General features: G+C 64.1%; 172 protein-coding genes, 3 tRNA genes, 3 pseudogenes and 1 riboswitch. Of the genes and pseudogenes, 119 read left to right on the forward strand and 59 right to left on the reverse strand.

From position 1 onward, the window contains the following. On the forward strand, positions 1-1092 hold a 1092-nt coding region (locus tag AC6CHY_RS11445), incomplete at its 5' end, for an SH3 domain-containing protein (protein WP_498226756.1). Between the two features lie 42 nt (positions 1093-1134). Here AC6CHY_RS11445 and AC6CHY_RS11450 read toward each other — a convergent pair. Further along, positions 1135-1371, reverse strand: coding sequence for a hypothetical protein (locus AC6CHY_RS11450; protein ID WP_498226757.1), 237 nt, complete (start codon positions 1369-1371; stop codon positions 1135-1137). Between the two features lie 213 nt (positions 1372-1584). On the opposite strand from AC6CHY_RS11450, the gene AC6CHY_RS11455 reads away from it, so the two are divergent. From AC6CHY_RS11455 to metG, 4 genes are all read left to right on the forward strand, one after another. Next, positions 1585-3177, forward strand: coding sequence for an ABC-F family ATP-binding cassette domain-containing protein (locus tag AC6CHY_RS11455; RefSeq protein ID WP_498226758.1), 1593 nt, complete (start codon positions 1585-1587; stop codon positions 3175-3177). Between the two features lie 376 nt (positions 3178-3553). Further along, the gene (gene serA, locus AC6CHY_RS11460; protein ID WP_498226759.1) at positions 3554-5149 is read left to right on the forward strand and encodes a phosphoglycerate dehydrogenase; all 1596 of its coding nucleotides are present in this window, start codon (positions 3554-3556) and stop codon (positions 5147-5149) included. A 312-nt stretch (positions 5150-5461) separates the two neighbouring features. Beyond that, the gene (locus AC6CHY_RS11465) at positions 5462-6511 is read left to right on the forward strand and encodes an NYN domain-containing protein (protein WP_498226760.1); all 1050 of its coding nucleotides are present in this window, start codon (positions 5462-5464) and stop codon (positions 6509-6511) included. Between the two features lie 44 nt (positions 6512-6555). Continuing rightward, positions 6556-8112 carry a methionine--tRNA ligase gene (gene metG / locus AC6CHY_RS11470; RefSeq protein WP_498226761.1) on the forward strand — a complete coding sequence of 519 codons (1557 nt, stop codon included), beginning with the start codon at positions 6556-6558 and terminating at the stop codon, positions 8110-8112. Between the two features lie 357 nt (positions 8113-8469). Here the strand turns inward: metG and AC6CHY_RS11475 are convergent. From AC6CHY_RS11475 to AC6CHY_RS11485, 3 genes and pseudogenes are all read right to left on the reverse strand, one after another. Continuing rightward, positions 8470-9096, reverse strand: a pseudogene (locus AC6CHY_RS11475) (transposase); the annotation flags it as partial. After that, positions 9071-9301 carry a transposase gene (locus AC6CHY_RS11480; RefSeq protein WP_498226886.1) on the reverse strand — a complete coding sequence of 77 codons (231 nt, stop codon included), beginning with the start codon at positions 9299-9301 and terminating at the stop codon, positions 9071-9073. The gene AC6CHY_RS11480 and the pseudogene AC6CHY_RS11475, both read right to left, overlap by 26 nt. Positions 9302-9551: 250 nt before the next feature. Then, positions 9552-10840, reverse strand: a pseudogene (locus AC6CHY_RS11485) (integrase core domain-containing protein). 701 nt (positions 10841-11541) lie between these two features. On the opposite strand from AC6CHY_RS11485, the gene AC6CHY_RS11490 reads away from it, so the two are divergent. From AC6CHY_RS11490 to AC6CHY_RS11510, 5 genes are all read left to right on the forward strand, one after another. Continuing rightward, complete coding sequence (locus AC6CHY_RS11490; protein WP_498226762.1) at positions 11542-11916, forward strand: hypothetical protein; 375 nt, start codon at positions 11542-11544, stop codon at positions 11914-11916. Positions 11917-12056: 140 nt separating this feature from the next. Next, entirely contained in the window at positions 12057-15041 is a 2985-nt protein-coding gene (locus tag AC6CHY_RS11495) for a glycosyltransferase (RefSeq protein ID WP_498226763.1), read from the forward strand. 1 nt (position 15042) lies between these two features. Beyond that, positions 15043-16029 (forward strand): polysaccharide pyruvyl transferase family protein, encoded by a 987-nt coding sequence (locus AC6CHY_RS11500; RefSeq protein ID WP_498226764.1) that lies wholly within the window; start codon positions 15043-15045, stop codon positions 16027-16029. 109 nt (positions 16030-16138) lie between these two features. Beyond that, positions 16139-16987 (forward strand): hypothetical protein, encoded by an 849-nt coding sequence (locus tag AC6CHY_RS11505; RefSeq protein WP_498226765.1) that lies wholly within the window; start codon positions 16139-16141, stop codon positions 16985-16987. Positions 16988-17329: 342 nt separating this feature from the next. Next, the gene (locus tag AC6CHY_RS11510) at positions 17330-18781 is read left to right on the forward strand and encodes a hypothetical protein (protein WP_498226766.1); all 1452 of its coding nucleotides are present in this window, start codon (positions 17330-17332) and stop codon (positions 18779-18781) included. Positions 18782-20061: 1280 nt separating this feature from the next. On the opposite strand, the pseudogene AC6CHY_RS11515 reads toward AC6CHY_RS11510, so the two are convergent. Next, positions 20062-20325: pseudogene (locus AC6CHY_RS11515) on the reverse strand (IS3-like element ISAar46 family transposase); the annotation flags it as partial. 334 nt (positions 20326-20659) lie between these two features. Here AC6CHY_RS11515 and AC6CHY_RS11520 point away from each other — a divergent pair. From AC6CHY_RS11520 to wecB, 5 genes are all read left to right on the forward strand, one after another. Continuing rightward, positions 20660-22363: a glycosyltransferase family protein gene (locus tag AC6CHY_RS11520; RefSeq protein WP_498226767.1), complete on the forward strand. Its 1704-nt coding sequence runs from the start codon at positions 20660-20662 to the stop codon at positions 22361-22363. Between the two features lie 232 nt (positions 22364-22595). After that, positions 22596-23708, forward strand: coding sequence for a glycosyltransferase (locus AC6CHY_RS11525; RefSeq protein WP_498226887.1), 1113 nt, complete (start codon positions 22596-22598; stop codon positions 23706-23708). Next, on the forward strand, positions 23701-25491 hold the full coding sequence (locus AC6CHY_RS11530) for a glycosyltransferase family 4 protein (RefSeq protein ID WP_498226768.1): 1791 nt from the start codon (positions 23701-23703) through the stop codon (positions 25489-25491). The genes AC6CHY_RS11525 and AC6CHY_RS11530 overlap by 8 nt, the downstream gene beginning before the upstream one ends. A gap of 113 nt (positions 25492-25604) precedes the next feature. Then, entirely contained in the window at positions 25605-26837 is a 1233-nt protein-coding gene (gene wecC / locus AC6CHY_RS11535) for a UDP-N-acetyl-D-mannosamine dehydrogenase (RefSeq protein ID WP_498226769.1), read from the forward strand. Positions 26838-26891: 54 nt separating this feature from the next. Beyond that, positions 26892-28076, forward strand: a complete 1185-nt coding sequence (gene wecB, locus AC6CHY_RS11540) for a non-hydrolyzing UDP-N-acetylglucosamine 2-epimerase (RefSeq protein ID WP_498226770.1) — start codon at positions 26892-26894, stop codon at positions 28074-28076. Between the two features lie 133 nt (positions 28077-28209). Here wecB and AC6CHY_RS11545 read toward each other — a convergent pair whose 3' ends face one another. Beyond that, positions 28210-28899 (reverse strand): response regulator, encoded by a 690-nt coding sequence (locus AC6CHY_RS11545; protein ID WP_498226771.1) that lies wholly within the window; start codon positions 28897-28899, stop codon positions 28210-28212. 6 nt (positions 28900-28905) lie between these two features. Then, positions 28906-30093: a sensor histidine kinase gene (locus tag AC6CHY_RS11550; protein WP_498226888.1), complete on the reverse strand. Its 1188-nt coding sequence runs from the start codon at positions 30091-30093 to the stop codon at positions 28906-28908. Between the two features lie 168 nt (positions 30094-30261). Between AC6CHY_RS11550 and AC6CHY_RS11555 the strand changes: the two genes are divergently transcribed. Together AC6CHY_RS11555 and AC6CHY_RS11560 are read left to right on the forward strand one after the other, a co-directional pair. Further along, entirely contained in the window at positions 30262-31320 is a 1059-nt protein-coding gene (locus AC6CHY_RS11555) for a 3-isopropylmalate dehydrogenase (RefSeq protein WP_498226772.1), read from the forward strand. A 99-nt stretch (positions 31321-31419) separates the two neighbouring features. Then, on the forward strand, positions 31420-32514 hold the full coding sequence (locus AC6CHY_RS11560; RefSeq protein ID WP_498226773.1) for a branched-chain amino acid aminotransferase: 1095 nt from the start codon (positions 31420-31422) through the stop codon (positions 32512-32514). Between the two features lie 67 nt (positions 32515-32581). Here AC6CHY_RS11560 and AC6CHY_RS11565 read toward each other — a convergent pair whose 3' ends face one another. Continuing rightward, a complete protein-coding gene (locus AC6CHY_RS11565; RefSeq protein WP_498226774.1) occupies positions 32582-34762 on the reverse strand; it encodes an NHL repeat-containing protein in 2181 nt (726 codons plus the stop codon). A gap of 1000 nt (positions 34763-35762) precedes the next feature. Continuing rightward, positions 35763-35960 carry a hypothetical protein gene (locus AC6CHY_RS11570; RefSeq protein ID WP_498226775.1) on the reverse strand — a complete coding sequence of 66 codons (198 nt, stop codon included), beginning with the start codon at positions 35958-35960 and terminating at the stop codon, positions 35763-35765. A 595-nt stretch (positions 35961-36555) separates the two neighbouring features. On the opposite strand from AC6CHY_RS11570, the gene galE reads away from it, so the two are divergent. From galE to thiL, 10 genes are all read left to right on the forward strand, one after another. Beyond that, positions 36556-37671 carry a UDP-glucose 4-epimerase GalE gene (gene galE / locus AC6CHY_RS11575; protein ID WP_498226776.1) on the forward strand — a complete coding sequence of 372 codons (1116 nt, stop codon included), beginning with the start codon at positions 36556-36558 and terminating at the stop codon, positions 37669-37671. A 3-nt stretch (positions 37672-37674) separates the two neighbouring features. Next, positions 37675-38436, forward strand: a complete 762-nt coding sequence (locus tag AC6CHY_RS11580) for a fumarylacetoacetate hydrolase family protein (RefSeq protein WP_498226777.1) — start codon at positions 37675-37677, stop codon at positions 38434-38436. Between the two features lie 132 nt (positions 38437-38568). Next, entirely contained in the window at positions 38569-40074 is a 1506-nt protein-coding gene (gene gltX, locus AC6CHY_RS11585; RefSeq protein WP_498226778.1) for a glutamate--tRNA ligase, read from the forward strand. A 67-nt stretch (positions 40075-40141) separates the two neighbouring features. Continuing rightward, positions 40142-40864, forward strand: a complete 723-nt coding sequence (locus tag AC6CHY_RS11590) for an HAD family hydrolase (RefSeq protein ID WP_498226779.1) — start codon at positions 40142-40144, stop codon at positions 40862-40864. Between the two features lie 113 nt (positions 40865-40977). Continuing rightward, a tRNA-Gln gene (locus AC6CHY_RS11595) sits at positions 40978-41049 on the forward strand. Between the two features lie 68 nt (positions 41050-41117). Continuing rightward, positions 41118-41190 (forward strand) — tRNA-Glu (locus AC6CHY_RS11600). A 49-nt stretch (positions 41191-41239) separates the two neighbouring features. Continuing rightward, positions 41240-41315 (forward strand) — tRNA-Glu (locus tag AC6CHY_RS11605). Between the two features lie 184 nt (positions 41316-41499). Next, entirely contained in the window at positions 41500-43239 is a 1740-nt protein-coding gene (locus AC6CHY_RS11610; RefSeq protein ID WP_498226889.1) for a dynamin family protein, read from the forward strand. Between the two features lie 23 nt (positions 43240-43262). Beyond that, positions 43263-44876 (forward strand): GTPase, encoded by a 1614-nt coding sequence (locus AC6CHY_RS11615; RefSeq protein WP_498226780.1) that lies wholly within the window; start codon positions 43263-43265, stop codon positions 44874-44876. Next, a complete protein-coding gene (gene thiL / locus AC6CHY_RS11620) occupies positions 44863-45900 on the forward strand; it encodes a thiamine-phosphate kinase (RefSeq protein WP_498226781.1) in 1038 nt (345 codons plus the stop codon). The genes AC6CHY_RS11615 and thiL overlap by 14 nt, the downstream gene beginning before the upstream one ends. On the opposite strand, the gene AC6CHY_RS11625 is transcribed toward thiL, so the two are convergent. Beyond that, positions 45897-46616, reverse strand: a complete 720-nt coding sequence (locus tag AC6CHY_RS11625) for an IclR family transcriptional regulator (protein WP_217390441.1) — start codon at positions 46614-46616, stop codon at positions 45897-45899. The two genes, thiL and AC6CHY_RS11625, sit on opposite strands and share 4 nt — an antisense overlap. A 112-nt stretch (positions 46617-46728) precedes the next feature. Between AC6CHY_RS11625 and leuC the strand changes: the two genes are divergently transcribed. The 6 genes from leuC (at position 46729) to AC6CHY_RS11655 (ending at position 53277) form a co-directional block, all read left to right on the forward strand. Then, complete coding sequence (gene leuC / locus AC6CHY_RS11630; protein WP_498226782.1) at positions 46729-48186, forward strand: 3-isopropylmalate dehydratase large subunit; 1458 nt, start codon at positions 46729-46731, stop codon at positions 48184-48186. Between the two features lie 9 nt (positions 48187-48195). After that, positions 48196-48804: a 3-isopropylmalate dehydratase small subunit gene (gene leuD / locus AC6CHY_RS11635; RefSeq protein ID WP_498226783.1), complete on the forward strand. Its 609-nt coding sequence runs from the start codon at positions 48196-48198 to the stop codon at positions 48802-48804. 202 nt (positions 48805-49006) lie between these two features. Next, on the forward strand, positions 49007-50335 hold the full coding sequence (gene murA / locus AC6CHY_RS11640; RefSeq protein WP_498226784.1) for a UDP-N-acetylglucosamine 1-carboxyvinyltransferase: 1329 nt from the start codon (positions 49007-49009) through the stop codon (positions 50333-50335). Between the two features lie 19 nt (positions 50336-50354). After that, on the forward strand, positions 50355-51128 hold the full coding sequence (locus tag AC6CHY_RS11645) for a lysophospholipid acyltransferase family protein (protein ID WP_498226785.1): 774 nt from the start codon (positions 50355-50357) through the stop codon (positions 51126-51128). After that, entirely contained in the window at positions 51125-52156 is a 1032-nt protein-coding gene (locus AC6CHY_RS11650; RefSeq protein WP_498226786.1) for an NAD(P)H-dependent glycerol-3-phosphate dehydrogenase, read from the forward strand. Before AC6CHY_RS11645 ends, AC6CHY_RS11650 begins: the two co-directional genes overlap by 4 nt. After that, positions 52153-53277, forward strand: coding sequence for a D-alanine--D-alanine ligase family protein (locus tag AC6CHY_RS11655; RefSeq protein WP_498226787.1), 1125 nt, complete (start codon positions 52153-52155; stop codon positions 53275-53277). The genes AC6CHY_RS11650 and AC6CHY_RS11655 overlap by 4 nt, the downstream gene beginning before the upstream one ends. 85 nt (positions 53278-53362) lie before the next feature. On the opposite strand, the gene AC6CHY_RS11660 is transcribed toward AC6CHY_RS11655, so the two are convergent. Then, on the reverse strand, positions 53363-53830 hold the full coding sequence (locus AC6CHY_RS11660) for a DUF3515 family protein (protein WP_498226890.1): 468 nt from the start codon (positions 53828-53830) through the stop codon (positions 53363-53365). A gap of 149 nt (positions 53831-53979) precedes the next feature. Between AC6CHY_RS11660 and AC6CHY_RS11665 the strand changes: the two genes are divergently transcribed. The 4 genes from AC6CHY_RS11665 to rsmD are packed head-to-tail and all read left to right on the forward strand — an operon-like array spanning position 53980 to position 58821. Beyond that, positions 53980-55026, forward strand: coding sequence for an LCP family protein (locus AC6CHY_RS11665; RefSeq protein ID WP_498226788.1), 1047 nt, complete (start codon positions 53980-53982; stop codon positions 55024-55026). A gap of 22 nt (positions 55027-55048) precedes the next feature. Continuing rightward, positions 55049-56011 (forward strand): DAK2 domain-containing protein, encoded by a 963-nt coding sequence (locus tag AC6CHY_RS11670; protein ID WP_498226789.1) that lies wholly within the window; start codon positions 55049-55051, stop codon positions 56009-56011. Beyond that, positions 56001-58214: an ATP-dependent DNA helicase RecG gene (locus AC6CHY_RS11675; RefSeq protein WP_498226790.1), complete on the forward strand. Its 2214-nt coding sequence runs from the start codon at positions 56001-56003 to the stop codon at positions 58212-58214. Before AC6CHY_RS11670 ends, AC6CHY_RS11675 begins: the two co-directional genes overlap by 11 nt. Positions 58215-58221: 7 nt before the next feature. Beyond that, positions 58222-58821: a 16S rRNA (guanine(966)-N(2))-methyltransferase RsmD gene (gene rsmD, locus AC6CHY_RS11680; RefSeq protein WP_498226791.1), complete on the forward strand. Its 600-nt coding sequence runs from the start codon at positions 58222-58224 to the stop codon at positions 58819-58821. On the opposite strand, the gene AC6CHY_RS11685 is transcribed toward rsmD, so the two are convergent. Together AC6CHY_RS11685 and AC6CHY_RS11690 are read right to left on the reverse strand one after the other, a co-directional pair. Then, on the reverse strand, positions 58783-59562 hold the full coding sequence (locus AC6CHY_RS11685) for a spermidine synthase (protein WP_498226792.1): 780 nt from the start codon (positions 59560-59562) through the stop codon (positions 58783-58785). The genes rsmD and AC6CHY_RS11685 overlap by 39 nt on opposite strands. A 2-nt stretch (positions 59563-59564) precedes the next feature. Beyond that, positions 59565-60776: an aminotransferase class I/II-fold pyridoxal phosphate-dependent enzyme gene (locus tag AC6CHY_RS11690; protein ID WP_498226793.1), complete on the reverse strand. Its 1212-nt coding sequence runs from the start codon at positions 60774-60776 to the stop codon at positions 59565-59567. Between the two features lie 114 nt (positions 60777-60890). On the opposite strand from AC6CHY_RS11690, the gene coaD reads away from it, so the two are divergent. The 11 genes from coaD (at position 60891) to AC6CHY_RS11745 (ending at position 70932) form a co-directional block, all read left to right on the forward strand. Next, positions 60891-61367 carry a pantetheine-phosphate adenylyltransferase gene (gene coaD / locus AC6CHY_RS11695; RefSeq protein ID WP_498226794.1) on the forward strand — a complete coding sequence of 159 codons (477 nt, stop codon included), beginning with the start codon at positions 60891-60893 and terminating at the stop codon, positions 61365-61367. Between the two features lie 49 nt (positions 61368-61416). Further along, positions 61417-62313 (forward strand): UTP--glucose-1-phosphate uridylyltransferase GalU, encoded by an 897-nt coding sequence (galU, locus tag AC6CHY_RS11700; RefSeq protein WP_498226795.1) that lies wholly within the window; start codon positions 61417-61419, stop codon positions 62311-62313. A 141-nt stretch (positions 62314-62454) separates the two neighbouring features. Beyond that, positions 62455-63510, forward strand: a complete 1056-nt coding sequence (locus AC6CHY_RS11705) for an LCP family protein (RefSeq protein ID WP_498226796.1) — start codon at positions 62455-62457, stop codon at positions 63508-63510. Positions 63511-63620: 110 nt separating this feature from the next. Next, positions 63621-64493, forward strand: a complete 873-nt coding sequence (locus AC6CHY_RS11710) for an ABC transporter permease (RefSeq protein WP_498226797.1) — start codon at positions 63621-63623, stop codon at positions 64491-64493. After that, positions 64477-65340, forward strand: a complete 864-nt coding sequence (locus tag AC6CHY_RS11715) for an ABC transporter ATP-binding protein (protein WP_498226798.1) — start codon at positions 64477-64479, stop codon at positions 65338-65340. The genes AC6CHY_RS11710 and AC6CHY_RS11715 overlap by 17 nt, the downstream gene beginning before the upstream one ends. Beyond that, a complete protein-coding gene (locus AC6CHY_RS11720; protein ID WP_498226799.1) occupies positions 65337-66383 on the forward strand; it encodes a glycosyltransferase family 2 protein in 1047 nt (348 codons plus the stop codon). The genes AC6CHY_RS11715 and AC6CHY_RS11720 overlap by 4 nt, the downstream gene beginning before the upstream one ends. Beyond that, positions 66380-67204, forward strand: a complete 825-nt coding sequence (locus AC6CHY_RS11725) for a CDP-alcohol phosphatidyltransferase family protein (RefSeq protein ID WP_498226800.1) — start codon at positions 66380-66382, stop codon at positions 67202-67204. Before AC6CHY_RS11720 ends, AC6CHY_RS11725 begins: the two co-directional genes overlap by 4 nt. A 55-nt stretch (positions 67205-67259) precedes the next feature. Beyond that, positions 67260-68102, forward strand: a complete 843-nt coding sequence (locus tag AC6CHY_RS11730; protein ID WP_498226891.1) for a glycosyltransferase family 2 protein — start codon at positions 67260-67262, stop codon at positions 68100-68102. Positions 68103-68153: 51 nt separating this feature from the next. Then, entirely contained in the window at positions 68154-68615 is a 462-nt protein-coding gene (locus AC6CHY_RS11735; protein ID WP_498226801.1) for an FAD synthase family protein, read from the forward strand. A 64-nt stretch (positions 68616-68679) separates the two neighbouring features. Continuing rightward, on the forward strand, positions 68680-68829 hold the full coding sequence (locus tag AC6CHY_RS11740; RefSeq protein ID WP_498226802.1) for a hypothetical protein: 150 nt from the start codon (positions 68680-68682) through the stop codon (positions 68827-68829). Positions 68830-68871: 42 nt separating this feature from the next. Continuing rightward, on the forward strand, positions 68872-70932 hold the full coding sequence (locus AC6CHY_RS11745) for an acyltransferase family protein (RefSeq protein ID WP_498226803.1): 2061 nt from the start codon (positions 68872-68874) through the stop codon (positions 70930-70932). Between the two features lie 85 nt (positions 70933-71017). Here the strand turns inward: AC6CHY_RS11745 and AC6CHY_RS11750 are convergent, their stop codons facing one another. Then, on the reverse strand, positions 71018-72244 hold the full coding sequence (locus AC6CHY_RS11750; RefSeq protein WP_498226804.1) for a CDP-glycerol glycerophosphotransferase family protein: 1227 nt from the start codon (positions 72242-72244) through the stop codon (positions 71018-71020). A 131-nt stretch (positions 72245-72375) separates the two neighbouring features. On the opposite strand from AC6CHY_RS11750, the gene AC6CHY_RS11755 reads away from it, so the two are divergent. From AC6CHY_RS11755 to AC6CHY_RS11790, 8 genes are all read left to right on the forward strand, one after another. Continuing rightward, positions 72376-73764, forward strand: coding sequence for a stealth family protein (locus tag AC6CHY_RS11755; RefSeq protein WP_498226805.1), 1389 nt, complete (start codon positions 72376-72378; stop codon positions 73762-73764). Positions 73765-73887: 123 nt separating this feature from the next. Then, on the forward strand, positions 73888-77403 hold the full coding sequence (locus AC6CHY_RS11760; protein WP_498226806.1) for a CDP-glycerol glycerophosphotransferase family protein: 3516 nt from the start codon (positions 73888-73890) through the stop codon (positions 77401-77403). Between the two features lie 92 nt (positions 77404-77495). Beyond that, entirely contained in the window at positions 77496-78059 is a 564-nt protein-coding gene (locus AC6CHY_RS11765) for a YceD family protein (protein WP_217390510.1), read from the forward strand. A 2-nt stretch (positions 78060-78061) separates the two neighbouring features. Further along, positions 78062-78265, forward strand: coding sequence for a 50S ribosomal protein L32 (gene rpmF / locus AC6CHY_RS11770; protein WP_007273166.1), 204 nt, complete (start codon positions 78062-78064; stop codon positions 78263-78265). Between the two features lie 9 nt (positions 78266-78274). Then, positions 78275-78976 carry a ribonuclease III gene (gene rnc, locus AC6CHY_RS11775; protein ID WP_217390465.1) on the forward strand — a complete coding sequence of 234 codons (702 nt, stop codon included), beginning with the start codon at positions 78275-78277 and terminating at the stop codon, positions 78974-78976. A 3-nt stretch (positions 78977-78979) separates the two neighbouring features. Continuing rightward, entirely contained in the window at positions 78980-79897 is a 918-nt protein-coding gene (gene mutM, locus AC6CHY_RS11780; RefSeq protein WP_498226807.1) for a bifunctional DNA-formamidopyrimidine glycosylase/DNA-(apurinic or apyrimidinic site) lyase, read from the forward strand. A gap of 161 nt (positions 79898-80058) precedes the next feature. Then, a complete protein-coding gene (locus tag AC6CHY_RS11785) occupies positions 80059-81939 on the forward strand; it encodes a glycosyltransferase (RefSeq protein WP_498226808.1) in 1881 nt (626 codons plus the stop codon). A 270-nt stretch (positions 81940-82209) separates the two neighbouring features. Beyond that, positions 82210-83673, forward strand: coding sequence for a glycosyltransferase family 2 protein (locus tag AC6CHY_RS11790; protein ID WP_498226809.1), 1464 nt, complete (start codon positions 82210-82212; stop codon positions 83671-83673). A gap of 71 nt (positions 83674-83744) precedes the next feature. Here the strand turns inward: AC6CHY_RS11790 and AC6CHY_RS11795 are convergent, their stop codons facing one another. Then, positions 83745-84563 (reverse strand): serine hydrolase domain-containing protein, encoded by an 819-nt coding sequence (locus AC6CHY_RS11795; RefSeq protein WP_498226810.1) that lies wholly within the window; start codon positions 84561-84563, stop codon positions 83745-83747. Between the two features lie 136 nt (positions 84564-84699). On the opposite strand from AC6CHY_RS11795, the gene smc reads away from it, so the two are divergent. After that, complete coding sequence (gene smc / locus AC6CHY_RS11800) at positions 84700-88284, forward strand: chromosome segregation protein SMC (protein WP_498226811.1); 3585 nt, start codon at positions 84700-84702, stop codon at positions 88282-88284. A 68-nt stretch (positions 88285-88352) separates the two neighbouring features. Here the strand turns inward: smc and AC6CHY_RS11805 are convergent, their stop codons facing one another. After that, positions 88353-89672, reverse strand: coding sequence for an MFS transporter (locus AC6CHY_RS11805; RefSeq protein WP_498226812.1), 1320 nt, complete (start codon positions 89670-89672; stop codon positions 88353-88355). A gap of 36 nt (positions 89673-89708) precedes the next feature. On the opposite strand from AC6CHY_RS11805, the gene ftsY reads away from it, so the two are divergent. The 5 genes from ftsY to AC6CHY_RS11830 all read left to right on the forward strand — a co-directional run bounded on the left by ftsY (position 89709) and on the right by AC6CHY_RS11830 (position 98025). Next, positions 89709-90905 carry a signal recognition particle-docking protein FtsY gene (ftsY, locus tag AC6CHY_RS11810; RefSeq protein WP_498226813.1) on the forward strand — a complete coding sequence of 399 codons (1197 nt, stop codon included), beginning with the start codon at positions 89709-89711 and terminating at the stop codon, positions 90903-90905. A 6-nt stretch (positions 90906-90911) separates the two neighbouring features. After that, on the forward strand, positions 90912-93074 hold the full coding sequence (locus AC6CHY_RS11815; protein ID WP_498226814.1) for an acyltransferase family protein: 2163 nt from the start codon (positions 90912-90914) through the stop codon (positions 93072-93074). 365 nt (positions 93075-93439) lie between these two features. Beyond that, a complete protein-coding gene (locus AC6CHY_RS11820) occupies positions 93440-96124 on the forward strand; it encodes a glycosyltransferase family protein (protein WP_498226815.1) in 2685 nt (894 codons plus the stop codon). Positions 96125-96376: 252 nt separating this feature from the next. Then, positions 96377-97690 carry an ammonium transporter gene (locus AC6CHY_RS11825; protein ID WP_498226816.1) on the forward strand — a complete coding sequence of 438 codons (1314 nt, stop codon included), beginning with the start codon at positions 96377-96379 and terminating at the stop codon, positions 97688-97690. After that, positions 97687-98025, forward strand: coding sequence for a P-II family nitrogen regulator (locus tag AC6CHY_RS11830; protein ID WP_498226817.1), 339 nt, complete (start codon positions 97687-97689; stop codon positions 98023-98025). Before AC6CHY_RS11825 ends, AC6CHY_RS11830 begins: the two co-directional genes overlap by 4 nt. A 147-nt stretch (positions 98026-98172) precedes the next feature. Here the strand turns inward: AC6CHY_RS11830 and AC6CHY_RS11835 are convergent, their stop codons facing one another. The 4 genes from AC6CHY_RS11835 to AC6CHY_RS11850 form a co-directional block, all read right to left on the reverse strand. Next, positions 98173-100605, reverse strand: coding sequence for a cell wall-binding repeat-containing protein (locus AC6CHY_RS11835; RefSeq protein WP_498226818.1), 2433 nt, complete (start codon positions 100603-100605; stop codon positions 98173-98175). Positions 100606-100725: 120 nt separating this feature from the next. Further along, positions 100726-102177 carry a glycosyltransferase family 2 protein gene (locus tag AC6CHY_RS11840; RefSeq protein ID WP_498226819.1) on the reverse strand — a complete coding sequence of 484 codons (1452 nt, stop codon included), beginning with the start codon at positions 102175-102177 and terminating at the stop codon, positions 100726-100728. 68 nt (positions 102178-102245) lie between these two features. Further along, positions 102246-103517 (reverse strand): CDP-glycerol glycerophosphotransferase family protein, encoded by a 1272-nt coding sequence (locus AC6CHY_RS11845; RefSeq protein WP_498226820.1) that lies wholly within the window; start codon positions 103515-103517, stop codon positions 102246-102248. Positions 103518-103769: 252 nt separating this feature from the next. Then, on the reverse strand, positions 103770-105527 hold the full coding sequence (locus tag AC6CHY_RS11850; RefSeq protein ID WP_498226821.1) for a glycosyltransferase: 1758 nt from the start codon (positions 105525-105527) through the stop codon (positions 103770-103772). 510 nt (positions 105528-106037) lie between these two features. Here AC6CHY_RS11850 and AC6CHY_RS11855 point away from each other — a divergent pair. After that, the gene (locus tag AC6CHY_RS11855; protein ID WP_498226822.1) at positions 106038-107495 is read left to right on the forward strand and encodes a putative glycosyltransferase family protein; all 1458 of its coding nucleotides are present in this window, start codon (positions 106038-106040) and stop codon (positions 107493-107495) included. Between the two features lie 97 nt (positions 107496-107592). Here AC6CHY_RS11855 and AC6CHY_RS11860 read toward each other — a convergent pair whose 3' ends face one another. From AC6CHY_RS11860 to AC6CHY_RS11880, 5 genes are all read right to left on the reverse strand, one after another. Further along, the gene (locus AC6CHY_RS11860) at positions 107593-108663 is read right to left on the reverse strand and encodes an NAD-dependent epimerase/dehydratase family protein (protein ID WP_498226823.1); all 1071 of its coding nucleotides are present in this window, start codon (positions 108661-108663) and stop codon (positions 107593-107595) included. Beyond that, entirely contained in the window at positions 108618-111206 is a 2589-nt protein-coding gene (locus AC6CHY_RS11865; protein ID WP_498226824.1) for an alpha/beta fold hydrolase, read from the reverse strand. The genes AC6CHY_RS11860 and AC6CHY_RS11865 overlap by 46 nt, the downstream gene beginning before the upstream one ends. Further along, on the reverse strand, positions 111203-112228 hold the full coding sequence (locus AC6CHY_RS11870; protein WP_217390482.1) for a 3-oxoacyl-ACP synthase III: 1026 nt from the start codon (positions 112226-112228) through the stop codon (positions 111203-111205). The genes AC6CHY_RS11865 and AC6CHY_RS11870 overlap by 4 nt, the downstream gene beginning before the upstream one ends. A 382-nt stretch (positions 112229-112610) precedes the next feature. After that, positions 112611-113369 (reverse strand): hypothetical protein, encoded by a 759-nt coding sequence (locus AC6CHY_RS11875; protein WP_498226825.1) that lies wholly within the window; start codon positions 113367-113369, stop codon positions 112611-112613. Between the two features lie 137 nt (positions 113370-113506). Then, positions 113507-114238 carry a hypothetical protein gene (locus tag AC6CHY_RS11880; protein ID WP_498226826.1) on the reverse strand — a complete coding sequence of 244 codons (732 nt, stop codon included), beginning with the start codon at positions 114236-114238 and terminating at the stop codon, positions 113507-113509. A 454-nt stretch (positions 114239-114692) separates the two neighbouring features. On the opposite strand from AC6CHY_RS11880, the gene AC6CHY_RS11885 reads away from it, so the two are divergent. After that, complete coding sequence (locus AC6CHY_RS11885; RefSeq protein WP_498226827.1) at positions 114693-116021, forward strand: amidohydrolase family protein; 1329 nt, start codon at positions 114693-114695, stop codon at positions 116019-116021. A gap of 73 nt (positions 116022-116094) precedes the next feature. Here AC6CHY_RS11885 and AC6CHY_RS11890 read toward each other — a convergent pair whose 3' ends face one another. Beyond that, complete coding sequence (locus AC6CHY_RS11890; protein WP_498226828.1) at positions 116095-117534, reverse strand: glucose-6-phosphate dehydrogenase; 1440 nt, start codon at positions 117532-117534, stop codon at positions 116095-116097. Positions 117535-117649: 115 nt separating this feature from the next. Here AC6CHY_RS11890 and ffh point away from each other — a divergent pair, with 115 nt between their 5' ends. From ffh to AC6CHY_RS11920, 6 genes are all read left to right on the forward strand, one after another. Next, positions 117650-119200, forward strand: coding sequence for a signal recognition particle protein (gene ffh / locus AC6CHY_RS11895; RefSeq protein WP_498226829.1), 1551 nt, complete (start codon positions 117650-117652; stop codon positions 119198-119200). Next, positions 119190-120407, forward strand: coding sequence for a hypothetical protein (locus tag AC6CHY_RS11900; RefSeq protein ID WP_498226830.1), 1218 nt, complete (start codon positions 119190-119192; stop codon positions 120405-120407). The genes ffh and AC6CHY_RS11900 overlap by 11 nt, the downstream gene beginning before the upstream one ends. 456 nt (positions 120408-120863) lie before the next feature. Then, positions 120864-121679, forward strand: coding sequence for a hypothetical protein (locus AC6CHY_RS11905; protein WP_217390490.1), 816 nt, complete (start codon positions 120864-120866; stop codon positions 121677-121679). Next, positions 121676-122131, forward strand: coding sequence for a phage holin family protein (locus tag AC6CHY_RS11910; protein WP_217390491.1), 456 nt, complete (start codon positions 121676-121678; stop codon positions 122129-122131). The genes AC6CHY_RS11905 and AC6CHY_RS11910 overlap by 4 nt, the downstream gene beginning before the upstream one ends. Continuing rightward, the gene (locus AC6CHY_RS11915) at positions 122128-122778 is read left to right on the forward strand and encodes a DUF3618 domain-containing protein (protein WP_498226831.1); all 651 of its coding nucleotides are present in this window, start codon (positions 122128-122130) and stop codon (positions 122776-122778) included. The genes AC6CHY_RS11910 and AC6CHY_RS11915 overlap by 4 nt, the downstream gene beginning before the upstream one ends. Before the next feature lie 83 nt (positions 122779-122861). Continuing rightward, on the forward strand, positions 122862-123095 hold the full coding sequence (locus tag AC6CHY_RS11920; protein WP_217390493.1) for a metallothionein: 234 nt from the start codon (positions 122862-122864) through the stop codon (positions 123093-123095). A 24-nt stretch (positions 123096-123119) separates the two neighbouring features. Here AC6CHY_RS11920 and AC6CHY_RS11925 read toward each other — a convergent pair whose 3' ends face one another. The 5 genes from AC6CHY_RS11925 to AC6CHY_RS11945 form a co-directional block, all read right to left on the reverse strand. Next, positions 123120-123317 (reverse strand): hypothetical protein, encoded by a 198-nt coding sequence (locus tag AC6CHY_RS11925; RefSeq protein WP_217390494.1) that lies wholly within the window; start codon positions 123315-123317, stop codon positions 123120-123122. Positions 123318-123484: 167 nt separating this feature from the next. Continuing rightward, positions 123485-123793 (reverse strand): hypothetical protein, encoded by a 309-nt coding sequence (locus tag AC6CHY_RS11930; protein ID WP_498226832.1) that lies wholly within the window; start codon positions 123791-123793, stop codon positions 123485-123487. 283 nt (positions 123794-124076) lie between these two features. Next, positions 124077-125069, reverse strand: a complete 993-nt coding sequence (locus AC6CHY_RS11935) for a DNA topoisomerase IB (protein ID WP_498226833.1) — start codon at positions 125067-125069, stop codon at positions 124077-124079. Further along, entirely contained in the window at positions 125070-126050 is a 981-nt protein-coding gene (gene ku / locus AC6CHY_RS11940; protein WP_217390498.1) for a non-homologous end joining protein Ku, read from the reverse strand. A gap of 56 nt (positions 126051-126106) precedes the next feature. Beyond that, on the reverse strand, positions 126107-127654 hold the full coding sequence (locus AC6CHY_RS11945) for an FAD-dependent oxidoreductase (RefSeq protein WP_498226834.1): 1548 nt from the start codon (positions 127652-127654) through the stop codon (positions 126107-126109). Positions 127655-128416: 762 nt separating this feature from the next. Between AC6CHY_RS11945 and AC6CHY_RS11950 the strand changes: the two genes are divergently transcribed. Continuing rightward, complete coding sequence (locus AC6CHY_RS11950) at positions 128417-128794, forward strand: hypothetical protein (protein WP_498226835.1); 378 nt, start codon at positions 128417-128419, stop codon at positions 128792-128794. Positions 128795-129347: 553 nt separating this feature from the next. Here AC6CHY_RS11950 and speB read toward each other — a convergent pair. Both speB and AC6CHY_RS11960 read right to left on the reverse strand, forming a co-directional pair. Further along, positions 129348-130346 carry an agmatinase gene (gene speB, locus AC6CHY_RS11955; RefSeq protein ID WP_217388255.1) on the reverse strand — a complete coding sequence of 333 codons (999 nt, stop codon included), beginning with the start codon at positions 130344-130346 and terminating at the stop codon, positions 129348-129350. Then, positions 130343-131740 (reverse strand): MFS transporter, encoded by a 1398-nt coding sequence (locus AC6CHY_RS11960; protein WP_498226836.1) that lies wholly within the window; start codon positions 131738-131740, stop codon positions 130343-130345. Before AC6CHY_RS11960 ends, speB begins: the two co-directional genes overlap by 4 nt. A gap of 66 nt (positions 131741-131806) precedes the next feature. Between AC6CHY_RS11960 and AC6CHY_RS11965 the strand changes: the two genes are divergently transcribed. From AC6CHY_RS11965 to AC6CHY_RS11975, 3 genes are all read left to right on the forward strand, one after another. Next, positions 131807-133441: a PucR family transcriptional regulator gene (locus AC6CHY_RS11965; protein ID WP_498226892.1), complete on the forward strand. Its 1635-nt coding sequence runs from the start codon at positions 131807-131809 to the stop codon at positions 133439-133441. A gap of 224 nt (positions 133442-133665) precedes the next feature. After that, on the forward strand, positions 133666-134535 hold the full coding sequence (locus tag AC6CHY_RS11970; RefSeq protein ID WP_498226837.1) for a VOC family protein: 870 nt from the start codon (positions 133666-133668) through the stop codon (positions 134533-134535). Between the two features lie 86 nt (positions 134536-134621). Then, positions 134622-135533, forward strand: coding sequence for a helix-turn-helix domain-containing protein (locus tag AC6CHY_RS11975; protein WP_498226838.1), 912 nt, complete (start codon positions 134622-134624; stop codon positions 135531-135533). On the opposite strand, the gene AC6CHY_RS11980 is transcribed toward AC6CHY_RS11975, so the two are convergent. Further along, a complete protein-coding gene (locus tag AC6CHY_RS11980; protein ID WP_498226839.1) occupies positions 135504-136697 on the reverse strand; it encodes an MFS transporter in 1194 nt (397 codons plus the stop codon). The genes AC6CHY_RS11975 and AC6CHY_RS11980 overlap by 30 nt on opposite strands. Positions 136698-136812: 115 nt before the next feature. Here AC6CHY_RS11980 and AC6CHY_RS11985 point away from each other — a divergent pair, with 115 nt between their 5' ends. Further along, positions 136813-137664 (forward strand): CatB-related O-acetyltransferase, encoded by an 852-nt coding sequence (locus AC6CHY_RS11985; RefSeq protein ID WP_498226840.1) that lies wholly within the window; start codon positions 136813-136815, stop codon positions 137662-137664. Positions 137665-138204: 540 nt separating this feature from the next. Here AC6CHY_RS11985 and AC6CHY_RS11990 read toward each other — a convergent pair. The 3 genes from AC6CHY_RS11990 to AC6CHY_RS12000 are packed head-to-tail and all read right to left on the reverse strand — an operon-like array spanning position 138205 to position 141277. Then, positions 138205-139107, reverse strand: coding sequence for a diacylglycerol/lipid kinase family protein (locus AC6CHY_RS11990; protein WP_498226841.1), 903 nt, complete (start codon positions 139105-139107; stop codon positions 138205-138207). Continuing rightward, on the reverse strand, positions 139104-140678 hold the full coding sequence (locus tag AC6CHY_RS11995; protein ID WP_498226842.1) for a glycerol-3-phosphate dehydrogenase/oxidase: 1575 nt from the start codon (positions 140676-140678) through the stop codon (positions 139104-139106). The genes AC6CHY_RS11990 and AC6CHY_RS11995 overlap by 4 nt, the downstream gene beginning before the upstream one ends. Next, positions 140675-141277, reverse strand: a complete 603-nt coding sequence (locus tag AC6CHY_RS12000) for a TetR/AcrR family transcriptional regulator (protein ID WP_498226843.1) — start codon at positions 141275-141277, stop codon at positions 140675-140677. The genes AC6CHY_RS11995 and AC6CHY_RS12000 overlap by 4 nt, the downstream gene beginning before the upstream one ends. Before the next feature lie 17 nt (positions 141278-141294). Here AC6CHY_RS12000 and AC6CHY_RS12005 point away from each other — a divergent pair, with 17 nt between their 5' ends. From AC6CHY_RS12005 to AC6CHY_RS12020, 4 genes are all read left to right on the forward strand, one after another. Then, on the forward strand, positions 141295-143001 hold the full coding sequence (locus tag AC6CHY_RS12005; RefSeq protein ID WP_498226844.1) for an FAD-binding oxidoreductase: 1707 nt from the start codon (positions 141295-141297) through the stop codon (positions 142999-143001). Further along, positions 142998-143831 carry an SDR family oxidoreductase gene (locus AC6CHY_RS12010; RefSeq protein WP_498226845.1) on the forward strand — a complete coding sequence of 278 codons (834 nt, stop codon included), beginning with the start codon at positions 142998-143000 and terminating at the stop codon, positions 143829-143831. The genes AC6CHY_RS12005 and AC6CHY_RS12010 overlap by 4 nt, the downstream gene beginning before the upstream one ends. A gap of 196 nt (positions 143832-144027) precedes the next feature. After that, positions 144028-145098: a 2,3-butanediol dehydrogenase gene (locus AC6CHY_RS12015; protein ID WP_217388243.1), complete on the forward strand. Its 1071-nt coding sequence runs from the start codon at positions 144028-144030 to the stop codon at positions 145096-145098. Between the two features lie 55 nt (positions 145099-145153). Beyond that, the gene (locus AC6CHY_RS12020) at positions 145154-145495 is read left to right on the forward strand and encodes a DUF5655 domain-containing protein (RefSeq protein WP_498226846.1); all 342 of its coding nucleotides are present in this window, start codon (positions 145154-145156) and stop codon (positions 145493-145495) included. A 17-nt stretch (positions 145496-145512) separates the two neighbouring features. On the opposite strand, the gene AC6CHY_RS12025 is transcribed toward AC6CHY_RS12020, so the two are convergent. Continuing rightward, positions 145513-145914 (reverse strand): hypothetical protein, encoded by a 402-nt coding sequence (locus AC6CHY_RS12025; protein WP_217388241.1) that lies wholly within the window; start codon positions 145912-145914, stop codon positions 145513-145515. Between the two features lie 66 nt (positions 145915-145980). Continuing rightward, entirely contained in the window at positions 145981-146448 is a 468-nt protein-coding gene (locus AC6CHY_RS12030; RefSeq protein WP_498226847.1) for a hypothetical protein, read from the reverse strand. A gap of 344 nt (positions 146449-146792) precedes the next feature. Between AC6CHY_RS12030 and AC6CHY_RS12035 the strand changes: the two genes are divergently transcribed. Beyond that, positions 146793-147773, forward strand: coding sequence for a thermonuclease family protein (locus AC6CHY_RS12035; RefSeq protein WP_498226848.1), 981 nt, complete (start codon positions 146793-146795; stop codon positions 147771-147773). Positions 147774-148014: 241 nt separating this feature from the next. Further along, on the forward strand, positions 148015-148569 hold the full coding sequence (locus tag AC6CHY_RS12040; protein ID WP_498226849.1) for a cysteine hydrolase family protein: 555 nt from the start codon (positions 148015-148017) through the stop codon (positions 148567-148569). Between the two features lie 16 nt (positions 148570-148585). Here AC6CHY_RS12040 and AC6CHY_RS12045 read toward each other — a convergent pair whose 3' ends face one another. Then, a complete protein-coding gene (locus AC6CHY_RS12045) occupies positions 148586-149461 on the reverse strand; it encodes a class I SAM-dependent methyltransferase (protein ID WP_498226850.1) in 876 nt (291 codons plus the stop codon). A 47-nt stretch (positions 149462-149508) separates the two neighbouring features. Between AC6CHY_RS12045 and AC6CHY_RS12050 the strand changes: the two genes are divergently transcribed. Next, a complete protein-coding gene (locus AC6CHY_RS12050) occupies positions 149509-150093 on the forward strand; it encodes a helix-turn-helix domain-containing protein (protein ID WP_498226851.1) in 585 nt (194 codons plus the stop codon). Here AC6CHY_RS12050 and AC6CHY_RS12055 read toward each other — a convergent pair. Then, a complete protein-coding gene (locus AC6CHY_RS12055; protein ID WP_498226852.1) occupies positions 150090-151901 on the reverse strand; it encodes a prolyl oligopeptidase family serine peptidase in 1812 nt (603 codons plus the stop codon). The two genes, AC6CHY_RS12050 and AC6CHY_RS12055, sit on opposite strands and share 4 nt — an antisense overlap. Beyond that, entirely contained in the window at positions 151898-153130 is a 1233-nt protein-coding gene (locus AC6CHY_RS12060) for a hypothetical protein (RefSeq protein WP_498226854.1), read from the reverse strand. Before AC6CHY_RS12060 ends, AC6CHY_RS12055 begins: the two co-directional genes overlap by 4 nt. 98 nt (positions 153131-153228) lie before the next feature. Here AC6CHY_RS12060 and amiA point away from each other — a divergent pair, with 98 nt between their 5' ends. From amiA to AC6CHY_RS12100, 8 genes are all read left to right on the forward strand, one after another. After that, positions 153229-153330: a streptamidine family RiPP gene (gene amiA, locus AC6CHY_RS12065; protein ID WP_243400284.1), complete on the forward strand. Its 102-nt coding sequence runs from the start codon at positions 153229-153231 to the stop codon at positions 153328-153330. Positions 153331-153413: 83 nt separating this feature from the next. Next, on the forward strand, positions 153414-154154 hold the full coding sequence (locus AC6CHY_RS12070) for a hypothetical protein (RefSeq protein WP_498226855.1): 741 nt from the start codon (positions 153414-153416) through the stop codon (positions 154152-154154). Beyond that, on the forward strand, positions 154151-155182 hold the full coding sequence (locus AC6CHY_RS12075) for a CocE/NonD family hydrolase (protein WP_498226856.1): 1032 nt from the start codon (positions 154151-154153) through the stop codon (positions 155180-155182). The genes AC6CHY_RS12070 and AC6CHY_RS12075 overlap by 4 nt, the downstream gene beginning before the upstream one ends. Next, on the forward strand, positions 155179-156567 hold the full coding sequence (locus tag AC6CHY_RS12080; protein WP_498226857.1) for a YcaO-like family protein: 1389 nt from the start codon (positions 155179-155181) through the stop codon (positions 156565-156567). Before AC6CHY_RS12075 ends, AC6CHY_RS12080 begins: the two co-directional genes overlap by 4 nt. Positions 156568-156572: 5 nt before the next feature. After that, positions 156573-157847 carry a nitroreductase family protein gene (locus tag AC6CHY_RS12085; protein ID WP_498226858.1) on the forward strand — a complete coding sequence of 425 codons (1275 nt, stop codon included), beginning with the start codon at positions 156573-156575 and terminating at the stop codon, positions 157845-157847. Beyond that, entirely contained in the window at positions 157834-159531 is a 1698-nt protein-coding gene (locus AC6CHY_RS12090; RefSeq protein WP_498226859.1) for an ABC transporter ATP-binding protein/permease, read from the forward strand. The genes AC6CHY_RS12085 and AC6CHY_RS12090 overlap by 14 nt, the downstream gene beginning before the upstream one ends. After that, positions 159528-161234 (forward strand): ATP-binding cassette domain-containing protein, encoded by a 1707-nt coding sequence (locus AC6CHY_RS12095; RefSeq protein WP_498226860.1) that lies wholly within the window; start codon positions 159528-159530, stop codon positions 161232-161234. The genes AC6CHY_RS12090 and AC6CHY_RS12095 overlap by 4 nt, the downstream gene beginning before the upstream one ends. Before the next feature lie 229 nt (positions 161235-161463). Next, positions 161464-161964: a hypothetical protein gene (locus tag AC6CHY_RS12100; RefSeq protein WP_498226893.1), complete on the forward strand. Its 501-nt coding sequence runs from the start codon at positions 161464-161466 to the stop codon at positions 161962-161964. A gap of 146 nt (positions 161965-162110) precedes the next feature. Here AC6CHY_RS12100 and AC6CHY_RS12105 read toward each other — a convergent pair whose 3' ends face one another. The 3 genes from AC6CHY_RS12105 to AC6CHY_RS12115 are packed head-to-tail and all read right to left on the reverse strand — an operon-like array spanning position 162111 to position 165054. Next, positions 162111-163106: an ABC transporter substrate-binding protein gene (locus tag AC6CHY_RS12105; RefSeq protein ID WP_498226861.1), complete on the reverse strand. Its 996-nt coding sequence runs from the start codon at positions 163104-163106 to the stop codon at positions 162111-162113. Next, positions 163103-163933, reverse strand: coding sequence for an ABC transporter ATP-binding protein (locus tag AC6CHY_RS12110; protein ID WP_498226862.1), 831 nt, complete (start codon positions 163931-163933; stop codon positions 163103-163105). The genes AC6CHY_RS12105 and AC6CHY_RS12110 overlap by 4 nt, the downstream gene beginning before the upstream one ends. Then, positions 163930-165054, reverse strand: a complete 1125-nt coding sequence (locus AC6CHY_RS12115; RefSeq protein ID WP_336245048.1) for a FecCD family ABC transporter permease — start codon at positions 165052-165054, stop codon at positions 163930-163932. Before AC6CHY_RS12115 ends, AC6CHY_RS12110 begins: the two co-directional genes overlap by 4 nt. Positions 165055-165426: 372 nt before the next feature. Here AC6CHY_RS12115 and AC6CHY_RS12120 point away from each other — a divergent pair, with 372 nt between their 5' ends. Beyond that, positions 165427-166008, forward strand: coding sequence for a dihydrofolate reductase family protein (locus AC6CHY_RS12120; protein ID WP_217388227.1), 582 nt, complete (start codon positions 165427-165429; stop codon positions 166006-166008). Between the two features lie 112 nt (positions 166009-166120). Here the strand turns inward: AC6CHY_RS12120 and AC6CHY_RS12125 are convergent, their stop codons facing one another. From AC6CHY_RS12125 to AC6CHY_RS12135, 3 genes are all read right to left on the reverse strand, one after another. Further along, complete coding sequence (locus tag AC6CHY_RS12125; protein ID WP_217388226.1) at positions 166121-166741, reverse strand: hypothetical protein; 621 nt, start codon at positions 166739-166741, stop codon at positions 166121-166123. Positions 166742-167022: 281 nt separating this feature from the next. Beyond that, complete coding sequence (locus tag AC6CHY_RS12130; protein WP_254455861.1) at positions 167023-168387, reverse strand: MFS transporter; 1365 nt, start codon at positions 168385-168387, stop codon at positions 167023-167025. A 171-nt stretch (positions 168388-168558) separates the two neighbouring features. Further along, on the reverse strand, positions 168559-169788 hold the full coding sequence (locus AC6CHY_RS12135) for an MFS transporter (protein WP_498226863.1): 1230 nt from the start codon (positions 169786-169788) through the stop codon (positions 168559-168561). A 212-nt stretch (positions 169789-170000) separates the two neighbouring features. Here AC6CHY_RS12135 and AC6CHY_RS12140 point away from each other — a divergent pair, with 212 nt between their 5' ends. Further along, the gene (locus AC6CHY_RS12140; protein ID WP_498226894.1) at positions 170001-172307 is read left to right on the forward strand and encodes an FdhF/YdeP family oxidoreductase; all 2307 of its coding nucleotides are present in this window, start codon (positions 170001-170003) and stop codon (positions 172305-172307) included. Between the two features lie 15 nt (positions 172308-172322). Here the strand turns inward: AC6CHY_RS12140 and AC6CHY_RS12145 are convergent, their stop codons facing one another. Further along, on the reverse strand, positions 172323-173237 hold the full coding sequence (locus AC6CHY_RS12145) for a DUF4389 domain-containing protein (protein WP_498226864.1): 915 nt from the start codon (positions 173235-173237) through the stop codon (positions 172323-172325). 71 nt (positions 173238-173308) lie between these two features. Next, complete coding sequence (locus AC6CHY_RS12150) at positions 173309-174340, reverse strand: NAD(P)-dependent alcohol dehydrogenase (protein WP_498226865.1); 1032 nt, start codon at positions 174338-174340, stop codon at positions 173309-173311. 96 nt (positions 174341-174436) lie between these two features. Between AC6CHY_RS12150 and AC6CHY_RS12155 the strand changes: the two genes are divergently transcribed. Further along, positions 174437-175114 carry a TetR/AcrR family transcriptional regulator gene (locus AC6CHY_RS12155; protein ID WP_217388222.1) on the forward strand — a complete coding sequence of 226 codons (678 nt, stop codon included), beginning with the start codon at positions 174437-174439 and terminating at the stop codon, positions 175112-175114. Here AC6CHY_RS12155 and AC6CHY_RS12160 read toward each other — a convergent pair. Then, on the reverse strand, positions 175111-175569 hold the full coding sequence (locus AC6CHY_RS12160) for an arsenate-mycothiol transferase ArsC (protein ID WP_498226866.1): 459 nt from the start codon (positions 175567-175569) through the stop codon (positions 175111-175113). The genes AC6CHY_RS12155 and AC6CHY_RS12160 overlap by 4 nt on opposite strands. Before the next feature lie 2 nt (positions 175570-175571). Then, positions 175572-175958 carry an ArsR/SmtB family transcription factor gene (locus tag AC6CHY_RS12165; RefSeq protein WP_217388220.1) on the reverse strand — a complete coding sequence of 129 codons (387 nt, stop codon included), beginning with the start codon at positions 175956-175958 and terminating at the stop codon, positions 175572-175574. Positions 175959-176151: 193 nt separating this feature from the next. Here AC6CHY_RS12165 and AC6CHY_RS12170 point away from each other — a divergent pair, with 193 nt between their 5' ends. From AC6CHY_RS12170 to pstS, 5 genes are all read left to right on the forward strand, one after another. Continuing rightward, entirely contained in the window at positions 176152-177597 is a 1446-nt protein-coding gene (locus AC6CHY_RS12170) for an FAD-dependent oxidoreductase (RefSeq protein WP_498226867.1), read from the forward strand. A 128-nt stretch (positions 177598-177725) separates the two neighbouring features. Beyond that, a complete protein-coding gene (locus AC6CHY_RS12175) occupies positions 177726-178370 on the forward strand; it encodes a hypothetical protein (RefSeq protein WP_498226868.1) in 645 nt (214 codons plus the stop codon). After that, positions 178367-178843, forward strand: coding sequence for a hypothetical protein (locus AC6CHY_RS12180; RefSeq protein ID WP_217388217.1), 477 nt, complete (start codon positions 178367-178369; stop codon positions 178841-178843). The genes AC6CHY_RS12175 and AC6CHY_RS12180 overlap by 4 nt, the downstream gene beginning before the upstream one ends. Beyond that, the gene (locus AC6CHY_RS12185) at positions 178807-179160 is read left to right on the forward strand and encodes a hypothetical protein (protein ID WP_498226869.1); all 354 of its coding nucleotides are present in this window, start codon (positions 178807-178809) and stop codon (positions 179158-179160) included. The genes AC6CHY_RS12180 and AC6CHY_RS12185 overlap by 37 nt, the downstream gene beginning before the upstream one ends. A 252-nt stretch (positions 179161-179412) precedes the next feature. Next, positions 179413-180543, forward strand: coding sequence for a phosphate ABC transporter substrate-binding protein PstS (gene pstS, locus AC6CHY_RS12190; protein WP_498226896.1), 1131 nt, complete (start codon positions 179413-179415; stop codon positions 180541-180543). 88 nt (positions 180544-180631) lie between these two features. Here the strand turns inward: pstS and AC6CHY_RS12195 are convergent, their stop codons facing one another. From AC6CHY_RS12195 to AC6CHY_RS12210, 4 genes are all read right to left on the reverse strand, one after another. Then, entirely contained in the window at positions 180632-181672 is a 1041-nt protein-coding gene (locus AC6CHY_RS12195; RefSeq protein ID WP_217388215.1) for a hemolysin family protein, read from the reverse strand. Further along, on the reverse strand, positions 181669-183009 hold the full coding sequence (locus tag AC6CHY_RS12200; RefSeq protein ID WP_217388214.1) for a hemolysin family protein: 1341 nt from the start codon (positions 183007-183009) through the stop codon (positions 181669-181671). Before AC6CHY_RS12200 ends, AC6CHY_RS12195 begins: the two co-directional genes overlap by 4 nt. 249 nt (positions 183010-183258) lie before the next feature. Then, complete coding sequence (locus tag AC6CHY_RS12205; RefSeq protein ID WP_217388304.1) at positions 183259-183924, reverse strand: potassium channel family protein; 666 nt, start codon at positions 183922-183924, stop codon at positions 183259-183261. Between the two features lie 25 nt (positions 183925-183949). After that, entirely contained in the window at positions 183950-185317 is a 1368-nt protein-coding gene (locus AC6CHY_RS12210; protein WP_498226870.1) for a TrkH family potassium uptake protein, read from the reverse strand. Positions 185318-185488: 171 nt separating this feature from the next. Here AC6CHY_RS12210 and AC6CHY_RS12215 point away from each other — a divergent pair, with 171 nt between their 5' ends. After that, the gene (locus AC6CHY_RS12215) at positions 185489-186706 is read left to right on the forward strand and encodes an amidohydrolase (protein WP_217388213.1); all 1218 of its coding nucleotides are present in this window, start codon (positions 185489-185491) and stop codon (positions 186704-186706) included. Positions 186707-186858: 152 nt separating this feature from the next. Continuing rightward, positions 186859-186987 carry a hypothetical protein gene (locus tag AC6CHY_RS12220; RefSeq protein ID WP_256449130.1) on the forward strand — a complete coding sequence of 43 codons (129 nt, stop codon included), beginning with the start codon at positions 186859-186861 and terminating at the stop codon, positions 186985-186987. 120 nt (positions 186988-187107) lie between these two features. On the opposite strand, the gene AC6CHY_RS12225 is transcribed toward AC6CHY_RS12220, so the two are convergent. Beyond that, positions 187108-187992, reverse strand: a complete 885-nt coding sequence (locus AC6CHY_RS12225; protein ID WP_217388212.1) for a uracil-DNA glycosylase family protein — start codon at positions 187990-187992, stop codon at positions 187108-187110. 171 nt (positions 187993-188163) lie between these two features. Then, complete coding sequence (locus AC6CHY_RS12230; RefSeq protein WP_498226872.1) at positions 188164-188793, reverse strand: uracil-DNA glycosylase family protein; 630 nt, start codon at positions 188791-188793, stop codon at positions 188164-188166. Between the two features lie 367 nt (positions 188794-189160). Between AC6CHY_RS12230 and rpsP the strand changes: the two genes are divergently transcribed. From rpsP to trmD, 4 genes are all read left to right on the forward strand, one after another. Then, positions 189161-189574 (forward strand): 30S ribosomal protein S16, encoded by a 414-nt coding sequence (rpsP, locus tag AC6CHY_RS12235; protein WP_217388303.1) that lies wholly within the window; start codon positions 189161-189163, stop codon positions 189572-189574. A 3-nt stretch (positions 189575-189577) separates the two neighbouring features. Further along, positions 189578-189817 carry an RNA-binding protein gene (locus AC6CHY_RS12240; RefSeq protein WP_407610025.1) on the forward strand — a complete coding sequence of 80 codons (240 nt, stop codon included), beginning with the start codon at positions 189578-189580 and terminating at the stop codon, positions 189815-189817. Positions 189818-190054: 237 nt separating this feature from the next. Further along, entirely contained in the window at positions 190055-190600 is a 546-nt protein-coding gene (rimM, locus tag AC6CHY_RS12245) for a ribosome maturation factor RimM (protein WP_217388209.1), read from the forward strand. 5 nt (positions 190601-190605) lie between these two features. Next, positions 190606-191418 carry a tRNA (guanosine(37)-N1)-methyltransferase TrmD gene (trmD, locus tag AC6CHY_RS12250; protein ID WP_217388208.1) on the forward strand — a complete coding sequence of 271 codons (813 nt, stop codon included), beginning with the start codon at positions 190606-190608 and terminating at the stop codon, positions 191416-191418. A 106-nt stretch (positions 191419-191524) separates the two neighbouring features. Here the strand turns inward: trmD and thiC are convergent, their stop codons facing one another. Then, positions 191525-193309 carry a phosphomethylpyrimidine synthase ThiC gene (gene thiC, locus AC6CHY_RS12255; protein WP_498226897.1) on the reverse strand — a complete coding sequence of 595 codons (1785 nt, stop codon included), beginning with the start codon at positions 193307-193309 and terminating at the stop codon, positions 191525-191527. Between the two features lie 12 nt (positions 193310-193321). Continuing rightward, a riboswitch (TPP riboswitch) is annotated at positions 193322-193429 on the reverse strand. A gap of 527 nt (positions 193430-193956) precedes the next feature. On the opposite strand from thiC, the gene rplS reads away from it, so the two are divergent. The 15 genes from rplS (at position 193957) to AC6CHY_RS12330 (ending at position 208994) form a co-directional block, all read left to right on the forward strand. Then, the gene (gene rplS / locus AC6CHY_RS12260) at positions 193957-194316 is read left to right on the forward strand and encodes a 50S ribosomal protein L19 (RefSeq protein WP_217388206.1); all 360 of its coding nucleotides are present in this window, start codon (positions 193957-193959) and stop codon (positions 194314-194316) included. 60 nt (positions 194317-194376) lie between these two features. Beyond that, entirely contained in the window at positions 194377-195066 is a 690-nt protein-coding gene (lepB, locus tag AC6CHY_RS12265; RefSeq protein ID WP_217388205.1) for a signal peptidase I, read from the forward strand. A 1097-nt stretch (positions 195067-196163) separates the two neighbouring features. Next, positions 196164-198929 (forward strand): hypothetical protein, encoded by a 2766-nt coding sequence (locus tag AC6CHY_RS12270; protein ID WP_498226873.1) that lies wholly within the window; start codon positions 196164-196166, stop codon positions 198927-198929. Between the two features lie 159 nt (positions 198930-199088). Then, positions 199089-199646 carry a hypothetical protein gene (locus AC6CHY_RS12275; protein WP_498226874.1) on the forward strand — a complete coding sequence of 186 codons (558 nt, stop codon included), beginning with the start codon at positions 199089-199091 and terminating at the stop codon, positions 199644-199646. 193 nt (positions 199647-199839) lie between these two features. Continuing rightward, positions 199840-200553 (forward strand): signal peptidase I, encoded by a 714-nt coding sequence (gene lepB / locus AC6CHY_RS12280; protein WP_498226875.1) that lies wholly within the window; start codon positions 199840-199842, stop codon positions 200551-200553. Continuing rightward, positions 200553-201293, forward strand: coding sequence for a ribonuclease HII (gene rnhB, locus AC6CHY_RS12285; RefSeq protein ID WP_217388200.1), 741 nt, complete (start codon positions 200553-200555; stop codon positions 201291-201293). Before lepB (AC6CHY_RS12280) ends, rnhB begins: the two co-directional genes overlap by 1 nt. Then, positions 201290-201610 carry a DUF2469 domain-containing protein gene (locus AC6CHY_RS12290; RefSeq protein WP_217388199.1) on the forward strand — a complete coding sequence of 107 codons (321 nt, stop codon included), beginning with the start codon at positions 201290-201292 and terminating at the stop codon, positions 201608-201610. The genes rnhB and AC6CHY_RS12290 overlap by 4 nt, the downstream gene beginning before the upstream one ends. A 182-nt stretch (positions 201611-201792) precedes the next feature. Beyond that, a complete protein-coding gene (locus AC6CHY_RS12295; protein ID WP_498226877.1) occupies positions 201793-202746 on the forward strand; it encodes a hypothetical protein in 954 nt (317 codons plus the stop codon). 339 nt (positions 202747-203085) lie between these two features. Then, on the forward strand, positions 203086-203763 hold the full coding sequence (locus AC6CHY_RS12300) for an SH3 domain-containing protein (protein WP_498226878.1): 678 nt from the start codon (positions 203086-203088) through the stop codon (positions 203761-203763). Next, a complete protein-coding gene (locus AC6CHY_RS12305) occupies positions 203747-204052 on the forward strand; it encodes a hypothetical protein (RefSeq protein WP_498226879.1) in 306 nt (101 codons plus the stop codon). Before AC6CHY_RS12300 ends, AC6CHY_RS12305 begins: the two co-directional genes overlap by 17 nt. Positions 204053-204054: 2 nt before the next feature. Then, a complete protein-coding gene (locus AC6CHY_RS12310) occupies positions 204055-204711 on the forward strand; it encodes a hypothetical protein (RefSeq protein WP_498226880.1) in 657 nt (218 codons plus the stop codon). Between the two features lie 172 nt (positions 204712-204883). Beyond that, positions 204884-206107, forward strand: coding sequence for an SH3 domain-containing protein (locus tag AC6CHY_RS12315; protein WP_498226882.1), 1224 nt, complete (start codon positions 204884-204886; stop codon positions 206105-206107). Positions 206108-206109: 2 nt separating this feature from the next. Beyond that, positions 206110-206766 carry a hypothetical protein gene (locus AC6CHY_RS12320; protein ID WP_498226883.1) on the forward strand — a complete coding sequence of 219 codons (657 nt, stop codon included), beginning with the start codon at positions 206110-206112 and terminating at the stop codon, positions 206764-206766. 321 nt (positions 206767-207087) lie between these two features. Then, on the forward strand, positions 207088-207447 hold the full coding sequence (locus AC6CHY_RS12325) for a YraN family protein (RefSeq protein ID WP_498226884.1): 360 nt from the start codon (positions 207088-207090) through the stop codon (positions 207445-207447). Then, positions 207444-208994 carry a YifB family Mg chelatase-like AAA ATPase gene (locus AC6CHY_RS12330; RefSeq protein WP_498226885.1) on the forward strand — a complete coding sequence of 517 codons (1551 nt, stop codon included), beginning with the start codon at positions 207444-207446 and terminating at the stop codon, positions 208992-208994. Before AC6CHY_RS12325 ends, AC6CHY_RS12330 begins: the two co-directional genes overlap by 4 nt. Positions 208995-209208: the final 214 nt, after the last annotated feature.

Here is a 209208-nt window from a genome sequence, read left to right on the forward strand (position 1 = left end):
AGCAAGCTTTCCACCAAGATGGTGCAGTCTTTACCGCCTAAGCCCACTGTGACATTCAGTGCCCCGCGCTGGACCACGGCGAATCTGAATCTTCGCTCGGGTCCCGGTACCAGCAACGGCTCCATTGGTGTCGTTCCGAAGGGCGAGCGGGTGCTGCTCGGACGTTCCTCCGGTGGCTGGGCCAATGTCAAGACCAGCAAGGGCACGGGCTGGGTGAGCGACGACTATCTTTCGACCGTGGCTCCAAAGCCGCCGGTTGTGAAGCCGACCCCATCGAAGCCCAACGAAATCGTATTCAGTGCCCCGCGCTGGACGACGGCGCATCTAAACCTCCGCTCGGGTCCCGGAACCAGCCATGGCTCAATTGGCGTTGTTCCGCAGGGCGAGCGAATCCTGCTCGGGCGTACCTCGGGTGGCTGGGCCAACGTCAAGACCAGCAAGGGGACCGGCTGGGTGAGCGTTGTTTACCTCTCCACCGTGGCGCCACCGCCGCCGGTAACCACCCAGTACCGTTGGGCAAAGGGCAACGTAAACCTCCGCACGGGAAATTCGATTGTGCACCCGATCTTGGGCGTGGTCCAGGCCGGCGACCGAGTCACTTACCTGCAATCCAGCAACGGATGGGCCCGCGTGGTCACCAGCCTTGGCACCGGATGGATGAGCGAGGACTACCTCGCCAAGGAGGTCGTTGCCACGCTCCAACCCGACACCGTGGCAGTCAATAATGCAGTGAGAGCAAGGTATGCGGGCTACGTTTCAGCCTATGGCGGCGTTCGGCCGGGCTCGGTGGGACACAGTAGCGGCCGGGCGACGGACCTCATGATCAAGAACTACAAGAGCGCCCAGGGAATCAGCAATGGCAACGAAATTGCACGGTTCTTGATTGCCAACCGCAAGTCGCTGGGGGTCAACTACTTGATTTGGGATGACAAAATCTGGTTGGGACCTACAAAGGGATGGGAAGAGTATTCGAAATCCGGCAAATATGGCCAACAGTTCGTCAACATGTGGAACGATACGACGCTGCACCTGGACCATATCCATGTGGAGACGTACGGAGATTCAGGGACCGGCGCGCCGCTGGTCGAGTAGGCCCCACGTTTCGTTTCCCGAAGCAGGGGAACTCACTGGGTGTCATCCTGCGCGGATGTTCAGTTCACGCTGGATCGCCGATTGGATTAGCCGTTTACGGATTTTGAGGTTGATGGGCCGTCCGGCCATCAGCATGCCGTAGGCGATTTTCTCGACCTTGCGCTCGGCGCGACCGATGATGTTGTCGATCTCACTCGTTGGCAGTGATTCGATGTAGTCCCAGACAAGTTGTTCGTGGGCAGAACTGTCGCGTGAACCGGTGAATTCATTTGCAGACACGGCACGCCTCCTCCAACCAGTCTGGCATTCGAACAGGAATCGCGCCACCATGCTCGGCCGTGCTGGCCGATCCGACGGGGGGGTGTACCCGGCCTTGTAGAATCAGTGATGGTGCTTCGCGGTATTGGCTCGTGTCCATTTCACCGAGCGGACCCCCTAGGGGGAACGTGCCCGACTTTCCACCACCAACACTCTTGATAGGACCACACCACCATGAGCTTGATCCGGCTAAACGACGTCAGCGTGCGATTCGAAAACAACCAGATCCTGCGCGAGGCATTCTTCAAGCTTGAAGCGGGGGACCGGGTCGGTCTTATTGGCAGGAACGGATCGGGCAAGTCAACCTTGCTGAAACTGATCCTCGACCAAGTTGAACCGGACGCCGGCACGGTCGCGGTTGAGCTGGGAACCAAGATTGGCTACTTCTCCCAGTTCTCAGAACTCAATGGGGCCTCCACCATCACCGAGGTGCTTGATGAACTTTTTGTGGAGGTCAAGAGCATCGAAGTGGAACTAGCCGAGATTGATACGGCTATTGCCGCCGATCCCCAGGCCGATGAAATGGATCGGTTGATTCACCGCCAGTCCGAGCTCTTTGAATCCATGGATCGGCTGGATGGCTGGGATTACCCCCGTTCCATTGACACTGTTCTCACTAAATTGGGCTTTGACGAAGCCCATAGGATTTGCCCCATTGATTCTCTCTCCGGTGGCTGGCGCAACCGTGCAGCGCTGGCGAAGATCCTGCTCGAGGACCCGGATGTGCTCTTGCTGGATGAGCCGACCAACTTCCTTGATATTGCAGGTGTTGAATGGCTGGAAAACTGGTTCAAGTCATTCAAGGGTGCGGCGATCATTGTTTCGCACGACCGCAAGTTCCTGGACTCGGTGGTTACACGAATCATCGAGGTGGAGAATTTCCACCTTCACGAATACCCGGGAAACTTCGCCGAGTACGTGGTGGCGAAGCAGTTCAAGCTCAAGTCCCTCGAATCGCAGTTCCTCCACGAGTCCGAACTCCTGGCCTTTGAAGCCGAAGGAATCTCTGACCGCCGAGAAGCAGCCAAGGCCGCTAGCAAGGGCCTGGATAACAAGCTTTCCAAGATCAAGAAGTCGCGTTCCCCGCGCCCCGTGGACAAGATCATCACGGAAATCTACGGCGGCCTGCACATCAAGGACACCCTCTGCCGGGTCGAGGGCCTGTCGAAGGCCTATGGCGAGAAAACACTCTTCACCGAGCTCAGCTTCGAGGTGCGCCGCGGAAACCGCATGGTGATCCTCGGTGCGAACGGCAGCGGCAAGTCCACACTGCTTCGTGTTCTGACCGAACATGAAAAGCAGGATTCAGGATACGTGACCTGGACCAAGGGCGCGGCGGTGGTTTCCTACAACGAGATTCTTGACGAGCTAGATCCGGACGACACCGTGACCCACGCGGTCAATGCCATGCCGAATTCATTGGCCTTTAGCGCGACGAAGAAGTCAGTAAACCGGTTCCTGGCCATGTTCCAGTTCTCCGAGGCCGACTTGAAGAACCGAATTGGAAACCTGTCCGGCGGCCAGCGTGCCAGGGTGGCAATGGCCATGTGTCTTCTCTCGGGTGCCTCGGTTCTGATCCTTGATGAGCCCACGAACCACTTGGACATGTCCAGCACGCAGGTGATGGAGCGCGCGCTTCTTCACTTCCCCGGCGCCGTGGTGGTGGTCAGCCACGACCGGTTCTTCACCGAGAAGATTGCCAATCGCTACCTGGTGTTCGGGACGGAACACGCCAAAGCGGGAGAGGTCGTTGTCCGCGGGGCCTGAATACAATCCGTGAGTCCTGGGGACCAACACAGGTGGGCGGTTTTCTGGCGGCAGCTGAAAAATACGTTCCACCCTTTCACCCCGTATTCCGGTTATGGATCTTGCCGCTCATGGACGAAGCCTCCGGTTGGTCTGCCACCTGCGATTCCACAATCGGCAGCTAAGTGGGCGGCCCAACACCCACACTCGGCGATGCGTCATACTTTTTTGGCGAATCCAACCTCATGTGAAGATGCTCACAATATGGCGGCGTGATCCCGTAACATCCCGCCGTGGAACCGGGCATATGACGGGGCGGGCGATATTCTGGCCTTTCTGGTCCGGACGATCCCGGACCATGCATCCAGCCCACTGAAATAGCAAAGGTGCCACCCCCGTGTCTGTAAATAAGCCAGTCGTCCTATTGGCCGAAGAACTCTCGCCCGCAACCATTGCGGCCTTGGGTCCCGATTTCGAGATTCGCCAGACCGACGGTGCGGACCGCTCCCAGTTGCTGGCTGCCATTGCCGACGTTGATGCCATCCTCGTGCGTTCCGCCACCCAGGTCGATGCCGAAGCCATCGCCGCAGCCAAGAACCTGAAGGTCATTGCCCGTGCCGGTGTTGGCCTGGACAACGTGGATATCAAGGCCGCCACCCAGGCCGGCGTCATGGTCGTGAACGCCCCGACCTCCAACATCATTTCGGCCGCCGAACTGACCGTGGGCCACATTGTCTCCCTGGCCCGCCGTATCCCGGCCGCCAACGCCTCGCTCAAGGGCGGCGCCTGGAAGCGCAGCTCCTACACCGGAGTCGAGCTGTTCGAAAAGAAGGCCGGCATCATCGGTCTGGGACGTATCGGTGCGCTCGTGGCCGCGCGCCTGCAGGGCTTCGGCATGGAAATCCTTGCCTACGACCCGTACATCACCCCGGCCCGCGCCCAGCAGCTCGGCGTCACCCTCGTGGACCTGGAGGAATTGTTGGCACAGTCCGACTTCGTCACCATCCACATGCCCAAGACCCCGGAGACCGTGGGCATGCTTGGCAAGGACGCCTTTGCCAAGATGAAAGACTCCGCATACGTCATCAACGTGGCCCGCGGCGGTCTGGTTGACCAGGACGCTCTCTACACGGCGCTGAAGAACGAGGAAATCGCCGGGGCCGGCATCGACGTCTTCGTCCAGGAACCGAGCACGGACCTGCCGTTCTTTGAATTCGAAAACGTTACCGTCACCCCGCACCTGGGTGCCTCAACCGACGAAGCCCAGGAAAAGGCCGGCGTCTCCGTGGCAAAATCCGTTCGCCTGGCACTGGCCGGGGAACTTGTCCCGGACGCGGTCAATGTTGCCGGCGGTGTCATCGATGAAAACGTTCGCCCCGGTATCCCGCTGATCGAGAAGCTGGGGCGCATCTTCAACGCCTTGACCGTTGGTTCCTTGACCAGCATCGACGTGGTGGTTGCCGGCGAAATCGCCTCCCTGGATGTCAAGGCCCTGGAGCTTTCCGCCCTCAAGGGTGTCTTCATGGACGTTGTCTCCGACCAGGTTTCCTACGTCAACGCCCCGGTGCTCGCCGAACAGCGTGGCGTGGCCACTCGTCTGGTCACCACCCCGGATTCTCCGGAATACCGCAACCTGCTCACCGTCAAGGGCGCATCCACCGAAGGCACCCAGCTCGCGGTTGCCGGCACACTGACCGGTCCAAAGCAGATCGAAAAGCTCGTCGGCATCAACGGCTACGAAATCGAAATCCCGGTCACCGATCACATGATCGTTCTTCGCTATGCCGACCGCCCGGGCGTCATCGGAACCCTGGGCAACGTCCTCGGCGAGCAGGGCGTGAACATCGCGGGCATGCAGGTCGCACGCAAGGAGGAACGAGGCGAGGCGGTTGCAGTGCTCGCCATTGACTCGGCGCTGCCGGCCGGCGTGCTGGACATCGTTCGTGCCGCCATTGGTGCCACCGTGGCCCGCGAGATCAACCTCGAGGACTAGCACTCCCGGTATGCACTACGAGCGTGCCTCGCGTGCCGCTGGCGGTTTTCCTGACGATGAATCAGGGGGATTGCCAGGCTGGCATCGGGGCACGTTTTTGTTTGACCTTGAGCGACCAGCCTGGCGTCCGCGTCGGACAGCGGCCGAGTGAAGCACTGAAATGCGATGAAATCCAGTGGTCACGAATCACGTGGTTGTGAGGTCTATGTGCAGTGCCGACCGGTTGGCTATTTTGTGATATCGAAAGAAATCACCGAGGTGATCCGCGCGCTTTTCAGGGGGAACTTTTCCGCGGCATAGGATTGAGTGATGATGTCTCAGAGCGCAATTTTCGTGGATGCTAGTTTCCTGTTGGCCATCGGGGGACACCGTGCCTCCGGAACAACGCTACGTGCCGCATTTACGGTCAACTATGAGGCACTGATAGACGGGATCCTCAAGACGGCCAAGGAATTCAGCGGCCTAGAAAACCTGAGAATCTATTGGTACGACGCGTCCAAGGACGCAATCTTTACGGATCAGCACAAGCGGATCGGGCTGATACCCGGAGTAAAGGTTCGATTGGGCCGAATTTCCTTTAATGGAGAACAGAAGGGCGTTGACCTCAAACTTGGTTTGGATCTGGTTGGCATTGCCCGAAACCGTGCAGCTTCGGTTGCCTTTCTTGTTTCTGGCGATGACGATCTAGCTGAGGCCGTGGAAGAGGCCCAGGACCTAGGCATGAAGGTCGTCTTGATCGGCGTCGAGAAGGCTGATCACCGTCTGGGCGTGGCCTCGGTTGCCGAGCACCTCGCCCTGCGCGTTGACAGCATCATTACCTTGCCCGAGGAACTGATCAAGAGTTCGTTCGTGAAGGCCGTGGCGTGGGACCCCGGACACGCCGCCCAAACGGCGTCTATCGCCAGTGCAGGCACGGCGGCGAAGGACGCTGAAGTCGAGGCTGTTCTACAGCCGGTTGCTCCGAAGCCGGCCGGACCCAAGCCCCCCACGCCCGCACTGCTGAACCAGCGTCCCAAGTTGCAGGCTCCGGTGCAACCTCATGCCCCGGTGCAGCCGGACTACCAGCTAGTCTATAGCTCGACGCAACAAACTTCGGGGTTTGCCGGCGTCGCGGGCACTGACGCAAGCGCCTTGGATGTAGCTTCGGAAGTGGGGAGTAGCGTGGCCAAGAATTGGTACGCCAGCACCACCTCGGCCGAGTTGAAAGACCTGATGTCCGATCGGCCGCTCCTGCCCCCGGAAATCGACAGGGTGTTGCTCAAGGATTGCGCGCAACGTCTCGGCGAATGGAAGACGGATCTGCAGGATGTTCGCCGTGCCCTGCGTGTTGCCTTCTGGGACCAGCTCGACCAACTCACATAGGAGTCCCCGATGGGCGTATTGGGGACAAACTAAGATAGATTTCTATGGTGACTTCTGAGCAGACTCCGTTTTTCATCACCACCGCCATTTCTTACCCAAACGGTGTGCCACACATTGGGCATGCCTACGAGGTGATCGCCACCGATGCCATGGCTCGGTTCAAGCGCCTTGACGGTTATGACGTGTTTTTCATGACCGGTACTGACGAGCATGGCCAAAAGATGCTACAGACAGCCGAACGCGAGGGAATCACGCCGCGAGAGCTCGCACAGCGCAACTCGGATGCCTTCCAAGCCATGAACGACGAGCTGGGCATCAGTTACGACAGGTTCATTCGCACCACGGATTCGGACCATTACGCTGCCGCGCAGGCCATTTGGAAGCGTATGGAAGCCAACGGGGATATCTACCTGGACAAGTACGCCGGGTGGTATTCCGTGCGTGACGAGGCGTTCCACGCCGAGGACGATACTGAGGTACGCGAAGACGGCCTTCGATACTCCAACGAAACCGACACCGAGGTCGTGTGGACCGAGGAAGAATCGTACTTCTTCCGCCTCTCGGCTTACCAGGACAAACTTCTCGAGCTGTACAAATCTCAGCCCGAGTTCGGAGCACCCCACACCCGTTTCAATGAAGTCATCCGCTTTGTCGAACGGGGACTGGAAGACCTATCTATTTCGCGGACTACCTTTGACTGGGGCGTTCCGGTTCCCGGGAACAAGGACCACGTCATGTACGTGTGGGTCGATGCGTTGACCAACTACTTGACCGGTACGGGGTTCCCCGACATCGAATCGGAGTCGTTCAAGAAGTATTGGCCGGCAGACGTCCACGTCATTGGTAAAGACATTTCGCGTTTCCACGCGATCTATTGGCCAGCATTTTTGATGTCTGCAAAGCTTCCGCTGCCGAAGCGCGTGATGATTCATGGTTTCCTTCACAACAACGGCGTGAAGATGTCCAAGTCCCTGGGCAACGTAGTTGCCCCAGCAGATTTCATCTCCCAGTATGGTTTGGACCAAGTCCGGTATTTCTTCCTTCGGGAAGTTCCTTTTGGCGCGGATGGAAGCTACAGCCACGAATCCATTGTGGGACGAATGAATTCTGATCTTGCCAACAACTTGGGGAACTTGGCACAGCGGTCATTGTCAATGGTCGCCAAGAACTGTGGGGGAGCTGTACCAACCCCGGGAGAGCTTACGGACGCGGATCAGAAGATTTTGGCAGAGGCAGGCAAACTGCTTGAAATCTGCCGAGACTCATTTGCTCGCCAGGAATTCAGCAAGGCATTGGAAGCCATCTGGGCCGTTCTGGGCGATACGAATGCCTACTTTGCTGACCAAGCGCCGTGGGTACTCCGCAAGACGGATGTGGCGCGCATGGAAACGGTTCTTTTCGTGACCCTGGAGGTGGTTCGCCGCGTTGCGTTGCTCGTCCAGCCCGTGATGCCAGCAGCTGCAGCATCGTTGCTGGAGGTTCTCGGCCAGTCGGCAGGGTCAGCGCGGGAATTCGGTTCCTTCGACACAGCGCTCGTAGCAGGCACGGAGTTGCCGCCTCCGGCGCCGATCTTCCCTAAATACGATGATAGCCGGGCTTAGGACTGGTCGGCACGTTTCGATCGCTTCTCCAAAGTCGAACTGCGCGGATCGCTGCATGCGTACTGCGGGGGCCGAGGCGCTTTCTCTTTGGCTGAAGCACTACAAAAAGCGCACAGCGACGCCGAGCCGGAGCTGAATGTCTCCGAACCGGCCCGCCTAGTGGAACTGGAAAGCGAGAACTAGCCTCGATTTTTCGCCGGGTGCAGGCCGGCCGCCTATTCCATGGTTTTGCCGGGCTCGGCGGCCGGACGTGTTTCGAGCATGCTGGGATGGCCACGTAGTGGGCTGAGACACAGGGATCCATCTCTCGGGGAGCGGTGTTCTTTCGACTCGAATGGCTTCTTGCCGTGTGGATTCCTATGCCGCAAGGAGCCCGCTGCCCCAACCTTGGCGCAATTGTGAAGCTCCCTCGATCAGCGTGGCGAACGGGAGTAAATCGGGTGCGGAATCCGGGATCAGCAGCATAGTTCGGCGGGCGCTGCTGATGAGTTTCCCGGCAATCGAATACAGGCGATAGCGCCACCGCTTCATGTCCCAGATCCCGGCAACATGACCTCCAGGCAGGATCGCCAACGGCATCCAGGACACCAGGTTCACCGCGAGCATGGCCAGGTCCGCCCAGAGTTAGTTGGCGGCAAAGGCATGAAGAGGAAATTCGCCCAGTCGGGTGTTCTTAGGCGTCTTGATATGGTTTTCGCACCCCGACCGGGCTCGGTGGCGGGCGTCTAGGAACGCGACGTTGTATCGCTCTGAGTTGGTCAGGAGTTCCGTCACCCGGTGCCCGTCCACGTCGAAAAGTGAGGCCATGGCCCCGGGATGCAATGGTTCGGCCCGGAAGTAAAGCCAGGTGCCTTCGAGGTTGTCTTTCAACTCGATCACCTTCGTGGCGCCGATGACCCAGGCGTCATGCCGTTGGTTTCCGTGCTAGTCCAGCGCTTGGTCCCATTGCTGTTTGTCGTTAATCGAATGGATGAAGAGCTCGCGGGACGCCCCAGTAGTGTCGGCGCACTCTCCGCTGCCGTGTGGTCTCTTTCGGGACCTGGCACCGGATGTCATTCACCATGGAACTACAGAGCTTGACGACGTGGAAGGCGTCCAGGTCCACGATGGCTTTGGGGAGTTGCTTGTCGATGGCGTTGGGTAGCCGCGGATCGGATACAGCGTCGCGATCTGGATCCCGGCCACGGATCCCTCGGGTTGGGTCTTGAGCCGGTCGGCGTAGGCCTTGTCACTGCGTCCGGGCAGCAGATCCAGGAGCCAGGCGCTAAATAGCGTCTCTTGGTAGTGCTGTTCCGGCGACAGTGTATAAGACCATCACTTCGTGGACATGGAATCTCACCACATCGTGGGCACAAGGTCTCTTGGCTTCGTACACAAATACCTCTCGATATCTGTCACCTAGGAAGTGAACTCCTGGGTTTCAAATACGGCGGCAGTGCTTAGGTTTGCATCGAGAATTCTTCGTGGAAACGGGCATCTAATCGTTCCCACTGTTTGGTCGGGATTTGCATCTGGACCCCCTGGATGGAATAGGAGTCCACGTACTTTTCCGCGCCCGTCCAGGTCCATCATGGGCAGCGGAAACGAGAACACGACCTCGAGCGTGTCGGGGTCGGCGAGAAGAAATTCCTCCGTTGAGATGCTCCAGTAGTACCGGCGCCCGGCGAAAATGGTGGGCAGGGAGACGTGGTGGCACTGGTAATAGACCTGCCGGTTCGCCAGCGTCACCTCAACGACCAGCTGGTAGATCGCCGGAGGCGTTGCCTACCCGCCAGCCTCCTCGACGGCGTCGTACTCGTAGTCGAGGACCTGCCCGTTCTTGGAGATTGTCAGGTTGGATCGTCCCAGCTCGTACTTTCGCAGCTTGCAGGCCTGCCGGTAACGGGATCCCTTCACCTGGAGATCCACCAGCGGGATCGGCTGGGTCGCCGGGACGTGCTGTTTTATGTTTTCCCACGTGGTGGGGGGTGGCCTGCTCGAGGGCCTGATGCGACCGGTGGTCATTGCAGTGTTCCCGGTACCGGGAAATTCGCTCCCGCAGCCGCTCCAGGGTCTCCGGCCGGTTCGAATTGAGGAACCTGGTCAGCGTCTGGTGGAGTGTTCGTTCTGGCCCTGGGTGGCCGGTTTCCCCTGCAGCCTGGTGATTGGCATGGAGCCGCAGGAGGCAAGTAGGACTTCGACGGACAGGATCGCGCCCATGCGCAGCTGGTTGAATGCCCTCGAATTATCCGAGCAGCTCTCTGGACGTCCCATGGCTCCTGCTTGTCTGGTATGCGAAGGCATCCAAATGGCGAAAGGCCATGGCCGTTGATCTTGCAAGGGGCAGATCCGAGGATTGTGGTGGCTTGCGCGGTACGGCCAACATGGCCAACCCCGGCCAGGAGCCGGGCCATGGTCACGATCGATGGGGAACGTCCGCCGGGGAAAGAATCTTGGATGGTCGCTTCGTAGCTGATGGTTTCGGACCGCGGTCAATTCCGTCCTTCTCTAGCTGTTTGCGGATGCGGACCCGCTCGTTGATGACCTCGAGTCCGCAGCGTCGTGCAGGACGGACGTGGAGGCCTGCTGCGGATTCGGCGGTGGCGTGGGCACGGATCAGGTAGAAGATACTGCGGGAAGTTTTCTGGGATTTGCAGAATTTGCTGATCGTCAGTGCGGGCAGGATGGGCTCGTAGTTGATGATCGTGGCGCGTACGCGCGGTGGCAACGGGGTGTTCGCGCATTGAATCTGCCAGAAAAACGAAGCGTGAATTGTCTATGAATTTTGAGACAGGACGTCCACAAAGTGCTTAGGCAGGACACACCAAGTCGCGAGATCAGTTGTGTACGAAGAGATGAGACTTAGTGACTGCGAAGTTGCGAGATTACACACAGGGTGCGCGGACGCGTGTTCCCATCTAGCCAAATCTGACTGGTGGTGTACGCGGCGCTGGCGATTGGCCTGCAACTTCAACAATTGGCCGGATTACCGTCGAGGCGGCTGGTCATGGATTTGAAGGCCATCCATTCAGCGAAAATACAGAACAACGGACCGATCGCGACGTAGTCGGTGCAAATTCTGGGGCAGCTTGAACCTGTGCTGGCGAAGCCTCGTGGTCGTTTCACAGCAATTTGGCGCTCTACAGGTCGGTCGCCGCGAGCATGTCGAGGATCGGTGGTGGGGTGAAGACGTCGCGGAGGGTGCGGCGTGCAGTGGCTATATGCGGGTGCTGGGATGATGCTATAGGAAGCGGGACGCTAGCTGGGTGCTGTTTGGCGTGAATAACCTCCTTTGCCTAAAGTCGGAACCTCGAATTAGTTTTTATTTTGTGGGTTACAGTGAAGCCAATGCCGATTTTGACGCCCTCTTGGCAGCGTATAAAGTTGCTGTGAAACGGCGTGCATCGATCGCCGGACCTACCGAAACCGTGTGATTGGACAGCTGAAGAAATGCGAAAAATTCGATTCGGTTCGAGACGAACTAAGCAAGTCGCTCTTCTAGCCGGTGTTGCTACACTTTTCTTCATCGCCGGGATCGTAATCCTTCTGGTCAGCAACACGCCGGTCTACGTCATACTCTCAACCCTCGCGTTCCTCGGTGGTTTGGTATTTATCCTGACCGCGGTTCTCGGAATTCTGTTCAAGCAGAGGTCGGCTGCCGATCGCATGAGAACAGAGATGAACAAACTTTCCAAGAGGCTGGCAGAATCCCAAGCCGCACAGCGGGAAATGACGGAGAACCTGAATGTGTTGACCGCCAGTCAAACGCGGCTTTGGGACGATTTCGAACGCAGTAACAATCCTCAGCTCATGCTGAAGAAATGAAGGAAATGTCTTTCTCAATTATTGGCGCTAACGGTGACATCCTTGCGCTGAATCGATGGACTGCATCGAACGCAGCAGCTGTATGCATGCGTATTTCTGAGAGCAATCGGACAAAGGTAATCACGTCTCAGGAGAGTACCGTGTACCTGGTCGCCAACGGCGACGACAAGGACTTCAAGCGGCTCCGCACTCCACACGCCTTCACAGTCGGAATGCACCGGACCTTGCACATCTCCTCGCAGATCAAGCGGACAGGCGAGGTTCGTCCCAGTCTCTTGGTTCTCGAATACGATCGCGAAGGCAATCGACTGGGTGAGATCACAGTCAAGATCAATTCCACTGCCCGGGTGACGCTACGGCGGGGGACTGGGTGCATTCTCATAGCTATGCGACTCGTGGGCCGCGGCGCGGTGGAGTTCAGCTCTTTCAGCGCGGCGACGACTGCAGAGATTTCGAAGAAGCAGGGGCCGCTCGTCGAATACGTCGAAACAAGCTCCGCCATCGTCGAAGAAACTGCTGGGACCATCCTTGGTGCCCAGGAACGTGCCGCCGAGATTTCTCACTCCGTCAAGGCACTGTCCCGGGAGCTATTTAATCTGGCGGCCTCGCCCGAGCAGACTGGTGCCGCCGAGGTTACCGGTTCGGCTCGGACGAGTGAACCCATCTCCTCCAATCGGGAGAGAATGGTTCGGGAACTACTGACCTCCATGGCCCGCTCGCTCCCGGAAACTAACGGATCGCACCACTACGGGAAGATCCCTGCATCCGTCGGGCTCATCACCGATGAATACATGTTCAACTTCTACCGAGATGTTTTCGACGAGGCCATTTATCTATCGCCTGATAACCATGCGCAGATCCTAGCGGAGAAGGACCTTGACGCGATCTTCTACGTGACGTGCTGGAAAGGCATGAACGACGAGGAATGGAAGGGAGTCAAGTTCAGGGAGAAGCCGAAGTTGGCGCTCGAGAACATTCTGGAATACGCAAAGTCCCGAGACATTCCTACCGTTTTCCAGTCTATCGAGGACCCGCCGAACCTCGATTACTTCCTTCCCGTGGCTGAGAAGTTCGATTTCATCTTCACCTCGGATGCTGAATCAATCGATTCTTATCGGGTGCACTTGGGACACGACCGTGTCTACTACGGGGAGTACGGCGTTAACCCCATCGTGAATAACCCCGTCGGGTCCTTCCGATTCGACATCCCGAAGTCGTTTTTCGCCGGATCTTATCCGGAACGCTACCCGGAACGCTGCCTCGATATGCAGACTGTTTTCAACTCGATTCCCGAGTCGAGGGAAAACCTGCTCGTAGTTGACCGGAACTTTGAACTGGAGGGCTATGACTTCCCCGAGATGTACCAGGACTCGATTATCGGTCCGTTCCCCCACGATTTGCTTCAGAAGATCCACAAACTCTTCCGCCACAGCCTGAACTTCAACTCGGTCAAGAGCAGCTCGACGATGTGCGCCATGCGTGTTTACGAGCTCCAGGCCCAAGGTAAATCCCTCGTCTCGAATTACGCACGTTCGGTTTTCAACAAGTTCCCTGAGGTTCGGATTGTGGCAGAGCAGAATCCGCTGCCGAGCCTTGTGGATACCAAGCTAATCCACTTCGAACGGCAGCTGGCGCAACGAGCCATGCATTACGTCATGCATGACAAGACCAGCTACGCGGTGGTCTCGAGCATGGCGGAAACAGTTGGATTGCCGACTTCTGTGGGCCGGTCGAACACCGTACTAGTTATTGCCGACGGAAACGTGGCCGATATCGAAGGGATTGTCGGCAAACAGCTCCTTGTGGAAGCTACGGTCGTGTCGCAAGAAGCTGCTGCAGACGCTCTGTTTTCCGGTACTTATGGCTACGTGACCCGTATGGGTGACGCCCACGAATACGGTCCGTTCTACCTGACCTCGCGGGTGAACGCGTTTAAGTACGCCGACATCGACTTCGTCGGCCAAGCTGCCCGCTTCATCGACGGTGTCTACCAGGAGGCGGAGATCCACGAGTTCGTAGGTGAAGCCACCGACCTTGCCACAGTCATGTTGAGCACGGACCATGCGGATGTGGAGTTGTTCGTCTCGGGGGACCTCGAACGTCTGAACGGACGAGGATACGTGGTGGATCCGTACGAGCTGGATTTCGGAGCGTACATTGATCGTGAATTCGCGGATTCGGTATCCGAACATCCAGAGCTTTCCGTCATCGTCCCTGTTTATAACAACGGTCGGTACTTGGAAACCAAGTGCATTCCGAGCCTTATGCGGAACCAATCATGGTCAAGGATGGAGATCCTGCTCGTTGACGACGGTTCCACGGATGATCTGACCATAGCCGCACTCGCCCGTTTAGAGCGGATGCCCAACGTCCGGGTGGAGAGGTTCGGCGACGGTGGTAGTGGCAGCGCCTCACGTCCGCGTAACCGCGGCATCGACCTCGCACGAGGTGATCTGGTCACCTTCCTGGATCCCGACAACGAGATTTCGGAGGCGGGCTACGATGTCCTCCTCGATCTGTACCGGAAGTGTGCAGAGAGTGAGGAAGCCGTCGATTTCGTCAGTGGGTACCAGATCAAAGTGGCCCACCAAAATACCACCACAGGACGTCACGCACGAGGCAGTGACAACTTCGTGAAGAATCCGAAAGAGGTCTTCTTCGAAGCGGGTAAGTTCCCCGTTGTGTCCACTCAGGCCGCAATAATCAATCGCACCTTCCTTCGCAACAACAACCTGCGCTTCGTTGAGCGTGCCGCAGGGCAAGACACATTGTTCGGGTGGGAGGTCTTGGCGCAGGCCAAATCGGTTGTCTTCACGGACCGAGCGCACTTGATCTATTACGCCGAACGCGATGGATCCGTCACGAATTCGGTCGACGTCCGGTACTTCGATAAGTGCATGATCATGGAAACAGCGCAGGTCGATACTCTACGCAGGCTGGACCTGCTGGACCTGTACCGGCAGCACCACCTCGATAATTTTATTTCGAACTGGTATCTCAAGCGTCTCGAATTGGTCACCGATAGTGATCAGCCGCGTGCACGTAACATTCTGACCAAGATCGTCGACCTCTACGAGCGGCGACTTGAGGATTATGAACTCCAGAATTCTGGAAAGGAACAATAACATGAAACGTATTGCTATGGTCGGTTACTTCGGCTGGGGTAACTTCGGTGACGAACTCTTCCTCGAAGCACACAAACAACACCTGGGTAAAGAATATGAACTGGTGGTTGCCAATGACTTACTGGCTACACCGTACTTCTCGAAGCCCGTTGCCGAACTGGTGGAGGGCTTTGACGGTGTCCTCATTGGCGGTGGTGATCTGCTGAATCCACTGCGAGTCTCCGACTTGTACTGGGACATGGCGTGGCTTAACAAGCCAACCTTCATCTTCGGCCTCGGTGTGCCGCGTGCATCTTTCCGACGTGAGAACGTGATCGCGCAGTACAAGAAGTTCGTACAGCATGAGAACTGCAAACTCATTGTCGCTCGTGATGTCGAGAGCTACGAGTGGATCAAGGAGAACCTCGAACCCGGCGACAAGCTGAAGTGGTACCCGGACCCCGTGTGTGCACTCGATAGGCCAGCGGCGACCCCGCCAAAGGAGAAAACCCTCGGTGTGGTAATGCGCGAACATCGCTCACTGGACCAGGACATGTCGCACGTGCGGAAGCTCATCGACGAGGCCAAAGCCATGGACTACAAGATCAAACACCTTGTGCTGGCGACTAAGTCCCTCGGTGAAGACGATCTCAAGCGAGCTCAGCTCATCGCCGAGGAAGGCGAGGAGATCATCCACAGCGAGTCCCTGGACGAGCTCTGCGCGGCGATCTCCTCGGTCTCGGCCCTCGCCACGATTAAGTTCCACGGTCTGGTTGTAGCGACCATGTATGGCGTGCCGGCTGTGGCAATGTCCGTCACGCCGAAGAATAAGAATTTCCTCCGCATGCTAGAGCGTCCCGAGATGCTCGTTAGCTACACCGATCCAAACCTCCACAAGCACCTGTCGCAGTATCCAGCGCGTATCCATCAGCGTGTGCGTGGTGGCCTCTATCGAGAGGCTCGAGAGGGTTACCGTGTGCTAAAGGAAAGCATCGCTCAGAACATTTGATTTCGTTGCGAGGCCACGGTCATGTCCCCACATGACCGTGGCTTTTTTCCAGTGCATTCGATACGACATAACAACGCTGACATCACAGCGAAGATAAGGGACACGAAACATGCGTGAGATTCGCACGGCAAAGCCTCCGGCACGGTTCGAGAGTGTTGCTGATTTCCTCCAGAAGCGAGATGGTGTCCGTGGAACGGTCGAGATTCAGGTTGGCGATCTGCCGCTACATTTTTTCTACGACTGGCGAGGAACTGACACGACGTTCGTCACCTTCAGCGGGTCCTCGTCACCCAAGGTCAAACACGTTCCGGCATGGGCTGCTAAATCTACGACCGATGGTTTGGGTGTGAACAGGGTTCTAATCTCGGACCCGTCGATCATCCTTCACGAGGAACTCCGTCTGGGATGGTATGCGGGGAATCGGTTGCAGACGGATCTCCAGGACCAGCTCACCACCTTGGTTGCAGGGATCTCTGAAGGTACGCGCCTGATCATGTTCGGTCCCTCCGGTGGTGGCTTTACCTCGCTTTTCCATGCCTGCCGGATCCCAGGGGCAACCGCCATCGTTTCCAATCCCCAGACGAATTTCCCCCTGTTCACGGAGTCCGCTGTGCGGTGGTATCTCGAAGCTGCTTGGAATGTGCCACTTGAAGATTTGCCTCGGTTGCCCCTGATCTCTTCGGTGCTTGACATGTATGACCGGGACGGGGTGGATGCGAAGATCATTTACCTTCAGAACGAAGGCGATCACGATCACGTGCAGAAACATCTACAGCCCTTTCTTGACGTTGTGCACGACGACTTGCCTCTTGTAGTGTTGCGACCCTATTTGGGTGAGGGGCATCTCGGCCCGGACAAGGAATCTTTCGTTCGACTTTTCGACGCGGTTGTTGCCAATCCGGACTGGGATGTCCTGACCGACAAGCTCAATGCGCTTCCTTTCACGCGTAACGTTTGATTAACAGATCCCAAGGGGCCCAAATTGACGAATTTCCTCGCAGTTGTCTATCATGAGTCAGCCACGGAGCGTCTCGAGGCACTTAAGTCGTCTCTGAGGTGGATCGAGCACTTCGAGGCCGAGCACATTGATGTCTCGATTGCGTCTCAGTGGCGTCTTATGTGGGTCTCGACGTCGCCACGGAATGATGTGGATCCGGAGAATGGGCGCATTTTTTCCGGATTCGCCCTGGACACAGAGCGCCATCGGATCTCTGTGTCCGCACATTCTGTACAACCGAATTCGATCCGTCGCTCCAGTGGGTGCTTCATTACTTCGAACTGGTTAGGGGACGAGTTCGAAATGCACAACGACATTATGGGGTCGTTGCCGCTCTACGTCTCGCGTGAGGCCGGTCTGCTGATCGCGTCAGACTCTAGCTTCGTCATCCAGCAGGCCAGGCGCAGGATGGGGCTGCCAGTGACGGTGAATGAGGATTTTGCCCAGGCGATGCTGTTCCGTCACTCAATCACCGCAGAGACGTTTTCGATCCAGACGCTGTGCGAAGAGATCACCTACCTGACGCCCGGATCGCGGATTGTGCTGCAATTGGACGTTCCCGCTTCGACGGCGGTTATCCATTTCGGAAACCTGCCGGAGATCTTTTCTTTCGACCCGGATTCGTACGTGGATGTCATGCGCACGATGACCCTTGACATCGCCGGGGTTGCCCGTGCCATCGCAGCGAAGACGCTATATGGGTATCGCCTCGGGCTGACCGGTGGCGGTGACTCGCGTGCCATCCTGGGCGCTGCACTGCTCACTGAAGAAGGTGCGAGCCGCAGTGTTTTCAGTACGGCTAGGGTGGGCTCATGGAACGACCGTGATTTCGAAGTGAGCTCCAAGCTTGCTGAAGAGATCGGATTCCATCTCGGCGTGGAAGTGGGGCATCGCCCCCCGACCAAACGGATGGCCAATGCCCTGCGGATATGGTACGCCAACAATATCGCGAGTTATCATCCGATCGCACAGTCGAATCTGGTAATTGACAAGCCGGGATACTTCTCGACTTCCGGCCACGGTGGAGAGCTGTTCACAAAATTCTTCGGTCCCCGAAGCTTGGAGAGCATCGAGGAATCTGTCCTTAATGCGAACCCGCGTTGGGGCGAGGGATTTGGCCGTCTAACCCGAGATTTCTGCGAGGCTACCGGCCTCGACTTCGCGGCACCGGCCACTGCTGAATGGCACTACCTCGCCTTCCGCAGCCCCATCCACGGTTCACGGGGGACGTCGCTCACGAAATTCAGCCTGCATCCTCTAATGGATCCGCGTATTGCCGGGTTCAACAAGATGCCCGGAGTCACCCCTGCCACCGTACTTGACCGCCCGGTCAACCCCGTGGCCGACATGACGATCATCACAGATGTTCGGCTGGCATCGTTCGAGTATGACAAGCTCGAGAAGAACATGCCCCGCGAGTACGTTCATGATCGTCTTCGCGAGCTCGGTGGTCCGCTCTCGGGCGAGGACGTACCTCATTACGTCTTCGACGGCGATCTTGACAAGGTGTCCATCGGTCCCAGCAAGACCTTGCTGGAATTGGTGCCCAGTTTCGTTCCCGCAGGTTCGATCACCCGTGATTCAGTGTCCGCGATGGTCGAATCGGCGCTTCAACAGACCAGCCTGTCGGGCGATATGGTCGAACATCTGGCTGACGCGGCCCGGAGACAGCTCGACATACAGGACAAACCCGTCAACCATACATGGGGAGCCATGGGCAAATTGCTTGCCTATTTGGAGATCGCCGCCGTGTAATGGTATGTTCCGAGACGTGCCGGATGCGTGAAAAGGGCTTGCTCGTAATGGCAGGGGTCGGTAAATTCATGCCCCAATGCCCATGACCAGGCCAAACACCTAACTATGACGTTCGCTTCACTATGGATGTGCTAAGCACTGGATTTGCTAGGGGGTTCTTAGTTAGATTTTCTAAGCGTCTGCAGCCTCCGTGTTCGAGAGTTTGGACCACTGTTCATGAAGCTCATCCAGCGGCCTGTATCCAAGGGTTGAATGCCGCAGCCTGAAGTTGTGCTGGCCAATCTAACGCGAAGTCTCAGCCATGACCTCAACCTGTCCGGACCATTCACGTCGGTCGATCAACCCAGCCTTGTACACCGAGTTCAGTGCCTCAGCCATGGCGTTGTCGTACGATCGCCAGGGATCCAACTGATGCGACGGCTTTCGACTCGGCCGGCGTCTGCCCGTATTCAGGGCTTCCGCAAAGTCGTGGCAAGCCCCTAAAAACATATCTGAGCAGGCGAAGTCATTCATCGTTACTAAAAGCTCCGGGTGTTAGAGCGGAGCAGTCCGTAGCGGTTGTGTAATGAAGCGGTAGCGCTAGAGTGGGCATTGGATGGCACCTTCGCGCTGGTGGCATCGATGCCTCGGGGGTGGCTCCCAGTCGACGTCACCTGGCCAACGACCACGAACCGCCGTCACAAGGCTGGTTGATTCTGCTGCGATCCTCGAACAGCGACCGGGGAAGACGCCATACGGCCGCCGGCGACCGTCGGCAGTCCTGGCCCGCCTGGCCAACGGTCCGGGTGGGTCGGGGTGACGCACGTCGAGCACCGGCGGTATAAGCATGGGTGTCCAGCACGCGCCAGCACACTGCTGGGTCCAGCCAGGCAGTCCGCAGTGGTTGTATCGTGCCTTCGCCGGTGCCGTGAGCTGACGCTGGGCCGATCTAGGTGCTTTCCGAATCCCGTTCAGGTGCTACCGCTTGTTTACACAACTTCGACGATACCCGTGTCCTATGTAGCGCCAGCACCTGCACGGCAACGCCTCGTTCAGCCATCCACCGCGATGAGTGGACGAGAAACTGCAGCTGGTGCGAAACGGCGCCGGGCGAGTAACCCAACCCAGCTAGAAAACACATGAAAATCGGGCCCCACGACAACCACCTTAAACGGATGGCCCATGGCTGGCGTCTTTCCGGAGAAAATCGGAAGAACAAGTATCCATCCGGCTTCGGATTATGTCGAACTATTCCTGGCCAGCCAGCTCCTGACCTAAACCATCAGGCAAACATCGGCGTAACCCATCACACCAAGCGCTGCCTCGGATCGTTTCAACAGGCCCTTGCTAACCTCCAGCTGGCGGCGCAGACGCGCAATCTCGGCCTACTCCGGGGACAACTTTCCGATTTTCTCCCAGGCCTTCTTGCCCTTTAGGACACCGGGATCGCGCAGCTTGCGCCACTCGGTGACCTGCGAGGAATATAAGCTTTGCTCCCGCAGGTACGCACCGCCTTCCTTCGGGAGCAGGCGTCTTCGTGCTGGACCAGCGTATTGACTTGACATGTCCTTCCCCGAAGGGATGGCCCTGCGAACCCCGGTGATAAATGTATCTATTACACTTAGTTGGTCTGTCATAGTCGGCAAGGCACATTAAAGTCGTCAGCATACAAGGCATTAGGAAACTATCATCAAGAATCTGCGGGTAGCTCTTTGGCACTTTCGACAAGGCGGGCTGAAACAGCTGCACCGCTGGAATCGTCGGCAATCCGTTCTGGCGCACAACGGCGCAAACAACATTGAGGGTCGCAAGATCCGTACCTCATTGGATGGGCGAATGCTGTTGGACTTTCCAGCCCTTCAACCAAACCGGAAACCGGCACTTGGGGCCAGGCCTCGCGTGGCAGCTATTTTGGACGATTTTTCGGCGCAGGCTTGGGGCTACGAATGGGACTGCGTCTTTGTCAAACCTGATACATGGCTTCAGAATCTGACGGCCGAACCTGTGGATCTTCTTTTCGTCGAGTCGGCGTGGGCAGGAAACGACAAGGCCTGGTCCTATCATTTAACAGGATCTTCAGCCCCTCGCCCTGCCATCGTGGAACTGGTTTCCTGGTGCAAGTCCCAAAATATTCCCACAGTCTTCTGGAACAAGGAAGACCCGCCACACTACGAGGATTTTTTGGCCACCGCCAGGCTCTTTGACACGGTGTTTACATCAGACTCAACCCAAATTGACCGGTACAAGTTGGACCTCGGTCATGAACGTATTCACGCGTTGAGCTTTGCCGCCCAGCCCGCGATTCACAATCCCATCCGTCCGCAACGAGGCTTTCAGGCCAGGGACGTAGCATTTGCGGGAATGTATTTTGCCCACAAATTTCCGGAACGCCGAGAACAAATGGAAATGCTTCTCACCGGCGCTTTAGACGTATCAGGAAACATGGACCACGGGCTTGAAATCTTCTCTAGGCAACTGGGTGGGGAAGCAAACTATCAATTCCCTGCGCCATTCAACGACAGTGTCGTGGGGAGCCTCCCTTATGAAAAAATGCTCACCGCGTACAAGGCTTACAAGGTATTCCTGAATGTGAACTCCGTGGTTGATTCACCAAGCATGTGTGCGAGAAGAATTTTTGAAATCACTGCATCCGGCACGCCCGTTGTAACCGCACCCAGTCGCGCGATTACCGAGTTCTTTGACAAATCGGAAGTGTTGGACGTCGGTAGTCGCGCGGAATCTGCGAGCATGATCCGTTCCTTGGTACGCAGTAAAGAACTGCGAGATCGAACTGTTCACTTGGGCCAACGCAAGATCTGGCAGCAACATACGTATGCGCACCGCGCTGAGCAAGTGCTTCAGGTTGCAGGAATCCCGGTCGATTCCTCCCTGCCGTTCTCAATGACGCGGACACCGAGTATTTCTGCCCTAGTCTCTACGATCAGGCCGCAGCAAATCAGCCATATCCTTGCCACTGTCGGCAAACAGGTTAACGTCGATACCGAGCTGGTGCTTCTTACCCATGGATTTGAACTCGACGAGCGAGCGGTGCGCGCGGAGGCCCGGGAATTCGGAATAGACAACTTTGTCCTGCTGCATCAGCCGCGAACTACGCCGCTCGGTGCCTGCCTCAACCTTGCCGTTTCCGCAGCTTCGGGGGACTACGCCACTAAGATGGACGACGACGACCTTTACGGTGCCAATTACTTACAGGATCAGGCCGCAGCACACCGCTACAGCGGGGCGAATGTTGTGGGTAAGCAGGCGCATTACATGTATCTGGCTGATCGAAACGCCACATTGCTGCGCTTCGAGGAGCGAGAGCATCGGTTCACGGACATGGTCATGGGGCCCACAATTTTCACGACTCGTGAAATGCTGCAACATGTACCGTTCCTAGAATTGGGCAGGGGAGAGGACACCAACTTCCTTAGAGGTGTAGTTGATGGCGGAGGCACGATATATTCAGCCGACCGTTTCAACTTTGTGCAGATGCGTTCCGTACAGGCAGAAAATCATACTTGGTCGATAGAAGAGACTGAATTGCTCGCGACTGGCGTGGTGTCGTCTTTCGGACTTAATGAACAGCACATCATGTTCTAACTTGGTCTCTTTCTTTCAAAGGTTAGGTTGCCGCACGGAGTCGGCCTTGGCTACGGAACGACATTGAATGAATTTGTCGTAGAATCGAGGAATAAAAAGTGGGGCAAGCGCTCCTCGAGATAGGTGGAAGATGTCAGTGGGGGCCGTGCGCGTTCTATTGCTGACGCATTCCTATTCTCCGGAGGTATCGCCACCACAGCGGCGTTGGGATTCGTTCGTCTACGTCATGCGTATGGCTGGCTGGAGAGTGAACGTCGTAACCCCGAGAACAGTTGCGCCATTAGACTCCACTTCGTCCGGTCGACGTTCACGCTCAATTGAGGTTGGAGCACACGGAGAGCAGATCCGTAGTTATCCATCCATGAAGAAGCCGAGCCACATCGCCGGCAAGATCGCCAAAAACATCGTCGATGGCGCCTTGATGCTTCCAAGGGCTTTGCTCCAGGCGCGGCCGAGCATAGTGATAGCAACCGTTCCTGCCTTGCCGACAATGTTTATCGGATTCATCGTGGCGACCATGTTTAGGCGACCGCTTCTTTTGGAAATGCGGGATGCCTGGCCGGACTTGATCTCGGATTCACGAATCCTTCGGTGGAAATGGTTGACTCGGCTGGCGCACTGGGCGGTCCGTGCCGTTCAACGTCGCGCGACAGTCGTCGTAACGGTGACGGACGGTTTCGCTGACATATTGACTCGTGACGGCGTACGCGCCGTGCAAACGATTCACAACGGGATCAGTACCAGAAACTTTGAACCGCTCCACGATCGTCCAAAACGCACAGATTCAAGACTCCATGTGCTCTATCTTGGGAATCTGGGGGAGAGCCAAGGACTGGAATCAGTGATTCTGGCATCCACTATGGTGCCTGACCACGTACAACTACGGATCGTTGGCGGTGGAACCGCTAGTGATCGCCTACGCCGTTACGCAGAAGAAATCGACGCAAGAATCGATTTCCACGTACCGGCTCGAGGCGATGCACTTCGATCTCACTATGAATGGGCGGATACCTGCGTGGTGAGCTTGCGTGACGATTGGCCCAGCTTCAATCACACGGTGCCTTCAAAGATTTATGAGCTGCTTTCACTGGGCCGCCACATCACCGGAATAGTCAAAGGCGAAGCAGCGCAAATCATCTCCGACGCAGCTGCAGGCGACATCGTAGACCACGATCCAAAAAACATAGTGGACCTGTGGCGGCAACTGTACGCAGACAAGCAGAAACTTGATGTCGGAAGTACAGGTCGGAATTGGGTGTTTGAGAAAGCATCATTGGAAAAATTGGGCGAAAAGTACATGGATTTGATCGACGCAATCATCACGCGAGAGAATAGGCATGGCTGAAACGGGCTCGATGAATAGTGGACAAAACTTCAGTTGTGCGGTGAGGAACCTTCGAACCACCACCAAAATCGTCGGCGACAACGTGCTTGATGATCCCATCTACTTTTTTCTACAGGTAGCACGACGTTTTGACTCGGGACTTCTGGCCGAGATTGCCGGTAAATCTATTCGCTTAATCCCCAAACGCGCCGTCGGACTCAGGGGCGCCGCACTATTACTGTCAGGCAACACGTCGGGGCTTGGCCAGTACCTTGGGCGGCTGGATACATCGGTTCTTCCTGATCGAATCCTGGCCCGGTTGGGTGACATGGCCATTGCGATTCAAGATCCGGTGAGCGCCGAACACCTGTTGAAGAACCGAGTCTCGTCGCACGTTGCATTGTGCAGAACACTCGCACGGCACGCTTGGTATTTGGGTGACATGCAAGAAGCGATCAATATCCTGGCTTTGGTCGTGCCACCATCCAATAAACAGCTTCGTCATTACCAAAGTGAAATGAAGGTTTTTCAGGGCGATTTGCCGACAATCCATATCCGTGAAGCCGGACAATTTACTTCATCTGGCCAGGATACTGCCCTCCACTTCCTCACGAATTCCCTCCCCCACACGGGAAGTGGATATGCCCAGCGCTCGCATTCGATCATGACCTCCCTAAAAGGCGCGGGTTGGAAAGTCGAAGTACTCACGAGGGCCGGCTACCCCCTTTCAGTCGGGAAATTTCGGTCGAAAGCCATAGACATCGTTGACGGCATCCCCTATCGACGGATTCTCCCGACTGAGTACCGGTCGGATCTGCGAGCAAAGATCCAGCAGCAAGCTGACGCCCTGGCAAATGCCGTGGAGCGATTGCGACCCAGCCTTCTGCACACCACAACTGATTTCTCCAATGCACTTGCAGTCATGAGCGTGGCAGAAGCATATGGCTTGCCGTGGGTATACGAAGTCCGCGGGCAGTTGGCGGATACTTGGGCCTCAACACGGCCCGAGGGCGCGAAATCATCCCAACGATATAAGTTGTTCAAGGAGCGGGAAGCATTCGTTGCATCACGAGCGACCCACGTCGTGACGTTGGGTGAGGCCATGAAAGCTGAATTAGTTGATCAAGGAGTTTCAAGCTCCAAGATTTCAATTGCGCCCAATGCCATTGGGGACGCGTTTCTTGAAGTGCCGATCAAGCGCACGCAGGCACGTCAGATGTTGGGGCTCTCCACGGAGCACCAGTATGTGGGCACCGTCAGTAGCCTGGTTGCCTATGAAGGATTGGATCTGTTGATCCGAGCTGCTGCAGAACTTATCCCCGACAATCCCAAGCTACGCGTCTTAATAGTTGGAAGTGGTGTCGAATCTAACAATCTCAAGGAACTGAGTAAATCGCTGGGTGTTTTCGAGTATTGTATTTTCCCCGGTCGGGTCCCGCGGGCCGAAGCCCGCACCTACCACTGCGCGCTAGATATTTTCGTGGTTCCGCGCAGGGACCTCTCGGTAACCCGAGCAGTGACGCCGTTGAAACCCGTCGAAGCCTTGGCCTGCGAAGTCCCCGTCATCACCGCGGATTTGCCCGCATTGCGAGAGCTCGTTGTTCATGGGGAAACTGGGCTGCTGGTGGCGGCGGATGACGCCCACAGACTGGCCCGAGCAATTAGCATATTGCTAAACGACCCATCGAAGAGGGCTTCGATGGGTGCTGCCGGGAGGAAGCAGATGCTTGCGCAGCGCACCTGGTCGGCGAACGCCCGAAAACTGTCTGAGACCTACAAAATGATCACCGACAAACTGCAATGAATGGACGAATGCAGTATTCTGTTCGAGGTTACGAATCGTAGCCTTCTGAACTTCAGTGCCTAGGTTGTCTTCATGCCTTGGTACGCCCACTATCACCAAGGGGAAACGTCATAGTGACGAGTATCAAAGAAGTTGCCGTAGTCGGACTTGGCTACATCGGACTGCCGACGGCGGCAATCCTCGCCTCGAAGGGAATCATCGTCAAGGGTGTGGATGTCACGCCACGTACCGTCGATGCAGTGAACCGCGGCGAGGTACCGTTCGTTGAGCCAGCCCTCGGTGACTTCGTTGCCGCCGCCGTGGCCAACGGAACCCTGAGCGCCAGCTTTGACACCCCGGCAGCAGATGCCTACATCGTCGCAGTGCCGACTCCGTTCAATGCAGACCACAGCGCCGACCTGTCCTACATCGAGGCCGCTGCTGACAAGATCGCCCCGCAGCTTCGCGGCAACGAGCTGGTCATCCTTGAATCCACGTCCCCTCCGGGGGCCACCCAGCATATGGCGGACCGGCTGTTCGCCGCACGTCCCGATCTGGACTCTGCGAGCCTCCATATTGCTCACTGCCCGGAGCGTGTATTGCCCGGCCGCGTTATGGAAGAACTGGTCACCAATGACCGCATCGTCGGCGGCATTACGCCCGAGGCCGCGCAGATGGCCAAGGAACTGTACAGCATCTTCTGCGAAGCCGAAATCCTAGTCACAGACGCAACCACCGCCGAAATGGCCAAGCTGGTTGAAAACTCCTTCCGAGATGTCAACATCGCCTTCGCCAACGAGCTGTCGGTCATTTCCGACAAGGTCGGCATCAACGTGTGGGAGCTCATCGAGCTGGCAAACCACCACCCGCGCGTAAACATCCTGCAGCCGGGCCCCGGTGTTGGCGGACACTGCATTGCAGTAGACCCCTGGTTCATCGTCGCTGCCGCGCCCGAGGAGTCCAAGTTAATTCGCCAGGCACGCGAAACCAACGACGCAAAGCCTTCATGGGTCGTGGACAAGGTCATCAAGTCTACTGAAACGCCTGGTTTTAACGGCAAGGTTGCCGTTTTGGGTCTGGCGTTCAAGGCCAACATCGATGATCTGCGCGAATCACCATCCATCGCGATCGCGAAGTCTCTGTCCGAAAAGGCTCCTGGCGTTGAATTCCTCTTGGTTGAGCCACACATTGAGGCACTGCCCAAGGGCCTGACCGGGATCCGCAACGTATCCTTGTGCAGCACCGAGGCGGCCCTTGAGGAGGCTTCCACCGTCGTGGTCCTTGTTGACCATGATCAGTTCAAAACCGTCCCTGCTACCGCATTGGCTGGCAAGGACGTCATCGATACTCGTGGTCTGTGGCGCTAGGCTGTTGACAGCACGTCGATCCATCTCATTATTCGCCCCAACGGATAGGTTATCGTGAAGAAAATCATGCCGATTTACGGCACCAGGCCGGAAGCCATCAAGGTGGCACCGATTGTGAAGGCCCTGCAGGAATCCGAGCTCTTTGACTGTGTGGTGACCGTTACCGGCCAGCACCGTGAGATGCTCGACCAAGTCAACGAACTTTTCGATATCACCCCTGAATACGACCTGGACGTCATTCAGCCGCGTCAGACCCTCAACTCGTTGCTCACCAAGACCATCAATGGTCTCGATGCAATCTTTGAGAAGGAAAAGCCGGACGCCGTGGTGGTCCAGGGGGACACCACCACGTCCACTGCAGGAGCCATTGCCGCGTTCTACCGGGGTATCCCGGTTGTCCATGCTGAGGCGGGACTTCGCAGCTACGACATCTTCTCTCCGTTCCCGGAGGAAGCGAACCGTAAGATGACGTCCCAGATCGCAAGCTTGCACCTTGCACCTACCACGCTGAGCCAGCTGAATCTGATCAACGAGACCATTGATCCGAAGACCATTACGGTCACGGGCAACACCGTCATCGATGCCCTGTTCACCGTCGTTGAAAAGAACATTCCGTTTGGCGACCCCAAGCTTGAAGAGCTGGTGTCGTCCGGTCGCAAGATTGTCCTGGTCACGACACACCGTCGCGAGAACCAGGGTGAGCCTATGCGCGGCATCGGCCGCGCCTTGGCACGCCTCTCGGCCGCGGAGCCGGAAGTCGAGTTCATTCTTCCCCTGCACCGCAACCCCGCCGTGCGTGAAGCCCTGCTGCCCGAGATCGAGGGGCTCCAGAACATCACCCTGACCGAGCCACTGGCCTACGGCGAATTCACCAGGCTCATCGCCGCGGCCAACATTGTGCTGACCGACTCCGGCGGCGTGCAGGAAGAAGCTCCGAGCCTTGCCAAGCCGGTACTCGTCATGCGCGAGAACACCGAGCGCCCGGAAGCCGTTGTCGCCGGCACCGTGAGGCTCATCGGCACCGACGAAGAGAAAATCTTTGAATCCGTCGAACTCTTGCTCAATGATGCTGCTGCCTATGAGCAGATGGCCATGGCGACCAACCCCTACGGTGACGGCAAGGCGGCAATCCGCACGGTTGCAGCGATTGCCGAGCTGCTTGGTGTTGGTACGCGACTGGAGGACTTTGACTCGAACTTGCCCTCCGAGGACAGCCTGGTGAAAGCTGCGAGCATGTAATGCGAAGCTCTTGAGTTGCTCCGGTTCCCACCGCCTCCGCGCAGGGAACCGGAGCTTTCTCGTTTCACCAGCAATTGCTCCTGCAACCGCGGTCAGCCACTCCTACAATCTAGCGGTAGACCGTGCGGCTGAATCAAGGGGAAACTATTCCAGTCTCGTAAGCGATGACGACAGCTTGCACTCGATCCCGTGCGTTGAGCTTGGCCAGGATGTGCCCAACATGCGTCTTGACCGTCGCTTCGGAAAGAAAAAGTCCGGCGGCAATTTCCGGATTGGACCGGCCCTGGGCAATCAATTCAAAGACTTCGCGCTCTCTTCTCGTTAGGGACTGCACCGACACGACATGGGCGCTGTCCGGAAGGGTCGAGCGTCTCAGCATCGGCGCCACATGGTCAAGAAGGCGCCGGGTCGTGGACGGTGCTATGACTGCATCCCCGCGGTGGACGGTACGGATAGATTCAAGCAGCTCCTCCGGGGGAGCGTCCTTGAGCAAGAAGCCGCTGGCACCGGCCTGGATGGCGGACAGCGCGTACTCGTCGAGGTCAAAGGTCGTGAGGACAATGACCTTGGGCCCGGGTGCAGCCTTGGATTGTCCTGAAAGTAACAGCTCTGTTGTCTCTATCCCATTCATTTCCGGCATGCGCACGTCCATAAGAATGACATCCGACGCGGCAAGTGCAGGGGAGGCGATGGCCTCGCGGCCGTTCGATGCCTCGGCAACAACCTCAAGATCAGCTTGGGAATTGATGAGCATCCTAAAGCCGCTGCGGACCAGGAGCTGGTCATCGACCAGCGCGACGCGGATGGGGTTTTCTTTTGGCAAAGCTTTTTAGTCCTCGGTGTAGGGGATGAATACGGAAACGCGGAAGCCTCCGCCGGGTGTGGGTCCTGCTTCGACGTGACCCTCGTAGAGGGCAACTCGCTCGGCCATTCCCCGAAGGCCCTGTCCGGATGCGGAGCTTCCCAGGGCACCGGCCCCGCGCCCGTTGTCAGATACCAGCAACTGGAGTCCCCGATTGTCCCAGCGCAGACTCACGCCGGCCGCGGCTTCGGGGCCGGCGTGCTTCAGGACGTTGGTCAGGGCCTCCTGCATGGCCCGGTATACGGTGAGCTCGGCACCTGCCGGAAGCTCGCGCCGGGCGGTGCCTTCCTGCGCGAAGTTGATGGCCAAGCCACTCATGCGCGTGGCATCAAGCAATTCGGGAACGTCGACGAGGGCGGGGAGGGGACGGGTTGAAGCCTCCTCATCGCTGCGCAGAACACCCAGCAGCCGGCGCATCTCGCGCAACGAGCTGCGCCCCGTCTGCGAAATGGTGGCGAGGGTTTCCCGGGCGATCTCCGGATCGTGTTCACTTGCGTAGCGCGCACCATCGGACTGCGTGATGATCACCGAAAGTGAATGGGCAACGATATCGTGCATTTCTCGCGCAATGTGGCTGCGTTCATCGGCAGCGGCCAAGGCGCGTTCCTGCTCCCGCTCAATTTCGAGCCTTCTGGCGCGGTCCTCGAGCGTCTGCAGGGTCAACCGTCGGGTCCGGGCCAAATCCCCAAACGTCCAGGCCACCAAGACCAGGAGGCCGAGCGCGATGAAATTGCGCACCGCACCTTCCGGTGAGCTGCCTGCGGACCAGGCCCCCACTCGAATACTGGCAAGAAGGGCGCCCACGAATCCCGCGGCGAGACCAGCGAATGACTGCCAGCGTCGTCCATAGGCGGCCAACGAATACACCGTAATCGGCACGGCAATTTGGGAAGGCAATAACTCGTCGGTGACGGCAACTTGGATGAGGTGGGCGAGGACAATTATTCCGGCAGCCAGCCCAGGGTGCCGGCGGCGCCAAATCAATGGGAGCGTTTGGACGGTACCCAGGATGGCCAATTGCCAGCCGTTTCCCGAAACACCAAGCATGATTCCGGCAAGAAGTCCGAAGACGAGCCATATGCCGAGGCCAAGGATGAGGTCGACCTTGTGTGGATTCTCGCGAATCCATCTATCTAGGCTGCGGTGTGGCGTCATCGATTCCTGCGTGGGCAATGGGGCTGCTTCTTCTTCCTTGATTAGCCTACGGTGTTGAAGCAAGGCATTCGTCATGCCATGGCATGAGAATTGAGGCGGAATTGCTGCCGCCGTTCACAATATGAGATGGGTTGCTCACATAGTGATACGAGTCGATAAACTCGTAGCATGAGCGAATCCTTGAATATTGCCGTCATTCCAGGTGATGGCATTGGTCCTGAAGTAATTGCCGAGGCCGTAAAGGTCCTGAAGAAGGCAACCGAAGCCTCTGGCGTGCAGTTGGCACTGACCGACTACAAGCTCGGTGCCGAGCATTGGCTGGAGACGGGGGAGACCCTTCCGGAGGAGACGCTCACTGCGCTCCGCGGCCATGACGCCATCCTCTTCGGTGCTGTAGGCGCAGCGCCGGGGGATACCCGCATTCCGTCGGGATTGATCGAGCGCGAAATGCTCCTCAAGCTGCGCTTCAGCCTGGATCACTTCGTGAACCTGCGCCCCTCCAAGCTCTACCCGGGGGTCCCGAGCCCGTTGTCAAATCCCGGCGAAATCGACTTCATCGTCGTCCGCGAAGGCACCGAGGGACCCTACGTCGGTAACGGCGGCGCCCTGCGCGTGGGTACACCGCACGAAATCGCCACCGAAGTGTCAATCAACACTGCCCACGGCGTCGAGCGAGTCGTGCGCGACGCCTTCCGCCGTGCCAATGAGCGTACCCGCAAGCATGTGACGCTGGTCCACAAGCACAACGTGCTGGTCTTTGCCGGCCACCTGTGGCGCCGGACCGTTGAGGCAGTCGCTGCCGAATTCCCCGATGTCACCCACGACTACCTGCACGTCGATGCCGCAACGATCTTCATGACGACCAACCCGTCGCGCTTTGACGTCATCGTCACCGACAACCTCTTTGGCGACATCCTCACCGACCAGGCCGGCGCCATCACCGGTGGCATTGGCTTGGCCGCATCCGGAAACATCAACATGGACCGCACCGCGCCTTCAATGTTTGAACCGGTCCACGGATCGGCCCCTGACATCGCCGGCCAGCAAAAGGCGGATCCGACTGCGGCAATCCTTTCGGCAGCCCTCCTGCTTGACCACGTGGGTCTTCCGGAGGCGGCCCGCCGGGTCGAGGAAGCAGTGGAAAGCGACATTGCTTCACGCGATGAAATGACCGATCCGCGCACCACGGCGGAGATCGGCGATGCAATCGTTGCCGCACTGGCTTAAGCTGGTGACTAGGTTCATTTAGGAACCAATTCTTAGGGTGGCAAGCCCCTGCTGGCTTGCCACCGCAACACCCTGTCGAAGAGGAAGCCTGACGGCATCATGGAATTCATTGAAGATCTCTCAACTCACCGTAAAAGCGATCAGGAACGCGCCGACATTCTGGCGAACCCAGGTTTTGGGGATTTCTTCACTGACCACACCGCGGTCATCGACTGGTCGGCCGATGGTGAAGGACCGCAGGGCACCTGGAGCAACGCGCGCATCGAGCCCTACGGCCCCATTGCCATGGATCCAGCGGCCTCGGTGCTGCACTATGGCCAGGAAATCTTCGAAGGCCTAAAGGCCTACCGCCATGCCGACGGCAGCGTCTGGACGTTCCGTCCGCACGCGAACGCAGCCCGCCTGAATCGATCCGCCGAGCGCCTGGCGCTTCCGCAGCTGGACGAGGAAGCTTTTGTCGAGTCACTGCGACGCTTGGTCAAGGCCGACGTCCAGTGGGTTCCCAGCGGCGACGGGGAGGCGCTCTACCTCCGCCCCTTCATGATTGCCACCGAAGCTTTCTTGGGCGTTCGGGCGGCTCGCAAGGTTTCCTACCGCGTCATTGCGTCCCCGGCCGGCAACTACTTCGGCGGGGAGCTGAAGCCGGTGGGCATTTGGGTGTCGCACAACTACGCCCGCGCCGGACGCGGCGGCACCGGGGCTGCCAAGTGCGGCGGCAACTACGCCGCTTCCCTTGTTGCGCAACTGGAGGCCGAACAAAACGGCTGCAAGCAGGTCCTCTTCCTCGACCCGTTCAACAACGAGGCGGTGGAAGAGCTCGGTGGCATGAATGTCTTCTTCGTGATGAAGGGCGGCAAGCTCGTCACCCCGCGTTTGACCGGCACCATCCTTGAAGGCATCACACGTTCCTCGATCATCCAGCTGGCCACTGACCGCGGCCTTGAAGTCGAGGAGCGCACCATCACCTTAGGTGAATGGCGTGAGGGCATTGCCAGCGGGGACATCCAGGAGGTCTTTGCCTGCGGCACCGCCGCCGTCATCACCCCGATTGGCGTGCTGAAGAACGGTGACGAGCACATCGGCGATCCGGAAGCACCCGCAGGTGAAGTGACCATGGCGCTGCGCGAAGAATTGCTGGGCATCCAGACCGGTGCCGTTGAAGACCGTCACGGTTGGCTCGAACGACTCGCATAGTCATTCGTTGGCAAGTGCGGGCAGGAATCCACGTGTGGATTCCTGCCCGCGTCGCATTCAGCTAGGATCAATCGACCCGAACCTTAGCAGAGTCTCTCGCGTCCGTTGATACTTCCGCGATTCCAACGACGTCATGACTGACAAATACACGACCATCCTCGGTCACCGCTAGCGCGGTTCCGACCTCGCCATCGACACTGATCTTTTGTACGGTCCCATCCAAGAAGTCCACCACATGGATTGAGTCAGCTCCTCTATGGACGAATCTGTAGCTGTCGCCGATTCGTTTCAGATTGGCTGTGAACCACCCAGGGCTTTGGTCCTTGTCAAATTTGTTCGTGAACGCGTGGTTCCGGAGCAGCACGCCGTCGGATGCCCGCAACACAACGATTCCTTCAAGTGTTCCCGCAAGGATCCTGTCATCGACCAGTATTGGGGCCATTGCGCCCTTGTGCCCTGGAATTCGTCGCCTCCACGCGATCTTCCTTTTTTCTAAATCGAAGGCGAACACCTTGGCATCACCCGGGGTGTCGGGGATACCCATTCCATTGCGGGTGGATGTTGTCCCGTAGACGTAATTCTCGTCGGCCGTCAAACCAACGATAGAGTGTTTCGGCATGAGCTTGTTGTAGACCTGTTCGACGGTTTCCGTCCCGGGGTCGATGATTCCCATCGCGCCGCCGGAAAGTCCGTAATCCGGAACGGTTCCGAAGAAAACCCGTTTCGAGTTTTTGGCCCACCCGATTGGACGTGACTGCGCATACTTGTGGCTGAGCCTTTCCAATAGCTCGAAGGCGATCGGACCTTCGGCGGCGCGGTCGGTATCCAATCGAATGATATCGGCCGCGCCGTAAGAGCCAATGTATGTTCTTGTTGCGTCCCATTCGATCATTCCTGATATCTGGTTGGGTGCAACGTTGTCCGGAGATTGCCAGCGTTCTCCCGTGTCGGGGGCCAACGTGGATATTCCTTCCCCGAGGAACCCGCCGATATAGATATTGCCGTTTGAATGTGCAAGAAGACTGTGCACCTCGACTCCGGCGGGCATCAGTGATGCAGCGGACTGGACCGTTGATGTCTTGGTTTCCAAGTTAAAGCGGTGCGTGATTGCGCTTGCCCCATTGCGGCTCAGGACGTAAACGATATCGTTTTCGGCCCATATATGTTCCGGAGTCTGGACTCCTAGAATGCCAATTCGCGAGTCATCACCAGTCGTTGAGTTGGTGGAGTGGAGTACCCCTTCGTTCAGCCAGTAGTTAGATGCTGACTTTGCCGTGCTGGCACTTTGGCCCTGGGCCATGCGCAGCGCAGCCGTCGTGGCAGTCTGTGTTCTGTGATTCCAGATCAGATGGGTCTTTACGGTACTTGCAGTGATGAGGACGTGGTCGCCGGCGACCGTGATGTTGTTGACGAAACCTGTGTCGGGAAGGGCTGGAAGCTTTAGCACTGTTCGTTTTGTTGGAGATGCTGCAGGAAAGCAGACCACTTTCGGTGAATTGGTTCCGGTGCCCACATACACCGTGTCGTCCGCCGTGATAGCGAGGGAATAAATGTATTCCGTTCCTTTATCGATGCGGGGAAGCGTGGCGAACTTTTTGGTTTTTGGGGTGTAGTTCCAGATGATCCCCAGGGGGTAACTTCCGCCCCACAAACGACCGGTTGAATCGACGGTGAGTCCATACAAACTGCTCGCCTTCGGCGCGGCGCGGCCGATATCGGCAATTTTCGAAGTGTCGTAGGCGTAGGCGTAGATATGCCCGTCAGTCGTACCGATGTAGAGGGTCCGTCCAATCGGGTCCCAGGCCATACCCCTGGCTATCAAATGACCGGGAAGAGTGATGACTTTCTCACGAACTCCGGCTATCGGATCCATCAGCTGGACTTGGTTGCTGTTTCCCCGCATGCAGATCGCCAGTCGCGTGGATCCGGTTTTAGTAGTCATAGTGGCGACCTGGGAAATGGACGTCATCACAAACACGTCCTTGAATGTTTTGATGACTCCGTCAGCCGGTTTCAGGCTTTTTAATTGGGTCGGCCAGGAAATCGACGGGATGGAGTTAATAGTCGAGGATGGAGGAACCGGCAACTTACGTTTCTCTGGATATGTATGTTGCGAACAGCCGGTCGCGAGGCCGGCCGCTGCTAATAACCCAAAACTGAGCGCGGCACGTCGGGTGGTTTGCTTCTGATATTGACCGGCGGGGAAGGCGCCGCCTGGGTGCGGGTATGCAGTTTCATGGTCGTTCATGGAAGTCCTTCCGAACGGTATCGATTGCCGCTCGGGTTCCTCATGTATCCGACGGCAGTGGGTTCTTTGCACAGAACCGGACAAAGCGAGCAGCAGTTAAGCCCGAAATCCGTGCTGGCAGCCATGTGCATTTCTCGCCATTTCGAATGGATGGGGTCCCGTACTCGGACTCAGAGCGGGATACGTGGTTCCGAGTCGGCGATAGGCGTCGTCGTATCCGATAGGCTTGCGGGCAAATAACCGCGGGCCCGCAATACACCTTCACGAATCTAACATCCTGAGGCGCATTGCTCTGGGAGGTAGAATCTCGTTGTGTCGCTCGAACCGTGCTAATCCCGGGTGCGTTGTGATTGACCAGAATAACTGTGTTCTGAATCGGTTGCGCGTGGGATCTGGTTCGTCAGAATTGTCGTCATGACCGACGAACCAACTGTTGTGCTTTTTCATGTTCGGCCGGTCTTCAATTTATTGTGTTGGTCCGCCAACTATGATCATTTGAGAGGGTCTCTTCCTCGCCGCCGGTCCAGAATCATTGCGCGGTATTTCTGCTGGGGCGTTAGGAGGCTATCGCGATAGCGTCTCGATAACTGAGTTCATGTTGATAAAAAGACTAGTGCGTACCGGCTGGCTCAGGTTCGCTTTGCGGTATTGGGCCCTTCGTTTGTGATCTGTCGCAGGGTCGTCGGTTCATGGTGCGATTCCAGGCCAAGAAGCCGCTGGAACGAAACTATTTGTGTCGCTCGGCGGTTGTAGCTGAAGATGGATTCTTCCATATGGAGCTGCAGATGCGGTGCTGACGGATCTGTGCGTGCCGCCCAGCCAGGACTTGAAGTTGCTTACCCCCCCCGATGGGCCCGTGGCATGATCGGGGCCGGGTTTTCCTCGCACTTGGCAGCCCTTTTTTGGGGCCTCGGCCGATGTTCGTAGCCTTCCGTGGGAAGATGCGCGTTACCCATCCAGCCATCGGTGTGGATAACGGCGCGCGGAGCGGCATTGACCGTCACGATTGCTTCCAACGTTCGGCCGAAGCACCGTGGGTGACCTGCGTGGGGTCCCTGCAGGATCCCTTGTCCCTGACTTCTACGGCCACCGCCACTTTTGCGGCAGCGGCAACGTTGCTTCGTCCTCCCCGGCGGCCGACCTCGCGCTCATCGATTTCGACTTCCCCGGTGAGCAGGAGTAGTTCGGGCGCGACCATGGCCCTGCGCCGTTTGTGGAGCATTGTCCACGCGATCTCAAAAAGACCCAGGCCAGACTGACGTTGTAGTTGACAGGCAGAGATTCTTGGGATTGCTGTGGACATCAGATACGCAGCCTAGAACCACTGCAGAAGCGGAATGCGGGTCTTTTGCAGAACGGTGCCGCCGTCAACGAGATCTGGTGGTGGCAGTTGGTGCATTCCTAGGTTCCGCGTGACGCCATGGGCTAAGCCGCGGAGCCATGACAGCGGGGACACAAGAAGACATCTGGCCAGCGGCAGGCGAAGCGGTAGTCGAGGCAGGCCTGCTCATAGACAAAGAGCGCCTGGAACTCCAGAGTCCAATTCGGGAAGTCCGTCGTTCCCAAGGGGACTGGATTTACCTGAGCCCGATCTGCGCTAAGCGACCTGAGCCCAGGTGCTGCATCAACTACAGCGCGCTCGGGTGCGGCGCGACACACGATCGACCCCGTTGGATCACTGATTTGACGCAATTCCAATGACTTTAGGTGACCAGCCACTATTGCATCCGGGAATAAAAGGATGAAGCCGGTTCGAGAGTATTGATCGATCCAACTAATCTAGAATGGATTCCATGCGCATTCTGGTCACCGGCGGTGCCGGCTACATTGGATCCCATACGGTCCTTCTTCTCTTGGAAGAGGGGCACGAGGTCCACGTTTTTGACAACTTGAGCAACTCCTCGCCCGAGGCCCTGCGGCGGGTAGCCGAACTTACGGGCCGCCACGCCCAACTGCATGTCGGCGACTTGTTGGATGAGAGCCGGCTCGGGGACGTGTTCGATGCGTCCAGGCCCGAGGCTGTGATCCACTTTGCCGGGCTCAAGGCCGTGGGGGAGTCCGTTTCGAAGCCGCTGATGTACTACCGCAACAACATCACGGGCACGCTGAACCTGTTGGAGGCCATGGATGCCCACGGTGTTCGCACCTTGGTCTTCAGCTCGTCGGCGACGGTGTACGGCGAGACCCTCGAACTCCCGATCACCGAAGCAACGGCATTGTCCGCCACCAACCCCTACGGCCGGACCAAGCTCCACATCGAGGGCATGCTTGACGACGTTGCCGCCTCGGACCCGCGGTGGTCCATTGCGAAGCTACGCTATTTCAATCCGGTGGGCTCCCATGAATCCGGCCGAATCGGGGAGGACCCGCAAGGGATCCCCAATAACTTGATGCCCTACATCGCGCAGGTGGCGGTGGGCGTTCGGGACCGAGTCAGTGTCTTTGGCGGAGATTATCCGACGCCCGACGGGACAGGCGTGCGCGACTACATCCACGTGGTGGATCTCGGTGCCGGACACCTGGCCGCACTTGACTACCTGCAGGACCATGGTGGATTGCACGCCTGGAACCTGGGCACGGGGCACGGTTCCTCGGTGCTCGAGGTGATCCAGGCCTTCGCCCGCGCCTCCGAACGCGAGATACCCTATGACGTCGTGGACCGCCGCCCGGGCGACGTGGCAGCGAGCTACGCGGATCCAACGCTGGCCCGTGAGGAAATCGGGTGGAAGGCCGAACGCGGACTTGAGCAGATGGTCGGGGACATGTGGCGCTGGCAGTCATCCAACCCCACCGGATACCCGGACACGGAACCAGTCGACCCGCAGGACGAAGACCAAGTCGAGGCAGACGGCGCCAAGGCCCGGAAGCCGAAACGCGCAACCGGTTCCAACGAACCCACTAAGCTATAAACCATGCGTATTGCTCGTTTTGTCGTTGACAGTGACCCCATGTACGGCGTCGTGGAAGATGACGAGGTCATCGTTATTTCCGGTGACCCCTTCTTCCAAGGAATCAAGCCAACCGGAGCCAAGCACAAGCTTGAGGATGTCCGGCTGCTGGCCCCGATCATCCCACGCTCCAAGGTGGTGTGCTTCGGACGTACCTACGCCGACCACGCCGCCGAGCTTGGCAATGAGGTGCCGGCCGAACCCTTGATGTTCCTGAAGCCCAATACTGCCGTCGTCGGGTCGGGTGACCCGATCACCTTGCCAAGCTTCTCAGAGGAGATTTCCTACGAAGGAGAGCTTGCGGTTGTCATTGGCAGGATCTGCAAGGACGTCCCCGCCGAAAAGGCCCAGGACGTGATCTTCGGCTACACCATCGCCAATGACCTCACCGCGCGCGATGCACAACGCACCGACGGACAATGGGCACGCGCCAAGGGCTGGGATGGATCCTGCCCGCTGGGACCCTGGATCCAGACCGAGTTGGACCACGAAGACACCCAACTGACCACCCGCCTCGATGGAACGGTCGTCCAGGACGGCAACACTTCCCAGATGGTTTGGGGGATCAACGACCTGGTTGCCTATGCATCGGCGGCATTCACCTTGCTTCCGGGTGACGTGATCCTCACCGGCACCCCCGCGGGCGTCGGCTTGGTGACCGAGGGACAGCGCGTGGATGTTGAGATCGAGGGAATCGGTACCTTGAGCAACCCGTTCCGCCGCTAGCCCACCCGTTTCTTCCTCGTCCTCACGTTGGCCCCGGTATCCGGGGCCAACGGCGCTTAACCGCCTGGGACCGCGCGCGACAGCAGCCTGCTTGCCGGTTGAACAGGTGCGGGGACATAGAATGGTCACATCATGACTGATGTATCCCTCATTCCCACCGTGACCGATGAAACCCCCGTCCGCGTACGCTTCTGCCCGTCTCCGACCGGCACACCGCACGTAGGCCTGATTCGCACCGCCCTGTTCAACTGGGCCTATGCGCGCCACACCGGCGGAAAGATGATCTTCCGCATCGAAGACACCGACGCCAAGCGCGACTCCGAGGAAAGCTACCACCAATTGCTTGACGCCTTGGATTGGCTCGGGATCACCTGGGATGAGGGTGTCAACGTCGGCGGTCCGCACGAACCGTACCGCCAGTCCCAGCGCGGGGACATCTACCAGGACGTCATCGCCAAGCTTCGTGCCGGCGGACACGTCTACGAATCCTTCTCCACTCCCGAAGAAGTTGAAGAACGCCACAAGGCTGCCGGCCGGGACCCGAAACTGGGCTACGACGGCTTTGACCGCAACCTCAGCGAAGAGCAGATCGCCGCCTACCGTGCCGAGGGCCGCGAGCCGGTGCTCCGCGTGCGCATGCCGGACGAGGACCTCACCTTCACCGACCTGGTTCGCGGGGAAATCACCTTCAAGGCCGGATCCGTTCCTGACTTCGTGGTCGTGCGCGCCAACGGACAACCGCTTTACACGCTGGTCAACCCCGTGGATGACGCGCTCATGGGCATCACCCACGTGCTGCGCGGCGAGGACCTTCTCTCCTCGACCCCCCGCCAGATTGCCTTGTACCGCGCCTTGATCGATATCAAGGTCGCGCAGTACATGCCCCTCTTTGGGCACCTGCCATATGTGATGGGCCAGGGGAACAAGAAGCTTTCGAAGCGCGACCCGGAGTCGAGCCTCTTCCTGCACCGTGACCGCGGATTCATTCCCGAGGGCCTGCTGAACTACCTGTCGCTGCTTGGCTGGTCCTTGAGCGCAGATGAAGACATCTTCACCCGAGACCAGCTCATCGAGGCGTTTGACGTCCACGACGTGCTCTCCAACCCGGCACGCTTTGACATCAAGAAGGCCGAGGCCATCAACGGCACCCACGTGCGCATGCTTGAGGCCGCCGACTTCCGTGACCGGCTGATCCCGTACCTCCGCGCCCACGGCCTGGTGGGGGAGCAGCTAACCGAGCGCCAGAACGAGATCCTGACCGAGGCCGCACCGCTCGTCCAGGAACGCATCACGCTGCTGGGCGAGGCCCCGGACATGCTGGAGTTCCTTTTCACCGAGGATTCGGCCATCGAGCCGGCCGCGGATGCCTTGAAGGGCCTGCCGGAAAACACCGCCGAGGTCCTGGACGCCGGTCTGGCCGCGCTCGAGGCCGCGAACCAGTGGGACGCCGAGACAATCCAAGATGTCTTGAAGACTTCCTTGGTTGAGGGGCTCGGCATCAAGCCGCGGCATGCCTTTGGTCCGATCCGCACCGCCGTGTCCGGCAAGCGGATCTCCCCGCCGCTGTTTGAGTCCATGGTGATCCTGGGCAAGGAATCCTCGCTGAACCGCGTGCGCGCGTTCCGGGCAGCCCGGTAACCTGGAACTCGCGAGAATCGTGGATAACGCGAACGACGCCCTCAACCCATCTCCCGGAGGAGCTTCCGTGGCCCGGGTTGAGGGCGTTCTTTTTGATATTGACGACACACTCGTTGACCTGAACTCCGCTGCGGTCAAGGGCTTTAAGCAGCTCACGGCCGAGGACTTCAACGACGTTCCGGCGGCACTGCGGGAATATGTGGCCCGCGACTACGCGGACGACGGTGCCGGCGCTTACGAGCGCTATATGGCGGGGGAGCTGACGTTCCTTGGCCAACGTGCCGAGCGGATCCGGCGCGCCTACGACCTCGTGGGATTGGAAGCCCCGCCGGCCGAGGCGCTTGGGGCATGGAGCGCACGTTACGAGGAAGTGGTGCAGGGCATGTGGGCGCCGTTCCCCGACGTGCACGCCTGCCTAGACGCACTGGATGCCTTGTCCATTCCCTACGGGGCGGTCAGCAACAACGTGGAGAGCTACCAGCGCAACAAGTTGCAGCTTTCAGGGCTTGGGCGGATCGGGTTGCTCGTTGGCTCGGATACGGCTGGTGCGCCGAAGCCGGATCCACGCCCATTCCATGCCGGCTGCCGGCTGCTGGGAACCGCCCCTGGTGCCACGCTCTACGTGGGGGACAACCCGGTCAACGATGTCCAAGGCGCAAAGGATGCGGGACTGCAGGGGATCCTGCTGGATCGTGCGCCAGATCACAAAACCGAGTCGGTCGAAATCCTGCAAAATTTGGGGTCCCTGGCCGCAATAATCAGCGGAAACTCGGGGTTTTTGGCCCACTAGGATCCTAGTGAGCCCCCGATTTGTACTTTATGCAGATCCGCCGGTATAGTTATTTCTCGTGCTGAGGCGCACGAAAGCTTTCGAAAAGAAAGCCGGAGAGCAAATCAACGCTGTGGGGTATGGTGTAATTGGCAACACACTGGTTTCTGGTACCAACATTCTAGGTTCGAGTCCTGGTACCCCAGCGTCACGGTCTTCGCGAAAGCGAGGACCGGTTTGCGTGGGGGACGAAAGTCCTCCACGCAAAGCATACGGCCCCATCGTATAGCGGCCTAGTACGCTGCCCTCTCACGGCGGTAACGCGGGTTCGAATCCCGCTGGGGTCACGATTCAATTGAATCGGACGGTAACAGTCCTAAAACGTTGCAGCTATGCGGCCCCATCGTATAGCGGCCTAGTACGCTGCCCTCTCACGGCGGTAACGCGGGTTCGAATCCCGCTGGGGTCACCAGCACAAATGGTTCCAAACCTAGTTTGGAGCCATTTGTCTTTAACGCATGTTTTCCATTTCGTCCTTGATAACTAGGGCCAGCTTGCCAATAAAAAGCCAGAGTGTTTGGCATGATGTAGTGGTGACTACTAGCAATGGCTCTGAACCCCAAGGTTCGCCACCACTCTCGGCCGTGCCGGCCGACATGGAAGCCATCAATCTGCTCACCGACGTCCGGACGGATCTTTCGGGCAGCATCCTGCCGTTGGATATTGCCGGCGTCACCCAGGCACGTGAAAATGCCCGTACAGCGGTGGAACAACTCGACGACTACATCCTGCCTCGATACCGCAGCCTGGACGCGCCGTTGCTTGCCGTCGTGGGCGGCTCCACCGGAGCCGGGAAATCCACGCTGGTCAATGCAATCGTTGGCCACCCGGTTACTCGGGCCGGAGCCATCCGACCCACCACACGCCAACCCATCCTCCTGCACCACGAGCTGGATCGGGCATGGCTGGAGAACGACAGGATCCTCCCCGGGCTCCGGCGCATCACCGGTACGGCCGTCAGCCGGAACCAAGCGATTCCCGCGGCACAGGTCGGTGCCACACCGGATGCCGCCGTGACCGACTCGATCATATTGGTGCAAGATGACGCGGTTCCCCGAGGCCTGGCAATCCTGGATGCTCCGGATGTGGATTCCATCTCGGATGAAAACCGCCGCCTGGCCGGGCAGCTGCTGGCTGCGGCCGACCTCTGGATATTTGTCACCACTGCCAATCGGTATGCCGACGCCGTACCCTGGAAGCTTCTCTCGGAGGCCGCGGGACGCAACATCACCGTGGCAGTGGTCCTGGACCGGGTGCCCGCGGGTGTCGAGGACGAGATAGCCACCGACCTGCGCGGCATGCTCCAACGCGAAGGCCTGGGCAGCGCCGAGCTCTTCGTGGTCCCCGAAGTCGAGCTCGACGAGCTGGACATGCTGCCGGCAATCGCCGCCGCACCGCTCAAGGTCTGGCTGGGCGAGCTGGCTGCCAATGCCGAATCGCGTGCTGCGATCGCCCGCCAAACCTTGGCAGGGGTGCTTGCGCAGCTTGCGGATCGCAGCGACGTCATTGCCACGGCCATGGTGGAACAAGGTGCCAGCAGCGCCCGGCTCGCACAATACGCCGATGAGGCATTCGAGCAGGCGCACGCGGGCATCCTCGCCAGCGTGCAGGACGGGACCCTGCTGCGCGGCGAGGTCCTGGCGCGTTGGCAAGACTTTGTCGGTACCGGTGAATTCTTCCGTTCCTTGGAGTCCGGCATTGGCAGGCTGCGGGACAGGATCGGAGCCTTCTTTACGGGAAAGCCCAAACCCGTTGACCATGTGGAAGAGGCCATCGAATCCGGCCTGCATGCAGTGGTGGTTGACCAGGCCGCAAAGGCCAGCGAAACCACGGAGGAGCGCTGGCGGTCCGACCCGGCAGGCAAGGCACTGGTGGGCACGTCCAACCTTGGTTCACTGTCTCCCGGATTCTCCGACCGGGTCGCGGAGCAGGTTCGTGCATGGCAGGGTGACCTCATGGAAATTATCCGTACCGAAGGTGCGAACAAGCGCATGACCGCACGCATGGTGTCCTTCGGCGTCAATGGCGTCGCAGTGGCCCTGATGGTGGTTGTCTTCGCCTCCACGGCGGGCTTGACCGGGCTCGAGGTCGGAATCGCCGGCGGGTCCGCCGTGGTCGGGCAAAAGCTGCTCGAGGCGATCTTTGGCGAGGACGCGGTGCGCAGACTCACCAAGCAGGCGAAGGATTCACTGGCTGCCCGGTGCACTGATCTCTTGGAGACGGAAAAGCAGCGATTCGCGTCTCGACTCGAAAACATTCCCAGCGCGCAGGACGCAGACCGCATGAAACAGAATTCGGCGGCCATACGCCGACTGGCCCGGGAGCAAGGTGCATGAGCCGTCGTCGTCAAACCACAACAGTGAGCCCGCTCGAACTGCGGCTCGAAGCACTCAAGGAAGCCACCGAACTGGGGGCCGACCGCATTGATCCGGCGGTAAGTGAAGCGTCGTGGCAGGTCCTTGAACGTTCCTCGACCCGCAGGACCCTGTCGGCGGAGCACACCGTGGTCGGCTTTTTCGGTGCCACGGGCAGCGGAAAGTCGTCCCTGTTCAACGCCGTGGTCGGACAGGACCTCGCCCGGACCGCGGCAACCCGGCCGACGACCAGCCAACCCCTGGCCGGTATCTGGGGACGGGCCGGCTCCGATCCGTTGCTCGATTGGTTGGGAGTGCAGGAGCGCCACGTTCTCGACTCGCCCTTGCGCCTGGAAAAAAAGGGATTCTTTGGATCGGAAAAGGAAGCCAGCGGGCTGATCCTTTTGGACCTTCCTGACTTCGATTCCACGGTCGCGGCAAACCGTGAGATCGCCACCAAGCTGGCCGGGCAGGTGGACGTCCTGATTTGGGTCCTGGATCCCCAGAAGTATGCAGATGCCGCCGTCCACCATGATTTCATCAGGCCGCTGGCGACCCACGGCTCGGTTACCTTGGTGGTCCTCAACCAGATCGACAAGCTCAGGGAAAGTCAGCGCGGTCCCGTCATGGATTCGTTGCGTTCCATCCTGCTGGCGGACGGCTTGGCCAGCCCCAGGATTCTTGGCGTCTCGGCTCTGACCGGAGAGGGCCTGGACCCATTGCGCCAGGAGATTGCCCGGGTCGTCACCCAACGCGGTGCCGCAACCAACCGACTCACGGCCGATGTGGCAACCATCGCCAGACGGATGGCGGAGGGATCTCCCCAAGAAGAACTCAAGCTGCCCGGTGACCCTGCGAAGAAAGCCCTGACCGGGGAGCTGGCCACGGCCGCGGGCGTGGATACCGTGGTGAATGCCGTGCGCACTTCCTACCGGATGGACGCGCACAAGAAGACTGGTTGGCCGCTCACGCGTTGGTTGGCCAAGGTTCGCCCGGACCCGTTGCGCCGGCTCAATCTCAAGAGCACGGATGTCAATCCGAAGCTGAACCGCACCTCTCTGCCGGCCCCCGGTGCCGCGCAAAAGGCCCAAGCCGATTCCGCCGTCCGGCGCTTCGCCGATGAAGCAAGCGCCGGCGCCCCGGACACCTGGCAGGGATCGATTCGCCGTGCGGCGCGAGCCGGCGGGACGACGCTGCCCGATGAATTGGACCAAGCCATTGCCAACACCAATATCGGTGCCACCACCGGGGCCTGGTGGTGGCCGGTGGTCTCCGTCATCCAGTGGATATCGCTGGCCACCGCCCTGGCCGGGGCACTATGGCTGGGTGCCCTCTTCGGTGCGCAGTACCTCCAATTCACCCTGCCGGAGGTTCCCAAGGTCGAAGGCTTCCCGGTTCCCACGCTGATGCTCGTTATTGGCATATTATTGGGAATCGTCCTGGGGCTTGCCACAGGGCTGATCGCCCGCTTTGGGGCCGCTGGACGCGCCCGCAAGGCCCGACGTGCACTGCACGCCTCGATCGGTGCGGTGGCGAAGCGTTCGGTCATTGACCCGGTGGGTGCGGAAATCACCAGACACAACCTTTTCATTGGAGCCTTGCAACGTGCCCGCAGCTGATCCCCAGACCGTAGGAAACCTAGGCGAAAGCGGGCTGCTGGCCAGAATATTGCCGCGACTCCAGGGTGCATCGGCCTTGCTCGGCCCCGGGGACGACGCCGCCTTGATTGCCGCACCAGGCGGCAAATTCGTGATCACGGTCGATACCCTCGTGGAAAACCAGGACTTCAGGCTGGACTGGCCCAGCGGATTCCGAAGCAGCGGCTTCGACGTCGGCTGGAAGTCCGCCGCCCAAAACCTTTCGGACGTCAATGCCATGGGTGCCATTGCGACGTCCGCGGTGATTTCTCTTACGCTGCCACACTCCACGCCCATTGCCTGGGTCGAAGACCTGGCCGATGGCTTCAGTGCCGCCGTCCGTGAACTGGGTGCCACCTCATGTGCCGTTGCCGGGGGAGACCTGGGGCGGGGGAGCGAGGTGTCCGTCACCGCGGCCGTTACCGGATCACTTGCCGCGGACCATCCGGTACTGCGCAGCGGGGCGAGGCCGGGGGACGTGGTGGCGGTGTGCGGGCCCCTGGGGGTTGCGGCCGCGGGACTGGCACTTTTGGATGCACCGATTTCGCATCTGGAATGGTCCGCCGACGAGCAACTCCTGGTCCACGGCCAGCGGCGTCCACAGCCCCCCTTGGAGGCCGGACCCCTGGCTGCACGCGCCGGGGCCACGGCCATGATGGACCTCTCGGACGGACTGCTCAAGGACGGGCGCCGCATGGCGACCGCCAGCGGAGTGGTCATTGATTTTGACGCCCGGGCCCTCTTAGCCGATGCGCAACGACTGTCGTCGGCTGCTGCACGGCTGCGGACAGTACCCATGGAATGGGTACTCGGAGGCGGGGAAGACCACGGGCTGTTAACCACGTTCCCGAACGCGGTGGAACTGCCGGAAGGTTTCCGGGCCGTGGGTGTGGTCAAGGAACCGGGTGGCGGGAAGACGGGTTCGGGAGTTCTCCTGGATGGCCGGATTCCGGGGACGGCCCAGGGGTTTGACCACTTCGAAGGTTGGGACGGGACTGCCGATTAGTCGCCGGTTTTTCTCAAGGCCTCGCTCAAGGCGTTGGCGGTCTGGACGACGACTTCCTGGTGGGCCTTGCCAGGCTGGCGAGAGAGCCGTTCAATGGGCCCTGACATCGACACTGCGGCAATCACCCGTCCGGAGGGTCCGCGCACGGGAGCCGAGACCGAGGCAACCCCGGGTTCACGTTCGCCCAGGCTTTGTGCCCAGCCGCGTCGCCTGACCCCTGCCAAGATGGTCGGAGTGAAGCGGGCGCCATGCAGGCCATCCAGCAGCCGTTCGTGGTCCTCCCAGGCCAACAGGACCTGGGCGGCCGAGCCTGCCTTCATCGAAAGTTGCGTTCCCACCGGGATGGTGTCGCGCAGGCCCACCGGCCGTTCGGCGGAGGCAACACACACCCGGTAGTCGCCCTGGCGGCGGAACACCTGGGTGCTCTCGCCCGTGGAATCACGCAATTGGATCAGCAGCGGGCCGGCCGCCGCAATCAGCCGGTCTTCGCCGGCCGCCGAAGCCAATTCCACCAGGCGGCCACCCAGGACGAAGCGCCCATGGATGTCCTTGCCCACCAGCCGGTGGTGAACGAGCGCCTGGGCGAGGCGGTGCACGGTGGGCCGGGAGATCTTGGTCAGTGAGACAAGCTGGGCCAGGGAAGTGGGCCCGGCCTCAAGGGCATTGAGGATGAGGGCCGCTTTGTCGATGACGCCAACGCCACTTGATGTGTCCATAGTTTGATATTGCTATCTCACTATTTGAGATGCAAATCCGCTTACTGGATATTACGTGCGCACGGGTGGAAGAGTTGTCACATAGGATTTTTATCAAGTGAGGGAGTCGGTCATGGCCGCACACCAGGCAGCACAGACGCTGGCCGAAAAAGTATGGAACGCGCACGTGGTGCGCAAGGGCGAGGGAACGGGCGGATCTCGCCAGCCCGACTTGATCTATATTGACCTGCACCTGGTTCACGAGGTGACGTCCCCGCAGGCATTCGAGGGACTCCGCCTCACCGGGCGCCAGTTGCGCCGTCCGGATCTGACGATTGCCACCGAGGACCACAACACCCCGACTCTGGAAATCGACAAGCCGATTGCTGATTTGACCAGCCGCACGCAGATCGAAACCCTGCGCAAGAACTGCGCCGAGTTCGGTGTTCGCCTGCACTCCCTCGGCGACAAGGAACAGGGTATTGTCCATGTGGTGGGCCCCCAGCTGGGCCTGACCCAGCCGGGCATGACCGTTGTCTGTGGCGATTCCCACACTTCGACCCACGGTGCATTCGGCGCCCTGGCGTTCGGCATCGGCACCTCCGAGGTCGAACACGTCATGGCGACCCAGTCGCTTTCCCTGAAGCCGTTCAAGACCATGGCCATCAATGTTGAGGGAACACTGAAGCCGGGCGTGACCGCAAAGGACATCATCTTGGCCGTCATTGCCAAGATCGGAACCGGCGGGGGACAAGGCTACGTCCTGGAGTACCGCGGCTCGGCCATCCGCGCACTGTCCATGGATGCCCGCATGACGATCTGCAACATGTCGATCGAGGCCGGCGCCCGCGCAGGCATGATTGCCCCGGATGCAATCACCTACGAATACATCAACGGCCGCCCGCATGCACCCCAGGGCGCAGCCTGGGATGCAGCCGTCGCCGAATGGGACACGCTGGCCACCGACCAGGGCGCAGCCTTTGACGCGGAGGTGTTCCTCGACGCCAACGAATTGGAGCCTTTCGTCACCTGGGGCACCAACCCCGGCCAAGGTGTCTCGCTTTCCGACAAGGTTCCGGCACCCGAAGACTTCGAGGACGAAAATGCCCGTGCCGCGTGCGAGCGGGCTCTTGACTACATGGGTCTGGAAGCTGGTACCCCCATGAAGGAAATCCGCGTTGACACGGTCTTCCTGGGTTCCTGCACCAATAGCCGCATGGAAGACCTGCGTGCCGCCGCCAGCATCATCCAGGGGCAGGAAAAGGATCCCGACATCCGCATGATCGTGGTTCCGGGATCGGCACGCGTCCGCCTCGAGGCCGAGGCCGAGGGCCTGGACAAGATCTTCAAGGAATTCGGTGCGGAATGGCGGTTTGCCGGCTGCTCCATGTGCCTGGGTATGAACCCTGACCAGCTCGCCGAAGGCGAACGCTGCGCCTCAACCTCAAACCGCAACTTCGAAGGTCGACAGGGCAAGGGTGGGCGCACCCACCTGGTATCGCCGATTGTCGCCGCCGCGACGGCGATCCGCGGGACCCTGTCCTCGCCGTCCGACCTGGGCGCCCCTTCCTCTGCCGCAAAAGTAGCCTAAGGATTCATCATGGAGAAAATCACCACCCATACCGGAATCGGCGTCCCGCTGCGCCAAAGCAACGTCGACACGGACCAGATCATTCCGGCCGTCTACCTCAAGCGCATCACCCGGACCGGATTCGAAGACGCGCTCTTCGCCGGATGGCGCAAGGACGGGAACTTCATCCTGAACCAGGAACCCTTCACCAAGGGCTCGGTCCTGGTGGCGGGACCCGACTTCGGCACCGGTTCCTCCCGCGAACACGCCGTCTGGGCCCTGAAGGACTATGGCTTCAAGGCCGTCCTTTCCTCGCGCTTTGCCGATATCTTCCGCGGCAACTCGGGGAAGCAGGGACTGGTCGCCGCCGAGGTGGCACAAAGCGATATCGAGTTGATTTGGAAGGAAATCGAGAACCACCCGGGAACTGAAGTCACCGTGGACCTCGAAGCCCGCACCGTCACCTGCGGATCCATCATTGCCCCTTTCGAGATTGACGACTACACCCGTTGGCGGCTCATGGAGGGCCTGGATGACATCGGCCTGACACTCCAGCATGAGGACGAGATCACGGCCTTTGAAGCCCAGCGTCCGGCGTTCAAGCCGACCACGCTTCCGGCCCGCTATTCCCAGCCTTAGCTGTCCGCTTAACGCCGCCCCGAGGGGCGGTAGTTGCCGCTGATCATCCCCGGATTCCCGGGGAAAAGGCGGGCAAGGTCCGCCGCGGCGCGACCAGCGTTACATGAGCCATGCGGCCCCCGGCAATGCCGGGGGCTGTATGCTTGCTAAGTCTTTCCTTCGTTTTCGAAGGCCTAACAATTTTGGTGAGGTACTCAAGTTCATGGCGAAAGTCCTAACGATTCATGGTGGCGTGCCACTCAAGGGAAAAGTGACCGTCAGGGGTGCCAAGAACCTGGTTCCCAAGGCCATGGTTGCTGCTCTCTTGGGGGATTCGCCCTCTGTCTTGCGCAATGTCCCTGAGATCAAGGACGTGGCCGTTGTCACGAGTCTGCTCAAGATCCACGGCGTCACCGTCACCAAGGACGAAGCCACTGGCGACCTGACCATGGACCCCAGCGGCACCAAGACGGCCACTAGCAACGAGATCGACACGCACGCCGGCGACTCGCGCATCCCCATCCTCTTTTGCGGCCCGCTGCTCCACAGCCTGGGCGAGGCCCTGATTCCGAACCTCGGCGGCTGCAAGATCGGTGACCGCCCGATTGACTTCCACCTGGACGTGTTGCGGCATTTCGGGGCCGAGATTGACAAGGCAGGTCCACTGGGTACCAGCATCCGGGCCCCTCACGGCCTGACCGGTGCCAAGATCTCCCTGCCGTACCCGAGCGTTGGCGCCACCGAACAGGTGTTGCTGACCGCCGTGCGCGCCAAGGGAACCACGGAAGTTGAAAACGCGGCCATTGAGCCCGAAATCCTTGACCTTATTTCCCTCCTCCAAAAAATGGGTGCCATCATCACGGTCGGTCGCGACCGGGTCATTCGCATCATCGGCGTCGAACGCCTCAACGGCTACAACCACAAGGCACTGCCGGATCGCAATGAATCCGCATCCTGGGCCTCGGCCGCCTTGGTCACCAACGGCGACATCTACGTCGAGGGCGCGGCGCAGCGCGACCTGACGGCGTTCCTGCACACCTACCGCCAGATTGGCGGGGAGTTCGAGGTCACGGATGGTGGAATTCGGTTCTTCCATCCGGGCGGAGAGCTCAAGCCCCTGATCCTTGAAACGGACGTCCACCCCGGATTCATGACGGACTGGCAGCAGCCCCTGGTCGTTGCACTGACCCAGGCCACCGGCGTTTCCATCATTCACGAGACCGTGTATGAGAACCGATTCGGCTTCACCAACGCCCTGGTGGAAATGGGAGCCAAGGTCCAGCTGCACAGCGAATGCCTCGGCGCCATCCCCTGCCGCTTTGGCCAGCGCAACTTCCAGCACTCCGCCGTCATCACCGGGCCGACCCCGTTGACCGGGGCTGACATCGACATCCCCGACCTGCGCGGCGGGTTCTCCCACCTGATTGCCGCACTTGCCGCCGAAGGCACCAGCCATGTCACCGGAATCGAACTGATCAACCGCGGCTACGAAAAGTTCATGGACAAGCTCACTGACTTGGGTGCGCGCGTCGAGATGAACGAAATCGCCTGATCCGCATAGGCTGACCTGCATGAAAGAATCTCGCGGGACAAAAACCGCGTTTGCAATAGCGGCCGGAATCGTTCGTCCGGTCATGAATCTCATGATCGGCCGAAGATGGCGGGACTTCGACAAGCTGCCCGACGGCGGATTTATCCTCTGCCCCAACCACGTTTCGGAAATCGATCCCCTGGTTGTCGGCCACGCGATCTACAGCAGCAAGCGCTACCCGCGCTACCTGGCCAAGGAATCCTTGTTCAAGGTCCCGGTGCTCGGCACGCTGCTGCGGCGAACCGGACAGATTCCGGTGGCCCGGACCTCCGCCGGCGCGTCCCAGTCGCTCAAGACGGCTCGGGAGGTCCTTGACGCCAACGGGGTCATCATCATCTACCCCGAGGGCACCCTCACCAGGGACCCGGACCTGTGGCCCATGCGTGGGCGAACCGGTGCCGCCCGGTTGGCCCTGCAGACCGGGGCACCGGTCATTCCCATGGCACACTGGGGAGCGCAGGAGCTGTTTCCCCGTTACGCCAAGGGGATCAGGCTATTCCCGCGCCGCCATGTGACGGTCACTGCAGGGGACCCGGTGGACCTCGACGACCTGCGGGACAAGCCGCTGACGCGGACCGTGCTCACCGAGGCCACCGAACGCATCATGCGTGCCATCGCCACCGACGTTGCCGTCCTGCGCGGCGAGACGGCTCCGCAGGTCTTGTGGGATCCGGCCGACCACGGCCAGGCTGCCCAGGGACGCAATTTCGAAAACGGTTCGCCATCGAAGCAAACGAAGGAAAACGATTCATGAGGCCCGCTCCAAGGAAAATCGCGGTGATGGGCGCCGGAAGCTGGGGCACCACCTTTGCCAAGGTGCTGGCCGACTCCGGTGCCGATGCAGGGACCGGAATAATGATCTGGGCACGCCGCGACGAGGTGGCGGTGGAAATCAACACCCGCCACACCAACTCCCGCTACCTGCGCGAAACCGTGCTGCCCTCCAACATCACCTCGTCCTCGAACACGGCCGAGGTCCTAGCGGGAGCCGAACTGGTGGTCCTGGCCGTGCCGGCCCAGAGCCTGCGCGAACAACTGCATGCCTTCAAGGAATTCCTGGAACCCGACGCCGTGCTCATGTCCCTGATGAAGGGTCTTGAACGGGACACCGACGCCCGCATGAGCGAAGTGATTGCGGCCGAGGTCGAAATTTCCCCGGAACGCATAGCGGTGCTCTCCGGACCCAACCTGGCCATGGAAATTGCCCGCAAGCAGCCCACCGCCTCCGTGGTCGCCTGTTCGGACATCGACACCGCAACCTGGATCGCTTCCCTGTGTTCAAACGACTACTTCCGTCCTTATACCAATACGGACGTCATCGGCGTTGAAATCGGCGGGATTGCCAAAAACGTCATCGCCCTGGCAGTGGGGATTTGCGACGGCCTGGGCATGGGAGACAACACTAAGTCCTCGATCATCACCCGGGGACTTGCCGAGACCACGCGCCTTGCCCTGGCCTTGGGCGGAAGCTATGAAACCCTCTCCGGCCTCGCCGGCCTGGGCGACCTCGTGGCCACCTGTTCCTCGTCGCTCTCGCGCAACAACACCGCAGGTCGCCTGCTGGGCCAGGGCCTGTACCTTGACGAGGTCAACGACCGCATGTCACAGACCGCCGAGGGCATCAAATCCGGCCGGGCAGTGCTGGATCTGGCCACTCGCCACAATGTAGAAGTACCCATCACCGAGGCAGTCGTCATGGTTTTGGAAGGCACGCTGAGCGTGGAGAACATGGGAGCACGCCTGTTGGGGCGTCAACTAAAGTCTGAAGGTGAGCTCAAATGAGTCAAGTGAACGCGCACAAGCCCCGGGTCATGCTGCTCTTTGGAGGACGTTCCTCCGAGCACCCCGTCAGCTGCGTCACCGCTGCCGGGGTCCTCGAGGCCATCGACCGTGACAAGTACGAGGTCGTCCCCGTGGGCATTACCCGCGACGGCGCCTGGACCCTGGTGGACCAGGACGTCACCACCTGGTCGCTGGCCAACAGCCAGAAGCCGGAAGTCACGGCCGGTTCCGAGGTCTTGCGCCTGACCGGAGAACCCGGAAGCCACGAACTGCTTGCCTCGAACGACAACCACGCCGTGCGCAGCCTGGGCGACATCGACCTGGTGTTCCCGCTGCTGCACGGTCCCTTCGGCGAGGACGGCTCGCTGCAGGGGATGCTGGAAATGGTGGATGTCCCCTACGTGGGGTCCGGCATTGCCGCCAGCGCCATCGGCATGGACAAGCACTTCATGAAGGTGGTCTTCGAGGCCGCCGGATTCGAGGTCGGACCCTACGTGGTCATCCCGGACAAGAACTGGGAACGCGACCAGGCCGCATGCCTGAAGTCGGTCGAGGGGCTTCAGTACCCGCTATTCGTCAAGCCCGCACGGGCCGGATCGTCCGTGGGCATCTCACGGGTGGACACCCCCGACGCGCTGCCTGCGGCCATCGAGGCCGCCCGCATCCACGATCCCAAGGTGATCGTGGAACAGGGCATCATTGGCCGTGAAATCGAATGCGGTGTCCTTGAAGGCCGGGGCTCGCTGCCTCCACGGGCTTCCATGCCCGGGGAAATCATTGTTGATGATGCCGGCCACACGTTCTACGACTTTGACGCCAAGTACGTGGACGGCGCAGCGGCACAGCTCAGCTGCCCGGCCGCACTGGACGCCGGGGCCACCGATGAAGTGCGCCGACTGGCGGCCGAGGCCTTCGACGCGGTCAACGCCGAAGGGCTCTCGCGCGTTGACTTCTTCTACACGCCCGAAGGCAAGTGGATCATCAACGAGATCAACACCATGCCCGGGTTCACGCCGTCCAGTATGTACCCTCACATGTGGTCCAAGACCGGCCTTGACTACGCGGACCTCATTGACGAATTGATCCTCCTGGGACTGGGCCGGAAGACCGGTCTGCGCTAAGCCCGCCGCGGGCAGCAATGAGGGGTCGTTCAGCAAGCTTTTTGGCTTGCCGAACGACCCCTCATTGGTGTTCCCGCAACCGTGTCTAGGGCACGTCCACTGTCTTGCTTACCGACGTGCAGGTCCGCTGCGCCGGGATCTTGGACGCCGCGGACGAGAGTGTGGCCAGGACGGTGCTCGAGGGAATCACATTCGGATCAAAGACCAGTTCCGTGGCCGGCGTCCGGCCGTAGGTGGTCAGCGTCCAGGATTCCTCCCCCTCCTTGGCCAACCAGTCAACGCCATTGACGCTGACGCACGGGTCGGTTGACGGAGGCGGGGGAGTGACCCCGCAGCGAAGCACCAATTGCGCAGGGTCTCCCCAGACGGCGGTCGCCTGGCTGTTGGTCTGGCGCTTCTGCTGCTCCGAGATTTCCGGGGGAAGCACCACCATCATTTCGGCGCACAACGGATTGCCCGCGTCATCCGCCGGCTGGACATTGGCGATCGGGGAGCAGCCCGTGAGGACGATGGCGCCGGCGAGCGATGCAGCGATGGCCGTGGCCAGTTTCACGCGACCCGCCTTGCGCGGAGCCTCGTCGCTGGGAAAGAGCTGTGAGTTCAAGGAATCTGGGCTGGTAAAAATCAATCTGGGCACTTAAACAGCCTACCTGTCCCGCGACATGACTAGGATGTAAAGGAGTATTTGCTTGAGAGGCATAAATGACACACTTGAACGGGTCCTTTGAGGACACCGGCTACAAACAGCCGAAAAAGAAAAAGCGCACCGGCCTGATGATTTTGCTGGGTGCCGTGGCGCTGGTCCTGATTGCGTTGCTGGTGGCCGGTGGGTACCTGTTCTCGCTTGCGCGCAGCTTCGACAACGGCACCACCAAGTTGCCGGACGCATTTCCCGAGGAGACGTTGCGGCCGCCGAAGGCCGATACGGCCAAGGACGCGGTGAACATCCTGCTTTTGGGCAGCGACACCCGGGCCACGAACCAAGGCGATGACGAGTTTGCCAAGCTGCCCAACGGCGGCCGCTCGGACACGATGATGCTGGTGCACATTCCCGCGAATCGAGAAGGCGTATACGTCACCTCGATCATGCGTGACACCTGGCTGGATATCCCCGGGCACGGCAAGGCCAAGATCAATGCCGCATTCGCCTACGGGGGAGTCGCGCTGACCGTCCAAACCCTCGAGGGACTGCTTGACACGCGCATCGACCACGTTGCCTCCATCGACTTTGAGGGCTTCAAGGGCCTGACGGACGCGCTTGGCGGGGTGGAAATCAACAATCCCATCGCCTTCAAGCAGAATCTCGCGAACGGTTTCTTCTTCCCCAAGGGCGTCCAGACCCTGAACGGCGAGGAGGCACTGGCGTTCGTGCGCGAACGCTACGCCTTCAAGGACGGCGACTACCAGCGAGTCCGCAACCAGCAGCTTTTCGTCAAGGCCATCATGAGCACCCTGCTGTCGAAGGAAACCTTGACCGACCCCGGAAAGATTTCCGCGACCGTCGAGGAATTCGCCCCCTACGTCGCCGTCGACGAAACACTGGACGCGGTCAAGGTGGCGACCCTGGGCGGTTCGATGTCCAAGGTCCGCTCCGGCGACATGACCTTCTTCACGCTTCCCAACAGCGGAACCGGACGCTCCGCGGACGGCCAGTCCATCGTCGTTCCCGACATGGACGTGATTGGCGAATATGCGGAAGCCTTGAAGCAGGACAAGGTGGGACAATTTGTAGAGGATAACGGTCTCTAAGGATCAAGTGATCACTCACACCATGAACCAAAAAATCCACGCCAATGCCAATGCCATGTCAACGTGGCTCGAGCGGATGGTCAAGAGCCTGGGAAACCATAGCGACCGCCTCAACGCGATCAATATCTTTCCGGTTGCAGACGGGGACACCGGCAGCAACCTCTACCTCACGGCCCGCAGCGCCCACGATGCGATTTCCAAGCTGGAAACCGAGAACATCGGTGAGCTTCTCACCATGGCTTCGCGCGCCGCGATGGAATCGGCACGTGGAAACTCCGGGACGTTGCTCGCGGTGTTCATGGCAGGTCTGGCGGAACCCCTGTGCGGCGTGGAGCGGATCACCGCCCCGGTGCTGGCCACAGCCATGGAACGCGGCAAGGTCAGGGCATGGTCCGCCCTCAGCGACCCGGTGTCAGGGACCATGCTCTCGGTCATGCAGGTCGTTGCCGACACGGCCAGGGCAACGCACCGGACGAGTGAATTCGAGCCGGAGAGCAAGGCCGCGCTTGTTGAGATGCTGGGTGCCATGTGCGTCGCAGCGGAAAAAGCAGTGGTGGCAACGGAAAACGAACTCGGGCAACTGCACGACGCCCAGATCGTTGACGCCGGTGCGGTGGGGATGCTGATCATCCTGGATGAGCTTCGTGGTGCCCTGCTGGGCCAGGTCATTGACCCCGACGAATATTCCAAACTGCACGGGTACGGCATCCAAGACCCGCATATTCACCAAAACGTTTCCCACGACACCGGTGTCGAGGTCATGTGCACCATTAGCCTCGACGCCTTGGGCGCAGCCACCTTGCGGGGACAACTGGACACCATTGGCGACTCCGTCATCATGAGCCCGGTCAACCCCACCGAGGACGGATACCGCTGGCGCGTGCACGTGCATGTGCCCGAGGCCGAGAGCGCCTTGAGCGTCATTCGAGGTATCGGTTCCCCGGTCAACATTTCGGTGACCGATCTCTGCACCCATGACGGCTAGCCCGGAATTCACCAGCGATACGCCACTGAACACCGTCCTTGGCGCAGCTTCGGCGCGCAAGGTGGAAACGGCGTTTGGATATGCCACGGTGGGGCAGATGCTCTCACACTTCCCCCGCCGCTACATGGAAATCGGCGAGCTCTCGAAAATTTCGGAGCTTCCCGTCGGGGAGGACGTCACGATCGTCGCCGAAGTGAAGACGGTCAACCAGCGGCGCATGCATTCACGCTCGGGGTTCCTGCTGGAGGTTGTTGTCAGCGACGCACTCGGTCCCGAGCAGTCGACGCTTCGGATGACCTTCTTCAATGGCTATGAAGCGAAGAAGGAGCTGCAGGTCGGGTCCACCGCCATGTTCAGCGGCAAGGTCACCACCTACCGCAACCACATGGAACTGACCCACCCGGAGTATTCCCTGCTCGACACCGCGGAGGAAGCCGACCCGCGTCCCATTCCCATCTATCCGGCCACCGCAAAGTTTCCCAACAAGAAGATCCGGGAAATCATGGAATTGGTCTTGGCCGGGGTCGGCCCCTTGGGGTTCCCGGAGTTCATTCCGGAATCGGTCTTGGAAAAGCAGCGTATTCCGGGCCGCCTCGTGGCCTACGAAAATATCCATAGGCCGCAAACCGTCGCCCAAGGGTATGCGGCAAGAAAGCGTTTTGCCTTCGAAGAGGCATTCCTGCTCCAGTTGGCCCTTGCCCAGCGCAGGGTCCACCGCCTGCAGCAACCAGCAATTGCCCGCCGGGGCACCGGCGACGGGCTCTTGGCCGCATTCGACAAGACACTTCCGTTCACCCTCACCGACGGCCAGGTGTTGGCCGGCATGGAAATCTCCGAGGATCTGGTGCGTGGCCATCCGATGAACCGCCTGCTCCAAGGCGAGGTTGGCTCGGGCAAGACCCTGGTGGCATTGCGGGCCATGCTGCAGGTTATCGACTCGGGAGGGCAAACCGCCCTGCTGGCACCCACCGAGGTGCTTGCCCAACAGCACCACCAATCCATCAAGAAGCTCCTTGGCTCCCTGGGAACCGGTGGCGAGCTGGGCTCCGACCCCCGGGCCACGCGCGTTGACCTCTTGACGGGTTCGGCAGGGGCCAAGGAACGCAAACGCGTACTCCTCGGTGCAGCTTCCGGTGAGACCGGCATCCTGGTCGGAACGCACTCCCTGCTTTCGGACATGGTCAGCTTCGTGGACCTCGGACTTGTCGTGGTGGACGAACAGCATCGCTTCGGGGTGGAGCAACGCGATGCCCTGCGGTCCAAGGCCGACACACCGCCGCACATGCTCGTCATGACCGCCACCCCGATTCCACGCACCGTGGCGATGACAGTCTTTGGAGATCTTGAGGTGAGCCTCATGCGGACACTCCCTCCCGGGCGGGCACCGATTGCCACGCACCTGGTGCCGCTGCAAATCCCCGCCATGCAGCAGCGGCTCTTCGCCCGGATGGCCGAGGAAACCGCAAAGGGTCACCAGGTTTACGTGGTCTGCTCGCGCATCAGCGAGAAGGTCCTCGAAGACGACTACCTGCCCATGTCCGTAGAACCCATGCCCAACGCGGCGGGGGACGACGGCCCGGCCAGGCCCGCCACCATGACCGTGGAAAAAATGATGGAATTGCTTCGGTCCATGGACATCTTCGCCAACACGGAGATCCGGGCCTTGCACGGTCGCATGCCCAGCGAGGAAAAAGCCGAGGCGATGCAGGCGTTTGACAGCGGGCGGGCCTCCATCCTGGTTTCAACGACGGTGATCGAGGTTGGCGTGGACGTACACAACGCCACGCTCATGGTGATCATTGATGCCGAAAACTTTGGGATATCCCAGCTACACCAACTGCGCGGCCGTATTGGCCGTGGCGGGCTGCCGGGCACCTGCCTGATGGCCACCTGGTTGGACGCCGAGCACCCTTCGGTGGCCCGGCTGCGGGCCGTGGAATCCACCACCGATGGATTCCTGCTCGCGGAATCGGATCTCAATGAACGCCGCGAAGGCGACATCCTGGGGGCGAGCCAGTCCGGTTCCCGCTCCACGCTCAAGGTCCTGCGCGTGATGAAGGACGCGAAACTTATTGCCCGCGCCAGGGAAGCGGCCGAGTCCGTGGTGGATGGCGAGGCCGGGCTGGGGTCCTATCCCGGGCTGCAGGCGGCCGTTGAGGAATGGGTAGACGAAGACATGCAAGCATTCCTGGAAAGGGGATAGATCCACAATGAGTCGCATCGTTGCCGGCGCCGCCGGAGGCATTCCACTCAAAAGCGTTCCGGGGGACTCCACCCGGCCCACCACCGACCGGGTCAAGGAAGCCTTGTTTTCGAGGCTGGAAAGCTACGATGTGCTTGCCAACGCCCGGGTCCTTGACCTCTATGCCGGAGCCGGTTCCCTGGGCCTCGAAGCTGCCAGCCGCGGAGCCCGCTCCGTCCTGTTGGTGGAGCTTGCCCCCAAGGCCGTCGCGGTCTGCCAGGCCAACGCCGGAATCGTCAACAAGGCGCTGCGCAACGACTTGGTCAGCGTTCGCCGCGGGTCGGTGGACTCCGTCCTGGATTCCTTCGCCCCGGTCCACGGGGCAAGCGCCGGAAGGACCTGGGACGTCGTTTTCATGGATCCGCCGTACCCGCTGACCGAAGACGAGCTGGCCAAAACCCTGGAAAAGGTTTCGCTCGTCCTCGAAGTGGGGGCCACGGTTGTGGTGGAAAGATCCTCGCGATCCGCCGAGCCCACGTGGCCTGCCGGGCTGGAGAGGTTTGCCGAGAAGAAATACGGCGAAACCCGACTATGGTTTGCCGAACCCGTCGAGCTCGGCGCCGAATAGGACCGTCCCCGGGTGCGGGCCGGCAGCCCTCAAGCGGTCCACCACGGTAAGGTCGAGCCGCGACTGGGTGCCCGCCAGAATCATGTTTCCCGGGTACTTCCGGGAGAAGATCTCCGTGGGAGCGCTCGCAACAACGGTGGCGAAGACTTGCGACATCGCCTTGATCTGGCTGTCGGCGAAGGCAAAGGGTGGATCATCGCCGACATTGACCAACACGAGTCCGCCGGGACGCAACAGGTCGTTCATTTCCGCATAAAATTCGGGGACGGTCAAATGCCGGGGTGCGCCGAAGCCACTGAAGATATCCAGCACGATGACGTCGAATGCCTCGGTGGCCAATTCATGGGTCAACACGCTACGGGCGTCCCCAATAATGGTCCTGAGGTTTCCTTTATTCGCCATGGGCAGTGCATCAAGGACAAAATCGAGCAGCTCCCTCTCCAGATCCACGGCGACTTGAACACTGCCCGGCCTCGTATCTTCGATATAGCGGGCCAAGGTCAATGCCCCGGCGCCTAAATGAAGGACCCGCAGGGGCCGTCCGGGCTCCGAATGCTCGTCGACGTGGTTGGCGAGTCGCCGAAGATATTCGTAGAAGATCTCCTCCGGGTGGTCGACATTCACATGTGATTGCTCGGCGCCGCCCAGTGCCAATACCCAGGCGCCTGCAACGAAGGCGTCTTCCTCCAAGGTGGCGTGCGCCCCGAGGTTGCTTAGCCAACGGCTTGCACGCTTTACCACGATCAGCCACCCACCTTGGCTGAGAGCCGGGAGAGGCGGATTGCAGCTTCGGTGAGCAGTTCCGGCTTCTTGCAAAACGCAAAGCGCATGAGGCTTCGCGTGCGTTCGGCACCTTCTGCGTGGCAAAAGACGGACAAGGGAATTCCTGCCACGCCAATTGATTCAGGCATCTGGCGGGCCAGATCCAAGGCATTGTCAAAGCCAAGGGGTGCAACGTCGGCGACGATGAAGTAGGTGCCCTGCGGCCGGTAGACCGTCATGCCGGCTGCCTCGAGCCCCTTGGCAAGCACCTCGCTACGTTTGCCGAGGTCCTCGGCAAAGTTGGTAAAGAATGCCGTCTCGGAATCCAGGGCTTCCGCGACCGCGGGCTGGAATGCAGTACCGGAGGAGTATGTCAGAAACTGCTTGACCGTGCGAACGGCCGCGACCAGCTGGGCCGGCCCGGTGGCCCAGCCGACCTTCCATCCGGTAAACGAGAACGTCTTGCCGACCGAGGATATCGTCAGGGTGCGATCCCATGCGCCAGGCAGCGTGGCCACGGGTATGTGGGCAACGCCAAAGGTGAGGTGCTCATAGACTTCGTCGGAGACGATGAGGCAATCATGTTCGGTTGCCAAGGCAACGATTTCAGCGAGCAGCTCCTTGCCGAAGATGGTGCCCGTGGGATTGTGGGGATTGTTCAGCACAATCATGCGCGTCCGCCCGGTGAAGGCAGCGCGTAGCTCCGTGATGTCCGGCTGGAAATCCGGTGCGTTCAGGGGCACAGTTTTGTGGATGCCTCCTGCCAATCCAATCGTCGCTCCATAGGAGTCATAGAACGGTTCAAAGGTAATGACCTCGTCTCCGGGCTCAATGAATGCGAGCACGGCCGCTGCAATGGCTTCGGTTGCACCCGTGGTGACAACGATTTCGCTCCCCGGATCCACATCCAGCCCGTAAAAGCGTTTTTGGTGATTGGCGATGGCCTTGCGCAGGGGAAGGATTCCCGAGCCCGGTGCGTATTGGTTGAGATCTCCGGATACTCCCTTGGCGGCCATGTCCTTGAAGATCCGTGGACCATCTGCATCAGGGAATCCCTGCCCCAGGTTTATGGCTTCGTGCTTCACGGCGAGGGTGGTGATTTCCTCAAAGATGGTGATCCCGAGTTCGCCATCGGGGGAAAGCAAATTGGCTCCGGCAGCCATCCGCTGCCATGGGAAATCAAATGTGGACATGGTTCATTATCCCGTGCCTTGGTGGTCCACATGCAAGCAGGTCGAAAACGACACGTTGAGTCATCCAGCCGAACGAGGCAGCCCTGCCGAAATCTGCTTGGTAGATTTCAGGGTATGCGTCGAGCCGTCTGCCCCGGGTCCTTTGACCCCATCCATAATGGTCATGTTGAGATCATTGCCCGTGCCAGTAACCTCTTTGATGAAGTCATCGTGGCGGTGTCAACGAATTACGCCAAGAAGTACCGCTTCGAACCGGATGAACGCCTGGAAATGGTTCGGGAAACCATCGGGGGACTGCGCGGTGTCAGCGTCGAACCCATGGGGGATGGCCTGCTTGCAGACTTCTGCAAGCTCCATGGTGCCGATGCCATTGTCAAGGGCCTTCGTTCCACCGTCGACTACCAATATGAGACTCCGATGGCAGTGATGAACCGCCACCTGACAGGGGTGGAGACCGTGTTCCTGGCTGCCGACAACCGCTACACGCACTTGTCCTCCTCGCTGCTCAAGGAAGTACAGGCGTTGGGTGGCGACGTCGCCGACTATCTTCCGCGGACCGTACTGAAGAGATTGCGTTCAAACACGCCTTGAAGGACGACGGGTTAGTTGGGCCACTAGGCGATGAAGTAATGTCGTGGCTATGACTGAGAACCGTCGAGTAATCAAAGCCGTCATTCCAGCCGCCGGATTGGGAACTCGTTTCCTGCCGGCCACCAAGGCCATGCCAAAGGAAATGTTGCCAGTTGTTGACCAGCCGGCAATCCAGTACGTCGTTGCCGAAGCTTCGAAGGCCGGCCTCACCGATGTCTTGATGATTACGGGACGCAGCAAACGAGCCCTGGAAGACCACTTTGACCGGGTTCCATCCATGGAGGCCACTCTCGAGGCCAAGGGCGACACCGAGAAACTGCGTCGGGTCCAGGAAGCCACGGATCTAGGTGAAATCCACTACATTCGTCAGCGCGATCCCAAGGGCCTGGGCCATGCGGTGCTGTGTGCAAAGCAGCACGTTGGCAACGAGGCATTCGCCGTCCTTTTGGGCGATGATCTCATTGACGAACGCGACGAATTGCTCTCGATCATGATCGACGTGCAGGAAAAAACCGGCGGGTCCGTCATCGCCGTGATGGAAGTTGAGCCGGAGCAAATTAGTGCCTACGGTTGCGCCGATGTTTCGGCCGTTGACGGCGAGGGCTACGTCAAGGTCAACGGGCTGGTGGAAAAGCCGGCAGTGGAGGACGCTCCCTCAAATCTCGCGGTCATCGGTCGCTACGTCCTGCACCCGCGGGTGTTCGAGGTCCTCGAGGAAACCCAGCCGGGACGCGGCGGTGAAATCCAGCTGACTGACGCCTTGGAGACGTTGGCCGCTGCCGACGGACCGGGCAGTGGCGTTCATGCTGTGGTGTTCCGCGGGCGTCGCTACGACACCGGTGACAAGCTGAGCTACCTCCAGGCAATCATTTCCCTGGCATGCGAACGCGAGGACCTGGGCCCGGACCTCCTGCCGTGGCTGAAGGACTTCGTCGCGGGGCGCTAATATTTATGTAATTGGCAAGGCTATCTCAGCGTCCTCACAGGGACGCTGAATAGCCTTGCCTTAGTTTGTTCGAAAGTTGTCGACCGAAACATTGCCTCGCGTCGTCCGAGACTTCTCGTTCTGGTCTTATGGAGACGTTGATTGAGTATTAATAAGGAATTCCCCGGCGAGTACGTTCCCCGTCGCCTCGCTCGGCGCAAGAAACGCACGGGTATTGTCGTACTCCTGAGCACGATAGCGGTGGTTGTTGTGGCCGCAGTGGTTGCCAGTACGTATGTAGCCAATTTGGCTGAAACTTTCAATTCGAAGACACGGGTCATCGGTGAAGCCTTCCCTGAGGAGCAGCTCCGCCCGGTGAAGAATCCCGACGACGGTTCCCTGAACTTCCTGTTGCTCGGCGTAGACCATGGGGAAAGTGGCAAGGAAACTTCCGAATTGCTCAAGTCAGGTGCGACGGACCAACGGTCCGACTCAATAATGCTGATGCACATTCCTGAGGACCGGAAGGGCGTGTACGTGATGTCAATCATGCGCGACCTCTATACGGAAATCCCCGGTTATGGCAGCCATAAGATCAACTCTGCAATGTCGCTGGGTGGCGTACCCCTGGTCGTCCAAACCGTTGAGGGGATACTTGATACCAAAATCGATCACGTTGCAATGGTCGATTTTGACGGATTCAAGGACCTGACCGCAGCATTGGGCGGGATTACGGTGCACAACGATATCGAGTTCACCTCGACCGACAGCAAGAAGCATCACTATCCGGTTGGCGATGTTGTTCTCGAGGGCAACAAAGCATTGAGGTTTGTCCGTGAACGCAAGCCGTTCGTTGACGGCGACTACCAGCGAGTGCGTAACCAGCAGAAGTTCATCAAGGCGGTCATGACCGAGTTGCTCTCCAAGGACACGTTGACCAACCCGGCGACAGTTTTCGAAGTCATTGACAAGGTCTCGCCGTACCTGGCACTCGATGACGGGTTGGATGCCGCCACCGCTGCAGGAATCGGTCTTCAATTGAAGGACCTGCGTGCGTCCGGGATCAAGATGTTCACCTTGCCGACGGCTGGCCTTGGCACCTCGCCCGATGGTCAGTCAATCGTTCTGCGCGATGAACAAGCGCTCCTCGACTTGGGTGAGGCACTCCGGACCGACACACTTAAAGCGCACTTGGACCGCGTTGATTTAGACCAGTGACCACTGATACATAGATCACACATTGCCCTGTCGCCGGATGCAAACCGGCCATCGGCATACGTATCTACTAGACTTCATTAGGTTCGCCGGCGACAGCAGGCGAGTAAACCGTGATCAACGAGGTAACGAGAATTATGACAGCTGCCGAATATGCGGCGCAGTACGGCCTGAACAGGGTCGGTGCTCGTCCGGACCTGGTGAGCTATCTGAAGCAGGCTTGGGCCAGACGCGATTTTGCGTTTGAACTTGCCAGAAGTCGACTGCAATCGAGCAACCAGCGAAACCGCCTGGGCATGCTCTGGGTTGTCATCAAGCCGACCATGAACGCCTTGATGTACGGGTTCATCTTCGGTATTCTCCAAGGCGGAAACAAGCCTGCCGACTTCCCCGCCTACGTGGTCATCGGCGTATTCCTCTTCGAGTTTTTTACTGGCTCACTAAATTCAGGCGCCAAGTCAATTACAGGAAGCGCCGCGTTGGTTCAATCCTTGGCGTTCCCTCGTATCACGCTACCCATCTCGGCCGTCATACAACAGTTCCTGACGCTTGTCCCAATGCTTGGCGTTATGTTCGTTTACTGCATGATATTGGGCACCACTCCAAAATGGAGCTGGCTCATGATGATTCCATTGCTCATACTGTTCACAATGTTTAACACCGGTACGGCGTTAATTTGTGCGCGTCTCACTGTGCACATCCGCGACTTCACTCAGATTTTGCCTTTGATAACCAGAATTTTGTTCTACACATCGGGGGTGCTTTTCAGCGTCGACCGAATCTTGAACGCTTTCCCTGCATTGGTCCTCATGTTTGATTTCCATCCGCTCTACCAGGCATTGCAAATTGCCCGAGGCTCCATCATGAACGGCGTAGAATACCCGCCGTTCTATTGGATCGTTTTATCAGTCTGGGCTGTTGCGGCCCTGGTTGGCGGCACCATTTATTTCTGGGCTGCGGAGGAGCGTTATGGTCGAGTTGACTAATTTTGATGATCTGATCAACCCACGCCTGCATGGCAAGTTCGAACCCGAGCCTGTTTACGACGTTGGAACCCAAACTTCGCCTGAAACTGCATCAATAGAAATTGATCCAGCCCGCAAGCCGGTGGTTATCGTGGACAACCTTCACGTCAAGTACCAGGTCTATTCGAGCGGCAAGTCCGTTGGCGCCGCGGGTGCCAAGCGCCTGTTGCAGTCATCTACGCGCGGCATCCGGGAAGTCCACGCCGTTAAGGGCGTGTCATTCGTTGCCTATGAGAACGAGTCAATCGGTGTGATCGGCTCGAACGGCTCCGGCAAGTCAACTCTCATGCGCACCATTACCGGACTAACGAGTCCTGCTGAAGGATCGGTTTATGCATCGTCGCGCCCGAACATGTTGGGCGTCGGCGCGGCATTGATTCCGGATCTTTCCGGTGACAAGAACATCATGCTTGGTGGTCTTGCCCTGGGGTACAACCGCCAGGAAATCAACGAGATGCGCGAGGACATTACGAAGTTCGCGGAACTCGAGGAGTTCATCGACCTGCCGATGCGTACCTATAGCTCCGGTATGTCCGCCCGGCTGAAGTTCGCCATCGCAGCGTCCAAGCAACACGACATCCTGATTGTCGATGAAGCCCTGGCCGTGGGAGACGCCCGCTTCCGCAAGCGAAGCGAGGCAAAGATCCGTGAAATCCGCGAGAATGCCGGAACAATCTTCTTGGTTTCCCACTCGATGGGATCGATCCTGGATACCTGCAACCGGGTCATTTGGATCGAAAAAGGCGTCCTGATGATGGACGGGGATGCCAAGACCGTCGTCAATGCCTACAAGGCCAAAAAGAAGTGACGGCCGCGCAGACCTTGGGCGTTTCCTATGTCATGCCGGTGCTCAACGAAGCCGAGTACCTCCGCGACGCCGTCGCCAGCGTACTTGGCCAGGACTATGCCGGGGACAAGGAAATCGTCTTGGCGTTGGGTCCCAGCACCGACTCGACCGACGCGGTCGCGGCGCAACTGGCGGCCGAGGATGCCAGGGTCAAGCTGGTCCACAATCCCCAGGGGCGGACACCCATCGGGTTGAACCTCGCCATCCAGGCCTCCCAGCACCCGATCGTGGTCCGCGTCGACGCGCACAGCGAGCTCATGCCGTCCTACACGGCCCGCGGGGTGGAAACCATGTTCCGCGTTGACGCCCACGATGTCGGAGGACTCATGGATGCGCGGGGCAAGACGCCCCTGCAGCGTGCGATAGCCGCGGCCTACCATTCCCCGTGGGGCCTGGGCGGCGCCGCGTACCACAGCGGTGCACCCGAGGGCCCGGCCGAGTCCGCCTATCTGGGTATTTTCCGCCGCGAGGTCTTCGACGAGGTCGGCTACTACGACGAGTCGCTTCACCGCGCCCAGGACTGGGAACTTTGCCTGCGCATCCGCCAGGCAGGATACAAGGTCTGGTTCGATCCCGAACTCGAGACGGCCTACTACCCCCGTGATACCTACAAGGACCTCTCCGCCCAGTCATATGCTTCCGGTGTCTGGCGGGGGGAGCTGTCGCGCCGCTACCCTGACGGAAAATCAATCCGCCACGACCTGCCGCCGCTGATGGTTGTCGGTACCACCCTGGGTGCCGTTGCCTGGCTGATTGACCCCTGGCTGACGGCCGAGGCGCCCGCCGCCGTGCGGGTCGCGCTGAACCTCTTGAAGCTTGCGCCGGTCGGATACGCGGGCCTGGTGGTCTTTGCGACATTGACAGGCAAGCGAACCACCTTGAAGGAGAAGCTTTTGATGCTCGGTGTTTTCCCGGCCATCCACTTCCCGTGGGCCGTCGGCTTCGTCAAGGGTCGCGTGCGCGGTGCGCAGGGCACCTTGGATAGGGGAAGGGTGCGTTCATGAACACCGAACCCATTCGACCGAATAACCCGACTCTGGAGCAGCTACGCGCGGTATGCCAGCCCCCGGAAGTCCGAGCCCGGCGCAATGCCGAGCACTGGACGGCGGAACTGTACCTGCGCCACATCTCCATCTACCTGACAGCCGTCCTGGTGCGCACGCGCATCAGCGCCAACGGCGTCACCGGGCTCATGATCCTAGCCGGCTGGCTCATGTCGGCCGCCCTGCTGATCCCTGGCGTGTGGGGACCGCTGCTGGCCGTCGTCCTGTCCCAAGTGCAGCTCTACTTTGACTGCAGCGACGGTGAAGTGGCGCGCTGGCGCGGCACCCAGTCGCCGCGCGGCATTTTCATTGACATGGTCGGCCACCACACCACCGAGGCACTGATCCCGATCGCCGTGGGCTACCGCGTCTTCATCGAGTTGCAGGCCCAGGGGGCGGACGCCGCGCAGGCCTGGCCGACGCTCTTCATTGCCGCGGTGCTCTCCGTGCTGCTGGTGCTCAACCGCTCCCAGAGCTTGATGGTCCACGCCGCCCGCAGCATGGCAGGACTGAGCAAGCTCCCGGACACGGCCGAGGCGCGCGCGGTCTCGCCGGCCAGCCTCGTCGGGAAACTGCGCTCGGCTGCCCGTTTCCTGCCCTTCCACAAGATGCTCCATGCCGTGGAACTCAGCCTCCTCATCCTGGCGCTGTCGATTGTCTCGGTCATCGTGGGCATTCCGGGCATCGCCGAGAAGTGGATGCTCTGGATCCTCCTCCCGGCCGTGCTGCTGGTGAACGTCGGGCATTTCGTTGCGACCATGGCCTCGTCACGGTTGCGGTGATCCCTTGACGAGTCCAGAAGGCAATCTTCCCTCCATCGGCGTCGTGGTCCTGACCATGGGCAATCGACCCGTGGAACTGAACCGCGCCCTGAAGAGCCTCTTGGGCCAACAAGAGGTCGAACTGGACGTGGTCGTTGTCGGCAACGGCTGGGATCCGGTTGGGCTTCCCACGGGAGTCCGTGGCCACTACCTGGAACACAACCTGGGCATCCCGGCCGGCCGCAACGCGGGTGTCCCGCTGGTAACGGGGGAGTACCTCTGCTTCCTGGACGACGACTCCTGGTTCCTGGACCCGGACTTCCTCGAAGAGGCAATATCCAGGTTCGAGAGCCACCCCCGAATGGGGCTTCTCCAGCCGAGGATCACCGACCCGGCCAGCAACGACGACCCCACCCGGTGGATCCCAAGACTGAACAAGCGCACGGCCGGGGAATCGAGCAGGGTCTTCCACGTGGGTGAAACTTGCCTGCTGATGCCCCGCCACATCTTCGACGAGACCGGCGGCTGGGCCGGCGGGTTCTGGTACGCACACGAGGGCATCGAACTTGCCTGGCGCGTCTGGGACACCGGACACCACGTCTGGTACGCCGGCGACATGCGCATCGGCCACCCCGTGGTCGACCAGAGGCGCCACGAGGAGTTCTACCGCCTCAACGCCCGAAACCGGGTGTGGCTGGCCAAGCGCAACCTGCGCTGGCCCTTCAGTTGGGTTTATGTGTCCAGTTGGGCGCTGGTCGAAGCCACCCGCCTGCGCAAGAATCCCGAGGCGGTGCGACAGTACTTCAGCGGATGGCTTGCCGGATGGCGGGAGAGTCCCTGGTACGCAACGCCCCGACGAAAACTCAAGTGGTCGACCCATCTGCGCATGCTGATGGCCGGCCGACCACCCGTAATCTAGGATCTCGATCCCTGCGCCTCAGGGCGCAACAATGCAGTAATGGAGTTGAACATGGCAAAAACAGTCCTGACCTATGGCACGTTTGATCTTTTTCACATCGGGCACCTGAACATCCTCAAGCGCCTCAAGGAAAAAGGCGACCGCCTGATCGTCGGCGTTTCAACCGACGAATTCAATGCCATCAAGGGCAAGAAGCCAATCGTTCCCTTCGAGCAGCGCATCGAGATTGTCAGGGCGATCAAGTATGTCGACGAGGCCATCCCGGAAGACAACTGGGAACAGAAGCGCCTGGACATCGCCAAGTACGGCGTCAACGTTTTTGGCATTGGCGAAGACTGGAAAGGCAAGTTCGACGACCTGGGTAACGAGGTCGAGGTCGTGTACCTTCCCCGTACATCAGGCATTTCCACCACCGAATTGAAGCGGGTGCTGAGTGCGTTCGACGAACGCCACGTGGCGAAGCTGAAGGACACCCTGGACAGCCTGAGCCAGATCGTCAAGGAACTGAGCTAACGACCCCCTTGCATGGATGAGCCCTCCCATCGGGGGCTCATTTGGCGTGCCCGGGCACGGACGCATGGCGTCCGTAATCCTTGGTCTCGCCAACGCGGGTGACCTGGCCGACGGGCCCGTCGAAACGATGAACAACAACGAGCAATTCACCGTGGGCCAGGAGCACCGTGTGGAATCGACGGGCCGCCCCGGCGACCGCTCGAATTCCGCGTAAAAGGAAACCGAAGTGTTCCGCGACTGCAACCAACAGGAGATTATGAGCACCCCCCAGCCAACGCACTTCAGACGAGATATCCAGGGCTTGCGCGCCATAGCCGTCGGCCTCGTGGTCATCTACCACCTGCTGCCGCAGAGCATCACCGGCGGATTCATCGGCGTCGACGTCTTCTTTGTGATCTCGGGCTTCTTGATCACTTCCCATCTCATCAAGCATCCGCCGCGCAAGCCGGCGGAATTTGGCAACTTTTGGTTGCGCCGGATCAAGCGGCTCATTCCGGCGTCGATGTTGGTATTGTTTTCCACCGTTGTCGCGGTACGCGTCTTGGCTCCGGAGTCCTTTTGGCGGGACAACACGCTCCAGTCGATTGCATCGGCGTTCTATTCGCAGAACTGGTACCTGCTCGCCACAAGCGTTGACTATATGGCCGAGGACAATGCACCCACGGCGGTTCAGCATTATTGGTCGCTGGCGGTCGAGGAACAGTTCTACCTGCTGTGGCCCCTGTGCATCGCCGCCCTTTGGTGGTTTGCGGTCAGGAAGAAACTCATTCCCAAGCGAATCGTATTGGTCGGTGTTGCGCTGATTGTCGTTCTGTCCAGCGCCTATTCGATCTACCTGACTTCCGTGGAACCCGGGGTCGCCTATTTCTCCACCTTCACCCGTGCATGGGAACTGGCCCTGGGAGCAGTGGTGGCCCTGGTCCCCACTCCGCGGGAGCGCTTCAGTTCCTCGCTTGCGGGCGCCGCGCTTGCCTGGGTGGGCATTGCCGGGATTGTCGGCGCCGGCATCGCATACGATTCGTCCACGCCGTTTCCCGGCTACCAGGCGGCGCTGCCCGTCGTGGGGACGGCGGTGGTGATCTGGGCTGCCGCGACGTCGCGCTATTCGCCGACCACACTGCTTTCCTCCAGGCCCTTCCAGTTCCTGGGGGCGCACTCCTATTCGATCTACCTGTGGCACTGGCCGATCCTGGTCTTGCTGCCGTTCGTTTCCGGTCCCTTGGGCACCCTGGATCTGGTGGCCGTGGCGCTGGCAACCATCGCGCTGTCGATGCTCACCAAGAAATACGTCGAGGACGCCTTCCGCAAGACACTTGACGTCTCGCCCCTGGTGACGCCCCTGCGGTTCCTGGTCGTCGCCACGGCATCCGTTGCCTTGGTGGCCGGAGGCGTCGCCGCGGAAGCCCACCTCCGGGAGCAGACGGCCAATGTTTCACTCGAGGCGGCACTGCAGGGATCCATTCCCTGTTTCGGTGCGGCGGCGCTGCCCGATCGAAATGGCGCATGCCAATACCAGCCGAAGAAGGAACTGATCCTGTCTCCGGCCCTGGCAAAGGACGACAAGTCTGCTGCCTATGCGGATGGGTGCTGGTCCACCGAACCGTACGAAAAGAAGCCGACGTGCACCTACGGAACCGGCAAGACCAAGGTCGCGCTGGTTGGAAATTCCCATGCCGGGCATTGGCTTCCGGCACTTGAGGAAATGGCCGCCGAGAAGGACTGGACCATCACGACCTACCTGGTGTCGCGGTGCAATCCGACCGAGGCCCCGTTGAAGTTCGACGCCGAAGTCAAGTCCCAAGGCTGCGCCGACTACGGCAAGTGGGTCCTTGACCAGACCGCCCACGGCCAGTTTGACCTGATCATCACCTCCGAACGGCAATCGGTACCGGTGCTTGGCCATTCCATGGCCACGACCGAGGCACCCGCCCGTGATGGCTACGACGAGTACCTGGATCAATGGACCGCCTCGGACACTCCGATCGTGGTTATCCGCGACACGCCCTATCCGGGCGCCACGTTGCCGAACATCCCGGACTGCGTGGCCACGGCAACGAACGCCAATGCGCAGTGCTCGGGGAGTTCCGACAGGTGGGAGTGGATGGATCCCCTGGCGGAGGAGGCAATGGAACGCGCGCACGACAACGTGGCGGTTATCGACCCCACAAGATACTTTTGCCAGGAGGGCACCTGCCCGGCAGTGATCGGCGGTGTCGTCGTGTACTTCGACGCCTCCCACATCACCGCCACCTACGCCAAGACGTTGACCCCGTTCCTGGAAAAGGATCTGGACCAGGCGTTGCGCAAGATCACCTAGCGGCCAGGCATACGACCCCCGGGAGTCAAGACCGGTGCGGTGAATGCTTCCGCACCGCGTCGCGCCTGGCGATCGCCGCGGCAACCTAGGCCTGGGTAGCGGCGCCGCTGACGGCGATTGCTGCCGCGATGAACCTGTCCGTGGCGCGGCCCAACGCGGGATCACCGAAGACGTCGTCGCGCAGCGATCGTTGCCGCGCGGAGGGACCGCCGGCGGCCATGCGGGCAACCGTGTCCAAGGTATCGCGCATATTCCCTTCGAGCAGGTCCTCGGCTGCCTCGTCCAGCGACAGGGCCTGCTCCGGGTCCAGTTCCCGGATCATGGGTGTATCGGTGCTGTGCAGCAGCATCAGGGGCCTGTCCAGCCCGATGGCATCCATGGCCATGGCCGAAATATCGCACACGACGACCTCCGAGCCCCTGATGCTCAGTGAGGAATCGCCCGCTACCTCGACGCGGTGCCCGGCATCCTTGTCCCGGGCGGCGGCCGCTTCGATGGCTTTTTCAATACGGGAAAGCTCCCGGCGGGCCGTTGCCGACCACGTGCCGGTTTTGGGGTGTGGCCGAAACACCACACTGAAACGTCCGTCCGCCAGCATCGCCTCGACGAGGCCGGCCCCCACAGTGGTGATTGACGAGTAGGCCATGCTTTTCCCGTCGCCCTCCCAGGTCGGCGCGTACAGCACTCTGGTGCGCCCGGCGGGGGAGTGCACCGGGGAACCCGCAGCGGGGACGTCGAGTTGGGGCCTGCCGATCTCGACGAGCTTGGCAGGGTCAAAGCGGGGGATGCCCTCCAGGATGCGGGTCCGGGCGGCACGGCCCGCAATGAAGGCAAAGTCATAGGCCTTGAGTTGGTTGGAGACCATCGACGACTTTTCGCTTTCGCCGTGGCTCAGGTGCACGTGGGCCGGGCCGCTGATCCGCAGCATGGTGAAGTTGGCCTGTGAGTTGTTGACATAAAAAATGCCGGAGGTGCCCCACGATGCCAGGCTCGCCTCGATGCGCTCCATGGAGCGTGATAGAAGGACCGGCAGTCCGGTTCGCTGCGTGACCAGTTCGGCCGTGAGCGCGTTCATCACCACCAGGCACACGCCGTGCCCGCTGCGCTGGAGGGCCTCAAAGGGCGCCAGCCACTGTTCAAGTTGGTAGCTCTGCCCGGGACCTTCAGCAAAGAAGACCACGAAATCAACGGTCTCCGAAGGTCCGGGCAAGTTGTTGCGAAGAGTCCTGGCCACCCTTTTCTCGACGGCAACGGCGTGGATTTTTCTGGACATGAGTTGGGACTGTCGCAACACGACTTCGAAGGTGCTCACCGGTCCATCCTATGTGCGTCTTCGGGGGAGCCTGCGCCCGGATGTCGGAACCTGCCAGGGAAAATGAATAGACTGGTGGGGCGGCAAACGTACCTGCGCGCGTTAGATTCGATACCTCGAAGGTTGTGTTTATGTCTCTGGAGTCCGGTTGGAAAGGCCGAGTTGCCACCATGGTTCCGCCCGGCTTCTGGCGACGGTCCATCGAACTCCTGGACCGCAAGACCCCCACTTCCGCCCTCTCCATTGCGGAACTTAGGCGGGTGCAAGGGGTCGCCTTTTCAGGCAGCGGACCCGGGTCCGCACATCAGCTCCGGTGGACAGGCGGCAGACCACAGGTCCATGTTGGCGAGCGCGACGCCTCGGCGCTGCGTCCCGCATTGATGTCCGCCGGCTGGGTCCTGGAGCCGATCGCCAAGGACGCACTGCCCCCGGGAGCGGTGACCGGTTGGAGCTGCGCGACCAGGTCCCAGACGGGTCGCCGCAAGGACCTCGTCGAGGCGATCGGGGTGCACCTGTTGGTTGTCCCGGATGGCAGGAATCCGGCCGAGAAAAACGTCCTGGAAGTGGCCGAACCCATTGACCTGGTCTACACGTGGGTAGATGGGGCCGACGAAGAGTGGCAACGGCAGCGGCGTGAAGCCCAGGCAATGATAACGGGCAACCTCCTACCAACCGCTGACGACCAGGCAAGGTACGCCTCGCATGACGAATTGCGCTATTCACTTCGATCGGCCGAGGCATTCCTTCCCTGGGTCAACCACATCTATGTGGTCACTGCGGGGCAGCGCCCCGAATGGTTCAACGTCGAGGATCCCAGGATCACGCTCGTGGACCACCGCGAGATCTTTGCCGACCCCGATGCCCTGCCGACCTTCAATTCACACGCCATCGAGTCGCAGCTGCACCGGATCCCCAATCTGTCCGAACGTTTCGTCTACGTAAACGACGACGTGTTCTTTGGACGTTTGCTGGGACAACAGGTCTTCTACACGCCAACGGGCTATCCGAAGTTCGCACTCACCGACGCGAGATTCGATCTCCCGGAGGCACAGAACCTGCCGGTCAACGTCGCGGCCATGAACAACAATCGGCTCTTGGAAGCCGCCTTTGGCAAATCGGCCGCCCACAAGTTCAAGCACGTCGCCCATGCGCAACTCAAGTCGACCTTGACCACCATCGCGCAGCGACACCCAATGGAAACCGACCGGACAGCCAGGGCACGCTTCAGAAGCGATACTGACCTGTCCATTCCCTCGGCGCTTGCGCACTACTACGGATGTGCCTTGGGCGCGGCGTTCCCCGCGGAGATCGACTACCAATACATCGACCTGGGTTCGGAACAGGTGCACCTCAAGCTGGCCAGACTGTTCCTGCAAGAACGTCCCCAGATGTTCTGCCTGAACGAAGTTAGTGTCCATGAACATCAACATGCTGATCGCACCTCGACGGTGAAGGAATTCCTGCAGCACGTGTTTCCGTGGCCGTCCTCCTTCGAAATCGCCAGTGAAGGCGGCAGCTAACGTGGGCAACAACGGGGTCGTAGCGGGATCCATGGCAGATTGTCCGGTGCCACTCCACCCCAGGCGGATGGCGAGAGCGCTCCTCCCCGCCCCACAGATTTTTCCTGAACGAAAGGTTGCTTTGTGAAGCAAACACCCAAGACCTTGGCCGGCATGGTCCAGGACCTGTATGGAAAGCGCATCCACCGGAAGGACGCCCAACGGAAATCCCGGGCGCTCAAGGGCTCGCTTTCCCTGGAGGTCAGCCAAGAGGGGCGTTTTCTCCGGGTCCGTTCGGCGACGAGCCAAAAGCCGCTGGGATTGAGTGTGCTTCACGGCAGTGCGGTCATCGAGCGCATCGCGTTTGACTCCGTGGAAGACGCGGGCACGGATGCCTACCGCGCCACCGGCTCCATCGACCTCGCCTCCCTGTGCGAACAATGGAAAGCGCTGGCCCCCGGGCTCGTGGGGGAGCCCGAGGAGGAAGCCGACGCGGTGGACGGCATCGTCCGAGTTTGCCTTGAATACGAAGGCGAAATCGGCGCACTCCCACTCGGCGTGGCCGCGGTCGAGATCGCGGCAGTTGAGGGAACACTGACCCGCGCCGAGGTCAATGAGTTGGTGGATGAAGGCTCGAGCGAGGTGGGGGAACCTGTGCGGTACCATCGGGTGCTGGGTCGCGCCGCCCGCACCGAACTGGACGCCCTCGAAGGACATGAAGCACCGGAGGGGCTCGCCCGCCCCTACGTCAACAAGCGCGGCGAGCTCGTGATTGCCATGAACCGCGAGATCCGGCACAGTGTCACGCTGCGCACCGACGCCATTTCCGTTGTCGCCGGAAACCTGCAGCTGTCCGGGGTTGCCTACAGCCGGAGTTCGCGTCTGTCGTCCGCACGCCTCCTGGTCCTGGGGCGGCGAAGCGGCCAGGAGTTCAGCGGTGCCGTTGACCTTCGGTTGATGCAGGAACAGACCAGCCTGCGCAACGGATTCGGCAGGTACACGTGGACAGCCAAAGCCGCCCTTGCCGATGTCGACTGGGACAAGATCGAGTCAACGGACAACTTCGACCTCTACCTCGAATTTGGCGTCCAGGGCGTCGACGAACCGAAGCGTGTGCGCGTGGCCAGGACTCCGTACGCGATCCGCGCCACCACCCGCGCCGGCGACGTCACCCGCGACGGCAAGACACTTGTCGTCAATCCTTATTACACGTTCAAGGGCAAGGCAACCTCCCTGATTCTTGAGGTGATTGACGAGGCCTCATTCAAGGTGCTCCAGGACTTCAGCCCCGCCAAGCACCTGTTGGCCAGCCGTGGACGCAGGCCCCTCTGGCTCATCGGGGAACTGCCCTACAAGGCCCAGGACAATGGCTACCACTTCTTCCGTTACGTCCGGGAAAATCACCCGGAAATAGACGCCTACTACGTCATAGACAAGGCCTCGCCGGAATTCGAGAACGTCTCCCGGTTTGGCAATGTCATCGGCTACCAGTCGAAGGAACATTTCGAGATCGCCCTGGCCGCGGATCGCATCATTGGGTCGCACCACCCCGATTATCTGTACCCCACGCGCCATCCGTCATTCCTGGCGAAGTCACGCGCCGGGAAGGTCTTCCTGCAGCACGGCGTCATGGGAACCAAATGGATGGTTCCCAACTACGGAAAGAAGTCGGCCGGCTTCCAGACAGACCTGTTCTGTGTTTCTTCCGAGCGTGAGAAGTCCTATATCGTCAAGGACTTTGGCTACGATCCCGGCGAGGTGGTTGTGACGGGCCTGCCGCGCTTCGATGCGCTCTTCGACACGGACGTGCCCGTCCAACCCCGACAGGTCTTGATCATTCCCACGTGGAGGGACTGGCTGCAAGACGAAGAATCGTTCCTCGAGTCCGACTACTTCCAGCAGTGGAACGAATTCCTGCATGATCCGGCACTGGCCGGCTTGGTGCGGGATCAAGAACTTGAACTGGTCTTCTGCCTGCACCCGAACATGCAGCACCTGAGGTCATTCTTCGCCGGAGCGCCGGTCCGGATTGTCGGGCAAGGCGAAGTCGACGTGCAGTTCCTCATGAAGCAAAGTGCGGCAATGGTCACCGACTACTCGAGCGTTGGCTTTGACTTTGGTTTCCTTGACAAGCCCGTCCACTACTTCCAGTTCGACCGTGACCGGTTCCTGGGCCCATTGGGATCGCACCTGGACCTGGATCGCGAGTTGCCCGGGCGGATCTCATTTACGCGCGAAGCGCTGATTGAATCCCTGGCTTCCACGGTTGGGCGCGGGATGAAGATGGAAACCACCTACCATGACCGCGCATCCAAATTCATCGTGGCCCGTGACCGCGGCCATTCCGCCCGCGTCTTCGAAGCCATCCGGGAGATGCACGTGCCGCTGGTCGACATCAAGGATCCGCGGGAAAGCGAGTTGGTTGATCGCGCACAAATACGCTTCCGGAACAGCCGCTTCTATTTCCCGCTGATGAAGCGCATGCAGGTGCTCGCCGGCAAGCTGCCCATGGACAACAACCTCGTCGTCTTTGAAGCCGGCCTCGGCAAGCAGTATGCAGACTCCCCGCGCTACATCTACGAGGAAATGCTCCGGCGCGGGGACACGCGCAAGAAGGTCTGGATCTACTCGGGAACCCATGGGTTCACCGACCCAAACACCACGACCGTCAAGCGCCTGTCGCCGGCATACTTCTGGAACCTGGCGCGCGCCAAGTACTGGGTGGTTAACCAGAACCTGCCCTCCTACATGACGCGGCGCAAGAACGGCGTCTATGTCCAAACCTGGCACGGTACTCCGCTCAAGCGGATGCTCAACGACATCGAGGACATCCACGGCCGCGACGACGGGTACCTGGACCGGGTGACGCGTGCCATCGGCCAGTGGACCCACCTCCTGTCGCCAAGCCCCTACGCGACCGAGGCGATGCGCAGCGCCTTTGCATACAAGGGACCGGTCCTGGAACTGGGGTACCCGCGCAACGACCCCTTGCTGCGACCGGAGTCGCGGGTGCGGGCGCAGGAAGTCAAGACCACCCTGGGGATCCCCGAAGGCCACAAGGTCGTGCTCTATGCGCCCACGTTCCGTGACGATGCCAGCAACGGCAAGGGACGGTTCACCTTTGAGCTGCCCTTCGACCTCGAGGCCTTTGACAAGCGCTTTGGGGAAGACACCGTGCTGCTGTTGCGGATGCACGTGCTGGTCAGTTCCGGGCTCCAGATTCCCGAGGAGCTGCGGGGGCGGATCGTCGACGCTTCGGCCTATCCGGAGATCCAGGACCTGTACCTCGCCAGCGATGTCCTGATCACCGACTACTCGTCGGTGTTTTTCGATTTCGCGCTGCTGCGCCGGCCGATCATATTCTTCGCCTACGACCTTGAGAACTACCGCGACAACCTGCGTGGTTTTTACCTGGACTACGAAAAGGAACTGCCTGGACCCATTGTCACCGAAGAGGAGCAACTGTGGTCAACCCTCAGAAGCGCCCTCGACGGTAAACTGGACGAATCCGGACCCAGCGATGGATTCATTTCACGGTTTGCGCCTCATGACGACGGAGAATCAGCAGGCAGGGTGGTCGATGAAATCTTCGGCACCGGGGCTCCTGTGACGCAACGCTCTATCCTCAGTGGTTTTGGCTCCCGTCGCAAACCGCGCTAGGATGTAATGTCGGTCTATGTTCTACAGGAGTCATCATTAGCGAAAAGCGTTCAGATCGTTCGTCGTCACACGACATCGATCGCAGTTCGCCCCTGGTTTTCTTAACCAAGGATCTTGGGCGAAGCCCCGGAAACATGACGACCCTTGATGAGGTGGTCGCCGCACCAGCTGAAATCGGTGTGGCACTCATCGGAGTCCGTGAAGGATCAGAAGTTGATCTGGATCTGCGATTCGAAGCCGTGCACGAGGGCATTCTGGTCTCCGGAACCGCCACTGTTGAAATCAGCGGTGAATGCGGACGGTGCTTGGAAGCCATGGCGTACGACTTCGATGCCGACATTCAAGAACTTTTCTACTACGAGGGCTTACACGAGTTCACCGAAGAAGAAGAGCTTGACCAGTACCAGGTTGTAGATGATCGAATTGATCTCGAACCGGTGCTCCGGAATGCAGTGGTGACCGCACTGCCGTTCCAACCGGTATGCCGGGAAGACTGTGCAGGGCTTTGCTCCGAATGTGGAAAAAGCCTGAATGAGGATCCTGAGCATCACCATGAGGTCTTGGATCCTCGTTGGGCAGCGCTTGCCGGGCTGACCGACATCGTCGCAGAGGACGCGACACAGAGTACACATTCAGTCGAGAGAGAAGAGAAGTAGCCGTGGCTGTCCCGAAGAGGAAGATGTCCCGCTCAAACACTCGCGCCCGTCGCGCCCAGTGGAAGGCAACCGCGCCTACCCTGGTGAAGACCATGGAAAATGGCCGCGTCACCTACAGCCTGCCGCACCAGGCAAAGGTTGTTACGGATTCCGCAGGCACCGAGCTGTTCCTTGAATACAAGGGTCGCAAGGTCGCAGACGCGTAAGTCTGTCTGATGCCTTCAACAGAAGAGCTTTTGAAGCGTCTCGGGGTCACTATTGACCCCGAGACGCTTCGTCTTGCCCTCACACACCGTTCCTACGCCTACGAGCATGGTGGCATCCCCACCAACGAGCGCCTGGAATTCCTGGGAGACTCGGTCCTCGGCTATGCCGTCACCGACCACCTCTACAAGAACTACCCGGACCTGCCCGAAGGCGACCTGGCCAAGCGTCGTTCCGCCGTGGTCAGCACCCGTGCACTGGCCGGCATCGCCCGCTCCCTCGGCGTGGGCGAATTCATCCTGCTGGGCCAGGGAGAAATCCTGACCAATGGCAAGGACAAGTCGTCAATCCTTGCCGACACCATGGAATCCCTGATCGGTGCAACGTTCCTCAACCACGGGATCGAAGTTGCCCGGGACATGGTCATGCGCATGGTCCTGCCATTGCTGCACGACGTCGATGTGCTGGGAGCCGGCACCGACTGGAAAACCGCCATCCAGGAGATTGCCGCAGCCAAGAAGCTGGGAATCATCGAGTACCGCGTCACGGGTTCCGGCCCGGACCACGCACGCACCTACGTGGCCGTGCTTCACATCGGCGGCACACCCTACGGCCAGGGGAGCGGACCTTCCAAGAAGGAAGCTGAGCAGGAATCGGCCGCGGCGACCTGGAAAATGGTTCGCCCGCAGGACGACACCGCCAAGGCCAAATAAGCAATGCCCGAACTGCCGGAAGTCGAGGTGGTTCGACGCGGCCTGGACGACTGGGTCGTCGGCCGGACCGTCGAATCGGTCCAGGTCGTGGATCCGCGTTCAGTTCGCCGACACGTCGAGGGCCCAGCCGACTTCGCCGCGAGCCTCACACACACCCGCATCGGCGCCGCCGTACGCCGCGGAAAATTCCTGTGGCTGCTCCTGGACGGATTGCCCACGCCGAGCGCTCTGGTGGCCCATCTGGGCATGAGCGGGCAGCTGTTGGTGGAGGATCCCGCCGCGCCGGACGAGAAGCACCTCAAGGTCCGCCTCGGGCTCTCTCCCGTGGCCGCCAAGCCCAACCAACTGCGTTTCATCGACCAAAGAATCTTTGGCGGGATGTTTCTCTCGCACCTGGTGCCCACCGATGACCAATTTCCCGGGGGCATGGGTTCGGAGCTGCCGTGGGTTCCACAAGCCGCGGCACACATTGCCCGCGATGTCTTGGACCCCGCATCCACGCCCGAGGCCCTCTACCAGGCCTTGCGCAGGAAAAATACCCAGCTCAAGCGCGCCATTCTCGACCAACAGGTGATTTCCGGTGTGGGGAACATCTATGCGGACGAGGCACTCTGGGCTGCCAAATTGCACGGGCTGCGCTCCACCGCAACGATCCGCCGACCCGACGTGGCGCGTCTTCACGCTGCCCTCGTCGAGGTCATGGGACGTGCCCTGGATGCCGGCGGCACCAGCTTCGACTCACTGTATGTAAACGTCAACGGTGCCTCCGGATACTTCGACAGATCGCTCAACGCCTACGGCCGCGAGGGCAAGGATTGCCCCCGCTGTGCCGAGGAAGGCCTGGTCTCGGTGATCAGGCGGGATCCCTTCATGGGACGCTCCTCCTACAGCTGCCCCAGGTGCCAGCGCAAGCCACGCTGATGTCAATGCATCGCTTGTAGGTCCCCGAATCTTCAAGCACCGAAGGCCCGCTAAAATGCGCACATGCCTTCTCTTCTGCATCGGGAACGCCCTTCACCTGCCATACCTGCCTGTGCCGGCGATTGGAATTATGCCCGCCCGCGTTGGGTAGGATTGACGACATGACTAGAACCCCCCACTTTCTGGTAAATACCCTTGCGCTCAAACGTGGAGGGCTCGTAAAGGCAGTTCGTGAACGTGCCAATGCCCTCGCCGCGGAAGGGACAACGCCGGAAGTCAGCATCGCGGTCCTGGCCGGACAGCCCCGCTTGCAGGTGGATGTCGAAGAACTCAAAAGGGACGGTCATCTGCATCCAGGGGTGAGCGCCTACAGCATTCTGTACACGCTGGATCCATCCACGACAGACGAACGCTCGCCCTACGTCATTGAGGAAGGGCCGGACGTTACGACCTTCCCCACGGGTAAAACGGGCAGGGAATTTCGGTACTTCCGCAACGGGGTCTATGAACAGTACGTGCGCTTTGATGCGCAGGGCCGGATAGAGGTCGTCGAACACTTTGACGAGGCCAGGTTCCGCTACCGGCGAGACGAGATGGACGAGGTTGGTGCCGTCGCGAGGAGCCTTACCTATCAGCAGGGCAGCCCGAATCCCACCGTTCAACGTTTCTTCGGCCAGGACGGCAAGTGCTTCCTGACCATTTGGCAGAAGGCCGGCGACCCGAAGTGGGGTGCCTCGTTCCTCCATGGCGAGAATCCGCGTGCATTCGCCACGATGGGAGGGCTGTACAAGTTCGCGTTCGAGCGCCAGCTCGAAAAGGACGAGGCCCCGGCCATTGTGTCCGAATTCCGCGAGAACCTTCCCAATCTTCCCAAAGAAAACGTTGATGACATTGTCGGATCAATCAAGCACCGGAACATCCTCAAGGTCATGACAGCCCACAGCAATCATTTGCAGCCGCCATACGTCTCGGGTTCCGGGACCAGTCCCAACTGGACCAGAGCCGGAAAGAACCTGGACTCATGGGACCAGCTGGTATTGCTGACCGAGGCCCAGAAGAAGGACATGACCGAGGAATTCGGACACGATGAAATCATGAGAGTCATCGGGCAGGTAGCACCCGCGGAATCGACCCACTCTGCGGAAGTCGATCCCTACAGGATCGTTCTCGTCGCGAGAATCCACGCCAAGAAGCGGCTGGACGAAGCCATGAGGGTATTTGCGCATGTTTCCGCCGTGGAACCACGGGCGAGAATGGAAGTTTTCGGCTTTGGATACAAGGATGCCGAGGAAGACAGCCTTGCTGATCTCATCGATGAACTTGGCATAAAGGATGGCGTCAGGTTCATGCCCTTCACAAACAAACCGGAAGAAATCTACGGTGGGGCGTTAGTGACGCTTTTGACTTCAGTATCGGAGGGATTCCCCCTGATACTCCTTGAAAGCATGGCACATGGAGTACCCGTGGCAGCCTACGATGCCAATTACGGGCCACGGGATGTCATCGTTGACGGCCGAAGCGGCTTCCTCTTACCGTTCGGCGAAAATCGGGCACTGGCTGACAAAATTCTGGCGTTGATGAAGGATCCGGCGATGCGAAATGACATGGCCGTTGAATCCAAGAAGACTTTGCAGCGATTCAGCAAGGACAAGTTCGTCAAGAATTGGATGGACGTGCTCAACGCCGATCCACGGCCAGACCGGATCGTCGGGAAGACCATTGGCCCGATCGTCACCGAGATCCGGCCCGGTGGTGGCGATGACCTGGAATTCGTACCCAGCAGTTCGTTTGGCGCAGATTTGAACCTGATTCTTGTGGAGCGCGACGCGATCGAGGGGACATCGGCGAGAACAAGCGAGGCGGGCACGTGGATGTTTTCCTTGGGTGAAAGCGCGCCGGGAACGATCCTGGACGCTTTCGCCTCCACAAATGGTGGCACGACTCGAAAGCGCGTCGCCTTCGGTGACCTGAAAGCAGCAACGATTTGTGGTTGGCGAAGCTACCGTACCCTGCACGGAGGCCTATCGCTCAAGCGCGTATAGGGGCATGCCGGGCGGCGGGACAACCAGGTCACTATTGGCAAACTGCCGCCCGGAGGCTGTGGTGCGCGGCGTTTTCTCATGGCCACCCTGCCAGTGGGCTGCCCGGCAGGACCGGCTGTGAACCGATAGTGGCGACGTAATGGTAATGTACTGCTGAGAATAGGATTTCTTGTGAATTCAATTTTCAGGTATTTACTGTGGTGCGGGTATTTTTAAACCGTATCGGAAACAAAAAGGGGGATCCCGGTGGGGTTGAAGTCAAGATGGGGATTGGGAAAAAAGAAGGCCAAGGACGTTTCGATTCCGTCAGCCATGGATCCGTCGATGCGTTCCATGGCTGACGGGAAGATGCAAAAGAGTCCCTTGGCTCGAGAGCCCGGCGCATGTGCCGTGTCGGTCATCATCCCGGTCTACAACGCGATGCCCTATCTGACGGAACTCCTGAATTCCCTCGAGGCCCAGGACCTGCCGTCCAGTGACTTTGAGGTTATCGCAGTGGACGATGGATCCAACGACTTTAGCGGCGAAATTCTGGACGTCTATGCAGCCAGGAATGCCAATTTTCGGGTCATTCATCAAGAAAACAGCGGCTGGCCGGGCAAGCCTCGAAATGTGGGCATATCCGAAAGCCGTGGCGAATTCGTGTTCTTCTGCGATGCGGATGATCATCTGGGCCCCGAAGCTCTGCGTCGCATGGTCGACTACGCCCGGGAGCATTCCTCGGATGTAGTTGTCCCCAAAATGATTGGGATTGGCGGGAGGCGCGTCCAGGCCTCGCTATTCACAAAAACCATCGAAGACGTCCCACTTCGTACGATCTTGCGCTCCTTGTCTCCCCAGAAGCTGGTACGCCGATCCCTGCTGGAAGAGCACAACATTCGGTTTCATGAAGAGAAAGTTCGTCTGGAAGACGGAATTGTAATGACTTCGTGCTATCTCAAGGCACGAAAGATTTCAATTCTTTCAGACTATGATTACTACTTTATTCGAACCCGCGCGGTGGGAACCAATATCAGCAGCGGGCCAATCGACCCCGCCGGTTACGTCCAGTCACTGACGGAGATATCAACGATCCTGCAGCATGGGGTCGACGACCGTGGCCTTGCCGACTTGCTCGTGCTCGACCTGTTCAGGCGAAAGGGCCTGCGGTTCTATGAACCATCGAGATTCCTGGCCATGGAATCACGCGTGCAAAGGCAATGGGTTACATCGCATGCAGCTTTCGTCGATCGCTTCCTTCCGGAGCCGCTGCTTCGGGAATTGGAGGACGCAGATCGGTCCCTGACTCTCCTCATCCAGCAGCAGGCATTCGAAGAAATCCTGAGGGTGGTCCGCAAAAGGCAGAACATCGACAGTCCCATGGAGACCGTCTCGGCAACGGCAACCGGGAGCGGAATTACCTTGCGGCTTTCCAGTATGGCGCCGCTGACCGGGGCCGAGATCGTGCTGAAGAACAGGGCGGGAAACAAGCAGGTCAATAAGCGACTGCGTGCAGATAGTTCGGCGATGGACTCCGCCGGGAACCTGCACACGGCATTGATCGGCAACGACGACCTCAGGGTCTTCGAAAAAGAGATCGTCGATGTTTGGACCACAGCAAGTGATTCCTCGGGTCAAACCGGAAAACCGGCTCGGACCATCTGCCCGGTCGACGCGGACCTCCCGCAGCCGGTGCCCGGGGTCCGTATCTACGCGACAGTGCATGGCAGCCTGAGCTTCGATTTGCGCAAGTAGCCGAAAGAAAAGGCGCTGTCGGAACGGGCGGTTTCGCGAAAGGATCCTTTCGCTGAAACCGCCCGCCGGCGCTACTTGCCCACAAGTTCCTTGACGACGCCGTCGTTGAATGGAGTCCACGCTTCGACGGCCCACGGCCCAAACGGCTTGTCCGTCAGCGTCACGCACGCCGCGCTCAATGCCGGATCGACCCACAGGAACGTCCCCGCCTGGCCAAAGTGCCCATAGGTCTCCGGCGAGTTCAGCAGGCCGGTCCAGTGCGGGGACTTTTCCGAACGGATTTCGAATCCCAGGCCCCAGGTGTTGTCCCTTTGGCGTCCGTAGCCCGGAAGGATCCCGGCAAGATCCGGGAACACCACGTGCGTGGCCTGGGAATGGGTCTGCACATCCAGCAGGGTCGGGCTCTGCAGCTCGGCCGCAAAAGCCACGAGATCGCCGAGCGTGGAAACGCCATCCGCGGCGGCGCTGCCGTCCAGGGAGGTGCCCGCCATGCCCAGGGGCTGCAGGACGGCTTCACCCAGGTAGTCGGCAAATCTCATTTCCGTGGCCTTCTCCAGGGTCTCGGCAAGGACCTCAAAGCCGACATTCGAATACAGCCGCCTGGCCCCGGGGGCAAAGCGCACCGTTCGTTCGGCAAAGTCGTAGCCGGAGGTGTGCGCCAAGAGGTGCTTTACGGTCGAGCCTTCCGGGCCGGCCGGGGTATCGAGCTCGAAGGCGCCCTCCTCCAAGGCCACCAGGAACGCATAGGAGCTGAGCAACTTGGTGACCGAGGCCAGCGCAAAGCGGCGGTCGACGTCACCGTGTGAGCCCAGGACGGCACCGTCGGCGGCAACCACGGCCGAGGCCGCGTGTGTCGAAGGCCATGAATCAATGGCCAAAAGACTCTTCAAGGGGTCTTCTCCTAGCATTCTTGATGAAAATACCTGTATGCAGGGCCTGACCTACGCCGTTGAGCCGAGGTGACTCGATAGGATGGAGGCCAGCCCTCCGACCACTTTAGCCACCAAAAACCCAGGACGCTTCCACGTGCATTTGAAAACACTCACCGTTCGCGGATTCAAGTCGTTTGCCTCGGCAACGACCTTCGAATTCGAACCGGGTGTCACGGCAGTGGTCGGTCCCAACGGTTCGGGCAAGTCAAACGTCGTGGACGCCTTGGCCTGGGTCATGGGGGAGCAGGGGGCAAAAACCCTGCGTGGCGGCAAGATGGAAGATGTCATCTTCGCCGGCACCTCCGGCCGCGCCCCGCTCGGCCGGGCCCACGTCTCCCTGACGATCGACAACGCCGACGGCGCGCTGCCCATCGAATACGCCGAGGTCACCATCTCCCGGACGCTGTTCCGCGCGGGCGGCTCCGAATACGCGATCAACGGGAACTCCTGCAGGCTCCTGGATATCCAGGAACTCCTGTCCGACTCCGGGCTGGGCCGTGAAATGCACGTGATCGTCGGCCAGGGCCAGCTCGACCGGATCCTGCACGCCACGCCCGAGGACCGCCGCGGATTCATCGAAGAGGCGGCCGGGGTGCTCAAGCACCGTCGGCGCAAGGAAAAGACCGTGCGAAAACTCGACGCCATGCAGGGAAACCTGAACCGGCTCGAGGACCTGACCACTGAGATCCGCCGGCAGCTCACGCCCCTGGGCAAGCAGGCCAAGATCGCCCGCCGGGCCCAGAGCGTGCAATTCGAGGTGCGGGACGCCAAGTCCAGGCTCATGGCCGATGACCTGGTGACCCTGCGCGCCGCCCTTGACAAGGACATAGCCGACGAGGCAGAGCAACGCGCCGCACAGCAAGTGGTCCAGGGTCGACTCGAGGAATCCCGCGCAGAACTCACCACCCTTGAAGTGGCCGCGGCCCATGCCACCCCGGCCCTGAACAAGGCCCGGGACCTGTGGTTCGGGCTGACCTCGACCCGCGAGCGATTCCGCTCCCTGGGAGCGCTGTCGGCCGAACGCTCCCGCTTGCTGGGTTCCGACGGCGTTGAATTTGACCCAAGCCGCGACCCCGACCGCCTGGAGGCCCAGGCCGAGCGCCTGCGCGATGAGCTGGAGGAACTCGAGGAAAACCTTGAGATGCGCCAGGACCTGCTGGAGGAAGCACTCGAGGCCAAGTCGGATGCCGAGGAAGCGGCCCATGCCGAACAGCAACGCCTGACCAACGAGCTGCGGGTTGCCGCTGACCGCAGGGAGGGGCTGGCCAGGCTCGCCGGCCAGGTGGGTGCCTCCCGGAGCAAGGTCGAGGCCGCCGAGGGCGAGCTGGGCCGTTTGCGCGAGTCGCTCCAGGGTTGGGCTGCGCGCCGTGAGGGCACGGCCAACGAGTTTGCCGCCCTGGAGCAGCAGGCCGCCTCCGTGCAGGACGGCGAGGAGGACCTTGACACGGCCTATGAACACGCCGCCGACCGCCACGAGGCCCTGGTTGCAACAATGGATTCCCAGCGCAAACGGGAACAGGAACTTGCCACGCGGTTGGGTTCCCTGCGTGGAAGGCTTGAGGCCTTGCGTGAGGGGGCCATCCGCAAGGATGCCTCGGAAGACGTCCTGGCCGGCGGGCATGATGGTTTGATGGGTCGCCTCTCGCAATATCTGGAAGTCGAACCTGGATTCGAGGTCGCCGTGGCGGCTGCCCTGGGTCCGATTGCCGAGGCCATAGCGGTGGAGGAATTGGACCACGCGCTGGCAATTCTTGGAGGACTCCGGGAAGCGGACGGGGGTCGCGTCCACCTGGTGAGCGGCAACCTTGACGCGGCCGCCAATAACACATCGCTGGCCCCCTTCGGGAAACATGCGCTGGACGTCATCAGCGCACCCGAGGCCCTGCGCGGCACGCTGGCGCACCTGCTGGGAAGCACGGTGGTTGCCACGGACCTTGCCGAGGCGCAGCAGCTTCTGGCACACGATGCGAACGCCCGTGCAGTGACATTGGCCGGCGACATTCTCACCGCCGGCTCTGCCAGCGGCGGAACCACCGCTGCTCCCTCACTGATCGAACAGAACGCTGCAATCACGGAAACGGCCGCCGAGCTTGCAGCGGTCGAGGAAAGCCTCGGCGCCCTGCGCCTTGAGGCAGCCGACCTCACGGCCAGGCTCATGTCCGCAGAGGAAGCGGCCGACTCGGCGCTGAGCCGGTTGCACGATTCGGATGCCAGGATTTCGGCTGTGGCCCAGCGAATGGAACAGCTGGGGTCGCTGCTGCGCCAGGGGCAGGGGGAACGCGAACGCCTCGAACAGCAGATCGCGGTGGCGCAGGAGAAGCTTGAGGTGGAGCAGGAGAAGCTCGCCGAGCTCATCGAGCGCCTGGACATGGCCCAGGAGGCTCCCGAGGACCACGAACCCGAGACCGACCGGCGTGACGAACTTGCCGCGGCAGCCGCCGCCGCCCGCCAGAAGGAACTTGACGCGCGCCTGGCGCTGCGCAGCGCGGAGGAGCGGGCCAACGGGCTGCGCGGCCGTGTCGAGTCGCTCAAGCGCGCCGCGGAGACCGAACGCCGCGCGCGTGCGGAGGCGCAACGCCGGGCCGAGATCCGCCGCAAGCAGGCAATTGCTGCCCGCGAGGTCTCGGCAAAGGTCGAGCGCGTCGTCTCCTTCATGGACGTTTCCATCGAGCTTGCCGACAGGGAACGGGAACAATTCCAGGCACGCCGCGAGGAACTGGAGGCGGAGCTGTCAGTGGTCCGCGGCAGGGTCGACAAGCTGGGCCACGAGCTGGCGGAACTGACCAACTCGGTGCACCGCGACGAAATGGCACGCGCCGAGCAGCGCATGCGCATCGAGACGCTGGAAAACCGGTCCATCGAGGAACTCGGACTGACCAGCGAGCACCTGATCGAGAACTTCGGGCCGCACCTGCCGGTGCCGCAACCGGCGGCCGAGGACGACAAATGGGCGGCCCTTCGCCAGGAAGTCGACGACGAGGGGAACGAAATTCCCGAGGGAATCCCGTTCGACCGGGTGGAGCAGGAAAAGCGGCTGAAACGGGCCGAACGGGATCTCTCGGCGCTGGGACGGGTCAACCCGCTGGCGCTGGAGGAGTTCGCCGCGCTCGAGGAACGCCACCAGTTCCTGACCTCGCAGCTCGAGGACCTGAAAAAGAGCCGCAAGGACCTGCTGGACATCATCAAGGACGTCGACGAACGGGTTGAGCGTGCCTTCACGGAGGCCTACGAGGACACCGCGGCACAGTTCGAGCGCGTCTTTGGCAGGCTCTTCCCCGGGGGAGAGGGACGTTTGGTCCTCACCGACCCGGAGAACATGCTGACCACCGGCATCGAGGTGGAGGCCCGCCCGGCAGGCAAGAAGATCAAGCGCCTTTCCCTGCTCTCCGGAGGCGAGCGGTCACTGACCGCCGTTGCCCTTCTGGTGGCCATCTTCAAGGCCCGGCCCTCCCCGTTCTATGTCATGGACGAGGTGGAGGCGGCCCTGGACGACACCAACCTGGGCCGGCTGATCACGATCTTCGAGGAGCTGCGCGAATCGAGCCAGCTCATTGTGATCACGCACCAGAAGCGCACCATGGAGGTCGCCGACGCGCTCTATGGCGTCACAATGCGCGGGGACGGCGTTTCCATGGTGATCAGCCAGCGCATCGAGCGCGAGGACGCGCAGAGCGCCTGACGCGACCCAGCCGCGGGCCGCCCGGCCACGAGGCAGGCGCCAATGCGGCTTGGTTCAGCCCGGGGAGTTCACCGTTTCTCGTCGCGTGGTTCCGACGGGGAACCCGGATTGGCGGCCGAGTCTGGAGCATCGGTGGCGGCCGCCTCGCGCCTTTCCCTGACCGGGAGCCAGGCAATGACCCCCATCAGCCCCAGGGCGCCACTGACCGTGAATGCCCACCCGAAGCCTGCCCTGTCGGCGATCAAACCAGCCAGGATCGGACCGATGATGGAGCCGAAGTCGGTTGCCATCTGGAAGGTGGCCATGACCTTTCCGCCGTTGCGGCCCTGGCCGACCACGTCGGCGATGGCCGCCTGCTGCGCCGGGCCCATCAGCCCGGTCCCGAGGCCCCCGATGACAGACAAGGCGATGAACAGGGGAATGGTGTCGACCCAGCCGATGGCTGCGGTGGCCAGCGAGGCGACGGTCAGCCCGACCAGGATCGGCAGGCGGCGGCCGTAGGTGTCGGTGAGCCTGCCCGCCACGGTCAGGGCCGCACCATTTCCCACGGCGAAGATCGCCAGAGCCAGGCCCGCGAGCAGCGTGCCCTGCGAGGCGAAGGCGGCGACGGCAAAGAGCGGAATCAGGGACATCCGCACGCCGAAGGCCATCCAGCCATTGGTGAAGCCGGAAACCAATGCTGCCTTGAAGGACGCCGCGCCCCAGGCCTCGGAAAGGGGTATGCGGTCGGCCACAGGAGCTGCCTTTTCCGCAGCCGTCTTCACGGTTGCGCGGCGCGAGTGGGACAGGGAGAAATAGACGATAGAGGCCGCGACCACGAGCGCCCCGCCGTAAATGAAGAACGGGATCCGAAAGCCCATGCCCGCGGCAAGGGAACCGAGTACCGGACCTGCGACGTTGCCCAGCAGGAAGGAGCCGGAATACAGCCCGGCGATGCGGCCGCGAATTTGGGGCGGTGACATGCGGGCGATCAGGGCCATGGCCGAGACCGTGAACATGGTCGAGCCCAGGCCGCCCAGGCCGCGGAAGACCAGCAGCTGCGTGTAGGACTGGGCAAAGCCGCAGAGGATGGTCGAGGCGGCAACGATCAGCACGCCGGTGACGTACACGGCAGGCTCTCCCAGCCAGTCGGTCAGCTTGCCGCTGACCGGGGCGAAAACCAGGCGGGCGAAGGCGAAGATGCTGACAATGACGCTGGCCGCCGCAACGCCGACATTAAAGCTCGTGGCGAATTGCGGCAGGATCGGGGCAATGAGCCCGAATCCGAGGGCGACAACGAAGGCGGCCGCGACAAGCACGCGGATTTCACGGGGTACCGACGGCAGTTTCCGCAAGTCGGTATTAACCGACTTTTCCGGGAAATTGGGGGTCGAGGCATTCTTTGGCATAAGTAAGACAAGTTTAGTCTGTGAGAAGCTAGGACGGTGTCAGAACAACTTAACTTGATCATTGTCCTTGTTGCAGTGGTTGCCGTCGTCGGTATTGGTGCTGCCTTCTTCCTTGTCCGGGGCCGGAAGGCACCCAAGGGAACGTACACCGGTCCGCGCGACGCCAACGACCCAGCGCCCACCCTCACCGCCGAAGCACCCACCACCGAGGCCCCGGAAACGGGCGCCCCGGTGGAAACGCCGGAAGCCCCGGAGACCGAGGTCGCCGAGGAAGCCGCCGGCAAGGTCTTCGTCCCCATTGACGTCCCCGAGCCCGTCCAGGGTCGCCTGGCACGCCTGCGGGCCCGCCTGACGAAGTCGAACAACGTCCTGGGCAAGGGCCTGCTGGCCCTGCTGAGCCAGGACAAGATCGACGAGGACGTCTGGGACGAAATCGAGGAGACCCTGCTCCTGGCCGACCTGGGAACGGAGCCGACCCTCGAGCTCGTGGACGCCCTGCGTGGGCGCGTCAAGGTTGAAGGCAGCCGGGACCCCCAGCGCGTCCACGACATGCTGCGCGAGGAACTCATCAAGCTGGTCGATCCGGCCATGGACCGAAACTTCATCCCCGTCCGCCACGCGGACCGCCCCAACGTGATCATGGTGGTCGGCGTCAACGGCGTCGGCAAGACCACGACCATCGGCAAGTTGGCACGGGTGTTGGTCGCCGAGGACAAGGACGTCATCCTGGGTGCGGCCGACACGTTCCGCGCCGCGGCCGCCGAGCAGCTAGCCACCTGGGGGGACCGCGTGGGCGTTCCCACCGTCAAGTCCGACATCGATGGCGCCGACCCCGCCTCCGTGGCCTTCGAGGCAGTGACCGCCGGCATCGAGCAGGAAGTCGACATCGTCATGATCGACACCGCCGGCCGGCTGCAGAACAAGGTCGGGCTGATGGACGAGCTGGGAAAGATCAAGCGCGTCATCGAAAAGAAGGCAACCGTTGACGAGGTCCTCCTCGTCCTCGATGCAACCACCGGCCAGAACGGCCTGAACCAGGCTAAGGTCTTTTCCGAGGTCGTCAACGTCACCGGCATCGTGCTGACCAAGCTCGACGGCACCGCCAAGGGTGGCATCGTTGTCGCCATCCAGCGCCAGCTCGGCGTGCCGGTCAAGTTGGTCGGCCTGGGCGAGGGACCGGACGACCTGGCGCCATTCGATGCGGCGGCGTTCGTCGACGCACTGCTGGACTAAGGACAGATGATTCAAGAAACCCAAGGATCCACCCAAGTCAAGGGCCGTCATTTCGCCGAACCCAACGCCCCGGGGACTGGCAGCGGAGTTGGCGAGGGAAACAAGCACGGACAGTCCAAGGTCTTCCGCGGCGACATCCAGGGACTCCGTGCCATCGCGGTGTCCCTGGTGGTCGTCTACCACTTGTGGCCACAGCGACTGACCGGCGGTTTCATCGGCGTCGACGTTTTCTTTGTGATCTCCGGATTCCTGATCACTTCGCACCTGATGAAGCGGCCCCCGAAGTCGTGGTCGGACTTGGTGGCCTTCTGGATGCGGCGGGTCAAGCGCCTGCTGCCGGCCTCGTTCTTGGTCCTCGGTGCGACGTTGGCTGCCATTCCACTCATTGCCCCGGTGACGGTGTGGAAGGACTGGGCCAGCCAGGTTGTTGCCTCGACCTTCTACGTCCAGAACTGGCGGTTGGCGTCAACCAGCGTGGACTACCTCGCGGCAGACAACGCCGTATCGGCGGTCCAGCACTTCTGGTCGTTGTCCGTTGAGGAACAGTTCTACCTTTTCTGGCCGGTGATCATTGCCGCCTTGGTGGCCCTGGCGGTCATGCTGCGCAAAAATACCGGGGTGGTGGTCGCGACCGGCATCGCCCTGATAGTGGTGGCCTCGCTGGCCTTCTCCGCCATCTCCACCGTGACAGATCCGGGGATTGCCTATTTCTCCACCTTCACCCGTGCCTGGGAACTCGCCATCGGCGCCCTTGCTGCCGTGCTTCCCGCGGCGAGCACGATGCTGCGTCGCTCGAGGTTCAACGCCGTCCTGGCCTGGATCGGGTTGCTGGCCATCGCCTATGCAGGTGTCGCCTACAGCGGTGCCACCCCGTTCCCCGGCTATGCCGCGGCCCTGCCCGTCCTTGGCACTGCGTTGGTGATCTGGGCCAATGCTTCGCATGCCCACTCACCCAAGGGACTGCTGGGCCATTCTGCGTCGCGCTTCCTCGGCGACCACTCGTATTCGATCTACCTGTGGCATTGGCCGCTTATCGTATTCCTGCCGTTCTACAGTGGCGAGCTCGGCCTGCTGGACAAGGCCGCAATCATCGCGGCGACAATTGTCCTTTCAATGATCACCAAGCGCTATGTGGAGGACCGCTTCCGCGCCCACCTGGACACGGGCAGGATCCTGACCGGAGGTCGATTCCTATTGGCCGGCACCGTAATCCTGGGTCTCCTTGGAGCCGCCATGGTGAATGCCGGGTCGAGCAATGAGGAAACCGGCGATAAGTTGGCCACCGAAATCCAACGTGTGCAGGCTGAGGTCGGCGTGGACTGTTTCGGCGCCGCGGCGATGATGAACTCGTGCGCCAACACCGGTGCATCCCCGATGGTCCCCTCGCCGGCTGCCGCCAAGAACGACAAGTCCCAGGCCTACGCGGACCAGTGCTGGTCCAATGGCGACTATAGCGAGCGACCTGTCTGCACTTATGGAGACGGCAAGGTCCAAGTTGCACTCACCGGCAACTCACATGCAGGACAGTGGCTGCCGGCGTTGGCCGAGATTGCCGATCGCCAAGGGTGGACAATCACCACATATCTGGCGTCGAGCTGCACACCGACCGACGCGCCCACCGCATTCGGCACGCCGGCCAAGATCAAGGGATGTCTTGACTACGGCAAATGGGTTCAGCAGGAAACGCAATCGGGCAAGTACGACTTGATCATCACCTCCAACCGGCAAGTACGACCCGTGGAAGGGTTCGACTTGGCCAATACCGAGCAGCCAGCCGTTGACGGTTATGCCAGTTACCTTGAAAGGTGGAAAGCGGCGCGAACGCCCATTGTGATCATCCGCGACACCCCGTTCCCCGGGAACACTGTCAGCAACGTCCCGGATTGTTTGGCCAGCAGCGATGACCCAATGAAGGAGTGCTCCGGTACGGCGAAGTCATGGAAATCCTTGGATCCACTTGCCACCGCGGAGCAGGAAAACGACTTTTCCTACGTTGGAATCGTTGATATGACCAAATACTTCTGTGGGCCGGACAACTGTCCCGCCATCATTGGTTCGGTCGTTCCATACTTCGACGGATCACATATCACTGCAACGTTTGCCCGTACTCTCACAGAGAAGCTGGACGAAAAGATCAGTGAGACTCTGGTCGGCGTATCAGTAAAGTAAGGACATATATGGATCCTCTATTCCCCGATTGATTTTCGGATTTTTGTTCTCGAATCCATGCGGGGTTCCACGTCGGAACCGCCTTCGTGCGTCCGGGGGATCGCGGCGACAAGTCTCCGTCCGAAACCTTGGCGACGCTACCGATGCATCGAGGAATGCCGGTTCCAGGCGCAAGCTGCCATCGATCTTCCGAGTCTGGTCCCGCAGGAGGCATCCCAGGCCCTTCCATCGGTGTTCCGGCCCCGGATTGCCCCATGGGAAACCGCACGCCACGGCCAATCCGCTACCGGGTTCGAGACAACTTGGCACCGATACACTTGTAAATTATTTGCATCAACTTCGACTGAAAGCTGTAGGCGCAATCCTTGAGCCCAACGATCTGGTCCACCTCTCCCTTTGTCCCACCCCTGAAAAAGAGCCTCAAAAAAGTCCTGGGCCCTGCCGCCCGACAGGTCATGCCGACCGTGTCACGCCTCGCGGGCACAACCGCCACGAAGTCTGTCCAGACCGCGTCTTCAGTGACTGCCGACGCCTTCATCCACGGATACCGGGCGCTGGAAGGGGAATTTCCGGAGGCGGATTCGTCTGGAAACGGAAAGGGTGCTACCCCGCCCACCAAGGATGCCGTCCAACTGAAAGTCGAGGCAGCACGCAAGGCAAAATCAGGGATGGTGAATCTTGAGCAGTTGGCTCGCGGTGAATCCCTGGACCAGTCTGTACTGACCGGTGTCCGACACCTGATCAAGGCCGGCGACCGCACCAAGGCCGTGGCAATAGGTCATTCCCTTCGAAGCCAGCCGGCCACCCGTACCATGGGCACGGCCATCCTCGGCGTTGGATTGCTCCGTAGCTCGGGATATGTCAGCGCCTGGGAGGTCTTTTCCGAAATAGCGAATACACCTGCGTCGGAAGCAGTAGCGGATGAACTCTACGCTGCCGGCTTTGGCGTGCTGGGCGCGAAAATGTCGTCTATCCTCGACGCTGACATTGACTCCGGTCGTGTCCGTCGCTGGAGCTCTTCGGCGTTGCTGCATGTGGCGCAGAAGGCTCTGGCGCGCGGCCTCCATGACCAGGCCAGACTGCTCATCGGGATGGCACAGGAGCTTCCGGAAGCCACCACGACGAAGCACTTTCGGAAAGAAGTTGCGCGTCTGGCCACATGGCTGCCTGAAGGAAGCCGAAGGGCCGAGATCCCGGAGATCGAAGGCACCATCAACTACGGCATCATGGGGTACGAGCAGCCGGATATTACGTCGCGGAACATTGGGGATTACATCCAAACGGTGGCGTCCATGGGGCACATCGTCCGCCAGCGGAACTTTAACTTTGCCGGCAACCCAGAGATCGTCAAGTTCGCCGAAGAGCTAAGGGCATCTGCCAAGAATGAGCGAATGGTGGACGGGTCGGCCGCCACCTTGAATCTTCTCGAACTCAATCGTGACGGAAGCCCCTATCAGGCGCTCCCGAAGCAAACCTGGGCGCTCACATTTGGCTGGTTCATGCACGATACGTTCAACCAGGGCTTCGGTGTTCCTTTTCACGAAAACCTCCGGCCGATCCTGCTCTCCGTTTTCGTCCGCTTTCCGGCCATGTTGACACCGGACGCCATCGAGTACCTGCGCAAGTATGCTCCGGTGGGTTGTCGTGATTGGCAGACCGTCGCGCTGCTCAGGGCCGTCGGAGTGCCTGCGTTCTTCTCTGGATGCATGACGACGACCATCGACACGGTATTCCGGCGCGACGGCGAAGATACGCGAAATGCCACCCTCTACGTCGATTCGCCGCAGACTGGTCCGGGGGAATCCCGAACCCAGGTCCAAACAGGGATCCGTTCTCTCTCGTTCGAGCAGAACCTCCGGCTCGCTCGTGACTGGGTATCCCACTATCACCTGGAATACAACACCGTGGTGACCTCACGCTTGCACTGCTTCCTCCCGGCGCGCTCGGTTGGCTCGAAGGTGACCTTTTTGCCCAAGAACCGCTCCGACAATCGCTTCGGCGGCCTGATCGACACCACCGACGAGGACTTTGACCGGATTCGGCAAGGCATCTTGGACAAGGCTTCCACCATGCTCCAATTCATCGCCACCGGTGCCAGCGAAGGCGACGTTTACGCCAAATGGCGCGAAATCTGTGCCCCCGCCATGGCCGAAGCAGACGACTACCTGGCTTCGGCCAATCTTCGCGTCATCGGCAACGAGGAACTCTCACCGGTCCTGTCGGCGCTTGCCGCAACCGGGGTAGGGGCCACGGACGCCGAAACGACACACGTTGTGGTCGACGTTCGACGAGGCGAGTTGAAGCATCTAGCCAAGTTGGTGCGGTCAATCGCGGCTCACACAACAGGTCCCGTGGAGGTCTGGATCCTCTGCGTCGATCCGACCGATGCGGAACGAAACGAAGTCATTGCCCAGGACCTGCCCCTGTCAATTAACTGGATAAGTCCCGCAGCGTCCGCATTCGATACGTTGGGCAGCGGACTTTCCGCCGCCAAGCGACACGAGTTGGCGCTTGCGCTCGCTGCCGAATGCTTGCCCAATGCTGCCACGGCCGTTTTCCTTCCCGCCTCAGCACTGGTTCGGTCGGACCTTTCCTTGCTCGTTGCCCAGGCACCCGCCGCAGGAGACTTCGTCACCGCAAGTGATGACCGGAATCATGGGCGTCAAAGTGGTCTGGAGCTGATTCGCCGAGTTTCCGGCCGGCAGAAGACAGATAACCAAAGGGCCCTCGAATTCGTGTTTGCGACGCACCGGCAGCTCACCAGCGATTTCAAGACCTTTGACCCCAACGTCATGGTCGTCGATCTTGAACGTGCCCGGACCGGAAACCTGGCTGGACACCTTGTGCCCATGATCCTGGATTATGGGATGAGCTTCCGCGAGGCCGTCAATGTTTTCGTAGGGTCGAAACGCACCGAACTCAACTTCCGTTGGAACCATACCCCCGGCTACGAAGTCCAAGGAGATCCGGATGTGGTCAATTGGCGCGATACAAACAAGCCGTGGGCCGGCCTGGCCACCCCGTTCGCCGAGGAATGGCAGCTTTCCTGACCCAAGGAGCCAATAAATAGCCGCTCAAAGGCTGACGGCAAAACGGGCCCCTGGTTCATATTTGAACCGGGGGCCTTTGCCATGCCCGCACGGTTTCCGAAACACAGCGGAAATATTGGGGACACCTGCCTTTTACCTCCAGGCGCATTCGGTAACCACCACGAAACGGTTGATCGTGTTGGACGTAACACCGTCAGGGAATTCTTGAATCAGTCGGGAAACACTCGCAAACGATTCAGGGAGGCGTTAGACATGGAGCTAACAACGACTCAGGTATGGATGATGGTGTGCGCCGCGCTCGTCCTGCTGATGACCCCGGCACTGGCATTCTTCTACGGCGGAATGACCAGGGCCAAGAGCGTACTGAACATGATGATGATGAGCTTTTCGGCCATCGCCCTCGTCACCGTGGTGTGGGTGCTTTGGGGCAACTCCATTTCGGGCGGCGGCGCCAACATCGCCGGCTTGTTCGGAAACCCCGCAGACGGATTCGGGATGGGATCAATGCTCGGTACCGACGGCTTCATCGCTGCCGGTTATGGAGCGACCTTCGCGATCATCACCGTTGCGCTGATTTCCGGCGCCATTGCCGACCGTGCCAAGTTCAGCGCCTGGATGGTTTTCGTCCCCGTCTGGGTGACCCTCGTCTACGCCCCCATCGCCTTCTGGATCTGGGGCGGCGGCATCCTCGGTGAAGACGGGGCCATCGGCTCCGTGGTCGGGGAAGCCATCGACTTCGCCGGCGGCACTGTGGTCCACATCAACGCCGGCGTGGCGGGCCTGATCCTCGCACTCATCCTCGGCAAGCGCCGCGGCTTTGCCAAGGATCCCAGCCAGCGCCCGCACAACATCCCCTTCGTCATGCTCGGTGCCGCCCTGCTCTGGTTCGGCTGGTTCGGATTCAACGGGGGAGCCGCAAGCACCGCCGAGGAAGCTGGCCTGATTTGGGTCAACACGCTCGCCGCCCCTTCCGCCGCGCTGCTGGGCTGGCTCGTGGTTGAACGCATCCGCGACGGGCACAGCACCTCCCTGGGAGCTGCATCGGGCATCGTTGCCGGACTGGTGGCCATCACCCCCGCCTGCGCCAACATCAGCCCGGTCGCCGCGATCGGCCTTGGCCTTCTCGCCGGCGTTGCCTCCGCCCTCGCGGTGGGGCTGAAGTACCGCTGGGGCTACGACGACTCCCTGGACGTGGTCGGTGTGCACCTGGTCTCGGGGATCATAGGCACCCTCGCCCTGGGCTTCATCGCCCTTCCCGTCGACGGTGAAGGCGGCGGCCTGTTCTACGGCGGCGGACTCGCCCAGCTCTGGGCCCAGATCGTTGCCTGCGTCGTGGTCATGGCCTTCACGGCCATCATGACAACCGTCATCGGCCTGGCAATCCACAAGTTCATGGGCTTCCGCATCAGCACCGAAGAGGAAATCGCCGGCATCGACCTGATGCAGCACGCCGAAACCGGCTACGAGTTCGGCGGCCTGGGCACCGGCGGAACCTTCGTTCCGCACCCGGCCACCTCCGCACACCTGAAGTCCGCAGACCGAGTCAAGGAAGAGGTCAAGGCATGAAACTGGTGACAGCCATCATCCGGCCCGAAAAGACCGAAGAGATCCGCGACGCGCTTGAATCGTACGGCGTCCAGGGAATGACCATCAGCCAGGCCAGCGGCTACGGCCGGCAGCGCGGCCACACCCAGGTCTACCGCGGGGCCGAATACACGGTCGACCTGCTCCCCAAGGTTCGCCTCGAGATCCTGGTGGAAGAGAGCACCTGCGACGACATCCTCGACGTCCTGATCTCCACCGCCAACACCGGCAGCGCCGGGGACGGGAAGATCTGGGTGACCCATGTTGAGGAAGTGATCCGGGTCCGCACCGGGGAACGCGGCCTGGCCGCTGTCTAGTTGAGCACCACCTGGCATTGAGCGCCAGCGACAAGGCCCCAACCAATTTGGTTGGGGCCTTGTCGCCGTCGGGGTAGAAAATGATTCCGGGCCGCGGACCAGGACAATTCCGATCTTGCGCCGCTTGCCTGGCGTAAGACGGCGCCGTCAGCAGACGTTCGGCGTTCCGTCCGCGCGGTAGGCGACCGTCGAGTCCAGCACCAGCGGGCCGCCGAGCAGCACGTTGGTCCAGCCCTTCATCGAGACAAATGCGTTGGACACCGAGGACGGGAGGCAAGTCTTCTGGGCCAGCAGCAACGGTGCCCCGTTGTACCCGGCGGCCACGGCCCCGGTAAGGCCGTCAGGGAAACGGGCCCCGGTGGCAATGAACTGGCGCTGGGACCCACGGGACCAGAAGGCCTTGGCGATGAGCGCGCTGGTGTCGTACAGGGTCCTGCCCCCGTACCGGATCACCGTTGCGTTCGGCACCGCGCGGCGCACCTGTGCCTCCGCCTCGGCGGAAATGGCCAGCGGTCCGCCGGCCAGGTAGACGCGGGTGGGATTGAGCCGCTTGAGGCTGGCCAGCGTCGTGGCCGGGACAGCGGACTGTGCGGTCAGCAGCATCGGTGCCCTGCGTCCGGCGGCCACCGCGGCAAGCGACATGGCGTCCTCGAAGCGCTGGCCGGTTGCGAGGAAGACCGTCGGGGCCGAGGACCAGTTGGCGGCGATTTTTGAGCTGGTGTCATAGAGGGAATTGCCCCATACCCGGGTGACCGGACCATACGCCTTCAGCTTCGTGACGGTCGCGTCGCTGATGGCGATCGGCCCCCCTAGCACCAAGATGTTCTGGGGATTCAGGCGTTGAAGCTCGACGGCGACCGAGGAGGGGATCGACCCCTTCTTGATCAGCAGCAGCGGCGCTTTTTTCAGCGTCGCCAAGGGGGATCCGGCCAGTGCGTCGGGGAAGTTCTCGCCGGAGGCAACGACCACGGTCGAGGTCGTCGAGGGGAAGGTCCGTCGCGAGATCGCCACGGGCGTGTCGTAGAGCGTGGCACCGTAGAGGCGGACCGGGGCAAGACGCGTTGGCGGCACGTAGTTGCCGAGGTAGCTGGTGAGCAAGCGGTACGGGGTGGAGCGCCGGTTGCGCGCGAAGTCGCGCAGGGAAGTCAGGTCGCCGTTCCACACGTTGGCGTCCACGTCCTTGTCCGGTCCGATCAGATCGGCGTTGGACGCGTACTGCCAGATGTTGAATGTCGTCCAGCCCTCGGGCAGCTCGCGCGGGTTCTTGGGAACCTCCGCGGTGGGGAACACCGAGACATGCAGTGGCCAGCCCTTGAAGGCCGTGGAGTCGCCGGTGCACTTGTCCCACCAGGACTGGGCGGTGTAGATCATGGGCAGGCGCCCAGTCGCCGCCTTGACGGTGTTCCCGAAGTCGCTGATCCAGGTGACGAGCTGGGCCGGCGTCATGCCGTAGCAGACGTTGCCCTTGCCCGCGGAGTAGGCGGTTGCCGTGTACGGGTTCCACTCGATGTCCAGCAGGGGCGGAAGAGTCTTTCCGTCGGCGGTCCAGCCGCCGCCGTTGGCCAGGAACTGCTTGGCCTGGGTGGCTCCGGAGGAGTGGGCAGGCATGGCGAAGTGGTAGGCGCCGCGCATCAACCCCTGGTTGGCGGAGCCGGTGTAGTTCTGGGCGAACTTGGGATCCTTGAACAGCGTGGTGGGCCAGGACTGGGTTGCCTTGATGTAGGCAAAGCGGGCACCCTTGCCCCAGGCTTGGGCCCAATCGACGTCACCCTGGTGGTGGGAGACGTCGACGCCGAGGACTCCCGGCGGACGCCAGGTGCGCAGGTCTTCCAGCGAAGTGGGGACGGTGACTCCGGCCAAGGTGGCCTCGAACGCCGCTTTGGTGGTGGCCTGTGCAGCTGTGTCGGCGGCGAAGGCATTTCCGGTTTCAGGTGCCGCTCCGGCGGCCGTGGGGCTCGCCTCAGTGGTCGGGTTGGGCTCCGCCGGGGAGCTGGTGGATGGTGTCGCGTCCGAGGACGGGGACTGAGGAGCCGGCACGTCGCCCGAATTCGGGGATGCCTCCACCGCGGGGTCTTCTGCGGGATTCCCCGACTGTTCGGGTGCCTCTTCTGCCAACTCCTCGGTAGCGGCGGCCAGGGTCTCCAACTCCTCCAAAGTCGGGGCTTTCGCGTCGCCGGATTCCTCAATGCGTCGCTGGCCCTGGCCGAGCTGCGCATCTAGCGCCTCGATTCCGACGGCCTTGAGCGCCTGCTCCGACAACTCGACGCGTTCGGGTGCCGAGAGCTTGCCCCCGGACTTAAGTTCGTTACGGATCTCCTTGGCGGCCACGGTGGCTGCGCCCGGATCGACTTCCGGGGCAGCGACATCCTTCGTGGCCGGATTGAGGGCCGATTCCAGCAGCGTTGCGGCCCCGGATTCCGGGGGCGGCTTCTGGCCGGGTGTCTTGGACGTGGTGGTACCGGCCTCGGTGTCGGGCACCGGGGTTGCCGCGGCCGGACCGGCCACCGCAAGGGGGACGACCAGCGCTGCCGCGAGGGAAAGAGCGAACAAACGGGGCAGTGACGACCGGAATTCCGGCATGGGTGGTCCTTGGGGTCGGGGACGTTATTCAGCGCGGGGCGATGGCCAGTATACAAAACGGGCCAGTTCTCGTACGGGGAGCGCGCCGTGCCGTGCCATGCCGGGGGAATGGCCCTGCCCTCAGCGGCGATCGATGCTGAGGTTTCCGTTGACCGTTGCGTAGACGCGCGTGCCGTTGAGCTCCAGCGGCAGGCCGGCGTCCGATGCCGCCACCCGACGCAACGGCCCCCGAACCCCGTCCATGTCCAGCTGCACGAAGAGGTCGGCAACGGCGTGGTCAAGGCCTGCAAATTTCTGGGCAGGGAGATCCAGGACGTATTCGGTGCCATCGGGCCTCAGGGCATAGGTGTGTGTTGTTTCCGTGCCCCTGACCTGGGCTATCAGGTGTACCGCCTCATAGTTCGCCGTTGGCCGCAGCCCGAACCGCAGTTCGAGTCCATTCGGGTTCGGATCGGCGACCCGGCAAACGGCCCTGAGATGGTCCTCGGTCGTGGCCAATTGCAACAACCCGGCCGCATCCTCGTTCCGCACCAGGCGGGAGCGCTGCAGGAAGGGAAAGTCCAATTCGGCTTCCAGCTCCCGGGGAATGTGTTCACGCACGAATTGCGCGTGGGCCGCCACCCAGCGACGTTGTCTGTCGGTCGACATGGCCCGGTATCGAGCGGGGACGTAGAACCGCAGTGCCTTGCGCCGGTAAAGGTCGAGGACCAGCTGGTCCGCCACCGCGGGATCCGGGTGTCCTTCCCTGATGATCCGGGCAATGGCGCCCACCGACTCGGTGTAGCCTTCGGGCTCGGCCCGGCCGCTGCTAATGTTCGTGCCGACTTGCCGCGTGCGGATGAAGTAGTAGTCGTAGTCGGCCAGGATGGAGTTGCGGCGGGAAGCGAGGTAGCACCGGGTGAGCAGCATCCCGTCCTCCAGCCTGACCTTGCCTTCGGGGAACCGGAATCCGTGCTCCTCCAGCAGCCGGCGCCGGATCATTTTTTGCGGGGAGAGCGTGGCGGCGATCGTTCGCAGCGGGGCATCGACGTGGGTGGAGGCAAAGAGAGACGCTCCCACGCGGCGGCCTCCGATGCCGACCAGCTTGGGGGCCAGCACGTCGACATCGTGGGCGTCGGCAAACTCAACCATCCTGCGCAGGGCCTCGGGGCCCAAAAGGTCGTCGGAGTCGCAGAAGAAGACGTAGTCGGATCGGCTTGCGTCGATTCCCACGTTGCGCGGCTTGCCGGGCCAGCCGCTATTGTGCTGTCGGATGAGTCGCATGTTCGGCAGCCGTTGCGCGTAGGCGTCAAGCAATGCGCCACCGCGATCGGTGGAACCGTCATCGACGGCGATCACCTCAAACAATGCTGGATCCAGGTCCTGGGCCTCCAGGGAATCCAGAAGCTCCCGAAGGTAGGGCATGGAATTGAAGACCGGGATGATGACCGCGACGCGCGCGGTTTCGGCGCTGGCGCTGGGACCGGTGTCGGATTCCCGGATCCTGGACTGGCGCAACTTCGCGGCGACCTTGGACAACCTGCGCCGTAGCGATTTCCGAACCTTGGCGTAGTCCATTGCCTGCCTTCTCATGGGTGCGTGGTGGGTGCGCCGAACAAGCCCCGGGGCGGGGTGTTGGCGGTATTCCGGCCCCGGTGCGGCTAATCGATTTCCCCCGAATCCGCGCCCTGGCCGTGAAACTCATAGTAGCGCAGGAGAACCACACGATCGTCGATCAACTTGCCTACCGCCTCAATGAACGCATTTGTTGAGGATCCGCGCTCGCGGTCCCCGAAATAGAACTTGCGCATCTGCAGTCGATGCTCGGTGCCGGAAGAATCGAACAGGGGTTTCAGTTCGGGCAGAATCTCGTCCCGGGTGGTTTCACTGATGACCGGGCAGGCCCGGCTGACGGGCACTTCGCGGTGGAGCTTTTCAGGGTCGTCGCGCCGATCGGTGAGGATCAGCGGCTTCTCGGGGTGCAGATAGAGGTAGTCAAGGCCCACACTCGATACGTCCGTGATCAGGGCATCCACGTCGGGAAATAGCGCCAGGATGTTTTCGGTCTGGGCGACCAGGTGGTTTCCGCCGGTGGCGTTGAGTTCCTCGAGGATCTCGCGGATGCGCTCATCGGCGTGGGCGATCGCCGGGGTCGTGGAAGTGGTGATGCGTGGATGGGGCTTGTAGATGACCCGTAGATCGGGCAGCGCCACGAGCGCCTCGACGATTCCTTCGCCGAAAAGGTCCATGGACGTGTAGTTGTTCGCATCGTTTTCCCCATCCCAGGTGGGGGCGTACATGACGGTCCTGCCGTGGAACGGCGGCAGTACGGATTCAAAACGCGTATCCAACTGGGGTCGTCCCACGGCAACCAACCGGTCGAGGTCGAAGTCGAGCAGTACCGCGCGGTGCCGCTCGATTGCAGCGGGCCCTGCGACGAAGATCCGGTCGTAGGCCTTGGCCTGGTTCGAGACCATCGAAAGCTTGTCGCTCTCGCCGTGGTTGACGTGGACATGCACCGGCCTGGACGCACTCAAGGACTGGAAATTTGCCACGCCGTTGTTGACATAGAGGCACAACTTGAAATCGTTGAAATCGTAGAGATTGACCAGGTCGTCCAGGCGCCGAACGAAGATCTTTGGCAGGTCGGTCAACTTGCGGAAGTGCCGCATGGTGGGAATCTTGCGAAACACCAAGACCACCCGGCGGGTTTCATGGAGTTTTTCCAGCGTGGGAAGCCACTGTTCAAGTTGGTAGGACTTGTTTACCACGTCGCTGAAATAGACCACCACGTCGCCGGGCACCGGAATGTGGTCCAATTCGTGGTTGGCCGCATGGGTGCCTCCGAGTCCCAGCCACCTTCGCGTCTTGACTCCGGTCCTGGAGGTTATTGCGGTTTTGAGTTGTTGGCCAAGCCAGTCTTTGGTCTGCATCAGCTACCTTCGTGGTTTCCTGCCCATGCGCCGGTCGGCGCGCAGCCCGAGTCCAGGGCTGTCATGTCCGCTCGTTGGTCCCAAGACCGTTTCACGCCCAACTGTGCATTGCATGGTGAGGGGCTCCATGGTCCCTATGCTCCGGCATAGTCCGGGGCAAAGATAGGCATGTTCCGCCGGCATCACGGCCTCGCCGCCCATGGCCCACGCATTCATGGTGCCCAGGGCTATGGGGGGAAACATATTGGCCGCCTACTTCAGGCTCAGATTGCCGTAGACGGTGAAGTATGGCGTGGTCTGCATCTGGGGACTTGCGCCCAATCGGATGGTTCGAGTCATTGCCCCGATGCCCAGGACGAGGTTGAGGTCCAGGGCATCTCCGTCGGGCTGTTGCGCCCGCAGGTCGGCAGGCAGGCGGAAATGGAAGGTGCCGTCGCTCCCGCGGTGGTGCTGGATTTGGCGCCCATCGGTGTCCGCGGTGCCACGTTGCCTGCTTTCCAGCCACAGGTGGTTCAGGTTCTCCGGCGCATTCTCCACGTCCACCTCTAGGTCCAGGGCTCCGTCCGGATGGAACCTGATTCCCGCAACGCGTGCGCCGGCAGCGGCGAGGGCGTCACGGTCGGCCTTGCTGGTTCTTGCCCTGTCCAACGCGTCCATCCATTGCCCAAAAATTAGGTCGCTGCGGTACTTCCCCGAGTCGCTGAATCCGTGTGTGGACATCTCCTCACAGAGAGAGTCGTCCGACAACAGGCGGGCCACCGCCCGCACGGCGGCATCTTGCTCGCCGAAGGGAACCAGGAATCCATTGCGCTTGTTCTCGATCATGTCCCGGGGACCATAGTCAACGTCGTAGGCCACCGGAACGCAACCATGCGCCTGGGCCTCGAGAATGGCCAGCGACTGCCCCTCGAACTTGCTGCACAACATCAGGACGCGGGCCCGGTCGAGACGTTGCCCCACATCGTTGACATGGCCATGGAATGTCACCAGCTCTTCGGCACCGAGTGCGCGCACCCGTGCTTCGAGCGCCTGGCGCTGGTCGCCGTCACCTACCAGGTCAAGATGGACAGGGATCCCCTCCAAAGAGACCTTTTTGATGACTTCCAGTACTTCGCCAATGTTCTTGCCCATGGTGAAACGGCCGACATGCAGAACTGAGTGTGGTTCGCGGGCAGCAAAGGCCGGCAGGGTCTCCGGCCCGTCCACCGGGTTGCTGATCGCCACGGTGTTGGAGGACTCGCCAAAACGCTGAACGAATGCGGTGCGCTGGGATTCGGTGAGGAAGGTGATGCCGTCCCAGGCATCGCGGTTTTGGATGATCTTCTGGTGGGCGGTGGACAGTTTTCCCGTCAGCGGATCCTGCCCGGCGGCCACGTGGGTGCTGTGGAAGTTGACGAATTTCACGGCGGAGGGGTGTTTCCATGCCCAGAGGAAGCCGGCGGAGTACTTGCTGTCAATGACCACATCGGCGTGCGACAGGTCCACCAGGTCGGTGAGGAATCGGCGGTAGAGCTTGGCTGGGCTGCCCAGCGTGGCCGCAACGCGCCCGTCGGGGGCAACCAGGAACAGGGTGCGCGAGGTTTCCAGCGCATCGCCACCGGCGGGAAGCGTCGAGTCGACCAGGTACACCGTGCCGTCGGGACGGTGGTATTCGCGCAGTGCGGCTGTCTCTTGGTTTGGCATCACGTAATCGATGTAGAAGAGCGAGCTCTCTCCCGAACGGAGGGCCCTGCCACTTTCGACCCATTCGGGGGAGCGCACCCAGGTCTTCGGCTTCCCGGTCGGCGGTTTCGGGGCATGTGTGGCATAAAAGTCGTGGAGGTTCAGCAGCGGGACCTCGGGGTGGAGCCTTCCGGTCTCCACCAGCGTTGTGCGTAGCTCCTGAATCCGGGGGTTGGCATCGAATGTCACCACGGCGCTGGGCACGCCGTGTTCGTGGAACATTCCGGCGCGCTTGAGGCACATGGCAGTCATTCCGCCGAAGCCCTCCCTGATTGACCAAGTGACCATCAGGACCGGTTTGCCCGGCTGCCGGGGATGCGCGGGCCGGCTGGGTTGACCGCTGGGGATATGGGTCCCGGGGCCGTGTTGCATCGACATGTTCTCCTTGGCTGGCAGTTCGATTTCGGAGCCTCGATGGGCCCCACCCTAGCCCGGGATCCTTGGGGCCTCCAGACAATGGGCACCATTGTTCGGGATTGGCCGTGGTGCCGGAGCGCCACTGGCGGTCAGATCGCCCTGCGGGCACGGCCTCCATTGACGACAGCCAAGGCTCGTTCCCCGGTGTACTTCATCTGGGTATTTCGGCTGTGACGTTCCAAGGAAACGTACTTGGGAAGTTGGGCTGGCAGTCCAACGGGGACCAACGTGACTTGGGAATGCGACGTTCGGTGATTCGGCATAGACGAGCGAGCTCCGTATATTGATCAAGTGCGCGCCCCGATAGTTCTTACCCCGTATATGTGGACTTGTCTGGTTCTGGGAACCTTCTTCACCCCAGTCATAGTCATGCTCCCCGCCTTGAACGACTTGTTCGTGCACGCAGCCACCCTAGAACAGCTGCAGGCGAACTTCTGGGCCCCGCGGGATCCCATGGTCAACGAGGACGGGCTGGGCAACCCCTATTTTTCGCCGTACATGGTGTTCTGGTCCGCCGTGGCTAAAGTCACCGGGTTGGGGACTTTTGTCGTTCTTAAGCTCGGGGCCTTCGTGAACCTGGTGCTGTTCCTGACTGGCTTCGGGTCCTTTGTGAGTACGCTGACCGACAACCGGACGGCGCCGGTCGCTTCGCTGGTAGCAGTGTTCTTCCTCTGGGGCACCGGATTCTTCTACTGGAGTGGATTCATCTCGTTCCCAAGCCTCATCGCGTCCATTGCGTACCCATCGACCTTTGCCGTCGGCATGGGCCTGTGGCTCTGGGTTTGGCTCTACAGACTTCTCTACGGAACCAGTCGTTCGGTATCGCGGGCGGCGCTCACTCTCTCGATCGCCGCGGGAGGGACATTGGTCGTGCTGTCCCACCAATTTACGGCCATAGGCGTTTGCATCTACGCGGGGCTGTTTCTGGCGAGGAACCACCGCAGAATTACCCGGACCACTTTGATCTGTTTTGGCGCGATCGTGGCCGCTGTCTTGGCGTCAATTCTGGTCTGGCCGTGGTTCAACTTGCTGTCCTCGACCGTGGGCGTGGAAGGATTCAATGCGGTCCACAAGCCTCTTTACACCGACTTGGTGAAGCGGTATTCCTTATTACTCTTCGCCGTACCTGTGCTGGCGTATCGACTGGCTAAGGATAAAGCCGACCCCTTGGTTCTCACCGTTTTGATCTGCCTGGCCGTCTTCGTATACGGAGGCGCGAGCGGTAACTACTTCCTGGCCAGAATCTTCCCTCCGGTGGCGCTGCTGAGCCAAATCGCCGTGGGTATTGCCGTGGCCCAGTGGCTTGGCCGGGGTCGGAGGCAAATCCAGCGCTTCTATGCCGCAGCTGCATGCCTCGGCATCCTAGCCGGGGCGGTCTTCCAAAGCGGCTTCGTCAATCTCCTGGCGCCAGGCGCCTACCCCGAGGCGCTGGATGAAACTTTCGACTCGCGCATGACCAAAGGAGACTACCGATGGTTGACCAATCACGCCGAGGCAGGGGACTCTGTGATGACCACCAACTGGGACGCTCGAGCCATGGCGCCGGCGTATGGGATATTCACCGTGATGCCCGCGTGGCCCGATCCCTTCCTTGGCGATGTCGAGAAGCAACGGCGTGCCGATTCGAGGGAATTCTTCAAGGCCAGTACGGATCCCCGGCGCAGGGCTGAACTCATGACGAAATACGATGCGCAATGGGTGATAGTGGTCGACATGGATACCGCTGTCCTTGAGGACGATCCACAATTCAACTGGGTTGACGAGCGCCCCGATACTGGCGTGCGCGAGGAATCCACCGGCAGGGGAAGACAGCAACTCTTCGAGTTTCTTGGGAGATAGCCGTATTCGGACCCTATGTCGCAAGTCGATCGATGGCACGACCTAGTCTTGGAGATGGACCCGAACCCTACCCGGGATGACGGACGTACGCCTGTTTTTAGGAGGATTTTCGGGACGGGATGCCGCCGTAGTGGGCGGCGAGGCGCGCCAGGCCCTCGTCGATCCCGACCTCGGGTTTCCAGTCCAGCACCTCGCGGGTCTCGCGCTGGTCGAACCAGTGAGCGGTGGAGAGCTGCTCGGCCAGGAACCGGGTCATGGGCGGCTCGTCATGGACCAGGTTCCTGGCCCCTGCCGCAAGCCACACGCGCTCGATGACCGAACCCGCGCCCCGGGCCAGCCAGCCCGGGACGCTGATGCGCGGTGCCGGAACTCCGCCCGCACGGCAGATCCCTGCCATCAATTCGCCCACGGGGCGCGGTTCGCCGTTGGTGACCACCAGGGCGCGGCCGTGGGCGTACTCCATGCGCTCGAGCCCGCGGACGATCGCGCCGGCGGCATTGTCGATGTAGGTGGTGTCGATCAGTGCGGCCCCGCCGTCGAGCAGCGGAAGACGTCCGCCGGCGGCCCTTTCGATCACGCGCTCCACCAGCTGGGTGTCGCCCGGTCCCCAGACCACGTGCGGTCTGATGGAAGCGACCCGGAAGTCCGGGGAATCCTGGGCCAGGGCGAGCAACTCGGCCGCGGCCTTGGAGCGGGCATAGTTGCCGCGGGCGCGGTCCGGGTCGGCGACGCCTGCCCCGGCACCCGCAAGCGGCTCGCCGAAGTGGGCGACCGAGGGGGAGGAGACGAACACGAAGTCCCTCACCCCCGCGTCGCGGGCCTCGGCCAGCAGGGTCGTGGTTCCGATGATGTTGGTTGCCACAAAGTCGTGCCAGGAACCGGTGAAGGAGACCTTCGCCGCCAGGTGGATGACCGCGTCCACGCCTGCAACGGCGCGGCGCACCGCTGCAGGGTCGGTCAGCGAGCCGCGCACCTCGTCGGCACCGTGCGCCGAGGCCCGGCGCTGGAAGGTCCGCACCCGGTGCCCCTTGGCGCGCAGCAGCTGGGCCACTGCCCCGCCGAGCAGGCCGCTGGCGCCGGTGACCAGCACGCGGCGCGGCTCCTCCGGTAATGCCTCGGTGCTCACGGGTTGCCGATCCTTCCGCCGGCCAGGGCCCCGGTGGCCCATGCTGCAAGGGCCGCGCGGTCGATCTTGGAATTGTGCCGGATGTCGGTGGGCAGTTCCGGAACCACCAGCACCGCGGAGACGTTGGTCCCCGTGCCGGCGACCGCGGCGCGCACCGCTTGGAGAAGGGCAGCGGGTGCCGGGGCGGCACGGCGGGCGCGCGGGACGGTTTCCATGACCACCACGGGCACCTGGGTGCCCGCGGGCCCGACGCCGACCAGTGCGGCGCGTCCGGCGCCGGGAACGGATTCCGCGGCCTGCTCGCCGGCCACAGGGGTCATGGGGCCGGAGGCGGTGTTCAGCACGTGGCCGAGCCTGCCCTCGACCCAGAGCCGTCCTTCCCCGTCGAGGTGCCCCACATCCCCGGTGCGGTGCCAGCCCGGGATCGAGGAGCTGGCGCGTTCGGTGATCCAGAGCCTGTCGTAGCGGTCCTTCACGTGCGGGGCGCGCACCAGGATCTCGCCGGTCAGGTGTGGGGTTGCCAGGGGCTCGTCCCCGGCGTTGCCCTCGGCATCCAGCGGCGCGATGGCCACCTGCGCCCCGGCGACGGGGGTGCCCACGCAGACCCCGTTGCCGGAACCGGCGGCGCGGATGCCCGCCAGGTCGATGTCGGTGACCGGGAGTGCCTCGGTCATCCCATAGGGGGTGTGCACGCGGGCCGCCGGCACCAGGTCCTGGACCCTGGCCAGCAGCGGCTCGGGGATCGGTGCCCCGGCCGAGAGCAGCAGCGAGATGCGTCCCAGCGTTTCACGCTGCGGCGCATCCAGCTCGGCGGCGGTTTCCAGGACGTTGGCCAGGGCGGCGGGGGAGGCGAACACCGTGGTGGCAGCCACGGCGGCCGCGGCATCGGCCAGTGCCGCGGCGGTGAGCGTGCGCGGCGCGGTGACATCCATGTCCGGGGTCACCGAGGTGGCGCCCAGTGCGGGCCCGAGCAGTGCGAACGGGGCGAATCCGGCCACCAGCGCCGAGCCGGCCTTCAGGTTGTAGGTCTCGCGCAGGGTGTCGCGCATGGCCGCCAGCTGTCGGTGCGTGTAAACGACACCCTTCGCCGGGCCGGTGGAGCCGGAGGTGAAGAGCACCGCGGCGTCGGCATCGGGGTCGGCCGGGGCGAATGCCCCGTGCCCCGGGGCGGCGGATGCGCCGGCCTCGAGCAGCTCGGGCACGGTGTGTGCCACGCCGAGCAGCCTGCGCTTGGCCGCGGGCATGTCCGACGCGGCGATCCGGGTTCCGGGCCAGCCCAGGAACTTGGCTCCGGTCAGGGCGCGGTCGATTCCAATGAGGTAGCCGGGGCCGGCGCCGCGGATGGCGCGTCCCAGTCCCTTGGTGCCCAGGCCCGCGTCGGCCACCACAATCACGGCGCCCAGGCGCAGGCAGGCGTAGATCAGCGAGGTCAGTTCAATGCCCGGGGGCACCAGCAGGTTCACCCGGTCCCCGGGCTTGACCCCGATTCCGGCCAGGCCGTGCGCCAGGGCGTTGACCCGGGTGCCGAGCGCGGCCCAAGTGAGGGAGCCGGCCGGATTGATGTCCACCACCGCGGTGTCGGTGTCTGCGGTGCGTTCATCGAGTTCTGCGAGCATGGGCCGGTAATCGGCCAGGGCCTCGGCCCGGCCGGCGGAGTCCGCGGTCTTGGCCTGGCCAAGCCAGCCAAAGACGGGGGTGGCGATGTCGCGGTCCTCGGGCAGCAGGTGCCCCGCTCCCTCGAAGCGGTGCACGTCCGCCTGGGGCAACCGGTCCATGAGGTCGCGCAGGTAGCGGTCGGAGAACACCGGGTCCTTGGGGCCCCAGAGCAGCAGGGCGGGAACCTCCAGGGTGCGGATGCCCTCGGAGATTGCATTGAGCGCTTCCCAGCTGGGGTGGTCTTCGGTGAAGGGGATGTCGGCAACGAAGTTTGCCACGCCCGTTCGCCTGCTCGCGTTGAGGTACGGGGCCATGAAGGCCTTGCGGACGTCGGGCTCCAGGGCCGGCTGGGCCAGGGAGTGGGTGGTGCGCAGGAATGCGTCGGTGCTCTTGGTGCCCCAGCCGTGGACGGCGGGGTGTGTGGCCAGGCGCAGCGCGGCGGGCAATTCATAGCCGGCCGGGTGCACCGCGGTGTTGGTGAGCACCACGTTGGCCAGCTGGTCCCGATGGGCCAGGGCCCAGCCCAGGGAAATGATTCCGCCCCAGTCGTGGCCCACCGTGGTGATTTCACCGGTCAGCTTCAACGCGTTGGACAGGTCGCCGAGGTCGTTGACCCGGTCTGCCAGGCGGCGGAACACTCCGGTGCGCGCGGAGAAGCCCATGTCCAGCTGGTCCACCGCGACCACGCGCCAGGGCAGGTCGTGGGTGGCCACGTGCTGCAGCAGGCTGCGCCAGAGGTAGGACCAGGTGGGGTTGCCGTGCACGCACAGCAGCGTGCCAATCGGCGTGATGTCCTTGGCCGCCAACTCGGATCCGTTGTCCAGGAGGTGCCATTGGTGGCTGGTGCCAGGTGCGTCCACGGCCGAGGTGGAGGGAACCATGACACGGCGGGAGTACCGGGCATCAACGCCGGGGAAGATCTCGGTCACCAGGCAAGCTCCATCATGGCGGTGTTCAGCCCGGAGCCAACCCCCATGCAGAGCACCCGGTCACCCGGCTTCAGGGTCTTGGCTTCCTGGGAAAGGGTCATCGGCAGCGAGGCGGGTCCGACATTTCCCCACTTGGGGAACGTGATGGGCACCCGGTCGCGGACCAGGCCAACGGCCTTGATGATGGCGTTGGTGTAGGAATTGGAAACCTGGTGGGTCACGTAGCGGTCCATGGATTTCCAGTTCCAGCCGGCCTGGTGCGCCTCGTCCCAGGCGTCGACCACCAGGTCCAGCCCGTTGTCCAGCAGGCCCTTGGTGTCGGTGTACATGCCCGAGGGTCCGCCGACGCACAGCTTGTGGTGCTCGGTTCCGGCGCGGGAGACGCCGCCGAGGATGCGGTGGGCGCCGGGGTGGGCGTCGGCCGGGCCGATCACCGCGGCCGCGGCACCAGAGCCCAGGGTCAGGGTGGCGAATTCGCGCAGGTAGTCGTCCCGGGTGGAGCTCTCGGCGTTGAGCCGGCGGAACGTCGTCTCCTGGGTGGGCTGGGCGTCCTCGCCGGCCACCACCAGGGCGTACTTGATCTGCCCGGAGTCGATCATATTCGCGGCGAGCGTCATGCCGTTGACGAAGCCCAGGCAGGCATTGGCCACGTCGAAGTTCATTGCCGAGGAGGGCAGGCCCAGGTCGTGGTGGATCTTGGAGGCCACCGAGGGCTCCAGGTTGCGGCGGGTCACCGAGGTGTTGATCAACAAGCCGATCTGTCCTGCCTCGATCCCCGCCTCGGCCATGGCCTTGCCGCCGGCCTCGACCGCGGCATCGTCGAAGCTGGTCCCCTCGGACCACCAGCGGCGTTCCATGACGCCGGCAACACGTTCCAGCAGCTTTTTCGACAGGCGCAGGCGCTTGAGGCTGGGGGCCAGGCGTTCGTCGAATTCCCTGGAGGTCATGACCACCGGGGCCTGCACACTGGTGACGGCCAGGAGGGCCGAATTGTGGTGCCGAAACGTTGCATTGCCGTTCAAAATCTAGCCTTTGTGTCGGGGCCGTCGTGCCGGTGTCGGGCGCGAAGAATACGGACGTCGGATCCATCACAAGATGACGAAGTCAAAAATGTCCTTGTCCTACCGTATTCCCTTGGCGGCCCCGGGGCACACACGGGCGCGCCAACCAGCGTCGAGTGCGGTGCGACGCCAGGGACTCGCCGATGCCGGGAAACCCGGCCCCTTCGGGACGAATCCCAAGCCTCCGTGTGTAAGCGCATGCAGGCTGCACGGGAAGGGATTTCCCTCAGAGCACAGTGCGCGCGGGGGCAGAAGCTCCACGATTGACAAACCGGTGTCCGGGGCGGTGGCCCGGCTCCACGACATCGGTTCCTTGCCAGGGGATCGCACGCGCATCAGCCGCTCAATTGCCGACCTTAACCGGACGGGCGGCCAGGGCAACGGCCACGATGACCGCAATCGCGGCCGCAGCCGTCGTGGCGCCGACCACCGTTTCCGTCCAGCGTGCCGTGTCATGCGATGCGCCGCCGGCGACGACCGGCGCAATCATGTAGGTGCAGACCAGGTAGCCCACGAAGGTTGTACCGAGCAGGAACAGGCTCGCTGCCATTGCCGCCCGCGACCGGGTCCGCCACCGCGCGGCAAGCGCAACCAGACCCCCGAAGCCGACCAGCATCAACACCCAGACGATTACAGGCGAACCCTGCAGGGAAGATGGCGCCCCGGTGGCCCCCGAGACATAGGCGTGGGCACCCACGGTTGCGTACGTGGCGGCCACAAGCAGTGCCAAAACGATTTCGGTGATGTTGGCGGGACGGGAGGCCAGTCGGCCCGATTCCGGGCGAGGCAGTAGCATCACGCCAACCGCCAAGGCCATGAGGCCAGCCGCCTGGATCAGGAGTCCTGTCCCGAACATTTGGGCCGTGGTTCCAATGGATTCCCAGGGATCCCCCGGAAAGAAGTAATCAAAGCGGTGGTCCTCGACCCAGACCGGATCCGGTCCACGCGAGCCGCCAAACTCGATCCACTTGTCGAACGAGGCAATGATTTGAAGGGCGGCCGAGGCCACGAACAGGCCGGCGGCGGCCAGCATCCACAGGAGTGAAGCCCGTGTCGCGCGAACGGTCAGTTGTCGATGACCGGAATCGTTGATGGCCGACATGACCCGACCCTAGCAACGTTCCACGCCAAGTCAACCCTCCTGAATTCCCGGGCGATAGCGCCGGCCATTGCCGGCATGTTTGTGGCAGGAATCCTGGAGGCACCGGCATTACCGGGGCTTGCCCTCCCGCCGTGTCCTTAGGAGAAAACTCCCGAACGCCGTGCCGTGGTCCTGGCAGCGACAAGGAGTGCTGCACCGGCCGCGGCAACGGTCCCGGCAATCATTGCCTCCGAGTACAGAAGCATGTCGTGCGTACCACGGGCGCCAAGCACCGCTGCGATCAGGAAGCCGGCCACCAGCTCACCGAGCATCGTTGACCCGAGGAGGAAGAGACAGGCTGTCATGGCAGCGCGCAACCTCGATCCCCACAGACAAGCCAGCGATATGAGGCCGGCAAAAACGGCCAGGTCCTGTGTCCGCAGCAGCCACAGGGAATATTCCATTTCCTCCGAAGAGGCGATGGTTCCCGGGGTGAGGACATTCATGGCCTGGAAGGCAAGGGAAACGGCCACGAGCAGGGCAAGCAGCATCTCGATCACCTTGCGGAGCGTCCCCGGCCCGTGCACGGCCAAGACTCCGATGGCCATGGCCGCCACCCCGAGTGCCAGCGCCCAGATGTCTGCGGCTTGCAACCGGGCAGCGGCCTCAAGACTCGCGGTCGGATCAAACGAGGCCGGCACCGGGCCTTCGCCCAGGGCAATCCCGCTTGGTTCAAGGCCGCTGAACGCGGCTCGGCGTTGGAATGCGGCCAGAAGCCGCAGGGCCGCCGACGCCAGGAACAGTGCGGCGGCCAGAAAAAGCCACATGGTTGAAGCCCCTGTGAACCGCCCGGGACGCGTGCGCCGGGCGGGGTCCTTGATGGCCGACATGGCCTCACCATAGCAACGCCCCGGGCCAAGTCAATCGGACGAGGCTCCGAAGACGCGCAAGGTTTCCGGAATTCACCCTCGCATCGGCCGCCACGACTCCGCCAGCTCAGACCTGCATGGTGCAGTTCGTGTCCCAGTTTGCCGGGCCGTTGCCGCCCGCGGCGTACTCGTCCAGCAGCAGCTTGTCATCGGCCCATGCTGTGAGGATCGGGTCCACAATGCGCCAGCATTGCCCCACTGCGAAGCCGAAAGTGCGTCTGCGGAGCACGGCAAAGGCGCTCGACAGACCTGCGGTCGATACCGGTTCCTCCTTTCGCAACTGCTTATGGCTAACCCGCTGTTAGCACCTTGATGTCTAAGTGCATCGACTTTTTGCCGGCCCGCTTCACGGATCCGTGCCCCAAGTCACACTATGGTGAGCTGGGATTGTTTCCTATGAAAGGCATAGACACGCATGTGCGAACACGACCACACCTCGGGCCCCGTTCCTTCCAAGCCACTTGAACGCCGTCACGTATTGGCCGGGGCCGCTGCACTGGCCGGACTGGGCCTCAGCAGCATGCTCCCGGCGGGAGCACTTGCTGCCGAGCCGGTGTCCCAGCCGCTGCAGCGCGGCAAAGGCCGGCACCCGGGCGCGGTCATCATCGAGGGCGGTACCCTCATCGACCCAGGGACCGGGCACGCGACGGAAGACTCCGTCGTGGTTCTGGGTGATGGCGTGGTCCAGGCCGCAGGAACGCGGGACGACACCCGAAAAGCGGTTCGCGAGGCCGGGGCCAAGGCGATCCGCATCAACGCGCATGGCAAGTTCATCCTGCCGGGCTTCGTCGACGCCCACGTGCATGCCCAGGCCTTCGAAGACGCCGCCCTGATCCTCAGCCACGGAGCCACCACGGTCCGCAGCGGCTCCTCCAGCTTCTACCAGGACATCGCGCTGGCACGGGTGCCGCACTTCGCCCCGGGCCTGGCACCGCGCATGCACGCGGCCGGCCTGTTCGTTTCCCCCGACCAGGGCGATTCCATCCTGGCCGACCCCGATCTCGCGCCGCTGGCCGCCGAGCGCAAGCAGCTCACTGATCCGAAGGATCTGGCGTATCTGACCCGGGTGAACATCTCGCGCGGCGCCACCGTGATCAAGACCCGTGCCAACCCTCGCGCCGGAATCCCCGAGCAGGACCCGCTGGAGCTGGTCTACGACAAGGAACAGCTCTCCGCAATCGTGCACGCCGCCAAGGGCGCCGGGGTGCTGTGCCACGGCTACAGCGCCAAGGGCATCGCCGGCGCCGTGGCCGCAGGCGTGAAGAGCATCGAGCACGGCGTGTTTGTGGACGAGCAGACCCTGGGGAACATGGCCGGGCGGGGCACGTACTTCACCCCGACCCTCTTCGGAATCACCGGCATGGCCAACTCCGGCAACCCTGTGCTGGCCGAGCGCGGCCGCGAATACGGGCCGGTCTTGGCAGCTGCCGCCCGCGCCGCCAGCGAACTGGGAGTGACCGTCATCGGCGGCACCGACTCCTTCGGCACCGATGTCACCCCGATCGGCGACGAGGCCAACGCCCTGGCCGAGGCCGGGCTGGGCAACTTGACGGCCCTCCGGTCGATCACGACCGCCCCGGCCAGGCTGCTTGGCGTGGAGGGCAAAGGTGTGGGGCGCCTGGTCCGCAACGGCGTGGCCGACGTGGTGGTGCTGGATCGCAACCCGCTGGAAACCGCCAAGGCGCTGAGCGAAGTGCGCGTCGTGATCGCCCAGGGAGCGGTCGTGCGTAACGACCTGGGCTAAATGCTTTCGCGGCAAGCGCCGGCACGGGTTTCACCATGGAATCCGTGCCGGCGTGCTTGGGCGCTGTGGCGTGTTATCCCCGCGCCAGTGCCGGCGGCAGGGTGCAGTTCGTGTCCCAGTTCGCCGGGCCGTTGCCGCCCGCGGCGTACTCGTCCAGCGGAACCTCGTCATCGGCCCAGGCCGTGAGGATCGGGTCAACGATCCGCCAGCATTCCTCCGCGGTGTCCCCGCGCACCGACAGTGTGGGATCCCCGGAGAGCACGCCGAGGAGCACCTCGCCGTAGGGCAGCAGGTCCGGGGAGTTCAGCTCCGCGGCGAGCGTGACGCGGTCCAGCGTGTACAGGTCGCCCGGGCCGTTCACGTCCAGGTCGAGTGACAGGGTGTCGGGGCCGAAGCCGATCCGCAGCTTCGTGGGCTTGTCGGTGCCCTTGAATCCGGTGGGCAGGTGCGAGACCGGGCGGAAGGTGATGATCGCTTCCTTCCTTGCGGTGCCCAGTGCCTTGCCGGCGCGCAGGATGAACGGGACCCCGGCCCAGCGCGAGTTGTTGATGTTCAGGGTGACCTCGGCCAGCGTTTCGGTCTTCAGCGCCGGCTCCACGCCCTTCTCGGACGCGTAGTCGGGCACCGGCCGTCCCTTGGAGGTGCCGGCGGTGTAGCGGGCCCGGCGCGTGGAATCCGCGGCGTTTCCCGCAAGGGCGGTGGCACGGATCACCGAGCCGAGGTGGTCGCGCACGTCGCGTTCCTTCAGCGTCGCCGGCGCGTTCATGGTCAGCAGGCCCAGGATCTGCAATAGGTGCGACTGGATCATGTCGCGCAGCGCCCCGGCGCCGTCGTAGTACCCGGCCCGGTCCTCCAGGGCGAGTTCCTCGTCGTAGAAGATCTCCATCTTCTCCACATGTTCCCCGGTGAACAGTGGCTCGAGCAGGTGGTTGGCGAAGCGCAGGCCCAGGATGTTGAACACCGTGCCCTTGCCCAGGAAGTGGTCCACCCGGTGGATGTTCTCCTCCGGGACCAGGCGGATCAGCGTCCGGTTCAGTTCCTGCGCGGATTTCTGGTTGGAGCCAAACGGCTTTTCCATGACCAGCAGCGTGGTCTCGGGAAGCTCCCCGGGCTCCAAAACCTCGCAGGCCCGCTGGCTCACGGCCGGGGGGAGGGCGAAGTAGAGGGCCACCGGGCCCGGCAGGGATTTCACCAGCTGGGCCAGTTCGCCGGGTTTTGTGACGTCGAGTTCGGTGAAGCGGGTGTTGCCGGCGATGGTGTCGAGTTCGGCGCCGCCGGACTCGGTTGCGTGGCGCTTCGCGGTTTCGCAGACCTCGTTGACCCGCTGCTGCCATTTCTCCTGCGAATAGCCGGGGCCGCCGGCGCCGGCCAGGTTCAGCCCGGAGGCGCGGCCCGAGCCAATGAGCCTGGCCAGGCCCGGAAGCAGGAGCCTTCCGGTCAGGTCCCCGGATGCTCCGAGGATCAACAATGTGGTTACGTGGGTGCCGGTCTGGGAGCTTGAATCAGGGTTCACATATCCAAGACTGCCACGTGTTGAGAAATCAGGGGCGTGTTGTTGGTAATCTTGGATGTTGAGTCCAGCGGGTTAGACCGCGCCTGAATCCCACAACGAAAGAAGTGCACGGCACGTGTTCAATTCACTCTCCGACCGCCTGACATCCACCTTCAAGAACCTCCGCGGCAAGGGACGGCTTACCGAGGCCGATATCGACGGCACCGTACGTGAGATCCGCCGTGCCCTGCTGGACGCCGACGTCGCCGTCACCGTGGTCCGCGCCTTCGTCGCCCACGTCAAGGAACGCGCCCTGGGCGAGGAGGTCTCGGCCTCGCTGAACCCGGGCCAGCAGATCGTCAAGATCGTCAACGAGGAACTCGTGGCCATCCTGGGCGGGGAAACCCGCCGGCTGAACCTGGCCAAGAACCCGCCGACCGTGATCATGCTCGCGGGCTTGCAGGGCGCCGGCAAGACCACCCTGGCCGGAAAGCTGGCCAAGCACCTCAAGGCCCAGGGGCACACCCCGCTGCTGGTGGCCTGCGACCTCCAGCGCCCCAACGCCGTCAAGCAGCTGCAGGTCAACGGCGAACGCGCCGGCGTGCCGGTGTATGCGCCGCACCCGGGCGTTTCCTCCGAATTCGAGGCATCCACCGGGGACCCGGTGGCGGTTGCCCGCGACGGCGTCGCCGAGGCCCGCACCAAGCTCCACGACGTGGTCATCGTCGACACCGCCGGACGCCTGGGCATCGACGCCGAGATGATGCAGCAGGCCGCGGACATCCGCGCGGCCGTGAACCCCGACGAGGTCCTCTTCGTCATCGATGCGATGATCGGCCAGGACGCGGTCAACACCGCCCAGGCCTTCAACGACGGCGTCGGGGTGACCGGCGTGGTGCTCACCAAGCTCGACGGCGATGCCCGCGGCGGTGCCGCCCTGTCGGTGGCCTCGGTGACCGGCAAGCCGGTCATGTACGCCTCCACCGGCGAGAACCTCGACGACTTCGAGATCTTCCACCCGGACCGCATGGCCTCCCGCATCCTGGACATGGGCGACATCCTCACCCTGATCGAGCAGGCCGAGCAGAACTGGGACAAGGGCGAAGCCGAGCGGATGGCGAAGAAGTTCGCCGACCGCGAGGACTTCACCCTCGATGACTTCCTGGCCCAGATGGCCCAGATCCGCAAGATGGGCTCGATGAAGAAGATCCTGGGCATGATGCCCGGATCGCAGATCTCCCGCCAGCAGCTCGAGCAGTTCGACGAGTCGCAGATGGACCGCATCGAGGCCATCGTCCGCTCGATGACCCCGCACGAGCGCGTGGCGCCGAAGATCATCAACGGCTCGCGCCGCGCCCGCATCGCCAAGGGCTCGGGCGTGCACGTCTCCGAGGTCAACTCGATGCTCGAGCGCTTCGGCGAGGCACAGAAGATGATGAAGAAGCTCGCCTCCGGCGGAGCCATCCCGGGCATGCCCGGCGGCCGCGGCGGCGCCAAGAAGGGCGCCAAGGGCGGGAAGAAGAAGCCGGCGAAGTTCGGCAACCCGGCCAAGGCCGCGCAGCTTGCCGCAGCCGAGGCCAACAAGGCCAAGACCCCCGCCGGGGCTGCCTTCGGCGCCGGGCCCAAGGACTTCGACCCGTCGGAACTGAACCTGCCGAAGGGGTTTGAGAAGTTCCTTGGCAAGTAGCCCCCGGGAAAACCAGGGAGGCGGGCAGCCGGCCTGGCTGATCGCCTCCATGGCCCTGATCTTTGATGAGCCCACCGGGATCCAGTCCCACCGGCGCATCGAGGAAACCCTGCGTGCCCGCCACAGCATATCCCTGCTGGCCGAGCCGGTTTCCTGGGGCGAGCACTCGGTCATCGAGATGGTGGTGGCGGTGAACCCCGAGGGGTTCATCGTCATGGCCGACGAAAACGGGGAGATTTCCTTCGGGCAGCAGATCGAGGGATTTGCCATCGCCCTGAAGCGGGGGACCGGCGCGCGCTGGGCAGACTTCGACGGCGTTGACGCCGAGAGCGGGGAGCCGGTCGGCGACGAGGCGCTCGAGCACCCGACCGGCGGGCGCTCGGTGCTGCTCGGTTCCTTCAGGGAATCCGAGGTGGCGCTCTTCGCCGGGGCCACCAAGACCGCCTGGCACCACTTTTCCACCGAACACGGAGACGTGGCTGTGCACGATGGCTACATGCCCGAGATCATGCTCTCGAAATCGGCCTTCCCGGCCATCATGCTTTCCCGGCTTGGCCCGCGCTTTTCCATGGTCTTCTGGTTCGAGGGCCAGAGCCGCAAGCTCCACGGCTACCCGGGCTTCGGGCACGGCTGGTCGGTTGCCGCCCAACCGGTGCTGGATACGGTTCCCGGCACCCAGGCGGCCGAGGTCTCCGAGTTCCTCACCCGCGAATGGCTCGCGCCGGATCTTGAATCCATCGCCCAGCTGTCCGAATACGGCATCGGCCAGGACGTGATCACCCAGCTAAACGAGGCATTGGGCGGCAGCGGGTCGGTCGACAAGCTGCGCACGGTCCTGGAGGTCTTTGGCCGTTCCGGCTCCCTGGCCGACTACGTCGAGGAAGGCACGGTGCCCGAAACCGCCAGGCTGGTGGAGCCCCGCGGCCTGGGCCCGACCCTTGCCAAGACCCTGGGCGCCGAGGCGCGCGAGGCCAAGGGCATCCGCAAGTTCTTCAACGTCCTGTCCTGGCGCCCGCGCACCCAGATGATCTGGGGAGTGGTCCAGGCCCTGGTTGCGGTGGCCCTGGTGTGGCTCACCGACTGGCAACAGCCCTGGCTGCCGTTCTGGGGAGTGGTCGTCATCGCCGCGCTGTGGGGGATCGATGCGCTGTCGAACATCGGCATCGGTGCCTGGCGCCTGGCCCGGGAGCGCCGCTCCGCGCGCTAGCGGCCTTGCCCCTGCCGCGAACCGGGCTGGTCTTCCCTTCGCGCGGCGGACCAACGCGCCTTCCGTCCCGGCCCGTACCCTCCCGGAAACCGCGACCACGCGGCGGGCTGCAGGCGACTCGCCGCGCGGCCGAACCGTTTCGCCTCGGCCATGTCAAAACCCTTGTGCCCGTGCCCGAGTCTTGGTTTGCTCTTAAGCACAGGGTTCCCCGCAGACCCCGGGGAGGACCACTTCGTGGCGGACCCCATGGGGCAGCCGGGATGGCTGGGCGCCTGCGAGGCGCATCGGCATTCGACCGGATTGCCGGCCACGGACAACACCAACACGCAATCGCATCGACGCTGAAGACAACGGCATCGGCGCGAAGCATTTCGGCGCGCCCCGACAAAGCCGCCGGGCTTCGCAACTTCCAAGGTAGACATCGCACCCAAGGCCACGACCACCGGGAGGAATACCATGAGCGAGAACGATTTCCACACCAATTACCCGCCCGAGTCACCCTTGCGCGGACCGTCCACGCCGCAGGCGCCACCGGACTCAGTCGGCGACCCGCGCACCGAGCCGGCCCCGCGGGCGACCACCGAGACCGCGCCGCCAGGCGTCGGACCTTCCAGCGCCCCGGAAACCATGGAAACCCGGAACGGGTCCGGCGGCCCGGCCGACGGGGGCAAGGAGGCCGCCGGGCACCTGGGCGAGACGGCGCGCAGCGAGGCGAGGCAGGTGGCCCGTGACGTCAAGGCTCAGGGGGCCGGCCTGCTAGCCGACCTGGGCGACGACGTCCGTGACCAGGCCTCGACCCAGCAGCACCGGCTCGCCGTCACCCTGCGCCAGATCAGCGAGGAATTCGCCTGGATGCTCGAGGACCCGGGCTCCGAGGGGGTCGCCTCGAGCCTCGTCGAACGCGCCGCCGTGTACAGCGGAAACGCGGCCGACTGGCTGGACGAGCGCGAGCCCGGCGACCTGTTGGACGAAGCCAAGCGCTTTGCCCGGCAACGCCCGGGCACGTTTTTGGGACTCGCCCTCGGCGCGGGCCTGCTGGCGGGCCGCATGACCCGCAATGCAGGCGACGGGACGGCCGCGCGCCTCGGCGCGGACACCGTGTCAACATCCCGCGGCGTCCCCGGGACCGAACCGCGTCCGGCCACCCCCATGCCGCCCACGGTGAACCAGACGGTGGGGGCCGGCGGCGTCGGCGGAACCGGGAACAATCCGGGCCTTGACTACCCGCCCCCGGCGGGCCTTCGAGCGGAACAGGGATTTGGTGGATCATGAGCGAGCATTCCACACACACCGGAACACACCGCGCCACGGCACCCCCGCGCAATGACGGGACCACCGAGACATCCGGCGCCTCCCTCGGCGAGCTTTTTTCCGAGCTGAGCCGAAACGTGTCGGCTCTCGTGAGCCAGGAAGTCGAGCTGGCCAAGGCCGAACTCCGCGCGACCGCCCGCACGGCGGGCAAGGGAGCGGGAATGTACGCGGGCGCCGGCGTGGCCGGGCACTTCGTGCTGCTCTTCCTTTCCCTGGCCGCCGTGGCAGGCCTGGCAAACTGGATCGGCCTCGGCTATGCCGCACTGGTGATCGCCGCCCTTTGGGCAATCATCGCGGCCGTCTTGTTCGTCGCCGGCAGGAAACAGTTCAGGGACGTTGAAGGCCTGCAGCAGACCGGCGAAACCATCAAGGAAATACCCCGGACTTTCAACTCCAAGGAGGACACACCATGAACCGCGACCCAGACGCCATCCGCAACGACATCGAGACAACCCGCCTGGACCTTCGCGAGGACGTGGACGCCATTGCCGACAGGGTCTCGCCCTCCGGCATGGCGCGGCGGCAGAACCGGCGGACCAAGGAGGCCCTGCACCGTGTCCGGGAGTCCGTCATGGGGCCGGTGGAGTTATCGGACAGCAAGACCGGCGGGCCCGCGGACGGGCCCGCGGACGGGCCCGGCGATGCCCTGCACGATGCACCGGAGCGCATCGCGGAGCGGACCCGCGGAAACCCCCTGGCCGCCGGAATGATCGCCTTCGGGGCGGGCATGTTGCTGGGCGGCATCTTCCCGGGCAGCGAGAAGGAACGGGAGATGGTCCACACGCTCAAGGAACGGGCCGAGCCGGTGACCGCGGAACTCGGTGACGCGGCCCGGCAGGTTGCCGAGGACCTCAAGGAACCGGTGCGGGAGACCGTGGAAAACGTGAAGGCCTCGGCGCAGGCTTCGGCCGAGTCGCTCAAGGAGGAAGCCTCCGGCGAAGCCGGCCAGCCAATGGAAGGGCGCGGCGACTCCACGGAGGAATCCACCGCGTCCCGCCCGACGGGCACTGCGACGGGCTACCCGGTCACCGGGTCCCGCAATCCGGGGGAACGGTCCTGACCGGGTGCGGTGGCGGGGGAATGCCCCCGCCACCGCACCCGGGGAACCAACCAATCAACCAACCACTCAACCAAGGAGGAATCATGGCGACCTGCGACATGTGCGGCAACGACTACGACAAGACCTTCACGCTGACCCGCGGAGGGGAGACCCGGACCTTTGACAGCTTCGAGTGCGCCATCCACATGATGGCCCCGGCCTGCGCCCACTGCGGCTGCCGGATCCTGGGACATGGCCTGGAAAGCGACACAGGGATGTACTGCTGCGCCCACTGCGCCCGCGAGTCGGGCCACGCACAGGCCACCGACCGGGCCTGACCCGCGCCGGTGGCCGGTCCCGGCTCAGGCACTGGCCAGGGACGATTCGCCCGCCGCCGCGACCTCGGCGGCCGGGACACCGCGCTCCAGGGCACTGCGGGTGATGGCATCGAGTGTCTCGAGGCGTTGTTTCAGCAGTGAGCGGGCGGCCGCAACGTCCTCCGCGGCCGCCCGGATCAGGTCCAGCTCGTGCATTGACTTGCCTTTCGTCGGTGGCTTCATGGTCGTGGTTCTTCTCATCGACTTGGCGGTGGGCGCGGTCATAGGCCAACAGCGCCGCCCGGGATACTCTCGCAGGCGGCGACAACGCCCAACCATAAGTTGCGCGCGCTGGACACCGAGGTCGTGGGGTACCTTGCCGGCGAGGCAATCCACTCCCATGTCGGGCGCTAGGCGCCGACCGGCCAGCCTCCGGTTCCGTAGCCGCGCTGCAGGATGGAATGCGGCATGTTCGGTGGCGTCGTGGTGCGAAATCCTTGGTATTCCTCGCATTGGCCGCACCAACATTCCACGTCCCATGCAGCGGGGGCCGAGCCCCGCCGCGGCACCGGCTTGACCTGTTCAAAGACCAGGTACTCGGCGCTCCTGCAGGTTCCGCAGGTCACCGGCGGGGCGTGGTGCCGTTGTGCCGAAAGAGTGATGGCCGCGGGCCGTTGGTTCCCTCGCGGCGACTGTGCAAGCAAATCTTGGGTTGTCATGGGCCCGATCCTCGAAGTACCGAAAAGGTGAAACGGATGACGTGTTTCCCGGGTCTGGAGAAACCACGTGCGACCGACGGAATTCACCGCCAGTCGATCGATAAATTGATTATGCACAAGACTCGTCGGCAAAAACAAGCAATTCGACACGCGCGGGTGCGGGGTGCGTACCTTGGCCGGAATGACGTCGAGGATATGTCGACCTCTTTCCGGCCGCCACGAGGCTGCGGAGGGCAGGCGGCGCCGCGTCCGGCTGCGGGTCCGGGGCTTGCCGCCCCGTAATTCATCGACCTTGCTTGGCCCCGGGCGGCAGCAGCAGGGCGAGCACCGCGCGGTCGGGTTGCCGCCGAAGATCGGCGACCTTGCCCTGCTCGAATAGGTCGATGACCCGCGGATCAACATAGGAATCCCGCGCTATCTCCGGGGTGTTGTGAAGCCAGTTGGCGGCCTCGTGGACGGCCATGGTCACTGCCTCGGGGGATGTCACTCCGGCACGCAGGGAACGGGACAACGACAGGGCGGCAACAGCGGTGCCCTGCCAGGTGCGAAAATCCTTGGCCGTGAAACCCTGGCCGGCGATCTCGCCAAGGTATTCGTTGACCTCGGTGTCGTTGACCCCGGTCCAGCGCTTCCTGCGCCCGTCGGGAATCGGATGGCAGATGGCCGGGCCGGAACGCGGGGTGCGGGGCAGGGAGGTGAAATAGCCGGCCAGCAACGCGTCGTCCACCGACACGTGCCAGGTGCCGTCGGACTTGCCCGCGAACTTCAGGTGCACCGAAGCGCGGGAACATTCCACGTGGCGCTTGAGCAGGGTGGTGGCGCCAAAGGAACCGTTCTCGCGGGCATAGGCGGCGCCGCCCACGCGCAGTGCCGCCCGGTCCATCAGCCGCACGGCCGCCGCCAGGGCCCGGCGTCGGGGATCGAGGGTTTGCCTGAGGTCACGGGTGACCCGGCGGCGGATTGCCGGCAGTCGCTGGGCAAAAGCCTGGGAGCGAAGATACTTTTCGTTCTCCCGCTCCTCGCGCCAGCGCGGATGGTAGATGTATTGGGTGCGTCCCGCGGCATCCACGCCGGTTGCCAGGATGTGTGCTTCCGGGGCGGAGGAGATCCACACGTCGGTCCAGGCCGGGGGGATGGCCAGTTCCCGGATGCGCTCGAGCAGCCGCGGTGAACGGATGTGCCGCCCGTTGGCGCTGTGGTAGCTGAATCCGCGTCCTGCGACCCTGCGGCGGATGCCCCCGGTGCCCGGCTCGACGTGGTCGAGTCCGTGGTGCATCTAGGCGCCCTTGCGGGATTTCGAGGCAGTCTTCCTGCCCGCCGTCCCTGCCTTGGCGGATGTCTCGGTTGTGGTTGCGGCCGGCTTCTTTTTTGCTGCAGCCGTCTTCTTGGCGGGCGTCTTTTTCGGTGTCGCTTCCTTCGCTGCGTCGCCGCTTCGGCGCGCCGGGGTGTCGGGCTTCGCCGACCCCGACTTGCGGGCAATGCTGCGCTTCAACGCCTCCAACAAGTCGATCACGTCCCCGGACTCCGTGGTTTCCGCGTCGGTGCCGGTGGCGCCGAAGGTTTCCTCGGTGTCCAGGGAATCGCCCTTCTTGAGCTTTTCCTCGATCAGCGTGCGCAACTGGACCTGGTAGTCGTCCTCGAATTCCCCGGGGGAGAAGTCGGTGCTGTATTCCTTGACGAGCGTTGCCGACATCTTGAGTTCCTGCGCGGAAATCTTGCTGTTGGTCCGGGCCTCGGGGAAGTCGGCCTCCCGCACCTCGTCGGCCCAGAGCAGGCCCTGGAGCACCAGCACGTCCCCGCGGACCCTCATGGCGCCGAGGCGGGTCTTTTGCCGCAGCGCAAATTTCACCACTGCCGTTAGGTCAGTTTCCTCCAGGGTGCGGCGCAGCAGTGCGTAGGCCTTGGGAGATTTCGAATCGGGGACAAGATAGTAGCTGCGCTCGAGCATGATGGGATCGATCTGCTCGCTGGGCACAAATTGCACCACCTCGATCTCACGGCTTTTTTCCGCCGGCAGGGATTCCATTTCCTCGTCGGTGAGCACCACGGTCCGTTCTCCGTCGTCGAAGGCCTTGTTGATGCGCTCGTAGGGGATCTTCTTTCCGCACACCTCGCAGCTGCGCTGGTAGCGGATCCGTCCGCCGTCGGCATCGTGCACCTGGTGCAGTGAGACGTCGTGGTCGCTGGTTGCCCCGTAGGCCTTGACCGGCACGTTGACCAGCCCGAAGGCGATGGATCCGGTCCAGATAGCTCTCATGGTCCCAGTCAAGCACCGCGGGACGCGGCTGGCCAGAGAATGGGCTGGTCCCTGGGCTACTGGGACTCCTCGTGGTCCATGGCCTTGAGGTCGTTGGTCGCAGGTCCCTCGATCACGGTGCCCTCGGGGGTGAACCGCGAACCATGCAACGGGCAGTCCCAGGAAAGTTCCTCGTCGTTCCAGGTGAGGATGCCGCCCAGATGGGTGCACACTGCCGAGACGCGGCAGGTGCGCCCCTGAACGGTGGAGACCGCTACGGGGTGCAGGCCCTCGTGCACCACATGGCCCTCCGGATCCCCGGCGGCAGGTTGTCCTGCCGTGCCAGTTGAGGGTACTTCCTGGCCACTGTGCGGGGCGTTCTCGGTCAGCGCGTGCGCCCACCCGGTGACCAGTCCCTTGGCCACTCCGGCGTTGAACTTCCCGGCTTCTGCCAGCGCCGCGGCACCGGAGGCACGGTGGCCCAGCACCGCTCCCCAGGGGCTTTCGCCGCCCAGGATGGACGCGGCAAGGCGCAGTGCGGCGGCCACCGCATTGGTCATGCCCCATTTGTTGAATCCGGTGGCGACGTGGATCCGTCCGCCTCCGCGCGGCATCCGTCCCACGAAGGGCACGGCGTTGACCGAACGATAGTCCTGGGCGGACCAGGCGTGTGTGCGTTCGGCGACGGAAAAGTGCTCCCGGGCCCAGCGATCCAGCTCGAGTGCCGACCGGCTCGGTGACCCGGTGCCCACCGGGTGGCCGTTTCCTCCCACCAGCAGCACCTGCCTGCCGAGGTGGGTTGCGGTGCGCAGGGAGCGTCCGGGCTCATCGGCCGAGAGGTACATGCCCTCGGGAAAGGCTTCGGCGCCCGGGCGTGCCATGTAGGCGGAGAGGTACGAGCGGGAAGGTTCCAGCTTCGCGAAGTATCCGCCTCGATCGAGGACCGGCGTGCCGGTGGCCAGGATGAGGTTGTCGGCGCCCAGGGTTCCACGGCTGGTGGTGAGTTCCAGCGGTGCCGCAACGCCGGCCCCCGTTAGGCGTGCGTCCTCGAAGATCGCGACTCCGCGGCCGCGCAGGTCGGCGCAGAGCGCGACCAAAACGGCCACGGGGTCGAATTGCGTCTGGCCGGACAAGGTCAGTGCCCCGGCGACAGGAAAGGGCAGGCCGATTTCGGGGTTCTCGAGCAAGCGAACGTCGAGGCCGGCCTCGTGGCTGGCGACCGCCTCCGCCTCGAGCGTCCCGAGGCCGGCTTCCCCCAGTACGTAGGTGAACGCATCGCGGGTTTGGTGCTCGACGTCGTGTTCATCCAGGTAACTCCGGAGCCAGGCCAGCCCCTCGAGATTGCCTTCGACGTAGGCATGGGCTACTTCGGCAGGAAAGTTCCTGCGTACTTCCTGCAGGACGGTGCCTTGGAGGAGGCTGGCCTTGGCCGTGGTGTGGCCGGTGGTACCCGCTCCCACGAACCGGGATTCGAGGACCGCGACCCGCATGCCGGCGCGACTCAGCAACAGGGCGCTGACCAATCCTGTCAGCCCGGCCCCTGCCACAACAACGTCATAGTGTTCGCCGGGGACGAAGGTGTCAGTTTCGATTTGCGGCCGGGGATCGAGCCATATCGAGTCCATGGTTTGCTCCTTGGAGATTTCCGGATCGGCCCCTCGGTTGGCCGCTTCATGGTGGCGTCGCTGGCCGCCGAGTCTACGGGACCCTTGCGGCCATGGAAATGGTTTCGATACCGTCGTGGGACTGGTGCCAAAACGGCAACGCGCCAATGCCGTTGACCAGATGGACCGAGCCAGTCGCGCAGGTAAACGACGGGCAAAACGATGGTGAGCAACGAATGAAGCCACGACGTCGATCTGGTGCCCAGCGAGTGCCTGGTCGAGATTTTTCAAGCCTCCTTCACCGCCAACGGGTTGAGAAAATATTCACGTAGTACGGAGCGAGGGACGTTGATCGTGTAGGGCAAAGGATTAATTCGCTATACCGGCTAATAAGTTGGCTCAGTGGGTGACGGGTGCGGGTGCTGGCAGGCACAGTGAACGCATCCACAAGTCCGGAGACCCGAGAAGTGAAATTTTCTTGGCAGGGCCTCGTAGTCATACCAAAATAGCGTCTCTGAGGTGGGGGTTTTAGATCGTGCACCTACTCATCCTGCAACCGGCAGGAGAGAGCGCACAGAGCCCTCCGTGGAAGCATCCATTCATCGTGCAGTCGTGCCGACTAGCACCGGATCTCGCCGTTCAGCACACACGATGTACGGTTTTAAGTAAATTGAAGAACTTACGGCGTGGCGTGGGAAAAGACTTGCGGCGTTGTTATGTGGTCGTTACATTGGGTCATGTCATCCCGCTAGAACAGGGGTCGAAGACCGCAAGGAGAAAATCATGTCAGATGAATACAACTCCGAACAGTTCGGAAACCAAGGAGACAACGAAGAGCAGAACCTGATGGGCGGGGAAGCCGATTCAGGCAACTTCGGCAACGACCAGGGCTCCGGTGAATCTTCGGAAGGCCAGTACGGCAACTCCGGTAGCAGCGAAGAGCAGTCGGGCGGTTTCGGTGGCGGCCAGGATTCGAGCGGTTCCTCGGAAGGCCAGTACGGCAACTCGGGTAGCAGCGAAGAGCAGTCCGGTGGTTTCGGTGGCGGCCAGGATTCGAGCGGTTCCTCGGAAGGTCAGTATGGCAATTCCGGTAGCAGCGAAGAGCAGTCCGAGTTTGGCGGAGAATCCCGACAGGGCGGCTTCGGAGGCGACGACAGCTAGGCTCCTTGCCCAATGTCGGCTTCAACCTAGTTGGTGAAGCGCAGTTCCGTTCGAGTGGACGGTGACTGCATCGGAAAGATGAAGTGAATGGGTGCGGATTCCGTTGGGATCCGCACCCATTTTCGTCGCTGTCTGCCTGCCCCTTCGGTCCTCGCCCGAGAGAAGACCCGTTGGGGGCGAGGCATTTTCATGGGGATCGAATATCGCGAGGTCTTGCATCACCGAATGCGCTCTCGGCCCCGTCGAAAAAAGAAATGCACTTTGTCGGGAAGGTGGAATCGGGGCCGCGCTCCGGGAGGGCCGACGACCTTTTCGACTGCACATGCACTTGATTCCAAAACGCATGGGGAACGCCAATTGGCCGATGCTGTTCCAAGCCCCGGCGCGGAACCGAATGCCGAAGGGACCCCGTGTACCTTTGGGCGGGCCCCGGCGTCCTGTGGCACGGCGGGCCGTAGGGCCGACGGATTGATGCTTCGCACGCGGCAGCGGCCCGGCCAGCGATCGGATCGCTGGCCGGGCCTCGTGGGGTGGGGGACCGGTTTGTGCAGCCTTAGGCCGAGGCTCCTTCAAGAACGTGTTCGGCTTCGGAGCCACGGAGGTTGCCGGAGTTGACCATCAGGCCCATCATGTCGAAGACCACGGTGGCCGCAGCCAGCGAGGTGATGTCCGCGTGGTCGTAGGCCGGGGCGACCTCCACCACGTCTGCGCCGACGATGTTGATGCCGTTGAGCCCCCGCAACAGGCGGAGCAGTTCCCGGGAGTGCAGGCCGCCCATTTCCGGGGTGCCGGTGCCCGGTGCGAAGGCCGGATCCAGCACATCGATGTCCACCGAGAGGTAGACAGGGGTGTCGCCCAGGCGCTCGCGCACCTTCGCGATCGCCGCCTGGACCCCGATCTCGTCGATGTCAGTGGAGCGAATGATCTGGAAGCCGAACTCGTGGTCGCGCAGGAAGTCGTCCTGGTCGTAGACCGGGCCGCGGATGCCCACGTGCATCGACTTGTCCTCGATCAGCAGGCCTTCCTCGAAGGCCCTGCGGAACATCGTGCCGTGGGTGATCGGCTCGTCGAAGTAGGTGTCCCAGGTATCCAGGTGCGCATCGAAGTGCAGCAGCGCGACCGGTCCGTGGATCTTGTTGACCGCCCGAAGCATCGGCAGGGCAATGGTGTGGTCCCCGCCTATGGCGATGACCCGCTTGTCCTTGGCCAGCAGCGGCAGGGCCTGTTCCTCGATCTGCTCAACGGCCTTGCCGATGTCGTACGGCGTGCATGCCACGTCTCCGGCATCCACGACCTGGACCGCCTCAACAGGGGTGACGTCCAGCTCGACGTGGTAGCCGGGGCGCAGCAGGCGGGAGGCCTCGCGTACCGCGGCCGGCCCGAACCGGGCGCCCGGGCGGAAAGAGGTTCCGCCGTCGAAGGGCACGCCGAGCACTGCGATGTCGTAGTCGGGGACGGCATCGATCTGCGGGAGGCGGGCGAAGGTTCCAAGCCCGGCGAACCGGGGGACCTTGGTGGCCTCGACGGGGCCGATGGGCTGGTGCTTGCTCATACGAGGGTTCCTTTGACTGTCGTTTCTGCGGTCTTGCCGTTGGGCTTGGTGCTTTTCTTGTTGCCGTCCCCTGAGATGTCGGCCAGGGAGCGGTTGGCCGTTTCGGGGGCCAGGATGAAGGTGGCGATGAGTCCCACCAGGGAGATCCCGGCGCCTATCAACAGGGCGCCGGAAGCACCGAAGCTGATGATTGCAACCGGCATGAGGTAGGTGCTTGCCGCCGAGCCCACCCGGCTGATCGCGGTGCCGAAGCCGACGGCGGTGGCACGGATCTCGGTGGGGAAAAGCTCGTTGGGGTAGACAACCTCGAGGAAGCTGGAGGCCCCGGAGGCCAGGGCGAAGATCGCCAGGGCGGTGAACAGGGTCTTGGGGCCAACGCCGGGGATGAAGGCGGGGGCGGCCAGGGCCAGGACGATGATGCCGAAGGTCCACAGCAGCAGCTTGCGCCGTCCGATGCGCTCGACCAGCCACAGGCCCGGGATACCGCCGACGACGAAGAGCAGGGAAATCAGCAGCGACCCGCCGTATAGGTTGGCATCCCCGTCCAGGCCGAAGGAGGCGAGCAGCTCCGGGGCGAAGGTGTAGACCGCGAAGAGGGGGATGACCTGGGCGGTCCAGAAAATCGAGACGAAGAGGGTGCGGCGCCAGAACTTCTTGTTGAAGATGTCGGTGAACGTGGCTGCGCGTTTGCCGGTGTCCTCGTCCTCGCCAAGCGAATCGACGTCGTACTCGTTGCCGTAGACCTTCTTGATGACGGTGCGTGCCTCGTCGACCCGGCCGCGGGAGAGCAGCCAGCGCGGGGATTCGGGGGTGCCCAGCCGGAAGAGCAGGGTGATGATGGCGAAGATGGCCGGGCTGGCAAGCATCCAGCGCCAGGCGTCAGGCCCGACGCCGCGCATGGCGTACCCAACGGCGAATGCGGCCGCCGCGCCCACGGCCCAGACCACGAAGGTGGCACCCAGGAGCCGGCCGCGGTGCTTCCGGGGAAGGAACTCGGCCAACAGCGACGTGGCAATCGGGTAGTCGGCGCCGATGGCAACGCCGAGCAGGAAACGCCAGAGCACCAGCTGCCAGATGTCCGTGGAGAAGGCGCTGAGGATGGAGAAGACCGCCAGGGCGATCAGGTCCAGGATGTACATCGTGTGCCGGCCGACCTTGTCCGTCACCCAGCCGAAGACGCCGCCGCCGAAGAAGATGCCAACCAGGCTGGCTGCGCCGACCATGCCGATTTCCTTGGGCCCCAGGTCCAGGGCCGGGGTCATGGTGATTAGGGCGATGCCAATGATGGACAGCGCGTAGCCGTCTATGAAGGGTCCGCCGGAGGAAAACACGGTCAACTTCTTGTGGAACCGGGTTAATGGCGCATCGTCAATGAGGCGAACGGAGGTGCTCATTGCGGGCTCTTTTCTCTCTAGGTGCCCGGGAAATCCGGGCTGGCTTTTGGTGTAATCCAATCATTGGTGATCGTCATCACTGCGACAATCGACAACTGTCAACTATCGCAGACTCGCTCTAGACATTTGTATGAATGGTCGCGTTTGATTGACGAGTGCCCGGCGGAAATGCGTTGGATGCCTGAATGTGTGAAAGGGAAACGTTCAATGGCCATGACAGTCAAGGAATTGCTGGACGAGCCGCAGCTTGGTCTGCGGCTGCTCGCCGGCGCCGACGGGTTGGGGCATCCCATTACCTGGTCCCATACCTCGGACCTTCCCCAACTCTGGGAGTGGGTCTCGCCCGGCGTGCTACTGATGACCAACGGGCTCTCGATCCCGGCCGAACCCGAGGCGCAGGTCCATTTGGCCCGCTCGCTGGTGGCGGCCGGCGCGGTCGCCTTGGCGGTGGGCGAGAAGATGCATGCCCCGGATTTGTCCGATCAATTCCTCGCGACCTGCGATGCACTTCCGCTGCCCTTGATTTCCGTTCCCTACCCGTTGCCCTTCATGGCCATTTCGCGGTCAATTGCCGAGGCGAGCCTGCTCGAGGAGTCGCGGCGGATCAAGCAAACCGCCCGCATCTACGACCTGCTGCGCAAGGCGACAACGCCCGGGGAGACCTGGACCCAGCTGTTGACGGCGATCGGCAAGGAAATCCGCGCGAGGCTCTACGTGGTTGATGACCGGTGCCTGCATCCGTGGCAACCCGGAGACGCCGCCCTGCCCCAGGACGTGCTGGCGCGGGTGAGGAGGGTCGGCTCGGAATCCACGGCGGAAACCCGACACTTCCTGTGGAGCGCCGACGGGGCGGAGTCCATGCTGATCATGGAAATTCCCACCCATCCCCATGCGCTGCTGGTCATCTTGCCCGACGACCAAATGCGGCCGGACGGGGTGGTCTTGTTGCACTCGGCCACCGTACTGGGGTTGGGCCTTTCGCGTTCGGCCCTTGCGATGGAAAGCCGCTACCGCTCCGGCGGTGAATTCCTGCTGCAGTCCTTTGAAGGGCGCATTGGGGCCGCCGAGGCCGCCCGCCGCCTTGAGGAATTCGGCTTTCCGCGCGGCGACCTGCGGTTGGTTTCGGTCCCTGCCCAGGCGGAGGTGGGTTTGCCCCAGGTTCACCGCGCGCTTTGGCGCCACGGCATCAACAGCCTCTGCGTGGTGGGCGAGGGAAAATTGCATTTGATGGTCTCCGAAGAATGCCCGGAAGACTTGCTGCTGCACGTCTTCGACGCCTCGCTGCCCATGGGACTGAGTACGCCCGTGGGTGTTGATGCGATCCAGCGCGGATTGCGCGAATCCCTGTGGGCACTGGGTCAGGCGATCGCGCGGGGCGTGCGGCTGGTTGGATACTCAGAGGATGCTCCGTGGTTTGGGATTGGCGGCCATCGGGACGGAGCGGAGCTCGTGCAGCGGTTGCTGGGCCCGGTGATCGAGCATGACCGGCTCAACGGAACGGAGTTCATGGCAACCCTGCGCAGTTACCTGGAAAACCAGCGTTCGGCACAAAAGGTCGCCGCACTGCTTTTCGTGCACCGGCAAACCATCATCTACCGCATCCGTAAGATCAGCGAACTCACCGGCCTTGATTTGGCCGAAACATCCTCGGTCGCCCAGCTGTGGCTGGCTTTCCAGGCGCACGAAGCGGTGGCGTCTTAATAGCGACTGGAGGATCCGTGGTGACTCGTTGGCCCGTCCGTTCGCGAAGCCCGGTCCATGACATCGTCCTCCGAAGGGCCGATCGATCGACGAAATTGAACCGGGAAATGACGGAATGGGGTCGGGGTGACGAGCGGAACAGGTTCAATCGTTGTAGCTTCAAGTAAATAATGCCATACTTGAAGCAAGAACAATCCTCAGCCGCAATCCAAGGAGTAACCACCATGGGCGTCACCACCCAAGATCAACTGTCCGCAGAACTGGCCATGGGCACCGTCATGCTCAAGGTCGGGGACATGAAGAAGATGAGCAATTACTACCAGAAGGCCTTGGGCCTCGAGGTGCTCTCCGAAGGCCCTGCCGGCACCGGCCTGGGCCGCCGGGGAGTCGAACTTGTCCACCTCGCCGACGGCAAGGGCCTGAACCTGCCAAGCCGCGGCGAGGCCGGACTCTTCCACACCGCGCTGCTCTTCGACACCCAGTCCGACCTGGCCGCCACCGTGCTCTCCGCCGCCCAGTACGACGGTTCGCTGTTCACCGGCAGCTCCGACCACCTGGTGTCCGAGGCCTTCTACTTCAACGACCCTGAGGGCAACGGCATCGAGCTCTACTTCGACCGCCCGCGTGACACCTGGACCTGGAACGGCGACACCGTGGCCATGGACACCATCTACCTGGACCCCAACCAGTACCTCAACAAGCACGTCAACGAGGCATCCGTCACCGGACTGACCACGGCCAACGCCGGCGTCGGCCACGTGCACCTGCAGGTCGGCGACGTTGCCACCGCCGAGAAGTTCTACGTCGACACCCTGGGCTTCGCCAAGACCACGAACTTCCACGGCCAGGCGCTTTTCGTCTCGGCAGGCGGCTACCACCACCACATGGCCATGAATGTGTGGAACTCCCGCGGCGCCGGGCCCCGCAAGGACACCCTGGGCCTGGGCGAGGTCGTCATCACCGTGCCGAACGCCGACGAGGTCGGCGCCCTGGCCGATCGCCTGACGGTCGCCGGGATCGCGAGCCACCACACCGGAGCCGAGCTGCGCTTCGATGACCCGTGGGCCAACAAGATCCGCGTGGCAGTGGGCTAAGGTCCACGCGGATTCTCCCGGCCATGGTCCGCCCCAGTCCCCTCCAGGGAAGCGGCGTGGACCGGGCGGGGCTGTACGGTTGGTGTGTGAACAACCCCGGACCCCTCGGCGAATTCCTGCGCGCCAAGCGCGCGGAACTGCAGCCCGCCCAGACGCAGCTGGCCGCCTTCGGCAGCCGCCGCAGGGTCAAGGGCCTGCGGCGGGAGGAGCTGGCCCAGCTCGCCGGGGTCAGCGTCAGCTACTACACCCGCCTCGAGCAGGGGCACAGCAGGCACGCCTCCGACGAAGTCCTGCTGGCCCTGGCCAACGCCCTGCAGTTGCGGGTGACGGAAACCGAGCACCTGCTTGACCTGGCCCGGAGCAAGACGAATTCCGGGCCCCACGCGGCCGCGGGCCTCGAAACCCCGGACCGTCGGTCCCTCGACATGCTCGGTTTCATCACCGACCGTCCCGCGGTGCTCCTGGGCCGGCGCAACGACGTGCTGGGCTGGAACAGCCTGGGCCACGCCCTCATCGCGCCCCACCTGCCCTTCGACGCCCCCGCGCATGAAATGCGCCGGCCCTCGCTGCCGCGCATGTTGTTCCTGGATCCGGTGTTTTGCGGTCTCTTTGCCGATTGGGAGACCGAGGCCGCGGACTACGTCGCCTACCTGAGGTTCATCACCGGCAAATATCCCCGGGACGCGGCCCTGACCTCCCTGGTCGGTGAGCTGCTGATCAAGGACGAGGATTTTTCCAGGCTCTGGGCCACCGGGCGGGTGGGTGAATGCATCTCCGGCACCAAGCCGCTGCTCCACCCGGCCATCGGGGAGCTGTGTGTGGATTTCCAACTCTGGGCCCAGTCCAGCAACCCCGAGCACCGCATCGAGATCTACAGCTACCCCGACGCCAGCCGGATCAACGCCCTGCTCGGGGCGCCCCGGGGGTCCGGCCTCCCGGAACCGGGCGTGCCCGGGATCCGCCAGGGCCTACACGAGGGTCCCGGCGCCGAGGGCTGAACGGTCCTGGGCCGGGAGTTCGACGGGAGTGGCGCGTTTCTGCAGGAAGACCGCCAGCACAAACACCGCCAGGCCCGCCAGGCTCACCAGCGAACCGATGGGGGCCAGCTGTCCGTAGGCGGCGCCGTCGCGCACCACCGACCCGCCGACGGCCGAGCCCAGGGCGACCCCGGCGTTGAATGCCGCCGCGGCAAGCGCCGAGACCACCGGCGAGTTCACCCGGGCGATCTCCAGCACAAAGGATTGCAACGGCGGTACCAGGCCGAATCCCGCAGCGCCCAGCAACACCAGCAACACCACCACGGCCGGCACGTTCCCTGCGAAGAGGCCGAAGGCGCCCAGCACGGCGATCAGCAGCAGCAGCGCGGCCACGGTGGTTTTCGGGATCGAGATATCGGCCAGGCGCCCGGCAACATGGTTTCCCACCACCAGGCCCACGCCGAAGACCAGCAGGAACCACACCGCCAGGTGGGCGGGCACGCCCGCGTCCTGCAGGATCGGCGCGATATAGGTGAACATCACAAACAGGCCCCCGTAGCCCAGGGCAATGGCCAGGAAGGCCACCCACAGCCTGCCGGTGCGCAGCGCGCGGGCCGTGCCGCCGGCGGCACCCGTCTCCGAGCCCTGCGGCAACGCCAGCCACATCCCGGCCAGTGCGACCACGCTCAGGCCCGCGACCAGCCAAAAAACGCTGCGCCACCCCCATACATCCCCGGCCAGGTTCCCGGCGACGACACCCAGCACGTTCGCGGCCGTGAAACCAAGGAACACCGTGGCAATCGCCGCGGAGCGGCGTTCTGACACCACGAGGTTGCTGGCAATGGTGATAGCCACCCCGAGGAAGGCCCCGAGCATGGCCCCGGCAACGCTCCGGCTGGCGACCGCCAGCAGCAGGGTCGGGGCCAGTGCGGTGGCGACGTTCGCCAGGAAGAAGATGCCCACCAGCCACAGGGCCAGCCGCTTGTGGTCCGCGCGCAGCGTGGCAGCGGCAATCAACGGCCCTCCCACGCTCGCCCCCAGCGCAAAGGCCGTGGTGATCAGCCCGGAATCGGCGACGGACACCGACAAATCGGCGGAGGCGGAAAGCAGCTGCCCGTTGGGGGCGAATTCGGCGGTGCCCAGTGCGAAGGATGTCAGCGCCAGGGCGTAAATCGGAAGTCTCATGTTCCCACCCTCCGATATGCGTGAAGGATCAACCAGTTCCCGGGTTTTCCTACCACTGCCGGGGTATGGCTTGGCCGCCGGCTCCCCGCGGCAGCTCCCGGGGAGGCCGACGGCCATGGTCTTGCCAGCAAACGCCAACGAAACCACAGGGATCGGCGGCTACGGTCGAACGATGCATTTACGCCTCAGTCAACTACGCCCGCATCTGGTCAACTCACGCATTTTCCTGATGGGACCGGGGGCCAAGACCATTGAGACCACCGGAGCCAGCTATGGCGAGGACAGCCTGATCAAGTTCGCGCCGGACCTGCGTCTGGAACCCTACGCCACCTATTGGGCGGGCAGCGGGCGCCACCTGGTGAGCCTGGGCTCCTTTTCCTACACGCATTCGAGGTTGCCGCTTTCGGCCCGGGTGGGCCGCTACACCTCCATTGCCAAGGGCGTGAAGGTCATGGGGGCCAGGCATCCGCACGAGTGGGCCTCCACCAGCCCGGTCTTCTACAACCGCCGGCTCATGATGGAAACCTTCGAGCGCGACCGGGGAGAGATGCCCGCCTACCGGACGTTCGACCACGTGCCCGACCCCGTGGTGATCGGCAACGACGTGTGGATCGGGGAGAACGTCACGCTGGGCCACGGCGTGCGCATCGGCGACGGGGCCGTGGTGGCCTCGAACGCGGTCGTCACCAAGGACGTGCCCCCTTACGCGGTGGTTGGCGGGGTTCCCGCCAAGGTGATGCGGCAGCGCTTCGACGAGGACACGGCCAGCGAGTTGCTGCGCAGCGCCTGGTGGAGCTATTCACCGACCGCGTTGAACCAGCTGGACGTCAGGGATCCGGGGGAGTTCGCCCGCGGTGCCATCGGCCTCATCGAGGCCGGGGCCATCGAGCCCTTCGAGCCGGAGACGGTTACAGGCCGAGAGCTGGCCGCGGCCGTCGCTTCCTCGTTCGACGGCGCCTCATCCTGAGCGAGGCGCGGAACCGGCGCATGCGGCAGCGGGCCGTGCGGCCCGGAAACCGGCCGCCGAATGCGTGGTTCCACGGATGCGCAATCGCCGCCTTCGGCGCATCATGAACCCATGGGTCGACGGCTGACACCACGTATACGTGGTGCGGATTGCCGGCGGGTTACGGCCGATTTTGCCGTGGTGCTGGCGAGCGGCGCCATCCCGTCCCGACTGGCTCGCGGAGGCATGGTGCTCGGTGGCAGCTTCCTGGCCGGGTGCGCAATCGTGGCCGCCGGGTTGCCGGTGCCGGCGGGGTGGCTGCAGTCGACCGTTTTTGGCATAGGCGGCGTGGTCGGGCTTACCGGCTGGGTTGGCATGCCCGTGTGGTTCGTCCTGTTCGGAAGGCATCTGGTCGCACGGTCACCTGCGGCCGGCCGCCTGGCCCCACGGCCCGTCGGATCCCGAACCGCGTAGCATCGGCGGCGCTGGCCAGGGGTGGCACCGTTTTTTCGGAAAATCCCCGCCGGGCACCGCGGCCGCTGCCAGGTGGTCTGCGCATTCCTAGCCGAACACCGGTGAATCCGCGGGAACCAGCACCTTGACCGCGGCCGGGGCTATCGTGATCCTTGCCGGCAGGGCCCCGACCCTTTCCCCGTCGGCATAGATGTTCAGCGGCCTGTTGGCGCCGATGGTGATCTCCCGGCCGAGGGTGAAGGAGATGTTCTGCTGGCGCAAGTGGGTGCCGCCGTAGGAGCGCAGGAAGGTCAGCGCCACGCCCAGGATCGAGGCCTTCCCGAGGGAGACCACGTCCAGCAGGCCGTCGTCGGCCCTGGCCCGCGGGCAGATGTGCAGCCCGCCGCCGTACTGGCCGATGTTTCCCACGGCGACGAACCAGCCCGGGACGCTGCTCTCCACGCCGTCCACCTTCAGCGTGAAGGTGACGTCGCGCCATTGAAGGAACGCCTTGAGCCCGCCATAGAGGTACACGAAGGGGCCGAGGTTCAGCCGGGCGCTGTTCCCGTACTCATTGGCCAGTCCGTCGAAGCCGACATTCGCGACCCCGAAGTAGGGGCGGCCGTTGACCAGGCCCAGGTCCAGCTCCCGGACCACCAGCCGGGACAGGTTGCCCACGGCCTTGACCGGGTCCAGGTCCAGCCCGATGCGGCGGATGGTGTCGTTGCCCCGGCCCCCGGCCAGGGGAAGCAGGATGGCACCGGAGTCCCTGGCCCCGGCCGCCGCCGCTCCCAGGAACCCGTCCCCGCCCAGCACCGCCACCAGGGATCCGGGCGCGGCGGCGCGCGCCCGGTCGGTGGCCTCCTGAAGGCTTTCTGTCAGGTGCACGACCGGGGCGAACCCCGCTGCATGCAGGGCTCCGGCGGTTTCCTCCCAGAGTTTCAGGCCGCGTCCGCGTCCCGAGGTTGGATTGACCAGCAGCAGGGCCGGGCCGGAGAAGGGAGCTTTCACGGGGTGGGTCCTTCCACGGGTGGGGACTCGGAGGCCATCGCCAGGATGCGGGCGGCGCGGTCGCGGGCGCGGTCCGCGTCGGCGGGCACCAGGGCCAGTCGGGTGCGGCGCTCCAGCAGGTCTTCGATGCTCGTTGCCCCCTCGGCGCGAATGGCGAAGAGCAGTTCCGCACCGGTGATGGGGCTTGAGTCAAAGAGCGGTTCGGCCAGCAGCGGGTGCTTGCCGCCGAGCCGGTGCACCGCAACCGCCTCCGTGCCGTACTTGGCCACCAGCCGGGCCGGGGCGTCGAGGGCGGCCAAGGCCGTGCGGCTTGCGGCGCCGACCAGCGGAAGCTTCGTGGTGCGGCTCGGGGTGGCGACGCCGAGCCGTGCTGCTGCTGCGTCCACCGCGTCCTGCGCCATGCGGCGGTAGGTGGTCAGTTTCCCGCCCACCACGGTGATGGGTTCCCCGGGAACATTCTTCACCAGGTGCCGGCGCGAGACGTCCGCGGTGCCCTCCGGCCCGCCGGCGTGCGGGGACCCGACCAGCGGCCGCAGCCCGGCGAAGGACCCGACCACGTCGTCGCGGACCAGCGGCCGGCCGAGCACGCGGTTGACGACCTCGAGCAGGAAGTCGACGTCGTGCTCCGGAACGGCGGGGCAGTGGCCGTCGGCCTCACGGTCCTCCTCGTCGGTGAGCCCGATGTACACCACGCCCCCTGGCTGGGGCAGCACGAACACATACCGGCCGAAGTGGCCGGGGACAGCCACCGTGTGGGCGGCCTGCGGGTTGCCCAGGCGCTCGGCACGCACCACCAGGTGGCTGCCGCGGCTCGGGGTCACGCTCAGGGTGTCATCGAAGTCGGCGGCCCAGACCCCGGCGGCGTTGATGACGGTCCTCGCGCGCACCGCGACCGCTTCTCCGGTGCGCGTGTCAACTGCCTCCACGGCGTCCGCCGTGATCCCGGTGGCACGGACATCGCGCAGCACCTGCGCGCCGAGCCCGGCGGCGGTGCGCACCACGGAGATGACCAGCCGGGCATCGTCAATGAGCTGCCCGTCCCAATAGAGAAGCCCGCGGCGCAGCCCCGGGGTGTCCAGCGACGGCACCAGTGCGGCGACGGCCCGCCTGGAAAGCAGCCGGGGCCGCGGCAGCACGCCGCTTCCCATGCCCGAGGCCCGGCGCAGCAGGTCATAGAGCGCCACGCCTGCCCCGGCGGCGGCGGTGTCCCGGCGCCGGGCGCCGGTGGTGTCGGGGATGATGAACCCCAGCGGGCGGATGAGGTGCGGGGCGATCGTCTCCATCAGCCGGCGCCGCTCCACCGCCGATTCCCAGGTGACCGGGAAGTCGCCCCTGGCCAGGTAGCGCAGGCCGCCGTGGACGAGCTTGGAACTGTATCCGCTGGTCCCGGAGCCGAAGTCCCGGGCCTCCAGCAACGCCACGGACAGCCCGCGGCTTGCCGCATCCAGCGCCACCCCGGCCCCGGTGATCCCGCCGCCGATGACCGCCACGTCCACGGTGTGCGTGCGCACGTGTTCCAGGGATAGCCGCCGGGTGGCGTCGTTGATCCAAGTCGGTTCCCGGGTGGTCATGATCCGTTCCCTGCGGTGCCCGCCGGGGTGAGGTGGCGGGTGAGCATCCGTTCGAGCTCCGCGAGTGTTTGCTCGAAGGTGCCGGTCTTGCGCAGCAGCCGCGCCGAGAGCGCCACGCCCTGCAGGGCCAGCAGCAGCGTGGTGGCGGTGGCGGCGGTGGCCTCGATGCTGTGGTCCGCCTGGCCGGCGGCAATCAGCCCCTCGAGCTCATCAAGGATCAGCTGCTGGCTCGCGCCAAACCTGTCGGTGACGTAGGGGATGAGGAACTCGGGGTCCCGCTCGGCAATCGAGGCCAGAAGCTCCGAGGTGGCAAAGACCCGCACGCTTTGGATGGCGAAGTGCACCAGTTGCTCGCGCCCGGTGCCTGCGGGGGATGCGGAGCGGACATCGGCCGCGGCGGTGCGGAACTCGCGGGTCAGCGTCGCGAGCACCGCGTGTTCCACCGAGCCCATCCGGCGGTAGAACGTCATGCGGGAGATCCCCGCCCGTTCGGCAATGTCGTTGGCGGTCGTGCGGCGCACCCCGTGCAGGACCACCGATTCCCGCGTGGCGAGCAGGAGCTTTTCGTCGCCGGGGCCGGTGGTACGTTGTGACTTCATGTGTCACACTGTATCGCATGGTGACGCAGAACACAGAGAAGATTCCCCGCTCCGTTTGGTACGGCTGGGGAGACCCTGCGCGGGCGAAACCGCTGGGGGCGGGCGGGCTCGACTACCTGCGCTCCACCCTGGCGCTGGACAGCGTCGAGGCCGTGCATCCGCCGGTGGACTTCGACGACGTCAGGGTCGGGCCGGTGGCCCTGGGGGACGAGGTGCTGGGGGAGTTGCGCGGGATCTGCGGTGCCCCACACGTCTCCACCGAACGCGCCGAACGCATCCTCCACTCCGGTGGCAAGAGCACCCCCGACCTGCTGCGCATCCGCGCCGGGGACGCGGGGCAGGCACCCGATGCGGTGATCTTCCCCGGCAGCGCCGAGCAGGTGCGCGAGGTCCTGGAATTCTGCGTGCGCCGGCGCCTGGCCGTGGTCGCCTTCGGCGGGGGAACCTCGGTGGTCGGGGGAGTCGAACCGGAGCGCGGCCCGTTCTCCGGGGTGATCGCCGTTGACCTGCGGCGCATGGACGGGCTGCTGCACCTCGACGCACTTTCGCACACCGCCACCTTCGAGGCGGGCATCCGCGGTCCGGCCATCGAGGCGGCGCTGGAACCGCTGGGCTTCACGCTCGGCCACTTCCCGCAAAGCCACCAGCAGGCCACCCTCGGCGGCTATGTGGCAACGCGCTCCGCCGGGCAGGCCTCCACCGGATACGGCCGCTCCGACGACCTGGTCAAGTCCGTCCACCTCGAAACGCCCGCCGGGCCGATGGACGTCGGCTCGCCCGCCCCGGGCAGCGCCGCCGGGCCCAGGCTGCTGGACGTCGTCGTGGGATCCGAGGGCACACTGGGGGTCATCACCTCCGCCACGGTGCGGATCCACCCGTTGCCCGCATCCAGGAGCCACGACGCCTGGTCCTTCGAATCCTTCGCCGCCGGGGCCGAGGCACTGCGCCGGCTGCACCACGAGGGCGTCCGCGGGGACATGCCCCACGTCTGCAGGCTCAGCGACACCGACCAGACCGCGGCGACCTTCAGGCTCGGCGGCCCCAAGACCGCCGCCATGGCCAGGTACCTCGGGCTGCGCGGACAAAAAACACCCGCACTGGCCCTGTTCCTCTGGGAAGGACCAAAGCGCGAAACCGCCGCCCGCAGGCGACGCAGCGCACGGATCCTGCGAGCCGCCGGCGGCATCCGCCTCGGCCCGCTCCCGGCGCGGGCCTGGGAACGCGGACGCTTCTCCGGACCGTACCTGCGCGACGAGCTGCTGACCCGCGGCGTGTATGTCGAGACCCTGGAAACCGCCGCCAGCTGGATCAGGCTCGATGCCACCTACACCGCGGTCCGCGGCGCCATTCTCAACGCCCTGGAGGCCCGCGGCGGCACGGGGTACGTACAGGCCCACATCTCCCACGTCTACCCGGACGGCGCCTCCCTCTACTTCACCTTCCTCGGCGGGCTCGAGCCGGACGGTCAGGCACAAAACGCCCGCGTGAAGAAGGCGGCCTCCGAGGCCATCGTCGCGGCCGGCGCCACCATTACCCACCACCACGCCGTGGGCACCGACCACTCGCCCTACCTGGAGGCGGAAATCGGCGCCCTGGGGATCGAGGTCCTGCGGGGCATCAAGGCAACCCTGGACCCGACCGGCATCATGAACCCGGGAAAACTCATCCCCGCACCCGGAAACGCAACGCCTTCCAACGCAACACCAACCAAGGAGCAGCCATGAACCCCACCATCGGAACACTGGCCGGATCGACCGTCTTGATCACCGGGGCCGCCATGGGCATGGGCAGGATGTATGCCCGCCTCGCCGTCAACGACCGCGCCAGCCACGTGATTCTCTGGGACATCAATGCCGGGCAGCTCGAGGAGGCGGCCGCGGAACTGCGCGGGGCCGGCAGCGAGATCCACACGCAGGTGGTGGACGTGGGCCGGCTCGAGTCCATCGAGGAAGCCGCCCAGGCGGTGCGCAACGGCGTCGGGGCCCCGGACATCCTCATCAACAATGCAGGCATCGTGCGCGGGAAGTACTTCTGGGAACACGACCAGCGGGCCGACATCGCCGAAACCATGAACATCAACACCCTCGCACTGATGCACATCACCCGCGAATTCCTGCCCTCCATGATCTCCCGCGGGCGCACCTCGCGGATCGTGAACGTCGCCTCCGCCGCCGGGCTGCTGGCCAACCCCAGGATGAGCGTCTACTCCTCCTCCAAGTGGGCGGTCATCGGGTGGAGCGATTCGCTGCGCCTGGAACTGGCGCAGGCCGGGCACCACCACATCAAGGTGACCACCTTCTGCCCCTCCTACATCAAGACCGGCATGTTCGACGGAGCCCGCGGTCCGCTGCTGACCCCGCTGCTGGAGCCCGGGCCGGTGACCGAGCGCGTGTGGCGGGCCATGAAGGAGGGAACTCCCATGCTCATGATGCCCTGGACAGTGAAGCTGAGCGCCGCCCTGCGCGGGGTGCTGCCGATTGCCGCCTGGGACGCGGTGGCCGGACGCGTATTCGGCGTGTACAAGTCGATGGAGCATTTCACCGGGCGCAAATAGGGAAACGTTGCTTCCCGCCTCCCGCATGCCGCCCCGAGGAGTGGCGGGGCGCCGGAAGGCACAACCCTAGCCATCCGGCACGGGGCGGCGGTAGCGTCGAACGTGAACGGAGTCCGTCCCCGCGGCCGCCTGCGCCTCGAGCGGCTTCCGTGCCGGCGCGAGTCGCCGCGTCCGGTCTTTCGAGAAGGGACATGCCATGAAGGCTGCACGTTTTTACGCACAAAAAGACATCCGCATCGAGGAGATCTCCGAGCCTGAACTGCGGCCCGGCGCGGTGGCCATCGATGTGGCCTGGTGCGGCATCTGCGGCACCGACCTGCACGAGTACCTCGAGGGCCCGATCTTCGTCCCGGCGCCCGGGCACCCGCACCCGCTCTCGGGGGAAGAGGCGCCGGTGACACTGGGGCACGAGTTCTCCGGCACCATCACGGCCGTCGGCGAGGGCGTCTTGGACCTGGCCGTGGGGCAGAACGTCGTGGTCGAGCCCTACTTCACCTGTGGCCAGTGCGCCTCCTGCCAGGCGGGCAACTACCACCTGTGCGTCAAGATGGGCTTCATTGGCCTGGCCGGCGGGGGCGGGGGACTGGGCGAGAAGATCGTGGTCGACGCGCGCTGGGTGCACCGCATCGGGGACATTCCGCTGGACGAGGCGGCGCTGATCGAACCCCTCTCGGTGGGGCACCATGCGGTGATGCGCAGCGGCGTGTTGCCGGGGCAGTATGCGCTGGTCGGCGGAGCAGGCCCGATCGGCCTGCTCACCGCGGCGGTGCTTAAGGGCATGGGCGTCACCACCATCGTCAGCGAACTCTCGGCAGCACGCAAGGACAAGGCGCGCGAAAGCGGGGTTGCAGACCACGTGCTTGACCCCGGCGTCGAGGACGTCAGGGAACGGGTCATGGAAATCACCCATGGCATCGGGGCAGACGTCGCCTTTGAGTGCGCGGGAGTCAACGCGGTGCTCGACACCCTGCTCGATGCTCTCAAGCCCACCGGGGTGCTGGTGAACGTCTCCATCTGGGGTCGGCCCGCCACCGTGGACATGCAGAAGATCGTACTCAAGGAAATCGACGTGCGCGGGACCATCGCCTACGTGCGCGACCACGCCGAGGTCATCGAGCTGGTGGGAAGCGGAAAGATCGACCTCAAGCCGTTCATCACCGGGCGCATCGCCCTGGAGGACCTGATCGACAAGGGATTCGACACGCTGATCAACCACAATGAGACGGCGGTCAAAATCATCGTCTCGCCCAGCGGCAAGGGGCTCTAAGCCACCTCGGCCGGAGACCAACGTGCCTTTGGCGACTCGGCCGTATGATGGCTGAATGGCTCGCACTGCAAGGGAACGCATCACCGGTGACCCGACCTCATCCACCATCTACGAAGTGCTCATGGAGCGGATCTCCGCATTGCCGGGGTGCGAGATCCAGGAGAATGCCTCGTCGTTCCATGTGGCGCGCGGGCGCGCCTTCCTTGGCATCCATCCCCGCCGCGGCGGGATCCTGGTCAACATCGTTCTCACCCGGCAGCTCGAATCCCCGCGGGTATTTCGTACGGGGCGAGTATCCGCGAACCGGTGGCACAACGAGATCATCCTGCTGGACACCGCTGCGCTCGATCCGGAGCTGTTGGGTTGGATCCGCGAAGCGTACGATCTCACCGCCTGAGGCAGCGGCCCGGCGCGCTATGGGGCCAGGAGCTCGGAGATCGAGGCCAGTGGCACGATTCCCTCCGACCTCGCGGCGAGGTCCGGGTCGAGCGCCACGAGCGCATCGGCCTGCAGCATCGTGACAGCCAGGTATTCCGCGTGCCCGATGCTGTCCCACTGATGCTCGCGTGCGATCTTCCACGCGGTGCGCCGTGAGACCCGGTCGCCGAGCAGGCGGACCTTCACAGCGGTGATGCGCTCGTGGAGGTCCATCGCCGCTGCCTCGGTGATTTCGCCGCCGAGCACGCCCTTCAGCAACAGGTCCAGGGCCGCGGAACGGATCGAGTTCGGTGCGACGAGTCGATGGTCCGGATTCGGCTGGTATCGGTTGTCGGCAAGATGCAACAGTGCTGCCGGATCGATCACGAAGCGCTTCATGGGTCCATGGTAGGCCGGGCTGGATCCAGTTAGTGGGCGCGGATGCGCGACGGTGAAGCCTGCACCTTAGTGCCGGGGTCGTTCGAGCGCTCCAACTCCGGAATCCACGGGGGACAGTGACTCGTCATCCTCATGCCGCGGGGGCTCGAGCAATACCATTCCAACGGTGATGACCGCCGAGCCAATGGCCATGAGCGGGCGCGGGTTTTCAATGCCCCTGCGCAACAGGGCCTGGTGGATCCTCGCATCGATGACAAATCCAAGCTTCGTGCCGGCGGCACTCAGGGTGCCCAGTCCCAACGCAACGGCGGCCCGGAACTTCTTCCCGGGCTTGGCATCCTCGCCTGGGGCAGTGGCGAACCATCCGATGAGCCCCGCGGCGGCACCCGTTCCCACATACAAGGACCCCCTGGTCGAGGGTCGAAGCTTGGCAGGGTCAACCAGCGTCAGGAGGCCGCTGGCCACGCCGGTTCCCGCGGCATTGCCAAGTCGGGAGCGAAATGATGAAGGGTTGGTGTTTGTGTAGCCAGTCATTTGACCAGCCTAGCGAAACCGAAGCAGTGTACGGCTTTGCGCTCGCCCAAGGAATTAAACCAATATACCCGGTGGCCTGATGGCAGGGCCGGTGGAAGTCACAATCGAACGATGCTTGCCCAACTGTCTGCCCCCGGGGCTATGGTGAAATTTGCTTACTCGCAGCTTCAACTTATATATGGGGAGTTTCATTGTTCGGGGGAACCAATTTGGCCGCGCTGGCTACAGGTCGCGTGGCAAGGATCGTCGCGGGAGCGGTAGCGCTCGGTTTTGTAGCCACCGCCTGCACACAGGCACCGGCGTCACAGACAGCGAGTGACCGCAATGGCGCCACCGTTGTCAGGGTGATTGACGGCGACACCATTGTGGCGGACCTGTCCGGCGCCGAAACCACGATCCGTCTGCTCAACATCGATACGCCGGAGACCAAGCACCCGGACAAGCCGGTGCAGTGCCTCGGGGTGGAGGCAGCCGATTACACCAAGTCACTCTTGGCGCCCGGGGACCGGATCGAGCTGGCCTACGACGTGCAGCGCCTGGACCCGTACGGCCGCACGCTGGCGGGCGTCTACAAGGACGGAAACCTCGTCAACGCCGATATCGCCGCCGCCGGACTCGGCGTTGCGGTGCTGTTCCAGCCCAACGAGCGGTTCTATCCCGAGGTCCTTGCCGCAGAGCAGCGGGCCCAGGAATCCAGCGAGGGACTCTACAGCGCGGCGATCGACTGCACGATTCCAGCCAGGGCGGTGGCCGCCATTGCTGGCATGGAGGCCGTTGAGGACACCGTTCCGGCGAACGCCGAGGCGGTGGGTTCCGCCCTCGCCGTGGTGACGGCCGCCATCGTGGCGGGCAAGGCGAAGAGCGCGGCGCTTCGGGGACTCGACACCGCCGGCGATGTGGTGGACGCGGCGATTTGGTCGGCCCGGATGGCCACATATGCACCACAGCTGGCAGCCTCCCTTGACAGGGCCACGGCAATCGAGAAAAAGCTGGCCGCCAAGAAGACGGCGTTGGCACGGGCCAAGAAGGAAGCCGACGCCGAGGCAAAGGCAGTCGCCAAGGCCGCCGCGGAGGCCAAGGCGAAAGCGAAGGCCGAGGCAACGCGCAAGGCAAACGCCGCGGCCGCCGCCGAGCGGCAGGCCGCTGCCCAGCGGGAAGCGGCGGCAAGCAGGAGGGCTGCCGAACGCCGCCGCCAGTCGATCCCCAAGCAGACCTATCGGGCTCCGGCCCCAAAGCCGAAGCCCAAGGTCAGCAGCAATCCGTATCCCGGGTACACCGGGCCGCGTTGCTACGCGCCGGGCGGCCAGACCTGGAAGCCCTGCTAGAAACCCCAACCCCTAAGGCTGCCCGCAGTCCATTGCCCCCGTGCCGCATGGCTCGCGGTGCAGTGGGCCGCGGGCACGCTTGTTTCGGGAGGTCACCGGTGAGGTCACTGGGGCTGGCAAGCAAGGGAAGAACCGTGGCCAAGAGTTGTGCGGGGATTGGCTGGTTCCATTCCCAAGCGTTGGCGGCGCGGAGTATGTTGGGTCGTGGAAAAACTCCGTCAGCTCCGCGAAGGAAAACCCCATGAGCACATTTGTCGATCGGCCCCGCACCGCCCTGATGGTGATCGATGTCCAGAACGACGTGGTGGCCAATGCCCACTTGCGCGAGGAAACACTGGGCAACATCAACGCGCTGGTGTCCCGTGCCCGCGAATCCGGGGCGCCGGTGGTGTGGGTGCAGCACTCCGACGAGGAAATGGAGCAGGGCAGCGACGCCTGGCAGATCGTGCCCGAGCTTTCACCGGCCGCCGGGGAACCGGTGATCCACAAGATCTACGGGGACTCCTTCGAGGCCACCAACCTCGAGGAGGTGCTTTCCGCAGCCGGCGTCGGCCGGCTGGTGGTGTCCGGCGCCGAGTCCGACGCGTGCATCCGCTCGACCGTCCACGGCGCCTTCACCCGTGGCTACGACGTCACCCTGGTGTCAGATGCGCACACCACCAGCGACATGACCCAGTGGGGCGCCCCGCCGCCGGAGGTCGCCATCGCCCACATCAACCTCTACTGGCAATTCCAGGGGGCGCCGGAGCGCACAGCGGCGGTCACCAGCACGCAGGACGTGGACTTCGGCGCCTGACCTCGAATCTCCGGCGTCAGCGCGGGCGCACCGCCCACGCTGTGCGGCTGCCGCGCATGGACAGGTCGCTGCGTCGTGCCAGTCCGCGCGGGCCATCGAGGTCCAGCAACTGGTCGAGGGTGGACAGGTCCTCGGTGGACAGCTGCCCGGCCAGGCCGGTGCGCATGCGGGACAGGAAGGTGTGGGTGATGCGCAGCAGAAGTTCCCCGTCCGCCTCCGGCGCATAGTCGAACTTCTCCTTGGCGGCGGTGGTGAAGCCGGCGGCCTCCAGATCCGCACTCCAGTCGGGGTGGGCGTTCCAGCCTGCCTCGTCGAGCAACCGGTGGCATCGTTCTTCCAGGCCCGGCGTGCCGAATCCGAGATCCGTCGGGAGATAGCGCGGAAGCGCATTCATTTCCACGACCACGAACACTCCTTCCGGGGAAAGGCTTGTCCGGATATCGCCAAAGACGCGGGCAGGGTCCTTCATGTGGTGTATCGAGGATGCCGCCCACACCAGATCGATGTCGGCCAGTTCGGGCCACGCCATGTCGAGGTCTGCCTGCAGCGTTGATACGCGGCCTTCAAGTTGGTGGGTGCCCACGTTGTTCGTCAGCCGCTGGAGCATGAACTCGGATTGGTCCACGGCGACCACGCTCGCCCGGGGGAAGGTGCGCGCCAGGCCGAGCGTCCCGGTGCCGGTGCCCGCACCCAGGTCCACAATGGTGCGTGGGTTGTTGGCCTGGGCGGCCGTCCAGTCAAAGATCTCCTGGAGGTGGTCGCGCAGCAACAGGGCGTCGAGGTCCAGGACCTCGGCCATGCCCGAGTCGTCGTCGTGGCCATGCGCGTGTCCGTGCTCCTGTCCCGAGTGGTGGTGTCCGTGGGCGCTTCCATGCGAATGCTCTGTAGTCATGGATCCAGCCTAACCACTGCGTGCGTCATTGGCATACACTCTTGCGTATGACGCAAGATCTTTCCATGGACACCGTGATCCGCCAGCGAATCAAGGGACTCCGGCTGGCCAAGGGGTGGTCACTCGATGCCCTGGCCGCCCGCTGCTACCTCAGCCCCTCGACCCTGAGCCGCATCGAGACCGGTCACCGTCGGATCGCCCTGGACCAGCTGGTTCCCCTGGCCAAGGCCCTGGGCACCACGCTTGACCAATTGGTCGAGCCGACCGCGGACGAGGACGTCGTCATCCGGCCGGAGCCCGAACACCAGCCAGGAATCACCACCTGGCTGCTCTCACGCGAACATTCCCACGACGGCACCACCGTGGCCAAGATGCGCATCACCCCCGAGCGCTCGATGGCGGAGGTGGGGATGAGCGTGCATCCGGGACGTGAATGGTTCACGGTCCTGTCGGGCACCGTGTCACTGGTGCTGGGGGAGCGCACGATCCTGGTCCACGAGGGCCAGGCCGCGGAATTCTCCACCATGGTCCCGCACCGCGTCGGTGCCCACGAGGGGCCGGTGGAGATCCTGACGATCCTTGACCATGGGGGAGAGCGCGCCCACATGCATCTGCCCGGGGCCGTCGGCTAGGGGTTCGGGTTCCGCGGCAGCCCGTTCCCGTCGCCGGCCGCGAAGGAGAGCACGGTGGCGGAGAAATCCAGCAGGCTTGCGGAGGACCGCTGGGCATGTCCGCCGCCGTCCTCCCGGCGCAGCCAGGCCCGGCCGCCCCGGCTCCGGATCCCCGACACGAATTCAACGGCCGCGGCATTGTCGACCCGTTCGTCGCTGCCGAGCACGCAGCACAGCAGCGGCGGAAGTTCGGCCGCCGATTCCCGGGCGGCCAGGAGGTGGAGCGGGGAGTGGGCGGCTCGTTGTTGCTCGGAGGTCTCCCCGTCGGCACCGAACTCGTGGAGCCATTGGGATCCCAGCCCGTGCCGCTGCAGGTCCACTGTATCCAGCAACGGGGCCACCGCTATCACGCGGCCGAACGCGCCGGGATCCAGCAATGCGGCGGCACTGGCCACCAGGCCGCCATGGGAGGCGCCCACCGCGGTGAGTTCCGCGGCGCTGGTCCAGCCCTGCGCCAACAGGAAACGGGCCACGTCGATCAGGTCGTGGACGGCGCGCAACTTGTTGGCCCCGCGTCCGGCCTCGTGCCATTGCCGACCCAGTTCCCCGCCTCCGCGCACCTGAGCCGCCACATGGATTCCGCCGGCGGCAATCCACGCGGCCACGCTGGGTTCGGGCTCGGTGCGGTGCACGACCCCGAAGCCCCCGTAGCAGGAGAGCAGCAGCGGCCGCGGGGACAGGGGCATGTCCGCGGCCAGGTCCCCGGCTCGCGCCGAGAGAATCACCGGGATTTCCACGCCGTCCCGGGCCGGGGCCAGCAGGCGCAGGTGCCTGAACGCGGCCGGGTTCCTGCGTGGCGGCAACTGCGTGGCGGACTTGGCTGCTTCCGGGCGTTGCAGGCAGACGAGTCCCGAGGGCCGCTCCGGGGACGCGCTCTGGATCCACACTGCAGCACCGTCCGGATGCGTGCTCACCGACAGGGCCGTGAGCTGCTCTGCGGCCTCCAGCTTCCACAGTGTTTCCCCATTCAGGGTCACTTGGGTGCCGGTGGGACCCTCCGTGGCCAGCAAGGTTCCATGCTCGCCACTGACCCGGGCCAGCACCTTGCACCCCGGAACCTCGATGTGGACCGCGTCCGGCGCCGTTGAGAGGATCCAGTCGCCGTCCCGGAGAAGCCAGCGCCGTGCACCCTTTCCGAGGGCGCGAACCGTGAGTTGCAGCGTGCCGTCCCTGATCCCCAGGCGCAGCCGTTCCCCGTTCCCCGGGAGTCCGAGTTCCCCGGGGAACGGAACCGGCTCCGGGGGAGAGGCCGGCCCGTCCGTGCCAAAAACGCAGCGCCAGATGGCTTGTTCCGGCGGCTTTCCGGAGAGCACCCACAGCGAGGTGCCATCGGGCGACCACACCGGGGCGGCATGCCAGGACCGGGGGCCGGGAAGCTGCACGGGAGCGGCACCCGGAGCGAGCAGCCAGACCTCGGCCAGTTCGGTGTCCGCCGGGCCGAGCAGCGCGGCGACCCGCACGCCGGAGGGATCGAGGGAGAATCCGCGCACCACCCGGTTCGCGGGCACCGGCAGCGCGGAACCGGCCGGCGGGGCCTCGGGCGCCTTGCCCGGGGCAAGGGCCCTGCGCAGCCAGTCATCGGCGACCCGGTAGAGCGCGGGGAATTCTTCCCCCGGGCTGCGCCAGGTGAAGACGGCGTTGCCGCCGGCGAGCTGCGGCATGCCCTGCCGCGGCGCCGAGTCCCAGTGCAGCAATTGGATCCGAAAATACTCGTGGAGCGCGGGCTTTTCCCCCAGCTCCAGGCCGGCCGCGTCGATGGCCCGGGTCATCGTCCCACCAGGTCCCCGGGCCCGGCGTCGGCGCGGTCGAGCCATGCCAGGTGTCCGCCGTCGCGCAGCGGGGTGGGAACCTCCACCGTGACCGGCACCGACCCGGGATCCCCGGTGTCGACCAGGTGCACCTGGCCGTGCCCGCCCCGGGTCACCGCGACCCATTCATCGGTGCCCGAGGCCGCGATTGCCCGGCGGTCGGCGTCGTCCCACGGTTCGGCGCCGCGGCGCGGCGCCTTGTCCATGGACGGCAGCGTCCAGCGGCCGCGCTCGCGCAGGGTATCGGTGTCGTAGACGCGCAGGTCGTCGCCGTCCGGATGGATCCGGGCCACGGCAATGGCGGTGCCGGTCAGCGCAAAGCGGAAGATCATCCCGTCGCCCAGAGGCGCCGTGCGCGAGGTGTTGGCATCGATGTCGTGGACCCACAGCGTATTGCCCCAGGTGTCCCATGTGCGCGGGTGCTCCCCGCCTTCGCGCAGCACGGCCACCAGCAGGCGCCGCCGGGTGCAAAGGCGCAGGAAGTAGGCGCGCCCCGCCGCCTCCCAGCGCCGCATGGGGAGGGGTTCCGGGACTGGTCCGCGCACGTCGAAGCACTCGAGTCCGCGTTCGGTGGCCACGAACAGGGTGCCCGTATCGGGGTCGTAGGCATCCCCGTGGCCTTGTGCGCCGACCGCTTCGTGGATCCCGCCGCGCAGCTGCGGGCTGTGTACGCCAATGGTGAGGATGTCATCGACGGAGATGGATTCGATGGCTCCGGGTTCGCGGTGCCGCAAGACCGCGCGCGGGCCCTGGGGCGTGGCGGCGAGCACGACGCCGGGCTCGCCGGCCCGGGTGCGGATCCGGCGGGAGTACGGACCTGACGCGGCCTGCAGGTCCACGACGCTGAGCACGTCGCTCCAGGGTTCCCACGATTGCCCTAGTCCCGTGCTGACGGCAATGTACCGGCCGGCGGGGTCGCAGGCCAGGTGCTCGCCCGGGATGGCGACGGAAATCCGGTGGTCGATCGCCGCCGCGGGTTCCGTGCCGGTGGCGGCGAAGGGATCCATGACGATGAGGGATCCGCCCGCATCGTCAACCCAGGCGCATCGGCCGTTGCCCAGGGGCAGGATCCCGGCGTGCTCGGCAAGGACCATGCCGGGGCTCCAGCCTGTCACCGCGCGGGACGCGGGATCGATGAAGCCAATGGCGTGGGCCCGCTGGTCGGCCACGACGAGTATTTCCTGTTTCATGACGCCTCCGTGACGTGTTGTTTGCGAATGATTCTCATTAAGTATAGTGTCTTCTTGTTGCCAGAACGGCAACGACATCACCTACGAAAGGAAACCCCATGGAAAACACCGTGGTACTTGCAGAAGTTGAAGAGACCGAGCAGCTGGCCCACCTGTCGGCCACCCACTCGAACGCGCTCGTCGAGAACCCGTTCGACTAATCGCCCATTCGCGACTGCGGGGTGGATGTTTGGCATCCACCCCGCAGTCGTGCGCTCCCGAACCAACATTCTTGAAAGGACCCATGAGTATCCCGGCAGTCGACGTTTTCGAGCTCAACGGACGCATCACGGTGCGTTCCCCTGACGGCACCTTCCTGCGCGTGCAGGCGCCCACAGGGGCGCCGCTACCCATGCTGGAGACCTTTCATGGCCAAATCCGCGAGCAACTCGAGGCCCGGGCAGCCCAAAGAATGCAACCGCGCCCCGGGCGTGAAAGTGTTGCCTTGCTTGGCCCGGCAGCCGGATGGGAACCGGTGAGCACGGCCCTGACTGGGCTCGACGTACAGAACCTCGACTATCGTGGGATACCGGAGGCAACAGGCGGGTTGATTGTCCAGGTTGCCGCAACCCCGGCGGACCGCGGGCTCCTGGATGACCTGCCGGACGCCGGCACCGCGGTGCTGCGCTGCTACCGCGAGGGCGAGATCCTCTTTGTGGATCCACTCGCGCTGGCCCCTGGCGACCCCAGCGGTTCGCAGGTGCTGCGCCGCCGGCTGGCCGCCTCCGCGGCAGCCGACGAGCTGGGCGGATGGCTTGATGCTGCCCGGCCCGGTGACGGAACCCTCGACGGCCTGCCCGCACTGGCCACCCAATTCCTTGGCGCCCGGATCCGCTCCATGGTCGTCGCGTGGCAATACGACACGCGCGAGCTGGCCGCCCTGCGCCGCACACTCTGGCGGTTCGACACCCGGACATTGTGCAGCAGCGAACATCCGGTGCTGGGATTTGCCGAACCGGCAAAGCGCCCCGGTCCCCGACGATGAAGCCCGCTTCCGGTCCCGCACCCACAAGACTCGACCTCGCGCTGGAGGACGGCACCGTGCTGGCGGGCGACCACTATCGCTCCGGCCAAGAGGCGGGGCGGGGAACGGTGCTGATCCGCACTCCGTACGATCGGCGGCAATACCGCGCCCAGGCAGGCGCCTGGCAGGCGCAGGGCCATGAAGTGGTCGTCCAGGACGTCCGCGGCCGTTACGGTTCCGCCGGAGCATGGCTGCCCTACGCGACCGAGGGGCGCGACGGGGCCGAAATCGCGCGCCTCCTGGAGCGCGGGGGCCTGCTGGACGGCGGGCTGATCCTGGCCGGGGCCTCCTACGATGCGCACTGCGCCCTCGAGGCGGCCCGGTGCCTCGAAACCGGCGGGGGGCCGTTGCGTGCCGCGGCCGTGGTCGCCATGGTCCCGGCCCTCGGCCTCCATGAGACCGCCCGAGACCCCGATGGTTCAGCACGCCTGCGCGACCGCATCGGCTGGTGGCACATGCACGGGTTCGGCGCCGAATCCCGGGAGCCGCTGGCCCCCGCCGAGCTCGACCGCCGGTGCCGCGCGGCCAGGGAACGCGGCGTGGCCGGCGCGATGCCCGCGCACACCTACGGTGCCCACGCACCCGCCCAATGGGCCAGGCTGTGGTCGGCGCCAAGGCTTGACCTGGCCGCCCGCTACGGAAGCTGCCAAACGCCGCTGCTGGTGGTCTCCGGGCACCGGGACTTCTTTGTCCACGAGGCGCTCGGGCTGGCAGACGCCTGGGATGCGGGCAACACCGGATTCCTCACCGGCCCATGGGGCCACCGGCTCACCGCCGACCTCGACCCCTCCGCCGCGTCAACGCTGCGCGGCCACGGCGGCCTGATGGCCAGGATCCGGGAGTTCCTGGACCGTTCCGCGGCGCTCCCCTTCACCCTTGACTTCAACCCGTCCCGGATCGGCACCGATCCCTGGGAACCGTCCGAGCGCGCGCGGCTGCGAGCCGCGACCAACCCACCCGTCCCAGCAGAATGCGAAGTATCCCCATGACCACAGCCGAACACCTTGGCCTGTTGCCGCTGCACACCCTGGTGGATGAACACACCGGGATCATCCGCCGGGTGCGCTCGGTGCTCACCCCCGAGCACGCGCCTCCCGCCTACACCTCCATGACCGCCGAGGTCTCCGACGCCCGCTGGCTGGGGGACTGGCCGGCGGACCGCGTGTCACTGGGCACCACCTTCGGGGACGAGCGGCAGGCCTGGATCGCGGCGGTGGCCGAGGGCATGGAACGCTATTGCGGCAACTTCATCCCGGCCGAGGTCCCCGACGCCGAGCACTTCATCGGCAGCGCCCGGCAGCTCAGCGCAGCCGGGCACTCCGTCGTCCCGCTTCGGCAGCTTCCGCAATTCGCGCCCTGGCAGCTGGAGCGCCCCGACTTTCCCTACCGGAACCTGGAGGAGGACACCGAAACACTCTGGACCTCCTGCCGCCGGAACGCCGACGGGCAAGAGGTCTGGCTACCGGCCAGCCTGGTCTACCTGAACTGGCGGCAACGGCGCTTCGCCAACCTGCCGCGAATCCACCACCTCAACTACGCCGGGATCGCCACAGGGCAGGGGTTTGCCGACGCCCGCGACCGCGCCCTGCTGGAAACCGTCGAACGCGACGCCCTGGAATTGTGGTGGCACCTCGACGGCCCCACCCGGGGCATCAACACCGACTCGATCCCCGGGCTGGCCCAGTCCATGGAGGGCTGCCGGCTCCACTACTGGGTGGTCCAAATGCCCAGCGAATTCGCCCCGTCCATGGCCGCGCTGGTGTTCGACCCCGACACCGGGCTCTACGCCGCCGGCTTCTCCTGCAAGAACGATCCGGCCGAGGCCGCCCGCAAGGCGGTGCTCGAGGCGGTCCACACCTGGATCTACACCCAGGGCACCACCGATGCCGAGGGCTGGGTCTTCCAGGCCGTCGAGGCCGGACTCATGGCCCGGGGCCTGTACCTGGAACACCGGGAGGACCGCCGCTACCTGCAGGACGCCGGCGAGCAGTTCGAGGCCGTCCGGGACCTCGGAGCCCATGTGCAGGTGTGGCTCGATCCCCAGATGCACGCGCTGGCCGAGCGCTTCACGGCCCCGGCAGGCGGGCTGGTGGACATCGAGGCCGTGGCCGCGGTGCCCATGGAGGAGGTCCACCGGCGCCTGGCCCGCGCCGGACACGAGGTCTACACCCGCGAGCTGACCACCCGGGACGTCGCGCTGACCGGGCTGAGCGTGGTGCGGGTCGTGGTCGGCGGGCTGGTGCCCAACGCCCCCGCGGCCTTCGCCTACCTGGGCTGCCCGCGCGTCGCCGAGGCGGCGGTGTCCCGCGGCTGGCGGGACGTGCAGCCGACCGCCCCCGGGCATTTCACCCTCGCCCCGCCACCCCACATGTAGGAACCATGACAACCGATAGCCACCCGCACCCCGGCGGGGAATTCGCCGCCGCCTGGTCAAGCCGGGTGCCGGGGCCGATGACGCACCCCGGACCCCGGCACAACACCTGGGACGCCCCCGCGCAGGCGGCCCCCACCCGATCCGGCGCCCCGGTGCCGGTCGCCGCGGTGCTCGACACCCTCTGGGCCACCCGCGGCATCCACCCGGACCCCGCCAGCGGGAAACCGGGAAGCATCCCGCAACGGGCCATCCCCTCGGCCGGGGCCTGCTATCCGGTGCAGGTGCACCTGCTCTGCGGCACCGACTGCGATGTCCCTCCTGGAATCCACGCCTACAACGCCGGGGACTCCACCGTGCACCTCCGCGCCGAATCCGCGCCCGCCACGGCCGGCGCCATCCTCGTGTTCACCGTGCTGCCGCAGCGCACCGCGGCGAAGTACCACCACCGTGCCCTGCCGCTGCTGCTCGCCGACACCGCCTACGCGCTGGTGGGAGCGGCCCGCCATGCGGCGGCCCGCGGGCTGGAGAGCCGGTGGCTCACGGCGGATCCCGCCACGCTGGCCGCCGCGGCCAGGCTCCCTGGCTATGGGCAGTGGCAACGGAACTGGCCGGACACCGGACCGGAACTGCCCCTGGCCGCACTTGCCGTGGGCACCGGCGGTGACCTGCCGGACCTGGCCCGGTGGGGCGGCGGCGCCGCGCCGGCCGGCCGTCCGCAACCATGCCCGCAGCGGCAACCGCGCACCTTGGCCTGGATTCAACGCTGGGCCGCCGGACCAGGGCTTCTCCACCCCGGGCCTGAACGCGAAATGACGCAGGGTCCCGCGCCCGGGGCGGTGGAACTCTCGCGCCGGCGCAGCCTGCCATTTATCCCGCCGGTTTCCGGCGCCGCGCACCCGGTTCGCCTCCCACTCCCGGCGGTGTGGGAGCGGTTGCTGGACGGTTACCCGCTGCCCGCCCCGCCGGGGTGCGGGTACGTGGTCCTGGACCGGGAAGAAATCATCGACCGGAGGCTGCACCTGCACTGCGCGCGACAGGAATGGATCCTGTCGCTGGACGGGATGCTGCTCTTTCGCACCCAGGCCGAACCGGACGAAGCCGCCATGAGGTGGGCCGCCGGGGCCGCCGCCCACTTGCTCTACACCTGCCTGTCCACCGTCCGGGAGCTTGCCTTCCGTCCCGTGGCCGGATGGACCGGGACCCTGGACGGGCTCACCACGCTGCATGCGCTCGGTTTCCGGGCGCAGGAATCGGAAGGACAAACCCATGTTGGTCAATAGGCGCCTGATGGCCCTGACACGCGGCCACCGCCGGAGGCTAAACGCGCTCACCGCCGTGCTCTGCCTGGGCACGGCCAGCTACTGGGCGCAGGGATGGTTCCTGGCCGGCGCGCTCGCCGGGCTGCTGCCCGGCCAGGGCAACACCGGTGTGCAGGTGCTGCACAACCTGCTGGCCGTGCTTGGCTGCGGGCTGCTGCGGGCGGCACTGCAGCAGGTCCAGGCCCGGCTGGCCAGCGGACTGGGCACCGCGGTGCGCCTGGAATTGCGTGCCGCCCTGGCCGCGGCGCTGCTGAGCCCCCAGCGGTTGCGCGACAACTCCGAACGCGGCGGGGCGCGCCGGCTTGCCCTGAGCGAGGGCGCGGACGGCGTGGAACCCTACGTCACCGCGTACATCCCGCATGCGCTGCAGCTGCAGATCCTGTGCCCGGTGCTGCTTGCCGCGGTGGCGGCGCTGAATCCGGTGCTGGCGGCGGCACTCCTGGCCGCCGTCGTGCTCGCCGTGGGCGCGCCGCGGCTGTGGGGCAGGCTGCTGGCCCGGCGCGGATCCACGCACTGGGACTCCTACGAGGCCCTGGGCGCCGACTTCCTCGAGGCACTGCAGGGCATGCGCACGCTGAAGGTCCTTGACGCGGTCCCGCGCTTCCGGGCCAGGCTGCAGACGCGCTCCGACGCCCTGCACCGCGCCACCGTCGCGACCATGAGGGTGTCGCTGGCCGACACCGCCCTGGCGGACCTCGGCATCCAGGCCGGGCTGCTGGCCGCCGCGGCGCTGACCGCGCTCGATGTCCTCGGGGCCCTGCCGTCGGGGCTCGGCGGCTCACCTGCCCTCACCTTCTTCACGCTCATCCTGGCCTCGGAGGTCTTCCGGCCCGTCCGCGACCTGGCCCGCCAATGGCACGCCGGCTACCTCGGCATCTCCGCCCTGGGAAGCATCGACGCTGCCATCGGCGAGAACGATGCCTCCCCGGCCGGGGTGGCCGCGGCAGGTGGCCACACCGCCGGCGACCGGCGGGCCGGCGGGCACACGCTCGGGCTGGAAAACCTGTCCTTCCGCTACGGCCCCGATTCGCCTTGGGTGCTGCGCGGGGCCACCGCGCGCATCCAACGCGGCGGGATCACGGCACTTGCAGGTCCCTCGGGCACCGGGAAAAGCACACTCTTTGACATCCTGCTCGGCTTCCTTCCCGCCGGCGGGCACTGCCTGCTGGACGGCCGTCCGCTGCAAGCGGCGGACGTGAGCGTCGTCTCCCAACACAGCTACATGTTCCCCGGCACCATCCGGGCGAACCTGGCGGCCGTGCGCCCCGGGGCCACCGAGGCGGACATGCGCGGCGCGCTGGCGAAGGCCGGGCTGGCGCGCGAGCTCGACGCGTGGCCGGCCGGCCTGGACACCGTCCTCGCCGAGGCCGGGCACTCGGTCTCCGGCGGGCAGCTGCAGCGCCTGGCCGTCGCCCGCGCCGTCCTGGCCGACCGTCCGGTGCTGCTGCTGGACGAACCCACCTCTGCCCTGAACCCGGAACTGGCCGCCGAGCTCATGGAGTCCTTGCGCGCCGAGGCCCGGCACCGCATCGTGCTGATGATCGCCCACCGCGCCGAGGCCCTGGACGCTGCCGACACCGTGCTGCGGCTGCACGATGGCAGCCTGCGCGAAACCATCCCGACCACGTCCCCGGAGGCACCATGAGTCCGCAGAACACCGACACGTCCACGCGCCGGCACGACCCGCTGTGGGGGCTGCTCCCGCACCTGGCCGAACACCGCCTCGCCCTGGCCTGGACCGGAGTGGTGGGCATTGCCAACAACCTGGCCCTGGTCTTCCTGGCCGTGGCGGGCTCCTATGCGGTGACGCTCGCCTTGGTCGAGGGGCGGCTGGCTCCGGGCGGCTGGTGGATTGCCGGGGCCGCCGCGGTGCTGTTGCGCGCTCTGCTGACCTGGCACGAGATGGACCTGTCGCACTCGATTGCCTACCGCGTGCTCGCGGCGCTGCGCATGGGCCTCTTTGACGGGTTCTCCCGCGGCGTGCCCTCCCGCACGCCCGGCCAGCACACCGGACGGCTGGCGGCCACCGCCATGGGGGACACCGAGAAGCTCGAGTTCTTCTACGCCCACACGCTCACCCAGCTGGCCGGCGCCCTGGTGCTGCTGGCCGGCGGCACCGCGACGCTCTACCGGATCGGCGGCACACTGGCCGCCGGATGGCTACTCGGACTGGCCGCCCTGGTGCTGCTCACCCTGCCGTGGCTGCGCTCCAACGCCCGCCTGGGCCAGGAGGTCCAGCGCGCCAAGTCCGACCAGTCCGCCCTCGCCGTCGACCTGCTCGCCGGGTCCCGCGAGATCCTCGGCTTCGGATTGCAGGAACAGGTCCAACGCCAGCTCGCCGCTGCAACCCGCACCGTGGCCCGGGCGGAGCGGCGGCTGAAGGCACGGGAAAGCGCCGCGGCCAGCGTGCGCGAACTGTGCTCCCTGGCCATCCTGGTCGTGGTGTTCCTCGCGGCCTGGAACCAGCCCGGGCTTGACCGGCTGTGGATCCCGGCGGTGGTCGCCGGAACCCTCACGCTCCTCTCCCCGCTGATGGAGGCCGTTGCGGTGCTCACCCAATTGCAGCCGCACCGCGCCGGCGCGGCCCGCGTGCTGGAGGGAATCTCCATGCCGGCGGAGGGGCCCCAGACCACTGCCCCCGTCGCGTTCGCCGCGGACGGACCGCTGGGACTCGAAGTCGGCGGCGCCTGCTTCTCCTATCGCGACGGTGCGCCGGCGCTGGAACCGACCTGGCTGTCCGTGGCACCGGGGGAGCACCTGGGCATCTCGGGCAGCTCGGGGTCCGGAAAGACCACCCTGGCCCGGCTGCTGGCGAGACTCTGGTCCCCGGATGGCGGAAGCATCGCCCTGGTTCCGCGCACTGGTGTGCCCGTGGATGTGGGGTCCATCCAGGAGCACGACTTCCGCTCGCTGGTCACCCTGGTGGAGCAGGACGCCACGATCTTCCACGGTTCCCTGTTGGAGAACATGCGCCTCGCGGTCCCCGGCGCCACGGCCGCCCAGGCAGGCGAAGCCCTGCGCCGCGCCGGACTCCACCTCGAGCCGGGCCGCTGGCCCGCCGGCGTGCACAGCATGGTGGGCGAGACCGGCGCCGGGGTGTCGGGCGGGGAACGCGCCCGCATCGCCCTGGCCCGGGCCCTGCTGCTGCGGCCCCGGGTGCTGGTGCTGGACGAAACCACCGCCTCCCTGGACGCGGCAACCGAGGCCCTCCTGCTCGACGCCGTGGCGGCGCTGGCCGGGGACACCACCGTCATCACCATTTCGCACCGCGAATCCACGCTGGCGCGCTGCGACCGCAGGGTTGCGCTCGCCGGACTTCAGTCCGCGCCCCTGGCGCAGCCCGCATAGCGGGGCCCGGATTCCGGGGCCGGCCGGCCGGGGGCCTCGGCGGTGCACCCCGTGCGGGCGGCCGGCGTGGGCGGGCGGGCCCGCCGGGTGGACAGGCAGCCCCGCCACCCACCGAGGGAGCCTGGCACACGGCCGCCGGGCCCGGACGGGTAGCATCGGAGGGTGCAATTCACCGCGCCCGCGGGTGAATGTGCAGCAACCATCCCGCCGCACCGATCCAAGGAATCCGATCCAGTTGAACAAGAAAACGCTCAAAGACGAAGGGTTCACCGGATTCCGGCCCATCACGGGCCTCGAGATCAACCGGATTCCGCAACACCAGGGACTGTTCGCCGTGTTGCGGCCCGAGGGGTTTGATCCGCGGTACCTGGCCAGGAGCACCGCCGGAATCTTCAAGAAGAAGAATCCCACCCTTCCGACGGCCGGGCTTGCCGCCGAATGGGTGGACGACGCCGAGGTCCTGTTCATCGGCAAGGCAGGACCCGGCAGCAAGGGAAACCGCGGGCTTCGACGCCAGATCCAGGAATTTGTGGACTTCGGCAAGGGAAAGCCGCCGGGTCACTGGGACGGCCGGTTGGTCTGGCAGCTGGCGGAGGCCGGGAGCCTTCTGGTGGCCTGGAAGGAACTTCCGGTCGAGGAGCTAAACGCGGCCCAGGCCGACTGCCATGCGCGATTCCGCCAAGCGCACGGCAGGCTGCCGTTCGCCAACCTGGTGCAGGCCCGCGCCTAGGCTCCCCAATCGATTCCGGCTGCCCCGCGCTCCTTACGGTGGGACCAAGGTCCCCGGAATCCCCGGGAGGCCGGCTCCCGGAAACGACGGCAGGGCCCGTCGAGGGGACGGGCCCTGCCTGCACGGCCGCAGCCGGGTCGATCTGCCTAGAACGCGTCGGGGTGAAGCCCCTTGGCGATCTGCTCCACGGCCCGGATGTTGCCCCAGGTTCCCGGCATGACGTCATCGGAGTCGATTGGCACCAGGCGGTTGTTCTTCACCGCATCCAGCTGCGGGAACTTGGCCTTCAGGAAGTCGAGCGTCGCCTTCTCGTGGGCCTTGGTGAGCGTGGTGAAGACGATGACGTTCGGGTTCTTCGCCACGAGCGTCTCGGGGGAGATGACCGAGGAGAAGAACTGGGCGAAGGCCTTGTCGTCGGGGCTGAAGACGTTCTCGCCGCCGGCGACCTCGATCATGTTGTATTCGATGCCTGCCCCGATGGCCGAGACCGTGTTGCCCTCCACGAAGAGTTCCGCCACGGTCGGCCTGGCCAGCCCGGCCACACGCTGGCCGACGCCGTCGAGCGCGCCCTTCGCCTCGGCCGCAAGCCTGGCGGCGGCATCCGGCGCCGCGAAGACAGCCCCCATGTTCTCGATGTCGGTGAGCAGGTCGCTCACCTCGGCGCTGCCGCGTCGCTCGGAGCAGCCGGCGGTGGCAATGTAGGCCTGCGCGCCGGCGGCCGCCAGCTGGTCGATGCCGGCGAATCCCTGCTCGGCGGTGAATTCGTAGCTGGTGGGGGAATAGACCAGGTCCGGGGCGACGCCCAGCAGCACCTCGCGGGAGGGCGGGCCCTGCTCGCTCAGCTGCGTGGCGGTGCCAAGGTCCGCGAGTTCGGGCATCAGTTCCCGGCCCTTGCTTTGTGCCTCGGCCACCACCTTGTCCGCCTGGCCCAGGCGCACCAGCATCTCGGACTGGCCCGGGGTCATGGCCACAGCACGCTGCGGAACCCCGGCAAAGTCCAGGGTGCGGCCGCAGTTCTCGATGGTTGTCGCGGCACCGGCCGAGGCTGCGGGCACGGTGGCGGAGACGGCCTGGCCGCAGCCGGCCAGCAGCGTGCCGCCGAGCAGCAGGCCGGAAATCAGGGGCAGGGTCTTGTTGTTCATGCGTGTTCCTTGAGTGGTTCGGTGTGGTGGTTGGCTTGTGGTTGCGCGCCGGGCGCCTCGGCGCGAAGCCTCGCGACGGCGATCAGCGGGCGGCCGGTGAGCGGGTGCTCGAGCCGGGCAGAGTCCACGCCGAAGCCGGCGCGGATGGTCTCCTCGTCGAGCACCTCGTGCGGGCGGCCGATGCCCTGCAGCCGACCGGCCCGCAGCAGGGCAACGTTCTCGCAGAATTCGCTGGCGAGGTTCATGTCGTGCAGGGCCGTGAGCACCGTGAGGCCGCGGGAGGTGGCCAGGGTCATGAGCTCGAGCTGGAAGGCGATGTCCAGGTGGTTGGTGGGTTCGTCGAGCACCAGCACCGGGGTCTGCTGCACCAGGGTCCGGGCCAGCAGCACGCGCTGCTTTTCCCCGCCGGAGAGCCCGGCGAAGTAGCGCGAGGCCAGGTGCGCGGCGCCGACCTCGCGCAGCGCGGCGTCGATCAGTTCGTGGTCGGCGGCCGAGTCGGCGCCGAAGCCGCGCTGGTGCGGCACCCGCCCCAGCATCGCCATCTCGCGGACGGTGATCGGGAATTCCTGGGTGGATTCCTGGGCCATCACGGCGATCCGCCGGGCCACCTCGCGCCCGTTCAGTGTCCTGATGTCCTCCCCGTCAACCCGCACGACGCCCGCGGAGGGCTTTTGCGCGCGGTACAGGGTGCGCAGCAGCGTCGACTTGCCGCAGCCGTTGGGTCCCAGGATTCCCAGCACCGTGCCGGAGGGCACCGCCAGGGACACGTTGTCAACGATCCGCCGGCCGCCGATCTCGACGGACACGTTTTCGAAGGAGACGTTCACTGTCCCACCCCCGCCGCGCGGGCACCGGAGGTGCGCATGAGCCAGAGGAAGAAGGGTGCGCCGACCGCCGCGGTGAGGATGCCCAGCGGTATCTCCGCTGGCTGGGCCACGGAGCGGGCCAGCAGGTCGGTGAGCATCAGGAAGAGCGCGCCGCCCAGCACCACCAGCGGCAGCATCCGCCGGTGGTCCGAGCCGACGATCATGCGCACCGCGTGCGGCACGACCAGGCCCACGAAGCCGATGCCGCCGCACACCGCGACGGTGGTGGCGGTCAGCAGCGCGGTGGCGAGCAGCAGCGTGCGGCGCATGGAGGTGACGTTCACGCCCAGTGCGATGGCCGTCTCGTCCCCGGCCAGCATCGCGTTCAGCGCGCGGGAGCGGGCCATCGCGTAGATTCCCACCACCGCCAGCGCGAGCCCGGGCAGCACCAGCTGGCCGTAGCTGGCGGCGGAGACGGAACCGAGCAGGAAGAAGAGCACGGAGTAGACGTTCTGCGCCTCGGTGGTGATGGTCAGGAAGTTGGTGATGGCCGCCAGCAGCGAGCCCAGGGCGACGCCGGCGAGGATCAGCCGGGAGGGCGCGATGATCCCGCCCTGCTTGGCCAGCAGGTACACCAGCACGGTGGCCCCGGCGGCGCCGAGGAAGGCTGCCGCATTTAGGCCGATGCCCGCCATGGCGGTGGAGCCGGCGACGATGGCCAGCACCGCGCCGACCCCGGCGCCGGCGGAGACGCCCAGGATGTAGGGCTCGGCCAGCGGGTTGCGGACGTTGGTCTGCAGCAGCGCACCGGCCAGGGCCAGGGAGGCCCCGGCGATGCCCGCCAGCAGGGTGCGCGGCAGGCGGAAGTTCCAGACGGCCTGGTCCTGCGAAACGGTGATGGACCCGTCGCTCATCCATGCCATGCCCGGAATGAGGTGGCCGGTGATGATCTTCGCGGCCTCGGGCAGGCTGGTGGCCAGCGGGCCGGTGCCGGCGGAGAGCAGGATGACCAGCACGATGCCGGTGGCCAGCAGCGAGGTGGTGCCGTGCCGCCGCCAGGCGGAGGGCCTGTGCGGCGGGGGCTGTAAGGAAGGGGCCGCGGGGCGCGGGGGGTCCAGGGTGGTTATCGGGGAAGCATTCACTCACGACACGTTATCGCATATGAGAATCATTCGCTTTAGTGTTACGCCTTGCCGGACACGGTTTGCCGCTGTGGGTCACCGGGCACTACGTCGAAAATCCGCCGATATCGGGATTCTCGGTTTTCCGCTACCGCCCAACCGAAGTAGCCAGGGTGCGCTGCGAGCCCAACGCCGGGATCCCGTTCCTTGTACTCGCGTACGCCGGCGGGCGGTGGACCGCACCGTCAACGGAGTCCGGGCCGAACGGGGATCGTGCCAGCTGCCACCGCGACCACCCCGGGTATTCCCGGCCGTCACGACAGGCCACGGGACCACTTGAAAGGCGAGTGCCCTGCGCTTAAGCTGGGGCACCCCAAGGCAAAGGAGAGACCCGTGGGCAACGTGGTCATGTACGGCTCGGTGTCGGTGGACGGCTTCGTCGCGGACGGGAACGACCAGCCCGGACCGCTGTTCGACTGGCTGACCGGCGGCGACGTCCCGCTGGACGAGGGCGGCGTGTTGAAGGTGTCGCAGGCCTCCTACGACTACACCCGTGCGTACTGGGACCGGATCGGGGCGACCATTGTCGGCCGACACGTCTTTGACATGACGGACGGCTGGGACGGGATCCCTCCGGGCGGGGTGGCCCACGTGGTCGTCGTGACGCACCGCCCGGCGCCCGAGGGCTGGGACCCGGAGGCGCCGTTTCACTTCGTCGACGGCGTCGAGGCGGCCGTGGCCAAGGCCCAGGAGCTCGCGGGTGAACGCATCGTCGAGGTCTCCGTTGGCGATGTCGGGGGCCAGGTGCTTGCCGCGGGCCTGGTCGACGAGGTGCGCATGGATGTCGTACCCGTCGTGTTCGGGTCGGGCAAGCGCTTCTTCGGGTCGGTCCATGCACAGCAGCTGTTGGGGGATCCCGACGTGGTGATCCAGGGCAACCGGGTGCTGCACCTGCACTATGTGGTGCGCCGTTGACCGATGCGGGCAGGTGCGCGAAGCAGCCCCGGGACAGGGGCGACGGCCGATATCCGGCAGGCGATTGCACCCCCACCGTTGAAGAGCCCGTTGAGGGGAGAGCCCCAGGCCGTCAATCGGCGGGATTCGCGACCTGCAGTGGCGTCTGCGCCGGGGCCCCGTGGCGCCGCCAGAGGAAGAATCCGAGCACGACGATGGCAACCGAGAGAAGCAGTCCCGTGGCCGGCACCTGCACGAAGAGCGGGACGAACGAGACCAGTGCGCCCGCGAGGAGAAGTCCCGCGGCGTATCGCGGATAGACGGGGGCACGGAGTGTCGCAATGGCGAAGAGAACCCAGCCGACGGCGGCGAGCAGGAAGGAGAGTGCGAATCCCGTGAATCCCAGCTCTCCGGTCGCCAAATCGGGGGCCTGGACCGCCAGGTCGGGGACCACGAAGAACTCGAACCAGAGCGCCCCCACGCTCAGCGCGGTCCCGGCGAAGGCGAGCAGGAATCCGGCAAAGCCAAGAATCCCCGCGGCCCGGGACTCACTGGCGTACAGCCCGGTCAACCCGAGCAGCAGCAACACGGTGCCGAGCAGGTAGAAGCCAAACACGATTCTCTGTGAGGCGCCGCCGGCCGCTTCGGCGGCCTCCAGGTCGACCACCAGGCTCATCACATCCCCGATGACGGAAAGAACCCCTGCCGCGATAGCGGCCAAACCGGCTAACCGGAGCAGCTTCTCAGATGACATGGAACGGTACCTCTCGACGTCATTGTCGGAATCCGAACCGTACGCTGCGAGCCATCGGCTGGCAGCGTCCGTTGCGCCGACCATACAGTTCCAGCCCATGGGCTGGCAAGATTTCCCGAAGACCGATTAAGGGCCGCCGCGGGGCTGGAGACGTTGCCCCCATTGGGAACCTGCGCGGGTCGGCGGGGGATCTGATTGGGGGCACGGGGCGTGGTTCACGGAATCCGCCGGGAGCCATGCCGTCAGGCACGGTCCGCCGGGGTCGGTGGCGCGTCAAGCGCCTAGGGGTCGTACATGGGACCGGGAGTTTCGTCGCTTTCCAGCGGCTTGAGTTCCTCGTCCCCGAGGTAGAGGTTGGTGCCGGTGCGGTCCTTGAGAGTGATCGTGGCGACCAGCGAAACCGCGACGAGCAGGAACAGGTAGGTCGACACCGCGACCGTGGTGTTGAACGAGCCCACGAGGGCGGTGGCGATGGTGGGGGCAAACGCCCCGCCGAGCACCGCGCCCAGGGCGTAGCTGATGGAGGAACCGCTGAGCCGGATGCGGGCGGGGAACAGCTCGGCATAGAGGGCCGGCAGCGGCCCGTAGGACAGGCCCATCACCGCGCCGAAGACGATCAGCGCCAGGGCAACCATGGCGATGTCCCCGGTGTCGATGAGCAGGAAGAGCGGGTAGAGCCAGACGAGCATGGCGACCCAGCCGATGATGTACATCTTGCGCCGGCCGATGCGGTCCGAGGCCACCCCGGAGACCCAGGTGGAGACCAGCCAGGCCACCGAGCCGATAGTGATGATGTTCAGGATGGTGCCGGCGTCCAGTCCCAGGCGCTTGGTGGCGTAGCCGAGAATGAAGCCGCCGGTGAGCATGTAGCCGGCGGCGTTGTTGCCCATGAAGACCAGCGTGGCCTGGACGACCTTGCCGGGGTGGTGGCGGAAGAGGGTGGCCAGCGGCGCAGTCTCGGTCTGCTTCGTGGCCTCCATCTGGTGGAAGACCGGAGACTCCTCGACCCGGGTGCGGATGTAATGCCCGATCAGGATCAGCACGAAGCTCAGCAGGAAGGGCACCCGCCAGCCCCAGGCCAGGAACTGCTCCTCGGTCAGCGCCGCGGCGAAGATCGCCGTGACCCCGGCAGCCAGCAGCATGCCGGCGGGAACACCCAGCTGCGGGAAGGCCCCGAACTTGCCGCGGCTTTGGGCCGGGGCATGCTCGACGGCCATCAGCGCCGCCCCGCCCCACTCGCCGCCGGCGGAGAATCCCTGGACGATGCGCAGGAACACCAGCAGGATCGGAGCCCACACCCCGATGGTGGCGTAGGTGGGCAGCACGCCGATCAGGGTGGTGCCGGCACCCATCAGGATCAACGTGATGATCAGCACGACCCGGCGCCCGTAGCGGTCCCCGATCCTGCCCATCACCACCGCGCCGAAGGGGCGGAAGAGGAAGCTGATGCCCACGGTGGCGAACGAGACGATCGAGGCGAGCGTGCCCTCCAGCCGCGAGAAGAACAGCGGGGCCAGGACCAGGGCGGCGGCGTTGGCGTAGATGAAGTAGTCGTACCACTCGACCGTGGTGCCGATCATGGTGGCCCCCGCCACCCGGCGCTGTTCGGGGGTCATCCGCTGGGAGGCCGTCGGTGTGGTGCCCATGAGCATTCCTTTGTCCGGGGATGAGGGTCCCGGGTCCGGTGGGCCGCGGTGCCACTCGCCTAATGCTCACATTGTAGGACTTCCCCCACCCTGGGGCGAGGGTTGCCGAAGCCCGGGAAAAGCGCCCATGAAATGGGGTTCCCCGCACCGGCTTTCGGCTCCCGGGTGGCCTCAGGCCGAGGCCCGCCGGTTGCGCCGGCGCCGGCGCAGGACCAGGTACAGCCCGAGTCCCACGCAGAGCAGGTAGATCCCGGCGACGGCCGTCCACCCCAGCGCAAAGCCGCCGGCCGAGCCGACAAGGGTCCCCATGACCAGCGGGCCAACCGTGAAGCCGCCAAACTGCCCTGCGGTGACCATCCCGGTGGCCATGCCCATCGAGGAGGACGGGACGCTGCGCACCACCGCGGCCATCAGCACCACCGAGACCCCCAGCGCAGAGGCCCCGTGCAGGGCCACGGCCAGCCACAGCAGCGGCGCCGACCCGGTGGCGCCGGCGGCCAGGAACACCCCGGCCCCGGCGAGCGCCAGGCCCGCCAACAGCAGCAGGAGCGGCGGGGCTGCCATGCCGCGGGACATCATCCGTCCCCACCCCACGCGCGCGGCCACGCCGATCGCCCCGGCCGCAGCGGCTGCCACGCCGCCGAGCACCAGGGAGAAGTCGAGTTCGCGCACCGCATAGAGCGAGAGGTAGACGTTGGTGGCCTGCACGCCCATGCCGTTGACGAAGCCGAAGGCGGCGAGCGCCCAGATCAGGAACCTGGTGCTCGGCGCTGCCGGGGCCGGGCCGCCGGCGGGCAAGTCGCCCACGGGTATCGGGACCCTGGGCAGCAGCGGGACGGCCCTGAGCACGCGCAGCGCCACCACGCCCAGCAGCACCGCGGCCGCGGCACCCGCTCCGCTGGCCCCGTGCCAGCCGATCCAGGCGGCCAGGGCGGGGAAGCCGAGGCTTGCCACCAGCTGGCTGACCTGCACGCCGGATTGCTTGATGCCGATCCAGCCGATGCGCTGTTTTTCCGGGACGCGTTCGGCCAGGATGCGGTTGGTGACGCCGTTGGGGAAGGACTGGGCAAGTCCGGCAAGGCCCGAGGCCACCAGCAGCAGCACGTAGCCGCCGGGGATCGCGGCGAGCAGCAGGGACAGCGTGGCCAGTGCGAAGACCAGCGCCAGCAGGCGCGAATCGGGCTGCCGGTCGGTGAAGCGGCCAAATGCCGCATTGCCGATAGCCCCCGCGCCGAAGCAGACTGTGGCGAGCAGGCCGAATTGCGCCTCGCTGATTCCCAGTTCGGTGATGACCAGCGCGCTGACGGCGCTCAACCCGTAGGTCAGCAGGGGGCCGATGCCGACGGCGACCAGCAGGATCGCCAGCAGGGAGTATCCGGGCCGCCCGGCGGGTTCCTTCATCCAGGCTCTCCTCAAGTCAGTATGGCATTCCGGGGGATCCCGGTCACCGGGCTCCAGTGTTTCACATCGGCGGCCGGTGACCGGTTCCGCGTCAGAGACCTTGAATGCCTCCCTGCCCGGTGCTAGACCTGAAGGCACGTGGCACCGGCACCGGCGCCGGCGCGGATTCCAACCGGGCCGCAGGCGGTCCAACGAAGGGGGACCTGGTTCTCATGGCAGGCAAGCCGCTGAAGGACGACGTCACCGACGAGGGGCTGGTGGTGGGCCCGCCCAAGCGCAGCGCGGGGGGACTGCCGGGCCTGCTGGCGTCCATTCCGCTGGCCCTGGGGGAGATGGGCCCGCGGCGGGCGGCCGGCACGCTGCTTCACATGAACCAAAAGGACGGCTTTGACTGCATGAGCTGCGCCTGGCCCGATCCGCCGCACCGCAAGGTCGCCGAGTTCTGCGAGAACGGGGCCAAGGCGGTGGCCTGGGAGGCCGACCCGCTGAAGGTGCCCACCGCGTTCTGGGCGGGGCACCCGGTCTCCGAGCTCAGGGAACGCAGCGAATATTGGCTCGGGCAACAGGGCCGCCTGGTCGAACCGGTCTACAAGCCCGCCGACAGCGAACACTACCGCCCGATCTCCTGGGAAAACGCGTTCGGCCTGATCGCCAGGGAACTGCACTCGCTGGCTTCCCCCGACGAGGCGACCTTCTACACCTCGGGCCGGGCCAGCAACGAGGCTGCCTTCATTTACCAGCTCTTCGTGCGGGCGTTTGGCACCAACAACCTGCCCGACTGCTCGAACATGTGCCACGAGTCCACGGGCGTGGCCATGACCGAAAGCATCGGGGTGGGCAAGAGCGCGATTGCGTACGGGGACTTCGCCAAGGCCGACCTGATCATCATCATGGGGCAGAACCCCGGCACCAACCACCCGCGCATGCTCACCGCGCTGGAGGAGGCCAAGGCGGCCGGGGCCTCCATCGTGGCGATCAACCCGCTGCCGGAGGCCGGGCTGATCAACTTCAGGAACCCGCAGCGCCCGCGCGGCCTGGTCGGGCGGGGCACGGACCTGGCCGATGCCTACCTGCAGATCCGCCTGGCCGGGGACATGGCGCTGATGCAGGCGCTGGCCAAGCGGGTCTTCGAGGCCGAGGACGCCGCTCCCGGCTCGGTGCTGGCCCACGACTTCCTGGAGGAGCACTGCATCGGGCTTCAGGCCTACCGGGACCACCTGTCCACCCTGGAGGAGGCCGACGTGCTGGCCGCCACCGGCCTGGACAGCACGCAGATCGACGACCTGGCCCGGCGCTACCTGCTGGCCGACCGGGTCATCATCACCTGGGCCATGGGCCTGACCCAGCACACCAAGGCGGTGGACACGATCAAGGAGATCATGAACGTGCTGCTGCTGCGCGGGAACATCGGGCGCCCGGGCGCCGGCCCCTGCCCCATCCGCGGGCACTCCAACGTCCAGGGGGACAGGACCATGGGCATCTGGGAGCAGATGCCGCGCCCCTTCATGGACAGGCTGGCCGCCGAGTTCCACTTCGACCCGCCGCGGGAACGCGGGTGCGACGCGGTGCAAAGCATCCAGGGCATGGCCGAGGGGCGGATCAAGGTGCTCATCGCCCTGGGCGGGAATCTGGTCCACGCCATTTCCGACACCAACGCGGCCCAGGAGGCCATCGCCTCCACGCGGCTCTCGGTGCAGATCTCCACCAAGCTCAACCGCTCCCACGCCTACACCGGGGCCGCCGCCCTGATCCTGCCCACCCTGGGGCGCAGCGACGTCGACGTGCAGAAATCCGGGGTCCAGTTCGTCACCGTGGAGGACACCGTCTGCGCGGTGCACGCCTCCCAGGGCCGGGTCATGCCCGTCTCCGACAAGATGCTCTCGGAGGTTGCCATCATTTCGCGCCTGGCCCGCCGGGTGCTGGGGCCCGAGCACCCCTTCGCCTGGGAGGAATTCGAGGAAGACTACGACACCATCCGCGAGCATATTTCGAACGTGGTGGACGGCTTCGAGGACTTCAACGCGAAGGTGCGCCGTCCCGGCGGCTTCGTCCTTCCCCACCCGCCGCGGGACGAACGGCGCTTCCCGACCCCCAGCGGCAAGGCGGTGATCACCGTCAACGAGCTGGCGACCATCCAGCTGCCCAAGGATCGGCTGATCCTGCAGTCCCTGCGCTCGCACGACCAGTTCAACACCACCACCTACTCGCTGAACGACAGGTACCGCGGGGTGCACAAGGGACGAAACGTCATCTTCGTGAACCCCGAGGACCTCGCCGCGCTGCACCTTACCGACGGCGGCTACGTGGACGTGCACTCCGAAGTCGGCGACGGGGTGGATCGGGTGCTGCGCGGATTGCGGATCATTTCCTACCCCAGTGCCCGCGGCTGCGCGGCGACGTATTTCCCCGAGGCCAACGTGCTCGTTCCGCTGGCCGCGACGGCCCTGGGGTCGAACACCCCGGTGTCCAAGGCAACCATCGTGCGCCTGGAACCCGCAGTGGCGCCGGACTTCGGCTAGCGGGGCCGGGCGCCCCTACCGGGAAGGCGCCGGCTCCTCGGGTCCCTGGTCCAGGCGGAACGGCGGATAGGCATCGGTCAGCAGGGCCGTGTAGGCCACGGTCCGCTGGATCCAGCGGTTCAGCCCCAGCAGCAGGTCGAACAGCCCCTGGCGATACGTGCCGGTGAAAAGCAGGATGGCGCCGGCGACCAGCACCAGCACGCCGAGCAGCGAGATGCCGGAGGCGTCCGTTGAATCGGTGGACCACGTTCCCCCGGACAGCGCAGCGATGACCAACAAGTGCGGCAGCGCGAGCAGCCAGGACTTCACCAGCACCTTCCAGCGCGAAAGCCGTGTCGGATAGGCGACATCGAATTGGGCGGCATAGGGCGCACGCGCCAGGGTGAACGGCGGATAGCTGTCGGTGCCCAGCACCCCGAAGGCGTAGAAGGACACCCGCCATTGCCAGCGCAGCACCCCGACGCAGTACTGGAACCACGCGGCGGGATAGCGCCCGGTCGCCAGGATCACCAGGCCGGCCGCGATGCTCACCACCGGGAAGGCGATCCACAGCAGGAATAGCACCAGCACGTGCGGGATCGCCAGGATCCACTTAACCAGCCACTTCCAGCGCGAAAGACCCGGGTCGAGGTGCCCGGACAGTCGCACGGGACTTACCTGGCCCGGCCCCGGTTGGCCGGTCTCCTGCGGGGCGCCTTCCGCGATGCCCCGGCCCAGCCCCGTGGCGCCGAGGAGGATGGCCGCGATGCCCAGGCCCGTCCCGGCCAGGACGGCCGCGAGGGCCAGTTCAAGGTCGGGGAGGGCACCGATGGCCAGGGATCCGAGGGAGGCGAGAACCAGCAACGCCCCCATCAGGAGCAGGGCCAGGTGGATCCCGGGCATGTGCCCGGCGGAGGGGGAATCTGCGGTGGGTGCTGGTTGGGTGGTCATGGCGTTCGGCTTTCACGATGCGAAGTGGATGGGGCGGGTGTCCGGGGGTGGTTGGGAATGGGTGGCGAAAGCTAGATGATGATGGCGATCTTGCCGCGCGTCTTGCCCGCCACCAGGTGTTCCATGGCCTCGGGCGCCTGGGCCAGCGGGAAGGACCTGTCGATGTGCGGGTTCACGGCGCCGGACTCCACGAACGTCGCCAGTTCCTGAAGGTCGGTGGCACGCTGTGCGGAGCCCAGCATTGCCAGGCGCTGGCCAATGAACGGCGAAATCGCCACGGCCCGGAACTGCCTGCCCATGCCCAGCCACCTTCCGGTGCCCTCGCCGCCCACGATCACCGCGGTGCCCCCGGGCGTCAGTGCGCGGCGCAACCGGCCCAGGCTCGGGTTCCCGGCAATGTCCACGATCAGGTCGTAGCGCCGGGTTCCGTCGGCAAAGTCCTCCCGGCTGTGGTCGATGGCGTGATCGGCACCCAGTTCAAGGACCAGGTCCTGCTTGGCGGGCCCCGCGACGCCCGTGACCTCGGCTCCCAGCGCCTTGGCCAGCTGCACGGCGTAGCTTCCGACCCCGCCCGAGGCCCCGGTGACCAGGACCCGCTGGCCCGCAGCAAGGCGCCCCATGCGCAGTGCCTGGAGTGCGGTCGCGCCCGACACCGGCATCACCGCCGCCCGGGCGAAGTCGAGGCTTGCGGGTTTCGGGGCCAGCCGGTCCTCCCTGGCCACCGCGTACTGGGCGAAGGTTCCCCTCCCGAAGCCGTAGACCGCATCGCCCACGGCAAAACGGGTAACGGCGGATCCGATCGCCGCCACGGTTCCGGCCAGGTCGAGGCCGGGCACCGGGTTGCGGGGCGCGCGGATGCCCAGTGCCAGGCGCACGAGCAGCGGCGTGCCCGTCATGACGTGCCAGGTGCCCCGGTCCAGGCCGGCGGCGTGCACCCGCACGAGGACCTCGTGGTCGCGGGGAAGCGGGACGGAGAGGCGTGCCTCGTGGAGCACCTCGGCATTCCCATAGCGTTCCTGCGCGATGGCACGCATCGACCCCTCGGGCCGCATGCCGGCAACCGTTTCGGGATCTCGTGCTGGATGTCGCTCGGCGCCGTTCATGGCGTTTCCTTCCGGTATGCAAGGCCTCGCCAGTCGATACCTTACTTAGTACGAGAGCTTAACTTACAAAGTACGAAAATGCGATAGGATCGGGCCATGAAATCCAGGGAAAAAGAGGATAAATTACCGGCGCGGATCCCGCTCAGCCGGGAACGGGTGCTCACCTGCGCCGTTTCGATTGCCGACCGGGACGGCATCGGGGCACTGACCATGCGCTCGCTGGCGGCGGCGCTGGAGGTGAAGCCCATGTCCCTCTACTACTACGTTGCGAACAAGGGCGAGATCCTGGACGCTATCGTCGACATGGTCTATGCGGAGATCGACGTCCCCTCGGCCGACGGGGACTGGGACGATGAAATGCGCCGCCGCGCGGCCTCGGTGCGCGACGCGCTGGGCCGCCACCCCTGGGCCATCGGGTTGCTGGAGTCGCGCACCGCGCCGGGTCCGGCGACGCTGCGCCACCACGATGCGACCCTTGGCGTCTTGCGCGGCGCCGGGTTCTCGGTGAAGGCCGCTGCCCATGCCTATGCCCTGCTGGACAGCTACACCTACGGTTTTGCCATGCAGGAGGCCGCGCTTCCCTTCAACGGCCCCGACACCGCCGCGAGCATTACCGATCCGATCGTGCAGTTGTTTGCCACCGGGCAGTATCCGCACCTGATGGAAATCGCCACGGAACACGTGCTGCAGCCGGGATACGACTTTGGCGACGAATTCGCGATCGGCCTCGAGTTGATTCTCGAATCCCTGTCGCGCTGGATCGGCCGGGACTAGGCTCCCCGGCCCGCCTCGCGGCCCGTGCTGCCCAGCAGCCGGGCCGCCAGGTCCTTCACGCGGGCGTGGATGTCATCGCGCACCAATTCCATGCGCTCCCGGCCCTCGATGCCGCGGGCGCTCGGTTCATCGGTTTCCCACGTTTCCACACGGACCCCGTCGAGTGCCGGAACCTTGGCCTCGGCGCCCAGGACCACCACCAGGCCGGCCTCGCGCATGTGCTCCTCGGTCAGCGCCTTTGGCCGCTCGGCACTGATGTCGACGCCCAGGTCCGCCAGCACCTCCGCCGAAAGGGCATTGATTGCCGCCCCCGGCCTGGTGCCCGCCGAGCTGACGGTTACGTCGTTGCCGGCCTCCAGCCTCATGAGCCCGGCCGCCATCTGTGACTTGCCGCCGTTCTTGACGCAGACGAACAGGACCGCCGGATTCCTGGGTGTGCGTGCGCTCTCTTCCATGTTCATGCCTTCGGTGCGAGTGTTGCGGCCAGGGAGTCCAGGGCGCCGGGAACCAGCGAGTAGTACGCCCAGACGCCGCGCTTCTCGCGGTTCAACAGCCCGGCCTCGACCATGATCTTCAGGTGGTGGGAGACGGTGGGCTGGCCCAGTCCCAAGGGCTCGGACAGGTCGCAGACGCAGGTCTCGGCCTCGGGAGACGAGGAGACAATCGACAGGATACGCAGCCGGTTGGGGTCGGCGAGCGCCTTGAAACGCGCCGCGAGGGCCTCGGCCGCGGCGGCTTCGAGGGCTTCCTGCCCGTGGGCGGGAACGCAACAAGGGGAGTTCGTGTCGCCGGCGGAGACCAAGGCGGTTTCCTCGCGGGCATTGATGGCAACCGTTGTGGACATGTGGCATCCGTCGCTTTCTTTTCGACTCCGCAGCGGAGATTGACAATCGTCGATATAGGCAAGGATACTCAATATATCGACGTTCGTCGATATATTATTTCCGGAGAGGGACGGCCCCGAAGTCCACCTCCACGCCCGCCGACGCGGACCACATCACCGCCAAGCCGTCGACTCCCCAATGAAGGAGAACCCCATGAACGAGACCTACCCGGTGATTGTCATCGGCGCCGGACCCATCGGGCTGGCCGCCGCGGCACACCTGCTCGAACGCGGGCAGGAGGTCCGCGTGCTCGAGGCAGGGCGCGGCCCCGGTGCGGCCATCCGGCAGTGGGGGCACATCAGGCTCTTCTCCACCTGGCGCTGGAACATTGATGCGGCGTCCCGTCGGCTGCTGGAAACCCCCGTGGACGGCTACGCCGGGGATTGGCAAGCACCGCGCGAAACCCGGCTCCCCACCGGCGCGGAATTGGTTGAGGAATACCTCGAGCCGTTGGCGGCCCACCCGAGGATCGCGCCCACGATCAGTTATGGGCACCGCGTCACCGCCATCACCCGGATCCAGCCCGACGGTGGGGGGATTGACAAGGCGCGCACCCACGGCCGCGACGGCTCCCTCTTCCTGGTGCGCACCGCCACCGCATGGGGCCCCGAGGACCTGCTGGCCCGGGCCGTCATCGACGCCTCGGGAACCTGGGGGAACCCCAACCCCGTGGGCCGCTCCGGCATCGAGGCGAACGGCGAGGCCGAAGCCCGGGCAACGGGCTTCGTCACCTCCCCGCTTCCCGATCCGCTGGGGGCGGGCCGAGAGCATTTCGCCGGCAAGACCGTCCTGGTGCTGGGTTCCGGCCACTCCGCTGCCAACACATTGATCAGCCTGGGCCGGCTGCGCCAGCGGCACCCCGACACCCGAATCCTGTGGGGCCTGCGCGGGGTTGCCAACCCCATCCGCCTCTACGGCGGCGGGGCGGCGGACGAACTGCCCGCCCGCGGCCAGCTGGGCACTTCCCTGCGCCGCTTTGTCGAAAACGGCGACATCTCGATTCTTGAAAACGTTTCAATCTCCAGCCTTGGGCGCGGCGACAGACTCGAAGTCGGCCTCGCCGACGGACGGATGCTGGAGGTCGACCTGGTGGTGCCCTCCACAGGGTTCCGCCCCGAGCTTTCCATGCTTTCGGAACTTCGCCTGGATCTGGATGAAATCGTGGAGGCCCCGCGCAAGCTCGGCCCGCTCATCGATCCGGAGTTCCACAGCTGTGGCACGGTCTCCGCCCACGGGGAACGCATCCTGGCCCATCCCGAATCCGACTTCTACATTGCGGGCATGAAGAGCTACGGGCGTGCCCCGACCTTCCTCATGGCCACCGGATACGAGCAGGTGCGCTCGATCGCCGCCTCGCTGGCCGGGGACCGGGACGCCGCCGACAATCTCGAACTGCAGCTACCCGAAACCGGCGTCTGCTCCACCGACCTGGGCGGTTCCTGCGACTCCCCGGCGACCGGGGAACAGGCCGCCGGATGTACTGCGCCGACGCCCGAGGCCGAGGCGGAATCATGCTGCGGGCCGCAACCGGTGTCCATCGGATTCGCCACCGGAACGCTGCACGGCCACGCCGAACTGGTGGGCGACCAGGGCAAGTAGCCAGGGTTTCCGGAGCCGGGTTGCCGAGGTCCTGGTTCAATTTGCCTGCACCGAAGTCAATCGAGGTTTTCATCGGGCTGCCGACTTTCGGAGTCCAAACTGTCGGTGCGCTTTTCTAGACTGGGTTCATGGCAACGTCGTCATCGGGCCCGGGTTCCGGCAGCATCACAGATGCTGTTCGTACCGATGTGCTGCCGGATGAGCTGTCCTACGGTGCGTTGGTGGGCCGCGGCCTGGACATGGACGCGTTCCTTGCCGAGTACCTCGCCCTGACCGGGGTGGACGGGATCCGCACGGTGACACTGGCGCTGGGCCGGACCCCCATTGAGGTCGAGCCATTCGAGATGGTCGAGGGGATCGGCGCGCTGGAGTCCCTGAAATCCTGCGCCGGCGCCGTGCAGGCCGAAATCACCTGTGCCCACGTGGATGCCGTCACCTCGGACCGCGCCGAGCGCGGGGTGCGCCAGAAGCACCCGGAGTGGGGCATCGGTGCCGATGTAGCCATGGCGCGGCACGAGTCCCCGCGTTCCGGGGTTGAGTACGTGAACTTCTGCCGGCTGCTCGTCTCCGGGCTGCCCTTCACCCTGCAGGGACTGAAATACGGGGTGGTCAATGCGGCCGAGGCGCAGATCATCTACCGCGAAACGCGGCACCTGGACCCGGCGGCCAGGGGGAGATCGACGCCCGTCTGTTCACCGACCTTCACACCTGCTTCGGGCTTGGCGGGACGAAACTTGCCTCGATGGTCCGGCACTGGGCCCTGGCCTACGTGAGCGACAAAGAGACGGACCTGGCAGCCAAGGCGATGAAGGATCGCTACGTCAACATCTATCCGCTCGACGCGCACCGGATGAAGCTCGTCGGAATACTGCCCACCGAATACGGAGTGGCGATTGCCCAGGTCCTCGCCCGGGAAACCGGCCGCGCACAGGCCGCAGGCGACGGGCGCAACTGTGCCCAAGTCGCCGCCGACACCGTGCTGGAAGCGCTGACCGGCGTCAGCGATCCCGCCAGCTTTCCCGTGCAATTGGGCGTGGTGATGACCGACCGGACGCTATTCCAGGGGCATCCCGAACCGGCGTACTTGCAGGGCTACGGCATCATATCCGCCCAAAAGGCACGTGAGCTGTTCGCCGGGAATCCGGCCAACCCGCTCGATTCCTTGGTCCGCGCCTCTATACCGCTCCGGGCACCGGAGACCTGGTCGCCATGGACCAGAAGACCCGCCTGTTTTCCGGCGGGCTGAAACAGTTCATCAACGTGCGCGACCAGTTCTGCCGCACCCCGTACTGCGGCGGCCGGATCCAATACCTTGACCACGTCGTCCAATCCGCCCGCGGCGGGGCGACCCGGGCGGAGAATGCCAGTTCACGGTGCGCCTGGTGCAATGCGACCAAGGAGGCACCCGGTTGGGAGGAATCCCCGATCCCCGGGGACAGGCATACGCTGCGGGTCACCACCTCCAGCCGCCACGTCCACACCTCCACTGCACCGCGGATGCCCGGCACCGACTACTACCGGGTGCATCCGGTATCCGCGCCGCCACCCCGTCGGCGGCAGTAGGCGGCGTCAGGACTGTCGCATCGACTTTGGTCGCCGCGTTGGGCCAGCGTTCTGGGCATAACCGTTGACCGCTGGGTATTACCTAGTTGACGTGGTGTCTTTGGTATTTTCGTCGCCCTGGATAGTTCCTGCTTAATAGAACTCACCGCCTGCAAGTTCAGTTGGCGGACAGCGGGCGAGTTATGGTCGACTAGGTTCTGATCATTTGTTGTTAACCAGGAGGACTCCTTGCCGCACCAGGCTGAAAACCCGATGGCCGCCGTGCCCGTATTCCATGCCCTGCCAAAGCGGCGGATTGCGGCGGTTCTTGGCCTCGGCCTGGTGCTCACCGGCTGCGGCGCCGACTACCCGCTGGGCGAAGCACAACGCCAGGCGGCGGAGAACAACACCTCCAACCTCTCGGGCACCGTCACCGGCGGCGGCTCCAGCGCACAGAACTCCGCCATGAACGCCTGGATCGGCGGATTCGCCACGATGCACCCCAAGGTGCAGGTGCAATACGCCTCGGTGGGCTCCGGTGCGGGACGCGCGGGCCTGTTGGCCGGCGCCACCAACTTCGCCGGCTCCGACGCCTACCTGAAGGAATCGGAAGTGGCCCGCTCCCAGGAGACCTGCGGGCCGGAAGGCGCCATCAACATCCCCACCTACATCTCGCCGATTTCCGTCGCGTTCAACCTGCCGGGCATCAAGGAACTGAACTTCGATGCCGCGACCATCGCGAAGATCTTCAGCGGCAAGATCACCTCGTGGCAGGACCCCGCCATCGAGGAACTGAACCCCGGCGTTTCCATCCCCGATGTCCCGCTGACGGCCGTCGCCCGCTCGGACGACTCGGGCACCACCGAGAACTTCACCGACTACCTGCACGCCGCCGCCCCCGATAACTGGACGCATGACCCCTCCGGCTCTTGGCCCGGCGGGCTGGGCAGCGAGCAGGCGCAGGGAAACTCCGGCGTCGTGACCACGGTGGCCCGCACCGAGGGCGCGGTGACCTATGCCGATGACTCGCTCGTTGACAAGACCCTGGGCAAGGGAAAGCTGCGCGTGGGCGATTCCTTCGTGGCGGTCAGCGGCGAGTCGGCGGCCATTGCCGTCACCGCCTCGCACCGGGTCCCCGGCCGCGGCGCCAACGACATTGCCCTGGAACTTGACCGTGGCACCACCAAGCCCGGAGCCTACCCGCTGGTCCTGGTCTCCTACTTCATCGTCTGCAGCGGCTACACCGATCCGAACACGGTGGAGTTGGTCAAGGCCTTCGGCCACTACGTCGTCAGCGACGAGGGCCAGCAGGTCGCCGCCGATTCGGCCAAGAGCGCGCCGATGCCCAAGGAACTTGCCACCGAGGCAGCCGCGGCGATCGATTCGATCACGCTGCGCCGGTAAATCCCCCCCGGCACCGGAACGAACGAAAACGGCCCATCCCCGATCGGGAGATGGGCCGTTCTCGCTGCCGCAGCGGCGGTGGGGTTGCCTAGGCGCTGGTGGCGTCCTGCACCTCGCCGACCAGTTCCTCGATGATGTCCTCCAGGAAGAGCACGCCGGTGGTGGCGCCCTCGGCGTCAAACACGCGGGCCACGTGGGATCCGCTGCGGCGCATGGCCGCCAGCGCATCCTCCAGCTCGCTTCCGCCGAAGACGGAGGCCAGGGTCCTGATGCGCTTGGCCGGGACCGCGGCGGCGAAGGCCTGCGGGGTGGTGAGGTCCATGACGTCCTTCAGGTGCAGGTAGCCGGACGGTTCGCCTTCCGGATTCACCAGGATGTAACGGGAATAGCCGTGCCTGGCCACCGTTCGCTGGATGTCGGCCGGGGAGGATTCCTGGGGAAGCAACACGATGGCCCCGATCGGCACCTCGACGTCGGAGACCTTCTTGGAGGTGAACTCGAACGCCTTGCCCAGGGTGCCGCTGGCGTCGGAGAGCACCCCGTCGCGCGTTGACTGCTCGACGATGCCCGCCACCTCGTCGAGGGTGAAGGCGCTGGTGGCCTCGTCCTTGGGCTCGACCTTGAAGAGCCGCAGCACGGAGTTCGCGATGCCGTTCAGCGTCCAGATCACCGGCTTGAAGATGCGGGCCACCAGCACCAGCGGGGGAGCCAGCAACAGGGCGGCGCGCGTGGGCACCGAGAAGGAGATGTTCTTCGGGACCATCTCGCCGATGACCACGTGCAGGAAGGTGACCAGCAGCAGAGCGGTGATGAAGGCGATCACGCCGATGGCCTCGGCCGAGAGCGTGGTGAACCCCAGCGGGATTTCCAGCAGGTGGTGGATCGCCGGCTCGGAGACGTTCAGGATGACCAGCGAGCACACGGTGATGCCCAGCTGGCTGGTGGCAAGCATCAGCGTCGCGTGCTCCATGGCCCACAGCGTGGTCTTGGCCGCCTTGGAGCCGGCCTCCGCCTTGGGCTCGATCTGCGAGCGGCGGGCGGAGATCACGGCGAACTCGGCGCCGACGAAGAACGCGTTGATGACCAGCAGCACCACCAGCCAGATGATTCCGGGTAGGTACTCGCTCATCGACTCTGCTCCAGGGTGGTCTCGTCCGCGGCCGGGTTCCCGGGCGTCGGGTCGGGGGTGAATTTCAGGCGCTGGACGTGGGTGCCCACGACCCGTTCGACGCGCAGCGTGCCGCCGTCAAGCTGGACCTCATCCCCGGGCTCCGGAATCCTGTCCAGCTCGTCGGCGACGAAGCCGGCCACGGTGTCGTAGTCCTCGCCGTCGGGCACGGAGATGCCGGTGCGGTCCAGCAGCTCGTCCGGGCGCAGCGACGCATCGAAGGTGACCGAGCGCCCGGTCGTCAGCACGCCGACACGGGCACGGTCGTGCTCGTCCTCGAGCTCGCCGACGAGTTCCTCCACGAGGTCCTCGAGGGTGACGATGCCGGCGGTTCCGCCGTGCTCGTCCGAGACGATGGCTACCTGCAGGCCGTGCTTGCGCAGGCGCCCCAGCAGCGAGTCGACGCCCATGGATTCGGGCACCATCAGCGGCGCGCTCATCAGTGCGGTGGCGGCCACGGTGCCGCGGGCCTCCAAGGGGATGGCGAACGCCTGCTTGAGGTGCACGACGCCCAGGATCTCGTCGCGGTCCCGCCCGATGACGGGGAAGCGGGAGAACCCGGTGAGCGTGGCGGTCTTGACGATGTCCTGCGCGCTGGCCGTCGCCTCGACGGCGATCATGCGCACGCGCGGGGTCATCACGTCGGCCGCGGTGTGGTCGGAGAAGCGCAGCGTGCGGTGCAGCAGCGTCGCGTGGTCGGTATCCAGCATGCCCTCCAGCGCGGAGCGGCGGACTAGGGAGCTGAGCTCCTCGGCTGTCCGCGCCCCGGAGAGCTCCTCCTTCGGCTCGATGCCGAAGGAGCGGATGATGGAGTTGGCGGTGTTGTTGAACAGCAGGATCACCGGCTTGAACACCGCGGTGAAGGCCGCCTGGAAGGGCACCACCACCTTGGCGGTGGCCAGCGGGAGTGCCAGGGCGAAGTTCTTGGGCACCAGTTCGCCGATCACCATGGAGAACACGGTGGCCAGGAAGATGCCGATGACTGCGCCAATGCCAGGGACCACGGACGAGGGGACGCCGGCGCCCAGCAGGGGGCCGCGCAGCAGCGAGCTGATCGCTGGCTCGAAGGTGTAACCGGTCAGCAGCGTGGTCAGGGTGATCCCGAGTTGGGCGCTGGAGAGATGTGTCGAGGTGATCTTCAGGGCCTTGATGGTGGTGCCCAGGCGCTTTTCGCCGCGCTCGGCGCGGGCCTCGAGTTCGTGCCGGTCGAGGTTGACCAGGGCGAATTCGGAGGCAACGAACAATCCGGTGCCAACCGTGAGGACCAGGCCGATGCCGATCATGATCCACTCATACATGGAGGCGCCCCTCTCCGGTGGTTGTCGGATTCAATCCGGCGCAGCGGCGGAGGGGCAAGGGCATGTGGGAAGGGGGGTCATCCATAGTACCTATAGACTCTAGCGGATCCGGGGGCGCCGGTTATTCGCCTCCGGGTCCGCCGCCCGAACCCCGTTTGCCTGCCTGGGCGGCCAGCTGCGCGCCATTGCGCCTTTGGCGCCCCGTTTCCCGGGGCCGGTCCGCGGAGAATCTTCCAAGGCAATTCACAGTTAAAGCAGCGCGGCGAAGCGTTCGGCGGCAGCAGTCGCCCCGGCCACGATGATCTCGTCGTCCTCGAGCAGCACGGTTTGGGTGGTGGTGTAGTCCCAGTCGCTGTCCTGCCGCTTCACGGCCACGACGGTGACATGGTGCCTGGCCCTGATCCCGGTGTCTCCCAGGGCCTTGCCCACCGCTTCCTTCGGCGGGCGGGTCTTGACCATCGCGAAACCGTCCTCGAATTCGACGTAGTCGAGCATGGCGCCGCGGACCAGGTGCGCCACGCGGCGCCCCATGTCTTGCTCGGGGCGGATCACGTGCTCCACGCCGAGCTGCTCGAGGATCTGGCCGTGGGCCGCACTGACCGCCTTGGCCCAGATCGTGGGCTTCTTGAAGCGCAGCAGGGCCGAGGTGGTTAGGATGCTGGCCTCCAGGTCGCTGCCGATGCCGACCACCGCCCGGTCGAAATCGTGCACCGAGAGCTGGCGCAGCACCTCCTCCTTGGTGGAGTCGGCGCGCACCACGTGGGTGAGCCGCCCGTTGAACGACTGGACGATGTCCTCGTCGTTGTCGATGCCCAGCACCTCGGTGCCGGCCGCGGCCAGCTCCAGGGCCAGGGCCCCGCCGAAGCGCCCGAGCCCGATGACAACCACCGAGTTGGCCTCGGCGATGCGTTCCATCGACTTGGGGGTGAACAGATGGTGCTTAGCCAATGAGTGGCCTCTCTTTCGGGAATTCGTACATCACGGGACGGGCGCGCAACGCGAGCGCGGAGGCCAGCGTCACCGGACCCAGGCGCCCGATGAACATCAGGAACACCAGCAGCAGCTGGCCCGCAGGGGGCAGGGAGACGGTGATGCCGGTGGACAGGCCCACGGTGGCGAAGGCGGAGATCGTTTCAAAGAGCAGCCGGTCCAGGCCGAAGTCGGTCATCAGCATCAGCGCCATGGTGGAGCCGATGACCAGCGCCACGGCCAGCAGCACGATGGTGATCGCCTGGCGGTGGACCGAACGCGAGAGGCGCTTGCCGAAGATGTTCACCGCGGTGCCGCCCTGGACCTCGGTGACCAGGATGAAGAACAACACGGCGAAAGTAGTGATCTTCAGGCCGCCCGCGGTGCCGGCCGGGCCGCCGCCAATGAACATCAGGATGTCGACGCCCAGCCAGGTGGCCGGATCCATTTGGCCGAAGTCCAGGGAGTTGAATCCGGCGGTGCGGGTCATGACGGACTGGAAGAACCCCGCCAGCAGCTTGTCAGCCGTGGACAGCACGCCCAGGGTCCTGGGGTTCGACCACTCGAGGGCGCAGATGAACACGGTGCCCGCGGCCAGCAGGACGGCCGTTCCAACGACAACCAGCTTGGTGTTCATGGTCCAGTGCAGCGGCCTGCGGTAGTGCCGCCCGAGCTCGAAGAGCACCGGGAACCCGAGGCCGCCGACGATGATGGCGGCGGCGATTGGCAGGCAGATCCACGGGTCGCCCACGAAACCCATCAGGCTGTCGCTGAAGAGTGCGAACCCGGCATTGTTGAATGCCGAGACGGAGTGGAAAACGCCGAGCCACAGGGAATGGCCCCACGGGTTGCCCAGCCCCGCGGCGAAGCGGACGGTCAGCGCCAGGGCCACGACCAGTTCGGTTGCCACGGTGATGCGCAGGACGCCCAGCAGCACCGAGCGCACGTCGCCGAAGCCCGTGCTCTTGGTTTCCGCCGCGGCCTGGATGCGCGACTTGAGCCCCAGCCGCCTGGCCATCAGCACCCCGAGCAGCGAGGCGAAGGACATAATGCCAAAGCCGCCGAGCTGGATCAGCACGAGGATCGCCACCTGCCCGAAGGGGGTCCAGTAGGTCGCGGTGTCGACGACCGCCAGACCGGTCACGCACACGGCGGAGGTGGTGGTGAACAGGGCCTCGAGGAATGCGGCGCCGCCGGTTCCGACCTTGGCGATCGGGAGCATCAGGACGGCGGTGCCCAGGGCAATCGCCGTTCCGAACCCGAGCGCGATGCCCTGGGCCGGATGCCGGGGGAGCAGTGCCCGGGCCAGGGCCCGGGACTTGCTGACGGTGAGGGGCATGGAACCCAGAATATGCGCTGCACGCCCGAATCCCCGGATCGGACCGCTGGTGCTCCCGAATCCGTGGCGTGCGGCCGCGGTGTTGCGGGGAATCCGGTGGCCGACACGCCCACGCGCGGCGACACGGCATTGCCATTCACTGTCGGGGATTGGGGTCATAGACTCGTGCCCATGAGCATCGACGTCGAGAACCTGTACCGCGACCTGCACGCCAACCCCGAACTTTCCTTCCAGGAACACCGCACGGCCGGGATTGTTGCCGGACACCTGCGTGAATTGGGACTGGACGTCCAGGAGGGCATCGGAGGCACCGGGGTGGTCGGGGTCCTGACGAACGGGCCCGGGCCCACGGTCATGCTGCGCGCGGACATGGACGGCTTGCCGGTCCTGGAGGCGACCGGCCTTGAATATGCCAGCACCGCCACGGGCAAAGACTCCGACGGACGTCCGGTACCCGTGATGCATGCCTGCGGCCACGACGTGCACGTCACCTGCCTGCTGGGTGCCGTGGAACGGCTGGCCGCCGAGCGCGGCTTGTGGTCGGGGACCCTAGTGGCGCTCTTCCAGCCGGCAGAGGAAGCCGGCGGCGGGGCCCAGGCGATGGTCGATGCCGGACTCTTCGACAAGGTGCCCGCGCCGGACGTGGTGCTCGGACAACATGTGGCGCCGTTCCCCGCCGGATGGCTCGGGCTGCGCCCCGGCGTTGCCATGGCCTCGGCCGATTCGCTGAACATCACCCTGCACGGATCCGGCGGGCACGGTTCGCGCCCCGAAACCACCGTGGACCCGGTGCTTTTGGCGGCCGCCGCCACCATGCGCCTGCAGGGCATCGTCTCGCGGGAAATTGCCGCCAGCGATCAGGCGGTGCTCACCGTCGGGCAGATCCATGCCGGCACCAAGAACAACATCATCGCTGCCCAGGCCACCCTGGGCCTGAGCGTGCGGACCTTTGACGAGAGTGTGCGCGCCAAGATGCTCAGTTCCATCGAACGGGTCGTGCGCGGGGAGGCCATGGCCTCGGGGTCACCCAGGGAACCGGTGATTACGCTGGAGGAACATTTCCCGCTGACCGTCAATGACCTCGATGCTTCCGCGCGGGTGACCGCGGCGCTCGTCGAGCGATTCGGTGCGGGGAAGGTCATTGACCCGGGTCCGGTGGCAGGCAGCGAGGATGTCGGTGTTCTCGCCACGGCGGCCGGCGTGCCCCTGGTGTACTGGCTGTTGGGCGGGGCGGACCCGGGCCTGTTCAAGAACTTCGATAGCACCGGCAGGATGCCCGAGGATATTCCGTCGAACCATTCGCCGCATTTTGCCCCGCTCATTCAGCCGACCCTCGACGTGGGCATCGAGGCCCTGGTGGCGGCAGCGCGGGTATGGCTTGCCGAGTGATCCTTGGCCCCGGCCCGGGATTCCCATGGTGCCGTGAGCGGAATCCGGCGAGGCCGGCCAAGTTCGCAGCAATACAGCGTATGGTGTGGCGGTAGGGGTACTTTCCCCTAACTTTTGGGATTGCCGAGCATTCCCAGCTAGGACGGCACAGAATGTCGAAGTCACCACGCAAGGCCGAGGCCAAGAAACCTTCCAAGTCCATCAAGGAGAAGCGCGCCGAAAAGCGCACGAAGTCGGCGGGCGAAACGATCCTTGATCCCGTACGCAAGGTCTCGAAATAACCGCCATGCGGCGTGGCTGATCGAATTGGCCACCTCGGGAACACGTGAAAATGCCTGTCCGTCGGAAGAACACTCTTCGACGGACAGGCATTTTCGTGCGCGGGTACGGCCCGCGGGGCGCTAGCGGATGCCGGCACCGCGGTAGACCCGGACCCAGGTGTCGGCCGTGACCCCAAGTGCCCGGCGCTGGCCGGCCACGTCCACCGTCAGCGTCACCCGCCATTCGGGGCTCGGCTGGAAGGCCTTGAGCAGCGGGCCATGCAGGGTCTGGTTGCCGTCACTGACCTCGATCACCCGGCGCAGGTGCTCCGGCCCAAGGTCCTCGGCCCGGACCATGGTCTCGCGGCGGGGACCGGCCGGGCCGCGGGGAGCCTGGACGATCTTGCGGGCCTCGCGCATGGCCTCCGAACGCCGGGCAATGCGTTCGGCCCGCTGGGCCGTGGTGCCGCTCAGTGAGAGCGGGGCGGGGGAGAAGCTGGGGATGGCAGTGATGCGTGAGACCGCCTGCGGGGATTTCTTGGCGACCTTGGCCCAGAATTCCTCCGGGCCCTTGCCCATCAGGATGACCGCCCGGAGATTGGGAACCAGGCGCAGCAGCTTGCCCATGGGATCGACTCCGGCGTTCTGCTCGGCACCCGTCAGGCGCCCGGAGGCGCCCTCGGCCCGGTACCAAGGGTAGGCGTGCCACAGCACGACTTCCTTGGCGTCGATCCCGGCCTCTTCCAGCAACGTGGCCAGTGCCTCGGCGGCGGCATTGTCATCCTCGGCGCAGACGATGTCCTCCCCGGCCTCGGCCCGGTTGGCGAGCTCGGGAGCCGGCATCAGGCACAAGATGGTGGCGTCGGTGCCGCCATGAAGGGGCGCGAAGAACGGAAGGGTCCCGGTGCCTCCTGGCGCATCGGCGCGGAGGTCCTGGACCAGGGAGTTCAGGGGTGCCACGTGTTCGGCCCACAACCCCGATTCCTGCGAGTTCCTGAATTCGGGGTCGTTCATTTTGCGGGGCATGAAGGGTTCTCTCATGAATCTTTCGAGGGGGTCGAGCCATAAGCATGGCACGGGCGGGAGTCGATCCCATACCCCCGGTGGCCCGACGTAGCGGGCGTCACTGGATTGTTTGTGGCCAGCCCATGGATTCGTGGAAGCCGGGATGCCGGCCGGCGGAGCAGCCGGGGAACGTCATGAGTCCTGCTGGCCTTCCCGTAGGCGATCGGCAATTCCTGCCCAGACTCGCTTCTGCTCCACCCTGTCAACGGTCCGCTTGGCACCCAGGGGATGAAGCGAACGCACGATGTGCAAGTCGGGGAATGCGGACTCCAGGTCCGGCAACACGGCGTCGGCGGCGTCCTGGGCCTTTCGTCCCAGGAGCAGCAGCATCTTCAGGTCCGTCATCAGGGCCATGACCTCCAGGAGCGCCCTTCCGCCTTCGAGCGACTGCTCCGGTGTCAGATCCCGCTTGGGGTCGATGCGCGGCCACGGATATCCGTTCCAGGGGCAGAAGTCCGCCGGGTCGATGCCGAACTCCGTCATCAGGTGGCGCTGGCGCTCCGCCGCCCGGTCCGGGTTCCTGACGCACAAGTACGTGGGCTCGTCGCTCGGCTCGCCCGCGTCGTTCAGGACGATCAGGGCAGGGGCATGGATCCCGCCGTGCCAGGGTGCGGCCAGCGGGAGCCGGACTCCGCCGGCATCGCCCAGACGTCCGATCAACTCGTTGAGCGGAGCCACGTGGGAGGCTCCGAGACCTGCGGCCTGCTCGTCCCAAAACGGGTCCCCGGGCCGGGCGCGTTTCCAGTTGTCTGCCAGTGCCATCGATTTCCCTGCCTCGCCATGTTTCCCCGGGAATTGAACGGTCCCGGAAGGACACAGAATATCTCACGTCGGTGCCTCGCCGAACGGTGCGGGCACGGCGATCATCCCCTTTGTCAGCGGAAATTGCGGGCGCATGTTTCCGCAGGTCCGGGCCGTGGTTGATGTGCAATCGGACACGGGTTCAGGGAATTGTGGTGACATGTCCGATCCGGCCAAAACTTTCTGGCATAATAGACAGGTACTCGATTTGATGTGGCCCCTCTCTCCGCGTTGAATCCTGTCCTTTTGAAGATCTGCGGTATGGCCCGCCCCACGGGTGCAGAAACAGGACTTCGCACATGTTGAGAAAACAGGAGTGACCACTACCGTGGCCGTTAAAATTCGTCTGAAGCGTTTCGGCAAGATCCGCGCCCCTTACTACCGTATCGTCGTCATGGATGCGCGCTCCAAGCGCGATGGCCGTGCGATTGAAGAAATCGGCAAGTACCACCCGACCGAAGAGCCTTCGTTCATCGAGGTCAAGTCCGACCGCGCGCAGTACTGGCTCTCCGTCGGCGCCCAGCCGACCGAGCAGGTTGCCGCGATCTTGAAGATCACCGGTGACTGGCAGAAGTTCAAGGGCATCGAAGGCCAGGAAGGCACCTTGCGCGTCAAGGAAGCCAAGCCGGCATTCGTTGTTCCGGAGAAGGGTTCGGTCATCCTGCCCGAGGCCATCACCAAGAAGGCCGAGAAGCCGGCTGCCGAGGCCGAGGTCGAGGCAGAAGCAACCGAGGCTGAGTAGCCAGTGCTCGTTGATGCGCTGGATCACCTGGTACGTGGCATCGTAGACACCCCTGAAGACGTGCAGGTTGCGTTGAAGGGGAATCGTCGCGGTGACATCCTTGAGGTGCGAGTGCACCCCGAGGATCTCGGTCGGGTCATTGGCCGTCAGGGTCGCACCGCCAAGGCGTTGCGCACCGTGATTGCCGCACTGGCGGAGGAACCGATTCGTGTTGACGTAGTTGACACGGACCGTCGTCGGTAGCCAGCCTCACCACACATTTTTTGTGTAGCTTTGGTCCCACGATCCATGACGGATCGCGGGACCAAAGTGCTTTAAGGCTCGGCGCGCCATGCGGCCACCAACGGCGCCGGGCCTGCAACCACCAAGTCGCACGTAAGATTGAAGCTAGAAAAGTGCCCAGGGACGCGAATCCCTTGAACGCACACCCCTGCCGGCGAAGGCCGGCAACCCACCGATTTGTACTCAAGGAGAAAACGCATGCGCCTCCAGGTCGCCCGCATTGGCAAGCCGCACGGTATCCGCGGAGAGGTGACGGTGCAGGTCCTCACCGACGCACCCCAAGACCGTTTTGTCCCGGGTGCCGTGTTCGAGGTCGAGCACCCTGCCTTCAAGCAGCTCACCGTCGAGGGCGCTCGCTGGAACAAGGAAATCCTGCTGCTGGCCTTCGAGGAGCTGCTTGACCGCAACGCCGCGGAGACGGTGCGCGGCGCCAAGCTGTTCATCGACACCGAAGAGGTCGAGGACGACGGCGAGGGCTGGTACGAGCACGAGCTCGTGGACCTCGAGGCACGCGTGGGCGACAAGGTCGTCGGCAAGGTCACCGCACTGCGCACCGGCAACGTCCAGGACCTGCTGGTAGTTGAATCCACCGAGGGCGACGAGATCTACGTGCCGTTCGTGGAGAGCATCGTGCCCGAGGTCAACATCGAGGGCGGCTACATCCTGATGACCCCGCCGGAGGGCCTGTTCGAGATCAACCGCGAGGACGCCGCGGGCACCGACGCGCCTGCAGAGGAAGCCTAGGCCCGATGCGCATTGACGTTGTCTCCATTTTCCCGGAGTACCTCGCGGCCCTGGACCTCTCGCTGATCGGCAAGGCCCGGCGGGAAAAGCTGCTGGACTTGAACGTGCACGACCTGCGCGACCACACCCACGACCGCCACCGCACCGTGGACGACACCCCGTACGGCGGCGGCGCGGGCATGGTCATGAAACCGGAGCCCTGGGGCGCGGTCCTGGACCGGATCGCCACCGAGTCCCCGGTTTCCCGCGCCGGCGGCAACAAGCCGATCCTCATCGTCCCCTCGCCCGCCGGGGCCGTCTTCAACCAGGACATGGCCTACGAGCTGGCGGAGGCCGAGCACCTGGCCTTCGCCTGCGGCAGGTACGAGGGCATTGACGAGCGGGTCCTGGAACACGCGGCCGAGGCATTCGACGTCCGCCCGGTCTCCATCGGCGACTACGTCCTCAACGGGGGAGAGGTGGCGGTCCTGGCCATGGTCGAGGCCATCGGCCGCCTGATCCCCGGGGTCATCGGAAACCCGGACTCCCTGGTGGAAGAGTCGCACTCCGACGGTCTGTTGGAGTACCCCGTGTACACCAAGCCCGGAACCTGGGAGGGCCGGGAGGTTCCCGAGGTGCTGCTCTCGGGCAACCACGGCAAGATCGCACGCTTCCGCCGCAACAAGCAGCTGGAGCGCACCGCGGCCCGCCGCCCGGACCTGATCGTGCAGCTGGATCCGGCCACGCTGAACCGCCACGACCGGGACACCCTCTGGCACAACGGCTTCGCCATCGTCGAGGGGCGCATCGTGCCCAAGGACGAGATCGCGCCCGAGTAGGGCCGCCCGGAAAATGTTGGGGCTGCCCCGCCTACCCACGGATGCGGGAAGGCGGGGCAGCCCCCTTTTCATCTGGCCCGGAGCGGGTTGGCGACAGCCGGCGGCGCTACGCCCTGGCGGGCATCCCGGGCTCGGGCAGATAGACCTTGCCCCCGGAGGCCAGGAATTCCTGGCTCTTTTCGCGCATCCCGCCCACCATCTCGGCGATTGCCGCCTGCGAGTCGGCCGAGCCGTATTCATCCCGGATGTCCTGGCTGATCCGCATGGAGCAGAACTTCGGCCCGCACATGGAACAGAAGTGCGCGGTCTTTGCCGGTTCGGCCGGCAGCGTCTCGTCGTGGAAGGACTCGGCGGTGACCGGGTCCAGCGACAGGGCGAACTGGTCGCGCCAGCGGAACTCGAACCTGGCCTTTGACAGCGCGTCGTCGCGCTCGGAGGCGCCCGGATGGTCCTTGGCCAAATCCGCAGCGTGGGCGGCGATCTTGTAGGTGATCACCCCGGACTTCACGTCGTCCTTGTTCGGCAGCCCCAGGTGTTCCTTGGGGGTGACGTAGCAGAGCATCGCGGTGCCGTAGCGGGCGATCTCGGTGGCGCCGATGGCGCTGGTGATGTGGTCATATCCCGGGGCAATGTCGGTCACCAGCGGGCCCAGCGTGTAGAAGGGCGCGCCCTGGCACAGCTCCTGCTGGCGCTCGACGTTCTCGCGCACCAGGTGGAAGGGGATGTGCCCGGGTCCCTCGACCATGACCTGGACGTCGTACTCCCAGGCCCGCGCGGTGAGCTCGGCCAGGGTGTCAAGCTCGGCGAACTGGGCGGCGTCGTTGGCGTCTGCGATGGAGCCGGGGCGCAGCCCGTCGCCCAGGGAGAACGCCACGTCGTACTGCGCGAAGATCTCGCACAGCTCGTCGAAGTGCGTGTAGAGGAAGTTCTCCTGGTGGTGGGCCAGGCACCAGCCGGCCATGATGGCCCCGCCGCGCGAGACGATTCCCGTCACGCGGTTGGCCGAGAGGGGCACGTAGCGCAGCAGCACCCCCGCATGGATGGTCATGTAGTCAACGCCCTGCTCGCACTGCTCGATCACGGTGTCGCGGAAGATTTCCCAGGTCAGGGCGTTGGCCTCGCCGTTGACCTTTTCCAGCGCCTGGTAGATCGGCACGGTGCCGATGGGGACCGGGGCGTTGCGGATCAGCCATTCGCGGGTGGTGTGGATGTCATCGCCGGTGGACAGGTCCATCACGGTGTCGGCACCCCACCGGGTGGCCCACTGCAGCTTGTCCACCTCCTCGGCAATGGAGCTGGTGACTGCCGAGTTGCCTATATTCGCATTGATCTTCACCAGGAACGCCTTGCCAATGATCATCGGCTCTGACTCGGGGTGGTTGATGTTCACCGGGATGATTGCCCGGCCCGCGGCGACCTCGCTGCGCACCAACTCGACGTCGCAGTTCTCGCGCAGGGCGACGAAGCGCATCTCCGGGGTGATGACGCCGGCCCGGGCGTAGTGCATCTGGGTGACGCGCTTTCCGGCATGGGCGCGTCGGGGAACCGGCCGGCTTCCCTTCCACTCGGCCGACGCCTTGCCCCGGCGGACCGCTGACTTCCCGTCGTCCAGCAGGTTCCTTTCACGTCCGGCATACGCCTCGGTGTCGGCGCGATCCTCGATCCAGGTGCTGCGGAACGCGGGCAGGCCAACCACAGGGTCGCTTCCCGGGCCGGCTGTGCGGTAGACCTGCAGCGGCGCGTTGTCCTTTCCCCCGGGGGAGGGCTCCAGTGCGATCTGTGTGACCGGGACCCTGATCCCCGACTCGTTGTCTTCGATGTAGGCCAGCGAGTGGGACTTCAGGGACTGCGTCTCGGAGGGTTCCACGGCATCTTGGACAGGGCTGTGCATTGAAATGGTGTTGCTCAAGGAGTACTCACTTCCTTCGCCGGCATTACCCGGACAGGTTCAACGGTCTCTCGCTGCGTCAGCTCGATCTCAGCCCTTGCAAGGGCCCCCGTGTGGTCGTAAGCGAAACTATCACATCATTCAACGCGCCAGTGTTTGTGACCTTGCGCACCGGCGCGTTGCATGAGGTCCCGCGGCCCGGAGTCCGCGCTGTCCAAGCGTGGCGATCGGACGCCGTCGGGTCGGGCGTTGTTGCCGTCGGATTCCCGGCCCTTTGGGCCCGCAAGGCCTGGTTGGCGGCGGAGTTCGGCCCGTCATGAAGCGGTGGCAGCGGGGAGGAAGTGCCAACGTGGAGGACGTACGCCCGGCGGGCCGGGGCGGGATCCACGATGCGCTTTTCCGCGTGCGTGTCCGGGACTTCGCGCCTTGCACCGGAGTATGGCAAAATAGATTCTTGGGTCTACTGGGTTCTGCTCCTGCCGCAGGGGGAACGAATCAACAGTTGGACCTACCGCCGATCCGCAAACGGATCGTGGTACTAAGCTTCGGACCGCCACATCTTTCCCTCGACGCCCACGTGCGTCTTGAGGAACAATGACGGTCCGTGTCTAAGGTAGGTGACCTGCGGCGTCTGCCTAGGAGATGCAATCATGCGTATTCTCGACTCTGTCGACGCAGCCTCGCTGCGCAGCGATGTCCCGGACTTCCGCGCCGGTGACACCGTCAAGGTTCACGTCAACATCATCGAAGGCAAGAACTCCCGTGTCCAGGTATTCCAGGGCTTCGTCCTTGGCCGCCAGGGTGACGGCGTTCGCGAAACCTTCACCGTTCGCAAGGTCTCCTTCGGCGTCGGCGTAGAGCGTACCTTCCCGGTGCACTCCCCGGTTCTGGACAAGATCGAGCTGCTGACCCGCGGCGACGTTCGCCGCGCCAAGCTGTTCTACATGCGCGATCGCCACGGCAAGGCCGCGAAGATCCGCGAAAAGCGCGACTTCCGGACCGCCAAGTAGCCAGAAAAGCGAGAGCCTTCATCTCTGCCTCCCAGCGGGCGGCATGGATGGGGATCCATCGTGGATCGATCTACTGAATCGGAACGTTTTTCCGCTTCGACAAAGCGCCGGTCCCCTTCGAGGGGCTGGCGCTTTGCCGTTGGCGCGCTTGCTGCTGCGGCGGTGATCACCCTTGGCGTTCGCGCCACCGTCGTTGACTTCTTCTACATCGGTTCCACTTCCATGGAATCCACGTTGAACCCGGGTGAGGGATTGCTCGTGAACCGGCTTGCCTACAAGGACGCCGAAATCGAACGCGGGGACGTGGTCATCTTCGACGGACGCGGCTCTTTCCTGCCGTACCAGCGTCCCAACGCCCTGGACTCCCTGGCCTGGGCGCTGCGTCTGGCCGGCAGCGACTCGGTGTACGTCAAGCGCGTCATTGGCGTCGGCGGCGACACCGTCAGCTGCTGCGGTGCCGACGGGCGTTTGAGCGTCAATGGCGTCCCGCTTGACGAGCCCTACGTCTTCGCCGGGGACAAGCCGAGCAATATGGAGTTCGACGTTCGGATTCCCGCAGGGCGGCTGTGGGTCATGGGGGACCACCGCTCGGTGTCCGAGGACTCGCGCGCGCTGCTGGGAGCGCCCGGTGGCGGCATGATCGTCTCGGATCGTGTCATCGGCAAGGTCACCGACGTGATTTGGCCACTTGGCAGCGGCCGCGCTGTCGACGGGGCAGCCGCCCAGGGCCTCATGCCAGGCGCCAACTAACCAACCATCCGGGGCATCGGCCACGTCATTGGCCGGCCGGGCACTTTCGCTCCGATGCAGGCTTCCTGCGGTCTGCACGATGCCCGCTTCGGAGCACACCTGCCCACGGCGGACCTGCTCCGTTCTCCCTTGCACGGATGCAACAGGATGCCATCCCCGTTTTCACATGACGCCGCCGGCCTCAACAGTCCTCGTCGACGTATCGCTGCCCATCTGGAATGCAAGGCGGCACCGGTCTCCCTTATGCGCCCTCCCTCCAGCGGCCCGCACGTCGCACTTTCGCCGGCTTCGCCCTCGATGCGCCGATGCCCGCCGATGCGCACGCTACGCGCCAGTGCACGCGCAGCAAGGTCCCCATAACCATCCCGGGTGCCGCGCGTACGATATCGACCCGGCGAGACGGCACGTGAAGCCTTCCACAGGCGTACGTCGACTGTTCGTGCAGAGGTTGTCGGATGGTCATGTGTTGCAGTTGCCACTCGTGGATTTGGTCGGATATTAAAGTATGTCCAGAGGGTATTTAAAATGCACAAGACTGGGGCCGCGGCCCTGAAGGCAAGCGCGGGCGCGCCCGGGAAAACTGAGCAAAGTCTGCGAATTACATAGTAAATACGTGGGTGACATGAGGAAATTGCGCCCGGGCGTGTCGGTGGGTGTGATGAGAGTCTCTGGGCGATGCGGCCCCGAGATTGTGCGTTTTTTCCCAAAGTGGTTGATGCGTCAAATGGTCCATCGGGTGGATGTTGCTGCCGAAATGGTTTGTTCGTGGATATCTACACGAGTTAGGGTTTCATTTCGGTAACAGTCATTGCTCGCGGTATGCCCAAACGGATGTCCCACGACAGACGCGGCGCACACAAAAGCGAGGCACCACACCTTGAATTGGGAGATCTCCATATGCACGAATCTTCACGTGCGCTGATGAAGCGCGGCACTATTGCCGCCGCCACCACGGCATTGGTGCTTGGCAGCAGTTTCGCCACGGTGCCGGCCCTCGCCACCCGGAGCCGACATCTGCCGGGTCTGTGGCCGCCTCGAGCACGGAGGCCACGAAAGACCAGAGCCAGGCGGCTCTGCCTAGCGGGCTCAAGGAGGCAGTGGAGCGCGACCTTGGCATCACCATCGAAGAGTTCTACAAGAACCGCGAGCTCAGTTCCGTTGTCGATTCGCTCACCAAGGAATTGCAGCAGGCGAAGCTGGTCGCCGACTTTGCAATCACCGAGAACAAGATCAATGTCACTGTGGCTGCATCTTCCCTCAAAACCGTCACCGAAAAGCTCGACGAACTGACCGAGGGCACAGATGTTGAGCTGAACATCGTGGCGGAGCCCGAGGTCGTCGCCTCGGCGGAGCCGAAGAGCGTTGAGACCGTGAAGACTCCCGAGGGCAAGGAAACCGCGGCTGTTCCGTCGAAGCTCCCGGTCGCCGAAAGCCCGAAGACCGAGGCGACGGCCGTGCCGAAGATCGTTGCCAAGTCAGCGCCCAAGAGTGCGGATTCGCTGCTCAAGGCCTACGTCGAAAACGTCGAGCCCAAGGCCGTGTCCCAGCTTCAGGCCGTCATGAAGACCGGCGCCAACAGCTTCGTCATTCGCACCGGTGGAGTGGCCACTCTCGAAAGCAAGGGAGCGACTGAGACCCCCAAGGCAACCGCCCTGCGATTCGGCGGGAAGCTGACCCCCGAGGAATTCGCGCAGCAGTACACCAAGGTCACCATCGAGAAAGCCGAGGGACCTGCCAAGACGGCAGTCGCGGGCGATGTGCTCGGCGGCATGGGCTACGGCGCACGGACCAGCCCGACCACTGTGGCGTTGTGCTCGATTGGTTTCAACGGCTTCAATTCCGCAGGCCAGGACGCGGCGATCTCGGCCGGTCACTGTGAGCGCGACGGCGAAATCACCAACGTCAACATCATGGAACACACCGCGCCGAACGAATTCGAAGAAATCGGAGCCTCCCTGGGAACGTTCGGCTTCTCTCAGTTCGGCGGCCCCGGCAACAGCTCCGTGACCGGTTATGGGCCCGGGGCGTCGGCCGAGGACATCGGCAACGTCGGGACCGACATCTCCGTCATCGACGAAATCAACCCGGACCTGGATCTCAAGTCCATGGTCACGGACTGGAAGGGCGCCGACGAGCGCGATTCAGGTACCAAGGTGACAGGCGTGGCCAGCGCCGTCATCGGCGCCGAAGTCTGCAAGTCCGGCCGCACCACCGGCTGGACCTGCGGCAAAGTCGACGAGGTCGGGATCTTCCTTGTCGGCGGGTACAACGGGGAAGGCGACGTCCGAGGTGTCCGCGGATTCGGCATGGTGAACGCCGACCTGTTGAAGGCCAACGAGGGCGACTCCGGTGGATCCGCTGTTGCCGGCGGCACGGCGGTCGGCGTGACAAGCGCCGTATCCACCTCCGATGGCGGCCGGGCCTACTTCACGGACATCAAGGACGGCCTGAAGCACGCCAAGGGCTACTCCATCGCCATGTTCCTCAATGCCCCGGTGGTCACCTCGCCGTCCGACGGCGCGGACATCGCGGCAGGCTCAACGATTTCCGGCACCGTGGCCGGCGCCCCGTCCGGCTCCAAGGTGGTGATCCGCTCGGACGGCCAGAAGCCCATCAGCGCCACGGTCTCCGCGGGCAAGTTCAGCTTCAAGGCGCCGACGTCCTACGGCAAGTACGACTTCACCGTCCAGACGGTCAACGGCTTCAACAAGTCGGCGACCACCGCGGGCTCGGTCAACGTCGTCATCGGCACCCCTGCCATCACCAGCCCGAAGAGCGGCGCCACCCTAGAGGCAGCGGTGTCGGTCATCTCGGGTACCGGCGTTGCCGGAGCCACCGTGACGCTGACCGGCGATGCCGCGGGCACCGCCAAGGTCGCCGCCGACGGCACGTGGAGCGTCAAGCTCCCCACCGCGCTGTCCTACGGCGAGCACTCCGTTTCCGCCGCCCAGGCCTTGGACGGCGAGACGTCGAAGGTCGCCACCAGCAGCTTCACCATCCTGCTCGCCGCGCCTGTTATCACCGGACCGGCAAACGGCAAGACCTTCACCGAGGATCAGCGAGTGATCTCGGGTACCGGCGTTGCCGGCGCCATGGTCAAGCTGACCGGGGCAGTCACGCGGGAAGCCACCGTTGGGGACAACGGCACCTGGAGCGTCACGCTGGAAGACGATGCGGTCCTTACCTATGGCCCGCACAGCGTCACCGCCGTGCAGAGCATCGGCGAGACCACCTCTTCCCCGGTGACGAGTGCCTTCAAGGTCGTCCCGGTGGCGCCGTCCATCGATTCGCCGACCGACGGCCAGGAATTCGCCTTCGACAAGGCCCCGAAGACCATCAGCGGCTTCGGCATCAACGGGTCCACCATCAAGGTGACCCTCGATGGCTCCGAGCTCACCGCTGTCCCGGCCAGCAGCGAAACTGGGGTCGCCACGGCCGCGGCCGGCAACGAGAACGAGTTGGCCGCCGTGGTGGTCAACGGGGCATGGACGGTGTTGGCACCCGGGAACCTGAAGGCAGGGGACCACAAGATCACCGCCGTACAGGTGATCGACGGGGTTTCCTCGGCCGCCACGTCCAGCACCTTCACCATCGCCGCGGAGCCGGAGCGGAAGCCGGAACCGACCGACGAGCCAACCGAGGCCCCGACCGCTTCGCCGGAGCCCACGCAGGATCCCGAGCCTTCCAAGGCACCGGTTGTTCCGCAGGGCGACATCAACGGCGATGACGGCGGCAGCGGCGGCCTGGCCACCACGGGCGCAAACGCCGTCCTGCCGGCCATCGCGACAGGTGGTGCGCTCATGGTGGCCGGTGGCCTGTTCATGCTGCTGCGCCGCAGGGGCGCCGGGCACCACAGTGCCTAATCGCTCCATCACCGGTTAGCCGCGACGAGCGGGCGCGGGGGCCTTTCACGGAATTGTCAGCAATTCCGGGGGAGGCCCCCGCGTTATTCCCACGTTCTCCACAGCCGACACCCCGGCATACCGCATAGACTCGGCCCAAATCAGAAGGTGGTCACACACATGAACAACCACATGGGACGCTTCGCGCTGGGCGGTGCTGCCCTGGCGGCGGTGCTCTTGCTGTCCGCCTGCGGCAGCGAGGCCGGAGCGCCTGCATCCTCCAGTCCCACCCCCTCGGCGTCGCTCAGTGCCGCCCCCCACGAGACCCAGGACCCGGACTTGCTCCAACTCAATGAAACTCTCAAGGAAACGCTGGGCGAGAGGTACTCCGAGGCCTGGATCGCGGAAAGCAAGCTGCATGTCGCGGTCACCGACAAGGCCGCCGAGGCAATCGTCACCGCTGCCGGCGCCGTGGCCCACCTGGCCGAACATTCCGCCGCGGAGCTCGAGGCCGGCGTCGGCAAGATCATGGCCTGGCAACGGGAGCGGGGCGGGGACACCGCCACGGCCATCCACCGATACGTTCCCTCCGGACGCGACGGCTCCATCACCCTCGCGGTGGCTCCCGCCCACCTCGAGGAAATCAGGGAGGGCCTGGCGGCCGCCGACGTCACCGCGGGCATCACGCTGAAGTTCGTCGAATCGGCGGGCCCCGCCAGTCCCGCATCCTCCGGCTGACCAGTCTTTTTTGCCCGGTCGCGGCGCGCCTTGGATCTTCCCCAGGCGCGCCACGACCGGGCAAGGCCCCCGGCGCGACGTAGGCTGGTACCCGAGGGAAGACACGGGTGCCGCGTCCGTTTTCGGGACGGCGGGAACGGTTGTCTCCCCGTGCCGACAGCAACACCAGAAACTTGAAAGGGCCTGCACCCACGTGAGCCACGCCAGCGACGCAGCAGCAACACCGGACCGACCGGGGAAAAAACGAAACCCCGTGTGGGCCGCCATCCGCGAGGTCCTCATCATCGTCGTGGTCGCCTTGGTGATCTCGCTGGTCGTCAAGACGTTCTTCTTCCGGGCGTTCTACATCCCCTCCGGCTCCATGGAGCAAACGCTGCAGGTCAACGACCGCATCTTTGCCAACCTCCTGGCCCCGGGCCCGTTCGACCTCTCCCGGGGTGACGTGGTGGTCTTCCGCGACGAGGAGGGCTGGCTGCCGCCGATCGCCCCCACGGCGACCAACCCCGTCACCGAATTCTTCACCTTCGTCGGCCTGGTCCCCGACCCCTCCAACCAGCACCTGATCAAGCGGATCATCGGCATGCCCGGGGACACCGTTGAATGCTGCTCCGACAACGGCAAGCTGACGGTCAACGGCGTGGAAATCACCGAGCCGTACATCTACCCGGGAGACAACCCCTCGGACACCGAATTCACCGCGACCGTCCCCGAGGGCAAGGTCTGGGTCATGGGCGACCACCGCGGCGCCTCCGCCGACTCCCGCTTCCACGAGGACCTGCAGGGCGGCTTCGTCGACCTGGAAGCGGTCGAGGGCAGGGCCGCGGTCATTTCCTGGCCGCTGGACCGACTCGGCGGCATCCCGGGCGGGGACGGGGTCTTCGCCCAGGTCCCGGCCCCGGCCAACTGATGGCATCGACTCCGCCGACCCTGCAACACGAGCTGGCCCTTGCCGCGGCCGGCGGGCACCGGTTCATCGGGGCCGCCGACGAGGTGGGCCGCGGCTCGCTGGCCGGGCCGGTGTCCGTGGGCTACGTCGTCATCGACCCCGCAACCGCCACCGAGCTGCCCGGGGTGCGGGACTCCAAGCTGGTCCCGGACGCGTTGCGCCACGAACTGGTCCCGGCGATCAAGGACTGGGCCGCCGCCTGGGGCGTGGGCCACGCCAGCGCCGCCGAGATCGACGCCCTGGGCCTGGTGCCCGCCCTGCGGTTGGCCGGGCTGCGCGCCGCCACCGCCGCGCACCGCGGGCAGGAGGCCGACGCGGTGCTGCTGGACGGGAACCTGGACTGGCTCTCGGCCACCTCCCAGCCCACCCTGCTTGACTCCCTGGTGCCGGGATTCGGCGACCCGGAAGACATCGACGGGCTGCTGATTCCGGTCCACACACTGATCAAGGGCGATTTGCTGGCCCTGTCCATCGCCGCTGCATCCATTTTGGCCAAAGTCGAGCGCGACGACCTCATGGATGGGTACGATCGGACCTACCCGGCGTACGGTTGGATACGAAACAAGGGGTATGGCACAGCCGCCCACCGCGCCGGCATCGCCGAGCACGGGGCGTGCGAATACCATCGGAAGACCTGGCAACTGACACCCAAGTCGCCGGGAGTGAACATCGAGTCAGGGGGCGAGGGGAAAACACCATGAGTGCCGAAGACCTGGAGAACTACGAAGCGGAACTCGAGCTGCAGCTCTACCGCGAATACAAGGACGTGGCAAACCTCTTCAATTACGTCGTGGAAACCGAGCGGCGTTTTTACCTGGCCAACAACGTGGACCTGAAGACGCGATCGGCCGACGGGGAGGTCTTCTTCGACCTCACGCTCACCGACGCCTGGGTCTGGGATGTCTACCGCACCGGGCGCTTCGTCCAATCGGTGCGCATCGTGACGTTCAAGGACGTGAACATCGAGGAACTGAACCGCGTCGATGACCTGTCCATCCCCAAGGAGGGACTGAACTAGCCGCGATCGCCGCTTCCGGCACGCCGTGCCGGCACTGCCCCCGAAGCCGCCCCGCACCAGGGGCGCGGCTTCGGGGGCAGCCCAGTCTTCGGGCCCGATTCCCAGCGCGGCAATGTCGGCCGGCCCGCTGCTAGGCTCGGGCCAGGCAGCAGGCAACTACCCACCCAGGAGCGCACCGGCAGATGAATGAGCAGCCAGGCGACGACAACCCCGCAGGCGACGATGAGGCCGACCTTGGGACCGTCTCCTTCTTCCGCGTCTCGGGAGGCACGCAGAACGGGCTGCCGTACCTCAGCTCACTGACCTTCGACTTCGATGACGGGACCCCGGACCCGAAAGAGGGCGAGAGCGCCCTGGCCGCGGCCATCACCGGGCTGAACGACGCGCTGCTTGACTACCGGCTAAAGCTGGCATCACGCGCGGCGGACTTCGGACAGGCCTTCGCCCCCGCAACCGGCGATGCCGAACTGCTGGCCGCCTCGGACCGCGTGCACAATGCACTGGAATCCCTGGGAATGGCGCACAAGGCGTACACCGGCCACCCGTTCCGGGAAAGTCCCCTGCACCGCCTCGAGCCGGTGGACCCGGAACAACTGGCAGCGATGCTGGAGGCCGAGGAGCTCGCCCGGGACCGGGAGCAGGAAGCCGCATTCGGGCCACGGCTCGATGAACTGGGCGCCACGGTGGTCCTGGACAAAATGCTCCACCACGGCGATCGCGAGGTGCTGCACCTGGCAACCGCCACGGTCCACAGCACCGGGGTGCTGCTGGTCTTCGACTACCTGAACCTGCGCGGCTCCCAGGAAGACGCCGCGAGCTGGTACCGGCGCAGCCATGAACACCTCGGAAACGTCGAACTCGGCGTCGAGCTGGTCGACGCCGCCACCGGGACCTCCTACCCGGCAGGGATGCACGGGGGCGAGGGAAACATCGAGCGCAACTGCTACCGGCTGGTCCACCGTTTCTGGATCGACCGGGCCCTGGATGCCGAGGCGCTCACCGGAACCGTCACGGTCCAGGACGCCCTCGCCGCGGACGGCACCATGGAACCGCTGGCCGTTGCGCTGGAGATCGACTGCGCGCTGCTGCGAGCGGCGACAACCCGCATTCGTACCCTGGGCAGCGAAGGGCAGTAAGCCACGGAACAGTGCCCGCGACGCCGGCAAAAGCCCCACAGCCCCGGGAAAATCCGACCGGAGCGTTGATCCCGGCCCGGCTTCCGGAGCCATCCTGCCCTGCCCGTTTCCCGGGCGCCAACCGCCACCTTCGAAACTTAAGAAAAGAAAGTGGCGTAATCCGCGTCACCTTTCCCGCCCCTGTGGACACTGCATGTATGACGGCAAAATCCGGAACGTTGAACCACTGCGACCGGGCAACGGCGTCAACGTCAAAGCACATCACGGCGTCGTGGAGCGGCTCTCTGCCTCCGGTCCGCGGCCGAATCGAGAAGGACAAAAACCTACGGGGTGATTCGATTGCAGAGCACAAAACTAGCCGCGGCACTTGCCATCGCCGTTGCGGTCACCGGAAGCAGTGCGGGGTTCACTGCGCCGGGGGCCAACCACGAACTGGACCCGGTCGCCCGAGCGACCTGGAGTCCGGCCACGACCCTTCAGCCGGCCGGGGCCGCGACACTGGGCATCGCGATGGGGACGGTGAACCTGAAGAAGGTCACCGCCTACAACCTGAACCTGCGCCAGGGCAGGAGCACCGGCACGAAGGTGCTGGTGATGATCCCGAAGAACACCGCGGTGACCGTCACCGAGACCAGTGGTTCGTGGAGCAAGACCAGCTACCGGGGCAAGACCGGCTGGGTGGCCTCGCGCTACCTGGAGAACGCGTCGGCCGCCAAGATCGCCTACCGCTGGACCATGGCAAACGTGAATGTCCGCAGGGGCGCAGGCACCTCGTACGCGAGCCTGGGAGTGGTGCGGTCCAACGACCGCGTCACCTACCTCGGGACGGCCAGCGGTTGGTCAAACGTGAAGACGTCAAAGGGCACGGGCTGGATTTCCAACCGCTATCTGGACGCCCATGGCCAGCACCCGGTCGCCGTCTACGGGACCCTGCGCAAGGGGCAGTCCGCCTACCACCTGCTGCGGGGGCGAACCACGGACCCGGATTGCCAACTTCAACATGTATCTCAAGCCTGACCAGACATGGTGGTCGTTCATCATTCCAAGCTCGTCCTCCGCCCGAAGCGTCGTGGTCGAACGCATTGACATCCGGCCTGCCAGCTACCGCGCAACGTTGGCCGACCTGGACAAGTGGGAACGCTTCGATCCGCGCAAGCCGCTGGCCGACCAGAACTACAACCGCAAGCTCGTCACCGACAAGGACGGCAAGCGTTCCTGGGCCTACGTGGGGGCTTCGAAGATCAGCAACTACCTGGTGAAGAACGGCATTCGCGTGACCTCCGGCGACTATCTGAGGCGGTACTGAAAATGAGGACGCACGGGAAAATCATCGCCGGCACCACCTCGGCGGTGGTCGTGGCCGGCTTCGCGGCCTGGGGAATCGGCTACGCCGCCACGGCCCCCACGCACGGTCCGACGCCCACGGCGGACCTGGGTGCCGGACCGGCAATCGCGGAAACCAACCCATCCACCGGCCGCAAGGTGAAGGCCGATGCCTTGGACAACGTCGAAAAGGGCCCGGGCCAGCAGGCCGGACTCTTCGACGAACAGACCAAGACGAGCTACTTCACCATCGAGGTCACCGACAGCGAAGTGGTGGATGACTGCACACCGCGCGTCGGCACCGACAAGCTCCGTCCAACCCGCACCGCATTCCTGGTGCTTGACGTCAGCCCGTCCCTGGCGGACTCCGTCGCCGAGAAGGCCGGAGGAGGCCCGGAAGACCTGTTCATGCCGTTGGTAGCCGAGGCATTCTCGGTGAGCAACCCCGGCGGGGAAGTTGACCGCAATGTCACCCCCGAGACGGCCTGGGGCTGCTTTGACGATGCGCAACTTCTGCCTCCCGTCGTCAATCCGGGGCAGAGCGTCTCCGGCAAGGTCGTGTTGGACGTAGGCGTCCCCCGGGGAAGGGTCGCGTACGACCCCGAGGACAACGGCGGATGGTCCTGGCCCTATGGAGGATAGTCCGGCCGGAACCCGCCTTCATGAACCCGAAATCCGGAGAAGAAAGCGTAATCATCGAGTGGAAACGACAATTGTCCATTCGGCGCACGTATGGTGGTTTAAATGCCTTCGTCCGGGCCGCCGCCATGGCCGAGCCCGGCGCCGAGAAGACCAGCATCAATGGGGGATCCAATTGCAGAAGAAGAGAATCGCCACAGCCCTGGCGCTGGCCGTAGTGGTGACCGGAAGCAGCTCGGGCTTTGCGTCGCCGCCGGCCACCCACGGACTCGCCCCGGCCGCGGAAACCACGGCATCGGCGTCGATGGTGCTGGAACCCGCGGGTAGCGCGATTGCCTTGAAGAAGGTGAACCTGAAGAAGGCCACCACCCACAACCTCAACCTGCGCGCGGGCAAAAGCACTAAGAACAAGGTGCTGCTGACCATTCCGAAAAACTCCGCCGTGGCCATCACCGAGACCAGCGGCACCTGGAGCAAGACCACGTACAAGAACAAGACCGGCTGGGTGGCCTCGCGATATCTCAAGAACGCCCCTGCCGCCAAGAAGCCGGCGCCCAAGACCCAGGTCGAGTCCTCCACGCGGAAGACCACCACGTACAACCTGAATTTGCGTGCGGCCAAGAGCGCCACGAACAAGGTGCTGGTGGTGATCCCGAAGAACACCACGGTCACCGTCACCCAGACCAGCGGCACCTGGAGCAAGACCACGTACAAGAACAAAGCCGGCTGGGTGGCCTCCAGGTACCTCAAGAACGCCCCGGCCGCCCAGAAGCCCGCGCCCAAGCCCGCGGCACCCAAAACCGCCCATCGCTGGACAACTGCGAAGGTAAACATCCGCAAGGGGGCCGGCACCTCGCACCCAAAACTGGGAACGGTTCCGGCCAACGAGCGCGTCACCTACCTGACGACAGCCAACGGCTGGTCAAAGGTCAAGTCCTCGAAGGGCACGGGCTGGATTTCAAACAAGTACCTGGACAAGACGGGCCAGTACTCCTTTGCGGTCTATGGGACGCTTCGCAAGGGGCAGTCGGCCTACTACATCCTGCGAGGAAAGACCTCCAGGGAAACCAAGACGTCGATCTCCTCCCACAGCATGTACCTCCAGCCCAACAAGACCTGGCTGTCCTATGTGATCCCCAGCGGGAAGGCCTCCGACAAAGTGGTTGTCGAGCGAATGGACATCAAGCCGGCCAGCTACCGCGCAACCGTGGCCAACATGGACAAGTGGGAACGCTTCAACCCCAACAAGCCGCTGGCTGACCAGAACTACAACCGGGTGCTGGTCACCGACAAGGACGGCAAGAAGTCCTGGGCCTACCTTGGATCGAAGAAGATCGGCGAATACCTGACCAAACACGGAATCCGAGTGACTTCCGGCGACTACCTAAAGAGGTTCTGACCATGAAAAAGCAGGGCAAGATCATCACCGGCGCCGTTTCGGGCGTTGCGGTCCTCGGTCTCGCGGCATGGGGCATCGGCATGGCCGGTGCCGCAAGCAGCACGGAATGGGAACTCCCCGGCGACCTTGTTGCGGGCCCCGCAGCCGCCGAAGTCGATCCGTCCACCGGCACCGAGGTGAAGATCGACAAATTCGACAACGTCCAGAAGAAGGCCGGCGAAAAGGCCGGCCTGGTCGACGAAAAAACCAACAAGAGCTACTTCACCATTGAGGTCACCAACAGCCAGCTCCTGTCGCGGTGCGATGCGCGCGTGGGAAACCAGCCGCTCAGCCCGATGCGCACCAAGTTCCTGGTCCTTGACGTCGAGGCGACCCTGGCCGCCTCGGTCTCCGACAAGGCGGCGGGAGGATCCAAGGAGCTGTTCATGCCATTGGTCGCGGAGGCCTTCTCCGTCACGACCTCGGCCGGGTCCCCGGACCGCAACGTGACCTCGGAGACGGCCTGGGGCTGCTTCGACGACTCGGTGTTGCTGCCGCCGGTGGTCAACCCGGGCCAAACCGTCAAGGGCAAGGTCGTGCTCGACGTGGATGCCCTCAAGGGCCAGGTCGCCTACGACCCCGAAGACAACGGCGGCTGGTCCTGGCCCTACGGAGGATGATCCGGCCCCGCTGGTACCACCGACCGCGCCACGAACGGGCCGTTGCCGCTTCCCGAATCGGGATGAGGCAACGGCCCGCTTCTCATTCAGGCAGCAAGGCGCTTATGCATTTGCCGTGAAGGGTGCAGACGGTTCCCAGGGGCGCCACAAATCCGACCAGCCTTGATGCCGCGCTCGCCGGTATCCGATTTCCGCTTATCCACACCTCTGTTCGATCCGGATCCGTTGCTGCGCCACGCCGTGCACGCTTGAAATCAGACCGCTCCCGCTCAACTGTCTCCCGATGAGCGCCTGCGCGTCTCAACGGAGAGGAGTGTGCTTATGAACCACAACCAGGAACTCGGCGCCGCGGGGGAGGAACTTGCCGCGGTCTATCTCACCGGTGCCGGATACACGGTGCTGGAACGCAATTGGCGCTGCAACATCGGGGAACTGGACATAGTTGCCGAGACTGACGGCCAGGTCGTTGGCGTTGAGGTCAAGACTCGCAGCTCCCTGGGCTTCGGCCATCCGGCCGAGGCGGTGAACTCGCAGAAGCTGCGCAGGCTCTCGCGCCTGGTACGTCAATGGTGCGTGACCCACCGCCGGAATCCGCACACCGTTCGGGTGGACGTGCTGGCAATCCTCATGGCTCCGGGGCGAGAACCAAGCATCGAACACTTGATCGGGGTGGACTCATGAGCCTGGCCCGCACCCTCGGCATTGGCCTGACCGGACTCAACGGCCAGCTCATCGAGGTGGAAGCCGACGTGGGCAACGGCATCCCCGCCTTCATCCTGCTGGGGCTGCCCGACGCGGCACTGAACGAATCGCGCGAGCGCATTCGCTCAGCCGCACGAAACTCCGGCATTCCGCTGCCCAACCGTCGCCTGACGGTGAACCTGACACCCGCGACGCTGCACAAGCGCGGGTCGGGATTCGACCTGGCCATCCTGCTGGCGGCGCTGGCCGCTGACCGATCCATCACGCCTGCTCCCGGAGTCGTCTATGTCGCGGAGCTGGGGCTTGACGGATCGCTGCGCCCCATCTCCGGGGTGCTTCCTGCGGTCATGGCCGCTGTGCGCGATGGCTACCCAAACGTCGTGGTGGCAGCCCAGAACCAGTCGGAGGCGGAACTGGTTGCCGGCGCTTCGGTGCGTTCCTACGCCCACCTGTCACAGGTGCTTGCCGATTGCGGCGCAAACCCGCTGGAGCTGCAGTACAGGGCGCGGCACGACTCGCCCGCACGCACCACGGCTGGGTGGTCCGCGACCAGGTCACCGGCATTGGACCTCTCCGATGTTGTCGGCCAGGCCCAGGGGCGGTATGCGTTGGAGGTCGCGGCCGTCGGCGGCCACCACCTGCTGTTCACCGGGCCGCCCGGGGCAGGGAAGACCATGCTCGCGCAGCGCCTGCCGGGGCTGCTGCCCGACCTTGACGACGCCCAGGCGCTGGAAACCACTGCCGTTCACTCGCTGGCGGCCGGAGGGCGTCCCATCACCTCGCTGTTGCGCCGGCCGCCCTTCGAATCCCCGCACCACAGTGCGTCCATGGTGGCGCTGATTGGCGGCGGCAGCGGCATCCCGCGGCCCGGTGCCGCCTCCCGTGCCCATCGGGGCGTCCTTTTCCTGGACGAGGCACCAGAATTTTCCGCCCCGGCACTCGATGCGTTGCGCCAGCCGCTGGAATCCGGCGTGCTCACCCTGCATCGCGCATCCGGAACGGCAAGTTACCCGGCGCGTTTCCAACTGCTGCTGGCGGCGAATCCGTGTCCATGCGGAAGGAACCTGGGGAAGGGCACCGAGTGCACCTGCACCCCAATGCAGCGCCGCCGCTACCTGGCCAGGCTCTCGGGACCGTTGCTGGACCGGATCGACATGCAACTCTTTGTTCCGCAGCTCTCACCCCATGAACTGGCCGGACGCGGAGGGGGCGAGTCCTCGGCCGTGGTTGCGGCGCGGGTGCGCGAGGCCCGAGGCGCGGCACGCGACCGGCTCAAGCGCTGGGGGATCGTCACCAATGCGGAGGTGCCGGGATCGATCCTGCGCAACGAGCTGCGCCTGCTTTCGGCGACCCTGGCCGGGCTGAACCGGGCCACGGAGTCACTGCGGCTCAGTGCGCGCGGCTATGACAGGGTATTGCGCATCGCCTGGTCCATCGCGGACCTGAACGCCCATGCCTGTCCCACGGCGCAGGACCTGGACGTGGCCATCCAGCTGCGCCAGCACGGCAAGGGGGACGTGGGCTGATTGCGCTCGCCGACGGGTGGGTGCCTACCTGGCATCCTGCCAGCCGGCAACCAGGATCAGTTCGGAGACAACGTTGTTGAGGCTGACGGAACAATTACCGTCACCCTCGCAGCAGCGGCTACAGCTGAAAACATTTTCAACGTAACGGTTCTGGAGGTATAGCCATGTCCGATACAGCAACAGGAACAGCCGTGAGCGAGGTCAAGTACAACGG

This window comes from Paeniglutamicibacter sp. GQ140 (assembly GCF_059759235.1).

What these genes read in the sequence shown, in the direction of transcription:
- AC6CHY_RS11455 (WP_498226758.1), top strand. Translation starts at nt 1,585, where the DNA reads ATGAGCTTGATCCGGCTAAACGACGTCAGCGTGCGATTCGAAAACAAC.
- AC6CHY_RS11465 (WP_498226760.1), top strand. Translation starts at nt 5,462, where the DNA reads ATGTCTCAGAGCGCAATTTTCGTGGATGCTAGTTTCCTGTTGGCCATC.
- metG (WP_498226761.1), top strand. Translation starts at nt 6,556, where the DNA reads ATGGTGACTTCTGAGCAGACTCCGTTTTTCATCACCACCGCCATTTCT.
- AC6CHY_RS11490 (WP_498226762.1), top strand. Translation starts at nt 11,542, where the DNA reads ATGCGAAAAATTCGATTCGGTTCGAGACGAACTAAGCAAGTCGCTCTT.
- AC6CHY_RS11500 (WP_498226764.1), top strand. Translation starts at nt 15,043, where the DNA reads ATGAAACGTATTGCTATGGTCGGTTACTTCGGCTGGGGTAACTTCGGT.
- AC6CHY_RS11505 (WP_498226765.1), top strand. Translation starts at nt 16,139, where the DNA reads ATGCGTGAGATTCGCACGGCAAAGCCTCCGGCACGGTTCGAGAGTGTT.
- AC6CHY_RS11510 (WP_498226766.1), top strand. Translation starts at nt 17,330, where the DNA reads ATGCACAACGACATTATGGGGTCGTTGCCGCTCTACGTCTCGCGTGAG.
- AC6CHY_RS11525 (WP_498226887.1), top strand. Translation starts at nt 22,596, where the DNA reads ATGGCTGGCTGGAGAGTGAACGTCGTAACCCCGAGAACAGTTGCGCCA.
- AC6CHY_RS11530 (WP_498226768.1), top strand. Translation starts at nt 23,701, where the DNA reads ATGGCTGAAACGGGCTCGATGAATAGTGGACAAAACTTCAGTTGTGCG.
- AC6CHY_RS11550 (WP_498226888.1), bottom strand. Translation starts at nt 30,093, where the DNA reads ATGACGCCACACCGCAGCCTAGATAGATGGATTCGCGAGAATCCACAC.
- AC6CHY_RS11555 (WP_498226772.1), top strand. Translation starts at nt 30,262, where the DNA reads ATGAGCGAATCCTTGAATATTGCCGTCATTCCAGGTGATGGCATTGGT.
- AC6CHY_RS11560 (WP_498226773.1), top strand. Translation starts at nt 31,420, where the DNA reads ATGGAATTCATTGAAGATCTCTCAACTCACCGTAAAAGCGATCAGGAA.
- AC6CHY_RS11565 (WP_498226774.1), bottom strand. Translation starts at nt 34,762, where the DNA reads ATGAACGACCATGAAACTGCATACCCGCACCCAGGCGGCGCCTTCCCC.
- AC6CHY_RS11570 (WP_498226775.1), bottom strand. Translation starts at nt 35,960, where the DNA reads ATGGTCGCGCCCGAACTACTCCTGCTCACCGGGGAAGTCGAAATCGAT.
- galE (WP_498226776.1), top strand. Translation starts at nt 36,556, where the DNA reads ATGCGCATTCTGGTCACCGGCGGTGCCGGCTACATTGGATCCCATACG.
- AC6CHY_RS11580 (WP_498226777.1), top strand. Translation starts at nt 37,675, where the DNA reads ATGCGTATTGCTCGTTTTGTCGTTGACAGTGACCCCATGTACGGCGTC.
- gltX (WP_498226778.1), top strand. Translation starts at nt 38,569, where the DNA reads ATGACTGATGTATCCCTCATTCCCACCGTGACCGATGAAACCCCCGTC.
- AC6CHY_RS11610 (WP_498226889.1), top strand. Translation starts at nt 41,500, where the DNA reads ATGGAAGCCATCAATCTGCTCACCGACGTCCGGACGGATCTTTCGGGC.
- AC6CHY_RS11625 (WP_217390441.1), bottom strand. Translation starts at nt 46,616, where the DNA reads ATGGACACATCAAGTGGCGTTGGCGTCATCGACAAAGCGGCCCTCATC.
- leuC (WP_498226782.1), top strand. Translation starts at nt 46,729, where the DNA reads ATGGCCGCACACCAGGCAGCACAGACGCTGGCCGAAAAAGTATGGAAC.
- leuD (WP_498226783.1), top strand. Translation starts at nt 48,196, where the DNA reads ATGGAGAAAATCACCACCCATACCGGAATCGGCGTCCCGCTGCGCCAA.
- murA (WP_498226784.1), top strand. Translation starts at nt 49,007, where the DNA reads ATGGCGAAAGTCCTAACGATTCATGGTGGCGTGCCACTCAAGGGAAAA.
- AC6CHY_RS11645 (WP_498226785.1), top strand. Translation starts at nt 50,355, where the DNA reads ATGAAAGAATCTCGCGGGACAAAAACCGCGTTTGCAATAGCGGCCGGA.
- AC6CHY_RS11650 (WP_498226786.1), top strand. Translation starts at nt 51,125, where the DNA reads ATGAGGCCCGCTCCAAGGAAAATCGCGGTGATGGGCGCCGGAAGCTGG.
- AC6CHY_RS11655 (WP_498226787.1), top strand. Translation starts at nt 52,153, where the DNA reads ATGAGTCAAGTGAACGCGCACAAGCCCCGGGTCATGCTGCTCTTTGGA.
- AC6CHY_RS11665 (WP_498226788.1), top strand. Translation starts at nt 53,980, where the DNA reads ATGACACACTTGAACGGGTCCTTTGAGGACACCGGCTACAAACAGCCG.
- AC6CHY_RS11670 (WP_498226789.1), top strand. Translation starts at nt 55,049, where the DNA reads ATGAACCAAAAAATCCACGCCAATGCCAATGCCATGTCAACGTGGCTC.
- AC6CHY_RS11675 (WP_498226790.1), top strand. Translation starts at nt 56,001, where the DNA reads ATGACGGCTAGCCCGGAATTCACCAGCGATACGCCACTGAACACCGTC.
- rsmD (WP_498226791.1), top strand. Translation starts at nt 58,222, where the DNA reads ATGAGTCGCATCGTTGCCGGCGCCGCCGGAGGCATTCCACTCAAAAGC.
- AC6CHY_RS11690 (WP_498226793.1), bottom strand. Translation starts at nt 60,776, where the DNA reads ATGTCCACATTTGATTTCCCATGGCAGCGGATGGCTGCCGGAGCCAAT.
- coaD (WP_498226794.1), top strand. Translation starts at nt 60,891, where the DNA reads ATGCGTCGAGCCGTCTGCCCCGGGTCCTTTGACCCCATCCATAATGGT.
- galU (WP_498226795.1), top strand. Translation starts at nt 61,417, where the DNA reads ATGACTGAGAACCGTCGAGTAATCAAAGCCGTCATTCCAGCCGCCGGA.
- AC6CHY_RS11715 (WP_498226798.1), top strand. Translation starts at nt 64,477, where the DNA reads ATGGTCGAGTTGACTAATTTTGATGATCTGATCAACCCACGCCTGCAT.
- AC6CHY_RS11725 (WP_498226800.1), top strand. Translation starts at nt 66,380, where the DNA reads ATGAACACCGAACCCATTCGACCGAATAACCCGACTCTGGAGCAGCTA.
- AC6CHY_RS11730 (WP_498226891.1), top strand. Translation starts at nt 67,260, where the DNA reads ATGGGCAATCGACCCGTGGAACTGAACCGCGCCCTGAAGAGCCTCTTG.
- AC6CHY_RS11735 (WP_498226801.1), top strand. Translation starts at nt 68,154, where the DNA reads ATGGCAAAAACAGTCCTGACCTATGGCACGTTTGATCTTTTTCACATC.
- AC6CHY_RS11740 (WP_498226802.1), top strand. Translation starts at nt 68,680, where the DNA reads ATGGCGTCCGTAATCCTTGGTCTCGCCAACGCGGGTGACCTGGCCGAC.
- AC6CHY_RS11745 (WP_498226803.1), top strand. Translation starts at nt 68,872, where the DNA reads ATGAGCACCCCCCAGCCAACGCACTTCAGACGAGATATCCAGGGCTTG.
- AC6CHY_RS11755 (WP_498226805.1), top strand. Translation starts at nt 72,376, where the DNA reads ATGTCTCTGGAGTCCGGTTGGAAAGGCCGAGTTGCCACCATGGTTCCG.
- rnc (WP_217390465.1), top strand. Translation starts at nt 78,275, where the DNA reads ATGCCTTCAACAGAAGAGCTTTTGAAGCGTCTCGGGGTCACTATTGAC.
- mutM (WP_498226807.1), top strand. Translation starts at nt 78,980, where the DNA reads ATGCCCGAACTGCCGGAAGTCGAGGTGGTTCGACGCGGCCTGGACGAC.
- AC6CHY_RS11785 (WP_498226808.1), top strand. Translation starts at nt 80,059, where the DNA reads ATGACTAGAACCCCCCACTTTCTGGTAAATACCCTTGCGCTCAAACGT.
- AC6CHY_RS11805 (WP_498226812.1), bottom strand. Translation starts at nt 89,672, where the DNA reads ATGCCAAAGAATGCCTCGACCCCCAATTTCCCGGAAAAGTCGGTTAAT.
- AC6CHY_RS11815 (WP_498226814.1), top strand. Translation starts at nt 90,912, where the DNA reads ATGATTCAAGAAACCCAAGGATCCACCCAAGTCAAGGGCCGTCATTTC.
- AC6CHY_RS11825 (WP_498226816.1), top strand. Translation starts at nt 96,377, where the DNA reads ATGGAGCTAACAACGACTCAGGTATGGATGATGGTGTGCGCCGCGCTC.
- AC6CHY_RS11830 (WP_498226817.1), top strand. Translation starts at nt 97,687, where the DNA reads ATGAAACTGGTGACAGCCATCATCCGGCCCGAAAAGACCGAAGAGATC.
- AC6CHY_RS11835 (WP_498226818.1), bottom strand. Translation starts at nt 100,605, where the DNA reads ATGCCGGAATTCCGGTCGTCACTGCCCCGTTTGTTCGCTCTTTCCCTC.
- AC6CHY_RS11840 (WP_498226819.1), bottom strand. Translation starts at nt 102,177, where the DNA reads ATGAGAAGGCAGGCAATGGACTACGCCAAGGTTCGGAAATCGCTACGG.
- AC6CHY_RS11845 (WP_498226820.1), bottom strand. Translation starts at nt 103,517, where the DNA reads ATGCAGACCAAAGACTGGCTTGGCCAACAACTCAAAACCGCAATAACC.
- AC6CHY_RS11850 (WP_498226821.1), bottom strand. Translation starts at nt 105,527, where the DNA reads ATGGTCACTTGGTCAATCAGGGAGGGCTTCGGCGGAATGACTGCCATG.
- AC6CHY_RS11860 (WP_498226823.1), bottom strand. Translation starts at nt 108,663, where the DNA reads ATGGGCCACCGGGGCCCTGGCCGGCGGAAGGATCGGCAACCCGTGAGC.
- AC6CHY_RS11875 (WP_498226825.1), bottom strand. Translation starts at nt 113,369, where the DNA reads ATGTCGGCCATCAACGATTCCGGTCATCGACAACTGACCGTTCGCGCG.
- AC6CHY_RS11880 (WP_498226826.1), bottom strand. Translation starts at nt 114,238, where the DNA reads ATGTCGGCCATCAAGGACCCCGCCCGGCGCACGCGTCCCGGGCGGTTC.
- AC6CHY_RS11885 (WP_498226827.1), top strand. Translation starts at nt 114,693, where the DNA reads ATGTGCGAACACGACCACACCTCGGGCCCCGTTCCTTCCAAGCCACTT.
- AC6CHY_RS11905 (WP_217390490.1), top strand. Translation starts at nt 120,864, where the DNA reads ATGAGCGAGAACGATTTCCACACCAATTACCCGCCCGAGTCACCCTTG.
- AC6CHY_RS11910 (WP_217390491.1), top strand. Translation starts at nt 121,676, where the DNA reads ATGAGCGAGCATTCCACACACACCGGAACACACCGCGCCACGGCACCC.
- AC6CHY_RS11915 (WP_498226831.1), top strand. Translation starts at nt 122,128, where the DNA reads ATGAACCGCGACCCAGACGCCATCCGCAACGACATCGAGACAACCCGC.
- AC6CHY_RS11920 (WP_217390493.1), top strand. Translation starts at nt 122,862, where the DNA reads ATGGCGACCTGCGACATGTGCGGCAACGACTACGACAAGACCTTCACG.
- AC6CHY_RS11925 (WP_217390494.1), bottom strand. Translation starts at nt 123,317, where the DNA reads ATGAAGCCACCGACGAAAGGCAAGTCAATGCACGAGCTGGACCTGATC.
- AC6CHY_RS11930 (WP_498226832.1), bottom strand. Translation starts at nt 123,793, where the DNA reads ATGACAACCCAAGATTTGCTTGCACAGTCGCCGCGAGGGAACCAACGG.
- AC6CHY_RS11935 (WP_498226833.1), bottom strand. Translation starts at nt 125,069, where the DNA reads ATGCACCACGGACTCGACCACGTCGAGCCGGGCACCGGGGGCATCCGC.
- ku (WP_217390498.1), bottom strand. Translation starts at nt 126,050, where the DNA reads ATGAGAGCTATCTGGACCGGATCCATCGCCTTCGGGCTGGTCAACGTG.
- AC6CHY_RS11945 (WP_498226834.1), bottom strand. Translation starts at nt 127,654, where the DNA reads ATGGACTCGATATGGCTCGATCCCCGGCCGCAAATCGAAACTGACACC.
- AC6CHY_RS11950 (WP_498226835.1), top strand. Translation starts at nt 128,417, where the DNA reads ATGTCAGATGAATACAACTCCGAACAGTTCGGAAACCAAGGAGACAAC.
- speB (WP_217388255.1), bottom strand. Translation starts at nt 130,346, where the DNA reads ATGAGCAAGCACCAGCCCATCGGCCCCGTCGAGGCCACCAAGGTCCCC.
- AC6CHY_RS11960 (WP_498226836.1), bottom strand. Translation starts at nt 131,740, where the DNA reads ATGAGCACCTCCGTTCGCCTCATTGACGATGCGCCATTAACCCGGTTC.
- AC6CHY_RS11970 (WP_498226837.1), top strand. Translation starts at nt 133,666, where the DNA reads ATGGGCGTCACCACCCAAGATCAACTGTCCGCAGAACTGGCCATGGGC.
- AC6CHY_RS11980 (WP_498226839.1), bottom strand. Translation starts at nt 136,697, where the DNA reads ATGAGACTTCCGATTTACGCCCTGGCGCTGACATCCTTCGCACTGGGC.
- AC6CHY_RS11985 (WP_498226840.1), top strand. Translation starts at nt 136,813, where the DNA reads ATGGTCTTGCCAGCAAACGCCAACGAAACCACAGGGATCGGCGGCTAC.
- AC6CHY_RS11995 (WP_498226842.1), bottom strand. Translation starts at nt 140,678, where the DNA reads ATGACCACCCGGGAACCGACTTGGATCAACGACGCCACCCGGCGGCTA.
- AC6CHY_RS12000 (WP_498226843.1), bottom strand. Translation starts at nt 141,277, where the DNA reads ATGAAGTCACAACGTACCACCGGCCCCGGCGACGAAAAGCTCCTGCTC.
- AC6CHY_RS12005 (WP_498226844.1), top strand. Translation starts at nt 141,295, where the DNA reads ATGGTGACGCAGAACACAGAGAAGATTCCCCGCTCCGTTTGGTACGGC.
- AC6CHY_RS12010 (WP_498226845.1), top strand. Translation starts at nt 142,998, where the DNA reads ATGAACCCCACCATCGGAACACTGGCCGGATCGACCGTCTTGATCACC.
- AC6CHY_RS12015 (WP_217388243.1), top strand. Translation starts at nt 144,028, where the DNA reads ATGAAGGCTGCACGTTTTTACGCACAAAAAGACATCCGCATCGAGGAG.
- AC6CHY_RS12020 (WP_498226846.1), top strand. Translation starts at nt 145,154, where the DNA reads ATGGCTCGCACTGCAAGGGAACGCATCACCGGTGACCCGACCTCATCC.
- AC6CHY_RS12025 (WP_217388241.1), bottom strand. Translation starts at nt 145,914, where the DNA reads ATGAAGCGCTTCGTGATCGATCCGGCAGCACTGTTGCATCTTGCCGAC.
- AC6CHY_RS12030 (WP_498226847.1), bottom strand. Translation starts at nt 146,448, where the DNA reads ATGACTGGCTACACAAACACCAACCCTTCATCATTTCGCTCCCGACTT.
- AC6CHY_RS12040 (WP_498226849.1), top strand. Translation starts at nt 148,015, where the DNA reads ATGAGCACATTTGTCGATCGGCCCCGCACCGCCCTGATGGTGATCGAT.
- AC6CHY_RS12045 (WP_498226850.1), bottom strand. Translation starts at nt 149,461, where the DNA reads ATGACTACAGAGCATTCGCATGGAAGCGCCCACGGACACCACCACTCG.
- AC6CHY_RS12050 (WP_498226851.1), top strand. Translation starts at nt 149,509, where the DNA reads ATGACGCAAGATCTTTCCATGGACACCGTGATCCGCCAGCGAATCAAG.
- AC6CHY_RS12055 (WP_498226852.1), bottom strand. Translation starts at nt 151,901, where the DNA reads ATGACCCGGGCCATCGACGCGGCCGGCCTGGAGCTGGGGGAAAAGCCC.
- AC6CHY_RS12060 (WP_498226854.1), bottom strand. Translation starts at nt 153,130, where the DNA reads ATGAAACAGGAAATACTCGTCGTGGCCGACCAGCGGGCCCACGCCATT.
- amiA (WP_243400284.1), top strand. Translation starts at nt 153,229, where the DNA reads ATGGAAAACACCGTGGTACTTGCAGAAGTTGAAGAGACCGAGCAGCTG.
- AC6CHY_RS12070 (WP_498226855.1), top strand. Translation starts at nt 153,414, where the DNA reads ATGAGTATCCCGGCAGTCGACGTTTTCGAGCTCAACGGACGCATCACG.
- AC6CHY_RS12075 (WP_498226856.1), top strand. Translation starts at nt 154,151, where the DNA reads ATGAAGCCCGCTTCCGGTCCCGCACCCACAAGACTCGACCTCGCGCTG.
- AC6CHY_RS12080 (WP_498226857.1), top strand. Translation starts at nt 155,179, where the DNA reads ATGACCACAGCCGAACACCTTGGCCTGTTGCCGCTGCACACCCTGGTG.
- AC6CHY_RS12085 (WP_498226858.1), top strand. Translation starts at nt 156,573, where the DNA reads ATGACAACCGATAGCCACCCGCACCCCGGCGGGGAATTCGCCGCCGCC.
- AC6CHY_RS12090 (WP_498226859.1), top strand. Translation starts at nt 157,834, where the DNA reads ATGTTGGTCAATAGGCGCCTGATGGCCCTGACACGCGGCCACCGCCGG.
- AC6CHY_RS12095 (WP_498226860.1), top strand. Translation starts at nt 159,528, where the DNA reads ATGAGTCCGCAGAACACCGACACGTCCACGCGCCGGCACGACCCGCTG.
- AC6CHY_RS12105 (WP_498226861.1), bottom strand. Translation starts at nt 163,106, where the DNA reads ATGAACAACAAGACCCTGCCCCTGATTTCCGGCCTGCTGCTCGGCGGC.
- AC6CHY_RS12125 (WP_217388226.1), bottom strand. Translation starts at nt 166,741, where the DNA reads ATGTCATCTGAGAAGCTGCTCCGGTTAGCCGGTTTGGCCGCTATCGCG.
- AC6CHY_RS12130 (WP_254455861.1), bottom strand. Translation starts at nt 168,387, where the DNA reads ATGGGCACCACACCGACGGCCTCCCAGCGGATGACCCCCGAACAGCGC.
- AC6CHY_RS12135 (WP_498226863.1), bottom strand. Translation starts at nt 169,788, where the DNA reads ATGAAGGAACCCGCCGGGCGGCCCGGATACTCCCTGCTGGCGATCCTG.
- AC6CHY_RS12140 (WP_498226894.1), top strand. Translation starts at nt 170,001, where the DNA reads ATGGCAGGCAAGCCGCTGAAGGACGACGTCACCGACGAGGGGCTGGTG.
- AC6CHY_RS12145 (WP_498226864.1), bottom strand. Translation starts at nt 173,237, where the DNA reads ATGACCACCCAACCAGCACCCACCGCAGATTCCCCCTCCGCCGGGCAC.
- AC6CHY_RS12150 (WP_498226865.1), bottom strand. Translation starts at nt 174,340, where the DNA reads ATGAACGGCGCCGAGCGACATCCAGCACGAGATCCCGAAACGGTTGCC.
- AC6CHY_RS12155 (WP_217388222.1), top strand. Translation starts at nt 174,437, where the DNA reads ATGAAATCCAGGGAAAAAGAGGATAAATTACCGGCGCGGATCCCGCTC.
- AC6CHY_RS12160 (WP_498226866.1), bottom strand. Translation starts at nt 175,569, where the DNA reads ATGGAAGAGAGCGCACGCACACCCAGGAATCCGGCGGTCCTGTTCGTC.
- AC6CHY_RS12165 (WP_217388220.1), bottom strand. Translation starts at nt 175,958, where the DNA reads ATGTCCACAACGGTTGCCATCAATGCCCGCGAGGAAACCGCCTTGGTC.
- AC6CHY_RS12170 (WP_498226867.1), top strand. Translation starts at nt 176,152, where the DNA reads ATGAACGAGACCTACCCGGTGATTGTCATCGGCGCCGGACCCATCGGG.
- AC6CHY_RS12175 (WP_498226868.1), top strand. Translation starts at nt 177,726, where the DNA reads ATGGCAACGTCGTCATCGGGCCCGGGTTCCGGCAGCATCACAGATGCT.
- AC6CHY_RS12185 (WP_498226869.1), top strand. Translation starts at nt 178,807, where the DNA reads ATGGACCAGAAGACCCGCCTGTTTTCCGGCGGGCTGAAACAGTTCATC.
- pstS (WP_498226896.1), top strand. Translation starts at nt 179,413, where the DNA reads ATGGCCGCCGTGCCCGTATTCCATGCCCTGCCAAAGCGGCGGATTGCG.
- AC6CHY_RS12195 (WP_217388215.1), bottom strand. Translation starts at nt 181,672, where the DNA reads ATGAGCGAGTACCTACCCGGAATCATCTGGCTGGTGGTGCTGCTGGTC.
- AC6CHY_RS12200 (WP_217388214.1), bottom strand. Translation starts at nt 183,009, where the DNA reads ATGTATGAGTGGATCATGATCGGCATCGGCCTGGTCCTCACGGTTGGC.
- AC6CHY_RS12205 (WP_217388304.1), bottom strand. Translation starts at nt 183,924, where the DNA reads ATGGAACGCATCGCCGAGGCCAACTCGGTGGTTGTCATCGGGCTCGGG.
- AC6CHY_RS12210 (WP_498226870.1), bottom strand. Translation starts at nt 185,317, where the DNA reads ATGCCCCTCACCGTCAGCAAGTCCCGGGCCCTGGCCCGGGCACTGCTC.
- AC6CHY_RS12215 (WP_217388213.1), top strand. Translation starts at nt 185,489, where the DNA reads ATGAGCATCGACGTCGAGAACCTGTACCGCGACCTGCACGCCAACCCC.
- AC6CHY_RS12220 (WP_256449130.1), top strand. Translation starts at nt 186,859, where the DNA reads ATGTCGAAGTCACCACGCAAGGCCGAGGCCAAGAAACCTTCCAAGTCC.
- AC6CHY_RS12225 (WP_217388212.1), bottom strand. Translation starts at nt 187,992, where the DNA reads ATGCCCCGCAAAATGAACGACCCCGAATTCAGGAACTCGCAGGAATCG.
- AC6CHY_RS12230 (WP_498226872.1), bottom strand. Translation starts at nt 188,793, where the DNA reads ATGGCACTGGCAGACAACTGGAAACGCGCCCGGCCCGGGGACCCGTTT.
- rimM (WP_217388209.1), top strand. Translation starts at nt 190,055, where the DNA reads ATGCGCCTCCAGGTCGCCCGCATTGGCAAGCCGCACGGTATCCGCGGA.
- trmD (WP_217388208.1), top strand. Translation starts at nt 190,606, where the DNA reads ATGCGCATTGACGTTGTCTCCATTTTCCCGGAGTACCTCGCGGCCCTG.
- thiC (WP_498226897.1), bottom strand. Translation starts at nt 193,309, where the DNA reads ATGCACAGCCCTGTCCAAGATGCCGTGGAACCCTCCGAGACGCAGTCC.
- rplS (WP_217388206.1), top strand. Translation starts at nt 193,957, where the DNA reads ATGCGTATTCTCGACTCTGTCGACGCAGCCTCGCTGCGCAGCGATGTC.
- AC6CHY_RS12275 (WP_498226874.1), top strand. Translation starts at nt 199,089, where the DNA reads ATGAACAACCACATGGGACGCTTCGCGCTGGGCGGTGCTGCCCTGGCG.
- rnhB (WP_217388200.1), top strand. Translation starts at nt 200,553, where the DNA reads ATGGCATCGACTCCGCCGACCCTGCAACACGAGCTGGCCCTTGCCGCG.
- AC6CHY_RS12290 (WP_217388199.1), top strand. Translation starts at nt 201,290, where the DNA reads ATGAGTGCCGAAGACCTGGAGAACTACGAAGCGGAACTCGAGCTGCAG.
- AC6CHY_RS12295 (WP_498226877.1), top strand. Translation starts at nt 201,793, where the DNA reads ATGAATGAGCAGCCAGGCGACGACAACCCCGCAGGCGACGATGAGGCC.
- AC6CHY_RS12305 (WP_498226879.1), top strand. Translation starts at nt 203,747, where the DNA reads ATGTATCTCAAGCCTGACCAGACATGGTGGTCGTTCATCATTCCAAGC.
- AC6CHY_RS12310 (WP_498226880.1), top strand. Translation starts at nt 204,055, where the DNA reads ATGAGGACGCACGGGAAAATCATCGCCGGCACCACCTCGGCGGTGGTC.
- AC6CHY_RS12320 (WP_498226883.1), top strand. Translation starts at nt 206,110, where the DNA reads ATGAAAAAGCAGGGCAAGATCATCACCGGCGCCGTTTCGGGCGTTGCG.
- AC6CHY_RS12325 (WP_498226884.1), top strand. Translation starts at nt 207,088, where the DNA reads ATGAACCACAACCAGGAACTCGGCGCCGCGGGGGAGGAACTTGCCGCG.
- AC6CHY_RS12330 (WP_498226885.1), top strand. Translation starts at nt 207,444, where the DNA reads ATGAGCCTGGCCCGCACCCTCGGCATTGGCCTGACCGGACTCAACGGC.